Origin of the sequence: Photobacterium sp. WH24, from assembly GCF_019204055.1 — a bacterium.
Taxonomy (GTDB): domain Bacteria; phylum Pseudomonadota; class Gammaproteobacteria; order Enterobacterales; family Vibrionaceae; genus Photobacterium; species Photobacterium arenosum.
On sequence record NZ_JAGSOZ010000002.1, the window covers coordinates 1 to 230,686 of the forward strand.

The 230,686-nt window shown below is 51.8% G+C and carries 192 protein-coding genes, 3 tRNA genes and 1 other annotated feature (1 of these 196 cut by a window edge); of the genes, 68 read left to right on the plus strand and 127 right to left on the minus strand.

The annotated features are described in order from the left end of the window. Positions 1-49: 49 nt before the first annotated feature. The 6 genes from prfC to KCG43_RS03370 all read right to left on the minus strand — a co-directional run bounded on the left by prfC (position 50) and on the right by KCG43_RS03370 (position 6,449). The gene (prfC, locus tag KCG43_RS03345; protein WP_218383330.1) at positions 50-1,630 is read right to left on the minus strand and encodes a peptide chain release factor 3; all 1,581 of its coding nucleotides are present in this window, start codon (positions 1,628-1,630) and stop codon (positions 50-52) included. A gap of 349 nt (positions 1,631-1,979) precedes the next feature. Next, positions 1,980-2,687, minus strand: coding sequence for a hypothetical protein (locus tag KCG43_RS03350; RefSeq protein WP_218383333.1), 708 nt, complete (start codon positions 2,685-2,687; stop codon positions 1,980-1,982). A gap of 9 nt (positions 2,688-2,696) precedes the next feature. Further along, positions 2,697-3,701, minus strand: a complete 1,005-nt coding sequence (locus KCG43_RS03355) for a 5'/3'-nucleotidase SurE (protein ID WP_255557847.1) — start codon at positions 3,699-3,701, stop codon at positions 2,697-2,699. 146 nt (positions 3,702-3,847) lie between these two features. After that, complete coding sequence (locus KCG43_RS03360; protein WP_218383335.1) at positions 3,848-4,999, minus strand: hypothetical protein; 1,152 nt, start codon at positions 4,997-4,999, stop codon at positions 3,848-3,850. Between the two features lie 23 nt (positions 5,000-5,022). Further along, the gene (locus KCG43_RS03365) at positions 5,023-5,901 is read right to left on the minus strand and encodes a hypothetical protein (RefSeq protein WP_218383337.1); all 879 of its coding nucleotides are present in this window, start codon (positions 5,899-5,901) and stop codon (positions 5,023-5,025) included. A gap of 68 nt (positions 5,902-5,969) precedes the next feature. Beyond that, entirely contained in the window at positions 5,970-6,449 is a 480-nt protein-coding gene (locus KCG43_RS03370; protein ID WP_218383339.1) for an SCP2 sterol-binding domain-containing protein, read from the minus strand. Positions 6,450-6,657: 208 nt separating this feature from the next. Here KCG43_RS03370 and KCG43_RS03375 point away from each other — a divergent pair, with 208 nt between their 5' ends. After that, positions 6,658-7,665 carry a peptidase U32 family protein gene (locus KCG43_RS03375; RefSeq protein WP_218383342.1) on the plus strand — a complete coding sequence of 336 codons (1,008 nt, stop codon included), beginning with the start codon at positions 6,658-6,660 and terminating at the stop codon, positions 7,663-7,665. A 12-nt stretch (positions 7,666-7,677) separates the two neighbouring features. Further along, the gene (locus tag KCG43_RS03380; RefSeq protein ID WP_218383345.1) at positions 7,678-8,559 is read left to right on the plus strand and encodes a U32 family peptidase; all 882 of its coding nucleotides are present in this window, start codon (positions 7,678-7,680) and stop codon (positions 8,557-8,559) included. Between the two features lie 51 nt (positions 8,560-8,610). On the opposite strand, the gene KCG43_RS03385 is transcribed toward KCG43_RS03380, so the two are convergent. The 11 genes from KCG43_RS03385 to metE all read right to left on the minus strand — a co-directional run bounded on the left by KCG43_RS03385 (position 8,611) and on the right by metE (position 21,884). Beyond that, positions 8,611-9,168 carry an isochorismatase family protein gene (locus tag KCG43_RS03385; protein WP_218383347.1) on the minus strand — a complete coding sequence of 186 codons (558 nt, stop codon included), beginning with the start codon at positions 9,166-9,168 and terminating at the stop codon, positions 8,611-8,613. A gap of 117 nt (positions 9,169-9,285) precedes the next feature. Continuing rightward, positions 9,286-10,833, minus strand: coding sequence for an MFS transporter (locus tag KCG43_RS03390; protein ID WP_192015606.1), 1,548 nt, complete (start codon positions 10,831-10,833; stop codon positions 9,286-9,288). After that, positions 10,817-11,671: a prephenate dehydrogenase dimerization domain-containing protein gene (locus KCG43_RS03395; protein ID WP_218383348.1), complete on the minus strand. Its 855-nt coding sequence runs from the start codon at positions 11,669-11,671 to the stop codon at positions 10,817-10,819. The genes KCG43_RS03390 and KCG43_RS03395 overlap by 17 nt, the downstream gene beginning before the upstream one ends. Positions 11,672-11,715: 44 nt before the next feature. Further along, positions 11,716-13,761, minus strand: coding sequence for an aminodeoxychorismate synthase component I (gene pabB, locus KCG43_RS03400; protein WP_218383351.1), 2,046 nt, complete (start codon positions 13,759-13,761; stop codon positions 11,716-11,718). A 3-nt stretch (positions 13,762-13,764) separates the two neighbouring features. Then, a complete protein-coding gene (locus KCG43_RS03405) occupies positions 13,765-14,097 on the minus strand; it encodes a chorismate mutase (protein ID WP_192015603.1) in 333 nt (110 codons plus the stop codon). Positions 14,098-14,211: 114 nt separating this feature from the next. Then, positions 14,212-15,456 carry an aminotransferase class I/II-fold pyridoxal phosphate-dependent enzyme gene (locus KCG43_RS03410; protein ID WP_192015602.1) on the minus strand — a complete coding sequence of 415 codons (1,245 nt, stop codon included), beginning with the start codon at positions 15,454-15,456 and terminating at the stop codon, positions 14,212-14,214. Next, positions 15,453-16,301: a HemK/PrmC family methyltransferase gene (locus tag KCG43_RS03415; protein WP_192015601.1), complete on the minus strand. Its 849-nt coding sequence runs from the start codon at positions 16,299-16,301 to the stop codon at positions 15,453-15,455. The genes KCG43_RS03410 and KCG43_RS03415 overlap by 4 nt, the downstream gene beginning before the upstream one ends. Then, positions 16,298-17,731 (minus strand): FAD-binding oxidoreductase, encoded by a 1,434-nt coding sequence (locus KCG43_RS03420; RefSeq protein WP_218383352.1) that lies wholly within the window; start codon positions 17,729-17,731, stop codon positions 16,298-16,300. The genes KCG43_RS03415 and KCG43_RS03420 overlap by 4 nt, the downstream gene beginning before the upstream one ends. A gap of 84 nt (positions 17,732-17,815) precedes the next feature. Beyond that, positions 17,816-18,445, minus strand: a complete 630-nt coding sequence (locus KCG43_RS03425; protein ID WP_192015600.1) for an acyl-homoserine-lactone synthase — start codon at positions 18,443-18,445, stop codon at positions 17,816-17,818. A gap of 99 nt (positions 18,446-18,544) precedes the next feature. Continuing rightward, entirely contained in the window at positions 18,545-19,270 is a 726-nt protein-coding gene (locus tag KCG43_RS03430; RefSeq protein WP_218383353.1) for an autoinducer binding domain-containing protein, read from the minus strand. Between the two features lie 340 nt (positions 19,271-19,610). Continuing rightward, positions 19,611-21,884 carry a 5-methyltetrahydropteroyltriglutamate--homocysteine S-methyltransferase gene (gene metE / locus KCG43_RS03435; RefSeq protein ID WP_218383354.1) on the minus strand — a complete coding sequence of 758 codons (2,274 nt, stop codon included), beginning with the start codon at positions 21,882-21,884 and terminating at the stop codon, positions 19,611-19,613. A gap of 108 nt (positions 21,885-21,992) precedes the next feature. Here metE and KCG43_RS03440 point away from each other — a divergent pair, with 108 nt between their 5' ends. Next, on the plus strand, positions 21,993-22,901 hold the full coding sequence (locus tag KCG43_RS03440; RefSeq protein WP_218383355.1) for a LysR family transcriptional regulator: 909 nt from the start codon (positions 21,993-21,995) through the stop codon (positions 22,899-22,901). A gap of 2 nt (positions 22,902-22,903) precedes the next feature. On the opposite strand, the gene rimI is transcribed toward KCG43_RS03440, so the two are convergent. The 3 genes from rimI to KCG43_RS03455 are packed head-to-tail and all read right to left on the minus strand — an operon-like array spanning position 22,904 to position 24,290. Beyond that, complete coding sequence (gene rimI, locus KCG43_RS03445) at positions 22,904-23,341, minus strand: ribosomal protein S18-alanine N-acetyltransferase (protein ID WP_255557849.1); 438 nt, start codon at positions 23,339-23,341, stop codon at positions 22,904-22,906. A 10-nt stretch (positions 23,342-23,351) separates the two neighbouring features. After that, positions 23,352-23,753 (minus strand): DNA polymerase III subunit psi, encoded by a 402-nt coding sequence (locus tag KCG43_RS03450; RefSeq protein WP_218383357.1) that lies wholly within the window; start codon positions 23,751-23,753, stop codon positions 23,352-23,354. A 27-nt stretch (positions 23,754-23,780) separates the two neighbouring features. Further along, on the minus strand, positions 23,781-24,290 hold the full coding sequence (locus KCG43_RS03455; RefSeq protein ID WP_218383359.1) for a GNAT family N-acetyltransferase: 510 nt from the start codon (positions 24,288-24,290) through the stop codon (positions 23,781-23,783). A gap of 554 nt (positions 24,291-24,844) precedes the next feature. Between KCG43_RS03455 and KCG43_RS03460 the strand changes: the two genes are divergently transcribed. Then, positions 24,845-26,884, plus strand: coding sequence for a bifunctional diguanylate cyclase/phosphodiesterase (locus tag KCG43_RS03460; protein ID WP_192015679.1), 2,040 nt, complete (start codon positions 24,845-24,847; stop codon positions 26,882-26,884). A gap of 16 nt (positions 26,885-26,900) precedes the next feature. On the opposite strand, the gene KCG43_RS03465 is transcribed toward KCG43_RS03460, so the two are convergent. Together KCG43_RS03465 and KCG43_RS03470 are read right to left on the minus strand one after the other, a co-directional pair. Continuing rightward, complete coding sequence (locus tag KCG43_RS03465; protein WP_218383362.1) at positions 26,901-27,848, minus strand: LysR family transcriptional regulator; 948 nt, start codon at positions 27,846-27,848, stop codon at positions 26,901-26,903. Between the two features lie 158 nt (positions 27,849-28,006). Then, complete coding sequence (locus KCG43_RS03470; RefSeq protein ID WP_192015593.1) at positions 28,007-29,575, minus strand: acyl CoA:acetate/3-ketoacid CoA transferase; 1,569 nt, start codon at positions 29,573-29,575, stop codon at positions 28,007-28,009. 317 nt (positions 29,576-29,892) lie between these two features. On the opposite strand from KCG43_RS03470, the gene KCG43_RS03475 reads away from it, so the two are divergent. After that, positions 29,893-31,248, plus strand: a complete 1,356-nt coding sequence (locus tag KCG43_RS03475) for a GntP family permease (RefSeq protein WP_192015592.1) — start codon at positions 29,893-29,895, stop codon at positions 31,246-31,248. A 74-nt stretch (positions 31,249-31,322) separates the two neighbouring features. Here KCG43_RS03475 and KCG43_RS03480 read toward each other — a convergent pair whose 3' ends face one another. From KCG43_RS03480 to rlmE, 16 genes are all read right to left on the minus strand, one after another. Further along, positions 31,323-31,685 carry a hypothetical protein gene (locus KCG43_RS03480; RefSeq protein ID WP_192015591.1) on the minus strand — a complete coding sequence of 121 codons (363 nt, stop codon included), beginning with the start codon at positions 31,683-31,685 and terminating at the stop codon, positions 31,323-31,325. Between the two features lie 82 nt (positions 31,686-31,767). Further along, positions 31,768-32,676, minus strand: a complete 909-nt coding sequence (gene nlpI, locus KCG43_RS03485) for a lipoprotein NlpI (protein WP_225445137.1) — start codon at positions 32,674-32,676, stop codon at positions 31,768-31,770. A 154-nt stretch (positions 32,677-32,830) separates the two neighbouring features. Then, positions 32,831-34,942 carry a polyribonucleotide nucleotidyltransferase gene (gene pnp, locus KCG43_RS03490; RefSeq protein WP_192015589.1) on the minus strand — a complete coding sequence of 704 codons (2,112 nt, stop codon included), beginning with the start codon at positions 34,940-34,942 and terminating at the stop codon, positions 32,831-32,833. A gap of 294 nt (positions 34,943-35,236) precedes the next feature. Next, positions 35,237-35,506, minus strand: a complete 270-nt coding sequence (gene rpsO / locus KCG43_RS03495; protein ID WP_027253065.1) for a 30S ribosomal protein S15 — start codon at positions 35,504-35,506, stop codon at positions 35,237-35,239. A 137-nt stretch (positions 35,507-35,643) separates the two neighbouring features. Further along, a complete protein-coding gene (truB, locus tag KCG43_RS03500; RefSeq protein WP_218383364.1) occupies positions 35,644-36,603 on the minus strand; it encodes a tRNA pseudouridine(55) synthase TruB in 960 nt (319 codons plus the stop codon). Beyond that, positions 36,603-37,004 carry a 30S ribosome-binding factor RbfA gene (rbfA, locus tag KCG43_RS03505; RefSeq protein WP_218383366.1) on the minus strand — a complete coding sequence of 134 codons (402 nt, stop codon included), beginning with the start codon at positions 37,002-37,004 and terminating at the stop codon, positions 36,603-36,605. Before rbfA ends, truB begins: the two co-directional genes overlap by 1 nt. Before the next feature lie 91 nt (positions 37,005-37,095). Next, positions 37,096-39,813, minus strand: a complete 2,718-nt coding sequence (gene infB, locus KCG43_RS03510) for a translation initiation factor IF-2 (RefSeq protein WP_192015586.1) — start codon at positions 39,811-39,813, stop codon at positions 37,096-37,098. A 23-nt stretch (positions 39,814-39,836) separates the two neighbouring features. Next, positions 39,837-41,324, minus strand: a complete 1,488-nt coding sequence (gene nusA / locus KCG43_RS03515; RefSeq protein WP_192015585.1) for a transcription termination factor NusA — start codon at positions 41,322-41,324, stop codon at positions 39,837-39,839. 22 nt (positions 41,325-41,346) lie between these two features. Beyond that, a complete protein-coding gene (gene rimP, locus KCG43_RS03520; protein ID WP_192015584.1) occupies positions 41,347-41,802 on the minus strand; it encodes a ribosome maturation factor RimP in 456 nt (151 codons plus the stop codon). A 262-nt stretch (positions 41,803-42,064) separates the two neighbouring features. Continuing rightward, positions 42,065-42,141 (minus strand) — tRNA-Met (locus tag KCG43_RS03525). Positions 42,142-42,201: 60 nt separating this feature from the next. Beyond that, positions 42,202-42,286, minus strand: a tRNA-Leu gene (locus KCG43_RS03530). Between the two features lie 11 nt (positions 42,287-42,297). Then, on the minus strand, positions 42,298-42,633 hold the full coding sequence (gene secG, locus KCG43_RS03535) for a preprotein translocase subunit SecG (protein ID WP_192015583.1): 336 nt from the start codon (positions 42,631-42,633) through the stop codon (positions 42,298-42,300). Between the two features lie 223 nt (positions 42,634-42,856). Continuing rightward, on the minus strand, positions 42,857-44,194 hold the full coding sequence (gene glmM / locus KCG43_RS03540; RefSeq protein WP_192015582.1) for a phosphoglucosamine mutase: 1,338 nt from the start codon (positions 44,192-44,194) through the stop codon (positions 42,857-42,859). Further along, positions 44,187-45,047 (minus strand): dihydropteroate synthase, encoded by an 861-nt coding sequence (folP, locus tag KCG43_RS03545; protein ID WP_218383369.1) that lies wholly within the window; start codon positions 45,045-45,047, stop codon positions 44,187-44,189. The genes glmM and folP overlap by 8 nt, the downstream gene beginning before the upstream one ends. Positions 45,048-45,186: 139 nt before the next feature. Next, positions 45,187-47,145, minus strand: coding sequence for an ATP-dependent zinc metalloprotease FtsH (gene ftsH, locus KCG43_RS03550; RefSeq protein WP_192015580.1), 1,959 nt, complete (start codon positions 47,143-47,145; stop codon positions 45,187-45,189). Positions 47,146-47,195: 50 nt separating this feature from the next. After that, on the minus strand, positions 47,196-47,825 hold the full coding sequence (rlmE, locus tag KCG43_RS03555; RefSeq protein WP_027253075.1) for a 23S rRNA (uridine(2552)-2'-O)-methyltransferase RlmE: 630 nt from the start codon (positions 47,823-47,825) through the stop codon (positions 47,196-47,198). Between the two features lie 179 nt (positions 47,826-48,004). Between rlmE and yhbY the strand changes: the two genes are divergently transcribed. After that, on the plus strand, positions 48,005-48,301 hold the full coding sequence (gene yhbY / locus KCG43_RS03560; RefSeq protein ID WP_218383379.1) for a ribosome assembly RNA-binding protein YhbY: 297 nt from the start codon (positions 48,005-48,007) through the stop codon (positions 48,299-48,301). A gap of 85 nt (positions 48,302-48,386) precedes the next feature. Here the strand turns inward: yhbY and greA are convergent, their stop codons facing one another. Further along, entirely contained in the window at positions 48,387-48,860 is a 474-nt protein-coding gene (greA, locus tag KCG43_RS03565; protein WP_192015579.1) for a transcription elongation factor GreA, read from the minus strand. A 388-nt stretch (positions 48,861-49,248) separates the two neighbouring features. Here greA and dacB point away from each other — a divergent pair, with 388 nt between their 5' ends. After that, positions 49,249-50,661: a serine-type D-Ala-D-Ala carboxypeptidase gene (gene dacB, locus KCG43_RS03570; RefSeq protein ID WP_192015578.1), complete on the plus strand. Its 1,413-nt coding sequence runs from the start codon at positions 49,249-49,251 to the stop codon at positions 50,659-50,661. A gap of 98 nt (positions 50,662-50,759) precedes the next feature. Here dacB and carB read toward each other — a convergent pair whose 3' ends face one another. From carB to murJ, 9 genes are all read right to left on the minus strand, one after another. Beyond that, complete coding sequence (gene carB / locus KCG43_RS03575) at positions 50,760-53,990, minus strand: carbamoyl-phosphate synthase large subunit (RefSeq protein WP_192015577.1); 3,231 nt, start codon at positions 53,988-53,990, stop codon at positions 50,760-50,762. Between the two features lie 16 nt (positions 53,991-54,006). After that, on the minus strand, positions 54,007-55,146 hold the full coding sequence (gene carA, locus KCG43_RS03580) for a glutamine-hydrolyzing carbamoyl-phosphate synthase small subunit (protein ID WP_218383381.1): 1,140 nt from the start codon (positions 55,144-55,146) through the stop codon (positions 54,007-54,009). Between the two features lie 530 nt (positions 55,147-55,676). Continuing rightward, a complete protein-coding gene (gene dapB / locus KCG43_RS03585; RefSeq protein ID WP_218383383.1) occupies positions 55,677-56,486 on the minus strand; it encodes a 4-hydroxy-tetrahydrodipicolinate reductase in 810 nt (269 codons plus the stop codon). Between the two features lie 181 nt (positions 56,487-56,667). Next, positions 56,668-57,618: a 4-hydroxy-3-methylbut-2-enyl diphosphate reductase gene (gene ispH / locus KCG43_RS03590; RefSeq protein WP_192015575.1), complete on the minus strand. Its 951-nt coding sequence runs from the start codon at positions 57,616-57,618 to the stop codon at positions 56,668-56,670. 66 nt (positions 57,619-57,684) lie between these two features. Next, positions 57,685-58,119, minus strand: coding sequence for an FKBP-type peptidyl-prolyl cis-trans isomerase (gene fkpB / locus KCG43_RS03595; protein ID WP_192015574.1), 435 nt, complete (start codon positions 58,117-58,119; stop codon positions 57,685-57,687). Between the two features lie 136 nt (positions 58,120-58,255). Continuing rightward, positions 58,256-58,771: a signal peptidase II gene (gene lspA, locus KCG43_RS03600; RefSeq protein ID WP_218383385.1), complete on the minus strand. Its 516-nt coding sequence runs from the start codon at positions 58,769-58,771 to the stop codon at positions 58,256-58,258. Next, positions 58,771-61,602 carry an isoleucine--tRNA ligase gene (gene ileS, locus KCG43_RS03605; RefSeq protein WP_192015572.1) on the minus strand — a complete coding sequence of 944 codons (2,832 nt, stop codon included), beginning with the start codon at positions 61,600-61,602 and terminating at the stop codon, positions 58,771-58,773. The genes lspA and ileS overlap by 1 nt, the downstream gene beginning before the upstream one ends. Next, entirely contained in the window at positions 61,599-62,573 is a 975-nt protein-coding gene (ribF, locus tag KCG43_RS03610; RefSeq protein WP_192015571.1) for a bifunctional riboflavin kinase/FAD synthetase, read from the minus strand. The genes ileS and ribF overlap by 4 nt, the downstream gene beginning before the upstream one ends. Positions 62,574-62,706: 133 nt before the next feature. Next, on the minus strand, positions 62,707-64,266 hold the full coding sequence (gene murJ, locus KCG43_RS03615; protein WP_218383387.1) for a murein biosynthesis integral membrane protein MurJ: 1,560 nt from the start codon (positions 64,264-64,266) through the stop codon (positions 62,707-62,709). A gap of 209 nt (positions 64,267-64,475) precedes the next feature. On the opposite strand from murJ, the gene rpsT reads away from it, so the two are divergent. Continuing rightward, a complete protein-coding gene (rpsT, locus tag KCG43_RS03620) occupies positions 64,476-64,736 on the plus strand; it encodes a 30S ribosomal protein S20 (protein WP_027253088.1) in 261 nt (86 codons plus the stop codon). A 102-nt stretch (positions 64,737-64,838) separates the two neighbouring features. On the opposite strand, the gene KCG43_RS03625 is transcribed toward rpsT, so the two are convergent. The 4 genes from KCG43_RS03625 to nhaA all read right to left on the minus strand — a co-directional run bounded on the left by KCG43_RS03625 (position 64,839) and on the right by nhaA (position 67,656). Next, on the minus strand, positions 64,839-65,129 hold the full coding sequence (locus KCG43_RS03625) for a helix-turn-helix transcriptional regulator (RefSeq protein ID WP_192015569.1): 291 nt from the start codon (positions 65,127-65,129) through the stop codon (positions 64,839-64,841). 59 nt (positions 65,130-65,188) lie between these two features. Then, positions 65,189-66,076 (minus strand): transcriptional activator NhaR, encoded by an 888-nt coding sequence (gene nhaR, locus KCG43_RS03630; protein ID WP_192015568.1) that lies wholly within the window; start codon positions 66,074-66,076, stop codon positions 65,189-65,191. Between the two features lie 111 nt (positions 66,077-66,187). Beyond that, entirely contained in the window at positions 66,188-66,454 is a 267-nt protein-coding gene (locus KCG43_RS03635; protein ID WP_218383389.1) for a hypothetical protein, read from the minus strand. Positions 66,455-66,474: 20 nt separating this feature from the next. Next, positions 66,475-67,656, minus strand: a complete 1,182-nt coding sequence (gene nhaA, locus KCG43_RS03640; protein ID WP_192015566.1) for a Na+/H+ antiporter NhaA — start codon at positions 67,654-67,656, stop codon at positions 66,475-66,477. Between the two features lie 496 nt (positions 67,657-68,152). On the opposite strand from nhaA, the gene KCG43_RS03645 reads away from it, so the two are divergent. Continuing rightward, complete coding sequence (locus KCG43_RS03645; RefSeq protein WP_192015565.1) at positions 68,153-69,295, plus strand: Na/Pi symporter; 1,143 nt, start codon at positions 68,153-68,155, stop codon at positions 69,293-69,295. 184 nt (positions 69,296-69,479) lie between these two features. On the opposite strand, the gene KCG43_RS03650 is transcribed toward KCG43_RS03645, so the two are convergent. The 5 genes from KCG43_RS03650 to rppH form a co-directional block, all read right to left on the minus strand. Beyond that, positions 69,480-70,331, minus strand: coding sequence for a thymidylate synthase (locus KCG43_RS03650; RefSeq protein ID WP_192015564.1), 852 nt, complete (start codon positions 70,329-70,331; stop codon positions 69,480-69,482). Between the two features lie 92 nt (positions 70,332-70,423). Then, the gene (gene lgt / locus KCG43_RS03655) at positions 70,424-71,230 is read right to left on the minus strand and encodes a prolipoprotein diacylglyceryl transferase (protein ID WP_192015563.1); all 807 of its coding nucleotides are present in this window, start codon (positions 71,228-71,230) and stop codon (positions 70,424-70,426) included. 96 nt (positions 71,231-71,326) lie between these two features. Next, on the minus strand, positions 71,327-72,115 hold the full coding sequence (locus KCG43_RS03660; protein WP_370630663.1) for a sulfite exporter TauE/SafE family protein: 789 nt from the start codon (positions 72,113-72,115) through the stop codon (positions 71,327-71,329). Between the two features lie 8 nt (positions 72,116-72,123). Continuing rightward, positions 72,124-74,379, minus strand: coding sequence for a phosphoenolpyruvate--protein phosphotransferase (gene ptsP / locus KCG43_RS03665; protein WP_192015561.1), 2,256 nt, complete (start codon positions 74,377-74,379; stop codon positions 72,124-72,126). A gap of 19 nt (positions 74,380-74,398) precedes the next feature. Further along, positions 74,399-74,920, minus strand: coding sequence for an RNA pyrophosphohydrolase (gene rppH / locus KCG43_RS03670; RefSeq protein ID WP_192015560.1), 522 nt, complete (start codon positions 74,918-74,920; stop codon positions 74,399-74,401). Positions 74,921-75,554: 634 nt separating this feature from the next. Here rppH and mutH point away from each other — a divergent pair. Further along, positions 75,555-76,235: a DNA mismatch repair endonuclease MutH gene (mutH, locus tag KCG43_RS03675; RefSeq protein ID WP_218383391.1), complete on the plus strand. Its 681-nt coding sequence runs from the start codon at positions 75,555-75,557 to the stop codon at positions 76,233-76,235. A gap of 12 nt (positions 76,236-76,247) precedes the next feature. Here mutH and KCG43_RS03680 read toward each other — a convergent pair whose 3' ends face one another. Further along, entirely contained in the window at positions 76,248-76,550 is a 303-nt protein-coding gene (locus KCG43_RS03680) for a DUF6482 family protein (protein WP_192015558.1), read from the minus strand. Between the two features lie 164 nt (positions 76,551-76,714). Here KCG43_RS03680 and KCG43_RS03685 point away from each other — a divergent pair, with 164 nt between their 5' ends. Next, a complete protein-coding gene (locus KCG43_RS03685; RefSeq protein WP_192015557.1) occupies positions 76,715-77,749 on the plus strand; it encodes an NADP(H)-dependent aldo-keto reductase in 1,035 nt (344 codons plus the stop codon). A gap of 89 nt (positions 77,750-77,838) precedes the next feature. On the opposite strand, the gene KCG43_RS03690 is transcribed toward KCG43_RS03685, so the two are convergent. Both KCG43_RS03690 and KCG43_RS03695 read right to left on the minus strand, forming a co-directional pair. Then, positions 77,839-78,084, minus strand: a complete 246-nt coding sequence (locus tag KCG43_RS03690) for a hypothetical protein (RefSeq protein ID WP_192015556.1) — start codon at positions 78,082-78,084, stop codon at positions 77,839-77,841. Between the two features lie 434 nt (positions 78,085-78,518). Beyond that, on the minus strand, positions 78,519-79,400 hold the full coding sequence (locus KCG43_RS03695; RefSeq protein ID WP_218383393.1) for a LysR family transcriptional regulator: 882 nt from the start codon (positions 79,398-79,400) through the stop codon (positions 78,519-78,521). Between the two features lie 107 nt (positions 79,401-79,507). Between KCG43_RS03695 and KCG43_RS03700 the strand changes: the two genes are divergently transcribed. After that, complete coding sequence (locus tag KCG43_RS03700) at positions 79,508-79,933, plus strand: PACE efflux transporter (RefSeq protein ID WP_192015554.1); 426 nt, start codon at positions 79,508-79,510, stop codon at positions 79,931-79,933. A 5-nt stretch (positions 79,934-79,938) separates the two neighbouring features. Here the strand turns inward: KCG43_RS03700 and KCG43_RS03705 are convergent, their stop codons facing one another. The 7 genes from KCG43_RS03705 to xerD all read right to left on the minus strand — a co-directional run bounded on the left by KCG43_RS03705 (position 79,939) and on the right by xerD (position 88,590). Then, a complete protein-coding gene (locus KCG43_RS03705) occupies positions 79,939-81,267 on the minus strand; it encodes a sigma-54-dependent transcriptional regulator (RefSeq protein WP_370630664.1) in 1,329 nt (442 codons plus the stop codon). Positions 81,268-81,462: 195 nt separating this feature from the next. Then, a complete protein-coding gene (locus KCG43_RS03710; protein ID WP_218383397.1) occupies positions 81,463-81,870 on the minus strand; it encodes a hypothetical protein in 408 nt (135 codons plus the stop codon). Positions 81,871-82,085: 215 nt separating this feature from the next. Next, positions 82,086-83,588, minus strand: coding sequence for a lysine--tRNA ligase (lysS, locus tag KCG43_RS03715; protein WP_218383399.1), 1,503 nt, complete (start codon positions 83,586-83,588; stop codon positions 82,086-82,088). Positions 83,589-83,619: 31 nt separating this feature from the next. After that, positions 83,620-84,718 (minus strand): peptide chain release factor 2 gene (gene prfB / locus KCG43_RS03720; protein ID WP_192015550.1). Its coding sequence is split into 2 segments (ribosomal slippage): positions 83,620-84,642 and positions 84,644-84,718, totalling 1,098 coding nucleotides; the frame shifts between segments, so codons are not numbered across the junction. Positions 84,719-84,893: 175 nt separating this feature from the next. Further along, positions 84,894-86,621 (minus strand): single-stranded-DNA-specific exonuclease RecJ, encoded by a 1,728-nt coding sequence (gene recJ / locus KCG43_RS03725; RefSeq protein WP_218383401.1) that lies wholly within the window; start codon positions 86,619-86,621, stop codon positions 84,894-84,896. A 191-nt stretch (positions 86,622-86,812) separates the two neighbouring features. Next, the gene (gene dsbC, locus KCG43_RS03730; RefSeq protein ID WP_192015548.1) at positions 86,813-87,535 is read right to left on the minus strand and encodes a bifunctional protein-disulfide isomerase/oxidoreductase DsbC; all 723 of its coding nucleotides are present in this window, start codon (positions 87,533-87,535) and stop codon (positions 86,813-86,815) included. Positions 87,536-87,735: 200 nt separating this feature from the next. After that, positions 87,736-88,590: a site-specific tyrosine recombinase XerD gene (gene xerD / locus KCG43_RS03735; protein WP_370630665.1), complete on the minus strand. Its 855-nt coding sequence runs from the start codon at positions 88,588-88,590 to the stop codon at positions 87,736-87,738. Between the two features lie 210 nt (positions 88,591-88,800). On the opposite strand from xerD, the gene fldB reads away from it, so the two are divergent. Then, positions 88,801-89,319, plus strand: coding sequence for a flavodoxin FldB (fldB, locus tag KCG43_RS03740; protein WP_192015546.1), 519 nt, complete (start codon positions 88,801-88,803; stop codon positions 89,317-89,319). 228 nt (positions 89,320-89,547) lie between these two features. Here the strand turns inward: fldB and brnQ are convergent, their stop codons facing one another. Beyond that, positions 89,548-90,858 carry a branched-chain amino acid transport system II carrier protein gene (gene brnQ, locus KCG43_RS03745; RefSeq protein WP_192015545.1) on the minus strand — a complete coding sequence of 437 codons (1,311 nt, stop codon included), beginning with the start codon at positions 90,856-90,858 and terminating at the stop codon, positions 89,548-89,550. Between the two features lie 365 nt (positions 90,859-91,223). Here brnQ and KCG43_RS03750 point away from each other — a divergent pair, with 365 nt between their 5' ends. Together KCG43_RS03750 and srmB are read left to right on the plus strand one after the other, a co-directional pair. Beyond that, the gene (locus tag KCG43_RS03750) at positions 91,224-91,967 is read left to right on the plus strand and encodes a tRNA1(Val) (adenine(37)-N6)-methyltransferase (RefSeq protein WP_218383403.1); all 744 of its coding nucleotides are present in this window, start codon (positions 91,224-91,226) and stop codon (positions 91,965-91,967) included. Between the two features lie 161 nt (positions 91,968-92,128). Next, complete coding sequence (gene srmB / locus KCG43_RS03755; RefSeq protein ID WP_218383404.1) at positions 92,129-93,397, plus strand: ATP-dependent RNA helicase SrmB; 1,269 nt, start codon at positions 92,129-92,131, stop codon at positions 93,395-93,397. 86 nt (positions 93,398-93,483) lie between these two features. On the opposite strand, the gene yaaA is transcribed toward srmB, so the two are convergent. Both yaaA and KCG43_RS03765 read right to left on the minus strand, forming a co-directional pair. Further along, positions 93,484-94,257, minus strand: a complete 774-nt coding sequence (gene yaaA / locus KCG43_RS03760) for a peroxide stress protein YaaA (RefSeq protein WP_218383405.1) — start codon at positions 94,255-94,257, stop codon at positions 93,484-93,486. Positions 94,258-94,361: 104 nt separating this feature from the next. Beyond that, positions 94,362-95,792, minus strand: coding sequence for a sodium:alanine symporter family protein (locus tag KCG43_RS03765; RefSeq protein ID WP_218383407.1), 1,431 nt, complete (start codon positions 95,790-95,792; stop codon positions 94,362-94,364). 425 nt (positions 95,793-96,217) lie between these two features. On the opposite strand from KCG43_RS03765, the gene KCG43_RS03770 reads away from it, so the two are divergent. Next, complete coding sequence (locus tag KCG43_RS03770) at positions 96,218-96,397, plus strand: DUF3545 family protein (protein ID WP_192015540.1); 180 nt, start codon at positions 96,218-96,220, stop codon at positions 96,395-96,397. Between the two features lie 95 nt (positions 96,398-96,492). Here the strand turns inward: KCG43_RS03770 and KCG43_RS03775 are convergent, their stop codons facing one another. From KCG43_RS03775 to KCG43_RS21370, 3 genes are all read right to left on the minus strand, one after another. Next, positions 96,493-97,032: a hemerythrin domain-containing protein gene (locus KCG43_RS03775; RefSeq protein ID WP_218383409.1), complete on the minus strand. Its 540-nt coding sequence runs from the start codon at positions 97,030-97,032 to the stop codon at positions 96,493-96,495. An 80-nt stretch (positions 97,033-97,112) separates the two neighbouring features. Then, complete coding sequence (ung, locus tag KCG43_RS03780) at positions 97,113-97,814, minus strand: uracil-DNA glycosylase (protein ID WP_192015538.1); 702 nt, start codon at positions 97,812-97,814, stop codon at positions 97,113-97,115. Positions 97,815-97,890: 76 nt separating this feature from the next. Continuing rightward, a complete protein-coding gene (locus KCG43_RS21370) occupies positions 97,891-98,022 on the minus strand; it encodes a hypothetical protein (RefSeq protein ID WP_255557852.1) in 132 nt (43 codons plus the stop codon). Between the two features lie 326 nt (positions 98,023-98,348). Here KCG43_RS21370 and grcA point away from each other — a divergent pair, with 326 nt between their 5' ends. Next, positions 98,349-98,726: an autonomous glycyl radical cofactor GrcA gene (gene grcA / locus KCG43_RS03785; protein ID WP_192015537.1), complete on the plus strand. Its 378-nt coding sequence runs from the start codon at positions 98,349-98,351 to the stop codon at positions 98,724-98,726. Positions 98,727-98,795: 69 nt separating this feature from the next. Here the strand turns inward: grcA and KCG43_RS03790 are convergent, their stop codons facing one another. The 5 genes from KCG43_RS03790 to thrA all read right to left on the minus strand — a co-directional run bounded on the left by KCG43_RS03790 (position 98,796) and on the right by thrA (position 104,368). After that, a complete protein-coding gene (locus KCG43_RS03790) occupies positions 98,796-99,137 on the minus strand; it encodes a zinc ribbon domain-containing protein YjdM (protein ID WP_027253127.1) in 342 nt (113 codons plus the stop codon). A gap of 209 nt (positions 99,138-99,346) precedes the next feature. Beyond that, positions 99,347-99,535, minus strand: a complete 189-nt coding sequence (locus KCG43_RS03795) for a CopG family transcriptional regulator (RefSeq protein WP_027253128.1) — start codon at positions 99,533-99,535, stop codon at positions 99,347-99,349. 125 nt (positions 99,536-99,660) lie between these two features. Continuing rightward, positions 99,661-100,947: a threonine synthase gene (gene thrC / locus KCG43_RS03800; RefSeq protein ID WP_218383411.1), complete on the minus strand. Its 1,287-nt coding sequence runs from the start codon at positions 100,945-100,947 to the stop codon at positions 99,661-99,663. Positions 100,948-100,949: 2 nt separating this feature from the next. Beyond that, positions 100,950-101,906 (minus strand): homoserine kinase, encoded by a 957-nt coding sequence (gene thrB / locus KCG43_RS03805; RefSeq protein WP_192015534.1) that lies wholly within the window; start codon positions 101,904-101,906, stop codon positions 100,950-100,952. Between the two features lie 2 nt (positions 101,907-101,908). Further along, on the minus strand, positions 101,909-104,368 hold the full coding sequence (gene thrA / locus KCG43_RS03810; protein WP_218383413.1) for a bifunctional aspartate kinase/homoserine dehydrogenase I: 2,460 nt from the start codon (positions 104,366-104,368) through the stop codon (positions 101,909-101,911). A 103-nt stretch (positions 104,369-104,471) separates the two neighbouring features. Beyond that, positions 104,472-104,587 (minus strand) — a sequence feature (Thr leader region). A 405-nt stretch (positions 104,588-104,992) separates the two neighbouring features. On the opposite strand from thrA, the gene aceK reads away from it, so the two are divergent. Then, entirely contained in the window at positions 104,993-106,723 is a 1,731-nt protein-coding gene (gene aceK / locus KCG43_RS03815; protein WP_218383415.1) for a bifunctional isocitrate dehydrogenase kinase/phosphatase, read from the plus strand. Positions 106,724-106,850: 127 nt separating this feature from the next. After that, a complete protein-coding gene (locus tag KCG43_RS03820; protein ID WP_218383417.1) occupies positions 106,851-107,297 on the plus strand; it encodes a hypothetical protein in 447 nt (148 codons plus the stop codon). 25 nt (positions 107,298-107,322) lie between these two features. Here the strand turns inward: KCG43_RS03820 and KCG43_RS03825 are convergent, their stop codons facing one another. Both KCG43_RS03825 and KCG43_RS03830 read right to left on the minus strand, forming a co-directional pair. Next, positions 107,323-107,814 carry a putative 4-hydroxy-4-methyl-2-oxoglutarate aldolase gene (locus tag KCG43_RS03825; RefSeq protein ID WP_192015530.1) on the minus strand — a complete coding sequence of 164 codons (492 nt, stop codon included), beginning with the start codon at positions 107,812-107,814 and terminating at the stop codon, positions 107,323-107,325. 11 nt (positions 107,815-107,825) lie between these two features. Then, complete coding sequence (locus KCG43_RS03830; protein ID WP_218383419.1) at positions 107,826-108,302, minus strand: DUF3293 domain-containing protein; 477 nt, start codon at positions 108,300-108,302, stop codon at positions 107,826-107,828. Positions 108,303-108,722: 420 nt separating this feature from the next. Here KCG43_RS03830 and arcA point away from each other — a divergent pair, with 420 nt between their 5' ends. Then, complete coding sequence (arcA, locus tag KCG43_RS03835; RefSeq protein WP_192015528.1) at positions 108,723-109,442, plus strand: two-component system response regulator ArcA; 720 nt, start codon at positions 108,723-108,725, stop codon at positions 109,440-109,442. A 78-nt stretch (positions 109,443-109,520) separates the two neighbouring features. On the opposite strand, the gene arcB is transcribed toward arcA, so the two are convergent. Further along, entirely contained in the window at positions 109,521-111,878 is a 2,358-nt protein-coding gene (gene arcB, locus KCG43_RS03840; protein ID WP_218383421.1) for an aerobic respiration two-component sensor histidine kinase ArcB, read from the minus strand. Between the two features lie 40 nt (positions 111,879-111,918). Further along, positions 111,919-113,727, minus strand: coding sequence for a diguanylate cyclase domain-containing protein (locus tag KCG43_RS03845; protein ID WP_218383424.1), 1,809 nt, complete (start codon positions 113,725-113,727; stop codon positions 111,919-111,921). A 683-nt stretch (positions 113,728-114,410) separates the two neighbouring features. Here KCG43_RS03845 and gltB (KCG43_RS03850) point away from each other — a divergent pair. The 8 genes from gltB (KCG43_RS03850) to KCG43_RS03885 all read left to right on the plus strand — a co-directional run bounded on the left by gltB (KCG43_RS03850) (position 114,411) and on the right by KCG43_RS03885 (position 130,211). Further along, entirely contained in the window at positions 114,411-118,964 is a 4,554-nt protein-coding gene (gene gltB, locus KCG43_RS03850) for a glutamate synthase large subunit (protein WP_218383427.1), read from the plus strand. Beyond that, positions 118,957-120,429, plus strand: coding sequence for a glutamate synthase subunit beta (locus tag KCG43_RS03855; RefSeq protein WP_218383428.1), 1,473 nt, complete (start codon positions 118,957-118,959; stop codon positions 120,427-120,429). The genes gltB (KCG43_RS03850) and KCG43_RS03855 overlap by 8 nt, the downstream gene beginning before the upstream one ends. Before the next feature lie 383 nt (positions 120,430-120,812). Then, positions 120,813-125,276, plus strand: a complete 4,464-nt coding sequence (gltB, locus tag KCG43_RS03860) for a glutamate synthase large subunit (protein ID WP_218383430.1) — start codon at positions 120,813-120,815, stop codon at positions 125,274-125,276. Positions 125,277-125,289: 13 nt separating this feature from the next. Next, complete coding sequence (locus KCG43_RS03865) at positions 125,290-126,699, plus strand: FAD-dependent oxidoreductase (protein WP_192015522.1); 1,410 nt, start codon at positions 125,290-125,292, stop codon at positions 126,697-126,699. Positions 126,700-126,909: 210 nt separating this feature from the next. Beyond that, positions 126,910-127,611, plus strand: coding sequence for a 5'-methylthioadenosine/S-adenosylhomocysteine nucleosidase (gene mtnN / locus KCG43_RS03870; protein ID WP_192015521.1), 702 nt, complete (start codon positions 126,910-126,912; stop codon positions 127,609-127,611). Continuing rightward, positions 127,611-128,567, plus strand: a complete 957-nt coding sequence (locus KCG43_RS03875; protein ID WP_218383432.1) for a cobalamin biosynthesis family protein — start codon at positions 127,611-127,613, stop codon at positions 128,565-128,567. Before mtnN ends, KCG43_RS03875 begins: the two co-directional genes overlap by 1 nt. Beyond that, positions 128,564-129,457, plus strand: coding sequence for a vitamin B12 ABC transporter substrate-binding protein BtuF (btuF, locus tag KCG43_RS03880; RefSeq protein ID WP_237793801.1), 894 nt, complete (start codon positions 128,564-128,566; stop codon positions 129,455-129,457). Before KCG43_RS03875 ends, btuF begins: the two co-directional genes overlap by 4 nt. Before the next feature lie 136 nt (positions 129,458-129,593). Further along, positions 129,594-130,211 carry a TRIC cation channel family protein gene (locus KCG43_RS03885; protein ID WP_027253144.1) on the plus strand — a complete coding sequence of 206 codons (618 nt, stop codon included), beginning with the start codon at positions 129,594-129,596 and terminating at the stop codon, positions 130,209-130,211. Positions 130,212-130,213: 2 nt separating this feature from the next. Here KCG43_RS03885 and KCG43_RS03890 read toward each other — a convergent pair whose 3' ends face one another. After that, entirely contained in the window at positions 130,214-130,810 is a 597-nt protein-coding gene (locus tag KCG43_RS03890; protein ID WP_218383436.1) for a DedA family protein, read from the minus strand. Between the two features lie 162 nt (positions 130,811-130,972). Between KCG43_RS03890 and KCG43_RS03895 the strand changes: the two genes are divergently transcribed. The 3 genes from KCG43_RS03895 to KCG43_RS03905 all read left to right on the plus strand — a co-directional run bounded on the left by KCG43_RS03895 (position 130,973) and on the right by KCG43_RS03905 (position 133,008). Continuing rightward, positions 130,973-131,332 carry a VOC family protein gene (locus KCG43_RS03895; protein WP_218383437.1) on the plus strand — a complete coding sequence of 120 codons (360 nt, stop codon included), beginning with the start codon at positions 130,973-130,975 and terminating at the stop codon, positions 131,330-131,332. An 81-nt stretch (positions 131,333-131,413) separates the two neighbouring features. After that, on the plus strand, positions 131,414-132,403 hold the full coding sequence (locus tag KCG43_RS03900) for a questin oxidase family protein (RefSeq protein ID WP_192015516.1): 990 nt from the start codon (positions 131,414-131,416) through the stop codon (positions 132,401-132,403). Positions 132,404-132,414: 11 nt separating this feature from the next. Next, positions 132,415-133,008, plus strand: a complete 594-nt coding sequence (locus tag KCG43_RS03905) for a flavodoxin family protein (protein ID WP_218383438.1) — start codon at positions 132,415-132,417, stop codon at positions 133,006-133,008. Between the two features lie 53 nt (positions 133,009-133,061). Here KCG43_RS03905 and tyrS read toward each other — a convergent pair whose 3' ends face one another. Then, a complete protein-coding gene (tyrS, locus tag KCG43_RS03910; protein WP_218383440.1) occupies positions 133,062-134,249 on the minus strand; it encodes a tyrosine--tRNA ligase in 1,188 nt (395 codons plus the stop codon). A 138-nt stretch (positions 134,250-134,387) separates the two neighbouring features. Between tyrS and KCG43_RS03915 the strand changes: the two genes are divergently transcribed. Further along, entirely contained in the window at positions 134,388-135,716 is a 1,329-nt protein-coding gene (locus KCG43_RS03915; protein WP_218383441.1) for a peptidoglycan DD-metalloendopeptidase family protein, read from the plus strand. A 78-nt stretch (positions 135,717-135,794) separates the two neighbouring features. On the opposite strand, the gene erpA is transcribed toward KCG43_RS03915, so the two are convergent. Continuing rightward, the gene (gene erpA, locus KCG43_RS03920) at positions 135,795-136,136 is read right to left on the minus strand and encodes an iron-sulfur cluster insertion protein ErpA (RefSeq protein ID WP_027253150.1); all 342 of its coding nucleotides are present in this window, start codon (positions 136,134-136,136) and stop codon (positions 135,795-135,797) included. Between the two features lie 195 nt (positions 136,137-136,331). Between erpA and hemL the strand changes: the two genes are divergently transcribed. The 12 genes from hemL (at position 136,332) to KCG43_RS03980 (ending at position 155,151) form a co-directional block, all read left to right on the plus strand. Beyond that, entirely contained in the window at positions 136,332-137,627 is a 1,296-nt protein-coding gene (gene hemL, locus KCG43_RS03925; protein ID WP_218383442.1) for a glutamate-1-semialdehyde 2,1-aminomutase, read from the plus strand. A gap of 236 nt (positions 137,628-137,863) precedes the next feature. After that, positions 137,864-138,946: an AI-2E family transporter gene (locus KCG43_RS03930; protein WP_218383444.1), complete on the plus strand. Its 1,083-nt coding sequence runs from the start codon at positions 137,864-137,866 to the stop codon at positions 138,944-138,946. A gap of 95 nt (positions 138,947-139,041) precedes the next feature. Next, positions 139,042-140,082: a 16S rRNA (guanine(1207)-N(2))-methyltransferase RsmC gene (gene rsmC, locus KCG43_RS03935; protein WP_218383446.1), complete on the plus strand. Its 1,041-nt coding sequence runs from the start codon at positions 139,042-139,044 to the stop codon at positions 140,080-140,082. Positions 140,083-140,367: 285 nt separating this feature from the next. After that, positions 140,368-143,805: a response regulator gene (locus KCG43_RS03940; RefSeq protein ID WP_218383600.1), complete on the plus strand. Its 3,438-nt coding sequence runs from the start codon at positions 140,368-140,370 to the stop codon at positions 143,803-143,805. Between the two features lie 904 nt (positions 143,806-144,709). Then, positions 144,710-146,383 carry an ABC transporter substrate-binding protein gene (locus KCG43_RS03945; protein ID WP_218383447.1) on the plus strand — a complete coding sequence of 558 codons (1,674 nt, stop codon included), beginning with the start codon at positions 144,710-144,712 and terminating at the stop codon, positions 146,381-146,383. A 140-nt stretch (positions 146,384-146,523) separates the two neighbouring features. Further along, the gene (locus tag KCG43_RS03950) at positions 146,524-147,513 is read left to right on the plus strand and encodes an ABC transporter permease (RefSeq protein WP_192015508.1); all 990 of its coding nucleotides are present in this window, start codon (positions 146,524-146,526) and stop codon (positions 147,511-147,513) included. A gap of 2 nt (positions 147,514-147,515) precedes the next feature. Then, positions 147,516-148,544 carry an ABC transporter permease gene (locus tag KCG43_RS03955; RefSeq protein ID WP_161443389.1) on the plus strand — a complete coding sequence of 343 codons (1,029 nt, stop codon included), beginning with the start codon at positions 147,516-147,518 and terminating at the stop codon, positions 148,542-148,544. Beyond that, the gene (locus KCG43_RS03960; RefSeq protein WP_192015506.1) at positions 148,544-149,512 is read left to right on the plus strand and encodes an ABC transporter ATP-binding protein; all 969 of its coding nucleotides are present in this window, start codon (positions 148,544-148,546) and stop codon (positions 149,510-149,512) included. The genes KCG43_RS03955 and KCG43_RS03960 overlap by 1 nt, the downstream gene beginning before the upstream one ends. A gap of 20 nt (positions 149,513-149,532) precedes the next feature. Then, entirely contained in the window at positions 149,533-150,528 is a 996-nt protein-coding gene (locus tag KCG43_RS03965; RefSeq protein ID WP_192015505.1) for an ABC transporter ATP-binding protein, read from the plus strand. Positions 150,529-150,602: 74 nt separating this feature from the next. Then, entirely contained in the window at positions 150,603-152,342 is a 1,740-nt protein-coding gene (locus tag KCG43_RS03970) for a glycoside hydrolase family 9 protein (protein WP_218383448.1), read from the plus strand. Further along, positions 152,335-153,222, plus strand: a complete 888-nt coding sequence (locus KCG43_RS03975; RefSeq protein WP_218383450.1) for a BadF/BadG/BcrA/BcrD ATPase family protein — start codon at positions 152,335-152,337, stop codon at positions 153,220-153,222. The genes KCG43_RS03970 and KCG43_RS03975 overlap by 8 nt, the downstream gene beginning before the upstream one ends. A 9-nt stretch (positions 153,223-153,231) precedes the next feature. After that, a complete protein-coding gene (locus tag KCG43_RS03980; RefSeq protein WP_218383452.1) occupies positions 153,232-155,151 on the plus strand; it encodes a beta-N-acetylhexosaminidase in 1,920 nt (639 codons plus the stop codon). A 190-nt stretch (positions 155,152-155,341) separates the two neighbouring features. Here the strand turns inward: KCG43_RS03980 and gntR are convergent, their stop codons facing one another. From gntR to KCG43_RS04010, 6 genes are all read right to left on the minus strand, one after another. Next, positions 155,342-156,343 carry a gluconate operon transcriptional repressor GntR gene (gene gntR / locus KCG43_RS03985; protein WP_218383454.1) on the minus strand — a complete coding sequence of 334 codons (1,002 nt, stop codon included), beginning with the start codon at positions 156,341-156,343 and terminating at the stop codon, positions 155,342-155,344. A gap of 109 nt (positions 156,344-156,452) precedes the next feature. Continuing rightward, positions 156,453-157,940, minus strand: a complete 1,488-nt coding sequence (gene gndA / locus KCG43_RS03990; protein ID WP_218383456.1) for an NADP-dependent phosphogluconate dehydrogenase — start codon at positions 157,938-157,940, stop codon at positions 156,453-156,455. A gap of 48 nt (positions 157,941-157,988) precedes the next feature. Continuing rightward, on the minus strand, positions 157,989-158,483 hold the full coding sequence (locus KCG43_RS03995) for a gluconokinase (protein ID WP_027253165.1): 495 nt from the start codon (positions 158,481-158,483) through the stop codon (positions 157,989-157,991). A 60-nt stretch (positions 158,484-158,543) separates the two neighbouring features. Continuing rightward, entirely contained in the window at positions 158,544-159,866 is a 1,323-nt protein-coding gene (locus tag KCG43_RS04000) for a TRAP transporter large permease subunit (RefSeq protein ID WP_192015499.1), read from the minus strand. Then, complete coding sequence (locus tag KCG43_RS04005) at positions 159,859-160,410, minus strand: TRAP transporter small permease subunit (protein WP_192015498.1); 552 nt, start codon at positions 160,408-160,410, stop codon at positions 159,859-159,861. Before KCG43_RS04005 ends, KCG43_RS04000 begins: the two co-directional genes overlap by 8 nt. A gap of 97 nt (positions 160,411-160,507) precedes the next feature. Next, positions 160,508-161,524 carry a TRAP transporter substrate-binding protein gene (locus tag KCG43_RS04010; protein ID WP_192015497.1) on the minus strand — a complete coding sequence of 339 codons (1,017 nt, stop codon included), beginning with the start codon at positions 161,522-161,524 and terminating at the stop codon, positions 160,508-160,510. A gap of 321 nt (positions 161,525-161,845) precedes the next feature. On the opposite strand from KCG43_RS04010, the gene KCG43_RS04015 reads away from it, so the two are divergent. Next, positions 161,846-162,757: a D-alanine--D-alanine ligase gene (locus tag KCG43_RS04015; protein WP_218383458.1), complete on the plus strand. Its 912-nt coding sequence runs from the start codon at positions 161,846-161,848 to the stop codon at positions 162,755-162,757. 43 nt (positions 162,758-162,800) lie between these two features. Here KCG43_RS04015 and KCG43_RS04020 read toward each other — a convergent pair whose 3' ends face one another. Further along, the gene (locus KCG43_RS04020) at positions 162,801-162,980 is read right to left on the minus strand and encodes a hypothetical protein (protein ID WP_192015495.1); all 180 of its coding nucleotides are present in this window, start codon (positions 162,978-162,980) and stop codon (positions 162,801-162,803) included. Between the two features lie 292 nt (positions 162,981-163,272). Here KCG43_RS04020 and KCG43_RS04025 point away from each other — a divergent pair, with 292 nt between their 5' ends. Beyond that, positions 163,273-165,489 carry a methyl-accepting chemotaxis protein gene (locus tag KCG43_RS04025; RefSeq protein WP_218383460.1) on the plus strand — a complete coding sequence of 739 codons (2,217 nt, stop codon included), beginning with the start codon at positions 163,273-163,275 and terminating at the stop codon, positions 165,487-165,489. A 72-nt stretch (positions 165,490-165,561) separates the two neighbouring features. Here KCG43_RS04025 and KCG43_RS04030 read toward each other — a convergent pair whose 3' ends face one another. From KCG43_RS04030 to KCG43_RS04070, 9 genes are all read right to left on the minus strand, one after another. Beyond that, positions 165,562-166,503 (minus strand): c-type cytochrome, encoded by a 942-nt coding sequence (locus KCG43_RS04030; protein ID WP_218383461.1) that lies wholly within the window; start codon positions 166,501-166,503, stop codon positions 165,562-165,564. After that, positions 166,500-167,168 (minus strand): cytochrome c, encoded by a 669-nt coding sequence (locus KCG43_RS04035; protein ID WP_218383462.1) that lies wholly within the window; start codon positions 167,166-167,168, stop codon positions 166,500-166,502. The genes KCG43_RS04030 and KCG43_RS04035 overlap by 4 nt, the downstream gene beginning before the upstream one ends. Before the next feature lie 238 nt (positions 167,169-167,406). Then, on the minus strand, positions 167,407-167,814 hold the full coding sequence (locus KCG43_RS04040; protein ID WP_218383602.1) for a GFA family protein: 408 nt from the start codon (positions 167,812-167,814) through the stop codon (positions 167,407-167,409). A 27-nt stretch (positions 167,815-167,841) separates the two neighbouring features. Next, a complete protein-coding gene (locus tag KCG43_RS04045) occupies positions 167,842-168,381 on the minus strand; it encodes a GNAT family N-acetyltransferase (protein ID WP_218383604.1) in 540 nt (179 codons plus the stop codon). Between the two features lie 321 nt (positions 168,382-168,702). Further along, positions 168,703-169,578: a mechanosensitive ion channel family protein gene (locus tag KCG43_RS04050; RefSeq protein ID WP_218383465.1), complete on the minus strand. Its 876-nt coding sequence runs from the start codon at positions 169,576-169,578 to the stop codon at positions 168,703-168,705. Positions 169,579-169,847: 269 nt separating this feature from the next. Next, positions 169,848-171,440: a bifunctional aspartate transaminase/aspartate 4-decarboxylase gene (locus KCG43_RS04055; protein ID WP_218383467.1), complete on the minus strand. Its 1,593-nt coding sequence runs from the start codon at positions 171,438-171,440 to the stop codon at positions 169,848-169,850. 57 nt (positions 171,441-171,497) lie between these two features. Beyond that, the gene (gene aspT, locus KCG43_RS04060) at positions 171,498-173,207 is read right to left on the minus strand and encodes an aspartate-alanine antiporter (RefSeq protein WP_218383469.1); all 1,710 of its coding nucleotides are present in this window, start codon (positions 173,205-173,207) and stop codon (positions 171,498-171,500) included. A gap of 345 nt (positions 173,208-173,552) precedes the next feature. Next, on the minus strand, positions 173,553-173,852 hold the full coding sequence (locus KCG43_RS21490) for an EAL domain-containing protein (protein ID WP_192015675.1): 300 nt from the start codon (positions 173,850-173,852) through the stop codon (positions 173,553-173,555). Positions 173,853-174,013: 161 nt separating this feature from the next. After that, entirely contained in the window at positions 174,014-175,102 is a 1,089-nt protein-coding gene (locus KCG43_RS04070; RefSeq protein ID WP_218383470.1) for an MBL fold metallo-hydrolase, read from the minus strand. Between the two features lie 124 nt (positions 175,103-175,226). Between KCG43_RS04070 and KCG43_RS04075 the strand changes: the two genes are divergently transcribed. After that, on the plus strand, positions 175,227-175,826 hold the full coding sequence (locus KCG43_RS04075) for a TetR/AcrR family transcriptional regulator (protein WP_218383471.1): 600 nt from the start codon (positions 175,227-175,229) through the stop codon (positions 175,824-175,826). A 154-nt stretch (positions 175,827-175,980) separates the two neighbouring features. On the opposite strand, the gene KCG43_RS04080 is transcribed toward KCG43_RS04075, so the two are convergent. After that, positions 175,981-176,067, minus strand: a tRNA-Leu gene (locus KCG43_RS04080). Between the two features lie 254 nt (positions 176,068-176,321). On the opposite strand from KCG43_RS04080, the gene KCG43_RS04085 reads away from it, so the two are divergent. Continuing rightward, positions 176,322-176,816, plus strand: a complete 495-nt coding sequence (locus tag KCG43_RS04085; protein ID WP_225445135.1) for an RDD family protein — start codon at positions 176,322-176,324, stop codon at positions 176,814-176,816. Between the two features lie 76 nt (positions 176,817-176,892). Here the strand turns inward: KCG43_RS04085 and lptG are convergent, their stop codons facing one another. Then, positions 176,893-177,963: an LPS export ABC transporter permease LptG gene (gene lptG, locus KCG43_RS04090; protein ID WP_192015485.1), complete on the minus strand. Its 1,071-nt coding sequence runs from the start codon at positions 177,961-177,963 to the stop codon at positions 176,893-176,895. Further along, positions 177,963-179,063, minus strand: coding sequence for an LPS export ABC transporter permease LptF (lptF, locus tag KCG43_RS04095; protein WP_218383472.1), 1,101 nt, complete (start codon positions 179,061-179,063; stop codon positions 177,963-177,965). Before lptF ends, lptG begins: the two co-directional genes overlap by 1 nt. A gap of 193 nt (positions 179,064-179,256) precedes the next feature. Here lptF and pepA point away from each other — a divergent pair, with 193 nt between their 5' ends. The 3 genes from pepA to KCG43_RS04110 are packed head-to-tail and all read left to right on the plus strand — an operon-like array spanning position 179,257 to position 184,143. Next, positions 179,257-180,765: a leucyl aminopeptidase gene (gene pepA / locus KCG43_RS04100; protein ID WP_192015483.1), complete on the plus strand. Its 1,509-nt coding sequence runs from the start codon at positions 179,257-179,259 to the stop codon at positions 180,763-180,765. A gap of 49 nt (positions 180,766-180,814) precedes the next feature. Further along, entirely contained in the window at positions 180,815-181,255 is a 441-nt protein-coding gene (locus KCG43_RS04105) for a DNA polymerase III subunit chi (protein WP_192015482.1), read from the plus strand. 26 nt (positions 181,256-181,281) lie between these two features. Beyond that, a complete protein-coding gene (locus tag KCG43_RS04110; protein WP_218383474.1) occupies positions 181,282-184,143 on the plus strand; it encodes a valine--tRNA ligase in 2,862 nt (953 codons plus the stop codon). 96 nt (positions 184,144-184,239) lie between these two features. Here KCG43_RS04110 and KCG43_RS04115 read toward each other — a convergent pair whose 3' ends face one another. The 3 genes from KCG43_RS04115 to KCG43_RS04125 all read right to left on the minus strand — a co-directional run bounded on the left by KCG43_RS04115 (position 184,240) and on the right by KCG43_RS04125 (position 189,806). Further along, positions 184,240-187,308: a hypothetical protein gene (locus tag KCG43_RS04115; RefSeq protein ID WP_218383475.1), complete on the minus strand. Its 3,069-nt coding sequence runs from the start codon at positions 187,306-187,308 to the stop codon at positions 184,240-184,242. Positions 187,309-187,656: 348 nt separating this feature from the next. Then, on the minus strand, positions 187,657-188,658 hold the full coding sequence (locus KCG43_RS04120; RefSeq protein ID WP_218383476.1) for a M48 family metallopeptidase: 1,002 nt from the start codon (positions 188,656-188,658) through the stop codon (positions 187,657-187,659). Beyond that, positions 188,655-189,806: a YjgN family protein gene (locus KCG43_RS04125; protein ID WP_218383478.1), complete on the minus strand. Its 1,152-nt coding sequence runs from the start codon at positions 189,804-189,806 to the stop codon at positions 188,655-188,657. The genes KCG43_RS04120 and KCG43_RS04125 overlap by 4 nt, the downstream gene beginning before the upstream one ends. 280 nt (positions 189,807-190,086) lie before the next feature. Here KCG43_RS04125 and KCG43_RS04130 point away from each other — a divergent pair, with 280 nt between their 5' ends. Together KCG43_RS04130 and KCG43_RS04135 are read left to right on the plus strand one after the other, a co-directional pair. Further along, the gene (locus tag KCG43_RS04130) at positions 190,087-190,500 is read left to right on the plus strand and encodes a DUF2061 domain-containing protein (protein WP_218383481.1); all 414 of its coding nucleotides are present in this window, start codon (positions 190,087-190,089) and stop codon (positions 190,498-190,500) included. An 84-nt stretch (positions 190,501-190,584) separates the two neighbouring features. After that, positions 190,585-191,490: a bifunctional helix-turn-helix transcriptional regulator/GNAT family N-acetyltransferase gene (locus tag KCG43_RS04135; protein WP_218383484.1), complete on the plus strand. Its 906-nt coding sequence runs from the start codon at positions 190,585-190,587 to the stop codon at positions 191,488-191,490. Between the two features lie 134 nt (positions 191,491-191,624). Here the strand turns inward: KCG43_RS04135 and KCG43_RS04140 are convergent, their stop codons facing one another. Together KCG43_RS04140 and prs are read right to left on the minus strand one after the other, a co-directional pair. Next, entirely contained in the window at positions 191,625-193,220 is a 1,596-nt protein-coding gene (locus tag KCG43_RS04140; RefSeq protein ID WP_218383487.1) for a nicotinate phosphoribosyltransferase, read from the minus strand. 10 nt (positions 193,221-193,230) lie between these two features. Continuing rightward, the gene (gene prs, locus KCG43_RS04145) at positions 193,231-194,085 is read right to left on the minus strand and encodes a ribose-phosphate diphosphokinase (protein WP_218383494.1); all 855 of its coding nucleotides are present in this window, start codon (positions 194,083-194,085) and stop codon (positions 193,231-193,233) included. 167 nt (positions 194,086-194,252) lie between these two features. On the opposite strand from prs, the gene KCG43_RS04150 reads away from it, so the two are divergent. Next, positions 194,253-194,960, plus strand: a complete 708-nt coding sequence (locus tag KCG43_RS04150) for an NUDIX domain-containing protein (protein WP_255557854.1) — start codon at positions 194,253-194,255, stop codon at positions 194,958-194,960. Positions 194,961-195,114: 154 nt separating this feature from the next. On the opposite strand, the gene rraB is transcribed toward KCG43_RS04150, so the two are convergent. Beyond that, positions 195,115-195,504, minus strand: a complete 390-nt coding sequence (rraB, locus tag KCG43_RS04155) for a ribonuclease E inhibitor RraB (RefSeq protein WP_218383500.1) — start codon at positions 195,502-195,504, stop codon at positions 195,115-195,117. A 303-nt stretch (positions 195,505-195,807) separates the two neighbouring features. On the opposite strand from rraB, the gene argF reads away from it, so the two are divergent. The 5 genes from argF to KCG43_RS04180 all read left to right on the plus strand — a co-directional run bounded on the left by argF (position 195,808) and on the right by KCG43_RS04180 (position 200,238). Beyond that, positions 195,808-196,812 carry an ornithine carbamoyltransferase gene (gene argF, locus KCG43_RS04160; protein WP_192015476.1) on the plus strand — a complete coding sequence of 335 codons (1,005 nt, stop codon included), beginning with the start codon at positions 195,808-195,810 and terminating at the stop codon, positions 196,810-196,812. 289 nt (positions 196,813-197,101) lie between these two features. Next, positions 197,102-198,031: an aspartate carbamoyltransferase gene (gene pyrB / locus KCG43_RS04165; protein WP_027251907.1), complete on the plus strand. Its 930-nt coding sequence runs from the start codon at positions 197,102-197,104 to the stop codon at positions 198,029-198,031. Positions 198,032-198,046: 15 nt separating this feature from the next. Continuing rightward, positions 198,047-198,511 carry an aspartate carbamoyltransferase regulatory subunit gene (gene pyrI, locus KCG43_RS04170; protein ID WP_192015475.1) on the plus strand — a complete coding sequence of 155 codons (465 nt, stop codon included), beginning with the start codon at positions 198,047-198,049 and terminating at the stop codon, positions 198,509-198,511. Between the two features lie 274 nt (positions 198,512-198,785). Continuing rightward, positions 198,786-199,769: a serine protease gene (locus KCG43_RS04175; protein WP_218383502.1), complete on the plus strand. Its 984-nt coding sequence runs from the start codon at positions 198,786-198,788 to the stop codon at positions 199,767-199,769. Positions 199,770-199,848: 79 nt separating this feature from the next. Then, a complete protein-coding gene (locus KCG43_RS04180) occupies positions 199,849-200,238 on the plus strand; it encodes a Rid family detoxifying hydrolase (protein WP_192015473.1) in 390 nt (129 codons plus the stop codon). Between the two features lie 55 nt (positions 200,239-200,293). Here KCG43_RS04180 and idi read toward each other — a convergent pair whose 3' ends face one another. The 8 genes from idi to nudF all read right to left on the minus strand — a co-directional run bounded on the left by idi (position 200,294) and on the right by nudF (position 208,669). Continuing rightward, positions 200,294-200,827: an isopentenyl-diphosphate Delta-isomerase gene (idi, locus tag KCG43_RS04185; protein WP_218383504.1), complete on the minus strand. Its 534-nt coding sequence runs from the start codon at positions 200,825-200,827 to the stop codon at positions 200,294-200,296. Positions 200,828-200,925: 98 nt separating this feature from the next. After that, complete coding sequence (locus KCG43_RS04190; protein WP_192015471.1) at positions 200,926-201,651, minus strand: 1-acylglycerol-3-phosphate O-acyltransferase; 726 nt, start codon at positions 201,649-201,651, stop codon at positions 200,926-200,928. A gap of 171 nt (positions 201,652-201,822) precedes the next feature. Next, positions 201,823-204,087 carry a DNA topoisomerase IV subunit A gene (parC, locus tag KCG43_RS04195; protein WP_218383507.1) on the minus strand — a complete coding sequence of 755 codons (2,265 nt, stop codon included), beginning with the start codon at positions 204,085-204,087 and terminating at the stop codon, positions 201,823-201,825. A gap of 71 nt (positions 204,088-204,158) precedes the next feature. Next, positions 204,159-206,048 carry a DNA topoisomerase IV subunit B gene (gene parE / locus KCG43_RS04200; protein ID WP_192015469.1) on the minus strand — a complete coding sequence of 630 codons (1,890 nt, stop codon included), beginning with the start codon at positions 206,046-206,048 and terminating at the stop codon, positions 204,159-204,161. Between the two features lie 120 nt (positions 206,049-206,168). Next, positions 206,169-206,747, minus strand: coding sequence for an esterase YqiA (gene yqiA, locus KCG43_RS04205; RefSeq protein WP_192015468.1), 579 nt, complete (start codon positions 206,745-206,747; stop codon positions 206,169-206,171). Continuing rightward, on the minus strand, positions 206,747-207,571 hold the full coding sequence (cpdA, locus tag KCG43_RS04210; RefSeq protein ID WP_218383509.1) for a 3',5'-cyclic-AMP phosphodiesterase: 825 nt from the start codon (positions 207,569-207,571) through the stop codon (positions 206,747-206,749). The genes yqiA and cpdA overlap by 1 nt, the downstream gene beginning before the upstream one ends. A gap of 28 nt (positions 207,572-207,599) precedes the next feature. Beyond that, positions 207,600-208,028 carry a DUF1249 family protein gene (locus tag KCG43_RS04215; RefSeq protein WP_192015466.1) on the minus strand — a complete coding sequence of 143 codons (429 nt, stop codon included), beginning with the start codon at positions 208,026-208,028 and terminating at the stop codon, positions 207,600-207,602. Then, a complete protein-coding gene (gene nudF / locus KCG43_RS04220; protein ID WP_255557855.1) occupies positions 208,025-208,669 on the minus strand; it encodes an ADP-ribose diphosphatase in 645 nt (214 codons plus the stop codon). Before nudF ends, KCG43_RS04215 begins: the two co-directional genes overlap by 4 nt. A gap of 419 nt (positions 208,670-209,088) precedes the next feature. On the opposite strand from nudF, the gene tolC reads away from it, so the two are divergent. Next, positions 209,089-210,381 carry an outer membrane channel protein TolC gene (gene tolC / locus KCG43_RS04225; protein ID WP_192015464.1) on the plus strand — a complete coding sequence of 431 codons (1,293 nt, stop codon included), beginning with the start codon at positions 209,089-209,091 and terminating at the stop codon, positions 210,379-210,381. 200 nt (positions 210,382-210,581) lie between these two features. On the opposite strand, the gene hldE is transcribed toward tolC, so the two are convergent. From hldE to KCG43_RS04240, 3 genes are all read right to left on the minus strand, one after another. Beyond that, positions 210,582-212,012, minus strand: coding sequence for a bifunctional D-glycero-beta-D-manno-heptose-7-phosphate kinase/D-glycero-beta-D-manno-heptose 1-phosphate adenylyltransferase HldE (gene hldE, locus KCG43_RS04230; protein ID WP_192015463.1), 1,431 nt, complete (start codon positions 212,010-212,012; stop codon positions 210,582-210,584). Positions 212,013-212,097: 85 nt separating this feature from the next. Next, positions 212,098-214,968 (minus strand): bifunctional [glutamate--ammonia ligase]-adenylyl-L-tyrosine phosphorylase/[glutamate--ammonia-ligase] adenylyltransferase, encoded by a 2,871-nt coding sequence (gene glnE, locus KCG43_RS04235; protein WP_218383512.1) that lies wholly within the window; start codon positions 214,966-214,968, stop codon positions 212,098-212,100. Positions 214,969-215,139: 171 nt separating this feature from the next. Beyond that, positions 215,140-216,738 (minus strand): methyl-accepting chemotaxis protein, encoded by a 1,599-nt coding sequence (locus KCG43_RS04240; RefSeq protein WP_218383513.1) that lies wholly within the window; start codon positions 216,736-216,738, stop codon positions 215,140-215,142. A 238-nt stretch (positions 216,739-216,976) separates the two neighbouring features. On the opposite strand from KCG43_RS04240, the gene KCG43_RS04245 reads away from it, so the two are divergent. After that, positions 216,977-217,765, plus strand: a complete 789-nt coding sequence (locus KCG43_RS04245) for a potassium channel family protein (protein WP_192015673.1) — start codon at positions 216,977-216,979, stop codon at positions 217,763-217,765. Positions 217,766-217,859: 94 nt separating this feature from the next. On the opposite strand, the gene KCG43_RS04250 is transcribed toward KCG43_RS04245, so the two are convergent. Continuing rightward, positions 217,860-219,377, minus strand: a complete 1,518-nt coding sequence (locus tag KCG43_RS04250; RefSeq protein ID WP_218383514.1) for an inorganic triphosphatase — start codon at positions 219,375-219,377, stop codon at positions 217,860-217,862. A gap of 451 nt (positions 219,378-219,828) precedes the next feature. On the opposite strand from KCG43_RS04250, the gene KCG43_RS04255 reads away from it, so the two are divergent. From KCG43_RS04255 to KCG43_RS04265, 3 genes are all read left to right on the plus strand, one after another. Next, the gene (locus KCG43_RS04255; RefSeq protein ID WP_192015459.1) at positions 219,829-220,509 is read left to right on the plus strand and encodes a TIGR00153 family protein; all 681 of its coding nucleotides are present in this window, start codon (positions 219,829-219,831) and stop codon (positions 220,507-220,509) included. Positions 220,510-220,539: 30 nt separating this feature from the next. Beyond that, positions 220,540-221,808 carry an inorganic phosphate transporter gene (locus tag KCG43_RS04260; protein ID WP_192015458.1) on the plus strand — a complete coding sequence of 423 codons (1,269 nt, stop codon included), beginning with the start codon at positions 220,540-220,542 and terminating at the stop codon, positions 221,806-221,808. A gap of 192 nt (positions 221,809-222,000) precedes the next feature. Then, entirely contained in the window at positions 222,001-222,576 is a 576-nt protein-coding gene (locus KCG43_RS04265) for a TIGR04211 family SH3 domain-containing protein (protein ID WP_237028859.1), read from the plus strand. Between the two features lie 105 nt (positions 222,577-222,681). Here the strand turns inward: KCG43_RS04265 and KCG43_RS04270 are convergent, their stop codons facing one another. Then, complete coding sequence (locus KCG43_RS04270) at positions 222,682-224,970, minus strand: AAA family ATPase (protein ID WP_218383515.1); 2,289 nt, start codon at positions 224,968-224,970, stop codon at positions 222,682-222,684. A 103-nt stretch (positions 224,971-225,073) separates the two neighbouring features. Between KCG43_RS04270 and KCG43_RS04275 the strand changes: the two genes are divergently transcribed. Then, positions 225,074-226,294, plus strand: coding sequence for a multifunctional CCA addition/repair protein (locus KCG43_RS04275; RefSeq protein WP_192015455.1), 1,221 nt, complete (start codon positions 225,074-225,076; stop codon positions 226,292-226,294). A 126-nt stretch (positions 226,295-226,420) separates the two neighbouring features. On the opposite strand, the gene KCG43_RS04280 is transcribed toward KCG43_RS04275, so the two are convergent. The 3 genes from KCG43_RS04280 to folB form a co-directional block, all read right to left on the minus strand. Further along, positions 226,421-227,227, minus strand: coding sequence for an undecaprenyl-diphosphate phosphatase (locus KCG43_RS04280; protein ID WP_192015454.1), 807 nt, complete (start codon positions 227,225-227,227; stop codon positions 226,421-226,423). A gap of 92 nt (positions 227,228-227,319) precedes the next feature. Then, on the minus strand, positions 227,320-227,811 hold the full coding sequence (folK, locus tag KCG43_RS04285; RefSeq protein ID WP_192015453.1) for a 2-amino-4-hydroxy-6-hydroxymethyldihydropteridine diphosphokinase: 492 nt from the start codon (positions 227,809-227,811) through the stop codon (positions 227,320-227,322). After that, complete coding sequence (gene folB / locus KCG43_RS04290; protein ID WP_046222375.1) at positions 227,804-228,160, minus strand: dihydroneopterin aldolase; 357 nt, start codon at positions 228,158-228,160, stop codon at positions 227,804-227,806. Before folB ends, folK begins: the two co-directional genes overlap by 8 nt. Before the next feature lie 294 nt (positions 228,161-228,454). Between folB and plsY the strand changes: the two genes are divergently transcribed. Continuing rightward, complete coding sequence (plsY, locus tag KCG43_RS04295; RefSeq protein WP_192015452.1) at positions 228,455-229,063, plus strand: glycerol-3-phosphate 1-O-acyltransferase PlsY; 609 nt, start codon at positions 228,455-228,457, stop codon at positions 229,061-229,063. A gap of 58 nt (positions 229,064-229,121) precedes the next feature. Here the strand turns inward: plsY and tsaD are convergent, their stop codons facing one another. Further along, on the minus strand, positions 229,122-230,138 hold the full coding sequence (tsaD, locus tag KCG43_RS04300; protein ID WP_192015451.1) for a tRNA (adenosine(37)-N6)-threonylcarbamoyltransferase complex transferase subunit TsaD: 1,017 nt from the start codon (positions 230,136-230,138) through the stop codon (positions 229,122-229,124). A 215-nt stretch (positions 230,139-230,353) separates the two neighbouring features. On the opposite strand from tsaD, the gene rpsU reads away from it, so the two are divergent. Together rpsU and KCG43_RS04310 are read left to right on the plus strand one after the other, a co-directional pair. Then, a complete protein-coding gene (gene rpsU / locus KCG43_RS04305) occupies positions 230,354-230,569 on the plus strand; it encodes a 30S ribosomal protein S21 (protein ID WP_002537656.1) in 216 nt (71 codons plus the stop codon). 24 nt (positions 230,570-230,593) lie between these two features. Next, a protein-coding gene (locus KCG43_RS04310; RefSeq protein WP_027251933.1) for a GatB/YqeY domain-containing protein crosses the window boundary here: on the plus strand, positions 230,594-230,686 show its beginning. Its footprint extends 351 nt past the window's final position; the window shows 93 of its 444 coding nt (coding positions 1-93); its start codon is at positions 230,594-230,596; the stop codon falls past the right edge of the window.

Genomic DNA, 230,686 nt, shown 5'->3' on the forward strand with positions numbered 1-230,686 from the left:
CTGAAATCAGAGGCTTTTTCTTTCGTAGCCTTAAGTCAACAGACAGGCATTAATGCTCGCGGGTGGCGCGGAAGTCCACCTCTGGGAAACGCTCTTTCGCCAGATTGAGGTTCACCATAGTCGGTGCGATGTAAGTGAGGTTATCACCACCATCCAGCGCCAGGTTCACTTCATTCTTGCGGCGAAATTCCTCGAATTTCTTGCCGTCAGCACACTCGACCCAGCGTGCCGTTGCCACGTTAACGCTCTCGTAAATAGCTTCGACGTTGTATTCCGCTTTCAGACGGGCCACTACTACGTCAAACTGCAGCACACCGACTGCGCCGACGATCAAATCATTGTTGAGCAGCGGACGGAACACCTGCACCGCCCCCTCTTCCGACAGCTGCACCAGGCCTTTCAGCAATTGTTTCTGCTTCAGCGGATCGCGCAGGCGGATACGGCGGAACAGCTCGGGAGCAAAGTTCGGGATACCGGCAAATTTCAGGCTTTCACCTTGGGTAAAGGTATCGCCGATCTGAATCGTCCCGTGGTTATGCAGACCAATGATGTCACCGGCATAGGCGGTTTCAGCACGGGAGCGGTCACCGGCCATGAAAGTCACAGCATCCGAAATGCTGATGTTCTTGCCGATACGGACATGGTTCATTTTCATGCCCTGGGTATAAGTGCCCGAGACAATGCGCATAAAGGCAATACGGTCGCGGTGTTTCGGGTCCATATTGGCCTGAATCTTGAACACGAAGCCGGAGAACTTCTCTTCCGTGGCTTCAACATCGCGCTCATTCGCCTGACGCGGCAGCGGCGCAGGTGCCCACTCAGTCAGGCCGTCAAGCATATGGTCAACACCAAAGTTACCCAGTGCCGTACCGAAGAATACCGGCGTCAGTTCCCCTTTCAGGAACAGTTCACGATCAAATTCGTGCGATGCACCCAGCACCAGTTCCAACTCTTCACGCAACTGACCGGCCAGATCCTCGCCAACAGCCGTATCCAGTTCAGGGTTGTCCAAACCTTTCACAATCCGGACTTCCTGAATAGTGTGACCCTGACCGGTGGCGTACAGAATGGTTTCGTCACGGTGAATGTGATAGACGCCTTTGAACTCTTTACCACAGCCAATCGGCCAGCTGACCGGCGCACAGGCAATGTTCAGCTCACTTTCCACTTCATCCAGCAATTCCATCGGATCGCGGATGTCACGGTCAAGTTTGTTCATAAAGGTCACGATAGGCGTGTCACGCAGACGGGTGACTTCCATCAGCTTACGGGTCCGATCCTCGACACCTTTCGCGGCATCTATCACCATCAGACAAGAGTCCACAGCGGTCAGTGTGCGGTAGGTATCTTCCGAGAAATCTTCGTGCCCCGGGGTATCGAGCAGGTTGACCAGACACTCGTTGTACGGAAACTGCATCACAGAGGTAGTGACCGAGATACCACGCTCTTTTTCCATTTCCATCCAGTCCGACTTAGCGTGCTGGTTAGAGCCGCGGCCTTTGACCGTACCGGCACGCTGCAAGGCGTTTCCGAACAGCAGGACTTTTTCAGTAATGGTGGTTTTACCCGCATCCGGGTGAGAAATGATGGCAAACGTGCGGCGTTTACCCACTTCAGTTAAAAAAGACATATTCAGTGAAGATCCAGTTATCGAATTAAGTCAGCCCAGGCGAGGTAGGTTAAAACGCAGCGCCCGGTATGTCAGTTGAGTCTTGCCCGGAACAAGCCGGGTGATGGCTGATTAACCTGTGGTTACATCCTGGCCTCTGTTTGCTCTTCTGTGCCGTAACAGGCAGTAGGGAATGACTTGGGTATATGATGGCGGAATTATACGCAAAGTCTGCGCAAAGAAACAGTCACTCGCCACTCAAGCTGCTTCCGATGCGCGAACCAGGCAGAATAACTGAACGAAAATCGGCGACAAGACGGGCAAAACCCTCCTGCCGCCGCGAGTTCGACACTAACTGAACCGTCTGTTTCTAACCGGCAATCTTTACCCATACCTGGGGAAAGCCCGGGTGTTCGGTCTGCAGATTAATGCTGTACAGCACATCGTTATCGACCACAGTGTCAGCATAAGCCCGGGACAGCGGTAACTGACAGCCGTTGTTGCCTGCCACTGTCATCACCCGGACAGTTTCCAGCGAAGCCGATGCCGAAAAGCGCGCACCAGACTCACAGTGCAGACCGGCAATACTGGCATTGCCCTGTTCATCCAAACTCAGTGTGTAAAGCTGTCCGTCCCAGACCGCCTGGTACTGGCCTGCCACAAAGCCAGCGTGTTGAGCAGACGACGAATCGGCGGCCAGGCGAGTTGTGCCTTCAGGGGTGTCACACACGAAGACATTTTGTTGTGCCTGACACTGATACTGTAATTCGGCAAAATAATAGCCAGTTTGCCCCTGCTCACCCGTTGGTTTTTCCGCCAGAAATGAGCTTTGGTGCTCCCTGTCATCCCACAAGGTCAGTAACGGCAGCCGACCGCTTTCAGCGATGAGCTGCACCTCAACCAGATTGCCGGCGGTATCTTGAGCCACAGCGCGATACACCCCGCTCAGCGCAGCCTGGCCGGTATCTGTAGCGCCACTCTCTTTACCACTGTCTGCGCTGCTGTCCTTGTCTGAGCGATTACACCCCGCCAGAAAAAGCCCCAGCATCAGGCACAGAAGACGTGAATAGTTTCTCATAGCAGCCTCCTAGTTCAGACCCAGCAAACGCTGCTCAGTCAGTGACACCTTGGCTCGCGCCGCCTGGACATTACCGTCTATGGTACTGATTGTGATATAGCCCGCCTTCACCGCATTGCCTTCCGAGTTGGCGTTGGTATCTCCGGCATCCCCCATGCTGAACGACAGCCCTTGCTTACCCTGCATCGCCGTCTGCGCGGTGGCCTTGGCAGTGGCCTGATCCATGCCGCCCGCCATCAGTTTTTGCACCATATAGCCAATCAGCACCGCATCGCCTGACAGATCGTCGCTGAACTTGAACTCAATACCGCCGCCGTTCCAGCCAACATCGGTAAACTTATAGCCCAGATTATTGGCCATCTCTTCCGGGGTATTGATATTCAGGCCGGTGTAAGCCGGTAACAAGGGTGAACCGGATGGGCGGCTGCTGGCCAGCTTAGCCACCACCTCGACCACGGTATGCGCCACCCGCTCAGACTGATCGGCATCGTGTGCGGTATTTTCATTGGCACTGACCGCTATCGCCGGGATCCCGCGGCTCAGTGCAATCATGGTTGCCCCCAGAGTGCCTGAGTTGTTATTCATGAAGCCCAGGTTGTTCCCCTCGTTGGGGCCGGAGATCACCAGATCTGGTGCCTGACCCCAGAGACGCTGCGCGGCCACATCGATACCGTACAAAACCGCCATAACAGGCGTGCCTTCGGCGTAATCAGCAAACGCCACGCTGGTGTCTGTGTCACCGACGCAGAATTCCTGCTGTGCCGCTTTTGTTTCATCCACACTGACAGGTTTCAGGAAGGTCATCGCACCACCTTTACCGCTTTGTCCGGTACAGGGGGCAGACATGATCACACTATGCCCGGCGTCAATCAGGGCCGATTTCATGATCTGAATATTTTGCGTATCCCAGCTGTCGTCGTTGGTCAGCACAATATTCAGGGCCATCACTGGCGCACTGATCACAGTGGCAGATAGCAGGCTGGCGGTCAGCATTTTTTCCATGGTGCGTTTCATCGTTATTCCTATTGTAAGTTCAACACATTCTCCCTGTCCCGGGAGGCTGCGCTTACTGTTGCGAAATAAGATGACGGCTCTGTGACATCGGCGGCGATGGCAGAATTAGAGATATCTTTAAAATTTTAGCCAGCATTTTCAATGCTTTATACATCCTGCTTTGACAGACTGATTTTTTCTGGCGATATCTTCAAACGGTATTCGGTCTGGGGATTGTCGCCCGGTTTCCGGCTTTCAAAGAGACAATCCTCCGCGACTTCCTCACCTGTGACAGCTGACAGTGCTTCCTTGATTTTGCTGCGGTTCTGATCGAGGGATTTGGCTTTCAGTCCGGCCTGTTCCAGCTCGCGAATAGCCCGTCCATGGCCGCCATAGTGATACATCAGCTCAAGCAGAGACTGCGCCAGCACCGGGTCCGGTTTATTGGAAGGCGGATTTCTGACCCATCCGCCGTCTGTCTCATCGCGCCGTTTGCCGGCATACCATAATAAGTACAACGCCGGGGTGACGGACAAGGCCAAGGGTATGCCAGCCAGTGTCACCTGAACTTTGCCGCCGGTCAGATCAAAGTGCAGCTCTGGGGGCTGGCTGGCACGCGCCAGCAAAGACACCACACATTGCTGCGGCGAACTGAATGTTGCCCGGTTTGTGCTGATAAGCGCCCGCAAAATCACCGGATTGACCTGGCGGTTGGGATAAGCCTGCCGGAAATGGAGCACGCCCGCTTTGACTGCCGAGCGTTTCAGCAAGCCGTCCTGCTGGCCTGCGGCCGCACTTGGCTGTAAGAAAAGCGCCATCAGCACTCTGTCTTCTGCTTTAAGCGGCTGGCCGATGAGGTGCCAGCCTGCCACAGTGAGCAATGCCAGCCCCAGACTGAGGCTCAGCCAGGGCAGCCAACTTATCCGGCAATCAATGTCCAGCCAGGTTTGCTGCGCCCCCTGCGCAGCGATCAGCCAGGTCATGGTCCAGGGTAACCAGCGGCTGTTTTCTGCCGATATCTGCTCCCCCTGAGCTCCAAACTGGTAAATATGGCTGTGACATTGCTGGATCTGAGACGACAGCCTGTTGCCCGATACGGCATCCAGCTCACCTTCCAGCCGCCGGATCAGAATAACTTCCAGTGCTTCAGGTAACTGGTAATCCGCACTGTCCTGCCAGGCCTCAGCCATCACAGGCTGCACTCTGTCAGAGATGATCTGCAGATATTCCTGATAGCGGCCGAATGAAGATACCAGCGCAATGGCCAGGGCGTAGAACACCACCAGCCACATCAGAGGCAAACAGTGAATTCGTTTCATGGGTAATAACCTGAGTAGCAGCTTTATCGCAAAGACGACAACCCGTCTTTAATGGCGATTATGGATTGAGGTGAAGATACGCGAGAGCTGGCATACCAGGCACCGGAGTATACCTGGCTGGCGATCATGACTTTGGACAGCACTGCAGAAGATTGCGACAGCGTGCTGAAACTCGTGTCCGCAACGACATCAACCTGACCGGCCAGCAATGCCTCAGCCAAGGCTTGCCGCGACGGGTAAAAAGCAATGTGCACCGAATCCGCCGCCAGTTGCAGGCTGTTCAGCTGATTCATGGGTAGCTGATAACCGGAAAGACTGAACGGATCATCCAGCAGCCCCAGAGTCAGCTGGGTAAAATCGTCTTTAGTGCCCCGAAAATCTGCCGATCTGGCGTACCAGTAAACATCATAGCTGGGTAAGATCAGCACTGGCTGATAGTAATCCAGATAGCTCGGACTCATGCCGTTCAGCACATAATCCCGCCCCCACATGACATCGTAAAACTGACTGTAAATCTGCGCCGGAACGAACTCGCTGCGCGATTGCCAGAACACGCTGACACCAGCATACGCGCTCTGAATGGCAGGTTGCGAACACAGTTTTTTCAGTATCGGCAGTGCCAGCTGGTGTACCGGAGTAAAGACCCGCAGCGGTTCGGTTGCGCTCGTCCGCCCCTGGGCTGCGCCAATATCACGACAAGACACCTGATTGTATGCTGACATCGTCGCGACCGGCGACACCGGACTGAGACTCCAGACCAACAGCAATAGCACAGCCAGCACCACGGCTGACTGCGCCCCGAAATACAATAATTTTCCCCGCCATTGCTGCTCAATGAACGAGTGAAGCTTTACCACCCATTGAGCCGTGAATAGCCGGGTTTGACGCTTTACTGCATCCATGCCTGTTCATACCCGCATCCCTTTGCTGCAAGCAGCATAAACAGCCACTGTGATATTTGTATGACAGCCTATTCAGTGCCGTACAATGTGGCTGCTTTGGTCAGCAGCCAGTGTAACGACTTAGGCAAGCGCTCCGGTTCAAGGCTGTCCAGCAGATTCTTTACCGCCAGACCGAGCTCAGTATCTCCCGCCATCATTAACCGGCGCTGGAAGAAAAGCGTATCAGGATCCACCTTACGGGCGGCTATACGTATCAAATCCTGGCTGCTGGCTTTCATCAGCGCATTTGGTGCCGGAACAGAGGGTAACACCACCAGCCTTCCGGAATTCAGTGTGAGGGTGAACGACCAATCCAGATCTTCTATCGTGATCGTCACCGTCTGATCGGCCAGAAAATCCAGTTCACCGTCGGATAGCACCTCTTTGAACACCACAGCCAGCGCCTGTTCTATCAGTCTCTTATGGACAAAAAACGGTGTCAGCCTGCAATGGTATTTCAACAACTGCGGTGCCAGTTCAGGTAAGCCCGGCAAAGTCTGCAAATACACTGTGAATCCCTCTTCCAACATTGTGATGGCATCAGCTTACGGGAAATCAAGACGGCACTTACTGCGATACATCAATAACCCGGACAAGCGCAGTTCACCCCAAAGGGGTATAGCGGTTAAAAACGAGAAAAAACCTGCGTGATATCAAGATCGTCTCCCGCCAGCTTTTTATGATGTCCCCTTCTTTCGACACTCAAGGAGCCCAGGTATGGAGCTGCTCTGTCCGGCCGGCAATTTACCCGCACTCAAGACCGCCATCGATAATGGCGCCGATGCGGTCTACATCGGCTTCAAAGATGACACCAATGCCCGCCATTTTACCGGCCTGAACTTTGACGGCCGACGACTCGAACAAGCCGCAGACTATGTCCGCCAGCACAACCGGAAACTGCATGTTGCCCTCAACACCTTTGCCCATCCCGACGGTTTCAGCCGCTGGCAGCAGGCTGTCGATAAAGCCGCCGCACTGGGCGTCGATGCCCTGATTGTGGCTGATATCGCGGTCCTGGACTATGCCGCCCGCCGCTATCCTGAGCTGGAACTGCACCTGTCGGTTCAGGCCTCGGCTACCAACACAGAAGCCATTGCGTTTTACCGTACTCACTTCAACGTAAAGCGGGTCGTACTGCCTCGCGTGCTGTCTATCCACCAGGTAAAACAGCTTGCCCGCCATAGCGAGGTCGAGCTTGAAGTCTTTGCATTTGGCAGTTTGTGTATCATGGCTGAAGGCCGGTGTTATTTATCCTCTTATCTGACCGGTGAGTCGCCAAACACAGCCGGAGCCTGCTCTCCGGCTAAATTTGTCCGCTGGCAGGAAACCGGGGACGGACTGGAATCACGTCTGAACGGTATTTTGATTGACCGTTACCGTCAGGATGAGAAAACCGGCTATCCCACCTTATGCAAAGGGCGATTTGATACGCAAGTAAACGGACTGAACCAGAGAGGACATGTTCTGGAGGCGCCGACCAGCCTCAATACCCTCAGTCTGCTTCCTGAGCTGTTCAGGACAGGGGTTGCCTCGGTCAAAATTGAAGGCAGACAACGCAGCCAGGCTTATGTCGAGCAAGTGACCCGAACCTGGCGGCAGGCGATCGACAGTTACCAGGCCAATCCCGATGCCTATCAGGTTCAGCAGCAATGGGACAACACGCTCAGTCGTCTGTCGGAAGGGGCACAAACCACACTGGGCGCTTACCAGCGACAATGGCAATAACAGGAGAGAAACATGAAATATTCATTGGGGCCGCTGCTCTACTTCTGGCCTAAAACGGATGTCGACTCTTTCTATCACGCCGCCCGGCGCAGTGACGCCGATATTGTGTATCTGGGCGAAACCGTTTGTGCGAAGCGGCGGCTGATGAAGCCCGCCGACTGGCTAGTATTGGCCCGGGAACTGGCAGCCGCAGGCAAAGAGGTGGTACTTTCCACACAAGCTTTGCTGGAAGCGCCCAGTGAGATCAATGTCATGAAAAAGTACATTGATAACGGCGAATTCAGTATAGAAGCGAATGATGTCTCTGCCATCCATCTCGCCCATCAGCAAAACGTCCCCTTTGTGGTTGGCCCGGCAGTCAATTGTTATAACGCGCAGACCTTACAGCTTTTTGTCAGACAAGGCATGACACGCTGGTGCATGCCTGTAGAGCTGTCACGGGACTGGCTGAATAACATTCTGCACGACTGTGCTGCAATGGGCATTCGTCACCGGTTTGAAACGGAAGTGTTCAGTTATGGCTATCTGCCGCTGGCCTATTCCGCCCGTTGCTTTACGGCCAGAGCGGAAGGCAAAGCCAAAGACGACTGTCAGACCTGCTGCATTCATTACCCGCAAGGCCTGGCCGCAAACAGTCAGGAAGGCCAGCGACTGTTCACCCTGAATGGTATTCAGACGCAATCCGGCTACTGTTATAACCTGATCAAGGATCTCGCAAGCATGGACGGACTGGTGGATGTGGTACGCATCAGCCCGATGGCAGAGGATATTCTGGCCACGCTCAGTGCATTCAAACAGGCCGAATTAACAGGAACCACCTGCCCGGTGACGGATCACATCCACTGTAACGGTTACTGGCACCGCCTTGCAGGACTGGACATCCAACCCAGCTAGAGTAGTTAATAACTTAGGACTGTCTGGCCTGTGCCCTACGGCCTTGATGCGCTAGCGTGTGTCCAGCAGGGCCAGCAGTTCCTCGCAGGTTCCTGTCTCGCCCAGACGGGGGAAAATGCGTTCCAGCGAATTATGGTGGGCATACACATTCACATCTGTCATGGCATCGGTACATAAGGAGACATTCAGCCCGAGTTCATACGCCTGACGGGCGGTTGATTCCACACCGATACTGGTTGCGATACCGACCACCACAACCTGGGTTACGGACAAGGCGCTGAGTGTTTCTTCCAGGCCAGTATGGCTGAACGCGCCCCAGCATCGCTTAGTGATACAGATATCATTCGCCAGCGGCGTCATTGCCGGTACCAGTTCCGCCCAGTCGCTGGCAGGTGTGCCTCCGGCACGGGGCTGCTCTGTACGTCCGGGGGCACTGCCAGCCACATTCACCAGTACAACCGGTAACTGATGGCAGCGAAACGCCTCTGCCAGCCGGGCGGCATGTTTCACGACGACTCCTGCATCATGCGCCAGGGGAAGCCCCACGATGCCTTTTTGCAGATCAATCACAATCAATGCAGTGCGACTATCCAACTGTGTAAGCGGCATATCACCACTCCTTAAAATTTTACTTACCGATACACTATAGTGTCGAAAACGTCAGCGATGCTGAATAAGTCATTCAAAACAAAAAACGGCCCTTTAAAAAGGGCCGCGTTTCTGCTCTCAGTCTTGCATTTCAGTCGCCAAATCGGCACTCTCCGAGCTCGGTAGCTTCAGGTATTTAAGTACAACCAACACCACAGCCAGCACAGTCACCGCAACGCCCAGGCTGACCAGCTGTACACTTTGCGTAAAAGCAATCGACGCAGACTCGAGCAGAGAATCTGCCCACTCACTGTTCAAAGTCTGGCTCACTGCGTATGCCCCGGGTAAGGTTTCTTTTGCCTGCATAGCCACAGACACATCAATACCTGCAGGTGCCACAAAATTCGCACGATATAACCAGGCTACCGCGCCACCAATAAGGGTAGTACCTAACACCACACCGGCTTCATAAGCTGTTTCACTTACGGAAGAGGCACTGCCGGCACTGTCTGGCGGAACCGAAGACAGAACCAGGTCATTGGTCACAGTCGTAATAGCTGCCACCCCAATATTCAATAATGCAAACGCGACTGCAATTGTCAGCATCGAAATATCAAACAGAGCGAAAACCATAAACGCTACGCCGGCTAATACCAGACAAAACGCAATCACCCGGTTGGGTGCGATACGCTGTACAACCGGGACAACAGCCATCCCAGCGACAATCGCTAACACCTGCCCCGGTACTAGATTCAGGCTGGCCACTAACGGGGAGCTGCCTAGTACAATTTGCATCAGCTGTGTTGCAAGGTAGATAAATCCGATAAGCAGTCCCAGGCTGACCAGATTCACCGCAATTGACACTGAAAATGCCGGGATGGTGAACAACTTGAGATCCAGCAAGGGATCTTTTAATGCCAATTGCCGGCGTACAAACAGCACACCAAACACCAGACCGCAGATAAAGGTCGAGATAGCCAATGCATCTATGCCTTCCGTCGCACCATGTTTCAGCGCAAACATCAGGCTCACCATAGCCACCAGACTTAAAGTAATGCTCCAGTAGTCAATGCTGAATGCAGGTTGCTTCTCCGATTCAGGAAGACAGAAAGGTGCAAAAAGTATGACTGGTGCTAAAAATGGCAATGCGACTAAGAATACAGATTGCCAATCGTAATACTGCAGTAACACACCGCCCACCAAAGGACCCAGCGCCGAGCCAATTGTCAGGCACGTTGCCCAAACGGCCACAGCTATGCGTCTTTCTTCTCTGTCTTCAAACGCCGAACGAATCAAAGCCAAGGTGGCAGGTAAAATCATCGCCCCGAAGAAACCCAGCACCGCTCGACCAGCAATCAGATGCCAGGCCTGCTGAGAAAACACGACAACCAGAGATACAGCGGCAAAACCGCTACAGCCGATAAACAGCATTTTCCTGTGGCCGAGTCGATCACCGGCTCCCCCCATAGTGACCAGCAGTCCGGCCAGGACAATGGAATAAGCATCAATAATCCACAATTGCTGAGCCGCGGAAGGGCTCAGTGCAGACGCGATACGCGGTAATGAAAAGTTCAGAATGGTGTTATCGATAGTCACCAAAAGTACTGGCAGCATAATGACAAACAGTGCCAGTGCTTTTGAGCGATCTTTCAAAATAGCAACCAGTGGATTAGCGGCTGAGCTCATCTTGTCCTCCCGTGTTAAGAGTCATTAATGTCTGAAAAATACACTCTGCCTCTTTCTCAGATTGAGGCAGTATTTCCTTTAAATGTTGTTTGGAATCATCCAACTGAGAGACAAAGGCCGAAAAATCATTGCTTTCTACCTGCGTATTTAATATTGAGAGTGAAGCCATCAGCTTGTCGCGCTGCTTACTGGCAGCTTGGTTATAGGCTTGGATATCCCAGTAGGTTTCAGGCTCATTGGCGAGGATCCTGGCCGCCAAGCTTAATAATGTTTTCATGGGAGGCGGAGCGATTTGGTAGATAACCTTGATATCACAGCCTTCGTCAACTAAGGCTGTCAGGAAGGACAGAATTGCAGCATGCGGCAACGCCTGACAAAGCGCCATGTTGTTATCATGATCGCTTGGATTCATCTGCGAGACATCCATTCCCTGTCTGGCGAACAGTGCCGACATCATGGCTCCCGCTTGGCTCTGAACCTGTTCGCAAACGATGACCGGACGTCCGTGACAAGCCAGTTTGGGTGAAAACATGGGATTCACCCCGACAACACTGACGGACGGCAGGCAATCTGCCGCGATCTGATGGAATGGCACCTGTACCGAGCAGGTATTAACGACGACATCCACAGACGTCAATAACGGTGCGTAAACCGCCAAAGACGCTGCTGCTACCGATTCAGGCAGAGCAAAAACCACACCAGAAGCCGCTTTTATCTTTTCTGTCAGTACGGGATCAAGATGCCGTACATCGCAGATAACATAATCCACCTTGTATGCGGGCGCAACTTGATCAGCCACAGTAACCGAATAGCCTTCAGACTCAAGAAGTGTTGCCATGAATTGTCCAACGACACCCGCACCACCGAATATTACATATTGGCTCAATGTTTTGTCTCCGTGCTTGCTGTTAAGGAATAAAACGGCACACTGGCTTTCACTAAGGTTTCTTCCATCTCTTCAACGGGAGAAGAAGCAGAAACGATTGCCCCGCCAATGCCAAATTCTGCCATCCCCTCTTTCACCACTGCGGTTCGAATAACAATGCTTAAATTCGTGCATCCATTCATCCCAACCCAACCCAGGCTTCCGGCGTAGATTCCCCGGGCGGAAGATTCCAGACCATCGATAATATCCATAGTGCGCCGCTTGGGTGCTCCGGTCATTGATCCGCCCGGAAAACACGCTTTAATTGCATTAAACGTTCCGATATTGGGTTTGAGCTGCCCTTCAATCGTTGATACCAGTTGGTGGACCGAACTGTAGGTTTCAATATCAAAAGCTTTGGGTACATGTACCGTCCCGGGGGTACAGATACTATTCAGATCATGCCTGACCAAATCAATGATCATCAGATTCTCTGCCCGATCCTTTTCAGAGCAAGCCAGCTCGTGCTTCAAGACCTCATCCTGTGCCTCCGTCTTTCCTCTGGGGCGGGTGCCCTTAATTGGCTTGGATGTCACTGTACGATTCGAATCAATTTGCAAAAATGTTTCAGGTGAAGCGCTTAAGATCGCAAAATCGGGCGTTTTCATATAAGCCCCATAAGGTACGGGGCTTGCCGAACGCATCTTCATATAGGCGGAAAGCTCGTCTTCGCTAAATGGCAGACGCGCCCGGTTTGTCAGGCATATTTCATAAGATTCGCCGTCCCGGATTTCTTTCAGACAACGATGAATTTTATCGATATACACTTCCGCACTGTCTTCCAGCTCCAGCGACTGCTCAGGCACTGGTCCAGGCTGAAACGATAACGCACCTTGCTGAGGGCTCTGTTGTGCGGCTTCCAGAGAAAACGTCATCGGCTCCCCCCATAGATGACAGAGGTAAGCAGTTTGCTCTTGATGATCAAAAATCAGTAAATTCTGAGGTAAAAAAAACAGCGCATCGGGTGTGGAAGAACGGTGGTTATTGTTACTGCCCATCAGGGCTTTCAGTTCATAGCCCAAATAACCAACCAGCCCGCAACCATAGGGCATCAGTGCCTCAGTTTCTGAATCTGGTTTCAGAAAGGCTACAATGCGATCCATCAGCTCAAAATAATCCCCCTGGATATCACTGTCCCCGCAGGGGCCACTCAGATGTAATGTGCGTGTACCGACCTCATAGCGAAACACAATGGCTTCATCGGGCTGTCCACTGCCCATTAACGAATACCTGGCAGACCGCGCATCAGCCATTTCACTATCGAGCCAAAATGCAGATGTTTTGCCCGAAAAGTAACGCGAAAAAATGTCAGAGACACTCATCGTCATTTTCAGGGGCTCATAGTTCACTCCCAATGAAAATGTACCCGCCGCTTCTTTGATAACACGATGTATTTCATTGTCGGCATCAGAATCGCAACCAGCCGGTTCACCGCGATTAATCATGTTAATGAAATTACCAATCAGAGTGTGTCCATACTCTGATTCAATCGACTCCGGATGGAACTGGACTCCCCATATCGGTTTTTCGCGATGCGCAATGCCCATGATTAACCCGTCTGCTGTGCGGGCCGTAACGTCAAGGCAATCGGGAACCTCCGTACATATCAGGGAGTGATAGCGGACCACATTAAACGACTGGGGGATGCCAGAAAACAAGCCTTCGCCATTATGAATAATCTGGCTTTTATAGCCATGAACCGGTGATGGCGCATGGGAGACATGGCCGCCAAATCTGGTATTTATCCCTTGATGTCCCAGGCAAATACCCAAAATTGGAATGCTGCATTTATCAATGACTTCACCGCATACGCCAAAATCTTCGTCACAGGCAGGGTGCCCCGGGCCAGGTGAAAGAATAACACCCGAAAAAAAATCAATATTCAATGAAGCGTATGATGCAGAGTTCGGTACTACCGTCGGCATGATCCCTGTCAGTTCGAAAACATACTGAGAAATATTATTCGTAAAGGAATCGTAATTATCAATGATCAGAATATTCATGGTTCACTTCTCTTTGACTTCTGACAAGGCTTTTATTATGACAAGTTCCTCTTCACAAGTTTCATGGATAATACGTTCAAAAATATCCTCAATGTAAGACGGATTTAACTGATAGTTCGCTGAGAGCGATTTCATTTTATTCAACGTGAATTCGACTCTGCCTTTTTGCATCATTGGAATGTTTTCTCGGGCTTTAACGTTCGCAATTGTCCGACAAATCTCCATACGGTTTGCCAGTAACGCAATGATCTGTTCGTTAATTACATCCAGCTTATCTCTGTAAGGTTTTAATTCACGAACCACAACGTCATCATTCATCTGATTATTAACAACCATGCCATTACCTTCGACTTAAACTTCAAATAAAGAACGCATAACAACCAACGTACACCAACATTAAAAAGACGTTTGATTCCAGGTTGGTTGTTACTTCCAGGATTTATTATCAAATCACCCGATAAGGGCATTTAACTTATTGGCCAGATAATCAATTTGCTCGTGGCTATGATTGGCTGAAATGGCAAAACGTAACATCGCTTTATTGGTTTCTACGATAGGATAAAAAACAGGAAACATAATTAACCCGGATTCCCGTAAAGCTGTCGCGGCCGTTAAACCTTGCTGTTCACTAGCAAAGTAAGCGCCTCTGATTGGTGCTCTCTGTCCGGAGTTCATCATTACGCTTTCAACTTTCTCATCGAATCTGTTGATGTTTTGCCATAATGCAGCTTGTAATTCATCTATTTCAGAAGAAAGATGGATCTTTGCGGCAGCAACATTCGCCGCCTGAAGCGGGACGGGTACGGTATGGCCAAATACAAGCGGGTTCGCTAATGCCTTAAGCTGTTCATTATTATAATCTTTGCGCAGAACAATGAAACCGCCGGCACCACCAAAAGCCTTACTTAATGACCCGGCTATTAATGTATTATCAGGTAAGCGGTGTTCAAGATTCTCATACGCGTAGCCTGCACCGTATTTTCCTGAAATAGAAATACCGTGTGCATCATCAACATATAAATATCCTTCGTATTGATTGAGCAATTCAGATAGCGCTCTGACAGGAAGTAATCCTGACATCGAACCGACACCATCAATCAACAATATAGGTGTTACTCGCTCAAGCTGACATTGCTTTAATGTTGTCGTTAACGATTCCGTATCATTCGTATCAACACGTACGACCTGCCCAAACTGACCAAGTAATCCACGCAACACCTGCATTGAAGCATGAGCCGTTTTATCAACCAGCCAGCGAACCGCTGATTTAGTCGGGTAAAGGTGCATATTGCCACTACCCAATAAAGGTAAAACACCTAAATGCGCATTACTGGTCGAAGTAAACACAGTGACTGAGTTACCCTGATACATCTCCTGCAACAGGTTTTCCAGTTGTGGCAAGTACACAGGACTCATCGCACTCCGGCTTGCCGATAAATGTATACCAACATGATGAAGTGCCTGATATGCCGCCTCTATTAATAATGGATGGGACTCCAAACCTAAGTAAGAGCAAGAAATGAATTCTGTGTATAACTTTCCATCATCCAAAATAACTTGCTTACCACAACGTTCCGTCACAATAAAAGAGGTTAATCCCTCTCCGGAGGCCTGTTCGAAAGCATCCGTTGTACGGGTACTACGGATGGACATCCAATTGCTGTCATGCAATTGTTCTTTATTAACACTCGTCATTTTTTTGTACCTACTGTCATCACTGCTGGCCCAGTCTGATCAGAAAAAAGGGGATCGGTATGAGTGAGCACAGACTCAAACTGATATCGGGAGAATAGGTCTTGCACCATAGGTATTTGTGACTCCCCGTGTTCGACAATCACAGTACCGCCAGGCTTCAGTACAATCTCTGCAAGACGCAATGAGGCGTCGATAATCTCGCTGCCATCTTGGCCTGAGTAAATGGCATTTTCCGGGTGATATTTTCCCCACTCAGGCAATAAGCTCTCTGATTCAGGGACATAAGGAGGATTCGATATCACAACATCCACACTTTGACTCTTATCCAGAAAAAATGTGAGGTCGGTAATGTCTTTTTTCAGTGCAACGACGCTGCCTTCATCCGCGAGACGATGAATATTACGGCACAGATACTGATACGCAGTTTCATCATTTTCCAAACAATAAACCGTTGCATTCCGGTATTGCCGCCATGCTGATATACCGATAGCCCCCGTTCCCGAGCACAAATCGTAAATAACCGCCTCGGACTCAGCGTGGAGCTGTGTTTTTAGCCATTCAAGCAGCATTGCGCTTTGCTGACGCGGTACAAATACCCCGGTTCCAACAACAAATCGGCAATCAATAAAGTCACTGTACCCAAGGATATGACCTAACGGGATACGATGTGCTCTTTCCTTCAGATCGGAGCGAAAGCAAGCAACATCAGATTCAGACAATACCTCATCAGACGATATATATTTCTTTGCTATCGCTTGAAAATCCCCATAAGGATCCCAGACGCCCGATGCAATCAGACTCTGGAGTTCATGCTGAAATGTCTGCTCAATTTGCGCTTGTTTCATGACCAAGCCTCATAATATTCCGCCAGACGGTCATACATCGACCGATAAAGATATGAGAAAGCGACCAGCTCTGGTGGCGGTGTATAGCTTGGGTGAAGGCTCTCAATGAGATCGGCATAATAGCCCGTCATGCCTTTGTCGAGTAACGGTAGCCAGTAGGGTTTGATATCCCAGCGGAATTCGTAACCGGTAGCAAACATTTGTTTTACCGTTTCTTTCACGGTTTCTTCACGAGATAAACCTGGTAATGGCTTCCGAATAGGCGAGAAGACATCCAGGTTTATTTCTGGCCGGTGACCCTGAATTTTATCGGCCATATAAGCAGCCAATAATGGTGACTGGTGCAATCCGTCACGGTAGGTTCCTGTCGCTAACCACAATCCTTTGAAATGACATTGTCCAATTAACGGATAACCGTCAGCAGGAATAGGCCGATTACCAACTTGAATGGCTTCCACTTCTGCGTCATTCAAATCAAGATGTAATTGGTCTAATGCGCAGTCCAGCAGAAACTGAACATCAGATATCAATGCGTTTTTCCTTGGTGACTCAGCCAAAATATTTGTCGCGCCTATATAAAGCAGATCTTTCTCTCTGGGTACACAATGTAAACCACAGGCAAAGGCTCTGTTTGGCGTTCTGATTACACTGTCAGGTACTTGATGCCCAGGCTTTAACCTCGCCAGAATAGAAACACCGTACCCTGCAAACATAGGAGGGATGCGTTTTTTAACTTCTGGATAAGCATCAAGCAAATCTAACGAATGCACACCGGCTGCAATCACAACATTGTCTGCCGATATTAAAGTGCCATCCGTTAATTTAACGCCAGTCGCCACATCAGCTTCTGTTAATATTTCGGCTGCATTTTCATTGATAATTTCTCCGCCTTTTCCCAGAAAAGCGGCATCCAGCTTTTCCAGCAGAAGATGTGAATTCACCGCATTTTCTGCTGGAATATATAAAGCTTGCATCGGGCGAACTAAATCATTGGCTTTAATCCAGGGAACGTTAGAGGCCGAGACTGTCTCATAAGGTTCGTTGTAACGCTGCAGTGTTGCCTCAATAGTTTCATAATTTACTGTATCAACCTCAGCCATACCCGCCGAGTTTAAAATAACATGAGTGCCTTTCGCTGTTAGGAGATCATCATGCATTCCAGATGCTTCTGATAACCTTTCAGACCAGTTTTCCCATCCACTTTTTGCCTTGATATCCATATCAACTTTCAGTCGGCCATACTCACTGCTGACTAACCCACTCGTGATTTCACCAAAACAACCGTTCATGGCACCCGCAGCCATAGATGCTGCATTTTCACGTTTTGTTTCACCTACCCTGACAACTTTTAAGCCGCGAGAAGCTAACTCAAATGCGATGGATCCACCAATAGCACCAGCGCCAACAACAATGGCATCATAATTCATCATTTATTTCCTTATTACTGTAAATTCCATTCAATAGAACGAATGTGATTATTCTGCTGAACATTATATTCAGGCAGTTGCTAACAATTAAGAAAGGAGAAGCGCTTCTGATTCAGGTAGCGAACGATAGAACAATAAACTTCCCTCAGTTTCAATAACATTTAAAAGTTTATTATCATCAAACTGTTCGACAGGAAAAGATAAGGCGATAAGTTTGTCTCTCCCTTTTTTAGTCACTTTACCCATTCGATTAAGCGTGACTCCTCTTCTCAAAAAATAGCGCTCTATCGCGACTGTCGTCACCGCGACCAATTGCTTAACACCATGCATTCCTGCGAGTTGCAACGAGAATTTTAAAATATCAAAAGGGAGAGATTCCAATTCATGTCCATATGCCGCAAAGCGTGATATTTCCCAAGTCGCTATATCTCTTGGTAGCTCACTGTCACATAAATAAGGAAATACATCTGAGAGTAAGTAAGGAGAGTAGGAGGGAATCAGCCTGGCACACCCTACAATTTTATCATTTTCATTATAGGCAATGACATACAGTGCAGACTCCGTGTCAAACTCATCGTTTTCAATCCCCTCTTCTAAAGAGGTAATATTAAGATCCCACTTGAGTTGCTTAATAAAAACATCATGGCGAAAACGCCCCAGATCATCTAATTCATTTTTATCGAAATTCAAAAATTGCGTGCATACCAACCGATACATGCTTTGACTGTCCCTATCAAAATCCACTTCTTTAGGCTATTCCCCATACTATAAAGCCCCAAATCATCTAGCAACTACCAAAAAATGGTAATAATCAGGTTAAATAATTCCTAACGCTGCTGAGTAAGCTGCAGCCAATGTACGATTGGTCGAGCCAAATTTTTTCTGGATATTTTTAATATGATAATTGACTGTGTTTTCTGAAATACCCAAAATATCAGAGATCGCATTTGAGCATTTACCATCAGCGATCCAGCGTAAAATTTCTTCTTCACGGTTGTTTAGATTAATTTCATTTTGACATAACAAGTCAGACTTTTCTTTGACACTGTTCTCTTCGATCAACTCAATCAGACAACGCATTTTTAGCTTTAACATCAGTTTATCATCACTGTTGATAAGCACATTACTTCGCGAAACCCCCAGCATACACAGCGAGTGATCCATGCTACGCAATGTTAATGTTGCACCAATATTTATCCCCCACTCTCTGGCTTCTTTGAAGATAAAATGTGTCTTTATATTGTGGTCATCCTGCCAGATGACAAACTGCCGATCACTGGCTCTGCTTGCAATCGAAGGATCTTGCTGACAATAGTGTTTGTCTTGATATCGCTTCAACCACGCCTCTGGGTATGTTCCATATACACATACTTTCGAGCGTGAGAAAGGCACAGCCTGTTTTTTACCGTATGCAAAGTTATCAAAGCCGAGTTTATTGACTTCCAGTGAAACACTATTAATAACATCATTGTTAGTAGTGCAAGATGAAAATGCAGCGTTTACAGACAACCACCAATTGATGAATCCTGTGTTTTTATCCATTTTCCTCTCCAAACAAGTCATATAAAGCACCAACTTCTACAACAGAGGAATACGTTTATCAAATAGATATTGTTTTAATATGTTTCACTTTGTTTCTAATTCAAGCCGATTGATTAATTCAACCTGACTCTCAATTTAATAAAATTACTCCTGTATCTTGATATTTTCATTTCCACACCTGAAACACCGCTCACTATTTACCATTAACTCAGTAATACATTTTTAAAAAATATTCATCATCGCAATACCCTCATCACCGGCCTTGGGGGTGATAATTAACGACAAAAAAGCAGCATTGCCATAACAATGCTGCTTTTACGCCGATATGTATTTCTGAAGCTTAATTAGCCCGCAAAGTTTTCGCAGCTGCCACCATGTTTTGCAGTGCAGGCACCACTTCTGCCCACTGACGGGTTTTCAGACCACAGTCCGGGTTCACCCACAAGCGCTCGGCCGGGATACGTTTTGCTGCTTGCTGCATCAGTTTCACCATCTGCGCTTCTGTCGGAATATTGGGCGAGTGGATATCATAGACACCCGGGCCAATTTCATTCGGATACTTGAAGTTATCAAAGGCGTCCAACAGTTCCATGTCGGAACGGGAAGTCTCTATGGTGATCACATCGGCATCCATCTCGGCTATTGACGCAATAATGTCATTAAACTCGGAATAACACATGTGGGTATGGATCTGGGTTTCATCGGCCACCCCGTTCGCCGTGATACGGAACGACTCCACAGCCCAGTTCAGGTAGTCCTGCCACTCAGAGCGGCGCAATGGCAAGCCTTCACGCAGAGCGGCTTCATCAATCTGAATCACTTTTACCCCGGCTTTTTCCAGATCCAGCACTTCGGCGCGAATGGCCAGTGCCAGCTGGTAGCAAGAGACGGAGCGAGGCTGATCGTCGCGGACAAAAGACCAGTTCAATATGGTTACAGGACCGGTCAGCATACCTTTCATGGGTTTTGCGGTCAGTGATTGGGCGTACTGGGTCCAGGCTACCGTCATGGCAGCCGGTCGGCTGATATCACCGAACAGGATCGGCGGCTTGACACAACGCGAACCGTAAGACTGTACCCAGCCAAACTGGCTGAAGGCATAGCCGTCCAGCTGTTCGCCGAAATATTCCACCATGTCGTTACGTTCCGCTTCACCGTGAACCAGCACATCCAGATCCAGCGCTTCCTGCTCACGCACCGCGCGGGCAATCTCTTGCTTCATCTGGCTGACATAGGTTGCCTGATCCAGCTCACCTTTCTTGAATTTCAGCCGGGTCTGACGGATGTCAGCGGTCTGAGGAAACGACCCGATAGTGGTGGTCGGAAACGCCGGCAGATTCAGGTGCGCCGTTTGTTTAGCGATACGATCGGCATACGGATTCTGACGCTGGCCCAGCTGCGGGTTAATCGCCGCAACGGCGGCCTGCACGTCAGGGTTATTCACCCGGCGGGACTGACGACGGCTGTCGATGGCGGCCTGATTGGCGGCCAGTTCAGCGAAGACCGCATCGCGACCTTGGTTCAGGGCGCGGGCCAACACAGCCAGCTCGTCGAGTTTTTGCAGCGCAAAGGCCAGCCATGACTGAATTTCATCATCGAGTTTCTGCTCGCTGTTCAGATCAACCGGTACGTGCAACAGTGAACAGGAGGGCGCCACCCACAGGCGTTCGCCGACATCGCGGGCAATAGGCTCCAACCAGTTCAGCACGGCATTAAGATCAGTCTTCCAGATATTACGGCCATTGATGACCCCCAGAGACAGCACTTTGTCAGCCGGCAGGGCGGCGAGGACTGCGTCCACTTCATTGCGGCCACGCACCGCATCAAAATGTAAGCCCTGAACCTGCAGATTGACCGCCAGCGACAAGTTCTCTTTCAGCTCGCCAAAGTAAGTGGCCAGCAAGAGTTTCACCTGGCCTTTGTTTAACGTCTGGTAGGCTTTGCTCAGCGCCTGCTGCCATTCTGCAGACAGTTCAGTAACCAGGATCGGCTCATCGATTTGCACCCATTCGACCCCGTTGTCGGCCAGCAGCGCCAGCAGCTGCCCGTACACAGGCAGCAGTTGATCAAGCAGATCCAGTTTATTGGAGTTGTCCTTTTCCTTTCCGAGCCACAGATAGGTCACAGGGCCGATCAGCACAGGTTTCGCGGCGACGCCCTGCGCTTTGGCTTCCGTCAGTTGTGCCAGCAGGCGCTCTGGGTTGAGCTCAAAACGGGTATCGGCGGTAAATTCAGGCACGATATAGTGGTAGTTAGTATCAAACCATTTGGTCATCTCACCGGCATGCACACAGTGACAACCACTGTCGTTGGCTGAACGGCCACGTGCTACACGAAAATAGTTGTCCAGCTCGTCACCGGCCAGACCTTCAACACGGGCCGGGATATTGCCGAGTGTGAAGCTGGTATCCAGTACCTGATCATAAAAAGAGAAGTCGCCAACCGGGGTCAGATCGAGACCCGACTGCTGCTGCCAGTGTTTTTGGCGCAAGCCGGCGGCCAGTTCTGTCAGCTCGCTTTGGCTGCTTTCGCCTTTCCAGTACTTTTCCAGTGCGAATTTCAGTTCACGGTTAGCACCGATGCGCGGGAAACCTAAGTTATGAATTTTAGCCATCTATACGTCCTCCTAAGTTATTGAAGGCATCTTATGGCTATATTGTGATGAATAAAAATGGCATTATTTCATCAATCAATGAATTCTAATCATAAGTTAAGGATCACTATGATAGAAAGGAGCCATCTGGCGATATTGCGCGAGGTACACAGGCTCGGCTCGCTGACGGCCGCCGCAGAGGCATTGTATTTAAGCCAGTCGGCGCTGAGCCACAGCATGAAAAAACTGGAGCAGCAAATAGGGACGCCAGTCTGGAGCAAATCAGGCCGCAGCCTGCACTTTACCCAGGCGGGGTTTTATCTGTTACGGCTGGCGGAGCGGGTGTTACCGCAATTTGAACATGCGGAAGTGCAGATGCAGCAGTTCGCTTCCGGCCAGCGGGGCACACTGCGGATTGGTATGGAGTGCCACCCCTGCTATCAGTGGCTGCTCAAAGTGGTCCATCCCTACCTGCAAGGCTGGCCGGATGTCGATGTGGACGTGAAACAGAAGTTCCAGTTCGGCGGTTTAGGCGCGCTGTTCGGGTATGAAATCGATGTCCTGGTCACGCCCGATCCGCTACTCCGGCCCGGTATCCGCTACATTCCCGTGTTTGATTATGAGCAGGTGCTGGTGGTCAGCGCGCAAAGCCCGCTGGCTAACGAGGAATACATAGCGCCGGACATGCTGCTGGATCAAACCCTGATCACCTACCCGGTAGAGCAAAGCAGGCTGGATGTGTATAGCCAGTTTCTGACACCCGCTAAATGCAGCCCCCGTAAACATAAGCTGATTGAAACGACTGACATTATGCTGCAGATGGTAGCGGCCGGACGCGGTGTCGCGGCACTCCCTAAATGGCTGGCCAAAGAATATGAAGAGAAAATGCCGATCGTTGCTGTGCGGCTGGGCGAAAGTGGCATTCACAAGCACATTCACCTGGGGGTCAGGGAAACGGATTTGGATATTGATTATCTGAGTGCTTTTATTAGCCTGGCAGACTCCCTGTCTGAGTATAAGGAGCCGTCCGCTCTGTAACGTCAGATCTTCGCTTTCATGATCAGCGCGTCTTCGCGGCCGTTAGCACTGACACTGATGTCGGCCCGGTAATAGTCTTGCCGGCGACTGACCAGCTCAAAACCATTGGCCAGGTATAACTGACTGGCCCTGGTATTGCCGGCCCGCACTTCGAGCCAGATGTCCTGCCCGCCTTCCGCTTGGGCGGCAGCCACAAACGCCGCCAGCAACTGACAGCCCAGCCCTTGCCCCTGCCACTCAGGATCAACAGCAATATTAAACAGGCTCACTTCACCGGCCACAGACTGGCCAAAACAGTAGCCCGCGACCTTGCCGTCAACCCGCATCACCAGATTCAGGGCGATACGGGATGGCGTTTCTCTGATCTGGCTTTCTGTCCAGGGAAACGGGTGTGAACGTTGCTCAATAGCCCACACGTCATCAAGGTGCGCAGCTGTCATAGGCAGGAATTCAATCATTGAAGGCACAGATCTGCTGCCACAATGCTTTCTTGCTGGCAGGGTTATCATGCATCTGACACAGTGACGCTGAGTGCAGAATCTGGCAATCGGACGGCTCAACGCCCTGGCAACCGGCAAACCAGCACCAGGTCAGATGATGCTCACCCAGCTCAGACAAAGCATGTGGGGGCAGAGTTAATGCCTGCTCCGGGGTCAGCTTCATGCTGCGCAGAATATTGCCGAACAACCAGGCATCGTGTTCATCCAACTCATCTGCGGTCACAAACAGCAATTGACAGGTTTCGGGTAAATCAATCACAGACTGAACCCAGTCAGGAAAACACTCAGGTTTTCTGATTTGCCAGTTCGTCAGTCCCATTTCCTGCAATAATTGCATGTTTCTTTGTTGCATGATGTATTTACCGCTTTTGATGTTCTGTTAGGCCGGGAGCGAGGAAAATGGAGCGCTGTATTCAACCAGGCCACGATGACCGCTCAGGGTGGATGGCAGCAGTTCCTGAACCATGAAAGCCTCTTCCGGCACAGGCCAGGTGCAGCGCAAGCCATGCTCCGCCGCCGTCACATAACCGGCTTTACGGTAATAGCTGTGATCCCCCAGCACCACCACCACTGGGTAACCCAGCTCTGCCAGTATTTCTGCACTTTCACGCATCAGTGTCTGGCCGATCCCCTGCCCGCGGTATTCGGCTTTCACCACCAAAGGTGCCAGCCCTTGCCACCCTAAATCCTGTCCGCTGACAGTGACCGGACTGAAAAAGATATGACCAACCACTTCACCATCATCATTGCATGCCACCAGCGATAACGTCATATGACCATTTTCACGCAGGGTCATGACCAAATCTGCTTCCGCTTCAGTATCAAATGTGTGTCGCAGCAAGGCATCAATAGTCAGAATGTCCGCCGGCACTTCAGTTCGAATCAGCATAGTTATCCTCGAAGAAACAGTCGTCAGACCGTCATTGGATGTGGCGGGTATCCGCCACATTTAGCCGGCCCTATTTTGCGGCCAGGCTAGTGTGATCACAACCTCTTTCTCGCCAGACACAGCACAGAGGCTGAAAAAGGATATCAGCACAGATTCATAGTAATGATAGCTTCCCTGCTGACACTACAACCGTCCGCCTGGAATCAGGTCAGTCAATATTTTGCTGATTCGTATTTGTGTCGCAGAGATGCAGATGAATAATCAATGTCATGCCTTTCCAACGGGACTTTTCTTCTTCTCGTCAATAAAATGCAAAGATTATTCGCTGAGGTAATCTGCTTTTAAAACATTATTTTAGATGCATACGTCTCGTTTTCGCCGGCCAGTTTTTTGTAACCAGTGTCAATAAATCCATTTTTTTACATTTCAAATCAAAATTTTCTCATGAAAATAGGAATTTTTGACAATCAGACATTTTCTAACGTTATATTACGGGTACGACTTACCCAGAAAGGGACATCCGAGCGATGTCAGCAGTAACAGACAATTTCGCCATGCCGACTGAATTCATCAACAATTGGTTTTTTCAACTGACAGGCAATAGCCCATTCCTGTTCGCCATTCTGGACAAGCAACACCACTATGTCGCGGTCAATCAACACTACTGTCAGCTCAGCGGCCTCAGCCGGGAAGAACTGGTGGGGCACCGTGATAGCGAAATCCTCGGCGAGACCTTTTACCACACCCTGCAGCCATATTACGAACGCGCCCTGAACGGCGAATACGTGGAAGGGGATGTGATTCTTGATGAACACAGGCATCATACCTGCCTGCATTTCAGTGTGTCACCACTGCGCGATGATAGCGGCGAAATTACCGGCCTGGCTCTGCATGCGATTGATACCTCTGAACGCTTACACCTTGCCAATGCCGTGGCTGAACATGAAGACCACTTTAACCAGCTCAGCCAGCTCATGTCTGATGGCTGCCTGCTGATCGAAAGAAATCAAGTGTTGTCCGCTAACCCAATGGCCGCTCAGTTACTGGGGTTTGCTTCGCCGGATGACATGACAGGGGAAGATTTAGGGCAGCTATTAATAGACAGCAGAAACAACCGCCCTTTTGGTGAGCAACTGGCCGAACTCAGCAACGGCAAAGCCTACCATTGCCTGACCAGTCAACGGTGTCAGGTTGAAAATGTACTGACGCTGACCCTGAAAGACACCCTGGTCGTTGGCTCACCCGCCAGTCTGGTTGTCCTGAGACAGCCACAGACACAACAAGTCCAACCCGAACAGGTGGAACAGCTGATTCATACCGACCCGCTGACAGGTTTGTATAACCGCCACGGATTCAGCCGTCGTCTGGAACAGATGATCAACCGGCAGACCCCGTTAGTCATGCTGTATCTGGACATAGATAATTTCAAAAACATCAACGATTCGCTGGGGCACCACATTGGCGATCGGGTGCTGCAGGAAATCTCCCAGCGCCTGCGTCAGTTGTTGCCGGAGAACGCTGTGATAGGCCATCTGGGTGGCGATGAATTCGGCATTCTGCTGCCCGGTCCCATCCATGCGGAAATTGGCGAACAGGTCTCGAAAAAGATTATTGCCCTGGTCAATCAACCCTTCGACCTGATGCACTTCAGCAAGCATCTGGCCTGTTCGATCGGGATGGTGAACTACCCGGGCAACGGCAGTGATGCACGTTTACTGCTGCAGCATGCCGATACCGCTATGTATGAAGCCAAGAATCGCGGGCGTAACCGTCTGGTCACCTTTGACGAGACCATGAACAAAGAAGCAAGAATGCGGTTGTGGCTGGAAATTGAACTGCAGAAAGCCCTACAGAATAAAGGGCTGGAAGTCTGGTATCAGCCCAAAGTCAGTGCGAGGGATTTCTCCATTCACGGTGCCGAAGCTCTGGTGCGCTGGAAACACCCTATTGAAGGTTACATCAGCCCGGCCCAGTTTATTCCGGTTGCTGAACGCTCAGGCCTGATCGAACAGCTCGGCCAGGTTGTGATGAAAGAAGTCTTCACCACAGTTAAATACTGGAAAAGACAGGGGATCCTTCAGGGCCGGGTGGCTATCAACCTGTCACCCCAGCAATTTGGTAATCCCAACCTGATTCAGTATGTCTCAGACTTGCAGCGAGCCACAGGTGTCAACCCGGATGATATCACTTTTGAACTGACTGAAAGTGCCATGCTGGGAGAAAACGAACACACCATACAAATGTTGAACGCCATCAAAAAACTCGGGTTTGCCCTATCGATTGATGATTTTGGGACCGGCTACTCCTCTTTGTCTTATCTGGCCCGATTCCCGCTGGACGAGCTCAAAATCGACCGGGCATTTATCAAAGATCTGGAGACTGTGCCTAAGCAACTGACCCTGATCGAAAACATCATCAATCTGGGTAAGTCGCTGAATATGAGTGTCGTCGCTGAAGGCGTAGAAACGCGCCAGCAGGCCGCCCTGCTATCCAATCTCAATTGTGATTACATCCAGGGCTTTCACTTTTTCCGCCCGCTGCCGAAAAATGATCTGGAAACCATACTGATGAAAAACTTCCGCGGCAGATTTTAAGCCTGCTGCACAGCCATCATACTTGCTGTGCCACAATCTCTTCTGTCCTGCGCAGCAGGTAATCCTTGAACGCCTGACAGCGAGCAGGCATTGGATGCCTGGGGCGAAAGTACAGATTGATGTCAAACTGGCTGGCAACATAATCAGTCAGTAGCACAGTTAATGCGCCTGAGGCCAGAGCGTCCTTAATCACAGAATGCGGCAAGTAGGCAACACCGGCTCCTCTGATTGCCATATCGCGCAGTATCTCACTGTTATCACATTCCAGCGCATCGCTGATAGCCACAGCGCGGTTAATACAATTTAAACGGAAATACCAGCGATTGCCTCCAACCAGTGAACTGGCATACAGGCAGCGGTGATCTCTTAAATCTTCCGGTTCCATTGGTTTACCGCACCGTGCCAGATAGCCTGGCGACGCGCAGGCGTATAGCGGTTCACTGAGCAACAACCGGCGGATCAGCAAAGAATCTTTCTCTTCGGTTTCCCGGTTAGTCGCTTTGGCCCGGATAATAAAATCCACATGTAACGGATCTGTCTCCCCTGCTTCAATAAACAAACGAAAGTTCACCTGGGGATGCATTTCCATGTATTCCGCAATGATTTCACGCAGATAATAACTGGCGTACAGCGGTGTCGATGAGATACTGATAATTCCCCGCTGTTCATCTGCCATACTGCCCACTTCAGCGCAGATGGTATCAATTTCCGGCAACAGGGAAGAAAAACGACGGTACAGCATCTCTCCGGCATCCGTCGGTACAAGTTGGCGGGTACTGCGCTTGATCAACTCGACGGCCATCAGCCCTTCCAGCTCCTTTACCCACCGGCTGGCCGCCGCCGCGGAAATACCCCACACTTCCGCAGCCTCGCGAAACGAGCCATGCTGAATAACGGAACAGAAAAACACGATTTTATCTAATTGTTGCTGGCGAGGATTAATCCCGACCAGTGACTGGGTCATAGCACATTCCTTATGGTTTGAACTCCCACCCGACCCCGCTTTTCAGGCAAGGACCGGGGTTAATGAGCCTCAATAATGCCTGCGCAATCCTGGCTGAACTAACACCGGCACCTCGTCTTACAGCTCGCTTCACAGTCTTATGACCCACATCCCGCTATTTAAACGGTTTTCTGCCCGAACTGAGGAGAAAATATCTCTGCTGACATCAAGCTCAGACCGGGATCAATCACCGGAGTGAATGACATATGTGCCAGAATATCACGCTCAAGATCCACGCCTGGCGCAATTTCTTCCAGCACCAGACCTTGCGGTTCAAGCCGGAACACGGCACGTTCAGTAATATAGCGCACCGGTTGCCTGGTCTGGATGGCCCGTGAAGCGGAAAACGTAATCTGTTCAGCTGTCTCAACAAACTTACTCTGACGCCCTTCCTTCAGAATATGCAGCTCGCCGTTCCTGACGGCGATCTCCAACCCAGCGGCTGTAAAAGTGCCACAGAAAAACAGAGACTTAGCATGCTGACTGATGTTGATAAAACCACCACAGCCCGGCAATTTATCGCCAAAACGGGACACATTGATATCGCCGCGGGCAGAGCACTGTGCCAGGCCGAGAAAGGCCTGATCGATCCCGCCGCCATCATAAAAATCGAACATCTGATCCTGAGTAATGATGGCCTGCGGGTGCCTGCTGGCACCAAAATCCAGCCCGCTGGCCGGCAGACCGCCGATAGCGCCGGGCTCGACGGTGAGAGTCATGGTATCCAGGATACCCAGCTTACCGGCAACAATTGCAATGTACTCAGGCACGCCAATCCCCAGATTCAGTACAGCGCCGGGCGTCAGCTCCTGCACGGCGCGGCGGGCAATAAGGGTTTTGGCATCCAGTTGTTCCGGCAGACTATCCCGGTGCTCTACCTGATGTTCGCCTGAACCTGCCCGTCCGACAAAATCGGGATTGAAACGGGTGGCAAAGGTCTGCATGTGCTCCGCTTCATCATTGCAAAGCACAATAGCGTCGACAAAAATGCCCGGAATTTTGATGCTATGAGGATCGAGTGTACCGGCCGGCACCAGCCGTTTGACCTGCACGACCACTTTGCCGCCCTGATTACGGGCTGCCTGCGCTGCGGCCAGATTTTCCACCACCAGACACTCATCTTCCATCGTGATATTGCCGTTGTCATCTGCCGTTGTGCCGCGCAAAATCGCCATATCCACCGGCAGACGCTGGTAGAACAGGTATTCTTCACCATTGATCTCCAGCACAGACACCAGATCGTCGCGGGTTATCGTATTAATCTTGCCGCCTTCAAGCCGGGGATCGACAAAGGTTCCCAGCCCGGTTGTTGTCACCGTCCCGGGCTTACCTGCTGCCGTATCGCGCAAGAGGTGTGAAATCACCCCCTGTGGCAGGTTGTACGCCTCAATCTCATTGCTCAGGGCCAGCTTTTGCAGGTCGGGCACCAGACCCCAGTGGCCGCCAATCACCCGCTTAACCATGCCCGGCCTGGCCAGATGATTCGCCGCCCGTCCTTGTCCGTCTCCCTGACCGGCTGCAAAGATCAATGTCAGATCACGGGGTGAGGTTTCGCTGTCGTAGCGTTCACCCAAGGCCCTGATGATCGACTCTGGTACCACGGAACCGATAAATCCCCCCAGCATGACAGACTGTCCGTCGGTGATCCATGCCGCGGCTTCTTCAGCCGTAAGTTGGGTAACTGCCATGCGCAACTTCCTTTTACCGTGCAATTGCCTGAAGTGTATGAATCCCATCCCCTTGCTTTAATAGCTACAGATGAAATTGTGTTTTTCGAAACTGGCCACAACCAGCCACAAACACGTGATAACATATTGAAATAAATAAAAAATATCATTATCAATTAAAGCAGGGGCTGCGATTTACACCTGGTATAGCATGATGCGGCTCGCACTTTACCGCTGAATATAAAAATTGGACCGACCAGTGATGTTTTCAATCACGACTGGGAGGTCTAGGATGTTAACGACCTGTTATAACTATAACCATGAAACGGAGAGAGAATATGGATGTTGCCGTGATACTGCTCACGCTTGTGGGTTTGATGTACTTTGCCTACCGAGGCGTGTCAGTTCTGATCCTCGCCCCCATTTTAGCCATGGCCGCTGCACTGCTTACCAGCGATTTCCCTTTTTTGTATGCACTGTCTAATGTCTTCATGCCTGCCGCAGCCAATTACATCAAACTGTACTTCCCCATCTTCATCGCCGGGGCAATCTTTGGCAAGTTGATGGGCGCATCGGGTGCCGCCCGTGCTTTATCACGTTTTATCATTCAGCATCTGGGCACCAAACACGCGATATTGTCTGTCGTGCTGGCTACCGCTTTGCTGACGTACGGCGGCGTGTCACTCTTTGTGGTGGTCTTTGCCATGTATCCGATTGGTGCAGCCACTTTCCGCGCGGCCGGCATTCCTAAGCGCCTGCTGCCTGCGGCGATCACTCTGGGTGCTTTCACCTTTACCATGACGGCGTTGCCGGGCACGCCGCAGTACCTGAACACCATGCCAACCATACCGTTCGGCACCACTATTTACGCGGCACCGGCCTTGGGCTTGCTGGCCGGTACTATGATGCTGGTGCTGGGAGTATTGTGGATCAAATACCGCGCCCAGAAGGCCATTGCGGCTGGTGAAAATTACGGTGACCATGATGAAAGTGATAAAGATCTGGATGACAGCACAGCAACACCGAGCGTGTTGATGGCACTGGTTCCGATTCTGATGGTGTTCGTCATCAACTTTGTACTGACCAATATTTACTTCAAATCACCCGCTGTGATTGCCGAATATGAAACCCTGGACACACGGATCAACGGTACCTGGCCTGTGATCATCGCGCTGGCTATCGCCATTATCTTCATGCTGGTGAGCTATCGCCGCTACCTGTTTGATACCAACAAGCACGTCTTCGACGGTTCGGTGGGCTCTCTGCTACCCATTTTCAACACAGCTTCTGAGGTAGGCTATGGTGCAGTGATTACTGCCCTGTCGGCCTTTGTGATTATCAAAGCCGGTATTGCCGCCATTGATATTCCGGATCTGTTCAAAGTGGCGCTCACCTCGACCAGTCTTGCCGGTATTATTGGTTCGTCGTCAGGCGGCACAGGTATGGTGCTGGCTCTGCTGGGTAATGATTTCCTGAGTACCGGAATAAACCCTGAAGTGCTGCATCGCGTGATCTTGCTGGCTGCAGGCGGGCTGGATACACTGCCGCACTGTGGTGCTGTGATTACTTTGCTGGCGGTTTGTCGCCTGACTCACAGACAGAGCTATGGTGATATTGCCGTGGTAACTATGGCGATTCCGCTGATGGCGGCCTTTACTGTCATAGTGGTACACCTCAGTACCGGCCTGGTCTGACAGCCCCAGATCAACAACGCCCCGAATAATACGGGGCGTTGTTATTAGCCGGTTTTCTTAATTATTTTATACTGTTATTCGCTGCGGCAAGGCTGAATATAGATGGCATCTGACGGAAAACGGCCATCCTGGCTGGGATGCTGACGGTGTAATCGACACAAATCCTGAAAAATGCTGATCGCTGTAACTGTAAATGCTTCAGCCTGCCAGCTATCATCCTGCTTAATCTCAATCATCACTTTGTCACCCTGGCTGACATGCTCAGGTAAGCGAATGTCGTAGGTATAGCTGAATGCCAGCAACCAGTAATTGTCGACAGTCACCAGACGGCCTTCGCCCGGCGTGGATACCGAGTAGACATAGTCGAGCTGCTGTGCTTTGGCTACGCTGACTGCCACCATTGCCATTAACGTGAAAGCGATATAACGCCTGAACATAACCGCCACCTGCAAAGCACTCTTTCTAACACTATAGTGATTGCAGCTGGCCAGTATTTTCTTAACTCAGCGACTGGGCGGCTTAAAGTTCATCGCCTACGCCGCCGATGGTATCCTCTTCGCCCTGCAAACTCGCCAGTAAACGATTGAGTTCCAGAGTCGCAAACCTGTGCTCAACAAACTCGTAGACATTGCCAGCTAAAGCCAGTTTGTACAGCTGAACAGCTTCCGCATACTGGTTGTTATGCTGATAACGCTTGGCCATGTAGAAGTAGCTCTCGGTTAAACGCTCCGCCATCTGTTCATTGGTTTCACTGTTTGTCACTATGCCATCGAGAAGCTGTTGTTCCGATTCGCCGCCAAGCAGCATACCGGCAATGTTCCAGCCCCAGTCTTCGCGTTCTGCCCGGTCAAACCGGTTCTGCAGACTCTGTTTGGCTTTGTCCGGCTCTGATTCCAGCTCAACCATATACAGCCAGATAGCACGGTAAGGATCATTGGGATCCTGCTGATAATGCGCCAGTAAATCCTGTTTGGCTAAGTCAAAACGACCGCCATAATACAGCGCGATACCGCGGTTTCGCTGTGCAAACGGATGGCTGACATCCAGTTCCAGTGCAGAATCAAATGCCTCGTAGGCCGCGTCAAAATGCGCACTCTGAGTAAAATACACCCCAAGAATATTAAAAATATCAGGCTGTGCAGGATACAGAGACAGCGACTGGTTAAAGTCCAGCCGGGCCAGATCACGCAGGCCAATGCCATCATGAAGCAGCCCGCGCTCATAGTAGATCTGCGAACGGGTTTCATCGTTAAGATCACTGCGTCCCAACAGCTGATCAATACGCGCCAACTGGATTTGTTGCTGTATGGTTGGCTGCAGCGGGACCGCAATCAACGGCTGCTCCCAGCTGGAATAGGTACTCGTAGAACACCCAGCCAACATAACGGCCATCGCAATGGCTACGTACTTACACCTCTTTGCAAACAATGCCATTCTCCCCTGCCCGTGCGAACCCGTTGCCGCCCATCAACACTTGATGAGCCAAAGGTAGCGATTCGGTTTTGATAGTTCATTGGTATAAAAAAGGGGCTGTCACAGCCCCACTTTTATTACTTAATGAAGACAGGCTTATCCAGATGGATTAAGCATCTTCACCAGCGGCTGGTGCCTGCTCAGGCTGTGCTTCCTTCATGCTCAGACGGATGCGGCCCTGACGGTCGATTTCCAGCACTTTGACCTGTACTTCCTGACCCATTTGCAGGTAATCAGAAACCTTCTCAACACGCTCCTGAGCGATTTGAGAAATGTGTACCAGGCCTTCTTTTGTACCGATAACAGAAACAAAAGCACCAAAATCAACAATTCGCACTACTTTACCAGTATAGATGCGGCCAACTTCAACGTCTGCGGTGATTTCTTCGATACGGCGAATCGCTTCTTTCGCAGCAGTCCCTTCGGTTGCTGCAATTTTCACTGTGCCGTCGTCTTCGATTTCAATCGTTGTACCGGTTTCTTCAGTCAGTTGACGAATTACCGCACCACCTTTACCGATCACATCTTTGATCTTCTCTGGGTTGATCTTCATCGTGTGGATACGAGGAGCAAACTGAGAAATGTCATCGCGAGCAGTGCTGATAGCCTGATCCATCACACCCAGGATGTGAATACGGGCGCCTTTAGCCTGATTCAGAGCAATCTGCATGATCTCTTTAGTAATACCTTCGATCTTGATATCCATCTGCAGTGCAGTAATACCGTCGTTAGTACCGGCCACTTTAAAGTCCATGTCTCCCAGGTGATCTTCATCGCCCAGAATATCAGACAGAACCACGAAATCGTCGCCTTCTTTCACCAGACCCATAGCGATACCCGCTACAGAAGCTTTGATTGGCACACCGGCATCCATCAGAGCCAGAGAGGTACCACATACAGACGCCATAGAAGACGAACCGTTTGATTCAGTGATCTCAGATACCACACGTACAGTGTACGGGAACTCGTCAACCGATGGCATTACTGCCTTGATACCACGCTTAGCCAGTTTACCGTGGCCGATTTCACGACGCTTAGGCGAACCCACAAAGCCAGTTTCACCTACACAGTATGGAGGGAAGTTGTAGTGCAGCAGGAAGTGTTCTTTACGCTCACCGGTCAGCTCGTCCAGGATCTGCGCGTCACGCTGCGTACCCAGAGTGGCAGAAACCAACGCCTGCGTTTCACCACGGGTAAACAGTGATGAACCGTGAGTACGTGGCAGTACACCAGTACGAACGTCCAGAGCACGAACCATGTCTTTTTCACGGCCATCAATACGCGGGTTACCGGCAATGATGCGGCTGCGAACCACGTTCTTCTCCAGAGAGCCCAGCATATCGCGGACTTCGCGCTCATCCAGTGCTGCATCTTCTGCCAGCAGTTCAGCTACCACGTCAGCTTTGATGGTGCCCACTTTCTCGTAACGCGCCATCTTTTCAGTGATTTGGTAAGCTTCTGTCAGACGACCTTCTGCTTTTTCAGCCACGCGTGCTTTCAGCTCGGTGTTAACAGCCGGAGCCACCCAATCCCACGCCGGGGTTGCCACTTCTGCAGCGAATTCTTTGATGGCGTTGATCACAGTTTGTTGCTGGTCATGACCAAAAACAACCGCTTGCAGCATTTGCTCTTCAGTCAGGCGGTCTGCTTCTGATTCAACCATCAGAACTGCGTTATCTGTACCGGCAACAACCAGATCCAAACGGCTCTCAGCCAGTTCTTTGTTACTTGGGTTCAGCACAAGCTGGTCATTGATGTAACCCACACGGGCTGCACCGATTGGACCGTTGAAAGGAATACCTGAGATAGCCAGAGCGGCAGAGGTACCAATCATGGTCACGATATCTGGGTTAACGTCCGGGTTAACAGAAACCACAGTCGCAATCACCTGTACTTCGTTTTTGAACGCATCAGGGAACAACGGACGGATTGGACGGTCAACCAGACGGGCTGTCAGGGTTTCATTTTCAGAAGGACGGCCTTCACGTTTGAAGAAACCACCCGGGATTTTACCGGCAGCGTAAGTACGCTCCTGGTAGTTAACAGTCAGAGGGAAAAAGTCCTGGCCTTCTACCGCTTCTTTTTTGCCCACAACAGAAACGAAGACGGAAGTGTCATCCATGCTAGCCATTACAGCGGCAGTAGCCTGACGCGCCATCACACCGGTTTCCAGTGTTACGGTATGGTTGCCGTACTGGAAGGTTTTAACGATAGGATTCACGTGAATTTCCTTAAAATATTGATCTGCTTTTCTATTTGCGTCTGTAAGTATATCCGACACAGCAAAAAGCGTCATGTGAAGTGGGGTACTTTAAGCACATTTCACGCATCGCGACTAATGGCAAAAGCCGATTTGGGCAGCCTCTGTCAATAGCCGCGACCTCTAGGTCGACGAAAACGACTCGTGAACGCTATTCAGTACCGTTTTAAAACAACTTTCCAGTCAGAGATTGGCATCTCCGACCGACAGATGCAAAAAAGAAAGGAGCCAATCGGCTCCTTTCTTCCAGCAATCTTAGCGACGCAGACCCAGACGCTCGATCAGAGACTGGTAACGACCCAGATCTTTGCCTTTCAGGTAGTCCAGCAGCTTACGACGACGAGAAACCATGCGCAGCAGACCACGACGGCTGTGGTGATCGCCTTTGTGCTCTGCAAAGTGACCTTGCAGGTGGTTGATCTGTGCAGTCAGCAGTGCAACCTGAACTTCAGGTGAACCCGTGTCGTTTGCGCCTTGCGCGTATTCAGCAACGATAGTTGCTTTAGTTTCTGCATTCAGAGACATAACTCATTCCTAATACAAAATAGTAAAATTTGTGCCAGCCAATCTCTGATTCAGCCGGCACCCGAGCCGCGAATTATACGCACCTGTCCGGAAGGCCGCAAGCGGAATATGATTCACCAGACAGGCCGCTGAGCGGCTTATTTTTCTTCGTCAGCCTTGTCACGATTGGCCAGCACACGCTTAGGCGCCACCATGTTTTCGGCATTGATTTCACCCACACCGATGAAATCACGTTGCTCACCAGCCGTCAGCCGAACCAATGTGCCTGCATCAGGAACACGACCGGCCTGAACTGGCTGGCCATGGAGTACATAACTGGCGACACCCGGCAGTAAGTTCACTTCCGGTAAATCCTGTACTGCCGAGTCTGTTGGCAACAGCAGCGGATCCAGCAGCTCTTTCGGCTGAATATCCTGCTCTCTGGCCTGCTCCAGCAGCGCTTCGAGCTGCTCTAGCGTAACCATTTTGTCCAACGGGTACTTAGAGACACCGATACGGCGCAGATAAGTGACATGTGATCCGCAGCCCAGCATCTCGCCCAGATCATCAACGATAGTGCGGATATAAGTGCCTTTCGAGCAATGGACTTCCATCTCAACTTCGTTGTCGCTAAACCGCAGCAGTGAGATTTCATACACTGTGATATCTCGGGCTTCACGGGGTACTTCTTTGCCTTCACGGGCATATTCGTACAACGGGCGTCCCTGATATTTCAGCGCCGAAAACATAGACGGTATTTGCTTGGTTGTCCCACGGAACTTGGCAATACAACGTTCCAGCAGACCACGGTCTACCTTCACTTCGCGCGTTTCGACCACTTCGCCATCCGAATCCGAGGTATTGGTACGCTCGCCCAGCTTGGCGATGACCCGATAACGCTTATCTGAATCCAGCAGGAACTGGGAAAACTTGGTGGCTTCCCCCAGGCAGATTGGCAACATACCCGTCGCAAGCGGATCCAAAGCGCCGGTATGGCCTGCTTTTTCCGCAAAAAAGATACGTTTTACTTTTTGCAGGGCATCATTTGATGTGATGCCGCCCGGCTTATCCAGCAGCAGAACACCGTCTACCGGACGCCCTTTACGACGACGCGCCATCAGCTATCCTCACCTTCATCCTTAGGTTCGTCAACGCGGCGTGCTTCGTCATCACGAACAACCTTGCTTACCAGGTTGGAGATGCGCATGCCTTCGGTCAGTGACTGGTCGAAAATAAAGTTCAACTCAGGTGTCACTCGCAGACGGATTTGCCTACCCAGCAGTGAACGAATGTAAGGTGCCATTTCGCGCAACGCTTCCAGGCTGTCTTCCGGTGTTTGTTCACCGATAGTCAGGAAGGTGACATAAACTTTGGCGTATCCCATATCACGGGAGACTTCCACACTGGAAATTGTCGCCATGCCAATGCGGGGATCTTTAATTTCGCGTTGCAGAATCACTGCCAGCTCTTTTTGCAGCTGCTGAGCAACACGTTGTGTACGGCTGAATTCTTTAGCCATTTGATTCTCTCTCTAAAAGTCGGCCGCCTACCTCGACACAAAGGGGAGCCGAAGCTCCCCAGTGTTTATTCCAGGTCAGCGAGCAACCTGATTAATCCAGCGTACGCTGAATTTCAACGATTTCGAAAACTTCAATCTGGTCACCAACGCGAACATCATTGTAGTTCTTCACGCCGATACCACACTCGTAACCGTTCTTCACTTCTTGTACGTCATCTTTAAAGCGACGCAGTGATTCCAGCTCACCTTCGTAAATAACAATGTTATCACGCAGTACACGAATTGGGTTGTTGCGCTTGATGGTACCTTCGGTAACCATACAACCTGCAATTGCGCCCAGTTTCGGTGACTTGAACACATCACGCACTTCAGCCAGACCGATGATTTCCTGCTTGAACTCAGGGGACAGCATGCCGCCCATCGCTGCTTTCACTTCATCAATCAGCTGATAGATGATGGAATAGTAGCGCAGATCCAGGTTCTCAGCTTCGATAGTCTTACGGGCTGACGCATCAGCACGAACGTTGAAGCCAAGCAGAATAGCGTTAGACGCTGCAGCCAGTACGGCGTCAGTTTCAGTGATACCACCTACGCCAGAACCGACGATGTTCACTTTCACTTCTTCAGTTGACAGCTTGCGCAGTGAATCGGCAATTGCTTCCACAGAGCCCTGTACGTCAGCTTTCAGCACAACATTCAGTTCAGCCACTTCACCTGCAGTCATGTTAGAGAACATATTCTCCAACTTGGCTTTCTGCTGGCGAGCCAGTTTCACATCGCGGAACTTACCTTGACGGTAAAGTGCAACTTCACGCGCTTTACGTTCATCACGTACAACTGTCGCTTCGTCACCAGAAGACGGTACACCTGACAGACCCAGAATCTCAACCGGGATAGATGGACCAGCTTCTTCAATTTCACGGCCCAGTTCATCACGCATAGCACGCACGCGACCATATTCCAGGCCACACAGTACGATATCACCTTTGCGTAGCGTACCTTCCTGAACCAGCACAGTCGCAACCGGACCACGGCCTTTATCCAGGCGGGATTCAACCACGACACCTTTCGCCATGCCTTCAGAAACGGCTTTCAGCTCCAGAACTTCAGCTTGCAGCAGAATCGCTTCCAGCAGACCATCGATGTTCGTACCCTGCTTCGCAGAGATGTGAACAAACATGTTCTCGCCGCCCCACTCTTCCGGCATAACATTGTACTGTGCCAGCTCGTTCTTCACATTGTCTGGGTTAGCATCTTCTTTATCGATCTTGTTCACAGCAACAATCAAAGGAACGCCTGCCGCTTTGGCATGCTGAATCGCTTCTATTGTCTGTGGCATAACGCCATCGTCTGCGGCAACAACCAGGATAACGATATCCGTTGCCTGAGCACCACGGGCACGCATAGCGGTAAACGCGGCGTGTCCAGGGGTATCCAGGAAGGTGATCATACCGTTGTCAGTTTCAACGTGGTATGCACCAATGTGCTGCGTAATACCACCGGCTTCGCCTGCAGCAACGTGCGCTTTACGGATGTAATCCAGAGTAGATGTTTTACCGTGGTCAACGTGACCCATGATAGTAACAACAGGAGCACGAGGAACAACTGCCAGGTTTTCGTCGCGATCAGACAGTACGGCTTCTTCGAGCTCGTTCTCTTTACGCAGGATAACCTTGTGGCCCATTTCTTCAGCAACCAGCTGTGCGGTTTCCTGATCGATAACCTGGTTGATGGTGGCCATAGCGCCAAGCTTCATCATCACTTTGATGACTTCAGCCGCTTTCACCGCCATCTTGTTGGCCAGTTCAGCAACCACTATGGTTTCACCGATCACAACATCCGCTTTAGCAACGGTGGCTGTTTTGTCGAAACCATGACGCATTGATGTAGGCTTGCTCATTTGCTGTTTGCCACGACCACGCTGGTTACGGCCGCCACGCTGAGGCATCGCACGCTCACGCGGCTCATCACCCTTAGGACCGCTGGCAGCTTTTTTCTTCTTAGCACGGCGGCGAGATTCTTCCTCGCGGCGGTCTTGTTCATCTTCCGCCGCACGGGCATAGGTGGAGGTAGTCGTGTGGTAGTCTGATTGTTCCATAGCACCTGTTTCCTGGTCCTTTTTCGACCAGTTCTTTTCATTGATTTCTGCCATTTTGCGTGCCTCTTCTAGCTGACGCTGACTGTCTTCCTCGGCTTTACGCTTGGCTTCCTCTTCCCGGCGGCGTTGCAGTTCTTCAGCTTCTTTTTTAGCCTGTTGCTCAGCAGCGCGTTTCGCTTTCTCTTCTGCCTGACGTGGATTGGTATCCACGGCATCACGATTAGCTTGCTTCTCCGACTGCTGGGCTTTCTCTTCTGCTAAGCGTTTTGCTTCCGCTTCACGCTGAGCTTTTTCTTCAGCTTCACGTTTAGCACGCTCTTCAGCTTCGCGCTTCGCTGCTTCTTCTGCAGCACGCTTAGCGTCCTCTTCAGCCTTGCGCGCGTCTTCCGCACGCTGCTCTTCTTCAAGGGCTGAACGCTTGACATAGGTGCGCTTTTTACGCACCTCTACTTGAATGTTTTTACTCTTTCCGCCTGTACCCGATACACTCAGCGTGCTACGGGTTTTGCGTTGCAGAGTCAGGCGGGTCGGTGCCTCGTCAGTGTTACCACCGTGTTCTTTCTTCAGGTGGCTCAACAGAGACTCTTTTTCCTGTTGGTTGACACTGTCTTCAGCTTTTTTGCTGATACCAGCATCGGCAAACTGTTGAAGCAAACGATCAATCGGGGTACCGATTTCTTCGGCAAGTGCCTTAATTGAAACCTCTGACATGCTGCTCCTCCCTTGCTAATTAATTATGCTTCGTCGCTGAACCAGCAGATATTACGGGCAGCCATGATCAATTCACCCGCGCTGGTTTCATTCAGGCCTTCGATGTCCAGTAGGTCATCAGTACCTTGGTCAGCCAGATCTTCCAGCGTACAGATACCTTTAGCGGCCAGTTTGAACGCCAGGTCGCGTTCCATACCATCCAGGCTCAGCAGGTCTTCGGCAGGCTCAACCCCATCCAAAGACTCTTCCTGCGCAAGGGCAATAGTGGTCAGTGCTTCTTTCGCACGGTTACGCAATTCGTTAACCGTATCTTCGTCCAGGCCGTCAATTGACATTAATTCCTGAACAGGTACATAGGCTACTTCTTCCAGGCTGGTAAAGCCTTCTTCAACCAGAACGATCGAGAATTCTTCATCGATTTCCAGGTATTTAACAAACAGATCAATCGACGCCTGCGCTTCGGCCTGGTGCTTTTTCTGCAGATCTTCCACAGTCATCACATTCAGCTCCCAGCCTGTCAGGACAGATGCCAGTCGAACGTTTTGACCGCTACGGCCGATGGCCTGCGCCAGATTGTCTTTCTCAACCGCGATATCCATGGTGTGGTTGTCTTCATCAACGATGATAGAGCTCACCTCAGCCGGTGCCATAGCATTGATAACGTACTGAGCGGCGTTTTCGTCCCACAGTACGATATCGATACGTTCACCACCCAGCTCACCGGATACCGCCTGAACACGCGCACCACGCATACCAACACAAGCACCGACAGGATCGATACGTTTGTCATTGGTTTTCACTGCAATCTTGGCACGAGAGCCAGGATCACGGGCAGCGCCCATCAGTTCGATCATCTCTTCACCGATTTCCGGTACTTCGATGCGGAACAATTCAGACAGCATTTCAGGCTTAGAACGAGTCATGAACAACTGGAAACCACGCGCTTCCGGGCGCACAGCATACAGCAGACCACGTACGCGGTCACCTGGACGGAAGTTTTCACGTGGCAACTGGTCTTCACGCAGAATCACAGCTTCAGCGTTGTTACCCAGATCAACAATAATGGCATCGCGGTTGACTTTCTTCACCACGCCGGTGATCAGCTCACCTTCATTATCGATAAACTGTTCAACGATCTGCGCACGCTCAGCTTCACGTACTTTCTGTACGATAACCTGTTTTGCCGTTTGTGTAGTGATGCGGTCAAAGGTTACAGAATCAATCTGCTCTTCAACATAATCACCCAGCTCTACAGTTTCATCGTCATACTGCGCGGCTTCCAGAGTCATTTCCAGAGTTGGCGCCGTTACTTCATCCACGGCTTTCCAGCGACGGTAAGTATCGAAGTCGCCCGTTTTACGATCAATCGCAACACGCACGTCAATTTCAGCTTCGTACTTTTTCTTTGTTGCTGTTGCCAGTGCGATCTCCAATGCTTCGAAGATACGCTCACGCGGAACAGCTTTCTCGTTGGATACCGCTTCAACGACAGCCAAGATTTCTTTGTTCATTTCTAATGCCCCAATTTAGCGGTTAGAATTTTGGAACCAGGTTGGCTTTGGCAATATTGCTAAGCGCAAAGGTTTCTTCATCGCCTTTCACGTTCAACGTGACTAGCTCACCGTCAACGGCAACAATGTCACCTTTCCACTTACGGCGATTGTTCATCGCCATTTTCAGGACCAGGCTGACCTCGTGGCCAATAAACTGCTCATAATGTGCCGCTCTGAACAGCGGACGTTCCAGACCCGGGGAAGAAACCTCCAGGTTATAAGCAACAGTAATAGGATCTTCAACATCCATCACTGCACTGATCTGACGGCTCACGTCGGCACAATCATCGACTGTGATACCGTTTTCGTGGTCAATGAACACACGCAACGTGGAATGTTCACCCGCACGAATAAACTCCAGACCCACCAGTTCATAGCCCAAGGCAGTAACTGGCGCGTCCAGTAGTTCAGTTAGTTGCATCTCTAAAGCGGTCAAGACAACCCCCTGGAAACAAAAAAAGGGCATTAAAGCCCAGTAGATACCTGAATGGTCATGTTTCAGATAATAAAAAACCCCGAATTACGGGGTTTATTATCTCTGGACCCTGATAGCTAAAACCTCTTAAGGTTATAGCAGAAAAACGAAATCGATTCTGTTCCGGGAATCGTCGTCTTTCAAAACTCGGTTATGGCGCCGGTTTAATCTGGGCGGCAATCCATCGATGGCCTGAGAAAATAACTCAAACCTTCGTCCAAGTTGGTTGCGGGGGCCGGATTTGAACCGACGACCTTCGGGTTATGAGCCCGACGAGCTACCAAGCTGCTCCACCCCGCGTCCGTAATTCTGAGAGCGATTATATCTCTCAGTGGTTACTCTTTCAAGTAACGGAAACAATGGTGCCGAGAAGGGGACTTGAACCCCTACACCTTACGGCACTAGCACCTCATGCTAGCGTGTCTACCAATTTCACCATCTCGGCAAATCTGTTAATTACTGAGGAATATCGCTATTTACAGGCGCTTGCTCAGTTGTATCAACAGCTTGTTCTTGTTGTGCTGGGGCACTTAAGTTTTCCCAGCCACTTGTTGCATCCGCTTGTTTTGCGCTTAAATTGCCCAGAACCAAGCTGATCACAAAAAATACAGTTGCAAAAATTGCAGTCATTCGGGTCAAAAAATTACCAGAGCCGCTGGCACCGAACAAAGTTCCTGATGCACCAGCCCCGAATGAGGCTCCCATATCTGCGCCTTTACCCTGTTGAACCAGAACCAGGCCAATTACACCAAGCGCAGCCAACAGATAAATCACAAGTAGAATTTCGTACATGGGTTCCACCTATGTTCCATAGTGTTGTGCCGGCTTTGCAACAGCAGTGCCAGCGCACCCCTTTGTCAGGAGCGAGGGAATACTAGCGAATGCCGACAGGAGTGACAAGCGATTTTTCTCAGAATGTAGTGATTGATGAATCGCTTGTGTAATAAATAAACAGTTTTCAGATAAGGATTCCGGTTAAAGACTGACAAACCGGAATCCCTTTCAAGGCAAGCTGTTAACAGCACTCTTTCACAGCAGCAGCAATCGACAAGGCCGAATCACTCACCAGAGTACCGTCTTCACCTTCAACCATGACACGAATGAGCGGCTCAGTACCAGATTTACGCAATAATACGCGACCACGCTCACCGAGTTTCGCTTCTGCGGCTGCTTTTGCGCTCAGTACCGCCTCAGATTCCAATGGGTTGGAATCGCCAGCGAAACGGACATTTTCCAGCACTTGCGGGAACATTGTCAGCCCTTCACACAAGGTTTTGAGTGACAATTTACTGCTGACAATTGAGGCCATCACCTGCAGGCCAGCCACTATGCCGTCACCTGTCGTCACTTTGTCCAGCACTATGACATGGCCAGAGTTTTCCGCGCCAATGGTCCACTGGTTTTTAACCAGCTCTTCCATCACATAGCGATCGCCGACCTGAGCGCGAACAAACGGGATACCCAGATTTTTCAGCGCCAGCTCCATCCCCAGGTTTGTCATTAATGTACCTACGACGCCCCCTTTCAGCTCGCCACGACGCAATGCATCACGGGCAATGATATACGCAATCTGGTCACCGTCGACCTTGTTACCGTCTTCATCGACCATGATCACCCGGTCACCATCACCGTCCAGTGCAATACCGAAATCCGCTTTTTCCTGCAGGACTTTAGCCTGCAAGGCGCGCACATCCGTAGCCCCGACCTCGGCGTTGATATTAATACCATTTGGCTCGCAGCCCAGTGTGATCACTTCCGCACCCAGCTCGCGAAAGACGTTCGGCGCAATGTGATAAGTGGCACCGTGAGCGCAGTCGACAACAACCTTATAGCCTTCCAGGCTCAAATGGGATGGAAACGTTCCCTTGCAAAATTCGATGTAACGGCCGGCCGCATCGTTAATCCGATAGGCTTTGCCGAGGCTGGCAGATTCGACACAGACCAGTTCTTTATCCATTTCAGCTTCGATGGCCGCTTCTACAGCGTCAGGCAGTTTGGTCCCTTCAGATGAGAAGAACTTGATACCGTTGTCATAATACGGGTTATGAGAGGCCGAAATCACAATGCCAGCTTCAGCACGAAATGTCCGCGTCAGATAGGCCACGGCAGGTGTCGGCATTGGCCCGGTAAATGCGGCCTGCAAACCAGCGGCGGCCAAACCGGCTTCCAGTGCAGATTCCAGCATATAACCGGAAATACGTGTGTCTTTTCCAATAATGACTTTTTTAGTGCCCTGCTGTGACAACACGCGGCCCGCCGCCCAGCCCAGTTTCAATACAAACTCAGGGGTGATGGGTGACTGGCCAACACGGCCACGGACACCATCGGTGCCGAAATATTTACGTTCAGCCATTAATATTCGCTCCTAGCGCTTTATTTTCCTGTTCAAGCGTCATACGGCAGACAGCCAGTACATCCTGTGTTTCACGGGTATCATGGACACGGATAATCTGGGCGCCTTTCATCGCTGCAATGGCAGCGCAGGCCAGGCTCCCTGCCAGTGCTTCCGCAGGTGTTTTATTCAGTAATTTACAAATCATGGATTTTCTGGACATTCCTACCAGCAGCGGTAAGCCAAACTGATGGAACTGCTCCAAATGTGCCAGCAACTGATAATTGTGTTCCAGGGTTTTACCAAAACCGTACCCAGGATCCAGCAACAGTTGATCACGACGAATACCGGCTTTTTCACAGGCTTGAATGCGCTCCGAAAGAAACGTATTCACATCTGACAGCAGGTCATCATAATGCGGCTGATGTTGCATTGTACGCGGTTGGCCCTGCATATGCATTAAACAAATAGGAACACCGGCAGCCGCAGCGGCTTCCATTGCACCCGGCTCAAGCAGTGCGCGAATATCATTAATTAAATCGGCCCCGGCATTGACGGTTTCAGTCATTACTTGCGCTTTACTGGTATCCACTGAGATCCAGCAATCAAATCGCTGGGCAATTGCTTCCACAATAGGCACAACACGGTCGAGCTCTTCCGCGACTAACACATCGGCCGCACCGGGTCGGGTCGATTCACCGCCAATATCAATGATACTGGTTCCGACGGCCAGCATGTCTTCAACATGTCTTAAGGCGTCGTCCAACTGATTGAATTTACCGCCATCAGAAAATGAATCCGGGGTGAAATTGAGGATTCCCATGGCATGAGGATAAGAAAGGTCTAATATTTTTTCTTTGCTTTTCAGTAACAAGGCCCATTACTCCTGACTGGGGGAGCGCTCATACTATACCGAGGCTCGCTTGTTTCTTTACAACTGAACTGAGAATATCTGACACAGCAGAAACAAAAAACCCCGAGTCACCCCGGGGTTTTATATTCACCGCCAGGCATCAGGCCTGCGGTTTATCATTTTCTTCGCTGTGGTGTGGCTGAACCTGCTCAGGCTTCTCAGCCGGCTTGTCGCTTGCCGCATCATTGGCTTTGTCTTGTGACTCAGGAGCTTCCGCTTTCAGGGTGTCATCTTTGTCACCCCAGCCTTTTGGTGCGCGAATTTCAGATTTACGCTCCATCAGGTCGTCAAGCTGACCCGCATCTATGGTCTCATACTTCATCAATGCATCTTTCATTGAGTGAAGAATATCCATATTACCCGCCAGGATTTCACGCGCTCGCTCATAGTTACGGTCGATAATGGCACGAACTTCAGTATCAATAGTACGCGCAGTATCATCAGACATGTGTTTTGTCTTAGTCACTGAACGACCCAGGAATACTTCACCCTCATCTTCCGCGTACAGCAGAGGACCCAATTTATCCGAGAAGCCCCACTGAGTAACCATTTTACGAGCAATATCAGTCGCACGCTCAATGTCGTTTGATGCACCGGTAGAGACTTTTTCTACCCCGTAGATCAGCTCTTCTGCCAGTCGGCCACCGTACAGGCTGGAAATCATCGACTCCAGATACTCTTTGGAGTGGCTGACGCGATCCTGCTCCGGCAGGTACATGGTCACACCCAGTGCCCGACCCCGAGGGATAATGGACACTTTATAAACCGGGTCATGATCCGGTACCAGTCGGCCAATAATGGCATGGCCCGCTTCGTGATAAGCAGTCGATTCTTTCTGCTCTTCAGACATCACCATAGATTTACGCTCAGCGCCCATCATGATCTTGTCTTTCGCCAGTTCGAATTCCACCATAGACACAGTACGCTTGTTGCCACGGGCAGCAAACAGCGCCGCTTCATTCACCAGGTTGGCCAGATCAGCACCAGAGAAACCTGGCGTACCACGGGCAATCAGTGATGGTTCAACATCCCCATCCAGCGGTACCTTGCGCATGTGCACTTTCAGGATTTGTTCACGGCCACGCACATCGGGCAGACCGACAACGACCTGACGGTCGAAACGACCAGGACGCAACAGGGCCGGGTCCAGAACATCTGGTCGGTTGGTAGCTGCAATCACGATAATACCTTCGTGACCTTCGAAACCATCCATTTCCACCAGCATCTGGTTAAGTGTCTGCTCACGTTCATCGTGACCACCACCAACGCCCGCACCACGCTGTCGACCTACTGCATCAATTTCATCGATGAAAATAATACAAGGTGCCGCTTTCTTAGCCTGTTCAAACATGTCACGGACACGGGATGCACCCACACCGACAAACATTTCGACGAAGTCAGAACCAGAGATAGTAAAGAAAGGGACTTTCGCTTCACCGGCGATGGCTTTGGCCAGTAAGGTTTTACCCGTACCAGGAGGACCTACCATCAGCACACCGGTTGGAATTTTACCACCCAGTTTCTGGAAGCGGCTAGGATCACGCAGGTAATCCACCAGCTCTTTCACGTCTTCTTTGGCTTCATCGCAGCCGGCAACGTCGTTGAACGTTGTTTTAATCTGGTCTTCACTCATCATGCGTGCTTTAGATTTGCCGAACGACATGGCACCTTTGCCACCTCCGCCCTGCATCTGGCGCATAAAGAAAATCCAGACCCCGATCAGTAACAGCATCGGGAACCAGGATATGAAGATAGAAGCCAGTAAGCTCGGCTCTTCCGGTGGTGTCCCAACCACTTTTACGTTGGCATTAATCAGATCGTCCAGCAATTTCTGATCATTCAGGACAGGCAAGTAAGTCACATAACGGGTGTTATCACGCTTAAATACCGTAATTTCACGATCACTGAACCGTACTTCCCTAATCTGATCCTGACCGATTTCCCGGACAAAAGTCGTATAGTCGACTTGACGGCCAGCACTATCTCCCGGACCGAAGCTCTGAAAAACAGACATCAGCACCACGGCGATGACTAACCACAAAATCAAGTTTTTTGCCATGTCACTCAAGGTGTTAACCTCGCGATAACTTTAAAGATGAATGTAGGGTACTACAGTTTATAACCTGTAGCCACAATATAGACTTCACGGGAGCGATCCCTGGATGAGTCTGGTTTACGGATTTTAACTGCCTTGAACATGCTGCGCACCTCAGCCAGATACTGATCGAAGCCTTCGCCCTGGAAAACTTTTACCGCAAAACTTCCATTGGGCGCAAGCACCTGCCTGCACATATCTAATGCTAGTTCAACAAGATACATTGCTCTAGGCTGATCTGACGCCAGATTGCCGCTCATGTTCGGCGCCATGTCAGACAAAACAACATCAACCATATCAGGCTGAATTCGCTCAAGTAATGCATCCAGCACAGCTTCTTCACGGAAGTCGCCCTGTAAAAAGCTCACACCAGGCAGGGAATCCATTGGCAGAATATCACAGGCAATCACTTGCCCTGAATCGCCAACAACACTGGCCGCATACTGAGACCAGCCCCCGGGTGCAGCACCCAGATCGACAACTGTCATCCCTGGTTTTAACAACTTATCTTTGCTCTGGATTTCCTCCAGTTTGAAAATGGCTCGGGAACGGTAACCCTTTTTCTGGGCTTCCATGACATACTTATCATCAAAATGTTCCTTCAGCCAGCGTCCAGAACTGGCAGAATGTTTCTTTTTACTCATGCATTACCCAATGCGAATCAACCCAACAGCCGATGGTTCCCGTTCTGGTTCAGCAGTACTACTTTTACTGTGGCCCAGAGTTGGCAGGAACACCAGCGTAACGAAACAACGTTAGTCATATTGACTAGATGGCGTTAGAATACCCTGTTTTCAACCCTTGTTATAGATATTGAGTCACCATGAATCTAAGCACCAAACAGAAGCAATACCTGAAAGGCCTTGCTCACAGCCTCAAGCCTGTAGTCCTGATGGGCGCCAACGGCCTGACTGAAGCCGTGCTGTCTGAAATCGAACTGTCCCTGAACCACCATGAACTGATCAAGGTGAAGGTTGCCGCTGAAGAGCGCGAAACCAAGCTGTTGATTGTTGATGCCATCGTTCGTGAAACTCAGGCTGAAAAGGTACAGGTTATCGGTAATATCCTGGTGCTGTACCGTCAGTCGGAAGACAGGAAAATCGAACTTCCCCGCAAATAAAAAAGGCCGCCAACGCGGCCTTTTTTACTTTTCAAGGCCCGGTTGCTGTTACATTTATTAACAATAAAGCACCAGGCCCTGACCATTAAACGTACTCGACCTTTTCGATCTCAAACTCTTTTCGGCCGCCAGGCGTGGCAATACTGACTTCATCACCTTCCTGTTTACCAATCAAACCACGGGCAATTGGCGAATTAACCGAAATCAGACCTTTCTTAATATCAGCTTCATCATCCCCTACGATGCAGTAAGTCACTTCACCGTCAGTATTCACATCCAGCAAAGTCACTGTGGAGCCAAAAATCACTTTTCCGTGATTCGTCATCTTAGTGACATCAATAACCTGAGCAACAGACAACTTATACTCAATATCGCGAATCTGTGCTTCACAGATCCCCTGCTCCTCTCGGGCCGCGTGATACTCCGCATTCTCTTTCAGGTCACCCAGCTCACGAGCTTCAGCAATGGCCTCTGTAATCTGTGGACGACGTTTCATCAAGGCGTCCAGCTCTTGACGCAGCTGCTGTTCGCCGCGGACTGTCATTGGGATCTTTTCCATAAAGTAATCTACCTCGAAACGCCAGAAAAGCAGGATTGCTTTTCGGACAAAAAAAAAGCCAGCCCAGCACAAGTCTGGGCTAACGCATGAATAGAAGAAACGGCTTTTCTGCCTAACAAGATACCTAATACACGACCTCGGATGCAACCTCTGTCTACAGCTTGCGGTTTAGTCGCTGTCTATCCATCATATTACGTTGCTTGCAGCCCTGCACAATTTCGCAGTGCGGCCGCCAGAAGCTGCTTTTGCCTGAGCTCCCTGCTGCACAAGCACGATGGTATTCGGAATAGGAAAATATATCTTACAGGATATTAACGAACTTTCATTGCCACTCTGCTCTCTTACCCCCTATGATTGCCAGTTAGGTTTACAACGGCTCTTCACCATTATGAAAAAGAAAGTTGGCTTATTTCTCGCTGCACTCGTGTTATCCCATTCGGTATTTGCCGAATTTTCTCCTGATGTGGCGATGACATCACTCCCCTCAGGGCATGATCTGGCTCTCATTATTACTGACCCGGCAACGGGCAACGCCATTTTCAGCCAGCGTGCTGAACAATTGCAGGCTCCCGCCAGCACTCAGAAACTGCTGACGGCCTTAGCTGCCAGACTGTACCTGGATCAAAACTTTCGTTTTACTACTCGGCTAGAGCAGAACAAAGAGCACTATATTATCCGCTTCAGTGGCGATCCAACGCTATCGCGTGGAGATCTTGCTGCTATGCTGCACGCTTTGAAGCAAAAAGGTGTACATCGCATCAAAGGGAATATCTACCTCAACGGCAGCCAGTTTACCGGCTACGAACAAGCATCCGGCTGGCCCTGGGATAGCCTTGGCGTCTGTTACAGTGCCCCGGCCAGCAGTATCACTCTGGAACACAACTGTGTTCAGGCGGCCTTATACAGTGACCGGCCACTAGGCCAGCCGACCCGGCTTCATATCCCTGCCCATCAGCCAGTCAGTGCCACCAGCTTTGCCAAAGTCGTCAGCAAAGCGCAGCAAAAATCCACCTTCTGTTCTTTGGAGCTGCAAACCCAGCCTGGCAACCATTACCAGCTCAACGGCTGCCTGCCGCAGCGGGACAAGCCCTTGCCGCTGAATTTTGCGGTCGTGGATACCGAGGCCTATGTCCGCGATGTGCTATTGCAAGAGCTCGACAGAAGAGGCATAGCTTTTGATGGCGAAATCCTGCGCGATGATACTCAAACAGGCCAGCAGATCACCAGTCACAGCTCTGCACCCTTACCGGCATTGCTGAAAATTATGCTGGAAGATTCTGACAACCTGATTGCCGATAACCTTGCCAAAACCCTGGGGCAGCGCTTCTATGATCAACCGGGCAGTTTTCACAATGGCACTGAAGCAATCAAGCAGATCATAGCTGAGCATACCGGCATCGATCTGAGCCGGGCGGTGCTGGCCGACGGTTCTGGCTTATCCCGGGACAACCGCATCATGGCCAGTGATATGATGAAAGTAATGACTTACATCTACCAGCATAATGACAGCCTGAACTTGCTTGCTGATTTGCCCGTTTCTGGCGAATCGGGCACCCTGCGTTACCGCCAGAGTATCCGGCATGAGCCGCTGAAAAGTCGACTGGCCGCTAAATCGGGTTCTCTCTACGGCACTTTCAATTTAGCCGGCGTGATGACAGCCAAATCCGGCAAACCTTTATTATTTGTTCAGTTTGTCACTAACTATCTGCCACCAGAAAAAACAGAAGATGCCCCAGCTGTCATGCCGGAAATTTTCAGATTCGAACGTCAGTTATATACAGATCTGTATGAATCGTTTTAACCAGATACAAGCTTGAGCCGCGAGCTGCCATTCTGAATGGCACAAAAAAGCCCGTCGTTTCACAACGACGGGCTTCTTATTACTTTGTCAGGGCGCTGTTAAGCCTTGTTCAGTCTTGCGTGAAGCTCTTGCACTGAGGTCACCTTATTACGGTCATCCGCAGTCAGTGCCATACAAGTGGCAAACGCAGCATTCAGGGTAGTGGTGTAATTCACCTTCTCCAGCAAGGCACCGCGGCGCAACACTTTAGAATCTTCAATCGCCTGACGGCCTTCTGCGGTGTTGATGATATAGCTGTACTCGTTGTTCTTGATACGGTCAAGAATATGAGGACGGCCTTCATGCACCTTGTTCACCAGGCGTGGATTAATCCCCGCTTCGCCCAGAATCACCGCAGTACCGTGGGTCGCATCCAGCTCGTAACCCAGCTTCACCAGCTTAGCAGCCAGGTCGACCACACGGCGTTTGTCATTATTACGGACAGACAGCAGTGCGCGGCCGGCATTTTCACGGCTGTGCTCTTTGCCACAGCCCAGTTCAGCCTTGGCGAAAGCTTCTGCGAACGTATCACCCACACCCATCACTTCGCCGGTCGAGCGCATTTCCGGACCAAGCAGCGGGTCGACACCCGGGAACTTGTTGAAAGGCAGCACCACTTCCTTCACTGAGTAGTAAGGAGGAATGATTTCCTTAGTGAAACCTTGTTGTTCCAGTGTCTGACCGGCCATCACACGCGCGGCAATTTTCGCCAGTGGTGCACCCGTTGCTTTGGAGACAAAAGGTACAGTCCGTGCGGCACGAGGGTTAACTTCAATCAGGTACACTTCGTTGTCTTTAACTGCAAACTGGGTATTCATCAGGCCGCGAACACCCAACTCAAAGGCCAGCTTCTCAACCTGACGACGCATTTCATCCTGAATTTCCTGGCTCAGGGTATATGCAGGCAGCGAGCAGGCTGAATCACCTGAGTGAACACCCGCTTGCTCGATATGCTCCATGATACCGCCGATCACCACACGCTCGCCGTCACAGATGGCATCCACATCCACTTCCGTGGCATCATCCAGGAAGCGATCCAGCAGCACAGGCGATTCGTTCGAGACGCTGACCGCTTCGTTGAAATAACGGCGCAAGTCATTTTCGTCGTACACGATTTCCATCGCACGACCGCCCAGTACATACGAAGGACGCACCACCAACGGGAAACCGATATCTTTCGATTTCTCAATAGCCTGTTCCATCGCTGTTACTGTCGCATTTTCCGGCTGCTTCAGGCCCAGGCGCTCAACAGCGGCCTGGAAACGTTCACGGTCTTCGGCGCGGTCAATCGCATCAGGGCTGGTACCAATAATTGGCACACCTGCCGCTTCCAGTGCACGCGCCAGTTTGAGTGGCGTTTGGCCACCGTACTGAACGATGACACCTTTAGGCTTCTCAACACGCACGATAGCCAGTACATCTTCCAGCGTAACCGGCTCAAAATACAGACGATCCGAGGTGTCGTAATCAGTGGAAACTGTCTCAGGGTTACAGTTCACCATGATGGTTTCGTAACCGTCTTCGCGCAGGGCCAGCGATGCGTGTACGCAGCAGTAATCGAATTCGATACCCTGCCCGATACGGTTTGGACCACCACCCAGCACCATAATCTTGTCACGATCAGTCGGGTTGGCTTCACACTCTTCGTCATAAGACGAGTACATGTAAGCTGTGTCTGAAGAGAACTCAGCCGCACAGGTATCCACACGCTTATAAACAGGGTGAATATCGTGACGGTCACGTTCTTTGCGAATTTCCAGCTCAGCCACACCCAGCAGTTTAGCCAGTCGGGCATCCGAGAAGCCTTTGCGCTTCAGTTTACGCAGGAAATCGCCGGTCAGACCCGCAAAACCATCTTCTTTGACCTTGGCTTCCATTTGGACGATCTCTTCGATCTGTACCAGGAACCAGCGGTCGACATTGGTCAGATTAAAGACGCCATCCACAGACAGCCCGGCACGGAAGGCATCAGCGATATACCAGATACGCTCAGCACCGGCTTCTTTCAGCTCGTGGCGAATTTTAGTCAGCGCTTCAGGATCGTCCAGATCCACCATTTCATCAAAGCCGTTGGCACCCACTTCCAGGCCACGCAGTGCTTTTTGCAGTGATTCCTGCTGGTTACGGCCGATGGCCATCACTTCACCAACAGATTTCATCTGAGTCGTCAGACGATCGTTGGCACCTGCGAACTTTTCAAAGTTGAAGCGTGGGATCTTAGTAACAACGTAGTCTATGGTTGGTTCGAACGAGGCCGGTGTTGCGCCACCCGTGATGTCGTTCATCAGCTCATCCAGCGTGAAACCTATCGCCAGCTTGGCGGCCACTTTGGCAATCGGGAAGCCGGTCGCTTTCGAAGCCAGGGCTGACGAGCGGGAAACACGCGGGTTCATCTCAATGATAACCATACGGCCATCTTTCGGATTAATACCGAACTGGACGTTTGAGCCACCGGTTTCCACGCCGATTTCGCGCAGTACCGCCAGCGACGCATTACGCATCAGCTGGTATTCTTTGTCCGTCAGCGTCTGGGCAGGCGCAACTGTGATGGAGTCACCGGTGTGAATACCCATTGGATCGAAGTTTTCAATGGCGCAGACGATGATGCAGTTGTCGTTCTTATCACGAACCACTTCCATCTCGTACTCTTTCCAGCCAATCAGGGACTCGTCAATCAGCAGTTCATTGGTCGGTGATAAATCCAGACCACGGCGACAAATTTCTTCAAATTCTTCTTTGTTATAGGCGATACCACCGCCTGTACCACCCATGGTGAAAGACGGACGGATGATACAGGGGAAGCCGACCATATCGAGGACTTTGTAGGCTTCTTCCATGGTTTTCGCGGTATCGGCGCGCGGACACTCCAGACCAATCGACTTCATGGCTTTATCAAAGCGTGAACGGTCTTCGGCTTTGTCGATCGCATCAGCCGTTGCACCAATCATTTCTACGCCGAATTCGGCCAGTACGCCGTGACGCTCCAGATCCAGCGCACAGTTCAGTGCAGTCTGGCCGCCCATAGTCGGCAGGACCGCATCTGGACGCTCTTTTTCAATGATCTTGCGTACAACTTCCCAGTGGATAGGCTCAATATATGTCGCATCCGCCATTTCCGGATCGGTCATGATAGTGGCCGGGTTCGAGTTCACCAGGATAACGCGGTAACCTTCCTCACGCAGCGCTTTACACGCTTGAGCACCTGAATAGTCGAACTCACACGCCTGGCCAATCACGATAGGACCGGCACCCAGAATCAGAACACTTTGTATGTCAGTACGTTTTGGCATCGTTTACTACTCCGGCTTAGGCGCTGTGCTGTTTAATCAGGTCGATAAAGTGGTCAAAAAGTGGTGCCGCATCGTGCGGACCCGGGCTGGCTTCAGGGTGACCCTGGAAGCTGAAAGCCGGTTTGTCGGTACGGTGGATGCCCTGCAGGGAGCCATCGAACAGCGACTTGTGGGTGGCACGCAGGTTATCTGGCAGTGTGTCTTCATCAGCCGCAAAACCGTGGTTCTGGCTGGTGATCATCACAACATTACGGTCCAGATCTTTGACCGGGTGGTTGGCACCATGGTGACCAAATTTCATTTTCACCGTCTTGGCACCGCTTGCCAGCGCCAGGATCTGGTGCCCCAGGCAGATGCCAAACACAGGCAGGCCTTTGTCCAGAAATGTTTTCGTCGCTTCAATCGCGTAAGTGCAAGGCTCCGGGTCGCCCGGGCCATTCGACAGGAAAACACCATCCGGATTCATCGCCAGCACTTCTTCTGCTGAGGTTTCTGCCGGAACGACCGTCAGGCGGCAACCACGGTCAACCAGCATGCGCAGGATATTACGCTTGGCACCGAAGTCATAAGCCACTACGTGGTAAGGTAACTCACCGGCCTCTTTAGCTTCCGGCAGCCCGCCTTCCAGCGTCCAGGAACCCTGTGCCCAGCTGTAGCTTTCTTTAGTCGACACGACCTTCGCCAGATCCATCCCTTTCAGGCCAGGAAAAGCTTTGGCTTTTTCCAGAGCCAGCGCCGCATCGAGATTGTCGCCCGCCATGATGCAACCATTCTGCGCACCTTTCTCACGCAGCAGACGGGTCAGTTTACGGGTGTCGATGTCAGCGATACCAACAATATTTTGAGATTTCAGATAATCAGACAGTGTCTGCTGGGAGCGGAAGTTTGAAGCAATAAGAGGGAGGTCGCGAATTACCAGGCCTTGCGCGTGGATTGCAGTAGATTCTTCGTCTTCGGAATTGGTTCCGGTATTGCCAATGTGGGGATAAGTAAGAGTGACAATCTGTTGAGAGTAAGAGGGGTCAGTGAGAATTTCCTGGTACCCCGTCATCGAGGTATTGAAAACAACTTCACCAACGGCCGAACCATCTGCACCGATGGGTACGCCGTGGAACACAGTCCCGTCTTCAAGGACTAACAGCGCCGATTTGTTCAAGACAACCTCCAATCTTCATAAAAACGCAAATAAAACAGATAAAATTGCATTTACCCATTCCATAGAAAGTCAAAACCCCAGTCAAGCCGAATTTTGACAAATTGCGCGCATTCTAGTGATCCATGCCCAAACTGTCAACAACAGAGGGAAATTAAATTTTAAATATCGACCACTCCGACCGCTTAAGCCACCAAACCAGAGAAAGCATATCTTTTCCTGCCTTTTTCCATCGGCCTTCCGGGCTGCATGTTCAGGCAACCGTTTGCCAAGCCAGCCAAACACTCACTATAAATTATCAAACGGATAAACCATAAAAATCAGGCAAGATAACACCTACTTTTACCACACAGGAAGGGTCAAGGCGCAACAAGCACACAAAAAAGCAAGCAAACCCTTGGATTTACAGTGAAGAGCACAACAAGAATGCTTTCTCGCTCAGTTTGATGATTTATGCAAAATGAAGGAGACTAAAAACAGAGAACTGAGCAGAACACTGCAGCCGGAACCGGCTGCAGTGTGACAGAAGTGAGTTACAGATCGTTCAGGCCAAGCACATCCTGCATGGTATAAAAACCCGCCGGTTGCTTATCCAGCCAAGCCGCCGCGCGGACTGCACCGTTGGCAAATGTCATGCGGTCTGTCGCTTTGTGAGTGATTTCGACCCGCTCGCCAATATCAGCAAACATAGCCGTGTGCTCGCCGATAATGTCGCCGGCGCGAATCGTCGCGAAGCCGATCTCATCACGGCTGCGCTCACCGGTAATCCCTTCACGGGCATAGACAGCAACATCGCTCAGTTTTTTCCCCATTGCGCCGGCAATCGCCTCGCCCATGCCCAGCGCCGTGCCGGAAGGCGCGTCGACTTTGTGTCTGTGGTGGGCTTCTATGATTTCGATATCACAGTAATCCCCCATGATCTTGGCCGCTTTCTCCAGTAGCTTGAACGTCAGGTTGACGCCGACACTGTAGTTGGGGGCCATCACAACGGCTATCTGGCTGGCGGCTGCATCGATCCGGGCTTTTTCTTCTTCACTAAAACCGGTTGTCCCAATGACAATTTTCTTATTATGGCGCTGGCACAGCGCCAGATTCGCCAGTGTTGCAACTGGCGCAGTGAAATCAATCAGCACATCAAAATCATTGATCGCTTTTTCAATATCATCGACCACAGCCACTTCCAGCTTGCCAATACCCGCCAGCTCACCGGCATCAACGCCGATCAAGCTGCTCTGAGGACGCTCAGTCGCCGCACCCACCTGTGCCTGCCCAGACTGTGCTGTCGCTTTCAGTAACTGGCGTCCCATTCGCCCTGCCGCACCGGCAATCGCGATTCTGACCATAGCTGTTTCTCCTTAAAACATTCAGCAGATGAAGGTCTGTTTATCTTTCAGGGCCAGGTTTACCGGCCAACACCACGCCAAGACCATGAAAGATAAACAGCCCATTAATCTAGCCTGTATAACGGTGAAAAAAAACCCCGGTTATAACCGGGGTTCCATAAATAATCCTGCGACGGGCTGCTCAGCCTACATTTTTGACCTGCAATTCGCGCGGCACTTCAAAAAACATATTTTCTTCGCGGCCGCTCAGCTCTTCCACTTCGCCACCGGCCAGAGCCTGAATTCGCGCGATAATCTGGTTGACCAGCGCTTCCGGCGCAGAGGCGCCCGCAGTCACGCCCACACTCGTTTTGCCGGTCAGCCAGTTGGCATCAACATCTTCGGCACAGTCCGTCAGGTAGCTTGGGGTACCCAGCTTTTCTGCTAATTCACGCAGGCGATTGGAGTTTGAGGAGTTCTTTGACCCCACCACTATCATCACATCGACGCTGGCGGCCATTTCACGCACGGCATCCTGGCGATTCTGGGTTGCATAACAGATGTCATCTTTGCGCGGTCCCTGAATCTCCGGAAAGACCTGTCGCAAGCGATCAATGACCTCTGCGGTTTCGTCCACCGACAAAGTCGTCTGACTAACATAATGCAGGTTACCCGGATCTCTCACCACAGTTTTCAGCTTGTCAACATCGACCGGGGTTTCAACCAGGTACATACCGCCCGTATCGCTGGCGTACTGGCCCATAGTCCCTTCGACTTCAGGGTGACCGGCGTGGCCGATCAACACCACTTCCATATCGCGGCGACTGGCGCGGGCCACTTCCATATGGACTTTGGTGACCAGAGGGCATGTCGCATCAAACACGGTTAACTTACGTGCTTTAGCTTCATTACGAACGGCCTGAGACACTCCGTGAGCAGAAAAAATAACAATATTATCATCCGGCACTTCGCTCAGCTCTTCGACAAAGACGGCCCCACGCTGTTTCAGTCCTTCAACCACAAACCGGTTGTGAACCACCTCATGGCGCACGTAAATAGGCGGCTGATACAGCTCCAGCGCACGCTCAACGATACTGATTGCCCGATCAACACCGGCACAGAAACCACGAGGGTTAGCAAGTACGATTTTCATATCTGAGGACTCTTTACCTTCATCCTTCCACTCTTGATCTCAAGATGACCAGGAGCGGATATGGGTTTACCCTTCGATGCCGACCACTTCAACATCAAAGGTCACCCGCTGGCCGGCCAGCGGGTGATTGAAATCAACAGTGACAGAATCACCGACCACAGCGGTAATCACACCAGGGATATCCTGCCCGTCCGGGCCGCTGAATGCAATGATAGCGCCGACTTCTGCCGGAGCGTCAGAGCCAAAGCGGGTTAAATCAACATGATGGATATTGTCAGGGTTCGGCATACCGAATGCATCTTCCGGCTCAAGCACAAACTGGTTTTTCTCGCCCTGCGCCAGGCCAAGCAGGCAACGTTCAAAGTTGTCAGTCAGGCTGCCATCGCCCATACGAAACTTAGCCGGTTTCCCCATAGACTGAGTAGACTCAGCGACAGAGCCGTCTTCCAGCTTGATGGAAAAGTGCATTAAAACTTCACTGTTGTGCGTGATGACCGACATACATACATCCTGATTACGAATTACTGAGTGATACGGCAGGCCTTAATTATCATGCTTACCGGATAAATCCATCGCTTTTTACAATAAAGCGCCGCCCATCGCAACGAGCAGCGCCTGGTTCGTGAGCCTGAACGCCTTACTGGCTTGCTTTGGTCTTGGTCTTTCCGGCCAGAAACCCTTCCAGAATGATAAGACCCGCGCCAACGCAGATTGCCGAGTCGGCAATATTAAACGCCGGCCAGTGGTGCTGCCCGATATAGAAATCGAGAAAATCCACCACAAAGCCATGGTACAGACGATCAAACAGGTTACCGAGTGCGCCACCTATGATTAGCGCATAGGCAGAGTTGACCATAGTATGGCTGGCTGGAGTGCGGCGCATCCAGACCATGAGTAACGCAGTCACCCCTAAGGCAATGGCGGTAAACAACCAGCGCTGCCAGCCGCTGGCATCACTGAGAAAACTGAAAGCCGCGCCGTAGTTATGCACATACAGCAGATTAAAGAAGGGCAAGACTTCAATGCGGTTAGGCCAGCCGTAACCCATGCTGTCCATCACCAGCAGCTTAGTACCGATATCGATGGCAAAGACCAGAACCGCCAGCCACAGCCAGCGGATTCCGGATTGCTTCAAAGCAGGTAAATTACTCATCAGGCAAACTTGCGCTCTTCACCCTGACCATCAATGTTGGTCACACAGCGGCCACAAATTTCTTCATGCCCGGCAATGGTGCCGACATCGGCCACATGGTGCCAGCAGCGATCACACTTAGCCGCGTCCGATGCTGTCACCAGCACCGACAGGCCAGCCACGTCAGTCGGTTTCGCCTCTGCCGGCTTGCTGTCAGTCAACGCCACCTGGGCTTTAGAAGTCAGTAGTACAAAGCGCAGCTCATTTTCCAGACTGTTCAGCTTGTCCGCCAGCTCAGGTTCGGCAAACAGCGTCACCTCTGCCTGCAGCGCACCGCCAAGGCGTTTTTCGTTACGCGCTTCTTCCAGCAGTTTGTTCACAGCGCCGCGAACCGCCTGGATCTCAGTCCAGAATTCGTTGCTGAAAGCATCATTTTCAGACAGCTCAAACAGGCCTTCAAACCACTCGCCGGTGAAGACAAAGGTGTCACGCTCGCCCGGCATCTCATTCCAGATTTCATCGGCGGTGAAAGACATGATTGGCGCCATCCAGCGAACCAGAGCTTCGACAATATAATACAAAGCGGTCTGGCAGCTGCGCTGAGCATGACCACCACGTTTGGCGGTGTACTGGCGATCTTTGATCACATCGAGATAGAAAGAGCCCATTTCGATCGAACAAAAGTGCATCAGGCGTTGGGTCACTGTGTGCAGATTGTATTCATCGTAAGCTTGGATGATTTCATCCTGTGCCGCTTTCGCTTGCGCGACTGCCCAGCGATCCAACGCAACCATCTCTTCCGCTGGCACGCAGTCGGTGGCCGGGTTGAAGCCACTCAGGTTGGCCAGCAGGAAACGCGCTGTGTTACGGATACGACGGTAAGCATCGGCACTGCGCTTGAGGATTTCATCTGACACCGCCACTTCGCCGGTGTAGTCAGTCGATGCGACCCACAGACGCAGGATATCAGCGCCCAGCTTATTGGTAACATCTTTTGGCGCAACCACGTTACCGATAGATTTCGACATCTTACGACCCTGACCATCAACCACGAAACCGTGGGTCAGAACCTGACGATAAGGGGCCTTGTTTTTCATCGCCACCGATGAAATCAGCGAAGACTGGAACCAGCCACGATGCTGATCAGAACCTTCCAGGTAAAGATCGGCCGAACTGCCATTGAATTCTTCACGATTATCAACCACGGCATAGTGGGTGGCACCGGAGTCGAACCAGACATCCAGGGTGTCCAGCACTTTTTCGTATTGCTCAGCATCGACTTCACCCATGATCTCGGCAGGGTTGAGATCCCACCACGCCTGGATGCCTTTTTCTTCCACCAGCTGGGCCACTTTTTCAATCAGCGCCAGACTGTCCGGATGCAGTTCCTGCGTTTCTTTATGGACGAAAAGTGCAATTGGTACGCCCCAGGTACGCTGACGCGAGATACACCACTCAGGGCGACCTTCAACCATGCTCTCGATACGGCTCTGGCCCCACTCAGGCATCCACTGAACGCCTTTGATTTCTTCCAGTGCTTTTGCACGCAGACCGTTCTGATCCATGGAAATAAACCACTGCGGGGTGGCACGGAAGATGATTGGGGTCTTGTGACGCCAGCAATGCGGATAGCTGTGCTCATAAGAGTGATGATGCAGCAAGGCACCGTGTTCTTTCAGCGTCTCGACAACTGCGTCGTTGGCTTTGAAGACGTGCTGACCGGCAAACAGTTCGGTATCCGGCAGGTATACGCCGTTACTGCCGACCGGGTTTGCCACTTCCAGGCCGTACTTCTGACCGACAACAAAGTCTTCCTGGCCGTGGCCAGGGGCTGTGTGCACGCAGCCCGTACCGGATTCGGTGGTCACGTGATCACCCAGAATCACAGGCACATCAAAGCTGTAGAACGGGTGGTTAAAGCGCAGCAGATCCAGCTCTATGCCCTTACAGAAGCCCAGATTGTGGAAATGTTCGATACCGGCACGATCCATCACATCTTTTGCCAGTTCAGCGGCCACAATCAGACGTTGAGGCTGCTCGCCTTCCACCTGGATCAGGACATATTCCAGATCGTCACGGACGGCTACCGCACGGTTGGCCGGCAATGTCCAAGGCGTAGTGGTCCAGATCACAATGGACACATCACCCTGCCCCTGGTGATCACTGGCCAGATTAAACTTGCTTAACACCTCAGCTTCATCAACGGCTTTGAATTTCACGTCAATAGACGGCGAGACCTTGTTTTTGTATTCCACTTCGGCTTCAGCCAGCGCTGAACCACAGTCGGTACACCAGTGAACAGGTTTGAAACCTTTCAGCAGGTGGCCGTTATCTGCAATTTTGCCCAAGGCACGAATGATGTTGGCTTCGGTAGCGAAGTCCATAGTGCGGTAAGGCTTGTCCCACTCACCCAGTACCCCGAGGCGAACAAAACTTTCTTTCTGGCCTTCAACCTGACCGGCTGCATACGCACGGCATTTTTCGCGGAACTCGGCGGCAGAGACTTTATGGCCGGGTTTACCGACTTTTTTCTCTACCATTAACTCGATCGGCAAACCGTGGCAATCCCAGCCTGGCACGTAAGGCGCGTCAAAGCCGGACATCGACTTTGACTTGATAATAATGTCTTTGAGAATCTTGTTCAGTGCGTGACCAATATGAATATCACCATTGGCATATGGAGGGCCGTCATGCAGTACGAAAGATTTTTTACCTTTCTTGGCTTTACGGATTTCACCGTAGAGATCCTCGTCATACCAACGCTTAAGCATTGCAGGCTCGCGTTGCGCCAGGTTGCCTCGCATCGGAAACCCTGTTTCAGGCAGGTTCAGGGTATCTTTATAGTCGCTCATTGATTCTCAATTCCGTTACTTGGGCGAAGTTGGACATGTTGACGATGCTCAGACAGCCACACCCGCGCAGTCTGGGCATCACGCTCGATTTGCGCTTTCAGCGCATCAAAGGAGGCGAATTTAATTTCATCTCGTAGTTTGTGGTGTAGCACCACTTCAATCTGACAACCATAAATATCAGACTGATAATCAAATAAATGGACTTCCAGTTGCTGACGCTCGCCGTTCACTGTCGGCCGGCGGCCGATATTCGCCACCCCGGGCAATGGCTGTTGCGCCACCCCCAGCACTTCAACGGCATACACACCGGAAACCGGTGAAACCCGGCGCTTCAGCGGCACATTGGCCGTGGGGAAGCCTATGGTCCGGCCCAGCTTCTGGCCATGTGACACCCGGCCGGTAATACTGTATGGGCGGCCCAGCATGGCCTCCGCTGAGGCCAGATCATCACTGGCCAGTGCTTCGCGGATTGCCGTACTGCTCACTCGCTGAGTATCCACACAGTAACTCTGGGTACTGACAACCTCAAAGCCGAATTCACGTCCGGCAGCTTCCAGCATGGTAAAATCGCCGCTGCGGCCTTTACCGAAGCGAAAGTCGTCACCAACAACCAGAAACTTAACACCCAATTGTTCCACCAACAAGCGACGGACGAAATCTTCCGGCGCCATATCGGCAAAGCGGGCGTTGAAATTGACACACAACAAGCGAGCTATGCCTGCATGACTGAGCTGCTGATACTTGTCGCGAAAGCGAGTCAGCCTTGCCGGCGCCTTGTCTTTGGCAAAGAGCTCCATAGGCTGAGGCTCGAAACTCATCACAGTCGAAGGAACCCCTAATCGTCGGGCTTGCTCCAGTACCTGACGCAGCACGGCCAGATGGCCCTGATGGACCCCGTCAAAGTTGCCAATTGTCAGAACACAGCCGTGGTGACCGGGCCGGATATTATGAATTCCTCGGATCAATTCCATCTGCAGCTAATCATTACCAAAGTCAAAAACTGACGGATTATATACCAGAGCGCAACAGGGTTAAAACCATGCGCGCCGTAAGATGTACTTTTTTGCCGCAATTCCGTGCCAGCCATGATCCGTATCGCGCACCTTAGCTTTCGCTACGCAGGTGGTGCAAACGGACGCCTGTCACTGTCAGTGATAACAGGTAAGTCACGGCACCAATCCCTATCAGGCCAGTCAGCCAGTACACACGCTGAACCAGACCCAATGACAGCCAGTGCGCCATATCTGGCGACAACCATAACAGCACGCCCACCATAGCCACACCGGCAATAACCAGACGGACCACAAATCCAAACGTAGTACGTGAAATACGGTACACCCCGGCGCGGTGCAGGCCGCGGTACAAAAGTGCGGCGTTGACCAGTCCTGATAAGGCTGTTGCCAGCGCCAGACCAACATAACCTAGGAAATAGGCAAAAATAGCATTGAATACCATGTTGGTGACCATAGCAATAACACCATAGCGCACCGGGGTACGGGTGTCTTGTCTTGCATAGTAACCAGGCGCTAGCACCTTGATTAGCATAAAGTTCAGCAAGCCAGATGCATAAGCCAGCAGCGACATGCCCGCCTGCTCGACATCATTGGGGGTAAATTCCCCCCGCATGAAAAGCACCATCAGCATAGGCTTAGCCAGCACCATTAGCCCCAGCATAGCAGGCAAACCGAGCAGAAGTACCATTCTGACCCCCCAGTCCATTGTGTGGGCAAAATGCTCCCGGTTCTGATCCACATGCTTGCGCGACAAGGCCGGCAGGATCACGGTCGCAATGGCAATCCCAAACAGACCCAAAGGAAATTCAAGCAGCCGGTCTGAGTAATACAGCCAACTGATAGAGCCCGTCATCAGAAAGCTGGCGATGAAGGTATCAAACAACAGGTTAATCTGGCTCACTGACACACCGAACAAGGCCGGGATCATCAGAGTGCGGATTTTCACCACGCCGGGATCGCGCCATCCCCAGCGTGGACGTACCAGCACCCCTTCCCGGTAAAGAAAGGGTAACTGAAACAGAAACTGTACTAAACCGCCCAGAAAAACGCCCAGAGCCAGGCCGATTTCAGGCTGTTCCAGATTCGGTGATACCCACCAGGCACACAAAATGATGGAGATATTGAGAAATACCGGGGTAAACGAAGAAACGGCAAATTTCCCCAAGGTATTGAGGACGGCCCCCGACAAAGCGACCAGAGTGATAAACCACAGGTAAGGAAAAGTGATTTTCAGCAACAAGCTTGCCAGCTCAAACTTCGGCGCTGCCGGCCCGTCATTGAGCCAGTCAATAAACCAACCTGCTCCAAACAGGGCTGTAATCACCCCGGAACCCAATACGCCCAAAAGGGTGACCAAGGTAACTATGCCCCCCAGCGTACCGGACACCCGGGCGATAAGCTCACGGGTCTTATCTTTATCACCCGCCGCATGAGCTTCGGTCAGCACGGGAACGAAAGCCTGAGAGAAAGCCCCTTCCGCAAACAGGCGGCGAAGAAAGTTTGGGATCTTATTGGCGAAGAAAAAAACATCGGCAGCCGCACCGGCTCCCATCAGGTTTGCTACCACTACATCTCGCACTAAACCCATGACGCGAGATACTAAAGTCATACTGCTGACAATCAGCCCGGAGCGCAAAAGACGCTTACTCACAAAAAAACCTCATAAAAGATGGCCCAGAAAGGTGACTTGCAGAGCCAAATGCTGGTAGAATCTGCCGCCATATTAACCGTGTTAATGCACAAGTGCCAATTTCAATGGCGCGGCTGTTATTTGCACAAATCATTTGACATTGTTCGGTTTTAGAGGCATATTCCTCGGCCTTAAATTGTCACCATACCAAGAATTTGGGAGTTACACCCTTGGCAAATATCAAATCTGCTAAGAAACGTGCAATCACTTCTGAAAAACGTCGTCAGCACAACGCTAGCCGTCGTTCTATGATGCGCACTTTCTTCAAAAAAGTTGTTGCTGCTATTGAAGCAGGCGATAAAGAAGCCGCCGTTAAGGCCTTCGCTGACATGCAACCTGTTATGGACCGTATGGCTACTAAAGGCCTGGTTCACAAAAACAAGGCTGCTCGTCATAAAGCGCGCCTGTCTGCAAAAATCAACGCTCTGTAATTTCAGTGCATTGATGCTACAGCAATAAAAAAACCGGCTATGGCCGGTTTTTTTATATCCGCTATTTACTTTAACGTCTCGTACCAGGCTGGTAATAAGTGCCTAGCAGTACATTTGCTGCAACAGCTGAATCATCGACTTCACTTCCTGGCTTCTCAGCCTGTAGAACACAGTCTGCGACTCTTTACGTGTCGCCACCAGGCCATCGCGCCTTAGCCAGGCAAGGTGCTGTGACAAGGCCGACTGGCTTAATTCCAGACGGTCACTCATCGTTCCAACCGACAACTCTCCTTCCAGCAAGTAGCATAAAATCAGCAGCCGCCGCTCATTAGCCATAGCCTTAAGCAAAGACACTGCCTGAGGAGCACTGTGATGTAACTTTATGGTTTCCATCTTTCCACCGCTTGAACTTCAGTGATTTATCTATTGACTTCTATCACTGAAAAAGGCGGTCATTTGAACAATTTTCTGAAGTCGGCTTCGCAAATTTTCTTCACCGCAGGGTGCATGATCATACGTTCTGCAAAAATAACGTAATATTCCTCCCGAATCGCTCTTACTCGCTTCACTTCGCGTACGGTATGCGACTGTTCGATCTCTTCGGCATAAATCGAAGGTGCCACAAACATAGATTTTCGAAACGCGCCGAACGCTTTCATTAACGCCGCATCATCAAACTCACCCAATATGTTGGGCGTGATCCCCTGCTGATCAAACCAATGATGCAGTTTACGTCCCATAGCCGTACGGCGTCCCGGTACCAGCAGCTTGTACTCTTCAAGGCAGGCAGGAAAACTGAGTGACTTATCTGCATCCGAACAGAAAAAGCTCATCCCTGACTCGCCCAGTTTTTTACTGAACAACCCAGGGCTCTGTGTGGAGTCCACCGGGCAATCAGACAAAATCATATCCAGCTTATGCTGAGACAATTGCTCCAGCAGCATTTCATGCGTCGACTCGTAGCAGCGCAAATGTATGCGCTCATCTTCCGGGATACCCGCCATCAAAATCTTACTGACCAGGCGTTTTGACAGCGCATCCGCGACCCCGACTTCCAGCAACTGATTCTCGCGCTGGGTATAATTCACGATATCCAGTAATTCATAACTGAGATCAAACATTTTGTCGGCGTACTTAAAGACCAGCTGTCCCAGCTCTGTGGGCTCAATGTTGCGGCCAACCCTTTTTGTCAGCTTTCCGTTCAGCCTTTCCTCAAGCGCTCTTATCTGGCCCGTCACTGTCTGCGGAGCAAGAAATAATGCATCGGCCGCTTTGGTCACTGACCCTTGCTTGCAGACCATCCAGAAATAATACAGGTGATTGTAATTCAGGTGCGACACTGTCGTAGGCCTCGATACTCAACAAATAAAAAACCCCAGGCCTTGTCAGCCTGGGGTTATCCTATGTGTTTTTTATCCGAAAAGACACTGAGTCTTGGGACGGGAAAAAGATTATTGCGCCTGTATATCTGTCACTGTTTCCGCTGACACCAAATGGCGGGAACGCTCACCCGCACGTTGCTCCAGCGCCCGGGCCAGAAAACCGGTAGGCGTATCGTCCTGCCGTTCCTGGTTCAGATTCACCCCCTGCGCAAAGCCGGTAAGATAGGCTTTGCACAGCTCATTATCAAGCTGCTGCTGGCAGTGACTGTAGTCAGCCGCCGCCGCTGAGGCACCGGCCGAACTCAGGCCCAATACCAGTACAATTAATGCTTTCATAAACACCTCCCTGTCCCGGATCACGATGATGTCTGACTGTCCTTAACGGCCTTGGCGGCCGGAAGCGAACGGTGCAGCAGTATATAGCCGACAACAGCTGCGGTGGTCGAACCGATCAGAATACCCAGCTTGGAATAAGTAATCAGCTCGAGATCAGCACCGCTGAATGCCAGCATCGAAATAAATATCGACATAGTAAAACCGATACCGCACAGCACTGACACCGCAAATATCTGACTAAAGCCTGTACCTTCAGGTAAACGCGCTATCCCCATTCTCACTGCCAGATAGCTCGCGATAAAAATACCCAGCGGCTTACCAACAAACAGGCCCAGCGCAATCCCCAGTGGCAGCATCGCGGTCAGACCTTCTGCCGATACGCCTGCCAGCGAAATTCCTGCATTCGCAAAGGCGAACAGCGGCAATATCAGATACGCGACATACGGATGTAATCCATGCTCCAGTGTCTTGAGCGGCGAGATTTCTTTGCCCTGCTTATTCTGCCCCTGAAGTGGGATAGCAAAGCCCAGCACGACACCCGCCAGCGTGGCATGCACGCCCGACTGCAGTACGCTGAACCAGAGCACCAGCCCGACCAGAATATACCAGACCAGGTTAGTAACATTACGGGCATGCATAATAAAGAGCACGGCGGTAGCTGCAAATGCCACAGCCAGCGCAATGGCAGACAAATCACTGCTGTAGAACAAGGCGATGATAACAATGACACCCAGGTCATCAATAATTGCTAATGCCAGCAAAAAGACTTTCAGGCTAACCGGTACCCGATTACCCAAGAGGGCCATAATACCCAACGCAAATGCGATATCTGTCGCAGCTGGGATTGCCCAGCCACCAATCGCCACAGGATCGGCATAGTTAAAAAGCACATACACTAAAGCCGGTGCGACCATGCCACCCAATGCGGCGATGGCCGGAAAAATCGCTTTCTCTTTAGTATTCAGTGCACCTTCGATCAGTTCACGCTTCACTTCCAGGCCAATCACCAGGAAGAAAATCGCCATCAAACCATCGTTAATCCAATGCTCAACCGACAGGCCTGCAATATAAGTATGTAATGCGCCCTCATACACTGACTGCAAAGGCGAGTTGGCAATAATCATGGCCAGAGCCGCCGCAACAATCAGCAAGATGCCGCCGGCAGACTCTAATTTAAAGAATTTCAGAATTACATCGGTCATTGACCGCAGCTCCTTACTACTCACTGTAAAATCACACTTTTTATTGATGTGCGGTTGAAACAGTGTAGACGCCTACTGACATCTCTGTGAAATCGTTTGTTTAGAGTCAACAGCTCGGGAAAACCGAGCCATTGACAGTAATACACCGTAATACCCGCAGTATTTAACTATCATCCCAGGTCAGTGACAGCACACTTTCCAGAGTAAGCTGCCACCACTATGACACTGAAAACCCACCCGGCAAATTTTTTATCTGTTTTTTTTCGACATCCTTCTCTTCAATACTAATAAACGTTTTATCAAAAAAATCACAGCCTTAAGCCCATAGATTAAAAGATAGATCCTGATCCCATTCTTTGCTCCTGACCACAAAATCCTCTGGTATGACAGAAAGGCTTCGCTGTGTCATATTTCTGAAATATTCGTTCTCTACTATCGCGGCAACATTCAAAAAACTGACACCAAAATGACATCACAATGTCACGGAGAACAGAATATGACTACCCAAGCCACCACAGCTGAGCCAATACAAAGCTCCATGCGATGGGTTCGTTGGGCAAACCTGGTTTTCATGCTTTATCTGCTGCTGGTCGCGGTCTCCCTGGTGAGCGGCGGCTTTAAGTGGTCGGTAGGAGAGCAGGCCAAAACCCTGTTTGAATTTGCCTCACACCCTGTTGCAGGCCTGATGATCGGTCTGGTAGCCACTTCTCTCATCCAATCTTCCAGTACAGTTACCTCTATCATAGTGGGTCTTGTTGCTGGTGGTCTGCCCGTTGAAACCGCGATTCCTATGGTGATGGGTGCCAATATTGGTACGACTATGACCAATACACTGGTCAGTCTGGGCCATGCCCGCTGTAAAGATGAATTCCGCCGCGCATTTTCTGCTGCTACGGTACATGATTTCTTCAATCTGCTGGCCGTCCTGATCTTCCTGCCACTGGAAATGATGTTTGGCCTGCTGCAAAAAATTTCGGCCTGGCTGGTTTCACCCCTGATGTCGACCGGTGACATGAGTATGAAGGGACTGGACTTCATTAAGCCCCTGACAAAACCGGCAGTGAACGCCGTAAAAGCGCCACTGGAATCATTGGGCACCATGGGCGGTGTCATTATGATTGCGCTTGGTATCGCGCTCATCTTCCTGGCAATTACTGTCATGGGTAAACTGATGCGCAGCCTGATGGTTGGCCGTGCCCGTGACATCCTGAAAAGTGCGATTGGCCGTGGCCCGGTACACGGTATCGTGTCAGGTTCCATTGTAACCATACTCGTGCAGTCGTCCTCTACAACGACCAGTTTGATGGTGCCTCTGGTCGGTACCGGAGTGCTGAAAGTACGCGATGTGTATCCATTTACGCTGGGAGCCAACATAGGCACCTGTATTACCGCACTGCTGGCTGCAACAGCCATTTCTGGCGACCATGCCGTGTTTGCCCTGCAAATTGCGCTGGTGCACCTGTGCTTTAATGTGCTGGCAACCCTGCTGATCTTTGGCTTGCCGTTCCTGCGTGAACTGCCGCTGAAGGGGGCTATCTACCTGGGCGAGCTGGCAGTGAAAAGCAAATCAACCGTGGCGGCCTATCTGGGACTGGTCTTTATCATTATCCCTGGCAGCATTCTGGCCTTAACTGCATAAGTAGCCTTGTGAATACTAAAAAATCCCTGCTCGCTGCGAGCAGGGATTTTTTTCATCTGATGATAACCACCTATCCTATCGCACCAACAACAAGAGTGAATACTCAGGCTGGCCGTTAGCAGCTTTAACGCCCTTTCAGGCATAAAAAAGCCCCACATTCGTGAGGCTCTGGTTTTATCTTTTATCAGACTGAAAACGGATACTGTATCGGCTCATGGTGCTGATAATCTTCTACTTTAAAATCATCCATAGTGACCCAGGTTTCCAGATCTTCCAGTGATTTAATCTCTGGGTTAATCACCAACCGGGGCGATGGATACGGATCTCGCTTAAGCTGAACATCTCGCATCAACGCCAATTGATCTTCATAGATATGCGCATTGACAATCTTGTGGTAGGCCTTGCCGGCTTTATGGCCTGTGATTTGCGCCATCAGAGCCAGCAGGGTATACACCTGAATCTGATTAAAATTGAGCCCGAGCGGCACATCACAAGAACGCTGGTAGCTGGTCAGATACAGGCTGTCACCCAACAGCGAAAATGTATGAGTGTGCATACACGGACGCAGGCAGCCCATTTCAAATTCACCCGGGTTATAAAACGTCAGTATCTCACCGCGATCATCGAGGCCACGGCTCAAATCATCAACAATTTTCCGCAGTTGATCCAGGGTGCTGCCATCGGGCTTGCGCCAGCTTCTGCCCTGCACACCGTACACACGGCCCATGTCGTCGGTACCTTTGCGGTGTGGATTACTCAGCCATGCCTGATTGTTATTCGCGTTGGCATTCCAAGTGTTACAACCGATCGCACGAAACTGTGCGGCACTGTCATAGCCTCGCAGATAGCCGAGCAGTTCTGCAATCGCCGCTTTCCAGTAACTTTTACGCGTGGTGATCAGCGGAAACTGATTGTTGGCAACATCATAAGTCAGATCAGCGTTAATCAACGTCAGGCAACGCTTGCCTGTACGTTCATTGGCAACCCACTCACCTTCACTGATAATCCGCTGGCATAAATCTAAATACTGTTTCATGTCTCTGTTAACCCAAAATAGCGGGAGAAAATCTGTCTGCAAGCATACCATAATCACAAATCAGGCAGCCAACGGGCTGCCTGATACGACTGTTAAGCAGTACGGTGATTACCGGCCCGCTTATAGGCCCATACCATCAGCAGTGCACCGCCTATCACCATAGGCAGAGACAGAATCTGCCCCATACTGATCCAGCCGGCAAACAGGCCAAGCTGAGCATCGGGTTCACGGCAGTATTCAACCAGGAATCTGAACGAGCCGTAACCCAGCAGGAATAGCCCGGATACGGCACCCGCCGGACGCGGTTTACGGATAAAGACATTCAGGATGATCAGCAATACCAGGCCTTCCAGGAAAAACTCATATAACTGAGAAGGATGGCGAGGCAGCGGTCCGCCTGTCGGGAAAACCATGCCCCAAGGCGCATCTGTTACCCGGCCCCAGAGCTCACCATTGATGAAGTTTCCGAGCCTGCCAGCGCCCAGGCCAAACGGTACTAACGGCGCCACAAAATCTGCCACGTCGAAGAAACGCCGGCTATTGCGGTGGGCATACCAGACCATAGCGGTCATGACGCCTAACAAACCACCATGGAACGACATGCCTCCGGTCCAGACTTTAAATAAGTAAAGCGGATCGGCCAGGAACACTTCGAAGTTATAAAACAGGACATAGCCCACACGGCCGCCGATCACGACACCCAGGAAACCAACAAACAGCAGGTCGCTGACTTGATCTCGTGTCCAGCCACTGCCTGGCTTATCTGCACGACGGTTTGCCAGCCAGAGCGCGAATACAAAACCCAGCAGGTACATCAATCCGTACCAGCGGATCGCCAGCGGGCCGATTTGAAACAGGATTGGGTCAAAGTTTGGAAATGTCAGATAACCTTGGCTCATTCAACATACTCGTGGTTAATCAATAAAGAAGTTCACGGCGGTACAGCATGTACCCACAATGAAAAGTCTCATGCCAGTCCCCGTGACTGACCCGAGTTAAAACAACATTTTACCACCCACAAATAACAAAAAGATGGCAAAGATTTTTTTTAGTGTCGGAGTCGGTAAGTGACTGACCATACGCGCGCCATATCGAGTAGTCAGGACAGAGGTGCAAGCCACACCGATCAGCGCCGGCAGATACACATAGCCCAGACTGTATGGCGGCAAACTGTCATCACCGCTGCCCGCCACAATAAATCCGGCCATGCCCGCTATAGCAATAATGGACCCGCAAAAAGCAGCTGTCCCGATAGAACGGCGCATTTCTACGCCATACCAGCTCAGATAAGGTACGATCAGCGAACCACCACCTATCCCCGCTAAACTGGCCACCAGACCAATCACACTGCCACTGCCAGCGATTGCAACCCGACCCGGAATAGGATGACGCCCTGTGACTTTCAAGGAGAGCAGCATTTGCAGCGCCAGTAAAAGCACAATACCAGCAAATATCCGGGGCAGCCAATCCGCAGGCACCCACTCGGCCACAGCACTCCCGGCAATGCCCCCCAGCACCATACCCGGAGCGAGCAACCTGACCAAAGAGACATCCACATTCCCCAGCCGCAAATGGCTGCGCGCCGAAGAGCCGGACGTCAGCACAATACAGGCCAGCGAGGTTGCCAAAGCAATATGCATTACTAATCCAGGTTCAATACCAGTTTGGGGTAGCATCCAGACTAAAGCGGGGACAATTAATAATCCCCCGCCAATACCCAGCAAACCTGCCAGCAGACCGACCACAGCCCCCAGCCCCAGACACATCAGGAGCAGCCATAACATATCCGGCATCACTTACCTGCCCGGATGAAGCCACCCATACCACGTTGTTCGACAAACTCTGTTGCCATTTGCCTGACATCATGGCCGAAAGTCGCCTGTAACGCCTTATCAGAAAGTTGCTTCATATCAGCCAAAGTTGCATGCCGAAGGACATATTTAATTTTGGCAACGTTGCGGGTATTCATACTTAAAGAGCGGTATCCCATGCCAACCAAGAGTATTGCGCCGAGTGGATCACCGGCCAGTTCGCCACACACGCTCACCGGTATTGATAACGCATGGCTGGAATCCTGAATATGTTTCAGTGCCTGAATAACTGCCGGATGGAAAGTATCATAGACACTGGCAACACGGGAATTGTTCCTGTCGACAGCCAATAAATATTGCGTTAAGTCGTTGCTGCCTACCGAAATAAAGTCGACCCGCCCTTTCAGAGCCGGCAATTGGTACAAAATCGAAGGGACTTCGATCATGATGCCCAATCTTGGCCGCTTAAGCACTTGCCCTTTGCTGGCAGCATATAAAGCCACTTCATTGAAAGCACGATCAATCAATGCCTTTGATTCATCCAGTTCAGGAATGCCTGAAATCATGGGCAAGAGGATGTCCATGTTATCAAGGCCAATACTGGCCTTGAGCATAGCCCTGACCTGAATGAGGAAAATTTCAGGATGATCCAGAGTAAAACGAATACCACGCCAGCCAAGAAAAGGGTTATCTTCTTCAATAGTGAGGTACGGCAAAGGTTTATCGCCGCCTATGTCTAAGGTGCGCATTACCACAGATTTACCCGGGTAAGAGGCCAGTATTGAGCGGTACTGAGCAGCCTGTTCTTCTTCCGACGGAAAACTGCGCTGCAGCAGAAATGGCACTTCAGTCCGGTACAGACCGACACCATCGACCCCTTTATTGACTGCAATATTGGTGTCAGCACTTAATCCGGCATTCAGATGCAGATAGATCCTTTCTTGATCTTTCGTTTCCGTCGCTTTATCCAGATCTTGTTCTACCAGAGCCGTCAGCTCATTTTCTTCTTTCAGTAACCGCTTGTATTCGGCCAGAATCTGCCGGTTGGGTTCAATGAGCAGATCGCCGCGATAACCGTCGACCACCACCAGGGCGTTGTGGACTTTCTCCGGTACAAAATCGACCCCCATGATGGCAGGAATGCCCAGTGCCCGGGAAAGGATCGCCGCGTGGGAGTTGGCGGCACCTTCCTGAGCCACCACAGCGGCCAGTTTATCGCGCGGAATACTGGCCAGCATAGCGGCTGTCAGCTCTCGGGTCAGCAATACGATCGGGGCATCCCACTGGTGCTCGACACCCTCTTCGTTATGGAGGAAAAACAGCAGGCGCTGGCCAAGTTCGCGAATATCGTGCGCCCGTTCACGCAGATAATCATCCTTCATATTGGCAAAGCGGACAGAGTAGGCCTCCACTGTCTGCCTGACGGCCCATTCGGCCTGATCGCCGCCCGCCACTTTGGAAAACAGATCCTTACGCAGCATGGGATCATTGAGCAAGTGGCTGAAAAGATCAAAAATCGCCAGGGTGTCTTTGTGCAGCTCGCTGTCAAAGCGTTTTCGCAACCGGCGAAATTCATTACTCGCCATCTCAATGGCAATGCTCAGGCGTTCCTGTTCAAACTCTCTGTCCAGACAGGAGGCCGGTGACACAGCTTCCAACCGAGGCTGGTTGTCATCCCACCAGGCTTTGGCGATGGCAACCCCGGTCGATGCGGCCGAACCGGTTAAATGCAGTCCGTCACGCTGGCCTGGCCACATACCCTGCGCTTTGGCATGCGCCAGAATTACCGCCAGCTGTGCGGCCAGTGTCACCATGAACGACTCTTCACTTTCAGTGAATTCACGCATATCGCGTTGCTGGATAACCAATACACCGAGGACTTTACGCTGATGGATAATGGGTGTGCCGAAAAAGGAGCGGAAGGTTTCTTCGTTGGTCCCTGGGATATGTTTGAAGTTAGGGTGCTGGCGCGCATCGGCCACATTGACAGGCTCAGCCTGACGGCCAACCAGACCGACCAGGCCTTCATCAAACCCAAGCCCGACCTGATAAGAAGGCTTGGTCAGCCCCTGGGTAGCCATGAGCATATATTGCTTGCGGTGTTCGTGAACAATGTAGACTGAGCAGCACTCAGTCTTCATTGCCTGGCAAATACTGACGACCAGCAGATCCAGCGCCTCGAGTAATGTCGGAGCACTGGCCACTTTCTCTACAATTTCTCTTAGCTGGGTCAGCATAAGCGTTACTTTCCCTAGGTTAACTCCGCTTGTGTTTACGTTTTAACTTGCGTTCCTTGCGCTCCTTGAAAGGCATCGCCATCGCCGCGAACTCTTTCAGCGCCCGGCGATAAACGTCCCGTTTAAAGGACACAACCTGACGAACCGGATACCAGTAGCTGACCCAACGCCAGCCATCGAACTCCGGTGTACTGCCACGCTGCATGTTCACCTTAGACTCATCGCATTCCAGACTCAGCAAAAACCACTTTTGCTTTTGTCCGATACAAACTGGTTTGGAATCCCACCTTACCAGACGTTTAGGCAACTTGTATCGCAGCCAATGGCGGCTGGATGCCAGAATCCTGACGTCTTTTTTGGTCAGACCCACTTCCTCATACAGTTCACGGTACATGGCCTGTTCCGGGGTTTCCCCTTCATCAATACCGCCTTGTGGAAACTGCCAAGAGTGTTGTCCATATCGTCGAGCCCAAAATACCTGGCCATGGCTGTTACAGATAACTATCCCCACATTAGGGCGATATCCATCGCCATCAATCACTGGACGACCTCAAGTAAAAATATCAATTAACAGTGATTTTTTCACAGAATTAGCCTCAGGGTAAACATTCATTGTCATCAATCACTGTTTTTTCCTACCTAGCACTCACTTTATGGATAACTTAAGAGGAATTCAGAGGTTATAAACAAAGAAATGAGACCTCTCCCACATTTATTCACGCTTTCTGTGGATAGTTGTGTGTAGAAGCTCTCCTATTGTCCATTTAATCAACAATAAATCAGGATCCAAACAACTGCGTCACTAGTGCACAAAAAACAACAAATAACTAAAAATCAATCCCTTACATAGATATTGAATTTAAAATACAGCTACAGATTAAATGACTTTCCAGAGGATCATTGCCACTGGTCAAAGATCAACCACCCTCGGCTTTATCCACACCCTCTGATGATTAATGGTCAAATAATCATCGCAAAGGCGTTTAAATACTGCACAAAACCCTGTGAATACGTCCAGCTCACACAGTAGACACATTGTTCAAAAAAGTACCTGTGGATATCTTAATCCCAGGATCCTACGCAAACAGTCTGATCAAGCCGACAGTCATTCAGCAGCACAAAGCATCAAATGTGTTAAAATGCATAGCCACGTTTTTGAAAAGTTACTCATCCTAATGACGATCTCCAGACAACCCGCTCCTAACTCAGAATCAGAACTCCTCAGCCGGGCACAGGCGCTGGCCGGCTTTACTCTGGGTGAGCTGGCTGAGCTGGCAGGACAAATCGCCCCACCGGATCTGCGCCGGGATAAAGGCTGGGTGGGCCAGTTGCTGGAATGGCATCTGGGGGCAACGGCAGGCAGCCAGCCCGTCCCTGATTTCGCCAATTTGGGCATTGAACTCAAAACTATTCCCATCAGCCATCTGGGCAAACCACTGGAAACCACCTTTGTCTGCGTTGCCCCTCTGATTGGCTTGCAGGGCGTGAACTGGGAAAACAGCCATATCCGGCACAAACTCGCCCGGGTCCTGTGGATCCCCGTAGAAGGTGAGCGTGAAATCCCGCTGACTGAACGCCATGTCGGCTCTCCTCTGTTGTGGAGTCCATCTGCCGACGAAGAAGCCAGATTACGCCAGGACTGGGAAGAGCTGATGGAACTGATCGTACTGGGAAAAGTGGAGCAGATTACAGCCCGCCATGGTGAAGTCCTGCAGCTGAGACCCAAAGCCGCCAACAGCAGAGTACAGACCGATGCTTACGGCGCAGACGGCCACCCGATCAAAACCTTGCCCCGGGGTTTTTACCTCAAAACCCAGTTTACCGCCGAACTGCTCAAACGCCACTTTATGCTCTGATAACAGAGCGGGCTATACATTGATCGTCATGTCATCCTGGCAACACTCAGGTTTACCATCCAGTGAGAATTCATCATGAGGATCAATCGTCCTTAATGTGATCGACTTGATCCCAAGTGGCCGCAGAAAATCCCTCACCTGCTCCATAGTCTGAAAATGCAGCATGTTGTCATCGTCATCCTTTAATGGCTCAAGATGATGTTTATATTCAACTTCCATAAGATAATCAGCCCGACCCGCATAACTGGTCAGTACGCACTTAGGGACCTCTTCTCCGGGTGACTTTACCCAGTGCCTGAATTGGGACAGTTTCATGATCACTCCTTTTCAAGGGAACTGTTTTAACTATGTGCGAACATTCGCGTATCAGCAAGGTTTGACTGTGCAGCCTATGAGATAACTGCTTCATTTTACTGCGGCTTCTCAGTAACCCTTTCCTAGGTTATAGTCAGGGAGAATTTGCGGTCCAAGGAGGGCAAATGAAATACCATAAGATCCCCCATTCAAACCTTGAAGTCAGCCAGATTGGCCTGGGCACCATGACTTTTGGTGAGCAAAATACTGAAGCCGAGGCACACAGCCAACTTGATTTTGCTCTGGAGCGCGGTATCAACCTGATTGATACCGCTGAAATGTATCCGGTACCGCCGAAAGCTGACACTCAGGGGCTGACCGAAGCCTATATCGGCAGCTGGCTGAAGAAATCAGGTAAACGCGACCAAGTGATTCTGGCGACCAAAGTCGCCGGCCCCCGTAATGTCCCCCACATCCGCGACAATATGGCACTCGACTGGCGAAATATTCACGAAGCCGTTGAAAACAGCCTGGAAAGATTGCAAACAGACTATATCGATCTGTATCAGTTGCACTGGCCCCAGCGAGAAACCAATTGCTTTGGCAAGCTCAATTACCCTTATCCCGACGCCAATACCGGTGTCACGCTGACAGACTCACTTGAGGCACTGGCTGAACTGGTGCGGGCAGGCAAAATTCGCTACATCGGCTTATCTAACGAAACCCCATGGGGTGTGATGTCTTTCCTGCGCCTGGCTGAGAAGCATGACCTGCCACGGGTGGTGACTATTCAGAACCCCTATAACCTGCTCAACCGCAGCTTTGAAGTAGGTCTGGCTGAAATCAGCCATTATGAAGGGGTAAAATTACTGGCTTATTCTCCGATGGCCTTCGGCACCCTAAGCGGTAAGTACCTCAATGGCAAAAAACCCGACGGTGCCCGCTGTTCGCTGTTTGACCGCTTTGTCCGTTATTTCACGCCGCAAGGTGTGGCTGCCACGGAAGCCTATGTCAAAGTGGCAAGAAAACACGGTCTGGATCCGGCGCAAATGGCCCTGGCCTTTGTTAACCAGCAGCCGTTTAATGCCTCAACCCTGATTGGTGCAACCAGCCTGTCTCAGCTTGAGGCCAACATCGACAGCCTGTCGGTGGAACTCAGTGCAGACGTCCTGGCAGACTTAGAACAAGTTGGCATCACCTATTCGAATCCTTGCCCTTAACCCTATTTTTCCAAACTGAAAAAAAGCCCCCATCTAAATGGGGGCTATCAGTGTTCTTCAGACCTTACTCCGCAGAGTAAGGCCAGAGATTACGTCAGACTTCGCCACCTCAACGCTCGCCTCAGATGACGTGTTTTACGGCTGACTCGCAGACTGACCAGGGCTGAATCCACACGCAGGTCTTTGTCGATGCCCATATCTTTGAGAATATGTGGCGATAAATGCGGCAGATGAACCTGCATACGTCGGTGCTCGCGACGCCATGCTTCTTCTTCACGGTGTAAATCAAGACGGATAAGTAAAACAGCAAAACGTAAATAGACTGATTGGCGCATAAGTGTGCTCTCCAGGTTGATAAAATGGAGGGACGCAAATACGACCGTTTTCAGGCTGACAACATACTAGCCGCGACAGACGTATCCGCGGCCCATTTACAGAGTGTATTACTGTAAAAAGTAACTAAGATCGATGATCTCAGTGCTGATGGGAAGTGTGATCCTTAACACCAGCAGGACGCAGACATTTAGTATTGAATGTGCTCATTGTGTGTTCCTCCTGGTTATAAGATAGAATGATGTGATATGGGTGTTATTTTTGCCTGATAGTACATCAAAAACAAGAAGTTATTTTGGATTACAGGATAAAAAGGGAAATACTCCACCGAATGCACAAGACTGCAGGCCAAGCCAGATAGATTTCTTTGTTTAGCTTAAAATGTCAGCGCATTCCTCTTTTTCAGTGCAGATACCATTCAGCCGTCCAGTTTCTGTCAGGACAATTTCATGGTTTTCATCATAGTCAGCAGCGCTTTGCCCGCCGGACCCAAAGCATGCCGGCTGCTCCATGCCAGATCTATCGGTTGCTTCCATGCCTGTGCCTCAAAGGCAGGTTCCAGTCTGACGACCTGCCCGGCCAGCACTCTGTCTCTGACCATGTCAGCGGGTAATACTGTCCAGCCGATCCCTCGCTGAACCAGTTCCAGCGCAGACAGAATGTGCTCGGTTCGCCAGATAGCATCAGAAACCCGCCATTCTTCGCTGTCCTGACCATAGCGGCCTGTCAGTAATATTTGCCGGTATTGTCTGAGATCCGGCCAATCCACCTGTTGCAGTGCCGCCAGTGGATGATTACTGGCCGCCACACACCAGACATCAATCTGTCCCAGGCCATGGACAGCGATATCAGAATGCAGGAAAGACAACTGCACCATAAGCGCCAGCTGTGCCCGGCCTTCATTGAGCAGTTTCACCACATCGCCCATGCCTACAGTCAGAATTTCTACCTCCACGAACGGAAAGCTGGATTCAAACTGCTGCAACGTGTCTGCCAGTGCCGGGATCATCGCCATTGATTCCACCACCAGGGTTAACTTGGGCTCCACCCCCTGCTGAAAACTGTCGGCAGCCACTTGCAGCTCCCCGCACTGTGCCAGCACCCGCCTGGCTTTAACCAGTAAGGCGTCACCATTAGGTGTCAGCACCGGCCATTTACCGCTGCGATCAAACAGTATCAGGTTGAAATCCGTCTCCAGATTAGCGATAGCTGTGCTGATAACCGACTGCGCTTTACCCAGCTTGCGGGCCGCGGCCGAAAACGACCCCGTTTCCGCCGCGGTGACAAATGCCCTGAGCTGTTCAAGAGAGAAGTCCAATTTAAAACCCTTAACCTATCTGTTATTACGATAGTAACTAACTTTTATCTATCTGTATTTAACTTAGTATATCCCCCGGTTACGTTTTTCACTAAGAGGTTAAGAGTATGCGTACGCATTGGGACAGAATTCGTCATGCCGTCGGTTTTGAACTGATTGCGCTGGTGCTCATCACCCTGGTGCTGAGTCAGGGATTTGGGTTCGACATGGCCAAAATTGGTCTGTTGGGCATTGTGTTCTCAGTGATTGCCACCGTCTGGAACTATGTCTATAACCTGTGGTTTGATAAAGCCATGCTGAAGTATGCTGGCCATGTGCACAAAAGCACCAAACACCGCATGGTACATGCGCTGGGCTTTGAGCTCTGTCTGTTGTGGCTGACGCTGCCTATCATGGCCTGGTGGCTGGAGATCGGTTTATGGCAGGCGCTGGTGATGGATATTGGCCTGGTGATCTTCTATCTGATTTACGCATATGTTTATAACCTGACCTACGACAAAGTGTTTCCACTGCCTGAAACACAAACGGCCTGACGTGGTTAAGAGTTCTGGCTCAGATCCCGCGGTGGCGGGATCAAGTCATGTTTGTTAAGCAGCCGGTACATAGTGGCGCGGGATACGCCAAGCTCACGGGCCGCCGCTGAAATTTGTCCCCGGTTATTCTCCAGTACACTTAACAAGGCGCTGCGCTCTGATTCTTCCCGGATTTTTTTCAAACTCTGTTTATCATCGGCCTGCCTTGGCAGCTCAAGATGATCGGCCTCAATATTCTTCTGCTCTGTCAGCAGCACTGCCCGTTTTATTCGCCCGATCAGCTCCTGTACATTGCCAGGCCAGTTATAGGTGACTATGGCCTGTCTGGCATTGTCAGAAAATGCTTTCACTCCGCAGTTATACTGGCGGGCATACTTGAGTAGCAATGCATCGGCCAGCATCAGTAAATCGTCTCCGCGCTCACGCAGAGGCGGTACCGTCAGGCTAAGCACATTCAGCCGATAGAAAAGCGCTTTGCACAGCCGCCCTTCGCTGACTAAAGTATCAAGCGGATAATGTGTCGCAGCGATCAGCCTGGGCTCAGCACTGACCTCAGAGCCGTTTTCCTTGGTAAAGCGCCCGTCCTGCAGCCACTGAACCAGCTCTTGCTGGCGATCCTGAGGTAATGAGGTGACTTCATTGAGAAACAGCACACCGTCTCTGGCCGCCTCAAAACAGCACTCAGACTCAGTTCCCTTCACCGCCCAGCTCTGGCCGATACTTGAGCAATTTACGGTAACAAAACGCCCTTTGGCGCGGGTTGAAGCCTGAAAAATGGCCTCTGCAACCATTTCCTTGCCTGTACCTATCTCCCCCTGAATCAATACCGGCATGTCCGCCGCCGCCAGACGTTTCACGTGCTGCAGCAGCTTTTTCATGACAGGTGTATTGCCCTGGAGTCCCTGCTGGCCGAAGTGACCGAGCTTTGGCCAGACTTTGCGTTCCAGTGTCAGCATACCGCGCTGGTGGCCTAAAGTTTTCAGCAACTGGGATTCAGGAATCGGCGAGGTAAAATAATCGATACAAAAACTGACGATAAACTGGCAGACAGATTCGATGCTGAGCTGCTCGTCTCTGACCAGGGCCAGCCATCGTACCTGCTTGTGCCGGTTGACCAGACTGGCAATCGCCTGCAGACTGAAATCATCATGGCTCAGATCAACCACCCCCAGGCAAGGGCCGGTTTCAAGTAATAAGGTTTCTGCTGCCCGCAGATCGTGACAGTGATGACAAATCCATCCGGCCTGCTTCAACGCATTCAGCCAGGGGATAGTGTGTCCCCCGAGCAACACCAGTTCACCGTGCCAGATATCCTTGCGCGCATCCATTCCCATTCATTCACCCATTTCAGCGATAGCAGCACCATTCGGAGCCAGACTGCTACAGTGGTTCTGATCATAAAAATGCAAAACAGTATTCAACAAGTATAAGAGACAGGATCGCCAGATAACAAAAATATCACCTGTAATAACTAAAACAGGTGATATTTCCAGAAGGGCTTCAAGAGGATAAGGTTTAAAAAATGGAGATTAGGATTTTTTTGCTATACAGGCTTCGTTCGTCACGGGTTCACTGACAAAGCCGCCAGCACCTGTGTACCAAAAGCGTACCCCCAGCCCCATGGCAATGGCATCACCAAAATTATCACAGGCAACATCAACCAGAGCGGGCTTCACTTTTGACGCATCCAGCTGCCAGTTCCACCGTGTGCTGCGTAACTGGCGAATAATAGTTAACAGTGAACGCTCACTGTCAAAGTGGTACTGACGCACTTCGCCCCGATCTCCCTCTGGAGGTAAATCATTAAACTTAGTGAATTCTTGTTTCCACTCTTCAGGTAGCGAACCGACAAACTCTGTCGGCGGTTGAGTCAGTGCCATTGCTGCACAACCGGTAAGCACCATGGCGCCAAAAGCAGGAATGATCGTTTTTTTCATTTATCAGCCTAACGTTGTTCACATCACCACAAAGCCTGAATTATGACACTTTACTCATAAAATCATCTATACCGGATAACAAAAAATGTTAAACATCGCTGAAATACGTTTTACCTTTCAGCCAGCTGCGCGACTTCGCGCTCCTGTGTCGCTTTGAAGGCATAAAAAAGCCACTTCTGCAGAAGTGGCTTAAAGGGATGCATTGTCTCAACACATCAGTTCTGCGGACGCATTGCCGGGAACAGGATCACGTCACGAATGGTATGGCTGTTGGTAAACAGCATCACCAGGCGGTCGATACCAATCCCCTGACCCGCCGTTGGTGGCAGACCATGTTCCAGCGCTGTAATGTAATCAGCGTCGTAGAACATAGCTTCATCATCACCGGCATCTTTGGCATCAACCTGGGCTTTGAAGCGCTGGTCCTGATCTTCTGCATCGTTCAGCTCCGAGAAGCCGTTGGCCACTTCACGGCCACCAATGAAGAACTCAAAACGGTCGGTAATGAACGGATTGTCATCATTACGGCGCGCCAGCGGTGAAATATCAGCAGGATATTCGGTGATGAATGTTGGCTGCAGCAGTTTAGGCTCGGCCGTTTCACCAAAGATTTCTTCCAGCAACTGACCGCAGGTCCAGAAAGGTTCAACCTGAATGTGCAGCGATTTCGCGATACCCACCATCAGATCACGATCCTGCACCTGCTCATAGGTCAGGGTCTGAATGGTGTCATGGTTCGGGTTATATTGCTTGATGGCGTCCAGCATGCTCAGACGCGGATACGGACCTTTAAATTCAATCACTTCATCGCCATATGGCAGACCGGTAGCACCGCACAGGTCCTGCGCAATAGAGCTCAGCATGTCTTCGGTCAGATCCATCAGATCACGATAATCCGCATACGCCATATAGAATTCCATCATAGTGAATTCTGGGTTATGGCGCGGCGACAAACCTTCGTTACGGAAGTTACGGTTGATTTCGAATACACGCTCAAAACCACCGACCACCAGACGCTTGAGGTACAGCTCAGGGGCAACACGCAGGTACATATCAATGTCGAGCGCGTTGTGGTGCGTGATAAACGGACGCGCAGTCGCGCCGCCAGGAATCACGTGCATCATAGGCGTTTCCACTTCCATGAACCCTTTAGTGGTCATGAACTGGCGAATCGCATTGACCACTTTGGAACGCATCAGCATAGTGTTGCGTGAATCTTCGTTAACGATCAGATCCACATAACGCTGGCGGTAACGCTGCTCCTGGTCAGTCAGACCATGGAATTTTTCAGGCAACGGACGCAGCGCTTTAGTCAGCAGCTGGTACTCGTCAAAGTTGACGTACAGATCACCCTTGCCGGACTTGTGCAAAGCCCCTTTCACACCGATGATGTCGCCAATATCCAGACCTGAATATTTTTCTTTCAGCTCTTTCTGTACGTCTTTGGACGCATAAGCCTGAATACGGCCGGAGACATCCTGGATCGCCAGGAATGGGCCACGCTTGGCCATAATACGACCGGCAATCGCAACAATGTTGTTGGCTTCTTCCAGCTCTTCTTTGGTTTTATCACCAAAAGCGGCCTGCAGATCAGCAGCCAGGCTATCGCGGCGGAAATCATTCGGGTGGCCGTTTGCTTTGCAATCCTGACGAATGTGTTCCAGTTTCGCGCGGCGCTCTGCAATCAGTTTGTTTTCGTCTTGTACTTGTTCAGTCATGGTTAACCTTAACAACAGTTCGGGGCCGGCATTAAAGACCGGACTTCAGACTAGCTTCAATGAAGCGGTCCAGGTCTCCGTCCAGCACCGCCTGGGTATTGCGGTTCTCGACACCGGTACGCAGATCTTTGATTCGGGAATCATCCAGCACATAAGAGCGGATCTGACTGCCCCAGCCAATATCAGACTTCGCATCTTCATTCGCCTGTTTTTCGGCGTTCTGCTTATGCATTTCCAGTTCAAACAACTTAGCTTTCAGCTGTTTCATCGCCTGATCTTTGTTCTTATGCTGAGATCGGTCATTCTGACACTGCACAACAGTGTTGGTAGGTACGTGGGTAATACGTACCGCAGATTCCGTGGTGTTTACGTGCTGACCGCCCGCGCCTGAGGCACGGTAAACATCAATCCGCAAATCAGACGGATTAATATCGATAGCAATATTGTCATCCACTTCCGGATACACAAAAGCCGATGCAAAAGACGTATGACGACGGCCGCCTGAGTCGAACGGCGACTTACGCACCAGACGGTGAACGCCGGTTTCAGTGCGCAGCCAGCCATAAGCGTACTCACCGCTGATTTTCACCGTGGCGGATTTCAGTCCGGCCACATCGCCTTCAGAGACTTCAATCACTTCTGTTTTGAAGCCCTTGGCTTCAGCCCAGCGCAGGTACATACGCAGCATCATAGATGTCCAGTCCTGGGCTTCTGTGCCACCAGAACCGGCCTGCAGATCGACATAGCAATCTGCGCTATCGTGATCACCGGCAAACATACGACGGAATTCAAGCTGTTCCAGCTTGTTAACCAGCTCGTCCAGTTCAGGACCAATCTCGTCAAAGGTTTCCTGATCGCTTTCTTCGATCGCCAGCTCAAGCAGACCTTCGACGTCTTCGACGCCCTGATCCAGCTGGTCGATGGTTTCCACCACAGCTTCCAGCGCTGCGCGCTCTTTTCCTAATGCCTGAGCACGCTCTGGCTCATTCCAGACATCAGGTTGCTCTAATTCTGCATTGACTTCTTCAAGACGCTCTTTTTTAGCATCGTAGTCAAAGGTACCCCCTAAGGATGTCGGTCCGTGCAGACACATCCTCAAGACGGTTTTTAATAGGATTAACTTCGAACATTGCCACTCTTCTTAGCCTTTTCGCCGAAACGGACATAACCGGAGGATTCTAGCGAATTGCGGCAGGAATAAACAGAGGATCACAAAACTTATCCAAAATATCACTCGCAATATTGACAGCATGGATTTTCGGACAAAAGAAAAACGGTGAAGCGACAGCTTCACCGATAGACAGATTATACCGCCTCGAGGTACTCAACCATCAGCTGAACGCTACGATTACCCCGAAACTCATTAATATCCAGACGATACACCAGGTTGACCTGTTGAACCGAAGCATCCGGCCAGCGCCGGACATCAATATTAAATGCAATGGCGTCTATCATGCTGCCACCAGCGACAGGTTCCAGCATCATTTTCAAGTGCTTGCTGCCGACCAGACGCTGCTGCAGCAAGCGGAAACGGCCATCAAAGCTCGGTTCCGGGAACTGCTGCCCCCAGGGACCGGCACCGCGTATCAGCTCGGCCGTGTCCATCGTCATCTCCTGCGCCGCCAGCTCACCGTCAGTCAGTAAGATGCCGCGCAGGGCAGACTCATCCAGCTCATCCCGGACAACCTGATCGAAGGCTTTGCTGAATGCTTCAAACTTATCAGCGGCGAGCGTCAATCCCGCAGCCATGGCGTGACCGCCAAATTTGAGGATCATCCCCGGGTTGCGGGTATCGATCAGATCCAGCACATCACGCATATGCAGGCCGGGTATCGACCGGCAGGACCCTTTAATTTCGCCCTCGCCCGCCGCCGCAAAGGCAATCACAGGGCGGTGGTACAACTCTTTGATCCGCGATGCCAGAATGCCGATAACTCCCTGGTGCCAGTCCGCCTGATACAGCGCCAGTCCGTAGGGCATGTCTTTTTGGCTGAATTTCAAACGCTCGCAAATCGCCAGCGCCTCTTCTTTCATGCCCTGTTCAATTTCTTTTCGTGTCTGATTAAGGCCGTCCAGCTCGACCGCCATTCGCCGCGCCGACTGAATGTCTTCGCACAACAGCAGTTCAACGCCAAAAGACATGTCATCCAGACGACCCGCCGCATTAATGCGCGGGCCCAGCGCGAAACCCAGATCGCTGGCCACCAGCCGGGACGGATCGCGATTCGCCACTTCGATCAGCGCCTGAATCCCCGGCCGGCATTGCCCGGCGCGAATGCGCTGCAGGCCCTGATGCACCAGAATCCGGTTATTGCCATCCAGTGCGACCACATCGGCCACTGTGCCCAGGGCCACCAAATCTAATAACCCGGCTAAATTGGGTTCAGGGATCCCCTGCTCGATAAACCAGTTCTGCTGACGCAGAGCCGCCCGCAGTGCCAGCATCAGATAGAAAGCCACCCCTACCCCGCACAGCGCCTTGGACGGAAAGTCACAGCTGTGCAGATTCGGATTGACGATAGCATCTGCGGCTGGCAGGACGTCACCCGGTAAGTGGTGATCTGTCACCAGCACCCGGATACCTTTTTCTTTCGCCACCGCCACTCCAGCCACCGACGAGACGCCGTTATCCACCGTCATGATGATTTCCGCACCACGAGCTGCGGCCTGCTCGGCCACTTCCGGGCTCAGGCCATAGCCATCATCAAAACGGTTCGGCACCAGATAATCGACATTGCGGCAACCTAACTGGCGCAGCGCCAGAACAGAAAGCGCTGAGCTGGTGGCACCATCGGCATCGAAATCGCCCACCACAATTATGCGCTTGTGTTCATGCAATGCATCAATCAGCAGAGTAACGGCTGCATCAATACCATTAAGTTGGTCATAACTGTGCAGCCCCTTAGCGCCGCGCTCCAGATCTGTGTCAGAGCGCAACCCCCGGCTGGCATAAATACGCTTCAGCAGAGGGTGGATCTCAGAGGAAAAACCCGAGGTATCCGCTTCAGGGCGACGCTTGATTTCGATTTTCATTAGACTACTTAATGGCGATTGGCAGATGGGAAAAATGAGCAGGTGTTATACCAAAAAACCGCAGCGGCGGGTACCCGAACAGGCCAATCCAGCATCGGGCTCACAAGACTGACCGATCAGAAAATCCCCCCGAATGCGAATAACGCAACAGCCCGCAAGGACTGCGGGCTGTTGATCAGCAGAGGCAATAATTAACTGCGGCTGTTGAGAAATTGCAGCAGTCGGCTAGCCGGTTGATAGCCAGGCAGCATAGTCCCGTCTTCCAGCACCAGCGCAGGCGTACCTGTCACGCCCATTGCCACACCCAGCTGGTAATGCTTCATCACCAGCGAGTCATTATGCGGACTTTGCTCAATATTCAGTTTGCCTTTCTTGGCGTCATCCATGGCCTGCGCCCGGTTTTTCGATGCCCAGATAGCACTCATCTCACCGAAATTCTGCGAACGCTCACCACCGCGCGGGAAAGCCAGATAACGGATAGTGATACCTGCGTCGTTGTAGGCCTGCATTTCACTGTGCAGTTTACGGCAATAACCACAGCTGGTATCGGTAAAGACAGTCACCACGTATTTTTCATCTTTGGCCGGATAGACGATCATTTCGCTTTCCATGCCTTTGAGTTTGTCTTTGTTGATTGAGGCCATTTTCTGTTCAGTCAGATTGACAGGTTCGCCGTCCACAGACTGATACAGGTGCCCTGCAACAAAATACTGACCGTCATCAGACATATAAATAATACCGCGTTCGGTCACCACCTCGTTCATTCCCTTAAGCGGTGATGGCGTCACTGACGCTGCAGTCAGGCCCAGTGGATTCAACGTAGCTTCAATGGCACGGACATCAGGTTCTGCACTGGCAGAAAAAGCCGTGAACGCAGCCAGTGCAACAAGCAGGGGACGGCGGGAAAATGACATGAAAACATCCTTAACAAATCGTTGGCAATTCAGGGATAGTCCCTGTGAATACTATACAGACCCTTTGAGTATGGTCATACTTTCAAAGTTCAATCTCAAAAGGCAAGTGATTTCATAATCCGGTGACTCTGCAGGGTTATGATTGGGATCTCTGCCCCAGTAAGCACTGGCCGGAGTGTAACAAAAGGTCACTGCTGGTTTCAGGCTCGCGGATGGTGTTCCTGATGCAGCTGCTTCAGACGCTCGGTTGCCACATGAGTATAGATCTGTGTGGTAGATAAATCACTGTGACCTAACAGCATTTGCACGACTCTGAGGTCCGCGCCGTAATTGAGCAAATGGGTGGCAAACGCATGACGCATGACGTGCGGCGACAAGGTATCGGCATCAATCCCGGCCAACACCGCATAATGTTTAATACGGTGCCAGAAGGTCTGACGCGTCATCTGGCGGGCACGCTTGCTGGGAAACAGAACATCTGAACTGACTTCCCCCAACAGGTACGGTCGTCCCTGAGCCAGAAAAGTTTCAATCCATTCCATGGCTTCTTCGCCCATTGGCACCAGTCGCTCTTTATCCCCTTTACCTGTGACCCTGACCACGCCCTGGCGCAGACTGACGTTATCCATCCGCAGACTGACCAGCTCAGTGACCCGCAGGCCCGTTGCATACAGCAGCTCCAGCATGGCTTTATCGCGCAGCTCGAGCGGATCATTGACATCAGGCGCGCCCAGCAGGGCACTGACCTGATCTTCGCTAATGTCCTTCGGCAGCCGCTGCGGCAATCTGGGACTGTGCAAAATGGCACTGGGATCGTCTTCCCTGAGCTTTTCACGGTGAAAGTACTGAAACAGCCGCCGCAGCGCCGATGTCATTCTGGCCCGGGAACTCTGCTTGAAGTCTTGCTCAAACAGCCATTGCTGGTAATCCTGCAGATCGCCGGAGTGCAGTGACAACAGCGACTGCCGCCGTGAATCCAGCCATTGCTGCAGTTTCATTAAATCATTACGGTACGAAGACAGGGTGTTGGCCGACAGCCCACGCTCCATCCACATCGCATCTAAAAAGCGCTCGATCAGGGCAATATCGTTATTGGTTTCCACGTCGCGCCACTCCCAAAACATCTGGATATAAACACAGTATATTGCAGCATAGTACTGAATTTCTCCTGTAATGTAACTAGGTGCGCTCGCTTGAGGGATGCACCCAGGCGCCTGACAGGGTAAAATCAGCGCAAATTAGTTGCCACCCCAGGAAATATCAGTATGAAAATCGGCCTGTTTTACGGATCGACCACCTGCTATACCGAAATGGCCGCGGAGAAAATCCGCGATTGCATCGGCGGCGAGCTGGTTGAGCTGCACAACATCAAAGAAGCGGCACTCAGCGAGATGAACCAGTATGATCTGCTGATCCTGGGCATCTCAACCTGGGACTTTGGTGAACTGCAGGAAGACTGGGAAGCGGTCTGGAATCAACTGGATGGCCTGACGCTGACCGGAAAAACCGTCGCCCTGTTCGGTTTGGGCGATCAGGAAGGCTACACAGAATGGTACCTGGACGCCATGGGCATGCTGCACGATCAGTTGCTGCCGACCGGTGCCCAGTTCGTTGGCTACTGGCCAAATCAAGGCTACAACTTTGAAGCCTCAAAAGCTCTGACCGAAGACAAAAGCTTGTTTGTCGGGCTGGCACTGGATGAAGACAGCCAGTACGAACTCAGTGATGAGCGCATCCAGCAATGGTGCGAGCAGGTACTGACCGAGTACGGCGATTCACTCTAGTCCGACGTTTAACGCCCGTAGAGAGACGGGCGGGTACTGACCAAACAGCCCCTGAATCATCCCATGCTTGTTGGCCTGGCAAAAAAGCCAGGCTGTAACGGGAGAGCTGCTCAGTATATTGCCTGACCCTCAGCATTAGGTAGATGTTTGTCGCTGTCCATCTCGGCCGTAAAAAAACGCCCCGGTAAAAACCGGGGCGTTTCGGTCAGACAAATTGTTATTTGCTGTTTAAACCGTTTGCGCTTTTGGCTCACGGATGTCTGCCCGGATGAAACGGGTCACAGCCAGTGCCAGCAAGGTAGGTGTTGTCCAGGCCATACCGTAATCAAACATTGGCAGGAAACTCAGAAACGACATATCCAGACCGATCACTTTGGCCGCATCAATCAGACTGAAGACCAGAGAAACCAACAGCACCACACGGTATGCCAGACGCGGATTTGGCAGCCAGCGGCGAACAAAGGTCAGGATAACCAGCGCCACCGCCACAGGGTACAGGGCAAACAGCACAGGCACCGACAGGCTGATCAACTGATTCAGGCCAACATTGGCCACCACACCGCAAATCACTGCCAGGATCACAGCCCATGTCTCATAGGACAATCGGGTCAGCGAACTGAAATAGTCAGAACAGGCACTGATCAGGCCAATCGCCGTGGTCAGACAGGCCAGCATCACAATTGCCGACAGAATGTACTGACCGACAGGACCAAACAACGCCAGCACATAGCCTGCCAGAATGGCACCACCATTGGCTGCACCTTCGGCAACCGCCGCACTGGTAGCGCCCAGATAAAACAGCGAGATATACACAAACGCCAGGCCTGCTGCGGCAATCACACCTGCCATCATCAGATATTTGCAGGTGGCTTTATCATCTTTGATGCCTTTGTTGCGGATCACATCAACAATCAGCATGCCGAACATCAGCGCCGCAAAGGTATCCATGGTGTTGTAACCTTCCAGGAATCCTTTGGTGAACGCCATGTTCACATAATCACCCTGTGCAGCCTGAATCTCGCTTTGCGGGTTGAGGAATACCGCCACAGCCAGAATAGCCAGTACAGCAAAGAGCGCCGGGGTGAGCAGCTTACCGATAGAATCGATCAGCCTGCCGCGTGACCATGCAAAGAACAGCGCCAGTCCAAAAAAGACAACAGAAAAAATGGTCAGACTGGTTTGTCCCCCATCAGCCATAAAAGGTTTGACTGCCATTTCGTAGGCCACAAGACCGGTACGAGGCGCAGCAAAAGCAGGGCCGATGATGATAAAGATAAGAACGGCCATCAGCGTTGCCAGCTGAGGCGGAAGATCACGGGTCAGCCCCTTCCAACCGCCGCCGGCAACAGCCACAGCTATGATGCCGATCAGCGGCAAGCCAACTGCCGTCGATAAGAAACCAAACATCGCTGGCAGCAGGTTATCACCTGCACTTAAACCGGCCTGTGGCGGGAAAATAATATTTCCGGCCCCCAGGAAGAACGCAAAGGTCATGAAACCTATCGCAAAAATATCTGAAACCTTGAGTGTGTTATTCAAACTGCACCTTCCCACTCGTCTATTGTTATGTTGTGTTAGCATTAATGGCTCATTACTGAGATATATCACTACATTCAGCAAAAGAGGCAGCATAATGAAGCAAAAGAATGCCAGTGACAACCTCGCAGCCAAAAACACCACTTTCTTCGGATGTATAGCCAAAAAACCAAAATAAAGAACCAATAAAAAGCAATAAATTAGAACTAAGAACCAAAATAAATATTGCTCACAAAACATCCAACACAGAATATAAAACCACCAGATCACCAAACTTTACAGTGTTTGACCGCAACTCAACCATTGACAGGAATAACCGCTATAATGGCGGACTGATTTTACTCGCCGCCTTTTCGGACATTCATTAGATGAATAAAGGTTTTACGTTTAAACAATTTCACGTTGACGATCACGGATGCGGCATGCCTGTCAGCACAGATGGTGTGTTGTTAGGAGCATGGGCCTGGGTGTCAAGCTGTCGTGACAGTCAGACTCAGGTCAATCGCCAGACGATACTCGACATTGGTTGCGGAAGCGGTTTGCTGTCCTTAATGGCAGCGCAGCGTACGCAATCCGGCACCGCCGATATTCTGGCGCTGGATATTGACCCGGCAGCCGTGACAGCGGCCGGCAAAAATTTCTCGGCCTCGCCCTGGTCCGTGCGGCTTCAGGCCGAGCGTCAGGATATCCGTGAATGGGTCCGCTCTCAGCCCAAAGGCCGCTTTCAGGCCATATTATGCAATCCGCCCTACTTCAATCACGGTGAACAGGCAAACTGCCAGCGCCGGGCGACCGCCCGACACACAGACACCCTCTCCCACAGCGAGCTGCTCAGCTGCCTGCAATACCTGCTGGCACCGGCAGGACAGGCCAGCCTGATTCTGCCGGTCTACGAAGGTGAAGCACTGCTGACGATGCTGGCTGACTATGGCTTGCACTGTCGCCGGCTGTGCCGGGTGAAAAGCACCGCCGCCAAACCGGTTCATCGCCTGCTGATTGCGCTTTCCCCTCAGGACGGTGACTGTGACGAAACACAGCTGACGATCAATCAGCAAGGCCACTATTCGGCCGGGTTTACGGCCCTGACCCGTGACTTTTATCTCAAGCTCTGATCCTGTCAGCGAGCGGCAGGGATAATCCAAGTTTTTGTGCTTTAATCGGTGATACTTGCATCAAATCACACTATAATGCCGCCCCTTAACTGAATCACAGCAGCAAACTGCCCATCGACATGCGACCCATACGGGCAGCCCGCTACTTAGGAGTAAGACTGGTGAGAGATTTTTCCGAATTAGAGTTAGATGGCGCTCTGCTACAAGCGATTGAAGATATGGGATATTCCCGTCCAACCGTTGTGCAGTCTCAGGCTATCCCTCATGCCCTGGATGGCCGTGACGTACTGGCATCCGCACCAACGGGTACCGGAAAAACTGCCGCATTTGTATTGCCTATGATTCAGCACCTGCTTGATTTTCCGCGCCGTAAACCCGGCCCGGCCCGCGTGCTGATTCTGACACCAACCCGTGAACTGGCCATTCAGGTCGCCGATCAGGCCAAAGCCCTGGCGGCCCATACTGACCTGAAAATCTTCACCATCACAGGCGGTATCTCTTACGACGAGCACGCTGAGTATCTGGGCAAAACTCAGGACATTGTGGTTGCCACACCGGGCCGTCTGATGGAATACATCGAAGGCGAGAAATTCGATTGCCGTGCCATCGAGTGCCTGATCCTGGACGAAGCTGACCGCATGCTCGACATGGGTTTTGGAGCCGTTGTGAAACGCCTGCATGAAGAATGTCGCTGGCGCCGTCAGAGCTTGTTGTTCTCCGCCACCCTGGAAGGCAAAGGGGTACGAGAGTTCTCCCAGACGATCTTAAGTGAGCCCGTCGAAGTGAACGCTGAGCCACCGCGTCGCGAACGCAAGAAGATCCATCAGGTATACCACCGCTGTGACGACATGGCGCACAAAATGGCGTTGCTGGAAAATATCCTCAGCGATCAGGCCGAGCGCAGTATTATTTTTGTCAAAACCCGCGAGCGACTGGCCGAGCTGCGCGATCAGCTGGCGTCACTGAAAATCGCTTGCGTCTGGATTCAGGGAGAAATGGCACAAGCCACCCGTAACAATGCCATTCGTCGTTTCCGTGAAGGTGAAACCAACATACTGATCGCCACCGATGTCGCAGCACGGGGTATTGACCTGCCAGACGTCAGCCATGTCATCAACTTTGACATGCCGCGTACGTCCGATGTGTATTTGCACCGTATCGGCCGTACTGCCCGTGCCGGTAAAAAAGGCACAGCCATCTCGCTGGTGGAAGCGCATGATCAAGGCATGATAGAGCGTGTCAGCCGTTATATGAAAGAAGAAATACCGGAGCGCTTTATTGAAGGCCTGCGCCCTAAACACAAAAAGCCGGCAACCGTGAAGAAGAAGAAAGTCAAAGACGGTAAGAAGAAAGACACGAAAAAGAAAGACACGAAAAAGAAAGACGCCAAGAAGAAAAAATCCGTCAACAAAAAGGCGGCGGCCAAATAATCTTTGCCGTAGCTGCAGACTAAAACAGAAAAGGGCCGGATACAGTATCCGGCCCTTTTTTCAGCCAACGGTTTAACGCTGAAGCTTTATTGCTCTTCGCGTTTAAATACCAGTTCAGCGGCCGTCGATTCTTCCGGTACGAAGTAATAGCCAGCCACGTCAAATTGTTTCAGCTGTTCCACTGAAGTCAGGCGGTTATCAATGATATAACGTGCCATCATGCCACGGGCTTTCTTGGCGTAGAAACTGATCACCTTGTACTGACCATTTTTGCCGTCTTTAAACAACGGGGTAATCACTTTACCTTTGAGAGACTTCGGCTTAACGGCTTTAAAATATTCATTGGAGGCCAGGTTAATCAGGATGTCATCGCCCTGCCCGGCAAGCGCGTCATTCAGTTTGTCCGTAATAATACTGCCCCAGAACTGATACAGGTTAGTGCCGCGGCCGTTGGCCAGCTTAGTGCCCATTTCAAGACGGTAAGGCTGCATCAGATCCAGCGGCCGTAACAAACCGTACAAACCGGACAGCATGCGCAGGTGCTGTTGGGCAAAGGTGAAGTCATCCTCGCTCAGGCTATCGGCTTCCAGGCCGGTATACACATCACCTTTGAAGGCCAGAATCGCCTGACGCGCGTTTTCAAGCGTAAAATCCGGGTGCCAGTCGGCAAAACGGGCCGCATTGAGTCCGGCGATTTTATCGCTCACCTTCATCAGGCTCGCAATGTCCATAGGCGTCAGCTGACGGCAAACCTCAATCAGCTCCATCGAGTGATCGGTCAGCTCAGGCAAAGTATAAGTCTTTGTTGCCAGAGGAGATTCATAATCCAGGGTTTTAGCAGGGGAAACCACTATCAGCATGTTTTGATGTCCTGTAAGCGTGTCTGTCGGCAAGATTACCATTTCGGCATCAAAAAACCACGCACAACGCGCGTGGTTGTCGCTTTCTTTGCCATAGGGACAGCCTATCGAACTGAACGGCTGGTCCAGATATCTTCATCCAGCTGAGCATGCAATTCCGGGTATTGGGCGCTGTCAAACGTTGGCACCTTACCCTGAGCCAATTGCGCGTTATAGTCTTTCGCCAGTTTCACCACTGTGCCCGACAACAGCAAAATAGCGATCAGGTTGATAATGGCCATCATTCCCATAGACACATCCGCCATCGCCCATACCGTCGGTAATTCGGCCAGCGCCCCGAACATCACCATGCCCAATACCACAGCGCGAAAAATCAGCAGTCCGGCTTTGTGGTTATGCTCAAGAAAAATCAGGTTGGTTTCGGCATAAGAGTAATTGGCTACCAGCGAGGTAAAGGCAAACAGGAAGATAGCGATAGCAATGAAGATCCCTCCCCAGTCCCCCACCTGAGAAGCCAGCGCCCGCTGCGTCAGCTCTATACCTGTGACTTCGCCATGAGGTACATACTCACCAGACATCAGAATAATCGCCACAGTGGCCGAACAGATAACGATAGTATCGGTAAAGACCCCCAGCATCTGCACATAGCCTTGCGACGCCGGATGTGGCGGGTACGGCGTGGCCGAGGCGGCCGCATTCGGCGCCGAACCCATGCCCGCTTCATTGGAAAACAGCCCGCGCTTCAGGCCATTAATCATGCCCTGAGCTATGGTATAACCCAGAGCGCCGGAGGCCGCTTCTTCCAGACCAAAGGCACTGCGGAAAATCAAGGCGATCACCGAAGGAACCTGTTCGATATTCATTGCCACGACCACCAGTGCCAGCAACAGATAACAAATCGCCATCACTGGTACCAGAATTTCAGCAGTGCGGGCAATGGTTCGCATGCCACCGAATATGATAAAACCGGTCAGCGCCACCAGCACCATGCCGACCACCACAGGTTGCCAGCCAAAGGCCACATTCATGGCTTTGGCAATGGAGTTAGCCTGAACCGCGTTGAATACCAGACCGAAGGCAATGATCAGAAAGATAGAGAACACCACCCCCATCCAGCGCATTCCCAGCCCTTTTTCCATGTAGTACGCCGGACCGCCCCGGTAATTGCCGTCATCATCCCGGGTCTTGTACAACTGGGCCAGCGCACTTTCCGCGAATGCTGTCGCCATCCCTAACATGGCAATCAGCCACATCCAGAAAATCGCGCCCGGCCCACCCAAGGTAAGTGCCACGGCGACCCCGGCCATGTTGCCGGTTCCGACCCGGGCAGCCAGACTGGTGCATAATGCCTGAAAAGAAGAGATACCGGCAGCATCCGACTTACGGCTGTTTTTCATCACTTTAAACATATGGACAAAATGCCGGAACTGAATAAACCCCAGCAAGTAGGTAAAATAGATCCCTACCCCGACCAGCAGGTAAATCAATACAGATCCCCACAGCAGATCATTGAGGAAATTTATCTGACTTGTCACACCAACCCCTTAGCTTGCTCAAAGGTATTTTTGCCCGGCACGCCTTTGCTATGCCACTTCATTCAACTGTAATTCATCTGTCAGCCCAAGCTGAGATAAAGCCAGAAAAACATTTGCATTGCAGATACTGACCTGTTGGCTGATCTCAGCCCGTTTTGGTTCCCGGCTGCCGAAAACCTGAGCGATGATGCGGAGTTAGTCGCAAAAAATCAATCCACACTGAACAGAATTGAGCACTGCATTACTTTCTAACCAACTGGACAAACCATTGGGTTCAATGATTCAGTTTGAACTAATTTCACAAATAAATAACAAATGCGAAATACTTCAATTTTATTCTACACCGTATTGTGATATTTAACTGATGATCGAGGGGCAAGATGCCCCCGCTCTGAGCAATACTCAGAATGGTAGAGAGGTGCAATATGGATGGCTTTGGATTCGACAACATGCTTGAAAGCGATTTTCCTCGTCGCAATGCACGCAGTAAACCTGTTAAGCGTAAGTGGCGGGAAATTGAAGCACTCAAAGATAAGCAAAAACTGAAAAAGGAACTTCAGGACATTGATATCTTACATGAGTTTACCGATGAGGTAGATTTGTAATCTGGGTTTTGCACTACCATTACTAGGTTAAGGCTAGTATCAAACGACCAACACCGGCTCTGCAGCCGGTGCTGTTTTTTGTGGCCCGGCAGATGTTAATGATCGGGCTCAAGCCGGGTTGCCAACTCCCGGTACTGAGCTGAAACCTCTTTACCGAACAGAGGATCACACAGGCAATCCTGGTATTCTTCTTCAACGGCTGCCCAGTCCTGGTCGGTAAAATGCTGGCGGATCACAGGGAACACCTTCTTCTCTTCGGTGTCCAGGTGCTGGTGCTGGCGCTCTACAAAGGCATTCAATTTTCCCGCAAAAACATCCAGCGGAATCACGGCATCCATCAGAATCATGTCGACGGTTTCGGCAAACTCTGCGGTCAGTCTAGCCAGCTCTATATGTTCCGCCTCCAGATCCAAAATGTCCTGCTCCTCACCATAGTGTCTGAGGTAGTAATGGTATATGACATCTTCTTTTGGGTGATGACAGTGCTCGGCCTGGTTCTGCAGATAGGTCACTATGTCGCGAATGAGCTGATAATTCACTTCGTGACCCGCTTGGATCCCTTTTAATTTTGTACCTAACAGTTTAAGCAACCGGTTGATATAACCATGTTCGGTGTGAATACTGTCCAATAGCATTTCGACCTCCCGGACATTAACATCCCAGCTATAAGTGTAAACCGGGATAGCGAATTCTGTTTGATCCAGGTTAAGTTGCCTTACATTTGTTCAGGAAGTTGCCAGTTAATCTCACTTTTACGGCTTTGTCGCAACCACTTGTTTGCCTGAGAGAAATGGCGACAGCCAAAAAAGCCCCGATAAGCAGACAAGGGTGACGGATGTGCCGCTTCCAGCACCCAGTGTCTGTCCCTGTCGATATGTTTTCCTTTCTTGTGGGCATGCGCTCCCCACAACAGAAACACCAGACCATCTCTGTGCTGATTCAGACTGGTAATAACCCTGTCGGTAAACATTTCCCAGCCATATTTACTGTGCGAATGCGCTTTGCCTTGCTCAACCGTCAGCACAGTATTGAGCAGAAGTACGCCCTGCTCTGCCCAGGGCTGTAAGCAGCCATGGCTGGGAATGCTGAATCCGTCGATATCAGTGGCCAGCTCTTTATACATATTGGCCAGAGACGGGGGGACTTTAACTCCGGGTTGCACCGAGAAACTGAGCCCGTGTGCCTGTTCAGGGCCGTGATAAGGATCCTGGCCCAGGATCACTACCTTGACCTGATCAAAGGGAGTGGTATCAAAAGCGCGAAATACATCGGCCTCAGCCGGATAGATCACTCTGCCAGCCTGCCTTTCTGCGGCAACTTGTGCCTCAGCCTGCTGAAAGTAAGCTTGCTGCCTTTCCTGTTCCAGCAACTGTTTCCAGTCGAAAAGCGATGAAGATGGGGAATCTGAAACAGACATGTCGGCTCCTGCGGGGAAAATGAAGGTAAGCCGACATTCTGCCTGTCTGATCACGGCATCGCAATGACAACAGGTATCATTTGGGCCGGGACACAGGGCCAACAGGTGTACGCCAGTGACCGCGTCCCTGAATAGGACGATTGGCCTGAGGAAGGCGTGAGCCGCTTACTGAGTTCATTCCGGGGGCTGGCATTGCGCTCGCTTTCATAGGGTGTTTCCTCATAATTGAAGGTTCAGTCTATTCAATGAAAGATCAATGCCAACTTTGTCAGTTTGTTCACTAGAGTTTTCTTACAGTGATTTAGCGGCATCTGTAGACCTCAGGCGACCAAAGCAGCAATCTGCTTTATCGCCAATGCGCCAGTTGAGCGCATTTGTGCGCATAATTTGTGCAGCGTCACGCAATAGGCAGTAAGAGTGCTTAGTTGATACAGATCAAGGGACCGGGGGCCCAACGCGGTAGGATGCCGTTATCCCTGACCACTTTGTCAGGCACACTATTTTGCTGTTTCAGATGACAACCAAGGAGCTGCCATGATCACCGGCATTCAAATTACCCAAGCGGCTAATCCTCAACTGCTCAATTCCATCTGGCTGCTGGATGCAGCCAGTGGCACAGCCCGCTGCCTGTGTACCATTGACGACTTTGCGCAAGATCAGGACATCGCCCTGTCTGAACTGGGTCAGATTGAGTACCGCGAACTGCCTGTTGAACAGGCTCCGCGTATTGAAGGCGGGCAGCACCTCAACGTGAATGTGCTCAGGCGTGAAACCCTGGAAGACGCCGTGGCGCACCCGGAAAAATATCCACAGCTGACCATTCGGGTGTCTGGTTACGCGGTACGTTTCAACTCGCTGACGCCAGAGCAGCAGCGTGATGTCATCGCCCGAACGTTTACCAGCACTTTATAAAAGCTTGCCGTACAAAAACGCCGCAACCTATTGGTCTGCGGCGTTTTTACCGTCTGATTTTTACTGAAATCAGGCTTTTTTCACAAATTCAGATTTCAGCATCATAGCCCCGATACCATCAATCTTACAGTCGATGTTATGGTCGCCATCCACCAGGCGGTTGATTTTCACTTTAGTCCCCACTTTGGCGACAGACGACGAACCTTTTACCTTGAGATCTTTTATCAGGGTAACAAAATCGCCTTCCTGCAACACAGTGCCGTTCGCGTCTTTCACAATCAGTGCATCCACATCTTCTGTCACTTCACCCGGAATCCATTCATGACCACACTCAGGGCAGATCAACAGGTTGCTGTCTTCATAGACATAAGATGAATTGCATTCAGGGCAAGGAGGTAAGGTATCGCTCATACGCTGCTATCTCTCATTTAAAAAGTCATCACTTAAAGATATTCGCCCGCCACTGACTTGCCAGTGCCGGACGAGATGTCTGACATTATAATGTAATTATCATTAAATTATCACCTCGCCGGTTCTGTCATCACAAACCCCTGCCATGAAGGAGATAACGTCAATTTAAACAACGCTTTATAGAGATCCAGCATGGCTGTCTGAAGCGATTACTTCACCTGAGGGTTCTTCGTTGCGTCATCATCCAGATAACTGATGTCGTGCTTTTCCAGGTATTCACGGATTAACTGGCGGACCACCTGGGACGGTGTCAGATCCTGGGAAGCGCACAGCTTTTCAAAGGCCTGCTTTTTGCGGGGATCCATCAATACGGTAAAACGGGCAGTCTTGCTTTCCACACTCAGCTACTCTCGGTCGGACATGATAATCAAATTATAATCTTAACCTGATGATGAAGAAACGATACAAACAAAAAGAGCCACCATAATGGTGGCTCAATCAGAGTATGACCCGCAGAGAGGTATCAGTCCTGAACGGCTTGCAGCACAGCTTTTAACTGAGCAAAATCATTGTCACGCTCAACCGACAGCAACTCCATTGCGCCATGTTTGGCAAGCGGCGCAGGTAAATCTATCTCTTTTTGCAGGATATCTTCCACCACTTCCTTGAACTTGGCTGGGTGCGCGGTACACAGGAACAGACCTGTCTCGCCGGCTTGCAGCTGCTCATTGAGTATGCGATAGGCAATGGCGCCATGTGGCTCACACAGATAACCGTCGGCATCCATCTGACGCAGTGTCTCTGCGGTCTGCTCGTCGCTTACCGCGCCGTAGCCCAGCTCGTTCAGGCCCCAGCCTTGTTGCTGGCACAGCTCTTCAATACGCGGCCAGTTGTTTGGCTGGCTGACATCCATGGCATTGGAAATGGTCGGTACCGTCGCTTTAGGATCCCACTTGCCGTCCTGCAGATAGCGGGGCACGGTATCGTTCACATTGGTGGCGGCGATAAAACGTTTCACTGGCAAACCCAGCGCTTTGGCCAGCAGGCCGGCGGTCAGGTTACCGAAGTTGCCGCTAGGAACCGACACCACCAGATTGCCGCGAGCAGCTTTCGGCAGTTGCGCCACCGCTTCGAAGTAGTAACAGATCTGCGCCATCAGGCGACTGATATTGATAGAGTTGGCTGAGTTCAGGCCCACTTCCTGACGCAGTTCAGCATCATCAAAAGCTTGCTTGACCAGCGACTGACAATCATCAAAGGTGCCATTCACTGCCACAGTGTGGATATTGCCGCCCAGCGTACAGAACAGCTTTTCCTGCAGCGGGCTGATTTTGCCCTTCGGATACAGGATCACCACCTTGATGTTGTCCATACCGTAGAAAGCATGGGCCACAGCCGCACCGGTATCGCCTGAGGTCGCGGTAAGAATAGTGATATTGCCATTGGCGTCAGACACTGCCGCCAGCGATTGCGCCATGAAGCGGCCACCAAAATCTTTGAATGCCAGCGTCGGGCCGTGGAACAACTCCAGCGCATAGACTGCGTCTTTCACTTGTGCGACCGGAGCCGGGAACTGGAAAGCGTTACTGACCATTTGCCGGACGGTTTCCGCGCCCAGTTCATCACCGATAAAAGCAGACAGAATACGGCTGCTGCGAGTAACGAAATCCTGCTCCAGCAACGCATCGATGTCGCCTAAATCCGGCAGTTGAGCAGGAAAAAACAGGCCCTGATTACGGCCCAGCCCCTGGCGGACTGCCTGGGCAAAAGACACTTCTTCCTGATGATCTTTCAAGTTATACAGCTTCATGATTAATACTCACTTCCTATTTCTGTTGAACCCTGGCTGTCGAGACGACAGACATGGACGAATCCTTCATCATTCTGGACATAATGCTGCTGCAACCAGCGGGCAATGCGCTCTGCGACCTCCAGATCATCACAGATGCTGAACATGGTCGGGCCTGAACCTGAAATACCACTGGCTAACGCGCCCGCTTCCAAGGCGTACTGACGCGCTTCCTTAAAGCCCGGCAGCAAGCCTTCTCGGTAGGGTTCGGCCACCACGTCTTTGATCATTTTGGCGGCCAGTTGCGGCTGCTGGCTGTGGCAGGCATGAATAAAACCTCCCAGATAACGGCCATGGGCAATGATATCCTGTCGACGGTACTGAGCCGGTAAAATAGCCCGGGCTTCAGCAGTCGATACCTTGATGCCAGGATACGCCATCACCCAGTACCAGTTATCGAAACTCGGGACCGACTGGCTGATGATCCCCAGCTCCTCGACCATGAATTGCAACCCGCCAAGATAGCAGGGTGCCACGTTGTCGTAATGCACACCGCCTGAAATCTGACCTTCCATTTCCCCCATCAGCGCCAGCAGTTCTGTCTCTGTCAGCGGGTTTTCATGAAAGCGGTTCAGCGCATCCAGGGCAGCCACAATTGAGCAGGCACTGGAACCCAGACCGGAACCAATTGGCATATTCTTCGCCAGTGTCATCGACACAGGTTTCAGGCTGACGCTTTTCTTATCCAGCTCACGGGCAAACACCTGCCAGCAGTGATAAACGATGTTCTCTTGCGGCTCAGCCGGCAACTTAGCGACAAAATCACCTTCACATCGCAGCGAAAAGGGCTCTGTGCCGGCGGCCACTGTCACTTTATCCCCCAGCAGGGTGCCATCAACGGGCGACACTGCCGCCCCGAGAACATCAAAACCGACACTGACATTACCAATAGATGCCGGTGCGTAAACAGTCACACTCATTGTTAAACTCCCAGTTTCCAGCCGACGGTACGCATCAGATCAGCGAAGACCCCTGCCGCTGTGACCTCGGTACCGGCACCGTATCCGCGCAGGACCAGAGGAATGGGTTGATAGTAACGGCTGTAGAAAGCCAGGGCATTCTCGCCGTCCTTGATTTTAAACATAGGATCATCCTGATCAACGGCCGCCACTTTCACTTTGCATTTACCGTTGTCAATTTCACCTATGTAGCGCAGTACTTTGCCTTCTGCGGCCGCTTTGGCTGACCATTCACTGAAGTAAGCATCGGCCTGTGGCAGACGCTGCATGAAGGCCTCAACATCGCCACTTTGATCAAAGCCCGGCGGCAAGGCCGGCTCGACCACCACATCGCTCAGCTCAAGGGCATAACCAGCCTCACGGGCCAGAATCAAGAGTTTGCGCGCCACATCCATGCCGGACAGATCATCACGGGGATCCGGCTCAGTGAAACCGTTATTACGGGCCACAGTCGTTGCTTCACTCAGGCTCATGCCTTCGTCCAGCTTACCGAAGATGAAAGACAGCGAACCTGACAAAATACCGGCGAAACGCTCCAGCTCATCACCGGCAGCCATCAGGTTCTGCAGGTTTTCAATCACTGGCAGACCGGCACCGACAGTGGTGTCATACATGAAACGGCGGCAGGTTACGCGCGCGGCCTGACGCAACTGGTGATAATAAGCCATACTGGCCGTATTGGCTTTCTTGTTGGGCGTGATAACGTGGAAACCAGCGGCCAGGAAATCCACATACTGCTCGGCAATGGCTTCGTCTGAGGTACAATCGATAATCACAGGGTTGATGATGTGATTACGCTGCACCAGCTGAATCAGGCTAGCCAGATTGAACCCTCCGCTTGCCTGGCCGATCGCATCGCGCCAGTTTTCCAGCGGCAGGCCATTATTGTCCAATAACATGCCTTTGCTGTTCGACAAGCCACAGACACGAATGACAATGCCGTTTTCAGCCAGCTTCTCTTGCTGGCGCTGGATCTGATCCACCAGCTCGCCACCAACACCACCGACACCAACCACAAACACATCCAGGAAGTGTTTACTGTTGAACAGGTTCTCATGACAGGCTTTCACCGCTTCCGAGACTTTGTTGGCCGGAATCACAGCGGAAATAGCCCTTTCAGAAGAGCCCTGCGCAATCGCGATAATATTGACATTCACTTCGGCCAGCGAGGTAAAAAAGCGCGACGCCACACCACGGGAAGTACGCATACCGTCCCCGACCAGGGTCACGATCGCTGAATCGTCAATAAACTCTACCGGCTCTAACAGACCTTCTTTCAGCTCCAGCTCAAAATTATTACGCAGCGCCTGCTCAGCCACGAGTTGATCATCACTTTCGATACAAAAACTGATGCTGTATTCAGACGAGGACTGAGTGATCAGAACAATTGATACCCCTGCTGCTGACATTGCCCCGAATACGCGGGCTGCCATGCCGACCATGCCTTTCATACCAGGGCCGGACACATTTACCATGGTCAGGTTTTTGAGCGTGGTAATGCCTTTGATCGCCAGCTTGTCTTCACCCGTATCCTGACCGATCAGTGTACCGGCACCTTGCGGGTTAAAACTGTTTTTGATCAGGCAGGGAATGTGGAATTGCGCGATGGGTGCAATGGTTTTGGGATGCAGTACCGAAGCACCGAAGTAAGAGAGTTCCATTGCTTCCTGGTAACTGAGCGATTTCAGCAAACGGGCATCAGGCACCAGACGCGGATCGCAGTTATAGACACCATCGACATCTGTCCAGATTTCACAGCACTCAGCACGCAGACAGGCTGCCAGCACAGCCGCTGAATAATCCGAACCGTTACGGCCTAAAATAACCAGCTCACCTTTCTCATTACCGGCTGTAAAACCCGGCATGATATGGATGTGCCCTTCAGCCAGCGGATGACGGCGGAAGTTGTCAGTTGAGATTTCAATGTCGACATGCCCTTCCAGGTAATCGCCATGCGCCACTAAAGAAGCAACCGGATCAATCAGATCCGCTTTATGCCCTTTGGCTTCCAGCACCGCTTTCATGACTACGATAGAAATACGTTCACCTTTACTGATGACACGGGCGTAAACATTGTCCGGGCACTGTCCCAGCAACTTCATCCCGTGGACCAGTTGCTTCAGTTGCCCCAGCGAGCTGGCGAGTTTGGCATCCACGGCTGAACGCTCAAACGCAGGTAAAAGCTGCTCAATACCATCAAACAGGCTGTTAAAGGTGTTTTCCAGATCGGTGAGCTGCAGCTCGGCATCGCCCGTCGCGACTGTGGTATCTATGACTGACACCAGTTTGTTGGTCACTTTGCCCGGTGCTGACAGCACCACTGAGACTTCACCCTGGTGGGCATTACTGGCGATGATATCCGCCGCCCTGAGAAACCGGTCGGCATCCGATAAAGATGAACCGCCAAACTTAAGCACTCGCATTCCCTACTCCACTTCCGTTAATTTTGACTTGTCGGCAATTGCTTCCTGGCTGTTATTGTATGTGGCCAGTGAATATTGCCATTGAATCTGAAAAAATCATGGTGAAAAAAAAGCCCGCACTGTGAGGTGCGGGCTTTTTTTTGAAATCTTGCGCGTATCAGCCCGCCCCAACACTGTTTGTGCCGGTAATAATAATGGTGGTGGTGCCGATAAGGTTAAGTGCCATGTTTTTATATTATTGCTAATGTTGTGTGCGTGTTGTTTACGTTTACCTGATCCCCAGGTATGAGTCAACACTGACTAGTGATTTATTTCTTACTTTCCCAGAATACAGTTTTTGTCTCTGCCAATTCATTATTCCCGCCAAGAATAGATTAGTCGCATAAAATTAGAGGAAATCGCATTTCTGCAATTGCAGTTAACTCATTGACATAGCATAGTAACTCGTAAGGATTATTTGCCTTCTCAAGCAAGACCTGAAGCAATTAACCCGTTAAAGCCCAACAATGTTCTGGTTCAAGATAGTCAACGCACCCTCAGAACCAGAGAGATCACTCACAGGCCATGCAGGAAGACAGCCTGGAGGATGACAATGATTACAATAATATTTCGGAGGGATCCGGCATGACAGCAGCGATGGAACAGCTTGTTGCACATACCATACTCCAAGGCTTTGATGCCATGTACGGCCGGTTTCTGGATGTCACCGCCGGTGCGCAGGACAGATTTGAAAATCAGGACTGGATGTCAGTCCATCAGGCCCTGAAACAGAGGATCAGCTTTTACGACCATCATGTGGAACTGGTCAGCCGCCAGATCCAGATTATGCTCGGCAGGCAATACGCTAACCGCGAGTTTCTGACCGCCGTCAAATCCTCCTATGAAGATCTGCTGCTGGATTACCCTCGCTATGACATTGCCGAAAGCTTCTTTAATTCCGTCTATTGCCGAATTTTCGAGCATCGCGATATCAACCGCGACAAACTGTTTGTGCACAGCTCGCAGACCGGGCGCATCGCGCCTTATCCAACCGCTTTAACCCGTTTGTACCAGTCTGAGAACGGGTCGCACTATCTGTTTGAACGCATGATGGATGAAACCCCTTTCACACTGAACTGGGAAGACAAAAACCGGGATATTGCCCTGATAGTGACCAGGCTCAACAATGAGTTTGGCAGTGCAGCGATGCAAAAAGCGCGACTTGAGCTGATCAAAGAACCGTTTTACCGTAATAAAGCCGCTTACCTGATTGGCCGGCTGTTGCTGGAAAACAATACCCAGATCCCCCTGGTGTTACCTGTGCTGACCACAGAAAATCGCCAGCTGTATGTGGATGCCTGTCTGTGCCATGTTGATGATGTCAGTATCGTTTTTGGCTTCGCGCGTTCTTATTTCATGGTGTACGCTCCGGCACCTGCTGCACTGGTCCGTTTCCTCAGCGAGCTGTTACCAAACAAAACCCATGCCGAACTTTACACCGCCATAGGTTGCCAGAAGCACGGTAAAACAGAGCTGTACCGGGAATTTCTCCATCACCTTGAACACTCTGACGACAAGTTCGATCTGGCGCCGGGTATCAAGGGCATGGTCATGAGTGTCTTTACCCTTCCTTCCTACGGGTTCGTCTTCAAAGTGATCAAAGACAAATTTGCCCCTCAGAAAGAAATGAACCGAGCCACAGTCAAAGAGAAATATCAGCTGGTTAAAGAGCATGACAGGGTCGGCCGGATGGCAGATACCCAGGAATACCGCAACTTCAGTTTTGACCGCTGCCGATTCAGTCCTGAGTTACTGGAAGAATTACAGCGTGAAGCACCGTCGAGCCTTATCGTGACTGACAAGGAAATCATGATAAAGCACCTCTATATCGAGCGCAGGATGATCCCTTTCAACCTGTATATTGAACAAGCCAATGATGACGATCTGCGCCACGCCGTGGATGAATACGGCAAAGCCATCAAACAACTGGCGGCCGCCAACATCTTCCCGGGTGACATGCTGTTCAAAAACTTCGGTGTGACACGCCATAAACGCGTGGTCTTCTATGACTATGATGAAATCAGCTACATGACCGAAATTAACTTCCGCCGTATTCCGCCGCCCCGGTTCCCGGAAGATGAACTGTCAGCTGAACCCTGGTACAGCGTGGGCACCAATGATGTTTTCCCGGAAGAATTTCGTACTTTCCTGCTGATCAACCCCAAAGTGCGAAAACTGTTCGATGAACTGCACAGCGATTTGTTTGACCCCGGCTACTGGCAGCACTTACAGTCAAACATTGAGCAAGGGCGGTTTGAAGATGTTTTTCCGTATAAAGAAAAACACCGGCTGATAAGAGCACAAAAACACTCGTAATTTGATCTTTGCCGCAATCTGAGATGTAAATCAATGATGTGCGACGAAACACGCACTTTGTGAAATATTTCTGGCCTAGGATTAATTGGTATACAAAAGGAAACTGCACTCACAGGGATGGCTGAGGATGAAACACTGCTGCTTATTGCTCTTATTCTGTCTGGCCTGGCCAGCGCTGGCCACGGAGCCGGCAACTGAGCCTGTTTCAGCAATGGCAGGATGGTTTCTTAATTCTCAGTCACGCAGCGCTGAACAATTTGACCTCTGGCAGATAGACAGCGGTTATGCCTATGCCCTGACTCAGTCCACCCAGGTGTATGTCAGTACCCGCCTTAAAAGCGGCAACCAGCAACAAGCGGCAACACGTGGCTTATTATCGGGCGTAAAGTACAACTTCAGCCCCAAAATCAGCCTGCGCAGTGCGGTAACGTCTGAGCGGGTGGAAGAAAACACCCGTCTTGGTGTCGAGCTCAGCAGTCAATACGAGCTGAATGAGAAGGTAAACCTGCATGCCACCATGGATTATGAAGCGTTAGAGCAGGTGTATCAGCTCGGTATTGGCTTTCGATTTTAAGCCCCCCCACCAACAGAGCACAGGCTCAAAGCACGGACAAATCCAGCGGCTCTTTACTCAACAAGATACCATTGGGATCCGCGTACAGAATATCCCCGGGGTAAACCAGCGTATGTGCGACGGTCAGGGTGACATTCCTGTCTCCGGTCTGGCGTTTCTCAGTTTTAAACGGACATACCGCAATGGCTTTGACCCCCAGCGCCATCTCGCTCAGCGCGACGACATCACGCACTGCGCCGTTAATCACTATGCCTTCCCATTGATTCTTGATCGCCAGCAGAGCCAACTGATCACCCAACAAGGCTTTGTTTAACGATCCATGACCATCGATCACCAGCACCTTGCCGGTGCCGTCTTCGTTGAGAATATCCCTCACCAGACTGTTATCTTCAAAGCAGCGCAGTGTCACCACTTCGCCATAAAACACAGGCTTCCCACCAAAATCGCGATGTGCCAGCGGCAACCAACGTACTTCATCCTCGTAGTGGTCACACAAATCCGGCAATAGATCTTTCATCGTAGAACTCCTTACTCTAATCCTTGAATATGAAGATAAGCGGGCCATTTCCCGAGCTCGGTCTGAGAAAAACCCTGATGCTTAAGCATAACGGGCACCAGAAACAGCTGCTGCTGTGATACCCAGTAAATTGCATTTTGCTGCCACTTCGCCGCCAGCTCACAAGCCTGACTCAACCCGGTACACACTGCCAGACTCGGCTCATGCCAGCGCCCGTCCGGCGCACTGCAATCAAGCCTCAGGTAAGCATATCCCAAAGCGGACAATTCAGCTTCCAGACGCTGCTGCCGCTGACGATTTTCCTTACAACTGAGTACGATACTTTCAGGGTTAAAAGCGGTTAAAATAGCGAAGCTCGAGTAGTCAGGTATCTCAGACGCACGAAAAATGATCTGCTGATAGCTTAGCCATATTGCCTGCCGGGCATGCCATTCCGCATGCCTGTCCTGCAACGGATCATCATCAGAGTGGCGGCAATCTTCCGACATGTGTCTGATCTCCCTGCCTGGTCAGCCAATACGACTGTTATCTTTAACAGCCTTATTTCATTGATGAAACAACAAATTGTTTGAGCTATAACAATAAGATAGTGTTTCCGATACGCTAGTATCGCACGGTAAAATCGAAAAAACTGAGCGCAATACAATAAAATCATATTGTTAGTACGCTGTTAAATGCATACAATCGTCTGTATCCAAGGGAAATTGTAGCCAGTCCCGCAAGTTCGGGTTTTTCAGCAAGTTGTCCGTTGGGCCGCTGAAAAATGAGGATGGCGTACCAGCAGGTAGTTGAAAAGACGGGTGCAAACTGCAACTGTTCTGTTACTTTGCCTGTAAGCGAATTATTTTTATAGAATTGAAATATTCTCTGTTAGACCAGATTCCGTTTTGAGTAATTAGGTACTGCCAATGCAAACCCCTCACATTCTAATTGTAGAAGACGAGCACGTAACCCGTAACACCCTGAAAAGCATCTTTGAAGCAGAAGGGTATACGGTTTTAGAAGCCAGCGACGGTGCAGAAATGCACAAGATGCTGTCTGAACATCATGTTCACCTTGTGATCATGGATATCAATCTGCCAGGTAAAAATGGCCTGCTGCTGGCCCGTGAATTGCGTGAGCAAGGCGATATGGCGTTGATGTTCCTGACCGGACGTGACAACGAAGTGGATAAGATCCTTGGCCTGGAAATTGGTGCGGATGATTACATCACTAAACCTTTCAATCCAAGAGAGCTGACCATTCGTGCCCGTAACCTGTTAACTCGCGCAATGAGCCAGGGGCTGGCCTCAGAAGATCGCCGCCTGGTTGAGCGCTATGAGTTTAATGGCTGGTCTCTGGAACTGAACAGCCGTTCTCTGATGAGCCCGAGCGGTGATCAGTTCAAGCTGCCACGCTCTGAATTCCGTGCCCTGCTGCATTTTTGCGAAAATCCAGGCAAAATCCAGACCCGTGCAGAGCTGCTGAAAAAGATGACCGGCCGTGATCTGAAGCCGCATGACCGCACAGTTGACGTCACTATCCGCCGTATTCGTAAGCATTTTGAATCAGTGTCCGACACCCCGGAAATTATCGCCACTATCCATGGTGAAGGGTATCGTTTCTGCGGTGATATCGAAGAAAACTAAGACCAGACACTAACTTGTCCGCCATACAAAAAAGCGTCGCTATTGCGACGCTTTTTTAATGGTTTGCTATCCGCCTGTTCAGCTCTCTTTATTGGCTAACCAGGTTTTCAGCACCTTCAAATCGGCCTGATAACTCGTTTTAATTTCATCAACCCAGTCTTCGATGTTTTCCCACCAGGCCGGCAATTCAGGCGACTGTGCTTTCTGGGCCACCTGCTGAATACGCTTCAGGCCAATAGAACCCGCGGCTCCCTTGATCTTGTGCGCTTCAAACTTAATGCCGTCCTTGTCTTTCGCCGTCATATTCGAATCAAGAATCGCCAGATATTCAGGCATCATTTTTTCGAACATATCCAGTGAATCATACACAGGCTGAGCACCGACAATATCCACATAGGAGTCCAGCATCTCCAAATCCAACAGTTTGCTCAGCGTATCCTCGCTCAGACTGTTCTCGTCAGCTATCACAGGCTCCTGGCCCTCCGTCTGGCTGGCACCCTGCTGTATCAAAGTCTGAATCACAGTGTTAATCGCCTTAACGCTGAGCGGCTTACTGATGGCATCATCCATGCCCTGATCCAGATATTCGTGTTTGTCTTTAATGACATTGGCCGTCAGCGCCACCAGTGGCGGCAACTGGCGATAGCGCGCACGCAGGACTTTGGCGATTTCAAAACCTGTCATATCCGGTAATTGAATATCCAGCAGCACCAAATCGTACTGAGCCGGTGTAAACACCTCCAGTGCCTCATCCCCTCGCATCGCCACAGTGACCTGATGCCCCAGGCCCTCCAGCAATGCCTTGGCAACTGTGATATTCAGCTCTATGTCTTCCACCATGAAAATGCGCAGTGAATGCTGTGCCAATTCGGGCAGCTCTTCATCCTCGACAATCTGCTCAAGCACAGGGACACAGATAGTGACAGTGAACGTACTGCCTTCCCCGACTTCGGAGCTGACTTCAATATCCCCGCCCATCATGTTCACCAGCTGGCGCGATACCGCCAGGCCAATACCGGTGCCGACGGCATGCAGATTATCCTGACCCTGTTTCACCTGATAGTACATAGCGAAGACTTTATCCAGCTCAGACTCAGGAATGCCGATCCCGCTGTCTTCGATCTCAAAAATGATTTCCGCCTGCTGATTGTCCAGCAGTTCGCTGCTCACAGACAGAATAACCCCGCCTTCCTTGGTGAACTTGGTCGCGTTGCTGATCAGATTCCACAGCACCTGACGCAGCCGCGTGCCGTCGACCTGAATATAGGGTGGTAAATCAGTCAGTTGTTCCAGATCGAATCGCAGACCCTTCTGCTCGGCCATCAGGCCGGAAATATTGCCCATCTCTTCGATAAAAGCATCGAAGTCCAGCGGTGTTGGCAACAACTCCAGACGACGGCGATCCGACTTATCCATGTCGATAATGTCATTGAAGATATTGCCCAGGGTAATGGCGCTGACATAGATAGTACGCATGTAGCCGCGCTGCTGCTCATTGAGCGGGCCTTCCAGCAGCATTCGGCTCAGTCCCACGATCCCGTTCAGCGGTGTCCGTAATTCATGGCTGATGGTCGAGATAAAGGCGGTTTTATCACGGCTGGCTTTCTCCTGGGCTTCCTGATATTGCTTGCGCTCGGTAATGTCGCGGCCAAATCCCATCAGGCCAAGCCGGCGGCCATCACGGCTGTAAAAAGGCACTTTACGCAATTCAAATATAGCTTTGCGACCGTCAGGGTATTCCAGCCACTGTTCGTAGGTCAGCGAGATATTTTGCGTGAAAACCTGCTGATCAGTTTCCACTATTTTGACCGCCACCTCTTCACTGTACACATCCCAGGGAGTCAGTCCGACCAGCTCCTGTTCCGTTCTGCCGGTCAATTCGGCCATCGCCCGGTTACAGCCAGAAAATTCATTCTTTTCGTTACGGTAATAAATGAGATCCGGCGACGCATCAAGAAAGGACTTCAGCAAGGCACTTTGCTCTGCCAGTTCGAGCTGGGCGCTCTCACGCTGTGCCACCTCATTCTCCAAGTCCTGCATCGCAATCCGGCGCTCTTCTTCAGCCTTAACCCGCACTTCGATCTGCTGATTCAGCTCAGTAATGTTATCTTTCAGCTGCTTGTTCAGGGTCAGATCCCGTGAGCGCATTTCTTCCAGTTTGGTCACCAGCTTGGACAACCGCTGGCGGGAATCTTCAAGCTGATCCACCACCACAGACAGAAAATAAACCGCCCAGGGGGTGATCAACAAACCAAAAAAAACAGAGCGGACAATATCTATGTCCAATACTTCACCCTGCAGTGCCAGTGTGACCCCCACCTGTACCACCACAGCCAATGCCACCAGTGCTAACGCCAACAGCAGGCTGAAGCGCACTATGCCAAGCTTCACCAACAGGTCGACATAGAACTGTGCCAACATTTTTATTTGTTTCATTGTGATTCCTGCTACAACAAAATGCTGCCCTCAGGCAGCATTAAAACTCATCTGATTCGGCCATCAGGCGGGTAGTATTCCGCCCGTCTGCTTTTGCTTTGTAAAGCGCTTTGTCTGCCATTGCAATCAACTCGCCATAATCCTGATTTGGCATAGGTGTCATGGTGGCCACACCTAAGCTGACAGTCAGCATGTCACTGATGCCTGAAAAGCCATGAGGGATGGCTTTCTCAGCCAGTTTATTATGGATTTTACCTGCCACTGTTTGCCCACCCGCCAAAGGCGTATTCGGCAGCAGAAAGGCAAACTCCTCGCCGCCATAACGGGCGACTTCATCCGTTTCCCGGCGGATCACGCTATCGAACACCTGGGCCACTTCCTGCAATGCGTGATCGCCTTGCTGGTGACCGTAATTATCGTTGTAAGCTTTAAAACTGTCGATATCACAAAGAATTAATGTCAGAGGCTGTTGCTCGCGCATATGGCTGTGCCAGAGCTTGCGCAGTTGTTCATCGAAGCTGCGGCGATTGGCCACTTTTGTCAGGCTGTCGACAAAACTGAGCTCCTGCAATTCCATGATGGCGTCGGCCAGCTGCTGCTCAGCCTGCTTACGCTCTGTCACGTCCCTGGCTATCAGCAACACGCCGGCTGAGCCGTCGGTCGGATCGCGATACGGGGATTTCACAATTTCATACCAGACCGGCTCACCGGTTTCGAGAATGACATAGGCATCCGTCTTCACGGTCAGGCCGTCTCTCAGCACTTTAATGTCAGTCTGATAGAACTCCTGCAGCATCTCAGGATCAATCACATTGCGGGCTGTCTTACCGATCAACTCTTTGGCACTGAACCCCAGCACTTTGGCAAAAGGTTCATTACAGCCAACATAGACGCCGTGCTCATTATACAAACCGATAGGATCCTGACTGGCATTGAGGATGGAGTTGAGCAGGGTGTTACGCTGAGCCAGGATCTGCTCCGTGACTTCCCGCTTCTCTATTTCCTGCTTGAGGCTTTCTTGCATCTCGTGCCAGTCGGTCACGTCATGGCTGATACTCAGCGTGCCAATGATCAGACCGTCTTCGTCTGTCATCACGGTTTTATTGGTTTCCAGCAACCGGCTGGCACCATCGGGTGCCGTGGTCCAGGTATGAATCACAGGCGTTTCGCCGATGCCGGTCGGATCGCCCTGTATCAGTCCCTCTTCCCGACGGCCGCGCCAGAAACGATCGAAGGCGGTATTGGTGCCTATGATATTACCGGCCTTATCCTGAAAATATACCAACTCTGACAGTGAGTTCAGGACGCGCTGGAAAACTCGCTGTTCTATCTGGACGTAAGGGTTAGCCTGACTGGTTGGCGCGACAAAAAACAGCAACCAGGCTGATTGCCAGCGATAGCTGAGCAACTGGCCGGAAATCAGCACCCTGATGGTCGAATTGCCGAGTTGCAGTGTTTCTTCTACGTTTTCGAACCCGGTACCTGGCTGTAAGGGGCGCAGCACATCCGCCATCATCCGCGCGCCAATACCTTCCGGATAGTAAAAGCGGCTCTCCACTTTACTGACCCCCAAGAGCTCTCGGCAGCTGGCATTGGCATAAAACAGCTCACCATCTTTACTGCGGACAATGGCCGCTGCAATGGGAAGCCGGGAAATAGTGGCATGGAGACGCCGAAAGGCCAGACTGCCCAAATGATGCACTATCCAGGCCGCCAGTGAAGTCAAAACAGCCACCAACAGAAATGTCATACCAATGACTGACATATTCAGCCCTTCTTCAGCTTCCCCCCATACCGGTAAAGCGGTACAGGCAACGATAGCAAACGCCATCATGTTCACTTTCTGCATGCTGTTTCTTCTCCCCGCAGTCTTCCCTGGCGGTTCCGTGTAGGCCATCTTGGCTCTGCAATACTCAACCGCCAATTTAACACAGTTGCAAGAAGCTGCTGCATGTCGCGGATTTTTAATATGCCAAAAAGTGATGTTTGACACTCCTGAGCGTCAAGGATTCGACACTAATTACATTCATCAGGACAGAGTAATCTGCTAGTCCGTAATCTAAATCACACCCCATCATGCCAAAAACACAATCTGAAATAAAATAACCACAAATACAACTGAAACTTTCCCATCAAAAAATCTCCTCCCTTTACACCAATGAGTAACAATTCATCAACATAGGGGTATCATGAATTTTTAGTCATAATTTTAACTAGAACGGCCAGGGTTTTAGCTCGCACTACAACTAAAGTCGGATTTAGTGATAGTAATTCAGCCAACAGATCTGTAATATATTTTCATTGTGTGCATTATATAACCAGATTGCCATCCGTCAGGATGGCTTTCATGTCTTTAGCGTGCTGGCTTAGCCCGTACGTCTGAGACTGGCTGCCTCCCTTCAGATAAGGCAGCCCTCCTGCGGCCAGTAACGGGCAAGATGCCCGCCTGACCAAGACATGCAGGTATATATAAAAATAAATAGGGAACCGCAGACGGAGGAACCGTCTGCTCTACACTGGAAGGATGTAGTTATGACAGATCAAGTGTTGAATGGTCAGGGGCTTTATGTCCCTGAAATGGAGCATGATGCCTGCGGTATCGGCTTTGTTGCCCATCTCAAGAACCGTAAATCCCACCAGGTTATCACTCAGGCACTGGACATGCTGGCTCGTATGGAGCACAGGGGCGGCCAGGGTTGCGACCCCTGCAGTGGTGACGGTGCCGGTATTCTGCTGCAAAAACCCCATGAATTTCTATTGCAGGAATGTCAGAAAATTGGCCTGACACTGCCTGCCTTTGAGCAGTATGGCGTCGGTGTCATCCTGTTTCCGAAAGACGAAGACAAACGTGAACAGTGCCGCGACATTCTGGCCCGCAACGCCCAGCGACTGGGCCTGAGCGTACTTGGCTACCGAGTGCTGCCTACAGATAACAGCATGATTGGTGCCGATCCCCTCAGCACTGAGCCGCAATTTGAACACGCTTTTGTCACCGGCGGCAGCGATATGCCGCAGGAAGAACTGGAGCGTAAGCTGTATGTCCTGCGTAACTACACGGTTCGAGTCTGTCTGGAAAGCGTGACCAATATTGGTGACGATTTCTACATTAACGCCTTCTCCAGCAAAACATTGGTATACAAAGGCCAGCTCACGACAGAGCAGGTGCCGCAGTATTTTCTCGATCTGCAAAACCCGGCCATGGTCAGTGCTCTGGCGCTGGTCCACTCGCGTTTTTCCACCAACACCTTCCCGAGATGGCGTCTGGCGCAGCCTTTCCGTTACATCGCCCATAACGGTGAAATCAACACAGTGCGCGGCAACCTGAACTGGATGAAAGCCCGCGAGGCTCTGTTGCAGTCTGATCTGTTCAGCGAAGAAGAGCTGAACATGCTGCTGCCTATCTGCCAGGAAGGAGCGTCGGACTCGGCCAACTTTGATATGGCCCTGGAATTGCTGGTGCTGTCTGGCCGTAGCCTGCCCCATGCACTGATGATGCTGATCCCGGAAGCCTGGCAGGAAAATCCGGCCATGGATCCCAAACGCCGTGCGTTTTACCAGTATCACGCCAACCTGATGGAGCCCTGGGATGGCCCGGCATCTGTCTGCTTCACTGACGGCGTACAAGTGGGTGCCACCCTGGACCGTAATGGTCTGCGTCCGTCTCGCTATACAGTAACCAAAGATGATTTCCTGGTTATGGCCTCCGAATCCGGCGTGGTGGATATCGCCCCTGAAAATGTCCATTTCCGTGGCCGTTTACAGCCCGGCCGTATCTTTGTTGCGGATCTGGAGCAAGGCCGCATCGTCTCCGATGATGAAGTCAAAGACAGCATTGCCTCAGCCAAACCTTATGAAGACTGGGTGAAAAACAACCTGCTTCATCTCAGCGATCTGCCTGACGCCGATTACAGCCATAGCCAGCCTGAAGCCGAGAAGCTACTGCATCAACAGCAGGCTTTTGGCATCAGCAATGAAGAAGTCAATGAGATCATCCTGCCAATGGCCGGCGACGGCAAAGAGCCTCTGGGCTCGATGGGGGCGGACTGGCCGCTGGCGATTCTGTCACACCAGTCGCAGCATCTGTCTCATTACTTCAAGCAGCTGTTTGCTCAGGTGACCAACCCACCGATCGACCCGATCCGTGAACGTATGGTAATGTCACTCAACACCTATCTGGGTGAAGATCAGAACCTGTTGAGTGAAGGTCCGTCGCACTGCCAGAAACTGGAGCTCAACTCACCGGTACTGAGCGATGCCGAGCTGGAAAAGCTGCGCGCCATCGACAAGCCCCACCTGCAGGCCAAAACCCTGGATATCGTGTTTAAGGCCAGTGATGAAGCGGGCAAGCTGGAACAAGCACTGAACCATCTGTGCCAGCACGCCGAAGATGCGGTCAATGACAGCTACTCCATCCTGATCCTCAGTGACCGTGCAGTGAACTCACAGCATGCCCATATTCCGGCCATGCTGGCTGTCGGTGCGGTACACCATCATTTGATCCGCAAAGGGCTGCGTGCCAAGTGCGATCTGGTAGTTGAAACGGCCGACGCCCGCGAAACACACCATTTCGCCACCCTGATCGGCTACGGTGCCAATGCGGTCAACCCGTACATAGTGACAGAAACCATAGTTTCGCTGCAGCAACGTAACAAGCTGGCTAAAGACACCAGTGTCGATAAATACTTCAACAATTTCCGCAAAGCCGTTAACGGCGGCCTGTTGAAGATTTTCTCCAAAATGGGGATCTCGACCCTGCAGTCCTACCACGGTGCCCAAATTTTTGAAGCACTGGGGATCAGCAAAGCCGTGGTCGACAAATATTTCACCGGTACCGTCTCGCGTATTCAGGGGCTGACCCTGGACGACATTGCCAAAGAAGTGCTGATCCGCCACCGCCTCGGTTACCCGCTGCGTGATATCCCATTGCAAATGCTGGATGTCGGTGGTGTTTATCAGTGGAAACAGCGTGGTGAAAAGCACCTGTTTAACCCGACCACAATTTCTCTGCTGCAGCAATCCACCCGCGGCAAAGACTACAGTCAGTTCAAGCAATACTGCCACGCTGTAGACAGTCAGGGCGACCATGCCGCCACTCTGCGCAGTCAGCTCCAGTTTGCTGTTGATACCAGCCGCAGCATCCCGCTGGATGAAGTAGAACCGGCCGAAAATATCCTCAAGCGCTTTGCCACAGGTGCAATGAGCTTCGGTTCTATCTCGCATGAAGCACACTCCACACTGGCTGTCGCCATGAACCGTATCGGCGCCAAGTCGAACTCAGGCGAAGGCGGTGAAGACCCGGCCCGTTTCGAGAAAAAAGAAAACGGCGACTGGGAACGCTCTGCCATCAAGCAGGTCGCGTCTGGCCGCTTCGGGGTGACATCGTATTACCTGACCAATGCCGATGAGCTGCAAATTAAAATGGCACAGGGTGCCAAGCCAGGTGAAGGGGGTCAGTTGCCGGGTGACAAAGTGGACGACTGGATCGGTGCGACTCGTCACTCCACCCCAGGTGTCGGCCTGATTTCGCCGCCGCCACACCACGATATTTACTCTATTGAGGATCTGGCGCAGCTGATTTATGACCTGAAAAACGCCAACCGCAAGAGCCGTGTCAACGTCAAACTGGTTTCTGAAGCCGGTGTCGGCACCATAGCTTCAGGTGTCGCCAAAGCCAAAGCCGACGTGGTACTGATCGCCGGTTTCGACGGCGGTACAGGCGCCTCTCCGATTTCCTCGATTCGCCATACAGGCCTGCCGTGGGAGCTGGGTCTGGCAGAAACACACCAGACACTGCTGAAAAACGGCCTGCGTAACCGTATCGTGGTGCAAAGTGACGGTCAGATGAAAACCCCGCGTGATCTGGCTGTCGCCACCCTGCTGGGTGCCGAAGAATGGGGTGTTGCCACCGCCGCTCTGGTGGTGGAAGGCTGTATCATGATGCGTAAGTGTCATAAAAACACCTGTCCTGTGGGCATCGCAACACAAAACAAGACCCTGCGTGAACGTTTCGACGGCCGCGTCGAAGATGTTGTCACCTTCTTCCAGTACATGGCTGAAGGCTTGCGTGAAATCATGGCTGAGCTGGGTTTCCGTACCATAGATGAGATGGTCGGCCAGTCACAGCGCCTGAAAATCCGCGACAATATTGGCCACTGGAAATACAAAAATCTGGATCTCAGCCCTGTGCTGCACATTGAACCGGCCCGTGAGGCCGACGGTGTATACAACCAGTGCAGCCAGAACCACCATCTGGATGCCGTGCTTGACCGCCAGCTGATTGCTGCGGCTCAGCCTGCGCTGGAGCGCGGTGAAGCAGTCAATGCTGAGTTCCCGATCACCAACATAGATCGCAGCGTCGGCACTATGCTGTCGAACGAGATCTCCAAAGTCTACCAAGACCAGGGCCTGCCGCAACCTATGCAGGTTAAATTCAAAGGTTCAGCCGGCCAGAGTCTGGGGGCTTTCCTGGCGAAAGGCGTGCGCTTTGACGTTGAAGGTGATGCCAACGACTATTGGGGCAAAGGCCTGTCGGGCGGTCAGCTGGTGCTCTACCCAGATGCCAAGTCTGATCTGATTGCCGAAGACAATATCATAGTCGGCAACGTGTGCTTCTACGGCGCCACATCGGGCGAGTCTTTCATCCGAGGTAAAGCCGGTGAGCGTTTCTGTGTCCGTAACTCAGGTGCCCGTGTGGTAGTTGAAGGTGTGGGTGACCACGGCTGCGAATACATGACAGGCGGCGTAGCGATTATTCTCGGTCAGACCGGTCGTAACTTCGCAGCAGGTATGAGCGGCGGTGTCGCCTATGTCTGGGATCAGTTCAGCGACTTTGCAAGCAAACTCAACCCTGAACTGGTCGACCTGGATCCACTGGACAGCGAAGACATTGCTCTGCTGAAAGACATGGTGAGCCGTCACCAGCAACTGACCGGCAGTTCGGTGGCTGAAACCTTCCTCAGCAATCTGGAGGAAAACCTCAAGCACATCGTCAAAGTGATGCCACGCGACTACAAAGCCGTGCTGCAAAAACGTAAAGCAGCGGCAGAAGCACAGAACAAGGAAGCACTGGAGGTGAGCCATGGGTAAGGCAACCGGATTTCTCGAGCACGGCCGTGAACTGCCGTCAAAAATTGCCCCTGAAGTGCGTATTCAGGACAACAAAGAATTCGTTCTGAATGACGAGTTCGGCAGCAAAATTGGCACACAGGCCTCACGTTGCATGGATTGCGGCGTGCCTTTCTGTCACAACGGCTGCCCAATCGGCAACATCATTCCTGAGTTTAACGATGCGGTGTACCGGGACAGCTGGGAAGAAGCCTGGCATATCCTGAGCTCAACCAATAATTTCCCGGAATTCACAGGGCGTGTATGCCCTGCTCCGTGTGAGAGCTCATGCGTACTGGGGATCAACCAAGATCCCATCACCATCTGCAACATAGAGAAGACAATCGTTGAAACCGCATACCGTGAAGGCTACGCAAAGCCAAAAACCCCGCGCAGCCGCACAGGCAAAAGCGTGGCGATTATCGGCTCCGGCCCGTCAGGCCTGGCAGCCGCGGAGCAGCTTAACAGCGCCGGCCACACAGTCACAGTGTACGAACGCGATGAGAAAATAGGCGGCCTGTTGCGCTTTGGTATTCCTGATTTCAAACTCAGCATGAGCGTGATTGACCGTAAACTCGATATGATGGCACAGGCTGGTATCAAGTTTGTGGTCAATGCTCACATAGGTGTGGATATTGATGCGCGTGAACTGCGTAAACAGCACGATGTAGTACTGCTGACCGGCGGTTCCACTGTGCCTCGTAACCTGCCGATCCCGGGCCGTGAACTGCAAGGCGTCCATTTTGCCATGGAGTTCCTGGGTCAGAACAACCGCCGCGCCAATGGCATGGATCTGAAAACAGCAGAGATTCATGCTGCCGGCAAGCACGTGGTGGTGATTGGCGGCGGTGATACTGGCTCTGACTGTGTCGGTACTTCTAACCGCCACGGTGCAGCCAGCATCACTCAGGTCGAAATCATGCCGATGCCGCCAGAAAAGCGCCCGGTGAACCAACCTTGGCCTGCGTATCCGATGATCATGCGCACCTCCACCTCTCATGAAGAAGGCTGTGAGCGCCACTGGAATATCCTGACCAAAGAATTCATCGGCAATGAAGACGGTCAGGTCACAGCACTGCGCATTGCGGACATCAGCTGGAACGAAGCCAAACCCGGTGAACGCCCAGGCTTTGAAGAAGTACCGGGATCCGAGCGAATCATTCCGTGTGATCTGGCCTTTTTAGCCATGGGTTTCCTGCATCCGGAACCTCAGGGTGTGCTGGCCCAGCTTAATATTGGACTCGATGATCGCGGCAATGTCGCAACCCAGGGATTTGCAACAAACCAGCCAGGCGTGTTTGCTGCGGGTGATATGCGAACCGGGCAGTCACTTGTCGTACGATGCATCAATGAAGGCCGTGAATGTGCCCGCGAAATTGACGCTTACCTGATGGGTGATTCTAAGTTAGAAGCGAAAGACCATTCACTTATGCTATCAGAATCCTGATCAATCTGGATTTTATACTAAAATTTAAAGCCAGCTCCCAGGAGCTGGCTTTTTTATTTAAAACTAATCAGTGTTTTATCCTTTTTAACACTGACTTTGCCTGCAAATGAAAATCAGTTCGTTTTACCGCAAAAAAGTCTCATTTCTGACACCTTCAATTGTAAACAAAATATTTCAAAAAAATAATAAATCACTATAAATCATACAGATAAATAGTTGACTTTGAATAATCCAGAATTTATGACCAGAATTAAAGAAAATTTGACCTTTTTGTAATTTGCCGTTAGTTTGAAAGTCCGCTGGACGCGAGAGTGACAATCAGGGAGATTGTCATAATTATGCAGTAACCCTGCTCAATGGAGCAGGCGCAAGGGAGAGTTGCAATGACACTGTATGACCCAAAGCTGGAAAAAGATAACTGTGGTTTCGGTCTGATCGCCCATACAGAAGGCGAAGCCAGCCACAAGTTGGTCCGTACCGCAATATCGGCCTTGGATCGTATGACACACCGAGGCGGCATCGCTGCTGATGGCAAGACCGGTGATGGCTGCGGCCTGTTAATGAAAAAGCCGGACAGCTTTTATCAGCTGGTTGCTAAAGAGCTTGGCTGGGCACTGGCCCGTGAGTACGCCGTTGGTATGCTGTTTCTTAGTCAGGATCCTGTCCTGGCTGAAAAAGCCCGCACGATCATCCAGGAAGAATTGAGCAAAGAAACCCTGTCTATTGCCGGCTGGCGCGATGTACCGATCAACCCGCAAGTGCTGGGGCCTATCGCAAAAGCCTCCCTGCCAGCTATCGCTCAGGTATTTATCAATGCGCCTGCTGGCTGGAAGCCAAGGGATGTGGATCGCCGCCTTTATATTGCCCGTCGCCGTATTGAGCAACGCATTCAGGACGATCCTGATTTCTATATCTGTAGCCTGTCGACTCAGGTCACTGTCTACAAAGGCCTGTGTATGCCCGCCGATCTGCCTAAGTTTTATAAAGACTTAGGTGACTTACGTCTGGAATCCTCTATCTGTTTGTTCCACCAGCGTTTCTCGACAAATACACAACCCCGCTGGCCACTGGCTCAGCCGTTCCGTTACCTGGCCCATAATGGTGAAATCAACACCATAGCCGGTAACCGTCAGTGGGCCCGGGCACGGGCGTATAAGTTCGCCTCCCCGCTGCTGCCTGATCTGGCAACAGCCGCGCCCTTTGTTAACGAAACCGGTTCCGACTCCTCCAGCCTTGATAATATGCTGGAGCTGTTCCTGGCCGGTGGCATGGACTTGTTCCGTGCCATGCGCATGCTGGTGCCGCCGGCATGGCAAAACCACCCGGATATGGATCCGAAACTGCGCGCCTTCTACGACTTTAACTCCATGCACATGGAGCCGTGGGACGGCCCGGCCGGTATCGTTATGTCTGACGGTCGCTATGCCGCCTGTAACCTCGACCGTAACGGCCTGCGCCCTGCGCGTTTTGTCATCACCAAAGACAAACTGATCACCCTGGCTTCAGAAGTAGGTATCTGGGATTACGCGCCGGACGAAGTGGCACAAAAAGGCCGGGTCGGCCCTGGCGAACTGCTGGTCATTGATACCAAACTTGGCAAAATCTGGCATTCCGCCGACATTGATAACGATCTGATGGAACGCCACCCTTATAAAGAGTGGCTTGATACCCATGTTCGCCGCCTGGTACCGTTTGAAGAGATGGGTGATGATCAGGTCGGCAGCCGGGAAATGTCGCCGGAAGAGCTGAACACTTACCAGAAACTCTTTGCGGTGAACCGTGAAGAGCTTGATCAGGTCATGCGGGTGATCGGTGAAAACGGTCAGGAAGCCACCGGCTCTATGGGTGATGATGCCCCTATGGCCGTGCTGTCTTCCAAAGAACGTCTGGTGACTGACTATTTCCGTCAGATGTTCGCACAGGTCACGAACCCGCCGATCGATCCGTTACGTGAAAAACACGTGATGTCGCTGGCCACCTGTATCGGCCGTGAAATGAACGTGTTTAACGAAACCGACGGCCATGCCCACCGTGTGGCGTTCAAGTCACCTATCCTGCTGTACTCTGACATGGTGCAGCTGTTGGGTCTGGATAACCAGCATTACCGTAACAGCATTATCGACATTAACTTCGATCCGAACGAGAAAGATCTGAAGCAGGCCCTGGTCGATCTTTGTGATCAGGTAGAACGCCTGGTCCGTGGCGGGACTGTGCTTGTCGTGCTGTCTGACCGTGGTATCAGTGCCGACAAGCTGCCGATCCCGGCTGCGATGGCCGTGGGTGCAGTGCAGGCACGTCTGGTGACCGCCAACCTGCGTTGTGATGCCAACATCATAGTGGAAACCGCCACTGCCCGTGACCCGCACCAGTTCGCTGTATTGCTGGGTTTTGGCGCTACGGCTGTTTATCCGTATCTGGCTTACGAGTCGCTGGCACAGCAGATTGACAGCGGTGCTATCAATAAGCCCTACCGCGACGTGATGCTGAACTTCCGTAATGGTATCGACAAAGGTTTGTATAAGATCATGTCGAAGATGGGGATTTCCACAGTCGCCTCTTATCGTTGCTCGCAGCTATTTGAAGCAGTCGGTCTGCATTCGGATGTGGTGGCATTGTGCTTCAAGGGTGTATCAAGCCGTATTGAAGGCGCTAACTTTGATGATTTCCAGCAAGACTTGTTCAACCTGTCGCGTAAAGCGTTTGTCAAGCGCAAGCAAATCGATCACGGTGGCTTGCTGAAATTTGTCCATGGTGGCGAATTCCACGCTTACAACCCGGATGTTGTCACTACGCTGCAAAAAGCCGTTAAATCCGGTGAATACCAGGATTATCTCGCCTTTGCCAAAGTGGTGAACGAACGTCCGGCAGCAACGCTGCGTGACTTGCTGAAACTGAAAGAATCGGCCAACCCGATTGACGTCGCCAACGTAGAAGCTGCTACCGAGCTGTACAAACGCTTCGACTCAGCCGCCATGTCTATCGGTGCTCTGAGCCCGGAAGCCCATGAAGCCCTGGCAATTGCCATGAACCGTCTCGGTGGTTTCTCCAACTCAGGTGAAGGGGGCGAGGATCCTCGTCGCTTCGGCACCGAGCGCAATTCCCGAATCAAACAGGTCGCATCCGGCCGCTTCGGCGTTACTCCTCACTATCTGGTCAATGCTGATGTGCTGCAAATAAAAGTGGCGCAAGGAGCAAAACCCGGTGAAGGCGGCCAGTTGCCCGGCCATAAAGTCACCACTGAAATCGCCAAACTGCGTTATGCGGTACCGGGTGTAACCCTGATTTCACCACCACCGCACCATGATATTTATTCGATTGAGGATCTGGCGCAGCTGATTTTCGATCTCAAACAAGTCAATCCGAAAGCTCTGGTCTCGGTCAAGCTGGTATCAGAACCCGGCGTCGGCACTATCGCTACCGGTGTGGCTAAGGCCTATGCCGATCTGATCACCGTCTCAGGCTATGACGGCGGTACAGGTGCCAGCCCGCTGACCTCGGTGAAATACGCTGGCAGCCCGTGGGAGCTGGGCCTGGCGGAAACGCAGCAGGCACTGGTGGCCAATGGCCTGCGTCATAAGATCCGCCTGCAGGTGGATGGTGGTCTGAAAACCGGACTGGACGTGGTGAAAGCCGCTATTCTGGGTGCAGAAAGCTTTGGCTTCGGGACCGCGCCTATGGTGGCTCTGGGTTGTAAATACCTGCGTATCTGTCACCTCAACAACTGTGCAACCGGTGTAGCGACTCAGGATGACACCCTGCGCCGCGATTTCTTCAAGGGCTTGCCTGAGCAGGTCATGAACTACTTTGTCGGCCTGGGTGAAGAAGTACGAACCCTGCTGGCAAAACTGGGCGTTGAAAAACTGACCGACCTGATCGGACGCACCGATCTGCTGGAAATGGTCAACGGCTTTACCGCCAAGCAAAGCAAGCTGGATCTCAACGGCCTGCTGCATGCGCCTACGCCAGCTGAGGGCAAAACCCTGTACTGCAGTGAGCCGAACACACCGTTTGATACCGGTGTACTGAACCAGAAACTGGTCGACGAAGCACTGCCCGCCGTGGAAGCACAGAGTGGCGCCGATATCTATCTGGATATCCGCAACACAGACCGCTCCTTCGGTGCCCGCCTGTCGGGTGAAATTGCGCTGCGCTACGGCAATCAGGGCATGGCGGCAAACCCCATCAATGTGCATCTGTCGGGTACGGCAGGACAGTCATTCGGCGTATGGAATGCCGGTGGCCTGAACCTGTATCTGACCGGTGATGCCAACGACTATGTCGGCAAAGGCATGACAGGTGGTGTGATTACGATCCGGCCACCTGTCGGGTCAGCATTCAAGTCCCATGAATCCACCATCATAGGTAACACCTGCCTGTACGGCGCTACCGGCGGTAAGCTGTTTGCAGCCGGTTGTGCCGGTGAGCGCTTTGCGGTTCGTAACTCTGGCACTATTGCCGTCGTCGAAGGCGCCGGTGACAATGCCTGCGAATATATGACAGGCGGCATCGTGGCGATTCTTGGCCACACAGGCGTCAACTTTGGCGCAGGTATGACAGGCGGCTTTGCCTACATTCTGGATGAAGTCGGCGATTTCGCCGGCCGGGTGAACCCTGAATTGATCGAAGCTCTGCCACTGCAGGAGTTAACGATTCATCAGGAACACCTGCGCGGTCTGATCGACCGCCACCTGGAAGAAACCGGCTCAAGCCGTGCACAGGAAATTCTGGCCAACTTTGATCAGTGGATCCCGAAATTCTTCCTGGCTAAACCGAAGTCGGCAGACGTGAACACTCTGCTGGGTCACCAAAGCCGTTCAGCTGCTGAACTCCGCGTTCAGGCACAATAAGGGAGGGAATCCAATGAGCCAGAACATTTACCAATTTATCGATGTTGAACGTGTCGATCCGCCGAAGAAGCCGATTGAAATCCGTAAAATTGAGTTCGTCGAAATCTACGAACCTTTTACTCAGCAGCAGGCCAGCGCTCAGGCTGACCGCTGTCTGGACTGTGGCAACCCCTATTGTGAGTGGAAGTGTCCGGTACACAACTACATCCCGCAATGGCTGAGCCTGGCCAATGAAGGCCGGATTCTCGAAGCGGCTGATCTCGCTCACCAGACCAACACCCTGCCGGAAGTCTGTGGCCGGGTGTGCCCTCAGGACCGTCTGTGTGAAGGCTCCTGTACGCTCAATGATGATTTCGGGGCGGTAACTATCGGTAATGTTGAGAAATACATTACCGACAAAGCCTTTGAAATGGGCTGGAAACCGGACATGTCCGGCGTTGAATGGACAGACAAGAAAGTCGCCATTATCGGTGCCGGCCCTGCTGGTCTGTCCTGCGCCGACATTCTGGTCCGTAACGGCGTTAAACCTGTGGTATTTGACCGTTATCCGGAAATTGGCGGCCTGCTGACCTTCGGTATCCCGTCGTTCAAACTGGAAAAAGAGGTGATGATCAACCGCCGCCGGATCTTTACCGAGATGGGGGTTGAGTTCCGCCTCAATACAGAAGTTGGCACTGATGTGCAGCTTCAGGATCTGATCGATGAGTATGACGCGGTTTTCCTCGGTGTCGGTACCTATAAAAACATGCGTGCCGGGCTGGAAAATGAAGACGCCGCCGGTGTCTACGATGCACTGCCTTTTCTGATTTCCAACACTTACAAGGTGATGAATCTGGAAGACAATGCCCCTGAATATATCGACATGGCGGGTAAACGCGTAGTGGTGCTGGGCGGTGGTGACACCGCGATGGACTGCGTCCGTACCTCCATCCGTCAGAGAGCCAGCGATGTAGTCTGCGCCTACCGCCGTGATGAAGCCAACATGCCGGGTTCACGCCGTGAGGTGAAAAATGCCCGTGAGGAAGGGGTGAACTTCATGTTCAACCTTCAGCCTTTGGGTGTGGTCGTTAACGGCAACGGCCAGGTCACTGGGGTAAAAGTGGTGCAAACCGCGCTGGGCGAACCCGATGAAGCGGGTCGCCGCCGTCCTGAACCTGTCGCGGGCAGCGAGCATGTGCTGGAAGCCGATGCCGTGATCATGGCCTTTGGTTTCCAGCCGCATGCCATGCCCTGGCTGGACACCTTTGATGTGGCACTGGATCAGTGGGGCCGCATTCAAACCAGCGGCGAGCACGCCTTCCAGACTACCAACAGCAAAATCTTTGCCGGTGGTGACGCGGTGCGCGGCTCGGATCTGGTGGTCACCGCCATCGATGAAGGCCGTCGCGCCGCCGATGGTATTCTGGGCTTCCTCGGTTTGTGATCCCAGCCAGTCAGGTCTGTTATGCCAAACGGTCTGTTGGTGAATAAAACCAGCAGGCCTGGCCAAGCGAGCGGCTCTCCCCCGCTCGCTTTTTTCTTTCAGTTCCCCTTTGATTCTGTCGCCTTTTGTTTAGGCTTTCCCACGCTGTCTGGCATTGTTACAATCGCATCCAATCACCGTAAGGTTCACTTTAAGAAAGAGATAACGTAAATGAAAATCGGCATTATTGGGGCAATGGAACAGGAAGTCGTGATCCTGAAAAACCAACTCGACAACTGCACCACCCTGCAAAAAGGGGGCTGCACCTTTTATACCGGCACCCTCAATGGTGCAGAAGTAGTCTTACTTCAGTCCGGTATCGGTAAAGTCGCGGCCGCCGTAGGAACTGCCATTCTGCTGGAAATTTTCGAACCAGACCTGGTCGTCAATACAGGTTCAGCCGGCGGATTTGATAGCAGCCTGAGTGTCGGTGATGTGGTTATCTCTACCGAAGTGCGTTATCACGATGCCGATGTCACTGCGTTTGGTTACCAGATGGGCCAGATGGCGCAGCAACCTGCCGCTTTCCAGTCTGACGAAAAACTGATGCAGATCGCCGAGCAGGCGCTGGCTCAGCTGGATGACACCCCCCATGCGGTACGTGGTTTGATCTGCACCGGTGATGCCTTCGTATGCAGCGCTGAACAACAGCAACGTATCCGCACGTTTTTCCCTCAGGTGGTTGCGGTTGAAATGGAAGCCGCGGCAATTGCCCAGGCCTGCCATCAGTTCAAGGTACCTTTTGTGGTAGTACGTGCTATCTCAGATGTGGCCGATAAAGAATCACCGATGAGCTTCGAAGAATTCCTGCCGCTGGCGGCGAAAAGTTCTTCCGCCATGGTGGTTAAAATGGCGGAGCTGCTTAACCGCTAATGAACGATTTGCTTGTGCTCCTCAGTCAACATCCAACCCTGCTGGCGATGTGGGGAGCGCTGGCATTACACTGGCTGCTGCCCATACCAGCCAGTATCCATCCTTTGCTTATCTGGCAACAGATCGCCATTCAGCTGGCGGCCCGGGTGAACAAAGCCACAGATACACCGCGCCAGCGGATATTATCCGGCGCGCTGGCCTGGTCAATGATGTGGATGACCATTCTGATCCTACTGATTGCCTTTTATCAGCTGGTGTGGATAGACAGCCTGTTTCATCTGGTGCTGCTGTGGATAGCGCTCGGCTGGCGTGACAGCCGCCGTTTCAGCCACAACTTCATTCAAGCCTACAGCCGGGAAGATAAGGCCAGCTGTAAAGCACAGCTCTCTGTCGCCCTTAACCGAAACACTGACACTCTGTCACTGCTTGGCCTGGGTAAAGCCTGTGCCGAAACCCAGCTGCTGAGCTATGGCCGCCAGGTTGCAGCGGTGCTGTTCTGGTACGCGGTGGCAGGCGGTTTTGGTGCTATTCTTTACCGCCTGGCCGTCAGCCTGGCCCGTTGCTGGTCTCCCAGCCGCAAGCAATATCAGTATTTTGGTCTACCTGCGGTACGTATTCTGGCTACGCTGGATATTGTCCCCCTGCGTCTGCTCGCCGTGGCTATCAGTGTCGGCAAGAACAGCCGTGATGCTTTTCGTGGTTTGCGTGAACAAGGTGAAAACTGGCAATTGCCCGGACCGGGCTGGCTGCTCACCGCCACCGGCCATAAGCTGCAGCTAGCCTTAGGTGGTCCGGCTATCTACGATACCAGCAAGCTCGAACGTCCGCGGCTCGGTGGCCGTATCGCCCCTGCCGCCCTGCATTTATCGCAAATAGATCGTCTGATGCAACAGCGGTTATGGGCCTGGGTGGCGCTGCAAAGTATGTGCATGTTTTTGATGGGAAGTCTGTTGTGAATCTGTTTAGACCCTTGGTTATTACCCTGCTGATACCTTTGACATTGGTCGTCACGACAGTAGATGGCAAAGAAGCACAGACCAAAGAAGCGCAGGCCAGTGGCAGCAAGCCTCAGCGTATTATCAGCCTAGCCCCGCACACCACTGAGCTGGCCTATGCCGCCGGACTGGGCAACAAACTTATCGCCGCCAGTGATTACAGTGATTACCCGCCACAAGCTCTGGCACTGGAACGGGTCGCGAATTACCGGGGCATCAAGCTGGAACGTATCCTGGCCTTGAAGCCTGATCTGGTGCTGGCCTGGCAAGGCGGTAACCCGCCCAGAGAAATGGCAAAACTGGAACAGTTAGGCATCCGGATCTTTTACTCCCATCCCACGACGCTCGATGCGATTGCCGACAGCCTGGAAACACTCGGCACTTTTGCCGATGATCCGACCACAGCCAATCAGGCCGCCTCGGATTTCCGTCAGACCATGGCGCAGCTGAATCAGCAATACGGGCATCAAAAACCGGTACGCTATTTTTACCAGCTGGGCATATCGCCGCTCATGAGCATGTCCGGCGATAGCTGGCCCAGCCAGGTGTTCGCGCTCTGCGGCGGCGAAAATATTTTTGCCGACAGTCCAGTGGCGTACCCGCAGGTATCGAAAGAGCAAGTAATCGTCCGCCGCCCTGAAGCGATTTTCACCACCCACGGCAGTGCAGGCCCCGATGCCAACGCCTTCACCCTCTGGTTACCCTGGCGCGAGCAATTGTCTGCGGTCCGGGATCAGCATCTGTATCAGACCCAGGCAGACTGGCTGAACCGGCCTACTCCCAGAGCATTGCTGGCCGCTCAGGAAATTTGTAAGCAACTGGATGAAGTGCGCAAACATCACCCACAATAGGATGTGAATAAGCTCACAAAGACAAAGTTATCGGTTGTGCGCGTTACATTTCACCGTACAATCTCAGCCGCTTTTTACCGCGACATCGTCATCAGGGTGGCGCGGTTTTTAATCACTGGTTGTGTGCAGGAATCCTATGCTGATTTACTCTCTTGATATGTTTGGCACCGCTGTTTTTGCCATCTCAGGTATTTTGCTTGCCGGACGGTTAAGGATGGACCCCTTTGGTGTTGTCGTGCTGGCCTGTGTCACTGCCATTGGCGGCGGGACTATCCGCGATATGGCACTGGGCGCGACACCTGTATTCTGGATCACAGACACCAATTACTTGTGGGTGATTTTTGCAACCTGTCTGCTGGCGATGCTGGCGATCCAGAACCCGCGTAAAATGCCCTGGTATTTCCTGCCGGTGGCCGATGCCATAGGCCTGGCGGTCTTCGTCGCCATTGGTGTGGAAAAAGCGCTGCGTTTTGGCGCTTCCCCTATGGTGGCCGTGATCATGGGCGTGATAACAGGTTGCGGCGGCGGGGTGATCCGTGACGTACTGGCCCGTGAAGTCCCCATGGTATTAAGAACCGAAGTGTATGCCACAGCCTGTATTCTGGGCGGTATTGTCCACACAGTAGGACTGCACTTTGGGCTGGAAACAGCGGCCGCCAGCCTGTGCGGTATTGCCACGACCCTGTCTATCCGGCTGGCGGCCATTCGCTGGCACCTGTCGCTGCCAACCTTCTCACTGCGAAGCAGTCAGTAAAATTAACTTGTCGGGCGGCGCTTGCGAATGAATTTCAGCAGCAACGCCAGCCCTGCAATTACCGCCAGTACCCATAAAGCATACTGATGACGCTGGAGGAACAAACCCGCCTGTCCGATCTCGTCATAAAAATAGGCCGGCCCATAGCCGAACACCAGCAGCCAGATCCCCACCGCCAGAGTGTTGCCTGTCAGAAAAAGGGGCCAAGGCATCTGAGCGAGGCCGCACCCGAGACAGATCAATTGTTTCATCCCTTCCAGAAAGCGGCTCAGGATCAAGCCAATCACGCCATATTTATCAATAAAAGCATGTACTTTGACTAAAGATGCCGGCTTTGCCCATCCTCGTCGCTCGACGAGCCGGGCCAGCATCGCACCCAGCACATAGCCTGCCGTGTTCCCAAGCCAGCTGGCCGCCCCCGCCACCAGCAATACAGACGGCAAAGAAAGCGCACCGCTCGCGGCAAGATAACTGGCCACTATCAGCAGAGACTGGCCGGGAGCCGGCACCCCCAGCCCTTCAATAGCAATCGCCAGTGCCAGCACTAAGTAACCGTATTGCTCGATCAGTGGCGACAATTCCTGCACCAGCTCCTGCATGAACTTCTCCTGAGTGTGCTTACTTTAATGCTATACCCGATTGCCGTCGTAAGAAAGATCTCACACTTATAAGTAAACAAAAAACTTTACTTAACCAAAATCCACACTAATATGTAAACAAAATACCTTACTAAAAAAACACAACATCCGACAGGAGGTCATATGGTGCCCTACGTTGAACACGCCAATGTCACAGTCCGTGATCTGGACAACACGATTCGCTTTCTGCAAACCGCGATCCCGGAATTTGCAGTTCGTCACCAGGGGCAACAACCCACACATCGCTGGTGTCATATCGGCACAGAAAACACGTATCTGGCGTTGCAGGAAGTGGTGGCTCGCGATCAGATCGATCGCACGCCTTATCAGGATCTGGGGATCAACCATATCGGTCTGGTGGTTGATGATGTTGTACAGGTACGTGAGCGCCTGCTCAGCGCGGGGTATCGGGAAAATGACATGGAAACCCGTCACCCATGGCGCCAGCGGATCTACTTTTATGACAGGGACGGTATTGAATGAGAATTCACCCAGTATCTGAGTGACGATCCATTGCTGCGCAATGATTATTCCCTCTAACCCCTCAGGACAGGAGATCTTAAAATGTATGCGCCCATTCACGCCGAATGTCTGGCTTTGATTGACAATGGATTGCAATTTGACCCCATCTACGGGCCTGAGTTGTCGAATCATTTACCCATGGCATTGGTCGCTCTGGCACGTTGCGGTGCCAGCCCATTACAGCTACAGCATTTTTATCAGAAATACACGCCGCAATTGCAGCCAATCCGGCAGGGGAACCCGACACAGGAAACAGCACCAGAGCTGGGTATTCGCGACAGTTTCGCAGCTTTTTACCGGCAATTTCGCCAGCACATCGCGGCACAGGGTGTCGTTTCCGTCCTGCACGAATGGCTCCCCGTCCTGCTGCCCGGCCTTGCCACCAGCGCGTTTCACGGTTTGATACGCCTCAGTTATGCGGTAGAAACGGGCGAATCCGATGAAATTGCCGTTTCGCTTGCCTACTGGGCCAGTGAGTATCAGGCTTTAGGTGAACTACATTTCACCGAGCAGTATCAGGCAGAGACTCAACTCGAGCAGGCGTGCGAGGCTTTCAGGCACTATGCGTTTCAACCCGGCATCATTGTTGATCGCGTTAATGAAGTGGTTCATCACGCAGCCTATCAGTCCATCGCCGCCGTTCCTGATGATCTCACAGAATCGGATATTGCCCGCCTCACTATTCGCGCATATCTGGCGAGCAACGACTTTACCCTGCTGCACGGGGTCACCGGGTTTGATGCCTTGCTGCAACTCATGCCTTTCCTGCCGGATCGCCGGCTGGCACTGGCCTACTACTGGCAGGGGTATGTCGCGGCTTTCTGCTCCACGCAGGATCGTCCGTTCCCGAATCAGCCGCAGCCAAGCAGCATTGAGCCGGACTGGGTTGCCTGGTTCAGCACAGTCGCCACCCTGTCGGACGACCACAGTATCAAACTGACCTACAGCTGCAGCCGCCTGTATCAGACTTTTCAGTTCAACGAATATCTGTCGGCCATTCAAATGCGCTTAGCCGCCCACGAAGAACTATGAAGGAACACCGCATGAAAACAATTGCACTGGTTTACTATTCCGGCTCTGGCGCAACCCATCAAATGGCCGAGGCGATTGCGCAGGGTGCCAAAACCCAGCCCGGCACTCAGGTGATGCGCTACCGCATTGTCGGTGAAGATATTCAGAACGGCCGCTTCAGCGACCCGGATCTGTTTGCCAGCCTGCAGCAGGCCGATGCCATTCTCTTTGGCAGTCCGACCTATATGGGCGGCCCCGCCGCTCAGTTCAAAGCGTTTGCCGATGCCAGCAGCGACAGCTGGAGCGGGCAAGGCTGGCGTAACAAGCTGGCTGCCGGGTTTACCGTCGGCGGCAGTCTGGGCGGCGAGCAGGACAGTACCCTGAATTACCTCTTCGTACTGGCAATGCAGCATGGCATGTTGTGGGTCGGTATGGATATGCCCTATGGCTATGACGACAAACGGATCAATCCTATGGGCCGCCAGCTGGGTGCCAGTGGTCACACCCCAACCGGACAGCTCAGTGACGCCGACGTGAAAACCGCGGCCCATCTGGGCCAGCGGGTGGCGGCACTCCTGCAAACCCAGCCGGTAGTGACCGGTGCGCCTGTGCCGTCTCTGGCCTGACAGAGACAAAAAAGGCGCCGTAATGGCGCCTTCTCTCATGCTATGACAAGCTGTTATTTCAGGGTAATACGGGCAAACTTACGCTTACCGACCTGATACACAGCCGTACCGGCACTTAGCTCAAGCTTGGTATCATCCACTTTTTCGCCGTCGATTTTCACCGCGCCCTGGCGGATCATCCGCAGTGCGTCAGAGGTTGAATTGACCAGATCGGCATCTTTCAGCAGGTTGGCGATTGCCACGCCGGCAGAAAATTCGAACTCAGGCATTTCATCCGGCATCGCCCCTTTCTGGAAACGGTTGATGAAATCCTGCTCTGCCGCATCGGCATCCGCTTCAGAGTGGAAGCGGGCAATGATTTCCTTCGCCAGCAGAATTTTCACATCGCGCGGGTTACGGCCGTTCGCCATTTCCTGCTTGAGCTGCTCAATCTCTTCCAGCGGACGGAAGGACAGCAGTTCATAGTAGTTCCACATCAGCTCATCAGAAATCGACATGATTTTGCCGAACATCTCAGTCGGGGCATCGGCCACACCAATGTAGTTATGGGCCGATTTGGACATTTTCTTCACGCCATCCAGGCCCACCAGCAGTGGCATAGTCAGCACCACCTGAGGCTTTTGACCTTCCGCTTTCTGCAGCTCACGGCCCATCAGCAGGTTGAACTTCTGATCCGTACCGCCCAGCTCCACATCTGTGTTCATTGCCACCGAGTCATAGCCCTGCAGCAACGGGTACATGAATTCGTGAATGGCAATCGGACGGCCTTCGTTATAGCGCTTTTTGAAGTCATCACGTTCCAGCATGCGAGCAACCGTCTGACTGGCCGCCAGTCGGATCATGCCTTCAGCGCCCAGCTCCGACAGCCAGGTGGAATTGAATTCAATTTTGGTTTTGGCCGGGTCGAGAATCTTGAAAACCTGCTCTTTATAGGTTTCGGCATTGCGCAGTACATCTTCACGGGTCAGGGGAGGACGTGTGGTGTTTTTACCGGTAGGATCACCCACCATGCCGGTGAAGTCGCCAATCAGGAAAGTGACCTCATGGCCCAGCTCCTGGAAGGTACGCAGTTTATTGAGGATGACAGTGTGGCCCAGATGAATGTCCGGCGCTGTCGGATCCGCCCCCAGTTTAATTCGCAGAGGACGATTTTCCTTCAGTTTGGCAATCAACTCTTCTTCCGGGATCAGTTCGTCGACCCCGCGCTTAATTTCCGCTAACGCATGCTCAATGCTGGCCATTCCTGTTCACTCCCACAAAATTGGCATAAATATGATAAAGGGCAATATTACTTGAATAGCGATGTTTTTTGAAACCAGTTAGACTTAGCCTTGTCTTATTTTTCTCTTATGCGCAAAAAACATCAAAATAATTATCAAATGCTAATATCAAAATTTTCCCGTTTGCCAAGGATACATCAGATTCTCATCACCATTATCAGTGCGGTGACTGTACTGCTGATCCTGCTGCCGGGCGCAGAGGAGATGGAGAAGCCTGAACAAAAGTTTGAAATCGGCAAACTCTATCCGCTCGACATCAATGTCGACGGGCCTCAGCTGCAGGCAACCGGCGTCACACCGCCCTTATTACCGCCCCCGCTGAGCTGGACAGAGCATGTGATCAAGCCGGGTGAAAGCCTGGCGCTGGTGTTTGATAAAGTCGGCCTCAGCCCAGCCACACTCTATCGCCTGATCAATGCCGATGAGGGCACCAAATCCCTGATCACATTACGCCCCGGCGACAAGCTACGGTTCGGGCTCGATGACAAAAAAGATCTGATTCAGTTAATTCAGCCGATAAATGCCACAGAAACCCTCTATATCACACGCAAGGGCGACACTTTCCATTCCAGAACAGAAGTGAAGAAGGTCGATACTCAGCTCAATTTTGCCCAGGCGGTGATCACTTCCAGCTTCTGGAATGCCGCGGCGGATGCCGGTCTGACACCGAACCAGATCATGGAAATTGCCGGTATTTTTGGCTGGGATATCGACTTTGCTCTGGATATCCGCGAAGGCGATACCTTTTCAGTCTTGTTTGAAGAACGCTATGTCGAAGGCGAGCCCATAGGCCGTGGCAATATTCTTGCCGCCACCTTCTCCAACCTGGGTCAGACCTTCACTGCGGTCAGAAACAGCAGCGACGGCAAATATTACGATCCGGATGGCCGGGCGATGCAAAAAGCCTTCCTGCGCTCCCCGGTGAACTTCCGCTACGTCAGTTCAAACTTTAACCCGCGCCGTCTGCACCCGGTAACCGGCCAGGTGAAAGCGCACCGCGGCACCGATTACGTGGCCCCGGTGGGGACACCTATCTGGTCGGCCGGTGACGGTGTGGTGATGAAATCGGCCTACAATCAGTTCAACGGTAATTACGTCTTTATCCGCCACAGTTCCACCTATGTCACCAAATACCTGCACCTGAGCAAACGCCTGGTGAAAACCGGCCAGCGGGTTAAACAGGGACAAACAATAGGTAAACTGGGCAGCAGTGGCCGGGTAACCGGGGCTCACCTGCACTATGAGTTTCTGGTCAACGGCGTACACAAGAACCCCAGAACTGTCTCTCTGCCTCAGTCAGACTCGCTGCAAGGTAAAGACAAAGCCGCCTTCAAGCAGCAAGCCAATGAACGTTTGGCGCAGCTCACTCAGCTGCGACAATTACTGGCCACCAATAGCAATGCCAGTTTAATACCGTCCAGAAGCTGAGATTTGAGATAAAAATGGCAAACAAAAAAGCCGTCACCCAAGGTGACGGCTTTTTTGGGCGTCGCATGTAACGGCTCTTTACACGCTAAAGGATGCACCGCAGCCACAAGTGGTGGTGGCATTCGGGTTGCTCACAAAGAAACGGGAGCCTTCCAGTCCTTCGGTATAATCAACCGTACCGCCAATGAGATACTGCAGACTCATAGGGTCAACCACCAGGGTGACACCGCTGTTCTCTATGGTGGTATCGCCGTCATTCACTTTTTCGTCAAAGGTGAAACCATACTGGAAGCCACTGCAGCCACCGCCTGTGATATACACACGCAGTTTCAGCTCAGGGTTTTCCTCTTCCGCTATCAGCGCTTTCACCTTATTCGCTGCAACATCCGAAAAGTTCAGCGGGAAACTGGCATCGCTCATTAGCAACCTCTCAATTCATCTTCATGTTGGTCAACTGACCTTTGAGACGATTATCTAATACCTGACTGCTGCGTTCAAGTATTGACCACAAACGCGTCGTATAAGTGGGCGGATCAACAAAAATGCCCTCTCGCCATTGAATTCGCATTTACGTACAATAGCGCCCTTATCACCAAAGGATTACAGGAAATAACCATGAGCAAATCGGCTGAATTATTTGCCAAAGCACAACATACCATTCCTGGCGGGGTCAACTCTCCGGTCCGCGCATTTGCTGGCGTGGGCGGCGATCCGCTGTTTATTGAGCGTGCCGACGGTGCCTATATTTTTGATGCCGATGGCAGAGCTTACATCGACTATGTCGGCTCCTGGGGACCTATGATCCTTGGCCACAACCATGTTGCCATCCGTGATGCAGTGATCGATGCTGCCCGTCAGGGTCTGAGCTTCGGTGCGCCGACCGAGATGGAAATCACCATGGCAGAGCTGGTATCTCAGCTGGTGCCATCCATGGAAATGGTGCGCATGGTCAGCTCTGGCACCGAAGCCACCATGAGTGCCATTCGCCTGGCCCGTGGTTTCACCGGCCGTGACAAAATTATAAAATTTGAAGGCTGCTACCACGGTCATGCTGACTGCCTGCTGGTAAAAGCCGGTTCCGGCGCCCTGACCTTAGGCCAGCCAAGCTCGCCGGGTGTACCGGCAGATTTCGCCAAACACACACTGACTTGCACCTTCAACAGCCTGGAATCGGTGCGTGAAGCCTTTGCTGAACACCCGGAGCAAATTGCCTGTATCATAGTGGAACCTGTGGCTGGCAACATGAACTGCATTCCACCTGTACCGGGCTTCCTGCAAGGGCTGCGCGAGATCTGTGACGAGTTCGGTGCCCTGCTGATCCTGGACGAAGTAATGACAGGTTTCCGCGTCGCTCACGGCGGCGCTCAGGCTTACTACGACGTTAAACCGGATCTGACGACTTTAGGTAAAATCATTGGCGGCGGTATGCCTGTCGGCGCGTTCGGCGGCCGACGCGAGGTCATGCAGTATATTGCACCGACCGGCCCTGTCTATCAGGCCGGTACGCTGTCGGGTAACCCGGTGGCCATGGCTGCCGGCTTTGCTTGCCTGACGATCCTGACCCAGGAAGGCAATGAAAGACGCCTGGCGCAAACCACCCAGCGTCTGGCCGAAGGTTTTCAGGCGCTGGCCGACAAATATGGCATCCCGCTGGTCACTAATCAGGTCGGTGCTATGTTTGGTTTCTTCTTTACCGATCAGCAAAATGTGCACAGCTACCAGGACGTTGCCCGCTGTGATGTAGAGAGATTCAAGCGTTTCTTCAACCTGATGCTGCAAAAAGGTGTGTATCTGGCGCCTTCAGCATTCGAAGCCTGCTTTACCTCGCTGGCACACGGCGAGAAAGAGATCGACGCCACCCTGGAAGCGGCAGAATACGCGTTTGCGACACTGGCACAAGAAGCCCGGTAAAACACGCGTCCTATTTCTGATTGCGCAAGGGCAGGAGAAATCCTGCCCTTTTCTTTGCACTACCCTTTACACATTCCTTGGCTCTTTCTGCAGCTTACCTTTTGTTACAGAATGAACATCTTTTTGTTCCGGACAGATGTCACTGAAATATCACAGAAATACTCACTGACGCCATTGCCAGCATCTCAACCGGATGCAATGATAAACAGATTGCAAATCTGCTGAAGGACAACCCCGTGCCAAAACCTTTTCAAGCCCAGTCGAGACACTGGATGCTCATGGCTGCGCTGGCAGTGGCCACCTATGCCAGTTACCGGTTGATTGAGCCATATCTCGGCCCAATCGTCATGGCCTTTATCATTTCCCTGCTTTTCTATCCGTTGCACGCCAGAATTGAAAAGCGCTTTGGCCGGCCAAATCGCTCTGCCATTTTATCCTGCACCATACTGACCTTTATCATAGTGATCCCTGTGCTGGTCGTCTTCGCCTCCATTGTTCAGCAAGGCTCCGCTTTTTCCAAAGACAGCTACGTCTGGCTGACCGAAGGCGGTCCCAAGGAAGTCCTGTCGCATCCTTACGCGCAAACTGTGCTGCATACCATCAATAAATGGTCTCCTTTTGAAAGCCTGGACGTGCACTCCATTGTTCATAAGCTAGCGTCAGCGGCCTCTAAGCTGGGTACGCAACTGCTGAATATCAGTGCCAAATTGCTGGGTGATGCCACTAACTTTGTGCTCAGCTTTCTGCTGATGCTGTTTGTGCTCTTTTTTCTGTTACGTGATCACGACAAAATTGTGTCCACCCTGCGCCATGTATTGCCTTTATCGCGCAGCCAGGAAGATGCCTTACTGACTGAAGTCGAGCAAGTGGCAAAGTCTGCCGTCATGGGATCCTTCCTGACGGCGCTGGCACAAGGTGTCGCCGGCGGCTTTGCCATGTGGTTAGCCGGTTTCCCCGGACTATTCTGGGGATCTATGATGGCGTTTGCTTCCTTCATTCCAGTGTTCGGTACGGCACTGATCTGGTTACCGGCGTCCTTATATCTCCTGCTGATTGATCAATGGCAATGGGCGGTGTTTTTGATCGCCTGGGGCATTATAGTGGTTGGCTCTATCGACAATTTCGTTCGGCCGCTGCTGATGCAGGGCAATTCAGGCATGAACACCTTGCTGATCTTCTTCTCTATTCTGGGCGGCTTACATCTGTTCGGCCTGATTGGGCTGATATACGGGCCGATCATTTTCGCAGTCACCCTAGTCTTGTTTAAACTGTATGAAACTGAGTTTAAAGACTTTCTCGACCAGCAGGATCATAGCTAGTCAACCGTCGGCAGCCGAATCAACGGCTGCCTTTCCATACGGCCGGAATTGTGGAACAATTCGCGCCCGGAATCAGAATCACCACAGAGGCTCTCATGTCTTCCAATGCGTCGACCTATAGTGCTGCCAGCCAGGTAGTTGCCCGTCAAATCGACTTTTTTACCGATCGCCATGTGCTGGTAGCCGGAGAACTGGACGATCTCTATCCGATAGAGCTGGCAGCAGTCGCCAGTAGTGTCCGGGTTTTCACCACCCACTATGGCCAGCATCTCAGCCTGAGCCGTTCGAGTAAGATCAGCAGCCATTTCGGCGCAGAGCTGTCAGCCGATGATGCACTAGGGGTCGACATGATCCTGCTCTACTGGCCGAAAGCCAAAGCCGAAGCCGACTATCTGCTGGCGATGCTGCTGGCGCATTGCGGACCGGAAACCGAGATCTGCATTGTGGGTGAAAACCGCAGTGGCGTGCGCAGTGCCGAAAAAATGTTTGCCCCGTACGGCCCGCTCAACAAATACGACACCGCACGCCGGTGCAGTTTTTACTGGGGACGCTGTCAGGATCAGGCACCAGAATTCAAGCTTGATGACTGGTTCCGCAATTACACCCTGACTATCGGTGAGCAAACGCTGACTATCCGTTCACTGCCGGGCGTATTCAGCCTGGGCGAATTTGATCAGGGATCCCGCCTTCTGGTTGACAATCTGCCGGATCTGTCCGGACGCGTGCTGGATTTTGGCTGCGGCGCCGGCGTCATAGGTGCGGTGATGAAAACCCGTTTTCCGGACATCACACTGGATCTGGCGGATATCAGCGCCCTGGCCATTGCCTCTGCCAGAGAGACTTTCCGCGTCAACCACCTGGAAGGGGGTTTTATTGCCACCGATGTTTATCATTCACTGCCGGAACAATACGACTTTCTCATCAGCAACCCGCCCTTCCATGCCGGTTTGAAAACCTTCTATGCTGCCACTGAGCAGTTTATCGAACAGTCTCCGGCTCACCTGAGTGCTGGCGGGGAGCTGTTGATAGTGGCCAACAATTTTCTGCAATATCCGCCTTTGCTGGAACGTTGCCTGGGGGGCTATGATATTCGCGCAAAAAACAATAAGTTCTCCATTTATCACGCAAAAAAATAAGTCTGTTTGCCTGCCGTCTTTTGTGATGGCAGGCAATGAAATCCCTGCTTTTCGCGACAAAGTCCGTCAAATCCGTCAAAATTGTGTCATAGCACACGCTTCATCCATGACTTCCTTGATTGTAAAAAAAAACTCAGTATAAACGGTAACTCAGCTGCAAAAGCCCCCGCGTAAACTGCCCGTTCGCCGTCAAAACGGCTGGCTGCGTTTTGGCAAAAATGCCAGTGAGCGCTTTTGATAGCATCACAGACAGATTTGTATCAGCAGATCAAAGGTCAGCCGGACATGCAAAATACTACCCGTTTTAAACGTCTCCAGCATACTCTGATGCTGGCTTTCCTTTTGCTGAGCCTGATCCCGCTCACTCTGTCTTCCTTGTTTTTCCTGCATTCACACACCCGGGATCTGGCTGAACAGAGTACCAATCACCTGGCTTCATTGCGCGATAACAAACGCCAGCAGCTCAGTGCCTTTTTTACCGCGAAAGAATCTGAAATACAGAGCTTTGTTCGCTCCGAACTGGCCAACGCCAGTGGCGGGCGTTTTTATGGCATAGTCGGCGCATTCCGCCAGTTAGGGGACATCAACCGCCTCAGCAAAGGCTCCACTAACGGCGAATATTTCAGTCGTACCCTGATCTCCCGGCCACCGTCCAGCGAAGTGGATAACACCTCCCCTGATTATATCGTTCAGGAAAGGTACCGCCTGATCTACAAACGCTATCACTGGGCCTATGAGGAATATCTGAAACGCTCTGATTTCAGTGACCTTCTGCTGGTGGATCTTGATGGTAATGTGGTGTACACCTCTCGCAGCCCGGATTTGTTTGCAGCCCGTTTAGGGGCCGGCAGCGCGCAATACCCGGCACTCAGCCAGACTTACAGCACCATCAAAAACCTGACCGCTCAGTTCAGAGAGCGGCAATCTCGTAACAGCCAAAAAAACTTGGGTGATCGCGAGCCGGAGCAGATGCCTATCGCCTTTACCGATTTCGCCGCCGATGGCGAAAACAGAGAAGCGACCGCCTGGTTCGCCGCTCCTATCATTCAGCATGGCTACCTGCACAGTTACGCTTTCTTTAAACTGAGCAACCGCACCATTGCCGACGTCATGTCCAGCAGCAGTGAGGCTAATCAGTACGTCCAGACGCTGCTCATCGGGCAGGACCACAACCTGCGCTTGCCCAACGACGGTGACTTACCGGCAGAGCTGGCCAGTGCCGGTATTGATCATGCACTGGCAGGCCAGGCAGGCGTCGGCAGCTTACTGAATTTCAACAAGATTCCTGTGCTGAGTGCGTATGCCCCCATTGACGTGCTCGGCAACAAATGGGCCCTGGTAGTTGAACTGCCGGAGCAGGAAGCTTTCTCCCGCATCCACCAGTTAGAGGAATTTTTCCTTCTGGCCATTTTGGCTGCCGTCATACTGGTGACCATCACGGCGCACTGGCTGTCCAATTACATTACCGCCCCGCTGCTGCGTTTAACCTGGGCCGCCGAGCAAGTCTCAGCCGGCGATCTGGATCAAAAGATCACCTCGACCGATCGCCGTGATGAAATTGGCCGTCTGGCGATCAGCTTTGCCAGAATGCAACGCTCCATTCGCGAAAAAATCACCCTGATCCGCGAGCAAAATACCGAGCTGGAACACAATCTGGCCGTTATCCAGCAACAGAACGAAGAATTGCAGACCGCCGACAAGCTCAAAGACGAATTTCTTGCCACCACCTCCCATGAGCTGCGTACCCCGCTGCACGGTATGGTCGGCATCGCCGAAGCCATGCTGGCCGGGGCCAACGGACCGATCCAGCCGGATCAGCAACGCCAGCTGGACATGATCATCAGCAGTGGTCAGCGCCTGACCAAACTGGTCGACGATTTGCTCGACTACCACAAAATGCGCTATGGCGATCTCGATATCCAGCCCCACGCGGTCGATCTTGCGGCGGCCAACCGCTTAGTGCTTGAACTGTCGGCACATCTGCTGGATGGCAAACCGGTGCGTATCATCAATCAGATCCCTGCGGATTTACCTCTGGTGATCGCTGACGAACAACGCCTGGAACAGATATTGTACAACCTGGTGGGCAACGCCATTAAGTACACCTCAGAGGGCAAAATTATTCTTTCCGCCACTGTGCTGGAAAGTCAGGTCCGCATTCAGGTAGTTGATACCGGTCAGGGCATACCTGCTGAGCAACTGGAACACATTTTTGAACCCCTGGTGCAGGCCAACACAGGCTCGGCGAACTACCACCAGGGGGCCGGGCTGGGACTGTCCATCAGCCGTCAGCTGATTGAGCTGATGGGCGGCAGCCTGTATGTCAGCAGCCAGCCAATGATAGGGACGACCTTCAGCTTCATCCTGCCACTGGCCACCAAAGAAGACATTGCCCGCAGCCAGCTCAGCACGCCGCAGCATGACCATTTTCAGGCTCCTCGCCAGGATGCCAACACGGTCAATATTGATGACTTGCCTGATAATCCTGATGGCGATCTCCTGCTGGTCGTCGACGATGAACCGGTGAACTTACAGGTCGTCACCAGCTTTTTACGCATTGCCGGCTATCGGGTGATCACAGCTGAAAACGGTCAGCAAGCCCTCAGTCTGATGGAAGCGCATCAACCGTCACTGGTCCTGCTTGATGTCATGATGCCGGGCATGAGCGGCTATGAAGTGTGTCAGCAATTACGTACCCGCTATAGTTTGACAGAACTGCCGATCATCATGCTGTCTGCATTAGGGCAAGTGCGGGACAGGGTAAAAGGCTTTGAATTCGGTGCCAACGACTACCTGACCAAACCCTTTAATAAAGACGAGCTGACCGCCCGGATCCGGGCCCACCTGCAAGCCGCCCAGACAGAAAGGCAGCGCACTGAAAATCAATGGCTGCAGCAGGAAATCCGCCACCGCGAACAGGTGCAGCTGGCCCTGCTTGATACCCAGACACGCCTGCTGGGTCTGCTGGAATCCACCAGCGAGGCCATCCTGTGCACCCGCGAAGATGGCCGCATCCGCTATGCTAACAATGCGGCCGGTCAGCTCTTTCAGCGCGCACCGGAGCAGCTGGAACGCTTGTCGATTCAGGATCTGCTGCTGACCCAGTTGCCTGAAGATATTGAACAGAACCGCCATTACAGCGGTGAACTGAGCTATCGGATTCAGGATGGCAAGCAGACTCTGGCGACCGATCTTATCCAGTTGCCCGCCGAGTCCGGGCTCAGCCAGATGTTTATCTTTGACAGTCAGGGTCCCAGCTCAGTACAACGCATTGCGTTACTGGAAAATGCCGTCGATGTGCTCTCCGGTTTCGCGACAGATGGCGACAAGCACAGCCTGCAGCGTTTACGCGACATGGGCGGCGAGTTCAGCCAGTTGGCAGACCGGCTGGATCACTCTCAGCCGGATAAAGCCGATCAGCTGAGACAAATGCTGGTAGATGTAATGAAAGACTGTCTGCAGTTCTGGGAAGCCTCTACCGGAAAAACCAAGTTTGATCTGGCAGAAGAAAGTGGCTTGTGGCGCGTGTACCTCGACAGGAGCACACTGCAAACACGTACCCTGGACAAATATTTACAGCTGGAAACACTGCCGAAAACACCGCGCTGGCGCACCGTTCTCAACACACTGGATTTTGTGCTGGAACGCTGTGCCAAAGAGAGCCGGGACAGGGAAGCAATCCTTGAGATGCGCAATCGTCTTCAGCGTATGATCAGCCAATAAATTCAGCCGTTTCATCCCGGACAATGGGGCAGCTCCCCCGTGTAAGATCGCCGCTGCTGGATGAATGACAGCCATCTATGGCCTTAAATAACCCTATTTGATTAGAGACTGGTTTGTGTCACTCTGCGGCCCGGACAGCAATTCCGTCGCCCTCCGTACGCCACGTCATCAGTCTCTCATCCGCCATCAGTTCCCCGCGTGCCATCAGCCTCCCGTGCGCTATCAGTTCGCCATACCATCAGCCTCCCATCCGCCATCAGCCGTTCAGCCACGCGCCGCATCCTGTGCGTTTTTCAGGTCGCGGCTCATGCCACAGTCCTCGCCTCTAAATCGCCCGTCAGTGAATTCACGTGACGAAAAATAAGCTTAGTTTTCACTCAACATAAAGTACAAACTGCCACCAGGTAGTGATGAAAAAATCGCCTCACCCACAGCAAACCAGGGGCAGCTAATGATAAATTTCATGATATGAGACGCCAATCACAACAAAATCTTTACAAAAATTTTCCGTTTGAAAATAAGCGCTTTTACGTTCAAAGCCTGTAATCCTCATTGTTAAAATAAAAACTAAATCATTAATAATAATGAAATATTTAGATAGTAAGCACCAACATGCGGATAGTTATCAATTCGTTATAAGGCTAGAATGGCTGGCATTTTCCCGTAGAATAGCGGGCGATTTTTACGTTTTTGACAGCAAGCTTAATGTTTTTGACGTTTTTAACGTGCAATGCAATTGACGATTCCCGCCCGAAGTCGTTTCCTTAGGGCACTGAGTGTCCACAGGCCATCTGAACCAGGTCGCTTTACTCAACCGGTCCAGAGTGGATTACCAGCCCCACCATAGATGGAGGGGAACCTAAGTGAAATGTAAACCCTACAAAGCAAAGAGTAAGGAACAGCTATGCTTGCCAACATAAAGAAAACAAAGGTAACACTTGCCATCCTGGCCGCGGCTGCCGCTGCCATGACTTCTCCTGCGATGAGTGCTGAACGCAGTGAGCTGACCATAGTGCCCGATTTTTATCCGACTCTGGTACGTAACTTCAACCCATATTTGCAAACCAACCTGCGTACCACCACAGACTTCGTTTATGAGCAACTGGTCATTTTCAACCAGATGCACGGTAACGAGCCTGTCATGCGTCTGGCGAAAGATTTCTATATGTCTGACGACCTGCTGCAAGTCACTTTTGTGATTCGTGACGGCGTTCAGTGGTCAGACGGTAAACCCTTCACAGCCAAAGACGTGGCCTTCACCTATGAGCTGCTGAAAAATCATCCTGCACTTGACCAGCGCGGTATCATCAAGTGGGTGAAAGATGTCAAAGTTGACGGCAATAAGATCACTTTCGGTCTGACTGAAGCCAACTCCAACGTACCTTATGAAATGTCTTTCGTTTCTATCGTACCTGAGCACATCTGGAGCAAAGTGAAAGAGCCTGAAACCTTTGCCAACGAAAATCCGGTTGGTACAGGTCCGTTTACTGAAATCGACACTTTCACACCTCAATTGTACATTCAGTGCCGTAACCCGCACTACTGGGATAATGATAATCTGGATGTTGACTGTCTTCGTATGCCTCAGATTGCCAACAATGATCAGTTGCTGAGCAAAGTTATTGCTTCTGAGCTGGACTGGACATCGTCGTTCATCCCGGACATCGACAGCACGTACGCGGCCTCTAACCCGAACCACAAATACTGGTATCCGGCGTCTGGCACCCAAGCCTTCATGCTGAACTTCAAGTCGCCAAAAGAAGGTAACAACGAAGCTATCAACAATGTAGACTTCCGTCGTGCTTTCTCTATGGCGATTGACCGTCAGACTATTATCGACATTGCCTTCTATGGCAGCGGTACACCAAACCACTATGCGTCTGGTCTGGGTGAGGGTTTCAAAGCCTGGTCTGACAATGCGGTTTACAACAAGTACAAAGATTTCAACACCTACAACCTTGAGAACTCAAAAGCCCTGCTGAAAAAAGCCGGCTTTAAAGACATCGACGGTGACGGTTTCGTTGAAACGCCAAGCGGTAAAAAGATTGAGCTGGACGTTCAGTCTCCGAACGGTTGGACCGACTTCAACAACACAGTACAGCTGGCAGTTGAGCAACTGCAGGAAGCCGGTATCAAGGCCAACGCACGCACCCCTGACTTCGCTGTGTATAACGAAGGCATGATCAAAGGAACGTATGACGTGGCGTACACCAACTACTTCCACGGTGCGGATCCGCATCTGTACTGGAACAGTGGTTACAACTCCCGCCTGCAGGGCGAAGGAAACCCACGTTTTGCCATGCACTTCTTCAAGAATGCCGAGCTAGACAAGTTGCTGGATGGTTTCTACAAAACAGCAAGCAAAGACGAGCAGAAGAAAATGGCCTATCAGATTCAGACAATCATTGCTGAAAATCAGATCACCATTCCTGTGATGTCCAGTGCTGATATGTTCCAGTACAACACAAGCCGCTTCACGGGCTGGTGGAATGAGAAACACCCGAACGGTCGTCCAATGGTTTGGGCTGGCGTTCCAGAGCGCTTACTTCAAGTCATTGACCTGAAACCAAAATCATAATTATTGTTTAATTTGCGGTGCGTGTTCTGCGCACCGCCTCTTCCCCCACACTGTGTAAAGTATGGCGCCTGGCGTCAGGGGGTTTTTCGTCCAGAGTTCAGCCCAGAGTCGTAAGTCACTGGTTGGGAAAGGTGTGAGTTATGGGATTTTTTCTACGTCGTTTATCGTTCTACCTGGTTGCCTTGCTGTTTGCAGCCACGTTGAACTTCGCAATTCCCCGGGCGATGCCCGGCGATCCGGTGACAATGATGTTTGCCAATGCTTCCGTTCAGGTGACAGCCGAGCGTATCGAAGCGATGAAAAAACTGCTTGGCTTTGATGAAGCCCAGGTCTGGTACCAACAATATTTCACCTATATCAAAAGTATCCTCAACTGGGATCTGGGTATTTCAATCAAATTTTATCCGCAAACCGTGACCGAAATATTGGGCGGGGCGGTCGGCTGGTCAATGTTCCTGGCCGGTTCTGCTGTCATCATGGCCTTCTGCATCGGCTCTGTACTGGGGATTTTCGCCGCCTGGAAACGCGGCAGTAAATATGACGCCTTTGTGTCTCCCGGTATGCTGGTGATCCAGGCCGTACCGCCTGTGGTTATCGCCATGCTGGTGCTCTTTACTTTCGGCATGGGCCTGAAATGGTTCCCGACCAGCTATGCCTATACACCGGGCACTTTGCCAGACTGGACCAGCCTGGCTTTCTATAAAGACGTCCTGTACCACGCGGTACTGCCGCTGCTGTGTGCCACAGCTATTCAAATCGGCGGCTTTTTGATCAGCATGCGTAATAACATGATCAACCTGCTCAACGAAGACTATATCACCATGGCCAAAGGCAAAGGGCTGAATGAAAACCGCGTGGTTTTCAACTATGCCGCCCGTAATGCCATGCTGCCGAGCGTAACGGCACTGTCTATGGCGCTGGGGATGGCGATTGGCGGACAGCTGATTGTCGAAATCATCTTTAACTATCCGGGCCTGGGCACAGTGATGCTCAATGCCATTCACGCCCGTGACTATCAGGTTCTGCAAGGCCAGCTGCTGATCATGACGCTGTTTATGCTGTTCTTTAACTTCCTGGCCGATCTGCTGATTGTGGCACTGGATCCTCGCCTGCGTAAGGGAGGCAAATAATCATGAAAGCTTTAATCAAACTATTGTCCAACAACAATAAAGCACTGGCTGGCTTAATCATTATCAGCTTATTTATTCTGGCCGCTGTGTTCGCACCTTTGATCACCAAGCATGAACCTGACCGCCGCACCGGCAATCCGCACGAGTATCCGGCCTTTATCGTCAAGGCGGCACAGAGCAACCCGGACAGCTGGGTGGCACAGAATCTGGCTGATAACAACCGGACCCTGCGGTTATCAAAAAAAGCAGACCATGTACTGGGCACCTCTCGTATGGGCCGTGATATCTGGTCACAGCTGGTTTACGGCGCCCGTACGTCTCTGGCGGTCGGTTTCGGTGCCGGTCTGATGGTCTGTTTCCTGGCAACGGTGATCGGTGTGTCTGCCGGTTACTTTGGCGGACGGATCGACGACACCCTGACTGCTGCGATGAATATCATGCTGGTGATGCCTCAGCTCCCCATTCTGTTCGTCATCGCTGCCTTTATCGGCCAGGCCGGACCGCTGACGATTGCCGTGGTTATCGCCCTGACCTCCTGGGCATGGGGCGCACGTGTGGTCCGGGCGCAAACCCTGTCGCTGCGCGAAAAAGAGTTCGTCAAAGCGGCTGAAGTCCTGGGCGAATCTTCCTGGCGCATCATCTTTGTCGAAATTCTGCCTAACCTGATTTCGATTATCGGTGCCAGCTTCATCGGCTCAGTAATGCTCGCCATCATGACAGAAGCCACCCTGTCATTCCTCGGCCTGGGCGATCCGAACTCTATCAGCTGGGGCGTAATGCTGTACAACGTACAGACCTCTTCTTCCATGCTGGTTGGCGCCTGGTGGGAGCTGCTGGCACCCTGCGTGGCCCTGACACTGATTGCGATCGGACTGGCGATGCTGAACTTCGCCGTGGATGAGATTGCCAACCCGCAGTTGCGTTCGCACAAAGGCTTGCGCCGCTGGCAGAACATGGCAAAGAAAAACCAACAGGCACAGCGTGCCACCGCGACGACCGTTAAGCCTGCACTGCAAGGAGGAGAGAAGTAATGACGACTCCACAAATTTCCATTCGCAACCTGTGCGTCGACTATATTACCGACGCCGGTGATGTCCGCGCCGTCAACGATGTCAGCTTTGACATTGGTAAAGGTGAAGTCTTCGGGCTGGCTGGTGAGTCTGGCTGTGGTAAATCCACCGTTGCCTTTTCCCTGATGCGTCTGCACAAGCCGCCTGCGTTTATTACTGCCGGTGAAGTGCTGTTCGACGGTCACGGCGACATACTGACTTTCAGCGACCAGAAACTGAACAGCTTTCGCTGGAGTGAGATTTCCATGGTCTTCCAGAGTGCGATGAACGCCCTCAACCCGGTACTGACCATGGAAGAGCAGTTCTGTGATGTGATCATGCGTCACACCAACATGACCCGAGAGCAGGCCGTGCACCGCGCTCAGGGATTGCTGGAGATCGTTGATATTCACCCGAACCGACTGAGCGATTACCCGCACCAGTTTTCCGGCGGTATGCGCCAGCGCCTGGTGATCGCCATTGCCCTGGCTCTGAACCCCAAACTGATCATCATGGACGAACCGACAACAGCGTTGGATGTGGTGGTACAGCGCGAGATCCTGCAAAAGATCTATGCCCTGAAAGAAGAATTCGGTTTCGCGATTTTGTTCATCACCCATGATCTGTCTCTGATGGTCGAGTTCTCCGATCGTATCGGCATCATGTATTCCGGTGAGCTGGTCGAAGTCGCGCCGTCAAAGCAGATTCTGGAATCCCCGTTCCACCCTTACACCCAGGGTTTGGGCAGCTCGTTTCCGCCACTGACCGGGCCAAAAACCCGTCTGACCGGCATTCCGGGCAATCCGCTCAACCTGCTGGAAGTGCCTCAGGGCTGCCGTTTCCAGGCGCGCTGTAGCCAAGCGCACGACGCCTGCTTCTCGCAAAGCACACAGCTTCGCCAACTGGAACCCGGCCGTTTTAGCAACTGCCACCTGTACAACAAGTTATAACAAGAAGGATCGGAGGCAAAATGAGCAATCCAGTCGGAACACCCATTATCGAAGGGAAGAACCTGGTCAAAGACTTTTCGGTCAACAGTAACTCGCTGAAAAAATCCAAGATGCGGGCACTGAATCAGGTGTCGTTTAAAATGTACAAAAGTCGTGGCCTGGCGGTGGTGGGAGAATCCGGTTCCGGTAAATCCACCACAGCGAAAATGATCGCCAAAATGTACGAGCCCACTTCAGGGGCTATCGAATATTTCGGTCGTGATATTCAGGACATCACCAAAAAAAGCGAGCTGATGCAGTACCGTCAGGGGGTACAGATGGTCTGGCAGGATCCGTTCGGATCGCTCAACCCGACCCATACTATTTTTCACCACCTGGCCCGTCCCCTGCTGATCCACAACAAAGTCAGCCGGGGCAATAAAAAAGAGCTGGAAGAGAGAGTCTATGAGCTGCTGGAGCAAGTCGGTCTGATCCCGCCCAAAGCCACAGCAGAAAAGTACCCGCACCAGTTATCCGGCGGGCAGCGTCAGCGCGTCAACCTGGCCCGCAATATCGCGGTTGGTGCCGAAGTGGTCCTGGCCGATGAACCGACCTCCATGCTGGATGTCTCTATTCGTGCCGGTGTCCTTAACCTGATGGAAGAAATGAAGTTTGAGCGCGAGATGGCGCTGCTTTATATCACTCACGATATCGCCACTGCGCGTTATATCGCCGAAGATCTGGCCGTAATGTACGTCGGTCACATGGTGGAATGGGGTGATACCGAAGAGATTATCCATCATCCGCAGCACCCTTATACCCAGTTACTGGTCTCTGCCGTGCCGGATCCGAGCAAGTCGATCCATGAGCCGTTAGCCGGTAACAAAGGGGATATTCCGCTGTGGACACCAGACAGTGTCGGCTGTCCGTTTGCAGGGCGTTGTGTCCACGCGACCGAGCAGTGCCGTCAACGCCTGCCGGAAGTCACGCAGCTGGCGGAAAACCATTTTGTCCGCTGCTATCTGTTCAATAGCTGATGGCAGCTCAGGTAACTAATCGCAGCGAACATCGCTGAAAAATCGACAATAACTCACAACAACAAAGGAAAGCTATGCAGTTGTTAATCAACCATCTCGGTTATGAACGCACAGGTAATAAGGTTGCCATAGTTCAGCATCAGGCCCCTTTATCCCTGACGCAGGCGACCCTGATCCGCAGTGACGACCGACAAGCTGTGATGCAACTGCCGCTCTCTCAAAGCCAGCGCACAGATCAATGGCACACAGGCACGGCAACACCCATTGATTTCAGTGCCTGGCAGGAAGCAGGACGCTACCGGATCCGCTTTGGTGATCTTGAGTCTTCAGACTTTGAGATCGCAGACGGCTTGCTGATGCAGCGCACTTTCAGTGATGTACTGCACTATTTCAAATCCCAGCGCTGCGGCGGCAAATTCGATCAGCATGATCATGCCGTCCCGCTGTTTGGCCATCAGGACACAGTCGTCGACGCCCATGGCGGCTGGTACGACGCCTCGGGCGATGTCAGTAAATACCTGAGTCACCTGTCCTATGCCAATTACCTCAATCCGCAGCAGACGCCTATGGTGGTGTGGAATATGCTCACCGCCTTTGAGTCGCTGCAGGGTGATCCCGCTTTTGCGGATTTTTCCCGCGTCCGCCTGATTGAAGAGGCACTTTTTGGCGCGGATTTTTTACTGCGGATGCATGCACCGCAGGGTTATTTTTATATGACAGTGTTCGATAAGTGGAGTAAGTCCACCGGGCAACGGGAGATTTGTAGCTATTCAACTCAGGAGGGAATAAAAGCTGACAGCTATCAGGCCGCTTTTCGTCAGGGCGGCGGCATGGCGATTGCCGCCCTGGCCGCAGCGGCCAGGCTGGTACGCAGTGCTGCGGTGAGCAAACTGGATCTGGGCAAGGTGAAACATACCGACGCCTATCTGGAATCGGCCCAGACGGCATACTGGCACCTTAAAACCCACAACAGCCAATATCTGGATAATGGTGAAGAAAACATCATTGATGAATATTGCGCGCTGCTGGCGGCGGTCGAGCTGAGTAAAGCGACGGATCAAACCCGCTATCTCAGCGAAGCCCGTTACTGGGCCGATCGACTGGCTGCACGTCAGCAGTCCGATAACCAGCAGCAACATTACTGGAGCGCGAACGCTGATGGCAGCCGGCCGTATTTTCATGCCGCCGAAGCGGGTCTGCCGGTCATCAGTTTGCTGCAGTATTTACAAATTGAATCGGATCAGCACCGCCTGAACGCGATGGAAGAGGTACTGGACAATGCACTGCAATTTGAATTGAACATCACGCAATCGGCCAGTAATCCCTTTGGCTATCCGCGCCAGTATGTCAAAGCAGTGGATGGCGACAAGCACAGCGCTTTCTTTATTCCGCACAATAATGAAAGCGGATATTGGTGGCAGGGAGAAAATGCCAGACTTGGCTCTCTCGCCGCTATGGCCTTCATGGCCGCCCCGGTTGTGCACAGCAGTGAACTGAGCCGCAGGCTGAAAGATTACGGCACTCAGCTCCTGAACTGGATGCTGGGCCTCAACCCCTTTGATATGAGTATGCTGGACGGACACGGCCGTAATAATCCGCTTTATCTGCCTGAGTTAGGTTTTTTCAATGCCAAAGGCGGTATCTGCAATGGCATTACCTCAGGTTTTGACAATGAAGCGGATATTGCCTTTGCGCCACCGGCCCAGGCGAATGACATGCTGCAGAACTGGCGCTGGGGGGAGCAATGGATCCCGCATGCCGCCTGGTATCTGTTAGCTATCGTGATGCAATGTAAGGAGCGCCATCATGGCTGATGATTTGCGTTTTCTGGTCGGTATTGACGGCGGCGGCACCTCTTGCCGGGCACGGCTTTGCGATCATAACGGCCAGCTACTGGCTGAAGCTAAAACCGGCAGCGCCAATATTCTGCTCGGCGCGGAAGTTGCCATGGCATCGATACAGGATGCGATTGCAACCGCCGCGGCACAAGCCGGCCTGACCGATGCCGACTTTTCTCACATGGCTGTCGGTCTGGCACTGGCAGGCGCTGAACATCGCAAAGCCTGGTACGACTTCATGGCCCAGCCGCATCCCTATGGCCGGATGGCGCTCAACACAGACGGCTATGGCGCCTGTCTGGGTGCCTGGAACGGGCAGGACGGCGCGATTTTCATCGCCGGTACCGGCTCTGTCGGTATTCTTCGCCGCGGCAAGGAGATCACAGTGCTGGGCGGGCGGGAATTTCCGATTTCCGATCAGGGCAGCGGCGCCATTATGGGCCTGCGCCTCATTCAGCAAGTGTTACTGAGCGTTGACGGTATCGTGCCTCAAACCGAACTGGTCCGCCATGTACTGGCTCACTTCGGACAGGATGTCGATGCCATTGTCGAATGGTCAAAAACCGCCCGTCCTTGCGATTATGGCCAGTTTTCCCCGCAGATTTTCCGACTGTCAGAGCAAAACGACAGCCTGGCGGTGGCATTGCTTCAGCAGACCGCCACAGATATTGAGATGTGGCTGAACGCTCTGCTGACGCGCGGTGCAGACCAAGTGTGTCTGATGGGCGGCATTGGCGAACGCATCGCCCCCTGGCTGACACCCGCTATTCAACGCCGACTGGCTGCTCCGCAGGGAGATGCCATGGATGGCGCAATACTGATCGCTCAGGGCGATCATAACCTGTATCCATTATAAGGGGCTATCATGAGCTATCGCCTTGATTTAACTGTTATCAATCAAACCGATACGGAATCCCGCTTCGCGCTGACCTTACACAACCTGGGTGAACAGACGCTGGAAGCCTGGTCCCTGGCTTTTATTCTCAGTCGCTGGATTGAACCGGCTTCGGTCTCTCGCGGCGTGTTGCAGCAGATTGGCAGCTACTGCACCCTGTCAGCCTCAGACGATACCGCTCTGGCACCCAACAGCCATTTCTATACCGAATTTTCCATTAAGACCCCGCCACTCACCCTGCATGGTGACGGCGTGATCGAAGCCTGCCTGTATGCCAGTCAGCAAGGCGAAGCACTGCCGGTGACTGTGACCCCGGTGAACCTGAAACACCCGGTGCAGGACAGACAGACGGTCGCCTTGCCTGCGCCCAAACCGATTAACCTGATCCCGGCTCCCGCCAGTCTGAAAACCTTACCGGGCGAGTTCCGTTTTACCCGCGATACCGCACTGGCAGCGTTTCCTGACGCCGCACAGGGCTGTGTGAACTGGCTGCAGCAGGAGTTGGCCCATTGGCTCGACACGCCCCTGCAGGTCGGCCCCGGCGGCAATATTCACTATCAGGCGCGCGCCGATCTGGCTGAAGGCGCTTACCATATGCTGGTCGAACCCGATCACATCTGGCTCGAAGCCAGCTCCTCGGCCGGGTTCAGCCATGCGACAGCCAGCCTGCTGCAGTTACTGCCTGCTCAGCCGACTCATCAGATTGAGCACTCGCTCAGCGTGCCTATGGTGGAAATTAACGATCAGCCGCAATACGGCCACCGCGGCATGATGCTGGATTGCGCGCGCCATTTTCATTCCGTTGCCCGGATAAAAAAACTGCTCGATCAGCTTGCCCGTTATAAGTTCAATACATTCCACTGGCACCTGACCGACGATGAAGGCTGGCGCATCGAGATAGAAGCCTACCCTGCCCTGACTGACATAGGGGCTTGGCGCGGGCCGCAAGAGCAGCTGGTCCCGCAGTTTTCGACTGTTGATCGCCGGTACGGCGGCTTTTACACCAAACAGCAGATCCGGGATATCGTCGCCTATGCGGCAGATCGCGGTATTCAGGTGATCCCGGAAATCGATATTCCCGGCCATTGCCGGGCAGCCATAAAATCGCTGCCGGAGCTGCTGGTTGATGAAGCTGATCGCTCGCAGTACCGCAGCATCCAGAATTACTCAGACAACATTTTGTCACCGGCGCTGGCAGGCACTTACACCTTCCTGACCACAGTGCTGGATGAAGTCTGCGAGTTGTTCCCGGCGCCTTTCCTGCATGTGGGGGCAGACGAAGTGCCAAACGGTGTCTGGACTGACAGCCCCGCGTGTCGCGAGCTGATGGCCGCAGAGGGCTATGAAGACCCGTTTGAACTGCAAGGCCATATTTTACGCTTTGTCGAAAATTACCTGGCTCAGAAAGGCAAGCGCATGCTCGGCTGGCAGGAAGTGGTCAAAGGCGACAAAGTCAGTAAAAACACCATAGTGATGCCATGGATAAATGAACAGGCAGGACTGGACTGTGCAGGCAAAGGCTATCAGGTCATCATGCAGCCCGCGCAGTACACCTATCTGGATCTGGCGCAGGGACATTCCGCCGAGGAAGCCGGTGCAAACTGGGCCGGGATCTTACCGCTGGAAACTGTGTACAGCTATCGCCCGCTGGCCGAGCTGGAGCCAAACGATCCCAAACTGAATCAAATCATGGGTATTCAGTGCGCGTTATGGTGTGAGCATGTCTACAGCCAGGCAAGGTTTGAATACCTGCTTTATCCCCGCCTGCTGGCGGTCAGTGAAGTCTGCTGGTGTCCGCCGGATCAGCGTGACTGGGATGATTTCAAAGCCCGCCTCCATGGCCAGCTGAACTATTTAGACCGGGTGGGACTGAACTACCGCCAGGGTTAACAGAACATGTCCAGAGCCCGGTCACAGTGGTGAGCTGCGGGTGGGTTCTGTCGTGTGTCGTGAAGTGTCTTTTACATCCTATATGGTTGTGTTGGCAATAAGTTCGGGGACCTCTGGTCCCCTTTTTTTACCTCTGCCACTGGCCGGATGACTTGCTCAGTGTTGCGTGAACAAGCCAAACTCAGGGCCGCTAAATACTCTCGCCCAGCTCAATTTTTACATCCAGGGTAATCACCTTCTCTGTCGCCGGCTCGCCGCGCAGCCGCTGCAGAATCTGCTCGGCAGCGACATAGCCGATCCGCTCACGCGGTGTAACCACAGTGGCCAGTCGCGGCACCATCACCTGACTGATGTCATGGCCGTGAAAACCGGCCACCGCCATTTGCGCCGGCACCTGAATACCTAACCGCTGGCATTCATAAATCGCCCCGATGGCCAGGTCATCATTGGTACAGAAAATACCGTCGGCATCCGGATATTTTGCCAGTGACTGCCGCAGTAAACCGGCGCCTAAGCTGAACGAGGAGGCTTCCTCGGTCTGAATGCTGCGCGGCACCAGCCCGTGTTTCTTCATCACCTGCTGATAACCGGTAAAGCGCAAGTGGGTCCGGGCATCCATCCGGGCGGCAAAATACACGATATGGCGGCAACCGCGGGCGATCATCTGCTCTGTCATCGCCTCAGCGGCGGCCTGATTATCAAACCCCACCGCCTGAGCGATGGCCGGGGAAACCGAATCCATGATTTCCACCACAGGCACCCCGGCGGTATCGAGCATTTTTCGCGCCCGCTCGGTATGCACGCTTTCCGACAGAATAATGGCATCCACATTGTAGGACAGCAGGGAGGCGATGTTTTTTTCTTCTATTTCAGCGCTATAGCCATAGTGTGCCAGCATGGTCTGATAACCGGCAGGACCGGTGACCTTTTCAATGCCCCGGATCACTTCCGCAAAGACCTGGTTGGTGAGTGAGGGTACCAGCACGCCAATGGCATAACTTTTGGCATTGGACAAAATATCGGGGGCGCGATTGGGAATGTATCCCAGCTCCTCGACAGCGGCGGCAATTTTGCTCTGCAAGGCCGCTGAAACCTGACTGGGATCGCGCAGGTAACGACTGACCGTCATCTTAGTCACTCCGACCAGGTTCGCAACATCCTGCAAAGTCGGGCGTTTATTTTTGGTTGTCATGGTATTTTTCATGTGTCGGATTGGGCTAAACAAGCCCAAGATTACCACAAGCGCCTGTTGTGATTTGTAACCTGGCGCAAAAAGAAACAGGCCCTCCGGCCTGTTTGCATTACACTTTGCGTTGCACGCGCGGGGACTGACCCCAGCTGAGATGGAAGGCGTCAGCCTCTGGCTGATCAATGCGGGAATAGCTATGGGCACCAAAGTAATCGCGCTGGGCCTGTAACAGGTTGGCCGGCAGCACTTCACTGCGCAGGGTGTCAAAGTATTGCAGCGCTGAGCTGATCCCCGGCATGGCAACACCGGCCAGGCTGGCAGACGCAACGGCCTTACGCCAGTTTAACTGACGCTCGGTAAGCTGAGTGCGGAAGTGATCGGCTAACAGCAGGTTTTCCAGCGCTGGCTGCTGCTCAAAGGCACGACTGATATCCTGCAGGAAAATAGCGCGAATAATACAGCCGGCACGCCAGATCCTGGCGATAACGGCGTAATCAAGCGGCCATCCCTGCCCGGCAGCTGTGGTTTTCATCAGCGCAAATCCCTGTGCGTAGGTACACAGCTTGGCGCAGTAGAGTGCATCGTGCAGCTGGGCGATCAGCTCGGCTTTATTCAGGGTCTGAGCGTCATCCGCGACCAGAGGCAGTGAGCTGGCCGCCTGCACACGCAGAGATTTCATCCCGCTCATCGCGCGGGCAAACACCGCCTGGGCAATAGTCGGGGCCGGACTGGCGACTTCCAGGCTGTTGACGGCCGTCCACAAACCTGTGCCTTTCTGCCCGGCTTTATCCAGGATCATTTCCACCAGCGGCCGGTCGGAGTCAGGATCCTGCTGCTGCAAAATATCGGCACTGATTTCCATCAGATAGCTGTTCAGTACCCCTTGGTTCCAGTTGGCAAAGATCTCACCTATCTCGGCAGCAGACATTGTAAGGTGCTGGCTGAGAAAGTGATAAACCTCGCAGATCAACTGCATGTCGGCATATTCAATGCCGTTATGCACCATTTTCACGTAATGGCCGGCACCGTCCGGTCCCAGGTAAGCCGCGCAGGCCTCGCCCTGCTTCAACGGCGGCAGCGGCTGACCCGCACTGTCGACCTGTGCGGCGATGGCTGTCCACATCGGGCCGACCTGATGCCAGGCCGCGGCACTGCCGCTGGCCATCAAAGCCGGGCCATGGCGGGCACCTTCTTCACCGCCCGACACAGCTGTGCTGAAAAACTGGAACTGTCCCTTAAACTGCTTATCACGGGCCAGGGTATCCGTCCACAGGCTGTTGCCGGTATCAATCACGATATCTTGTGGTTCCAGTCCGGCTTCCAGTAACGTAGAGATCACGGCATCAACCGGTTTTCCTGCCGGGACAGACAAGGCAATCACCCGCGGCGACTGTAGCGCCGCCAATACCTGATGCAGAGAATCACAGCCAGTAAATGGCGCTTTCGCCAGCTTTTCAGCCTGCTGCCCGGCTTGCTGCACCAGGGAGGCCTGCAGATCAAAGCCAGCCACCGCAAAGCCGTGTTCCAGCAGGTTCAGCGCCAGGTTCCGCCCCATCACGCCTAAACCAATCATGGCTATATTGCACTGGGTTGATGTCATTCCTTTTTCCTTTACTGCAATGAGTGACTCAAAATCGCTTTGCCTTATTCAGGCCGGCGACAGTCGCGTGAGAATATCCTGCAATACCTCATGCTGAGACTGGCGGATATCGATAAACAGTGCTTCATCCTGCTCTGGCTCAACCAGAGTCGCAAACTGGCTTTCCAGCATGGCGCGACCGTTAAAATAATGATCCGCACGCTGCTGGTGGCGGTTCCAGATAGTGTCAAAATCCCCCTGAAGGTAGACAATTTCCAGCCCGTCGATCCCAGCGCGCAATTGGCGGCGGTATTCAGGTTTCAGCGCAGAGCAAGCCAGCACCGCATTGGGGGCATCCCGCAACAATTGGTTGAGCCGTGCCAGCCACTCAGCCCTGTCTTCATCATTGAGGGGCACGCCTTCACTCATCTTGCGAACATTGTCCGGCGAGTGAAAATCATCGCCATCAAAAAAGCGCAGCCCCAGTGCCGTCGCCAGCGTGCTGCCTATCAGGCTTTTGCCGCACCCTGATACGCCCATTACAATTATCTTTTTTGGTTTCATCGCCATTATCCCAGCCCTGCTCACAGCGCAGGGCAGTTCCTTATAGTTATTGTTATTTTCTTAACGCCACCACAGCGCAAGCTGCGGGAAAACAATCACCAGAGTCAGTGCAATCAGCTGAAGGCCGATAAAAGGCAGCAGAGAGCTGAAGATCTCACCTAGACTGATATCTTTGGGTGCCACCGATTTAAGATAGAAAGCCGCCGGGCCAAAAGGCGGAGACAGGAAAGAGACCTGCATGTTGAGGCAGAACACCACGCCGAACCAGATCGGGTCCATGCCCAGACCGGTAATAATGGGCACAAAGATAGGCATAGTCAGCAGCGCGACTCCCACCCAGTCCAGGAACATACCCAGTACCAGCAGGATCACCATCATAATCAGCAAGGTCATGGTCGGACTGCCGCCACTGAAGGCCAGAATGGTTTCTTCAACGAAATCAATGCCGCCCATCAGGTTGTACACACCAACCAGCGCACTGGCGCCGATGCCAATCCACATGATCATGCCGCAGGTACGCATGGTCGCAATGGCACTGTCTTTGAGCATGCTCCAGCTCATTTCGCGCCGGATCACAGTGCTGATCATGATGCCGACCACACCCAGCGCAGAGGCTTCCGTAACTGACGCCACACCAGTGTAAATACTGCCGAGCACAACCCCGACCGACAGTAATGGGAAAAATAAAGCTTTGAAATAGCTGATATCCCTGGCGGCGTCTTCCGCCAGCTCTTGTTCGGTTGGCAAAGGGGCCAGCGCAGGGTTGAGTTTGCAGCGGATCAGGACATAGCCGATGTACATCAGTGCCAGCAACAAGGCAGGCAGGAAAGCCGCCTTGAACAGATCGCCAATCGACACGCTGGCCGTCAGACCATAGATGATCAGCACGATACTCGGCGGTAGCATAGTGCCCAGCGCGCCGCCGGCACAGGTGGTGCCGATTGCCAGCTTGCGGTCATACCCCAGGCGCAGCATTTGCGGCAACGCCAGAATACCCAGCAGCACGGTTTCACCACCGATCACGCCCGACATGGACGCCAGCACCACGGCCACCAGCAAGGTCTGCACCGCGACGCCGCCGCGAAGACGACGGCCGACGGATTTCATGGCGTCGAAAAGATCACGGGCGATGCCGGAGCGATCAAGCAGCGCTGCCATCAGCACGAACATAGGTACAGCGAGGAAAATATAGCCGTCGACAAACGAATACATCCGGCTGGTGACCAGCGGCAAGGCATCCGGACCAAACCAGCCCAGGGTAAAGATCAGTGCCACCAGGCCGGTGACAAACGCCAGTTGCATCCCGGTCAGCAACAAGGCAATCATCAGCCCCAGCATCAGCAGGCTGCCGAAGCCGATCCCCATTGACGATAACTCAAACATCTTTTTTCCTCAGTCCACGGATTTCAGCGATCAGGTGCAACAGAAACTGCACAGACAATACACACAGGCAGATAAAAATGATCCCTTTGAGCAAAGCGGGAAAAGGAGGGTTCCAGGCAGAACCTGAGGTTTCCAGACGCATTTCGCCCCAAGGGGTGATCCAGGCTTCACGGGCCATGGTGTACGAGGCCCATGACATCAGCACAGAAAACAGCAGCCCCATCACATGATGGAATACATTCAGGTACTGACGCGTGCGCGGTGACACCATGTCGTACAGCAGGACCACACGCACGTGCTTGTTGGTCGCCATGGCATACAGGCCGCCGACAATAAAGAGAGAACCACCAAGAAACGACGCGGTTTCATGCACCCAGATAGTCGGTGAATCAAACACATAGCGCATCAGCACTTCATAAAATGAAATGATCACCGTAAAAATAAACAACAGACTCAGCGCATTGCCTATGTGGACGATGGCCGCATCCAAGCCATTCTTCGGCTTGTCCTCATCATGCTCTGCGGGGGTTGGATTGGTATTCATGACAGTTCACAACTCTTACTACATCGGATACAGAGGGCTGATTACAGCCCTCTCACAGGGGGATTAGTGGTGCGTGTCAGACAAGCAGTTCGGAGGATTACAACAGTGCGTTATCTTCCAGGAACTTAGTTACAGATTGGTAGACTTTCTCTGCATTTGGCGACTTTTGAGCAAACACTTTCCATTGTTCGCGGGCGATTTCCCGGAATTTCTTACGCTCTTCGTCCGACCAGTTGTGAATGGTAATGTTAGGGTTCGCCTGGGCTTCTTTCACCGCCTGCTGATCGGCGATCTTAAGCTGAGTGGTCATGTCATAGGCAAAATCGCGTACAGAGGTCGTCAGGATCTCCTGCAGATCCGCAGGCAGTTTGTCCCACTTTTTCTGGCTCATCGAAATGTCGATCAGCGGCAGTGAGTGGAAGCCCGGCTGAACCGGGTGTGTGGCCACATCGTTCATACCGGCTTTCTGGTTAGTGGAAAAGACAGTGTAATCCGCGGCGTCAATCACACCTTTGCTCAGGCCGGTGAACACTTCTGAACCCGGCAGGTTAACCGGTGAGGCACCCGCCGCCGCAAACACCTGCTGAACCAGACCTTCCGGGGCACGCAGTTTCAGGCCTTTCAGATCGTCCACACCATTGACCGGTACTTTAGACACAAAAGACTCCACACCTGTGGTCGAGCCGCCGACAAATTTCACCCCGTAAGGTGCATACAGCTCGGTCATCAGCTGATAGCCGCCACCGTAATTCACATACTGCAACAGCTGAGTGGTATCAGACCAGGCACCGACCGTGTTACCAATCAAGCCGAACGCAGGATCTTTGCCGGAAAAGTAGCTGGTCGCTGTGATGTGACCATCCAGGATCCCCAGTTTAATCGCGTTCAGGGTTTCGGTGTGTTTAACCACACTGCCCACAGGCAGTAAGTCAATGTCGATACGGCCGGCAGACATGGTTTCAACACGCTCCGCCCAGGCTTGCTGAACCTGAAAGTTTTTATCTCCAGCCGGGTCAGACGACTGGAATTTAAAGGTGTAGTCAGCCGCCAGCGCGGAAGCAGTAAAAGTGCCGGCCAGTGAGGCAGCGAGCAGAGTGCAGGTGAGCTTTTTCATCAGGTACAGTCCTATTGTTATTAGTCACGTCGTTGTCGTTAAAGGCCGGCTGTTAGTTGTTATGTTACCGGTAACTTTGATAACAAATGCTAGCAGAGAAAAAGAAGGGCTGTCTTTGAAGATCATCACAACAATGCCACCTCATGCGATCTGATTTCGTTTATCCGCTGACACGTTTTTTTTCTAAAGGTAAGTAAATGATTGAGCTGTCATTTACCGAACCAAGGTCATGTTTCATTATTGTTTTGTAAATCAATAGTTTTGTATCACAGGGCTAATTCGTTACTATATGAGCTTACGGACTTATGGAAGGGATTGATTATGCGTGTAGGTGTGTTAATGGGCGGGGAATCGAGCGAGCGGAGTGTATCACTGCGTTCTGGTCAGGCCGTCTGCGAAGCCATTGATGAATTAGGGCATGAGGTGGTGGCGATTGATCCCTCCAGCCTGTACGGCACCCTGGAGGCATTGCAGTCGGTCGATAAGGTCTTTATTGCCCTGCATGGCAGCCTGGGTGAAAGCGGTCATATTCAGGGGTTGCTGGACTGGCTGACAATCCCTTATACCGGCAGCGGCCTGGCCACATCGGCACTGTGTCTCAATAAACTGCGCACACGCCAGATATTGGCTCAACACGGTTATCACTATGCCAATTGGGTCGCCGTTCATCGTCAGCAGTCGCTGCAAGAGATTCAGTCGGCAGCCGACGATCTGGGCTACCCTTTGGTCGTCAAACCCAGCTCTCAGGGTTGCAGCATAGGGGTGTCGAAAGTAGAGTCCTCAGCTCAGCTGGAGGCCGCAGTGATGCAGGCCTTTGAATATGACCACGATATCCTGCTTGAGGCTTTCATCACTGGCCGGGAATACACCTGTGGTATTCTGGGTGACACCGCACTGCCCGTAGTACAAATTCGCTCTGACACTTTCTTTGACTGGACAGCCAAATTCGGTGCCCAGACTGCGAGTTACCATTGCCCCAGCGACCTTAACACCGAGACAGAGCGGGCTATTCAGCAACTTTCACTGTCGGCTTTTCAGGCGCTAGGATGCCGCGGCTGGGGCCGGCTGGATGTGATTCTCGGCGACGACGGTAAGATCTACCCTATTGAAATGAATACGTCACCGGGTATGACCCAGCGCAGTGTCTTTCCGATGGCCAGCCGCGAAATCGGTCTCGACTTTACCCGGACTATCGAGCAGATACTGGCGCTGGCCACTTTTGATCCTGTGTAATCTGTCAGCGGCCCGTCGCTACCTCAGCACGGGCAACTGGCGGCTAAAAGGCCACTTCCATACAGCGTTGTCCTTCGACAGCAAAGGCTACGACTAAGCCCTGTTCATCATTGAACTGATGCGTCACACTGACCGATTTTCCCATGCGCAGGGCAATGAGCTGTTTCAGTTCATTCACCAGATTTTGCTTCTCTTCTGCACTCAGCGTTGTCACTTTTGCCATCAAAACAGTCTCCTGACTAAGTTCATTACTGCTAGTTAGGGCGACGGAATCTTATCGATCAGAAAAAGAATCGCCTGCTCAGCACCGAGACTGACTGCAAATTCATTTATTTTTGGGACAATTGTCCTGATTCTTCATCCGTGCCCCTGCCCTGAATGCGCTTATTCAACACTCACATTATTACACTTGATTCACATCACAAAACGCACTCTTGATCGCGTTTAACTGACGTCGTCGCACAAAACGTGAACTAATTTCGAATTACAGCAGCGTCGCTTCTACGAGGCAAACCATGAAACTGCAGCAAAAAATACTCACCGCTTTGCTCCTGTCAGGACTGGTTCCGGCACTGGCTATGATGATCATTGCCACTTATCAGGCCGGAGACTCGCTAAAACTGCAAGCCTATAACCAGCTGGAATCATTACGCGAAGTAAAACTGGATGCGGTAGAGCGTTACTTTTCCGCACTCAATCAGCAAATTACACTGGAAGCCAACAACCCGTTCACGGCGCAGGCACTAAAGGCTTTGCGTCGGGGAATCGCTGAACTGCCGCCGGTCGATGAGACTGCACGTCACCAGGTCAAACAGTTTTACACCGAGCAGTTCATCCCCAAGCTGAAGGCTAACGCGCCGGATCTTCAGATATCCGCAGACTCGCTATTTAGCCAGCTTTCTCCTGCAGCTATTTCACTGCAAGCCAGCTACCTGGCGAACAGTCCTTATCCTTTGGGTGAGAAGCAACGGCTCGATGAAAGCGGTGATTCAGTCTACGATCAGGCCCATGCTGCCTATCACCCATTTTTTCGGGAGCTGATTGAAACCTCAGGCTATTACGATCTCTTTCTGATCGATGCGCAAACGTCACAGGTAGTGTACAGCGTCTACAAGGAAGTGGATTTTGCGACCTCTCTGAATAACGGCCCTTTCAGTGCCAGCTTGCTCAGTCACGCTTACCAGGCTGGAATGGCGCTGGCGAAAGGCCAGACTGCGTTGATAGATTTCAGCCTCTATCTGCCCTCTTACCACTCTCCGGCCGGTTTCATAGCGGCCCCGGTTTATCAGGGGGCAAGTCTGGCTGGTGTATTAGTTATTCAGTTTCCGATCGATCGCCTGACGGCCATTATGGGCGTCCGGGCCGGACTGGGTGACAGCGGGGAAACCTACCTTGTCGGGCCGGATAAGCTGATGCGTTCCAACTCGTATATCGACCCTGTTAACCACTCAGTACATGCTTCTTTCCTGTATCCTGACAAAGGCAGTATTGATACCGAAGCCGTGCGCCGCGCCCTGGCGGGTGAAACCAATATTGATGCCATCAGTGACTACAAAGGAAACGCCGTGCTATCGGCGTTTGCACCGGTTCAATTCGGGGCCATACGCTGGGTTATCGTTGCAGAGATCGACCAGGCTGAAGCGCTGGCAGCCATCAGCCAGCTCAATATCAGCGGTTTTTTTGTCATTCTGGCTATGCTGGTACTGATCATTCCTGCCGCCCTCCTGATCAGCCGCAGCATTACCAGACCGATAGGCGGAGAGCCTGAGCACATGGAACACATTGCCAGCGCCATTGCCGACGGCAATCTGCGTCTAGACATGGCTGACGACAAACCGGCGACCGGGGTGTATGCCTCGATGAAAACCATGTCCGGTAAACTGAGTGAGATCATCCATCAACTGAAAATCGCGGCCGGTCAGCAGCGCAGTGAAGCGGAGGCATTAGCTGCCAGTGCGGTGCAGACGGCAGAGACTGTATCGCGGCAGGAGCAGGAAACCACACAGCTGACAGTGGCGATCGATCAGATGAGTGCCACAGCCAAAGATATCTCAGGCAATATAGCGACAGTCGCCACTGTCAGTAACGATGCCAACACCCAAGTAACAGATTGCGCTGGCCTACTTATGCAAAGTACTGAAAGGCTAAATGAAATGTCCAGTGACATGCGTGAAGCCAACGATAAACTGGGCCTGCTTCGTCAAAGCTCAGATGAGATCACCAAGGTACTGGACACCATACGCAACATTGCTGAACAGACTAACCTGCTTGCCCTCAATGCCGCGATTGAAGCTGCACGGGCAGGCGAACACGGGCGTGGCTTTGCCGTTGTTGCAGAAGAAGTGCGTCATCTGGCTCAACACACTCAGGATGCCACCAGCGACACCGCCACCATGCTGGAAACCCTGCTCAACCACGGCCGTGACGTCAGCGATGTAATGACCAGAAGCATTGAGCACACTTACGGCGTCTCTGAACAGGCCACCAATGCCACTCAGCGCCTTCAGCAAGTGGTGCAATCGGTGGAACATATCGCAGACATGACATCTCAGATCGCGGCAGCCTCTGAGCAGCAATCTGCAGTGTCAGAAGAAATCAGCAATAATATCAACAATATTTATATTATGTCGCGCGACACCAGCAGCGCGGTCGAACAGATATCAGCCAGCAGCGAAGAGCTGTCCACCCTCTCTGCCCAACTGGAAAAAATGGCAGGTCACTTCAAGGTGTAATGATTTAATCGGCCGTAATAAGCGAGACAGCGAGCCGTCACTCGCTATCTCGCTTAATTTCATCTCACCGGGTCATTTGGGTTGTTGAGCCGGATCACCAAGAATGTGCTTATCAGTCGGCGAAGGCTTACCATACATGCCCTGATGGGCATGATATTTTTCAGCGGTTTCTTTTACATTGCCGGTAAAGCGCGGATCCTGGGGCCGGTTCTGGCTGTTGATGTACAGGGCGACGTCCCAGGCTTGCTGATCGGTCAGCGTATTGCCCATCCCCAGCGGCATGTTGGTTTTAATAAAAGCAGCCGCAGTATTGATCTGGTGCATACCAGCGCCCCAGTTATAACTGTCTTCTCCCCAAAGCGGCGGGAAAACATAACGTCCTTCAGCTTTGCGTCCCTCACCGTTCTGCGCATGGCAAAATGCGCATTGTTCCTGATAAACCGCTTTACCACGTGCAAAATCAGGAGCCTGTGCAGGTTTGTCTGCACTGAAATACCCGCGGCCGGGTAACTGGCTGTTAACCGGCGCATTGGTTGCCAGCCAATAGGAATACGCCGTCAAGGCTCGGATTTCATCACTGTCCAGCGCCGGTACTTTATCGCCACCGTTCATCGAATAGCGAAAGCATCCCTGCAGCCTGTCTTCAAAAGTGTTCACTCTGTCATTTTTGGAACGGTAGGCCGGATACGCCACATAAGCGGCCCAAAGCGGAGCGCCACCGGCCAGACGACCAGCGTTCAGATGGCAGTTAACACAGTTCAGCCCCCCTTTGATCACTCCCTGCTCTTTAAGCGATTGGGTATCTGTAAAAAGGGTATAGCCCTTCTTTACCGCTTCGCCAAAATGCGCTTCAGGCAGGTTATTCCAGTCTGGCAGGGCGTGGTAGTTTTCTCCCTCTGGCAATCGCTTGCCCGGCTCCACTTCGCCTAAATGCACATACTCTTGTTCATACTCGGTGGCGGCCGAGACCGCAGAGCTCATCAGACACACAGTGAACAACATTAGCGTTTTCATTGTTCGCCCCCCAGTTGCGCAAAGTAGTGAGAAACGGCGACAATTTCATCATCCGTCATTGACTTGGCAATAGCACTCATCACACCAAGGGGGCCTGGCGGACGTTTACCGGCCTGCCATGCTTTAAGCTGGTTGATCATGTATTGAGGTTTCTGCCCCTCCAACCGTGGAAAACCCGGTTCCACCCCAATACCACTTGGGCCGTGGCAGGCCACACAGGCGGGAACATTGGCCGACGCATTACCCACATACGCAAGCTGTTCGCCGGCGGCCATGTCACCGGGCCATTTCTCACCGCGCCAGGCTGGTTTGCCTTTCAGTGCCGAAGGCTGGGCAGAGAAATGGGCCACAGCCTGCTCAATCTGTGCATCATTAATCTGATAGATAAATGCATCCATGAATGAGCTGCTTCTTTGCTGACTGCGAAAAGCCAGCAACTGCGCTTTCAGATACTCAGGAGGCTGGGCACGCAGGTTAGGCACATTCTTAAGCTCAGACACCCCGTTTCTGCCATGACAATCTGAACAAAAGCCTATCAGATCCTGCTTGATCTGCGCTTTTGCCTCTTCTTCTGTTTTTGCCTGTATGCCGCCAGATAACAGCAGCAAACCTAAGCCTAACCACCCACAGGCCTTTCCTGGCCCAATATTGAATACATTGCTCATCGCGATACCCTGTTATTCTTATTTATGTCATGCTTTACACCCGGCCCTTTTACAGCGTGCATGCTGAGGTTGCCGGACATTGCCTTTCTGAGTGTAGAACAAAAAAACACCGTGATTAGTAATCTCTTGTCTGCACAAACCTTTCATACCATTGGAGTTATATCCCATAGCTAAGGGGTAGACGATCAAGCGAGGTTAGGCAGTAGGCACTGATTAAGCAGGGAAGAGTGGGCTGGATTTACGGCTGCCTGGCAAATTGCTTCACGCCAGCCGGAATGGAAACCCAGTCCTGTTTTTCACTGACCCAGACATGAGCAGTCGGCTGAATCACGCGGGTGTCACTCAGGTTACTGGGTTTCAGTTTAATGGCATCAGGCTGCTTGGGATTAAAATGATAAATACGGTTGCCGCAGGTCGGGCAAAATTTCGCGGCGCTGGTATTACCGCTGTCCGCAGGACGAGACCAGTCAGCCATCACGCCTTCAAAAACCACGTCTTTGGCGTCCACCATAGCGGTAATGCTGAACGCACTGGTCGAGAGCTTCTGGCACTCTTTGCAGTGGCAAGCCACAACCATTGCCGGCGGTGCGAGCAATGTATACGTCACGCCGCCACACTGGCAGGCCCCGTGAATAGGGTAAGTCACTTCACTCATTATCTCTCCTTACAATCTTTAATGTTCTGAATCACGATGGAGGGCATAAATAGCATGATCAAGGATGCGGCCGTTGAGGTTCTCACTGCGGGTGATCACTCCTTCCAGCTTCATGCCCAGACGTTCCGCTACCGCTCTGCTCGCCGTATTTTCAACCGCGGCTGAAATCACCACTTTCTCCATAGCAAAGTGGTCAAACGCCAGGCAGCAAAGATGGCGGCATACCCGGGTAATAATGCCCTGCCCCTGAAAATCGGCCGCCAGCCAGTAACCGATATCCACCGTTTTCAGGCTGTAATCTATGGTATTAAAGCTGCAGTTGCCGACCAGTTGTCCCCGGTAAAAAATGCCGCACACCAGGGATTTCCCCTCTGCGTAATCATGCAGGGAGCGACGGATAAAATCGGTAAAATCCGCCTCGGTATTACAGTGTGGCGGCCAGGCCAGCCACTGGGCCAGATAATCAAAATGCGCATTCACCAGCTCGACATAACGGGCAGCGAAAGAGGGCTGCACCAGAACCAGTTCGATATCCTGATCAACGGCCTGACTGAACATACGTGTCATCCTTAAATACTTATACATCCGGTAGCACAATGCCTTGTGCCTTTTCAAATTGCAAATTCTGAGTGGGGTTGCAAGAAGCAACTGCAAAATGCAATTGCCAGACCGAAAACCCAAGTAGAGCCATTTTAGTGCTCTAACTTTCAAAGACTTGAAACTGAACGCATGCTGGCCTGCAACTTGCTTCAATCACAGTGGTGATCATTCACCACCCGAACTGTGTTGTGTTCAATGAAAATCAGTTTGTGCAAAAGCCAAGCAACGCCTCAGGGCGCTGCTTTTTTGCGATTGATTTTGTAATTCATGCAGCGCGGGTCAGGCCGACTGGTATTCCAGCTCGACAGCCTTGGCGGCAACAGGCAGGTATTGTTCACAGTACAGGGTCATAAAGTCTTCCCGGATTCTCGCCTCCAGTTCGGCTGCCTGCACTGTCGGACAAAACAGCTTAAAGTGCACCTGCTGCTCACCCGTGGCGGTCGTGGTGATATAAATATGCGGATCTGAACCCGGTAAATCGACCCCGGCATGGCGCTCAATCATATGGTTATAGCGTCTGGCTATATCGATAAAGTCGGCGATATGTTCGTCAATTTTATCCAACAGAACAGGAACCATAGGATAGAGGTTCACCGTTTCTTTCACTGTGACAGTAAACACATGATAAACATAGCGTTTCATGAAATTCAGGTTTTTTACCGCCACGGTAAAAAACATACTGTTCGGCAAAGTAATGGTTTTGCCCGTGTAATGGTACTGGCCTTGCTGCAGGGCAATTTCCTGAATCACAGTAGCCATCAGATTATGCTCGATAACCTCGCCGTAAACTGGTCCCACTTCAATCCAGTCACCAATTCGGAACGAACGGGAACTGGCACGCTGCAGGGAGCCGGTAATACAGAGAATGATTTCTTTCGATGCCACCACCAGGGCCACTGCAATGGCGGTCAGCGACAGGGCAAACTTGCTGATTTCCGATTCCCATAATAGAAAAAGGGTCAGCAGCAATAAGGTAAAAGCACCATTTTTGGTGCGCGAGATCCATTTTCGCTGATCTTCACTGAGAAAATTAACCTCGCCACGGATCCGCGTGATGGTGACACGACGGATCACGATCACCAGCAGTATGACACACAGACTGAGCAAGAGTTTGTGGGTCAAAAAGTACATGATGACCAGCTCAATTTTTTCCAATAAAGGATCCCACATAGTTAGCATTCAACCTGTTAGCAGATTATCGCGCCCTGCACAGCAGCAAACAGCACAAAACATTGACCATAAAACTTACAGGGAGAAGTCTCGCCCATAGTCAGTGAGGTTGTAAAGCAGATTATTGAGTCTATAGTGATGTGATCAGACAAAAGCAGCGAAAGATATGATATCTTTCGCTGCTTTTTTATCGCTAACAAGATTGATGAAATCGCTATCCTGTCCAGAAGATTGTTTATACAGATCGTATAAATCTACTTTTTGCTTTCTAAATAATCTGTGTAATATTCATCAAGAACTTTCCGGGTTTCACGACCAATCAACTCATACTCATAATGAGTCAAGTTAGCCAATGAAACACGAGCAGAACCATGAATAACATCAAAACCTTTTCCGGGTAGCAGAATCACGCCAGTTTGCTCTGCCAGTCGGAAGAGAAATCCCTTACCTTTATTGTTAGTTTTAAACCAGTCGACAAACTCCTGGCCATACATTTTGACACCTAAAATATCCAAATCCAGTAAGGTATAGTAGTCGACACTTTCATCTGAATGTTCAGGTATCACACCAATATTTTTATAAAGCGTATTATAGCGTTCACGAATAATTCGCTTACAAGCTGATTTGTAAACCTCTGCAGAATCCATCAGGCATGATAGGGAAAACAATGCCATTTGAACTTGTTGAGGCAATGAAAGCCCAGCCGTATGGTTAAGAGCTACATTTCGGCTATCGGCAACCATACGATCAATAAAACGAAGCTCTCTTGGATTAGGAAGGAGTGTTTGATAACGTTGATCCAAAGACTTTAGCTTACTCTCAGGTAAAGATTGAATCGCATCATCAAATACATTTTTATGATGAATCGCAGTGGTACCCAGTCGCCATCCAGTCGCGCCAAAATATTTTGAAAACGAATAAACGCACATAGTGTTATATGAGCATTTAGCAAACAATGAGATAAAGTCATCGGAAAAAGTGCCATACACATCGTCTGTAATAATAAACAGATCCTGTCTTTGGTTTTCAACTAAACGTGCAATTTTGTCCAGAGACTCATTTGATAGTCGGACTGAAGCAGGGTTAGCCGGATTCACGACGCACAGAAGTTTAATAGCAGGATCTGCCAGTTTTTCAACTTCGCTGTCATCTAATTGCCAGGTTTCTTCATTTAGGCGAACTTCAACAACGTCAAGTTCATATTCTTCTAGTTCAGGAATTTCTAGATAAGGGGTGAATATTGGCGTCATCAGTGCGATTTTATCGCCTTTTGCCAATAAGCCATTCGTAAATAATGTATGGAAGGAGTATGTCATAGATGCCGTCCCCCCTTCCGTGGCAAACAGGTCAAAATCCTGAGACAGCGGCATTGAGCCATACATTTCGCGACAGATATATTCTTTCACTATTGTTTCGGCATGCGTCAGCATCCGAGGAGGTACAGGATAATTACACCCCAGAAAAGCTAATACGAATTCATGTAAAAAGTCTTGTTTATTAATACCCAATCGATCTTGTGCATAGCTCATGGCCCGTTGCAGGAAACTGATACCTACCGTGTTACTGTTATCACGCGCAAATGTATCAAAGCGTTCCACCATTCCTTGCCCATTAGGGATACCACCAAAGCCCGCATCAAGATACGAATAAGCTCGCTCAGCCTCTTCTATGGCAAAATCTCCTAATCGCAGAAAAGCCCTACGGGGAAGTGTCGCTAGAAAATTGGGATTACCACGCCCTGCATCAAGAAGCAGGCGATCAGGAACAGACTTTGCCGCATCAATAAGCTTGTCTTTTAACTCAAATGGACTTAAGTTTTCGAACTGTGAAATGTTGTTATCAGTCATGATACTTTTCCTTTTTCAATGCATTGATCAGGTGTATTAATCACTATCAAATAAACATCACATACCTGCATTTACGGATATAACACCGACAATAATCGGCCCCCAAAGTGTTAAAAGCACATTGGCGACAGCATAGGTAACAGTGAAGGTAAAAACAGGAGTCGCATTTTCTGTTTTTTCAAGCAATGCAGCAAAACCTGGATTTGCACTTCGTCCACCCGTTAGACAACCCAACACTTCAACCGGATTTTTAATTCTCAAAATATAGTAAGAAATCAAAAATCCGATAATCTGCGGAATAATGGTAACCCCGACCCCCATGAACAGCAGTGCCATACCATGTTCCTTGATGGTTTCTACTGCCTGAGGACCAGCCTCCAAACCGACAATTCCAACAAATATAGCAAGGCCAATATCACGAACAAAATTTGACGCTCCTAGCGGGAAAGAGGCATTACTGGGGCGACGACTGTGAAGCCACCCAACAATAAGCCCAGAGACAAGACAACCGGCACCCGATCCAATAGTGACGGGAATACCTGCAATTTTAAAATGGATCATTCCGATAAGAAATCCAAGCACCATACCGGAACCAAATAGTACAAAATCAGTGACAAATGCAGACCCCAAACGGCGACCGATACGACTTTCAATACGGTTAATATCTTTGGGTGCCCCAGTAAGCTGGATCACATCATTTTTTCTCACTATCAAGTCAGGTGTAATTTCAACAGCTTCTCCACCCCGTTTATAATGAGTAATGTAGACACCACGATATTCATCACGATTGATATTTTGTTTAATTTCCTGCAGCGTTTTTCCGATTAAGCTTGGGTCTTGAATAATAAGTTCTCTGTCTTCCTCGACCAAAACCTGATCGGCAGGTAGGCTGATTTCTTGACCAAATGTAAGCTGCTCTGAGCTAATAGCATCACGTCGTCCAGTCACAGTGACGATATCGCCTTCATTAAGCGTTTTCAGTTGATCCAGATTGATTGTTTCCCCATCGCGTTCAACCAACTCTATCGCTGTATCTAGCAAATCGTTATTAATATCAGAGATCGTCCTACCGTAAACGGACGACTCAGGCGTCACTTTATAGGCCCTCGACACCAAAAACGTTAATGCATTGAACTGACCAGGTTCTAACTCAGGTTTTCCTGAGCTTTGTTTTTCAGCTAACTTCAGTGCCTCCTGACGAATATTCCATCCCATAATGGCCGGAATAATAGAAACCATCAAAATAGGTCCAAGAGAGCCAAAAATATATGTGACTGCATACCCAACAGCAACATTGGTTTGCATTGTATGAACAACATCTGAAGAAATACCAGGAAGCTTAGCTATTGCATCACCGGCAGTACCAATAATGGCTGATTGTGTGAGTCCGCCAGCAGCCAGGCCAGCCGCTGTTCCACGATCTAAATCAAATAGCCACGCGGTACAGAGCACAACGAGCAATCCGCTTAAAGTCATGACTACTGCAGAAAGCAATATATTGATCGTACGAAAGTTGATTGCTTTGAAAAATTGTGGTCCCCCCTGAAATCCCACGGCATAAATGAATAAAGCAAAGAAAACACTTTTCACATCGCCATCGATTTCGACACCAAACTGACCAACCAGAACCCCCATAAGAAGCGTGCCAGCAACGCCGCCTAATACAAACTTTCCTATTGATATTTTCCCGACAAGATAACCAAGAGCAAGTGTAACAAATAAAGCAATAAGAGGTGTTGAGGTGAAGAGATTGTGAATTAAGTCCATCTTTTACTCCAATTAAACATCCTTTCGTATTTCGCTCCCAAGCTAAATACAAAACCATCGCTCAATCAGGGAACTCATTGAGTGTATACCCGAGTACATATTCGTCAAGAAAACCTGATAATGAAACCGCTTCACCCGCGCAGAAAAAACACACATATCGCATTGTTTTTTAAGGAAATAAATACACAAATAAAATAACACTCACACTAAAGAAAAGGATTGAGTTAAAGTGTGAAACATGTCGAAATAAATATTTGATATTTATAAAACATGCTCTATGTGAAGTTTTTCCCCTGGTTAATTTACCTGTACAAAATGAGTGAATATAAATATTAAATTTGTCATTTAAATGAGACCTGCAGAGTGTTCGTCATCATAATCAGTCAAGGAATATAGATGTTCAGCCTGTAACTGACGTCTGGAAATATTGATAGGCACTGCCAGCTGTGTGCCCAGCTCGCCATTTAATCTATGAATATCTGACACTGCCTGCCTCAGCACCCAGTTGCCAATATCGAGGTTAAACCCCTTCTCCTCTGCGACAGGAATAAACCAGCAAGGTAGTATCGGGCCTTTTTCATAGATTTTAAGCGTGTGCTTTCTTCTGCCCGGCTCTGATATCTGTATAAATATGCCTTCTGAGATTCAGATTTTGCGCACTGTAGCGCTCTAATCAATTCATTTATCAGCAAGATGCAGTATTTATTTCTTCCCCAACGCTACAGGTCAATGGCCTGCAATGAAGTAAAAAGCCCCGGCTCTTACAAGCAGGGGCTTCATTATATCCGGGGCTCAATTCTGACGGCTCAGATCTCACGCCACCAGGCTGTGGTGACAGGAAGCTGTGTCAGCGCCATTGGCTGGCCAAATACAGGGGTTGTGAGAGTAATACCGCGCTCTTTGGAGACCGAGCGGATACGTTCCAACGGTTCGTACCAGGCATGAAACGCCAGATCAAAAGTTCCGTTGTGGATGGGCATCATGATGTTGCCCTGTAAGTCCAGATGGGCCTGTGCCGATTCTTCCGGCGTCATATGCACGCTGGCCCAGTCTTTATCATAAGCGCCGGTTTCGATCATAGTCAGATCAAAAGGGCCGTATTTGTGCCCGATGGCCTTAAAACCGTCGAAATAACCGGAATCGCCACTGAAATACAAACTGGTGTCCTCCTTTTTGATCACCCATGATCCCCATAAGGTCTGATTCGCGTCCGTCAGTCCGCGTCCTGAAAAATGTTGGGTCGGCGTAAACGCTATCATGGCATCCCTGCTCTGGTGTTCCTGCCACCAGCCAAATGTCAGGATTTTCGCTTCATCAACGCCCCAGTCTTTCAAATCACCTTCTACCCCCAGAGGCACCAGAAACTGCGAGGTTTTCGCGGCCAGTTGTTTTATCGCCGCTTTATCTAAATGGTCATAATGATTATGGGAAATCAGCACTTTATCTATAGGCGGCAATGCATCTATGCTGATAGGCGCAGGATGAAAGCGCTTAGGCCCTAAAAATGAAAAAGGCGAGGCGCGCTCAGAAAACACAGGATCAAGCAGCCAGTACTCACTATTCACTTTGAGTAAGATGGAAGAGTGGCCTAATTTAACGACATGAATGGCATCTGTGCTCAGCGCATCCAACTGCCCTCTGCTCAACGCCTGGACAGGTACTGCACTGCTGGGCGATACATCCACCCGCTTCTCTGTGATATAGCGAGTCAGGATACCCAGTGTCTTCATCAAGCCCGGCTGCTCGCGGTGTTTGGCATTATGAAAGGTCCCTTCATAAAAGCGCTCAGACTGAGCGGCGGTTTCCGTCATCTCGGCAGATAAGTTGTTATTCACGATCATCACTCCGACTGCTATACCCACGGCACAGGTTAATGCCCATCGACAGATACGCATGTTTCCCCACCCAATAAAGTAAACTATACGGTGTAGTTTTACACTCAAACAAAGAAAAGTAAACTCTGTAGTGCAAGTTTTTTTGCGTTTGGCTACAATGCCGGGGTGAATAGTGAGGACTGGCATGACGTTATCAGAGAAAAAGAGGCTGGCGATTCTGGACGCCGCTGAAACCCTGTTTCATCAGCAGGGAGTCGAACAGACAAGTATGGATCAGGTCTCCAGTGAGGCCGGCGTCTCAAAGCGCACCGTGTATAACCACTTCGCCACCAAGCAGGTACTGTTTGAAGCTATCCTGGCACGCATGTTTGAGCAGTTGAGCAAGGGAGTGGACAAACCCTTTAATGCTAGTCGGGACATTGCAGAGCAGCTGACAGAAATTGCCGGGCAGGAGGTCGCCCTACTGACCTCACCGCAGCTGTTACGCATCGCCAAAATTGCCTTTATGCAAATGTTGCAGCAACCCGAACTGATGCAGTCGCTTGATAATACAGACATCGGCTGTATGACTGCGCTGGTGCAATTTTTACAGGAAGCCAATTCAGCCGGTGTGCTGATGGTGGAAGATTGCGACTTCGCAGCGCGGCAGTTTGTCTACCAGCTGAAAGCCTTTACGTTTTACCCGAAACTCTATGGGTTCAGCGCACTAGAGAATGCCGATGAGCAAAGCGTGATCGAAGAAACAGTGAAGATGTTTGTGGCAAGGTATGGCTCTGTACACTAAATCCCGCCACTGACATTTTCATGCACAATTGAATGAGGATAAAAAGGCTTAAGCTCGCCTCTCGCAGGTTGATGACAAGAAAAAAGCGAGCGTAAGTTTTTGAGCGGCAGAAACGACAAAGCCCCGACTTTCGTCGAGGCTTTGTCGTTGAAGTTGGTGCCCGGGGCCGGACTTGAACCGGCACAGTGTTACCACCGGCGGATTTTGAATCCGCTGCGTCTACCAATTTCGCCACCCGGGCAATGGCGGTCATTATACGTATACGGTGTTGATGTGCAAGCAACTTTATGAAGAGTGACACACCGTTTGCTGCATTTTTCATCACTGCGGCTTTTTCCCATGCATAATGTTGCCAATCCAGTCGACACTATGAGGTGCAATGGCACGGTAACTCGCGACTTGAGTACCCTGAGCCTGGAACTATTGCTACACTGTGCCGCAGTTTTTTTAGGGCAGGTAGGTTTGCCTGCCCTCTTTACTCTTTCTGGTGGAACCATGACAACAACAGTGAAAAAGGACATGACGCAAACCAAACAATATCCGGGGCTATTTCGCCGGATCGGGGCCTGGATTTATGACGCTCTGGTCGTCGCAGCGGTACTGATGCTGGCAGGCGGCCTTGCCATGGCCATTATTGCTCTGCTGCTCAGCAGCGGCGCACTGAGCCTGGGCAACTATGCTGATGCCAGTGAATATCTCACCCGGCATCCGGTTGCTGCACCGATATACTCTGTGTATCTGGGTGCCACCATAGTCGCCTTCTTTGGCTATTTCTGGTGCAAGGCTGGCCAGACTCTGGGAATGCGCGCCTGGAAGCTGCGCATTCAAAATGCCGATGGTTCAAATATTCGTTTTACCCAAGCCCTTATCCGCATGGCGACATCGGCCTTTGGCCTGGGCAATTTGCTGGTGCCTTTCAGCCACACCAAACAATCACTGCAGGATTTGATGGCAGAATGTGAAATGGTGCTGCTGCCAAAACCCAACTGATCGGCAGATCGAACGTGCAAAAAAGGCGCCTGAACGGCGCCTTTTGTCTATCTGTCATCGGAGCCTGTCATCAGACTCAGAGTTTGCGTCGGAGCAGATAGAGGGTAATAAAGAGGAAAACCAGACTTGGCCCCAACGCACCTATAACAGGGTGCAAACGGTACACCATACTCAGCGGGCCGAACACTTCATTAGAAATGTAGAAAGCAAACCCGAAGATCACCCCGGACAGTACCCGTGCACCCATAGTTACGGAACGTAACGGCCCGAAAACGAAAGACAGAGCCAGCAGCATCATGACGGCTATTGAGAACGGCTGCAGGGCTTTACGCCAGAATGCCAGCTCATAGCGGGAGGCATCCTGCTTGGTGTCTTTTAAATACTGCACATAATCGTATACACCTGAAAGTGCCAGTTCTTCCGGCTTGACTGTGACCACGGCCAGCTTATCCGGGGTCAGACTGGTCTGCCAGATTTTGGTGTCGAAATGGGTATTTTCCTGCTTTTCTTCGCCAATGTGGGTCACAGTGACATCTTTCAGCTCCCAGCCTTTTCCGTCGAGAAAAGTCGCAGAGCGGGCAAACAAACTGTCTTTCAGCGCGTCTTTTTCATCAAATTCCCAGATGTTTATCGCGTTAAGATTGGTTTGTTCATGAATTCGGCCAATGTAAATAAAGTCGTTATCATCTTTGGCCCAGACCCCGCGCTGTACCGAAAACACATTACCGCCAGAAGTCCAGATCGCACGTAATTCCCGCGCTGCTTTCTGCGCTTCCGGGGCTCCCCACTGCCCCAGCACCATCACCAGCAACATCAGTGGCACAGCGGTTTTCAGCACCGACAGGCCGATATCCAGCTTAGAGAAGCCTGCCGCCTGCATAACCACCAGCTCTGAACTGGACGCCAGTGTGCCCAGACCTATCAGCGCTCCCAGCAATACTGCCATCGGGAAGAACATTTCGATATCACGTGGTGCGCTGAGCAGCACAAAGAGTAATGCTTTCCATAAATCGTACGTCCCGTCGCCCACTTTACGCAGCTGTTCCACGTATTTGATGATGGCTGACAGACCCACCAGGGTCGACAGCGTCAGAGCAGAAGTGGCAATAATGGTACGGCCAATGTACCAGTCGAGAATTTTAAACATCAGCCGCGTCTCCGGAATTTGTCTCTGAATTGTCGCATTGGCAGCGAGTCCCAACTGTTGAGCCCAATCGCCACTAACAGCATGACAATATTAATACTCCACAATCCGACACCGACCGGCAGCCCACCATCTTCCACCGCCGATTTCGCCGCGCTGATCGCCAGGAAATAACAAAGATAGATCAGCACCGCAGGCACCAGTTTGGCAAAGCGCCCCTGCCGCGGATTCACTGCCGATAAAGGCACCACCACCATGGTCAGCAGCGGGATACAGATCACCAGGGACATCCGCCACTGGAATTCGGCCTGGGCCGCCAGTTCTGGCCGCTGCATCAGGGCCAGAGTTGGCAATGCATCCCAGTCACGATCTTTTTCTTTGACTGCACGCTGGCCAATCACCGCCTGATAATTATCAAAAGCCGTGATGGAATAGTCCAAACGGGTCGGCAGTCCCTCATAGCGGACGCCATCCTGAAGATCGAGAACCTGGCGGCCATCTTTGAGTACATCCACAGTACCGCTGTTGGCAAACATCACACTGGGACGCAATGTGTTACTGGCAGTCGGCTGTGCGACGAATACCCGGTGCAGCTTGCTGCCCTTGTCAGAAATATCATCGACGAACACCACGCCACGGCCATCCGGCGCGCCCTGAAACTGGCCTTTCACCAACAGATCCAGACCTGAGTCTGCTTCCACTTTCTCCATGACCTGAGTTTCTTTTTCGGCACTCCAGGGAGCCAGCCACAGCGCATTGAACGCCGCAATTGCCCCTGTGATAATCGCCAGCCACAATGCCGCCCGGATCAGGAAGGTGTTCCCGATACCGGTTGCATTCATTACCGTGATTTCACTTTCGGCATATAATCGTCCGAAAGTGAGCAGGATCCCAATATATAAACTCAACGGCAGCATCAGCATCGCCATTGAGGGCATATAAAGCCCCATCAGAGTCAGCACCAGATCACCAGGAATGGATCCGTCTGTCGCATCAGCCAGAATGCGGATAAACTTCTGACTGATAAAGATAAGAAACAATACAAAAAGGACCGCTACCTGGCTCTTGATTGTCTCACGTGTCAAATAACGAACAATAATCACGCGTTATATACCCATAGAAAACTTGTTTTTTTGCTGGAATCACTATAATTTTCCGGTAAATCAGTTATTTTTTTATCTTTCGGCTAACTGTCAGCCTGCACTTTGATCTTAACCTGAATTCAAGAACCAACAAGTAAGTGCGGTATTATCTAACATTTAGCCCTAATTGTCTTTATAGGATGTAGGAGTACGCATGGAGTTCAGTGTAAAAAGTGGTAGCCCCGAGAAACAGCGCAGTGCCTGTATCGTCGTTGGCGTCTTTGAACCACGCCGCCTCTCTCCAATTGCTGAACAACTGGATAAGATCAGCGAGGGTTACATCAGTTCCCTGCTGCGTCGTGGTGATCTGGAAGGAAAGCCTGGCCAGATGCTGTTGCTTCACCATGTCCCGAACGTTCTTTCCGAGCGCGTTTTACTCGTTGGCTGTGGTAAAGAGCGTGAGCTGGATGAACGCCAGTACAAACAAATTATTAAGCAAACTATTAGCACGCTGAATGAAACCGGGTCAATGGAAGCCGTCTGCTTCCTGACTGAACTGCACGTTAAAGGCCGTGATACTTACTGGAAAGTCCGTCAGGCGGTTGAGACCACCAAAGACAGCCTCTACACCTTTAACCAGTTCAAGAGCACCAAGCCGGAAACCCGCCGCCCGCTGCGCAAGCTGGTTTTCAATGTCCCGACACGCCGCGAGCTGTCACTGGGTGAACGTGCTATCAGCCATGGTCTGGCGATCGCTTCAGGTGTCCGCGCAGCGAAAGATCTGGGCAATATGCCGCCTAACGTGGCGAATCCGGCCTACCTGGCCTCTCAGGCCCGCCGGCTGGCAGACGACTTCGACACCGTCAGCACCAAAATCATTGGCGAGCAGGAAATGAAAGAGCTGGGCATGACCTCGTATCTGGCCGTGGGCCAGGGCTCGAAAAATGAAGCCATGATGTCGATCATTGAGTACAAAGGTCACCCTGATCCTAATGCCAAGCCGCTGGTGCTGGTCGGTAAAGGTCTGACGTTTGACTCAGGCGGTATTTCCATCAAGCCGTCAGCCAACATGGACGAGATGAAATACGACATGTGTGGCGCGGCTACCGTATTCGGTGCCATGCGTTCACTGGCGAAACTGAATCTGCCCATCAATGTGATAGGCGTGCTGGCAGGCTGTGAAAACATGCCGGGCGGCAATGCCTACCGTCCGGGTGACATCCTGACCACTATGTCAGGGCAAACCGTGGAAGTGCTCAATACCGATGCCGAAGGCCGCCTGGTATTGTGTGACGCACTGACTTACGTTGAGCGCTTTGAGCCTGAGTGCGTGATTGACGTCGCCACTCTGACCGGCGCCTGCGTAGTGGCCCTGGGCAATCACATCAGCGGTCTGATGGCTAACCATAACCCGCTGGCGCATGAGCTGGTCAACGCCTCTGAGCAGGCCGGCGACCGCGCATGGCGCCTGCCAATGAACGATGAATACCATGAACAGCTGGCCAGCCCGTTTGCGGATCTGGCCAACATAGGTACACCGGGCGCTGGCACAATTACCGCAGGGTGCTTCCTGTCGCGCTTCACCAAGAAATATAACTGGGCGCACCTCGACATCGCAGGGACCGCCTGGACAGGCGGTAAAAACAAAGGCGCAACCGGACGTCCGGTACCTTTGCTGGTCCAGTTCCTGCTCAACCGGGCCGGGCTGGAAAACCTCGATTAACCATCATCGACAGAGGGGCCAGCCGGCCCCTTTTTTCGGATAAGACATTATGAGCCATGCTACCTTTTATATCATTGACGACGCCGAACCTGAGGCGAGGCTGAAACTGGCCGGTCAGCAAGCAGCATGGTGGTATCAGCAAGGCCAGTCTGTGTTCCTGCTGGCGGAAACCCGTGAGCAGGCCGAATGGCTGGACGAATACCTCTGGCAGCAAGATCCGGACAACTTCGTGCCCCACAACCTGATTGGAGAAGGCCCCAGACAGGGTTCTCCGGTTGAAATCGGCTGGCCCGGCCTGCGACACAGCGGTCGCCGGGCAATACTGATCAATCTCAGTCAGGATGCACCAAATTTTGCCGTGACCTTTGCACAAGTGGTAGACTTCGTGCCTTGCGATGAAAAACTCAAGCAGCAGGCCCGCGAACGCTATAAAGCGTACCGGTTGGCAGGCATTCAATTGCAGACCACACCTGCGCCTGAATCGCCCTAATTCCACCTAGATCCATCAAGAGCGCTATGGAAAAGACATACAACCCACAATCGATTGAACAAGCGCTGTATAAGCGCTGGGAAGAGGCAGGTTACTTCAAGCCTCACGGTGACACGACGAAAGATGCCTACAGCATCATGATCCCACCGCCAAACGTCACGGGCAGCCTGCACATGGGCCACGCGTTCCAGGATTCCATCATGGATACCCTGATCCGCTGTGAGCGCATGAAAGGCAAAAACACCCTGTGGCAGGTCGGTACTGACCACGCTGGTATCGCGACTCAAATGGTTGTGGAGCGTAAGATCGCAGCAGAAGAAGGCAAAACCAAGCACGATTACGGTCGTGATGCCTTCATCGACAAGATCTGGGAATGGAAAGGCGAATCCGGCGGCACCATCACCAAACAGCTGCGCCGCCTGGGTGCTTCTGTTGACTGGGATCGCGAACGCTTCACTATGGACGAAGGGCTGTCTAACGCCGTGCGTGAAGTCTTCGTGCGTCTGTATGAAGACGATCTGATTTACCGTGGCAAGCGCCTGGTAAACTGGGATCCTAAGCTGCACACCGCCATTTCGGATCTGGAAGTCGAGAACAAAGACAAGAAAGGCCACATGTGGCACTTCCGCTACCCGCTGGCCGACGGTGTCAAAACCGCAGACGGTAAAGACTACATTGTGGTTGCTACCACCCGTCCTGAAACCATGCTGGGTGATACAGGCGTTGCGGTTAACCCTGAAGATCCACGTTACAAAGATCTGATCGGCCAGCACATTCTGCTGCCAATCATCAATCGTCGCATCCCTATTGTCGGTGACGAACACGCCGACATGGAAAAAGGCACGGGTTGTGTAAAAATCACCCCGGCGCACGATTTCAACGACTACGAAGTCGGTAAACGCCACAGCCTGCCGATGATCAACATCCTGACCTTCGATGCCAACATCCGCAACGAAGCTGAAGTCTTTAACAGCAATGGCGAACCCACAGATGCTTACAGCACCGACCTTCCGGCTGCCTACCAGGGCATGGAACGATTCGAAGCGCGTAAAGCCATCGTGGCCGAGTTCGATCAGCTGGGTCTGCTGGATGAAGTCAAAGATCACGACCTGACTGTCCCTTACGGCGACCGTGGTGGCGTAGTGATCGAACCCATGCTGACCGACCAGTGGTACGTGCGCACTGCCCCGCTGGCTGCACCGGCGGTGAAAGCGGTTGAAGACGGCGATATCAAATTCGTACCTAAGCAGTACGAGAACATGTACTTCTCCTGGATGCGCGACGTACAGGACTGGTGTATTTCCCGTCAGCTGTGGTGGGGTCACCGCATCCCGGCCTGGTACGACAACGACGGTAAGGTCTATGTGGGCCGCACCGAAGAAGAAGTACGTGAGAAGTACAGCCTGGCCCCTGTCGTGGTGCTGAAACAAGACAATGACGTGCTGGACACCTGGTTCTCCTCTGCCCTGTGGACCTTCGGCACCCAGGGCTGGCCGGAGCAGACGGACGATCTGAAAGTCTTCCACCCGTCAGATGTGCTGGTGACAGGTTTCGACATCATCTTCTTCTGGGTTGCCCGCATGATCATGATGACCATGCACTTCTGTAAAGACGAAGACGGCAAAGCCCAGGTACCGTTCAAAACCGTTTATGTCACCGGTCTGATCCGTGATGAGAACGGCGACAAAATGTCGAAATCGAAAGGTAACGTGCTGGACCCGATCGACATGATCGACGGTATTGATCTGGAGTCTCTGGTACAGAAACGTACCGGCAACATGATGCAGCCAAAGCTGGCGGCGAAGATCGAGAAGAATACCCGCAAGACGTTCGAAAACGGCATTGAACCTTACGGCACCGATGCCCTGCGTTTCACCCTGGCCGCCATGGCGTCCACCGGTCGTGACATCAACTGGGACATGAAACGCCTGGAAGGTTACCGTAACTTCTGTAACAAGCTGTGGAACGCCAGCCGCTACGTGCTGATGAACACCGAAGATCAGGATTGCGGTTTTGCCGACGGTGCCGAGCTGGAATACTCACTGGCTGACAAGTGGATCGAGTCGCAGTTCGAGCTGGCCGCGAAAGAGTTCAATGCCCACATTGAAAACTTCCGTCTGGACATGGCTGCCAACACGATCTACGAGTTCATCTGGAACCAGTTCTGTGACTGGTATCTGGAGCTGACCAAGCCAGTGCTGTGGAAAGGCAGCGAAGCCCAGCAACGTGCGACCCGCCGTACTCTGATCACTGTGCTGGAGAAGACTCTGCGTCTGGCCCATCCGGTGATCCCGTACATCACGGAAACCATCTGGCAGAGCGTGAAACCACTGGTGAAAGGCGTAGAAGGCGACACCATCATGACTCAGGCACTGCCTCAGTATGATGACGCAAACTTCAATGCGGACGCACTGGCTGACATCGAGTGGGTGAAGCAATTCATCACCAGCATCCGTAACCTGCGCGCCGAGTACGACATCGCACCAAGTAAAGGTTTGAATGTGATGCTCAAAGCCGCTGATGACAAAGACGCGGCCCGCCTGCAGCAAAATCAGGCCGTTCTGGTGGCGCTGGCGAAGCTGGACAGCCTGCAGGTGCTGGCAGACGGCGAAGCAACCCCAGCCTGTGCCACGGCACTGGTCGGCAAGTCTACCCTGATGATCCCGATGGCTGGCCTGATCGACAAAGACGCCGAGCTGGCGCGTCTGGACAAAGAAATGGCCAAGACACAGGGCGAGATCAAACGCATCGCGGGCAAACTGGGTAACGAAGGTTTCGTGGCGAAAGCCCCGGAAGCCGTGGTGGCCAAAGAGCGCGAGAAGCTGGAAGGTTACAAAGAAACCCTGATTAAACTGGAAGAGCAGAAAGCGACCATCGCAGCGCTGTAAGCGATGTCCGTCGACATCAAAAAACAAAAAAGAGGCCGGATGGCCTCTTTTTTTATCCTGTTTTTCGGCATGCTGACGACACTTTAAACCCGCAGACTAGTCTGCCGTGCACGTCACCCCTGGCTGGACTTCAACAGCGATATAGACGCCTAACCCCCTCAGTTCGGTCATTTGTGAACAAGGCACATGAACTGCTCCAGTAAGATCCACCTTTTTCAAATACCTGGCTGGTTGGCTTCTCTTCATTTCAATCACCGGACTGATATCGGTGCCCTTGAATGCTTGTAAAGAAATCTCGCTGACTGATTTAAACCTTCTGAAAACCGACAGATCTGTCACCTCGGTGTGAGACACATCAATTGTGCTTAACCTGGTTAAGGATGCCAGAGGTGACAAATCGGCCACTTTCGTATGTGACACATCAAGGGTAACCATTCCTTTTAAGGTGCCCAGAGAAGATAGATCTGAGACTTTGGTGCCTGACAAATTCAACCTATCCAATTGAGTTAACGCTGCCAATTGAGAGATATCGATCAGCGGATTGCCCGACAGATCCAGCCGATACAAATTGGATTGATGTTCCAACCCAAGCAAGGTGATATCCGTCAGTCCCAAGTCAGAGATCCCTAATGAACGAATTCGCTCATTTTCCTGTAAGAAACTGAAGTTCTCTATCTGCGTTTTCCCTATATTGATATTACTCAAGCCCGGTAGCTGCTGGAAGATATGACCATCAGTCAGTCCTGTGCCATAAAAATTCCCGGTATACAGCTCAGCCAATTGAGGCAGAGCACTAAAGTCGGTCAACAACGGACTGTTCTTGAGGCTTAACTGCCCCAGTTTCAGTACCGTGAATGCCGTTAGATCCGTCATCACTGTCTGCTCAATGGCGAGACTACGCAGATTTGGCAGGCTCGCTAAGGGGGTGACATCCGTGATCTGGTTTTGCGCTTTCACGATAAAGTTAATTAGATAGGCAAATTGCTCCATGCCATCCAACTGGCTGATCCCCGCATACTCAGGACCACATTGAAGACTTCTTAAGTCCCCGATATCACGGACTTTCGGAGAGTGTGACTCAATACATTGGCGCAGTTGCGGATCGATAATTTTATCCAGTACAGCATTGGGATAAGGCTGTACCTCAATCGAAAATATCTCTGAAGCGGTCAGTTCATCCGAATCGCTGACCGTGACTTCGAAGGTCAGGGTTTCAGCTAGATCTCCATTGAGTTCAGGCAAGCCAATTCTGAAAGAGTTTCTGGATTGCTTCACTGTGAATTTCGCTGCCGGCCCACTGAGCTGCTGTAAAGAATAAAAACGAATACCACCAATCCCTGTGTCTTGAGCCTGCACCAGCACATTGATTTGCGCCCTTTCATAACCATCACTGGAAGAAATTGACAGTATTTCAGGTGGCGTACTTCGATAGAAACTCCTTCCTACGATGCTGTCATACTCTGTAATTTTGGCTTTATTCTGAGGTGATTTAATAAAGCTGTAGACCCCTCGATACAAAGCATTCAGTGTCTCAATATCATCAATTTTTCCGTTATCGGATAAGTCTTCAGACACCCGATCCAGCCAGTCGGTTAAACTCTGTGAATGTGTGTGCATGGCAACCATAGCCGCTGCCAGAGCGAGTGCATAATCAGACTCAGAACTGTAGCGTTCAAACTTGCTCGACGGATCCATGAGATTCAGGGGTTCATTGTTAACAAGACCATATACACCAAATGCCCTGGACACATCAAGTGCAGCTTGTTCAACCTTGCTAACGTCCAGGGTTTCCCCTAAATGTTTTGCCCGGCGGAAAGCAAGCTCAGTAAAAGGGGTGATATTCAACGACGTAATTGTGGCTTTCATGTTTTTGACGGCACGCAGGGTCTGTTCTAACGATACAGTCTGTCCCGTCGCTTCGCTGACATACGTGCCACCCGTCACCTCAGCGATGACCAAACCCTGATAAGCATTGCTATTCCTGACCTGATACCGGCCATCCGAAGCTGTAGTGGTTTCCCCGATGAGGGTACCGTCAACCTGAGTGATTTTGACCCTTGCCCCCTGAATCGGTCCTTTGAACACCACTCCTGAAATCACGGGAATCGGCAACACCCTGACATAGTAAGTTTGACTGACACTTAAGCCACCTGAGTCAGTCACGGTTAACTCGAATGCCAGGGTCTGTTTTTTTACCGTCTCGGCTGCCTTGACAGTCATTGCCTCGGTGTCAGCACCGTCCATTAGCGCTGCTGGCCCCATCACCTGACGCCAGTGATAAAACAATTGCCCTTTATCATCGGTGATGTCAGGTGCTATGCGCAGTTGATGGTTTGCATAGACAGACAGCATGTCTAACGGGGCCACAACAGGATAAGTATTGCGGTAATGTTGCGCCTTGTTCACCGCCACTTTGTTCTGCGCTGAATCGAGAAAAGCATTGATCCCTTTATTTAACCGGGTGAGTTGCAGCTCATCATCAAGCTTGCTGTTGTCCGCAATATCCTGATTCAGTTCGAACATCAAGTGACTGAGCTTGATATCCTCCGCTTCGGCGGCCTTCGTCATACCGGCAATGACCAGCGCATAGTCGACTCTTCCGCCCGTTTCGCCCACGTTCGCTTCATCCAGCAGATCGACTGGCGCTTCGCTGACAATGTCCAAATCCAACTGCATGGCTTCCGCCACCTTGCGGTTTGCAGCAACGACAAGCTCAGGCACTAAAAAAGGCAGCTCGCGCACGGCCATTTCCGTCAGTAACGTCACATTCATGACAGAGTCTTTTTCTGTCAGTACTTTCACGGAACGGAGCGTTTCAGTAAGAGGCGTTCGCATGCCCGTTGCTTCGTTAATGTAGTCCCCGCCGGTCGCATCAATCTGCACAACCCCACGATAAGACGCATCCAGCGACAGGGTGTAAAAACCTTGATCATCGGTCACCGTACTTGCCAACGCGTTGCCATCGGCATCAAACGCGGTGACGGTCGCGTACGCAACCGGCCCTTTAAATACCTGGCCGCTGACCCTGGTTGATATATCTTCAACCGGCGGTTTATCTGATTTTTTATCACCACTGGCGCTGTCACTGCCTCCGCCGTTACAGGCAGTCAGAAAAATCACACTTGCAAGTAACACTATTTGTTTGATGTTTGAATATGTCAGCATCGCCATTTCCGTTTTATAACGCAATCCGATAAGAAAGCACAGTGATAAACCCTTGTTCAGCAACAGGATAGTCAGCACGTCCCCTGCGTTATCAGGAGAAAGGCTTGGTATTTAAATATGCTACTGATTTATTAATATTCCGGAGGCGAAAGATACCTTGCATATACAATGCATTGCAATATTTGATTTATGCACCTGATTGAGTTTTGCGTTCTTATCTGGACACAAAGCGACCATCGCAGCGCTGTAAGCGATGTCCATTGCTTCAGACAAAAAAAAGCGACCGATATCGGTCGCTTTTTTATGCCACAATTTTAAACCGAATCTCCGGCCTGAATCGGATGGATACTATTTCAAGGCCTGAACCCGTTGCTCCAGCTCAGGGTGACTTTGTAGCCACTCAGGTAAATCGCTGTCGCCATAGTGTTCCATAAAACGGTTGAACATGGCGGCCATCGGTTCTGTGGTGCCATAGTTTTTCCGCATCTGCTCGGCCGCAAACTGATCCGCTTCGCGCTCGGCATCCCGCGAGTATCCGCTGGAAGCAACAAATACGCCTGTGCTGGTCAGCATATCCGCCATCCCAGAGCTGTCACCGACAATCAGTGCGGTGGCCACAGAAATCAGCGCCGATTGCACCACAGACTCCATCACATGCTGATGATACACATGCCCGACTTCATGCAACAAAATACTGTCCAGCTCGGCGGGTGTGGTGGCCATTTCCACCAGTGAGTCCAGCACGATCACTGTGCCATCGCTCAGGGCAAAGGCATTCGGGCCATGCGGCCAGGATCGAAACACTATCTTCAGCTCAAAAGGTAACGGCGGCAGGTTATCCTGTAATAAGGCAAACCTGTCCTGTATTTGCCACTGTTCCTGGGCATCAAGCTGAGAAGGTGCCAGCATATGATCGTCCAGCGTCTCCAGGACATGCTCGCCCAGATACACAGGCACGGCTTGCGGCAGCAGACGCGTGAGCATATGACTGGCCGCCGGAATACCGTAACGATAAGCGCCCAGACACAATACGGCCACCAGCGCCGCACTGGCCACTATCGCCAGCCAGTTTCGCTCCAGCCTGTGTACCCAGCGCTGAGGCTGAATTGTGTTGTGGCGAACCCACTCGGCCAGTTCATAATCCAGACCCGCTTTGAACTGCCAGCCATCAGCAAAACCAATGCTGGCGGGCAAGGCGCCCAATGGCGGCGATATCTTCAGCTCGGCCACGGCAGCCATGACAATATGCTCGCCGCAGCGCAATGTCACCTGACCCGTCTGACCGCAGTCCAGCTCAGCTTCCCGCCGCTCAGAACTGAGCGGCGGGTGGCAGAAGCCTTTGATGATCATCCAATTCCTACTCCGACATCAAAGGCCTGAGCCACTTCGTCGGCAATGGCCGCACCGCCCTCGAAGGCTTCGCCCGTCACGTTAAGCAGAGACAAATCACCGATGACAGCCGTGTTATCGGCCAGGTAACGCTGAGTACGCACCATGGCCCAGGGACGGGCCAGTCCCAGTGTCAGCAGTTGCATCAGGATATTCGACACAATCAGCCAGACAAAAGCTGGCGTTCTCAGTGAAGAGGAAAAGCCATACTCTGGCTCACCGGCCGCTTTCAGCTGAGCAAAGGTGTAATTGCGGGTGCGGGCTTTCACAAATGCCGATACGGCAACCATCACCAGCAACATACCTATATAAACGATAAATATTGCCAGGAAAGGCCAGAGCGAACCGCCTTGCAGGTTATCCAATTGCCCGCTGGCAATGGATGACACCGCCCCCACGCCAGCCACCAGCACAAACACGCCGATCAGCGCCACAAACAGCCCTAATCCGAGCAAAGACGCCAGCGCTGTGGTTTTCACGAAAAAACCTGTCCCTATCTCAGCGCTAAACTGACGGTCACCATACTGGTAACCATTGGCAAAATAGCGGGTGATGGTGGCCGTGATATTAGCAAATACATAGATATAAGCGGCAACAGCCAGTAACGCAAACAGCGCGCCGACTAACAGCGATTTATCAAATACCATGGCAGTGATCACAAACAGGATCACCAGCGGAATCATGGAAACCAAACCACATCCCAACATGGCCCAATACGCCCCTTTCACCGAGCCGTTAAAGTTAAAACGCACATTGCGGTAGCTGCTCATGCGAGCATCAAAACGGGCATTATTGCGGGCCAGCAATGGATAAATGCCAAAAAAGGCCAGCATCAGAACAAGGGCGAAAAGCGGCATGAAATGGCTGGCGGTAAACCACACCAGCACACAGACAGAGGCAATAACACGGCCAATCAGGATCTGTTTCGGTGTGGCATGATAATCAAACCTATCTCCCGCCAGCTCAGTGTTACCGTAAAAATATTTCTTGGTGCGGACTTTCGCCCAGGCAGAATAAATCCCAAGAGTGACGACAGAGAGCAGAATATTCACGATCCAGATACCGAAAAATTCGCCCCCCTGGCCGTGAAACCTAACCTTGTTTTCCATTGTTTTTATCCTAAGTCTTCGCAAAAAATGTGAACAATCCAGCCTCATTGCTGGAAAAGTATATCTTCAATATAAACCAACCAAATGCAACCAACAGCATAAAGTTTTTGCGCACTGTTTGGTTCTGAAACAGCGCTCCCAATCATAAAGCGACGATAAGTCATTATTCATGTTTATTAATATCAAATCATAGAATTTAACTATTGATTGGATAGAATCAAACGCTTTTACTGATTACCTGGTCACGCCCATACTGAGAACATCTACAGAGGGTTTTACCATGAAAAAGACACTCAGCTTTGCTGCTATCCACTTTACCGTTGCCTTCAGCATCGCCTATTTGCTGACGGGTGATGTGATCCTCGGCAGCCTGATCGCCATGATTGAGCCTATGGTCAACACTGTGGCTTTTTATTTTCACGAGAAAGCCTGGCAATGGCCTGTGCTGAAACAGTCCCGCTTTGGCAAACCCGCCAATAAAACCCTGAGTTTTGCGGTGATCCATTTCAGTGTGGCCTTCAGCGTGGCGTATTTACTGAGCGGCAGCTGGATGATTGGCAGTGTGATGGCACTGATCGAACCATCGATCAATACGCTGGCTTATCTGGTACATGAAACCTTCTGGCAGCGCAAAGAGCAGCGCCGGCACCAAGCCGCTTTCTCATCCTGCCAGCATCACTCGTTCATCCATTAACTTGCATTAACTTGTACTCTGTTGACATAGTTGTGGCTCGCAATTATATTTAGTTGCAAATCACAACAATATGGATAAAGCATCATGGATGCCCAGACACTCCGCCAGTTATCCCGTCAGCTTGTGCGTCAACTCGGCATGCTCGACAGCCAGTGTGGCAACATGGATCTCACCCCGGTTCAGGCCCATGCCCTGATTGAACTGGAGGCGAATCCCTGCACGGTCAACGACATGGCCGCCCTGCTCAATGTGGATAAATCCAACGCCAGCCGCACGCTGGCGGTGCTGAGCAACAGCGGGCTGATCGTCAGCCATCCGCACCCTGATGACAAACGCAGCCAGATTGCCAGCCTTACCTCGGCAGGCCAGTCCAGGCTGGCTGAACTGCACCAGAGACTGAATCAGCAGGTCGACGGCTTTCTGGCGCAAATGGACGCAGATGAAATCGAACAATTAGGCAAAAGTCTGGAGCGGTACCGCAAAGCCATGATGATGGCGGGCAGACAGCACAGCTACGAGATTCGTCCGCTGACGCCATTGGACAATGCGTCGATTGCGGCCGTGATCCGAAAAGTCTCTGCGGAATACGGACTGACAGCAGACAAGGGATATGGCGTAGCCGATCCCACCTTAGACAGCATGAGTGAGGTTTACCAGCCCGAAGGGCACGCTTACTGGGTTATTGAGCACCGCCACCGGGTGCTCGGAGGCGGCGGTATCGCCAGGCTGGCAGGCGAAGAAAATATCTGCGAGCTGCAGAAGATGTACTTCCTGCCTGAGCTGCGCGGTTTGGGTCTGGCGCGCAAGCTCGCGGTAAAGGCCCTGAAATTTGCCCGTGAGCAGGGCTACCGGGCCTGCTATCTGGAAACCACAGCCAATCTGACAGAAGCCATTGCGCTGTATGCATCGTTAGGTTTTGAACACACCAAAGAACCTATGGGCAACACAGGCCATGACGCCTGTGAGATCCGGATGGTGAAGTGGTTCTGAGCATCCGTGGTTTAGCAACTGACAGATAAGAAAAAAGCTGGCAAGCCAGCTTTTTTCTTATCTGTCAGTCCTAATTAAGGTGACACTTTTACCATTGCAACTTTAATCAGGTTGGTTTAAGTATTTGATGTGCGTTATATCTGCGTGCTAATTCGTGTTCTGATGTCGCTGAGCGTCGTCTCTTTGATCAGTTTTCCGTCTTCAAAGACCACCTGCAATAATCCCTCCTGCTCCTCTGCTTCCGAGACGTTGTCAAAGCACACCAGTTCACCATCGACACAATCCACTTTAAGTAAGCCTTTTGCCGAACGCTTTTTGCTGTCGGTTTTGGGCTCTTTGAAGATTGCAACCCGTTGATTGCCTTTAACCACGCTAGTGGCTTTCACTGCCGAACCATGGGTATCTCGAGTGACATATTGATAGCTGAACGAGCCAATCCCCAGCACCACCTTAGAGGCGAACCCTTTATCCATCAGTCGCTGCAGAATTTGACGCTGCCGGGTCAGCGTAATCGCATCTCCATAAATGGCACCGATATGATCATCCAGCAATTTGTAGCCTTTGTCGGTGAGTGTGCCACCAAAAGTATCCCACAGGCACTCAATTAATCCCTTAATTTCACACAGTTCAAGCCGTTGTGTTTCGCCCTCGACAACCCCGTAGTACTCCCCCTGCCAGCTATAGGCTTCGAACCCTTCGCCCACTGCAGCTTGCTCGGCTTCATGTTGTGAGTTGACCAGTTCACTGTATTCAGACACAGGTGACAAACGATATCCGGTCAGAATTTTCACCGGATCGCCAGAGTCCGGACGGATAACTACCGTACCATTGCGAGCCATGATCTCTTCTTTGAGTAGTGGCAGATATTCCGTGACCAGCTTCCAGAAGTCCCAGGTATCTGAAACCACGCTGAGAATACCTGTGGGTGACTGTTCACGCATCAGGTAACGGAAAAACTCAATTTCCCCTTCAAGAATCCAAGAACAAGTGACCGAATGCTCCGTAGCATCAACCGAACAACCCACCAATTCCTCATCAACATTCGCACTATAGTATTTTTCTGCAAAGAGCACCGCAGGAATGGTATCCGTTCCCACCAGTCCCGATGCCAAATGGCCAAAACCGCTCATCGCCGCCGCGTGTTTACCAAACATACCGCGAAAACTAAAATCATGTCCCTGAAATGGTACGATTTCCTTTGGCAGCCCAGTTTTTCCCGCAAACTCGCGGAAGACTTTCAAGTATGCAACTGAAGTTGTTGCACTGGTTTGGATCGGCCAATTTTCACAACTGAGTACGGTCTCAATCATGTTAGTGAGCCACTCGAAGCCAGGCTTCGTGTTCACGATGGTGATCGGTGGAACTTGATAAGGTACTAGGGTACCTTCAGGTAAGGCCTTAATCTTTAAAGGCAGATAGCCAAGGTCGTGCAACGCTTCCAGATAGCTGATATCAACGGGATAGCCCAGCATGGCACTCATGATTCGTCTGTGATTTGCCACAGCACTCTCTTTGTCTGCATCAAAAAAGACCTGCCACTCTTCCTGCAAATAACTTTTGATAAAATATTGCAGACCGACAAAGGCAACTTTGTTGTTATTTTCCACATTACTTAACTTACCGCTTCGGGACGTATAGTTCGCATAAACTTCTGTGACATCAGGGTGATAAGCACGACTGTGAAACTCTTTATAAACATCTTTCTGCATGCTGGCTGCGGTAATTGTCATGAGGTACTCCTTACAGTTCAATCATTTCCAGTTGCACATCGCTGTGCTGGATAAAGTCCGCTTTGTCACGGCAAGAATTTGTTGTGTAAATGGTATCGATAAGACCAGAGAAAACTGCTAACCCCTGAGAGAAGATCCCATGGGTAACGTAGAGGGATATTGACCGGACACCTTGCGCTTTCAGTACTTTCGCCAGTTCAACAAAGGTTCTGCCACCATCACAGATGTCATCAGCGATGAGTACGTCTTTTCCACTTACATCGCCCAACACTTGGGTTTGGATGATTTCACCTGTTTTTAGGTTACGTACTTTTTGCGCTTGAACCACCTCAGGCTCACCACCAAAGTGCTCAGCTATTTTGACTGTCTTTTTACTTGCGCCCGCATCAGGCGAGACCAAAGTGATTACACCGTTGCTCAGTTGTTGCTGCAGTTGTGGAAACTGCTCAATCAGATGAACCTGGTCAATATTTTCGGCCCTGTTCAATAACGCTGGCACCACCTCGCTATGCGCATCCCACACGGTGACTTTATCCAGATTGAGCTGGTTGATCAGTGACGCCATGACTTTCGCGCCGAGTGCTTCACCGGCCACGCATACCCTGTCCTGACGAGCATACGGAAAATACGGAATAAGCAATTCAATTGATGTCCGTTCCATACACAGTCTTTTTAATGCATCAACGGCCATCAACAGACGCATTACCTGTGAGGAATCCGTGATTCTGGCAATCACCTGTATTTTTTCACTTCGAGCAAAATCCGATGGATTGAAGCGGATGTGCTCTTCACCCCCAGAAAAAGTAAAAGCTTCATATGCCACATCTTTTGTGTTTCCAGAGTATTCATAACTGATGATTTTCATAATCCCTCACATATAATGTCTCTAAGACACAATTAAGGTAGCAAACAAGATTAACCCAATCAACAACTTTATGTCCTTTAGACACAATTATTAGGTTTAACATAGGAGGTATCCTTTCATTTGCCTGATAATCAAGAATTCGTTATTGTGTCGAAAAGACACAAAATATGATTGTCATGACGCTTGATTACGATTTAACCCAATACAAAAACCCACTGTTCACTGTGGACAGTGTGTTGTTTACAATTTTGCAAGGCAGCCTGAAAGTTCTTTTAGTGAAACGAGCGAACGCCCCGTTTCAAGGCAGGTGGGGGTTGCCTGGAGGATTTGTGGATGTCGAAACAGACGACAATACAGATATGAGCGCGCTCAGGAAGATCAAAGAAAAAACCAGCGTTGCGCCGCAATATTTAGAGCAGTTACAAGCATTCTCCGGGATCAACCGTGATCCGAGAGGATTTAGCGTAACGCTGGTGTATTACGCCTTAATTTCCCCGCAACAAGTCGCGACACAAATCGATTCAGTTGAAGATGTGAAGTGGGTGGATTTAGGTGAGCTTTCCGATCTCGCCGTCGCATTTGATCACAAGCAAATTATCAAAAAAGCCAAAGAGCGATTGCAGCAAAAGGCTCTGTATTCGATGATCCCGGTCTACTGCCTGCCCGAGCAGTTCACGATCGGGCAACTCAAATCCGCAATTGAAGCGATCATTAGCAAGCCGATCCAACGTAAAAGTTTGGTAAGAAGAATTGAGGCTTGCGGGATGTTTGAAGCCCTGGATGAAAAAGTGAAATCCGGCGGCCGATTAGCACAGCTCTACAAGTTAAAACCGGATGTCGATATCGTACATTTTGAGCGCAACCTCAGCCTGTAACCTGATATGATATCAGTTTGCCCAAGCTCATCCAGAAAGGGCTTTCACCACCAACTCACCAGCATGCTTAGCACAATAATAAATCCCCCGACAAGTCGAGGGATTTATGTCAATGAAGCCAAGGCGGTACCAATGTTCCCATCACCGATGGAGATTAGGCATCTTCGCCTTCGTCGTCTTCACCAGACTCAAAGTAAGTTCCCCAGCCGTCGTAATCGATATTATACTTCTGAGCCAGCTCTACCAGCTTGAGCACCTGCTCATCGATCAGCTCAGCGTCCAGGGCTGACTCCATGACCGCATCGAAGCAAACGACTGTACCGCCACCGTCTTCTTCATCCAGCTCCAGCTCTTCGGCATCCATCACTTCAAAGCCCATCTTGAAGGCTTCAGCAGCGGCACCTTCCAGCTGAGCAAATGTATCAGCAGAAAAATGGTGTTCAATCGAATACAGCGCATCCGGATCACTGCCATCTTCCAGCAGGGACTCAATGATTTCGCGAGTCTCTTCCTTCTGCTCTTCAATCAATTCTGCGTAAGACATAAGGTCTCTCCAAATAGGGGCACCAGCCACACTAGTATGTATAAAATTGGCCGCCAATATGGCACGGATCCCCGCGAATTTCCATCCTCTGTCGTGATTTCCCGCCCCATTCTCTGTTCAGCGAAAGTCGCACAATCGCCTTTCTGATGCAGCAGACGATTTTTCCCGCCTTTCTCTCGGATTTTGCGATTGACACAGATATATATAATTTCATATTTTATGGGTAATTATTCATAAAACATCAATTTTCACACATAACGCAGCGATCAGTGTTCGCTGAAGTCATGAACACGAGGACGAGATATGGCATTTAATCTGCGCAACCGGAATTTTCTCAAGCTGCTGGATTTCACCCCACGCGAAATCGGGCACCTGTTGTCGCTTTCCGCAGAACTGAAAAAAGCCAAATACGGTGGTTATGAACAGCCGCGCCTGAGCGGTAAGAACATTGCCCTGATTTTTGAAAAGTCCTCAACCCGTACCCGCTGCGCTTTTGAAGTCGCCGCCTTTGATCAAGGTGCCCGTGTATCTTATTTAGGCCCGTCCGGCAGCCAGATCGGCCACAAAGAATCAATGAAAGACACGGCGCGTGTGCTGGGCCGTATGTACGACGGTATCCAGTACCGGGGTTTCGGTCAGTCTGTGGTTGAAGAGCTGGGACAATATGCCGGTGTGCCGGTCTGGAACGGTCTGACCGATGAATTCCATCCCACTCAGATTCTGGCCGATTTTCTGACCATGCAGGAACACAGCCCGGGCAAGCAGTTACAGGACATAAAATTTGCCTATCTGGGTGATGCCCGTAACAACATGGGCAATTCCCTGATGGTCGGTGCGGCCAAGATGGGAATGGACATCCGGCTGGTTGCCCCCAAAGACTACTGGCCGGAAGAGGATCTGGTCACCCAGTGTCTGGAGATTGCCAGTGAGACTGGAGCCCGCATTACCCTGACCGAGTCGGTACAGGAAGGCGTGCAAGGCTGTGATTATCTGTATACCGACGTCTGGGTTTCAATGGGTGAAGCACAGTCGGCCTGGGACGAGCGGGTTAAAACCATGCTGCCATACCAGGTTAACGCGTCGACACTCAAGGCAACCGGCAATCCCAATGTGAAATTTATGCACTGCCTGCCAGCGTTTCACAACGATGAAACCACAGTAGGTAAAGAGGTGGCTGAAAAGTATGGTCTGTCTGGCCTGGAAGTGACCGAAGAGGTCTTCGAGTCGGCCCACTCTATCGTCTTCGATCAGGCAGAAAACCGAATGCACACCATTAAAGCAGTGATGGTAGCGACTTTAGGTCAATAGCACTGGCATGTGCGCAACCGTCAGGGTCAGGTTCGGTGCAGGCAAACGCTTGCGCCATAGAGAAATGGCGGTATAATCCTCCGCAATTTGTCTAGCGAGTACCAAAAATGGCCCAATCCGCGATCACAGTTGTGCAGCGACGCCGCCGGTTAACGGTGTGCCATGCCGTTTTTGTTACTCCGGATCGTCATCCGAAAGCCTCCTGATCTCAGGGGGCTTTTTTTTGCCTGTACGATAGCCAAGACAGACCCAAAGCCACCCGTTCCAGACTAAAAGAGGGAAAAGCGCCATGGCGAATTCGCTATATCATAAGCACATTATTTCCATCCCCGAGCTTAGCCGCAGCGAACTCGAGCTGATCGTTGACACCGCGGCCCAGCTGAAGAAACAGCCGAATCCTGAACTGCTCAAGCACAAAGTGATTGCCAGTTGTTTCTTTGAGCCATCTACCCGCACCCGCCTTTCTTTTGAAACGGCGATTCAGCGTTTAGGCGGCAGCGTGATTGGCTTCGATAATGGTGGCAATACCTCACTGGCGAAAAAAGGCGAGACGCTGATCGACTCGGTTCAGGTCATTACGTCTTACGTGGATGCGTTCGTGATGCGCCATCCGCAAGAAGGGGCCGCCCGTCTGGCATCAGAATTCTCAGGCAAAGTGCCGGTGATCAATGCCGGTGACGGTGCCAACCAGCACCCGACCCAAACCCTGCTGGATTTATTCAGTATTGCCGAAACGCAAGGCCGCCTGGACAACCTCAATGTTGCCTTTGTCGGCGATCTGAAATACGGCCGCACGGTGCACTCGCTGACTCAGGCGCTGTCGAAGTTCAATAACATCCGCTTTTACTTCATCGCCCCTGAAGCGCTGGCGATGCCGGATTACATCTGCGAAGAGCTGGATGAGGCCGGTATTGCGTACAGCCTGCACACCCAGATGGAAGAAGTGATCCCTGAGCTGGATGTCCTGTATATGACCCGGGTACAAAAAGAGCGCTTTGATGAATCCGAGTATGCGCACATGAAAGCCGCCTATATCCTGAGTGCTGACATGCTGACCGATGCCCGTGACAACCTCAAAGTACTGCACCCGCTGCCACGTGTTGATGAAATCACGACAGATGTAGACAAAACCCCGCACGCTTATTATTTCCAGCAGGCGGAAAATGGCGTCTATGCCCGCCAGGCGCTGCTGGCACTGGTGCTCAATCAAGACATTTAAGCAGGAGAATATCGCATGACAAAAGAGTCCCAACTTCAGGTCGAAGCCATTAAGAACGGTACTGTCATTGACCACATCCCTGCCAATGTCGGTATCAAAGTGCTGCGCTTGTTCCAACTGCATCAGGCTGAAGAAAAAGTCACGATTGGTCTCAATCTGCCTTCCTCAGCACAGGGAACCAAAGATTTGATCAAAATCGAAAATGTGTTCCTCAATGAGGAGCTGGCTAACCAGCTGGCGCTCTACGCCCCCAAGGCGACAGTGAACCAGATTGAAGACTACAAAGTGGTCAAGAAGCTGACCCTGTCGCTGCCTTCACAGATCAACGCTGTCTTTAAGTGCCCGAATTCAAACTGCATTACCCACAACGAGCCGGTCGACAGCAGCTTTAAAGTGGTGACCAAGCATGACGAAGTCCGCCTGAAGTGCAAATACTGTGAAAAAGTGTTCGCTCGCGACATAGTGACAGATTACCACTGACATTCCGGCACTCATGCCTGAAAAACCGCCTGTGACAAAAATAAGAAAGCCGACTCAGCCCTGAGCCGGCTTTTCAGTTTCCCGCCCCTTTTCTGCCTCAGTTCAGCCATTCTCAGTTCAACAACATTGTTTCGCTAATTCCGTTTCTAGACTCAGGGAAAGTGCCACTTTTGGCTCCTTTCACAGTCAAAGTGCCGCGCTGAGCCGAAATCAGCACAGAACGGTTATCAACCCGTTCTGTAAGAGCAAGTGTGACCAACAACGAGTACATAGCATGAATATCTGTGCGCGGTTTTGTCATCGTTATCTCTGGCCTCAGTTAACCGTACGGCCTGCCATTCTGGCCGGTCTGATCCTGTCTGGTTGTGTCATGACCAACGGTGACGTCTTTGATGCGCCAAAAAATATGGCCAACCAGCAAGTGATTATCGGGGTGCCCATTTTGCTGGGCGGATTTGGTTCAGCCGTTCCTGTCACACCGAATTTGCAGGTCACGGCCAAACATGTTGCGCGCTATTCCTGGAACCGTGACGTTATCTATCACCCGCTGTGTGATCTGGCATTGATCCGCACGGACTCTGCCCAGGTGCCCACCTGGGGATTAATTTTTCCTGATCAGCCTGTGGTCCATCAGGGCCACTCTCTGCTCGGAAACAGCATTGAAGGTAAAGGCAAGTACCTGCAGGATGTGATAGATACCAACAATAATTGCCTGTATTCCCTGAGCGATGCGCCTGTGATGTCTGGCATGAGCGGTGGCCCTGTGTTCAATGAGGCCGGAGAAATCGTCGGCATCACGGTTGCCATTGTCGATAACCCGGAAGATCTCGCCAACCTGCGCCCGGCCGCACGATACAGCCAGTTTGTCCCTGCCACACTGATTTTTGACTGGCTGCAGGAACTGGGCATACGCCCTGTATCAGCCAGCCCGGCACTGGCCAGCGCTCAGGTCTCGCCTTATGTCAATCGCCTCAACCGCAGCACAGACGTGCCCGATTCTCTGGGTCTGCCCGATAACCAGAATCACAGCAGCAACGGCCTGACACCGCTTGTCGCCCCTCACAATGCGGCAGCGGCCTCCCCGCTCACCAGCTATGCAACGCCAGTGTCCGGCTCCTTCCCGCCGCCGGATGAAAACAGTAATGATGTTGCCCTGCAGCACAGTGCAGCGACTATCTATCAGGAAGAGAAACCCGATACCAGCCGTTCGCCGGCCGAGGTCATCCAGAACCTGAGCAATGATCCCACGTTCCGCTAGCAAACCTTTTGACCTGTTCGTCAAGGCATTGCACACTAGAGGCCGTAAGCATTTCTGTTGAAGCCAAAAAGGATCAAACATGACTCAAGTACTGCACACAGACAAAGCACCTGCCGCTATCGGCCCATACGTTCAGGGTGTTGATCTCGGTAACATGGTTCTGACCTCGGGCCAGATCCCGGTTAACCCGGTAACGGGAGAAGTACCGGAAGATATCGCCGCTCAGGCTCGCCAGTCGCTGGAGAACGTCAAAGCGGTCGTCGAATCTTCAGGGCTGAAAGTGGCGGATATCGTGAAAATGACGGTATTTGTGAAGGATCTGAACGATTTTGGCACAGTCAATGAAGTGTACGGCAGTTTCTTTGATGAAAACCACGCTTCCTACCCGGCGCGCTCTTGTGTGGAAGTCGCTCGTCTGCCAAAAGATGTCAAAATCGAAATTGAAGCCATTGCGGTACGCAAAGCCTGAGGCTTCCCTGCATAGTGCACAGTACCAATAAAGACGGGTTAAGCCCGTCTTTTTGTTATTTAAGTGCTGCCAGCACCTTGTGATACACCTGACTGAACCAGGCCGTAAACTGTTCAGGCTGGCTGTCCAGACAAGCGGTTAACTCCGATTGCGGCCACCAGCGACAGGCCATGACCTCCTCCGGGTTCGGTACTATGTGCAGATCTGAAGTTTCCGCCACCAGAACATAATCCAGTTCGTGTTCTGTCAGGTCGTTATCCAGTTCAGCCCGGTAAATAAAACGGGCGACCTGTTCAAACTGCGCCACCTCGCGTATCCCCATTTCCTCTCCCAGCCGGCGTATTGCCGCCTGCTGCAGACTCTCACCGTCGCGGGGATGCGAGCAGCAGGTATTGGTCCATAAACCACCGCTGTGATACTTAGTTAATGCTCGCTGTTGCAGCAGATATTCTTTACCTGACGCCGTCTGGCGGTACAGCAGAACGGAAAACGCCAGATGCAGCCTGCCGTCACGGTGAGCCTGCATTTTTTCCGCCAGGCCCAGGTGCTCACCAGCCTGATTCACCAATATCACATATTCCCGGCTCATCTCTCACCCCTCTGACGGCTAAAAGGTTATACTGCCCTGAAAACAAAGACAGGCCCTAACGGCCTGCCTTCCTGATAATTCGACGCGATCCGAGACGGTTATTTCGCTGAACGGGCCTGCGCTTCGGCGTTCAGATCATCCAGCTTAGCCGCCATCAGATTGCGACAGTGCTCTGACAGCTCGCGGACATCTTCTTTGGTCATGCCTTCCGTTGAGACAGGCGGCATCACTTCCACAATTACCACGCCGTTATTCCAACGGTTAAACTTCACCTTGTCGGTGGAGCTGCACACAATAGGCACCACAGGCACACCAGCCCCGATGGCAGCATGAAAAGCACCGGTTTTAAAAGGCAACAGACCCCGGCCACGAGAGCGGGTACCTTCCGGGAACATCCATACCGAGACCTTACGCTCTTTAATTTTAGCCACCACCTGACCGATAGTCCCCATTGCTTTACTGCGGTTGGCGCGATCAATCAGAATGTTGCCTGTCAGCCAATATAACTGACCAAATAACGGCATCCACAGCAGGCTTTTCTTGCCGACAGTCACTGTACGCGGCAGCACAGCACCTGAAATCGTAAACAGATCATAGTTATTCTGATGATTGCCAACATGCACGCTCGGACCCACTTCCCGCGCGGCGTCCGCAACCCGTAATTCCAGTTTAATGCCCAGAAAGCGGGCCATTTTCGCGAAATACAGCGCAATAGTGTGGACGTGTTTCGGGTTACGCGGGCTTAACAGGCAGTAACCACAGCCAAACACAAACATGACGATGGCAAACAGCGTAAGTGCCAACAGTCGTAATACAGCAATCATCAGATTCTCCTCAGCGTACAAGCGTGCGCTAGTATACTCAGTCAAAGGGAAATTACACCCTTATCACGGCTTTTTTGTTTGATCCTGACGCCATTTCCGTTCGGTAAAGCGCAAATAAAATAAGCCTCTGAACGAGGCTTATTTTGTCTAACACGCTGCGGTGAATGGCAATCAGCTGTCTTGATTATGATCAGGATAAGCAATTTCATAACTGGTGACCCGCTGCAGACCGCGAGGCAGCATAGCGCCTCTTCTGCCGCGCTCACCATAGAAATTCTCCAGATCCGAGACTTTCAGGCCCAGCTTACGTTTCCCTGCGTACAGGGTCAGTTCACTGCCTGCCGGTAAGACCAGCAAGTGAGACAGAAACTCTTCCCTGGCTTTGGCTCTGGCCGAAGGAATGTTGATAATCTTGTTGCCCTTGCCTTTACCCAGTTGCGGCAGATCCTGAATCGGGAAGATCAGCATGCGGCCTTCATTAGTAATCGCCAGCACCTGATCTTTGCTCAGATCTGAGATCGGCTGGGGCGGCATCACCTCACATTCCGCCGGAACGGACAACAAGGCCTTACCATTGCGGTTCTTGGAGATCATATCGCTGGCCTTGCAGACAAAGCCATAACCGGCATCAGAGGCCATCAGCCAGTATTGCTCTTCTTCAGACATCAGCACCTGACGCACGCTGCTGCCGGCCGTAATATTGAGACGGCCGGTCACAGGTTCACCCTGACTCCGCGCCGAGGGCAGTGTATGGGACTCCAGCGCATAGCTGCGGCCATCGCTGCCAATAAAGATCGCTGGCTGGTTACTCTTACCGCGGGCATGGCTCAGGTAACTGTCGCCAGACTTAAAGTTCAGGCTGCTCGGATCCACCTCATGCCCTTTGGCGTGGCGGATCCAGCCTTTGTCGGACAGCACCACAGTGATAGCTTCACTGGGCAGCAAGTCACGTTCAGTCATCGCCTTGGCTTCAGCACGCTCAACCAGCGGCGAACGGCGATCATCACCGTATGTCTCGGCATCGGCCAGAATTTCTTTCTTCAGCAAAGTGTTCATGCGTCGTTCAGAGCCCAGCAGCTGTTCCAGCTTCTCACGCTCTTTGCTCAGCTCATCCTGCTCGCCGCGGATCTTGATCTCTTCCAGCTTGGCTAACTGGCGTAATTTGATCTCAAGAATGGCTTCGGCCTGCGTCGCACTCAGCCCGAAGCGGCTGATCAGCTCAGCTTTCGGATCGTCTTCCGTGCGGATAATCTCAATCACTTCGTCGATATTGAGATAAGCCGCCAGTAAACCTTCGAGAATGTGCAGGCGCGCCAGCACTTTATCCAGACGGTGCTGCAAACGGCGGCGCACGGTTTCGCGGCGATACACCAGCCATTCTGACAAGATAGTTACCAGACCTTTCACCTGAGGACGGCCATCCAGCCCCAGCATGTTGAGGTTAACCCGGAAACTCTTTTCTAAATCTGTCGACGCAAAGAGGTGCTCCATCAGCTGCTCGGCGTCGATCCGGTTTGAACGCGGTACGATCACAATGCGGGTCGGGTTCTCGTGATCCGATTCATCACGCAAGTCTTCCACCAGCGGCAGCTTCTTCGCGCGCATCATGCCGGCAATCTGCTCCAGCAACTTAGAACCGGACACCTGATGCGGCAGAGCGGTGATAATGATTTCGCCGTTGTCCTTCGACCACACAGCACGCATCTTCACGCTGCCTTTACCGGTACGGTAAATTCTTTTCAGATCCTCGCTGGAAGAGGTGATTTCCGCTTCCGTCGGGTAATCCGGGCCTTTGACGAATTCCATCAAGGCATCCAGATCCGCCTGCGGATGCTCAATCAGATGCACCACGGCATTGGCCACTTCACGGGCGTTATGCGGCGGAATATCCGTCGCCATACCCACGGCAATGCCTGTCACCCCATTGAGTAAAATATGCGGCAGCCGGGCTGGCAGCATAGTCGGCTCTTTCATGGTGCCGTCAAAGTTCAGCCCCCATTCCACCGTGCCCTGGCCCAGCTCGCTCAGCAGGATTTCAGAAAAACGGGACAGACGCGATTCGGTGTAACGCATCGCAGCGAACGATTTCGGATCATCCGGGGCACCCCAGTTCCCCTGACCGTCTACCAGCGGGTAGCGGTATGAGAAGGGCTGCGCCATCAGTACCATGGCTTCGTAGCAGGCCGAGTCGCCGTGCGGGTGGTATTTACCCAGAACGTCACCGACAGTACGAGCCGATTTCTTATATTTGGCTGTGGCGCTCAGGCCCAGCTCTGACATAGCGTAAATAATCCGGCGTTGTACCGGTTTCAGGCCATCGCCGATAAACGGTAGGGCCCGGTCCATGATTACGTACATGGAGTAATTCAGATAGGCATCTTCAGTAAACTTGCGCAGCGGCAGCTGCTCGATACCTTCCATTGAGACATCAGTCATGGTGGCTAAATCCGTGTTGTCCTGATACCTGCCGGTCTGACCGGCAGGCGGAAATCATCAATTGGCGAGGCTCAGACTTCCACGTCGGCCAGATCACCCTTACTCTGCAGCCAGCTACGGCGGTCTTCAGCGCGCTTTTTACCCAGCAGCATATCCATCATCAGGATAGTCTGCTCGTCATCATCCACGGTCAGTTGCACCAAACGGCGCGTATTGGGATCCATAGTGGTTTCACGCAGCTGTAAGGGGTTCATCTCACCCAGACCTTTAAAGCGCTGCACATTCACTTTGCCGCGTTTGCCGCTGAGGCGATCGAGAATGCCTTCTTTCTCCGCCTCGTCCAGGGCGTAATACACTTCTTTCCCCAGATCGATACGGTACAAAGGCGGCATGGCGATATACACATGACCAGCTCGCACCAAGGCTTCAAAATGCTTCATGAACAGCGCACATAACAAGGTGGCGATATGCAGACCATCTGAGTCGGCGTCAGCCAGCACACAAATCTTACCGTAGCGCAGGCCGCTCAGATCATCACTGTCCGGGTCAATCCCCAGCGCCACTGAAATATCATGGACTTCCTGTGAGGCCAGTACCTGATCCGCCGACACTTCCCAGGTGTTCAAAATCTTACCGCGCAACGGCATGATCGCCTGAAACACACGATCACGAGCCTGTTTGGCGGAACCGCCTGCTGAGTCACCTTCCACCAGGAAAAGCTCGGTTCTATTGAGATCCTGCATCGAACAGTCGGCCAGTTTGCCCGGTAATGCCGGCCCGCTGGTGATTTTCTTACGCACCACTTTCTTGCTGGCACGCATCCGGCGATGGGCATTGGCAATACATAATTCCGCCAGCTGTTCGGCTATTTGCGGACGCTCATTGAGCCACAGGCTGAATGCATCTTTGACCACGCCCGAGACAAAGGCCGCACACTGGCGGGATGACAGGCGTTCTTTGGTCTGACCGGCAAACTGCGGATCCTGCATTTTCACCGACAGCACATAGGCACAGCGCTCCCAGATATCCTCAGCCGTCAGTTTCACACCGCGCGGCAGCAGATTACGAAATTCACAAAATTCCCGCATCGCATCCAGCAAGCCCTGACGCAGGCCGTTAACATGCGTACCGCCCTGCGCTGTTGGAATCAGGTTCACATAGCTTTCAGTGATTAATTCACCGCCTTCCGGCAACCAGACCACGGCCCAGTCTGCCGCTTCGGTCTGTCCGGTAAAGACACCCGTAAAGGGGGATTCAGGGAGCAGGGTATAGCCCTTGACACCTTCAAACAGGTAATCTTTCAGGCCATCTTCGTAGCACCAGCGTAGGGTTTCGTTGGCTAGTTTGTCAGTGAATACAATTTCCAGGCCAGGGCACAATACCGCCTTGGCTTTCAGCACGCTTTTCAGGCGGCTGACTGAAAACTTCGGGCTGTCGAAATACTTACCATCCGGCCAGAAATGAACACGCGTCCCCTTGGCGCGGCGGCCACAGGTATCAATGACTTCGAGTTCACTGACTTTATCGCCGTTTTCAAAAGCAATCTGATACACCTGTCCGTCACGCTTGACCGTGACTTCGACGCGCTTAGAGAGTGCATTCACTACGGAGATACCGACCCCGTGTAAACCGCCTGAGAATTGATAGTTTTTATTGGAGAATTTGCCGCCTGCGTGGAGTTTACACAGGATCAGCTCGACCCCGGATACCCCTTCTTCCGGGTGAATATCCACGGGCATACCCCGGCCGTCATCAATCACCTCAAGCGATTGATCATCGTGCAGGATCACTTCGACTTTCCTGGCATGGCCAGCCAGGGCTTCATCGACACTGTTGTCGATGACTTCCTGACCCAGGTGGTTTGGCCGCGCCGTGTCGGTATACATGCCAGGGCGACGTCGAACCGGCTCTAGGCCGTTCAGAACCTCAATGGCTCCAGCGTTATAGCTTTGGTCTGTCATAGATTCGGAAAGTTACGAGAAAATGTTGCCACAATAGTCAGTAACCTCAGCCTTGATGTCAAGCTGAGGCTAATACGAGTCAATAAACAATGCCATGCCCGAAAGCACGCTGCGAAACAGTTATAAACCTAAAAAGCGGACAATATCGGCGGGATAACGATTAAATCCAATGAAACTGTGATCGCCGTTCGGTTCTACCGTCTGACGACAGGCTGCATACTTTTCCACCGCCTGACGGTAGTCCAGCACTTCATCACCTTCCTGCTGCAACAACCACAGTAAATCCGGCTGATTCAGCTCTGGAATCTCCAGCACCTTCAGCTCATCCATATGAGGCGGCGACAAAGCGTACTTCTCTTGCGTATACGGGTTTACCTGCTCTCCCAGATAATCTGTCAGCAGCTCAAAAGGCTTCACGGCCGGATTGACCAGCACAGCAGGCAAATGATGCCGCTGGCTCAGCCAGGTGGCCAGATAGCCGCCCAGCGAGCTGCCGACCAGGCCAATGCGATACGCCGACTTTAAGTCAGTCACTAATGTATCAATAGCGTGCGCCGCCTGGCTCGGGTAAGACGGTAATTGTGGGATCTCGAGCCGGATATCAGGCCGGTTCGCCTGGCAGTATTGTGCCATCAGCCGGGCTTTCATCGATTGCGGCGAGCTATTAAAACCGTGCAGATAAAGCAGTAAAGATTCCATCAGTAACCTGCGGCGTCAAACTGCGGCGAGAAGGTGCGCTGGCGCACCCGTTCGACTTTGGTATCAATGTCACCGTTCGCTTGCAGACTCAGCCAACGCCATCCGGGGTTGGACTGATCCAGAGCAAAATCATTGGAGTCAGGTTTAAACTGAATACAGGTCGACGGCGTGGCCAGCACCCGAACTCCCTGATGCAGTACATCCAGTTCCTGATGGATATGTCCGCATAATACGGCTTTCACCTGAGGATACTCAGAGACCACTTGCCAAAAGGCCTGATGATTTTTCAGCTGATGCTGATCCAGCCAGCGGCTGCCGGCAGCCAGTGGATGATGGTGCAGCAGCACCAGTGCATGGCGGTCCGGGTGGGCAGCCAGAGCCTGATCAAGCATCTGAAGCTGCACCTGGCTTAATTCACCGTGTGGTACGCCCACCACCTGACTGTCGAGCAGAATCACCTGCCAGCGCTCACCGGCCAGTACCTGATCACAGGCCTTGATCTGCGGTGAGGGCAGCACGCTTTTCATGCTGGGTTGATAGTCGTGGTTACCGGGCAGCCAGAAACAGGGTTGCACCCAGCGTCCGATCCCATCGGCAAAGCGCTGATAAGAGGCTGGTGTGTGATCCTGCGAGATATCACCCGTTGCAATAATGGCATGAAACGGGCGTAGCTGAGCCGCCACTTCGTCGAGTACGGCATGAAAGCTGTCTTTTGTTGCCACGCCCAGCAGGCTGCCCTTGGCATCCGCAAACAAATGGGTGTCGGTCAGTTGCAGCAAAAGTACACTATCTGAATTATCCTGCGGCAGAGAATAGGTCTGCAAAACGTCAAAACCTTGTTGAATGAAATCGTTAATAAACCGATTGCTTACTGAGACCGTTCTTCAGGCAGTAAGCCAGCCAATCTCCCAAAAAGCGATTAACCTGATGTTTTTCATCTTTTTGGTGCATCCGCATATTGGGGTAATCATACCTTGGCTTCAAACGTGAAATCTGCTGAATAGAACACACTTCTGCCACCCTGGCGTCATGATAAAGCCGCACTTTAAAGGTGGGTACCAGGTATTCAGGCAAGCCTGTATCGGTTTCCATTTGCAGCTGAATCAGCGTGGTGTAACGGGTTGATTCCAATATCCTGAGCTTATAATCATGGCCGCCGACCTGATAGGCACACTCCTCCCCTACCGCTTCACTTTTTGGCAGTAATGGAAGCAACTTCGCATAGTTGGTTTCATATAAACGCATGATACCCGCGAGATCGACCGTGTACCTTCTGTTCACAACTTGTCCTTAACCCAATCGGCCTGCAGTTGGTGATAGTGTAATTGCAACCATTGTAGCGCAATGATGCTGGCCGCATTTTCTATTTTACCAGACACCACCCAATCATACGCTTCTTCACGGCTGACCACATGCACCTTGATATCCTCACCTTCATCTTCAAGCCCGTGAATACCGGATGCCAGGCGGCTATCGACACAACCGGCATAGACACTCAGGGTTTCCGAGCACCCGCCTGAGCTGGACAGATAGCGGGTAATATGGGCAAGTTGATCTACCTGGATGCCCGCTTCTTCCACCGCTTCCCGGCTGACCACCTCTTCCGCGTTTTCGCCAGGCTCAATGATTCCAGCCACAATTTCCAGCTGCCAGGGCTGGCAATCGCCAGCCAGGGCGCCAATTCGGAACTGCTCCACCAGTACCACCTGATCACGCACAGGATCGTACGGCAGCAAGGCCGCCGCATGGCCACGCTCCAGCAGTTCACGGGTCAGAGTCTGGCTCCAGCCGCCGGCAAACAAGCGATGGCGAAAACGGAATGCTTTCAGGCTGAAGAAACCCTGATAAAGCGTTTCTTCATGCTCCACTTCGACATCCATCGCGCCGAACGCTCCCGGGTTATTTCTGGACGAGTCAGACATCGGTAATCTCCATGTCATGGGCCTTTCACAATTATCGCTCAGGCTCACTTGGGGCCACAGTAAACCAAAACGGCATTTTTTCATTCATCGCTATTATGACGCAATGGCTGAGCTCAACTTTTTTAATAAATGTTGCAGTTATATTTAACTCAACTCAAAAATGAACACCCGTGATCTGGCGACTAATGTTAAACTGGTACAATATTACTTTCTTACAAGTAAATTTTTGCTGGTCAATGATGGGAATCAACCACTACCGTTGCGACACCTGTACAAAAAGATTGCAATTTCCTTCAATAAACAGCATGTTCTTTTGTTAAATTTGCACAAAAAAATCACAATTGATCAGTTTCAAGCAAGCTATCATCAGGTAAACTGAACATTGCACATTATTTTGTCAGGACCAGGAAAAAGCATTCATGAAAAAATTGCTTCCGCTTTATCTAGGCTTAGCACTGGGTAGCCTCAGCCCATTTGCCATGGCTGACGATCTTGCCGATATCTATGAACAAGCCAAACAGAACGACCCTCAGCTGCTACGGGCCGCGGCTGATAAAGATACCGCTTTCGAAGCGATTAATTCATCCCGCAGTACGCTATTGCCTCAAATCAATCTGACTGCCGGATTGCAGGCCTCCCGCCTGGACATCGATGATGAAGGATTTAACGGCGGTCTGAGTCTGAGTCAGTCGCTGTATAATCGCGCCAGCTGGGTCAACCTTGATATCAGCGAAAAACAAGCCCGTCAAAGCGATGCCAGCTATGCCGTGGCTCAGCAAAACCTGATTTTGCGTGTATCCACCGCCTACTTCTCAGTATTGCGTGCAATGGACGATTTAGAGTTCGTACGTGCCGAAAAAGCGGCCGTTGGCCGTCAGCTGGAGCAGACCAAACAGCGCTTTGAAGTCGGCTTGTCTGCCATCACTGACGTACACGATGCACAGGCTCAGTATGACAGCGTTCTGGCTGATGAAATCCTGAAAGAAAACGCCCTGACCAACAGCTATGAAGAACTGCGTGAAATCACGGGTCAGGCGCATAAAGATCTTTCTGTTCTGGATACCCAGCGCTTCTCCGCCAGCAGCCCGAACAATACTGTTCGCACCCTGCTTGAAAACGCAGAAAGCGAAAACCTGACACTGCTAAGTGCCCGTATTGCTCAGGACGTCTCGCGCGACCGTATTGCACTGGCTGAGTCAGGGCATTTGCCAACACTGAGCTTTGATGCCGGCTACAGCTACAACGACATGCAGCAAGGCCTGAGCAGCGATGAAGGAACCATTTCTGCAGGCATTAACCTGAATCTGCCGGTTTACACGGGTGGTCGGGTAACCTCTGAAGTGAAACAAGCCCAATACGCTTACGTCTCCTCCAGTGAGACTCTGGAAGAAACCTACCGCGGCGTAGTCAAGAATGTGCGGGCTTTCTATAACAACATCAACGCATCTATCGGCGCTCTGAAGGCTTACCAGCAGTCGGTGATCTCGGCCCGTTCAGCACTGGAAGCCACCGAAGCCGGTTTTGATGTCGGTACCCGTACTATTGTTGACGTTCTGGACGCAACCCGCCGTTTGTATGATGCCAACCGTCAGCTGGCTACTGCCCGCTACGATTACATTATCAGCCAGTTGCAGCTCAAGCAGGCTGTCGGTTCGCTCAATGAGCAGGACATTCTGGATGTCAACACAGGTCTTATCCCGGTCAAAAAATAAGATCGCAAAAAAAGACGCAATTATGCCCTGAAACAAAAAAAGCGCCTGCAATGGCGCTTTTTTTATAGGTTCGGCTCAAGTTTCAGTGCCATCGCCTCGGTAGCTGTGGCCTTGGTAACTGTGGTCTTGGTAACAATAGCCTCAGTCACAGTGGCCGCAGACACTCAATCGCTGTGCTGCGGCCTGCACCGAACAGCCTGTCAGCCTTTACCGCCGCGAATCGCTTCGATAATTTCTGTGGTTGAACAGCCGTCTTCAAAGTTCAGTACACGTACTGCACCGCCGTTGGCAATCACTTCCTGGCCACCGGCAATTTGCTCAGGTTTATAATCACCGCCTTTCACCAGCAGATCCGGCAGGATCTCGCTGATCAGGCGCTGAGGCGTATCTTCTTTGAACGGCACGACCCAGTCTACCGCAGCCAGACCGGCCAGTACGGCCATACGGCGATCTTCAGGGTTCACCGGACGTCCCGCCCCTTTCAGAGCCCGCACTGAACTGTCGGCATTCACCGCCACAATCAGGCGATCACCCAGCTTGGCGGCTTCATTCAGATAAGCCACGTGCCCGGCATGCAGGATGTCAAAGCAACCATTGGTCATCACCACTTTTTCGCCACGGGCCTTGGCCGCCAGTACCGCTTGTTTAAGCTGGCTTTCGGCCATCACCCCAAAACCACTGTCCTGACTGCCATGCACCGCATTGGTCAGCTCAATGGTCGACAGGGTTGAAGTACCCAGTTTACCAACCACTACGCCAGCGGCGGCATTGGCCAGCTTGCAGGCATCAGACAGGGATTTACCGGCCGACAGCGAAGCTGCCAGTACCGAAATCACTGTATCGCCGGCACCGGTGACATCGTACACCTCTTTGGCCTGTGTAGGCATGTGCAGCGGCTCCTGGCCTTTCTGCAGCAAGGTCATACCATGCTCGCTACGCGTGATCAGCAAGGCCTCCAGATCAAATTTCTCGATCAACGCCAGCCCTTTTTCCACCAGCTCTTCATCGGTTTTCGCTTTACCGGCAACCGCTTCGAATTCAGTCAGGTTGGGCGTTAGCATAGTCGCGCCGCGATAACGCTCGAAATCTGTCCCTTTCGGGTCGATCAGCACTGCCACACCGAAGCGGCGTCCCAGTTCGATCATTGCGCGGACATGTTCCAGCGCCCCTTTGGCATAATCGGACAGTATCATTGCTTTCACGTTCGGCAACGCCTGTTCAAGCCGTGGCAGAATCAGGTCGACATCCACATCGTGGAAACCTTCTTCAAAATCCAGGCGGATCAGTTGCTGCCCGCGGCTCATCACGCGCAGCTTAGTGATGGTGGGATAATCCGGCAGGGAGACAAAATCACAACGCACTTTGAGCGATGCCAACTTTTCATTGAGCGCCCGCGCAGCATCATCAATGCCTGTCAGGCCAACCAGGCGAGCGTGCCCGCCCAGGGCGGCAATGTTCATGGCTACGTTGGCAGCACCGCCGGGACGCTCTTCAATCTGGTCCACTTTCACAACGGGTACCGGCGCTTCCGGGGAAATCCGTCCAGTCGGGCCAGTCCAGTAGCGGTCCAGCATTACATCACCCACAACCAGCACACTGGCTTGGTCATAATCAGGCAGTGTCAGTTTCATTCTTCTCTCCGGAACGGTAAAAACAGCGGAATATTATCATAAAAGCCTGTACTGCATACAGGCAGGGCATGTCACTGGCATCGGGTTAACACTCAGGGGCTGCGTTGGGTTCTGGCCGAAAAATGGTTTGCCACAGTTGTGTCACCAGGTATCGCTCTGCCGTAAACTGGCTGTCATCGACATAGGCATCGTGACCGAGCAAATTCAGGCGGTGAATTTCATCACGCAGCGTGCAATATGCCTGAATCAGCGCCATCACCTGCTCCTCTTCCAGTACCCCTTTGGCTGCCATGGTTTCAAACAAGCGAATATTATCGGACCAGCGGGTTAATGCCGGCTGACCGGCGCAATGGCGTAACACCAGATACTGAGTGATAAATTCAATGTCCGTAATGCCGCCGGGATCCTGTTTCAGGCCAAACTGCCCCGGTTTTTTCGTGCCGAGGTGCTGGCGCATTTTCTCGCGCATCTCCATCACCTCCTTACGCAGCGCACCGGCGTCACGCGGGCGTGACAATATGTCGGCTCTGACCTGATCAAAACCGGCCCTGAGTACCGGATCGCCATACACTATACGCGCACGCACCAGCGCCTGATGCTCCCAGGTCCAGGCTTCCTGTGCCTGATAGGCCGCAAAGGCGTCCAGCGGGCTGACCAGCAACCCGGATGCGCCAGACGGACGCAAACGGACATCAACCTCATACAAGACGCCGGATGAGGTACGGGTAGAGAACAAGTGGACGATTCTCTGCGTCAGCCGCAGGTAGAACTGACGACCGTCAATGGCTTTATCGCCATTGGTGTACACCTCTGTCGGGCAGTCATGCAGGAAGACCAGATCCAGATCGGAACCGTAGCCCAGCTCCAGCCCCCCCAGCTTGCCGTAGCCGATCACACCAAAACCGGTACTGTTACGCTCAGCCAGATGTGACGGCTCACCATACTTAGCCACCATCTGTAACCAGGCCTGCTTGACTACAGCAGCGATAATCGCTTCCGCCAGATAGGTCAGGTGATCACTGACTTTCATCAGAGGCAGCACATCAGCAATGTCCGCCGCCGCAATACGCAGTAACTGCGCCTGCTTAAACTGGCGGATGGCTTCCATCTGCTGCTCCATGTCTTCTTCCGGGATTCGTGCCAGGTACTCTTGCAACTCAGACTGGTACTGATCCAGAGGCACAGGATTGTACAAGTGCTGAGGATCGAGTAATTCATCGAGCAGAATGGGATACTGAGCCAGCTGCTCTGCCACCATAGAGCTGGCCGCACAGAGCCTAACCAGGTGATCCAGCGCGCCGGGATGTTCGCTCAGCAATTCCAGATAGGTGGTCCGGGTGGCAATGCGGACAATCAGGCGGGAGACACGATCCAGCACCACAGGTGCATCTGCACGGGTGACAATACGCACCAGCACTTCGGGCATCAGACGGGCCAGTACTTCACGGCCTCTCGGCCCTATAGTGCGCTTGGCCAGCTCCGCTTTCATATGGCTCAGCACTTCAGCCTGACGGGCGGCATCCGGGGCGGCCACATCATTCAGAATCGCTGTTACCAGCTCTTCATCCTCAATCATGGTCCACATTTCATGATAAGGCTGCGCCGCAGCGTCATGACTGTCTTCCTCATCGGCCCCGATAATCTCGTCGAACACTTGATGGATCTCAGCCATGTGCTGCTGAATCTGCTGTTGCAGTCCGTGCCAGTCGGTGCATCCCATCGCGGTGGCGAGCCGTATTCTGTCCAGCTCGGTATCCGGCAGAGTCTGCGTCTGTTTGTCATTGATGGCCTGTAACAGGTTTTCCAGACGGCGCAAAAAAGCATACCCCTGCTCCAGATGCTGTACCTGCTCTGCCGGCAATAACCCCAGAGCATTGACGGCATCCAGCGTTTCCCGCAGGCCACGGTGCCGCAGGCTGGGCTCTCGCCCGCCACGGATTAACTGGAAAGATTGTGCGATAAATTCGACTTCGCGGATCCCGCCCGCGCCGAGTTTGATGTTATTGCTCAGACCGCGACGGCGAACCTCTGAGCTGATCATGGATTTCATCCGGCGCAGTGACTGTATCGCACTGAAATCAATATAGCGGCGAAAGACAAAAGGACGCAGCATCTGCCGCAGAGCCTGATAATGGCCAGCGCTTTCGTTGCCCATGACTTTGGCTTTAATCATGGCGTATCGTTCCCACTCCCTGCCCTGTTCCTGATAGTAATCTTCCAGTGCGGCGTAGCTCATGACCAGAGGGCCACTGTCGCCAAACGGACGCAGACGCATGTCAACCCGATAGCAAAAGCCGTCAACTGTCTGTTGATCCAGCGCCTTGATCAGTCTTTGTCCCAGACGGGTAAAAAACTGGGCGTTGGCAATGCTGCGCCGTCCGCCCTGAGTTTCGCCGTTTTCCGGATAAGTAAAAATCAAATCGATATCTGAAGAGAAATTCAGCTCACCGCCACCCAGTTTACCCATGCCCAGGATCAGCATAGGCTGGGGCTCACCGTCAGCATTGACTGGGGTGCCATATTCTTGGCAACACTGCGCGTAAAGCCAGTTATAAGCTTCCATGATCAGCGCTTCGGCAAGGCAGGACAGGTGCGACAAGCTTTGGCTCAGGGTGGCGCGGCCGGTAAAATCGCGCCAGGCAATCCACACCATTTCACGGCGACGAAAGGCGCGCAGCTCCCTTAACAACACGGTTTCGTCAACCACTGCTGACAGGGCTTCCCTGAGCTCAGAACGGTATTGCTCGGCGCGCTCCCCGACAGTCAGGGCTTGGGACAGCCAGGACAGTAAATCACCATCCTGCACCAGAGAGGTCTGTATGAAATCACTGAGACCGAGCACGGCACTCAGTTCGTCGTTCAAATCCGATGGCCACTGGGCCAATGCATTCGGGTGAGCCTGCTGCAACTTTTCCAGAGCCTGTTCAGCAGCGTGTTGCAAGAGTGCGTGTGTCATATCAATTCCTTGGCAATCAGTCGGGGCTGTCCGCCCAGCATCGCAGTCAACCACCCGAGCCTGGTCAGGTTTCTCAGGTATAAGCAATAAGATAACGGATTACGACAACAACGCCCACCTGTCGGTGGGCGTGTGAGTCTAAAAATGGCGCGAAGAACAGTCTGGGATCTGTCAGATGCGGAAGGCCTGAATTTTCTGTTCCAAATCGGCTGACTGGCCTTTCATCGTATCCGCCGTTTCTGTCAGTTCAGTGACTACCACCACAGAAGCTTCCACTAATTCCCTTACATTATTCAGATTTTGGTTCATCTCTTCCGCCACCGCGCTTTGCTGTTCAGAGGCAGTCGCAATCTGGAAGTTCATGTCATTGATGCGCTGAACCTGCTGGACAATCTTATCCAGCTCCCCGCCTGCGCTGGTCACCAGATCCACCCCTTCAGCGGCCTCAACCACACTTTGCTCCATCAGACCAACAGCCTGCTTGGCACTGTCTTGCAGCTGACCAATCATGTCCTGAATTTCGACAGTGGCCACCTGGGTACGTTGCGCCAGGTTACGCACTTCATCGGCCACCACGGCAAATCCTCGCCCGGCATCACCGGCCCGTGCGGCTTCAATGGCGGCATTGAGTGCCAGCAGGTTAGTTTGCTCGGAAATACCCTGAATGGTGACAATCACGCTGCCAATTTTTTCAACCCGGCTTTCAACCTGAGTCACAGCCTCAGCAGAGGCACGGATATCGGTGGACAGCTGATCTATGGTGGCGATCGTTTTCACCACAAATTCCTGCCCCTGATGGGCCTGTTTCGCCGTCCCCTCGGTGGCACCGGAGGCTTCACGTGCATGCTCGGCCACGGTTTGCACCGTAGAGGTCATTTCGCTCATGGCAGAAGCCAGCTGGTCAATCTCATGAAACTCTTCCTGCGCCGACTCTTTGGTTTCCTGCATGCTCATTGACATCACATCCGCCAGCTCATGCAGTTCACCCGAAACACTGCGTTGATTCTGAATCACCTCTTTGAGCTGAATGCGGGTACGTTCCAGCTCGCGCGCCAAATCCCCGTATTCATCCTGACAATTCATCACTATTGGCTGAGAAAGATCACGGTTGGCCAGACGCTTAATGGCATCGGCCAGATAGCCGGTCTGACGCAGCATCAGGCTGGCAGCCCCTAACAGCAACACCATAAAAGCCAGGATCATCAAGGCCGTCTGCCAGGCTATCTGCACCATATAGGCACTGTAGTAACTGTCCGCATAATCGGCAGACTGTGAAGCGATCACTAACCAGTGAGCGCTGCCGACCAGAGGCACGGCAAATTCAAATCGCTTGCCGCCATCCAGGGTAAGTGCGCGCTCACTGCTTAACTGAGACAGCACAGCACCGAGCGGCTGGCCATCTTCGGCAGAGCGGCTCAGCGCCTTGATCTGCTCAGCATCCGGATGACCCAGCACCCGGCCGTTTTCTGTGTTAACCAGATAGTAATACGCACCGTCCACACTTTTTTGCGCCTGTACCGCAGCCAGAGCCATCGCCTGTCCCTGCTCCCCCTGAGACAAGAGGCTGCTAAACATAGCCGCTTGTTTTTGTGCCTGCTCTCTGACTTGCTCTTTCTGAATATCAATGACTGACTGATAGAAAATACTGGCGTCCCACAATTGTTTCCCTACCAGTAATAAGGTACTGAATACCATCAGTACGATGAGTTTGGGCACTAACCTGATATTACTCAGCCCTTTTTCCCAGGGTTTGAAAGCCATGTCAGCCATAATTATTATCTCTCCTTTGTCCTAGGATCTGTTGATCCTAAAGCGGTTCAGTCCTCGAACGCTTCGAATCATCGGCCTGGCTGCAAGGAGCCAGTATTGAATAAGTTATCTGCAAACTGACAAAAACGCCGTCTGCGCTCAGAACAGGCTTGCAATTGACTCAACAACACCAGTAAATTCAACTTGCCAGCGGTACCGAGTATCATATATGTCTGTATTAAATATCTGAAATTGAATGATGAAAAAGATCGATGGTGTCAAACATGAACTGAATCCCATGAGTCTGGTGGCACTCGTATTGTCATTCGTGTCACTGGCTCTGGTCACCAGCCTGTTCTTTATTCCGCGTGAAGACAGGGTCTATTCACTGTTTATCACCATAGATACGCTAATCTGTCTGGTTTTCTGGCTCCAGCTCACCGGTGATCTGCTGCGAAGCCAGAACAAAAAAGCCTTCCTGAAAACACACTGGCCCGATTACCTTGCCAGCATACCTATCATCGAGCCGTTACGCTTTATGCGCCTGGTGCAGATCTTCCGGGTGTTACGTCTGATTCGCTCCGGCCAGCAGCTTTTGCAGCATATTCTGGATTACCGGCGCGAAGCCACCATAGCCACTATTGTTTTGCTTCTCACTGTACTGGTTACCGTCGGCTCCTCCTTGATCCTTATCATTGAAAGCCACGATCCCAATGCCAATATTCACTCGGCCGATGATGCTATCTGGTGGGTCTTTGTCACTATCTCCACTGTGGGCTACGGGGATCACTATCCGGTGACGACACTGGGTAAAATACTGGCAACCGTGATTATTACCTGCGGTGTTGGCCTGTTCGGTATGGTGGCAGGTTTGATCAGCTCGTTTGTGTCAGACCCCGACAGACACAAGCCCGCCATCCACCACCATGATCAAAAGCACTGGGACAAAATTCTTGATAACCAGAATCTGTTGCTCAAGCGTATTGATGATCTTGAGCAGCGACTGACTGAATCGACTCAGCACAGCGGAAAAGAAAACGAAAAATAACACAGCCACCAAAGGCAGTGGTTGAGGGGAAACAACAAAAAACGCCTTCTGAGTCAGAAGGCGTTAACGGCGGCAATGGCGTATGGGATAAAGATTATGGCCAGTAAGCCGGCTGTGCCAGACCTATCTGGCGGCTTTGATCCATCGCATGCAGCAGGGAGTCTTCCTTGCGGTGCAGCCATTTATCGATCTGCTTGCGATCTTCTTCATCTTCGTAGTCAGGCTGAAGGGAGCGAATCGGCTCAAGCTGACGCAAGTCTTCCATGCCCTGCAGAATATCCAGCCACGGGCTGCGGAACACTTCGCGGCGCTCATCTTCATATAAAGAAGCAAAACACAGGCCGCCCACCAGGTTACGCAGCAGTCTTGCCTGCTGGTCGAGATAATCTGCCCGGCTGAGCGCACGCTTCTCACTGAAGGCCTCTGCCAGCTCTTCCCAGGCTTTCGACAAGGCCGAATCGGCAAATGACTTCGCCGATGCCGCCAGCCGCTCTCTGGCTTTTTCGTCCAGGAAAGGTTGCCATCCGCGGCTCAGCAGCCAGCTGCTCAGGTTAAGCAGCAAATTACAGTAACGCGCCGATTTGAACAGACGCAGAATATCATCCGGCTCCGGCAGTTCTTCCTGACGTTCTTTGAGCTGTTTGACCAGAGATTTTCTGGCATTGAGCTTTTTCAGCGCATGGCCTTTTTCGGCCAGCCAGCGTTGTATCGCGTCCGCTTCTTGCAGCCAGATCAGCTCACCTTCAAGCCAGGTCAGTTCCTGACGAAGCTGCGCGCTGGCCCGGCGAGGTATCATGCTGCCATACACAACCAGGGTCTGGCGGATCAGGGAAATCGAATGGCTGATCTCAGTCAGTGCCGGCAATGCCTGACGCTCAACATAGATCTGCTCGTGATAATGCCAGTGCGCCAGCGCATGCTCCATGGCAATCACTAACGCATTTTCTGATGAGACATCCGCAGCAAGAGGCACATAAGATAGAGGCAACACGTCATCCCCCTGATGCCCGGCAGCAAGACGATAGCCTCTTGCCGCTTTACTCAGGTTCCCCAGACGCATACCACCTTCTTCACACAGTTCGCGAGCCAGAGTGAACAAGGCATCGGTCTGGCCGGATTTCAGCTCCAGTTCCACTTCGCATATCGGCTCACTGCTGTCATTGGCACGCACTTCACCCTGATCGAATGCTAGTTCGATCTGGCTGCCATCCGGCATAGCAATCAACCACTGCTGGCGTTCAAAGTCGGTAGAGAATAAAGGCGAGATTTGGCTGGAAATAGCCGCAATATCAAAGTGCTCAGGCCAGGCATCGCTCGGATGTAAGGCTAAATCCGGTTGCGGGCCGTTGAGTTCAGCATTGTATTCGGGGCGCTGATGCAGTCCTGCAACAACACGTCCGGCTGTCTTAAGGGTCTGAATATAAACATCATCAATGCGGCGAACCCGCAAGCCGATGTCGTGCTGACGAAGAATTTGCTCAGGGGTATCAAAGTAAATGTTACCCAGTCGTTTACTGCTTTGCTGCAAGATTTTGGCTTGAGCAATCTTCCGCAATAACTGACCCGAAAAATCCGCTGAGACGAAAAACTTCAGTTCTATCTCGGTTTCCATAATTGTCCCTATAAACGGTAGCCAGCCAAGGATATTGGCTAATCCGGCCTGTAGCAAGCAAGAAATCTCCAGAAATAGGCGTACAAAATGTGTTTCCCTGTACTAAGTTATACGTTAACATGCGCGCCATAGGGCCTGTTGACCTTTGGACTATTTGCTCTAACCAGTGCTGAAAAAGCGCTAATCAAGGCACGAATCATGGAGTTTAGTGCGCTAAATAAATGATGAGTAACGCAGAGAAGCGCTTGTTCTCCTCAACCTGATGGGGCGGTGGGGACAATTCTGGCTTGTGACGTTACCCTCTTTCTCTAGCTCTCTTTCCGCCATACCATTCCTGCCTTTTTAAAGCATAGAACTCGCCTCTTTTCGGGTCGATACTCCAAAGGCAACAGGCTCTGATCCATCGCTCAAGATTTCGCCTTTATTACAGGTATCTTTAGGTTGATCGGCTATGCCAGTGAATACAATTATGGGGCTCTTTGCTAAATCCCCAATCAAACCATTGCAACGCCATGTCACTCGTGTGAATGAATGTTGTGAACTGCTTGTTCCGTTTTTCGAGGCGTGTCACGCCAAAGATTGGGAAAAAGCCGGACAGTATCGTGAACAGATTTCGCAGCTTGAAAAAGATGCGGATGTGCTCAAACGTGAAATCCGTCTCAAGCTTCCTCGTGGTCTTTTCATGCCAGTCGACCGGACTGACATGCTGGATCTCCTCACTCAGCAGGACAAACTCGCAAATCTGGCCAAAGATATTGCAGGTCGTGTCTACGGACGTCAGTTAGACATCCCTGAGCACTTTTATCCAGACTTTCTTGCCTACGTTCAACGCTGCCTTGATGCTGCCAATCAGGCCAGCCGTGTCATCCATGAACTGGATGAACTGCTGGAAACCGGCTTTAAGGGCCGTGAAGTTACCCTGGTAGCAGAAATGATCAATCAGCTTGACGTTATCGAAGATGATACCGACAGCATGCAGGTTATCCTGCGCCAGCAACTACGTAAGGTCGAAGACCAGTACAATCCAGTCGATGTGATGTTTATGTATAAGATCTTCGAATGGATTGGCGGTATCGCCGACCAGGCTCAGCGTGTCGGTTCACGACTCGAAATCATGCTATCCCGCTCATAACGAGCAAGGTAAATACAACAAGGTTTTACAATGGAAATCCTGGCTAATTATGGCACCATGATCATCATGGTGGCGGCCCTCTTTGGCTTTCTAATGGCTATTGGTATTGGTGCCAATGATGTGGCTAACGCAATGGGTACCTCTGTAGGTTCCAAGGCGCTGACAGTCAAACAGGCTATTATCATCGCCATGATCTTTGAATTTGCCGGCGCCTATCTGGCCGGTGGCGAAGTCACAGACACCATACGTAAAGGGGTAATTGACACCTCTTACTACGTAAATCAGCCTGAAGTACTGGTTTACGGCATGATGGCATCGTTGCTGGCGGCAGGTTCATGGCTATTGCTGGCGTCCTACATGGGATGGCCTGTCTCCACTACGCACTCCATCATAGGTGCCATCATAGGTTTTGCCTGCGTATCTGTCGGTACGGAAGCCGTTGATTGGGGCTCAGTGCAGGGCATAGTGGGCAGCTGGATTATTACGCCACTGATCTCTGGTATCTTTGCCTATGTCATCTTTATCAGTGCACAAAGGCTGATATTTGATACCGATACCCCGCTCATCAACGCCAAGCGCTTTGTCCCTGTCTATATGTTCCTTACCACTATGGTCATCGCACTGGTGACTATCAAGAAAGGTCTGAAACATGTTGGCCTGCACTTGTCGACAGGTGAAGCCTGGCTGGCTTCGATCGCGGTTTCACTGATCGTGATGGGATTTGGCTATCTCTATATCCGTCGCAACTATGCCGATGCCGAACAGACTGTTGGCCATAACGGCTATGCGGGCGTTGAGCGCGTATTCAGCCTGCTGATGGTGGTCACCGCTTGTGCGATGGCATTTGCACACGGCTCCAACGATGTGGCTAACGCCATTGGCCCATTGTCTGCTGTGGTATCGACGGTTGAACACATGGGTGAGCTGTCCGAGAAAACCGCCATTGCCTGGTGGATTCTGCCGCTGGGTGGTTTGGGTATAGTCGTGGGTCTGGCGACCATGGGTCACAAAGTCATGGCGACTGTGGGTACAGGTATTACCGAGCTGACACCGAGTCGCGGCTTTGCAGCACAGCTGGCTACCGCGTCGACCGTCGTACTGGCGTCGGGCACAGGTTTGCCTATCTCTACCACGCAAACACTGGTAGGTGCGGTACTGGGTGTAGGCTTTGCCCGCGGTATTGCCGCCCTGAACATGGGTGTTGTTCGTAACATCGTGGCGTCTTGGATCGTTACCCTGCCAGCAGGTGCCCTGTTAGCAGTCATTTTCTTCTATGTAATGCAAGCGGCTTTTGGCTGATTTTTGTCAGTCTTCCGTAAACTTTACAAAAAAGTAGCACAAGGTCAAAAGAGGGAGGCTATGCCTCCCTCTCCTCTTGCGCCATCGCCGCAAAATTCTTAGTATCTGTGCTCCATCGATTAATCAAGCTCCTTCAAGGATCCCAGAGTGAAGCAACTTATCCGCTTAGTTTTTGCCGCTATCACCGTTCTGATGACAGCTCAGGTACACGCTCAGCAGGTGCGTTACATCTCCGATGACCTGTTTACTTACATGCATCGCGGGCCAAGTACGCAATTCAAAATTATGGGCAGCGTAGACGCTGGCACAAAAGTAACCCTGTTGGAAGTCAACAAAGAATCGGGTTTCGCTAAGGTGGTTGACGACCGTGGCCGCACAGGCTGGGTCAAGAGTGATTTCATTTCTAACCAGGTTGGCCTGAAAGAACGCCTGCCAAAATTAGAAAAAGAACTGACTGAAGTGAAAAAAGCACTGGCCAACGCCAAGCAGTCCAGCGATGAGCGCAATGCGACTCTTCAGTCATCACTGGAGAACCGCACTGAGCAGATCACCGACCTGGAAGAGCGAAACATCAAGCTGAATGATCAGCTGTCGACTTCCCAGTCTGAAATCCGCGAACTGCGCGCTAAACTGGATACCCAGGCAGACGATCTGCTGATGAGATGGTTTACCTACGGCGGCATGGTCGCAGGCGGAGGACTGCTGTTTGGTCTGGTACTGCCGCACCTGATCCCACGCCGCAAGAAGCGTAATAATGGCTGGGCCTGATGGCCAGGCCATGCGCCAATAGCCGTTCCAAAGACAAAAAAGGCAGCTGAGCTGCCTTTTTTGTTTCCGTCTGCCACACTTTCCGGCTGAAGCCGATAGTGAGCCTTACCCTGACGGCCACTGCGACAATGCTGCCATTTCAAACCGGATATGCTCAAAATCCAGAATCACCTTACGCGGCTCAATCTTCTCCAGCGTCACGCCAGGAGCAACCTCATCCCCTTCGTAAGCATCACGGTTGTTCACCTTAACCCAGCGACTGTCCGCACTGGATGAGTAGATATGAGTCTGCAGGTTGATGGCCGGTAAACGCGCCTGAACGCCCTGAGGCAAGTCTGCCAGCGTCATGACATTTTCTGCTACGTAGGGTTTTTGTTTCACAACCGCTGCGGTGACCGTTCTGGGATCCACCAAGGCCGGTGTATCGGCCTGATCGGTGGCAGCAATTGCCTGATGCAGCCGATTGGCCAGCTCAGGCGACAAGCCCGACAAATCCAGTTTATCCAAATCCAGAAAGTTCATCTGGCTGTCACTGGCTGCGGTGTCCATTGCTGCTGTGTCCATGGCAGCAGTATTACCGGCAGCTGTGCCAAAGGGCTGTTCACCAGAAGAGGAGTTTAACGGCCGCCAGACCTCAGAAGCACTGCGTTCTGCATTACTGTATAAGGGCAAACCCGGTGCCGGCAAGGCCTCGGTAGTTATCCTGGGTAACGGCAAAAACGACATAGGGTGTCCGCCAATAACAGTATCACCATCGGTGCGGTACTCTTGATGCAATGTCGGCCCGGGCAGCGACAATGCAGTGTCCAGTACCATCAGCGTCATCGGCCCGGCAATGCCGTCGGCATACAAGCCCTGAGCCTGTTGAAAACGACGTAACTTATCCAGCACACTTTGATCAAAGTCTCTGCTGGCCACGCCCGGCTCACCCAGTAAACGGTTAAGCTGCTGATCCAGCCAGGCCACCCGGCTACCTTGCTGACCATAACGGATGCTGGTGCTCTCCCCCATCGGCGGACGCCACATCAGGGTATAATCTTGCTGCCAGTGCGCCTGCAGCCACTCCCGGCTCACTCTGAGCCGCTCTCCGCCCAGCATCAGCTCGGCTTCGCCCGGCCAGAGCGCGTACAGTACCGCATAAAAGCTGTCGCCATCGTCATTGGTCAGAGGCAGGATGGCTGGACGATTGATCAGGCTGAGCTGTGCAAGATCGCCTTTGCTTTGCTGACAGGTCAGACCGATACGCGTACTGCTGAGACAGTTTGCCTGACTGGGCGAGACTTCATAGCCCCACAGCTGGTACAGGGTCTGCATGGCTTGTCTTTCCGTCGGCTGCAGAGCCAGCACAGCTTGCCAGCGTTTTTCCAGTGCCGTCAGCGACTGGGCTTGGTCCGTTTCAGGAGAATGACCCGAAGCAGCAGGCGCTGACACCACAGCCGTTTCCTGCACGACTGCACCCAGCTTATTTTCTGCTACCCAGCCACCGCCCCAGTAGCCCGCCGCAATTAATGCCGGAGCCAGCACAACGGCAATCGCCCAGCCCAACCGTTTACGCGTCTGGCCCGCGGCCGGTACAGGTTGTGCGACCGCCCATCCCAGCGCCAGTTCACTGGCCTGCCTGATGTGCTCAGGGTTGATCTGATATCGGCTGTCCCGGCAGGCAAGCTGCAAGGCTTTATCACACACCAGGTTGATCTGGCGCGGAATGCCGCCGCATACCCGGGCCAGCGTCTTCAGTGCCTGAGGAGAGAAAATCTGGTGAGCGCAACCAACCTGATCAAGACGAAAACGGACGTAAGCTGCCACTTCTACTTCGGTTAAGGGTAACAAGTGATAGCGTGAGGTAATGCGCTGAGCCAGCTGACGCAATCCCGGCTGCTGCAGTAACTGCTGCAGTTCAGGCTGGCCAGCCAGTACCACTTTCAGCAGTTTACGCTGATCATTTTCCAGGTTGGTCAGCAAACGCAGCTGCTCCAGTACATCCGGCAGCAGATGCTGCGCTTCATCGACCAGTAAAAGGGTATGGCGGCCAGCCTGATCATTGGCTTTAAGGTGGCCGTACAGTCTGTCGGTCAAAATCTTATAGCTGTCTTGCGGTGACGCCTGCAGCCCTAGCTCATCGCAAATGCTTTCCAGCAACTCATGGGCCGATAACGCCGGGTTCAGTACCACAGCAACTTGGGTTTCCTCGCCCAGCTTGGATAACAAGGCGCGCAGCACTGTGGTTTTGCCGGTACCGACTTCGCCGGTGAGCAGCCCAAACCCCCCGCCATCAGTCAGTCCGGCAAGCATGTGATTAAGCGCTTCACGGTGGCGATCGCTGAGATAAAGAAATCGTGCGCTGGGCACAATCGAAAACGGGGCTTCGGTCAGGCCAAAAAATGCCTTGTACATGTCTTCGTCCGGGATGAAGTAAAATAACTGAGATACATTAGCGTTCGTGACACCGATTGTATACCCTTCGGGGGCAAGACTGACAAAAGACGAGGAGAGAAAAGTGGATATTTATCTGGTTGGCGGCGCGGTACGGGATCGGCTGCTGGGATTACCCGTCAAAGACAAAGACTGGGTGGTCGTCGGCACCACGCCTCAGCACATGCTGGATCAAGGGTTCAGCCAGGTAGGTAGCGATTTTCCTGTCTTTCTGCACCCCAAAACCAAAGAAGAATATGCCCTGGCCCGTACCGAACGAAAATCGGGCAAAGGCTATACCGGCTTTGAATGCTACGCCGCGCCGGATGTGACACTGGAGCAGGATCTGATGCGGCGGGATCTGACCATCAACGCCATTGCCGAGTCGCAGGATGGCACCTTGTTCGACCCTTATCAGGGCCAGCAGGATATAGAAAAGCGTCAGTTGCGCCATGTATCGCAGGCTTTTGTTGAAGATCCGCTGCGTGTCTTGCGGGTCGCCCGCTTCGCTGCCCGTTTTGCCCCGCAGGGCTTCACCGTTGCACCGGAAACGCTGGCTCTGATGCAGGAGATGGTAGCTGACGGTGAGCTGGAAGCCCTGACGCCCGAGCGTGTGTGGCAGGAATGGGAGCGTGCCCTGCATACCGAGCGCCCGGATATCTTCCTGACCGTGCTGCGCCAGTGCGGCGCACTGGGCATCGTAATGCCAGAGATCGACGCGCTGTTTGGTGTTCCGCAGCCCGAGAAGTGGCACCCGGAAATCGATACCGGTATCCATACCCTGATGGTGTCCTATCAGGCGGCACTGCTGAGTGACGATCCTGTGATCCGCTTTAGTGCCCAGGTGCATGATCTGGGTAAAGCCTTGTCGCCCAAAGCTGAACTGCCCAGCCATAAACTGCACTGCCAGCTGGGGATGGATGTGATCCGCCAGCTGTGCCAGCGCCTGAGAGTGCCGAACCATTATCGCGATACCGCGCTCATGGTCTGCGCTCAGCACACCAAAGTACACCGCGCGCAAGAGATGCGCCCCGCCACTTTTATCAGACTCTTTGATCAGATAGACGCCTGGCGAAAGCCGGAGCGTGTTGAACAGCTAGCCATTTGCTGCCGGGCGGATATTCGCGGCCGGACCGGGTTTGAAGACGACCCCTACCCGCAGGCCGATATTCTGCAGGATGTCTTCGCGGCCGTACAGACCGTCGAAGTAAAACCCATCATTGAGGCGGGCTACCAGGGCGCAGCCATCAAGGAACAACTGGCTATCCGCCGCGCCGAGGCAGCGGCGCAGGTGCTGGGGCGTTAAAAAATAGCTTATCACCTCAGCACACAGCCTCTGTGCATAATCTCAACACACAAGCTCAGGGCACAATCTCAGCGCATAAGAAAGCCGGAGCAAAGTCCGGCTTCCTTTCATTTCGCTCTGGCTGAATTACTGCTGGCTCAGCAGTAACGCGATCAGGCCAAAGCCCAGCAGCAGCCGGTAAATCACAAATGGCAGCATACCAACGCGCGTTACCAGCTTCAGGAACACATGAATACAGGCATAAGCACTGATGAAAGACACCGCCAGACCTATCCCTAAGCCGCCAAAATCAATCGGGGCATTGCTCTCAACCAGCTTGGTCCCCAGATACGTGCCGGCCAGCAGAATAATAGGGATCGACATCAGAAACGAAAAACGGGCAGCGGCTTCGCGGGTAAAACCCAGATAGAGTGCTGCTGTCATGGTCGCGCCTGAACGTGAGGTACCGGGAATCATGGCCGCCGCCTGCGCCAGGCCAATAAACAGTGAGCGCTTGGCGTTGGCATCATACTCATCGCGGGTTTGATTCGCACGGCGATCTACCCACCACAACAGCAGACCAAACACTATGGTGGTGACCGCAATTACCCAGGCAGAGCGCAGATACACTTCAATGATATCGGCCATAAAGAAACCGAACACACAGGCCGGAATGGTCGCCAGCACTATCATCCAGGCCAGACTGGCTTCACGGCAGCGGTGGCCTTTGAAGATAGATGCCAACCAGGCCGCCAGCAAAGACACCACTTCTTTGCGAAAATACATCACAACCGCCGCCAGCGTACCCACATGCACAGCAACATCAAAAGCCAGACCCTGATCTGCCCAGCCAAATACCTGCGATGGCAGGATCAGATGCGCCGAACTGGAAATCGGCAAAAATTCAGTCAGCCCCTGGATCAATGCCAACATGAACGCTTCAAAATGACTCATTGTTTACCTTTAACTCTTCGAAAACATAATACGAGAAAGTGTATCGCCAATGGATTGACCTCTGGTTTCCCTGACAGTTCAGTGCATTGCTGTCAAACTGTGTCAAAATGCAGCGCGACCGGCCTTAATACCTGCTGCTTGTCGAATGCCTGCCAGATTTGCGCCACAGTGCGTCCATCTCCCGGTATCACCAGCAGCGGGCTCAGCTCATACAGCGGCAGTAAAACGAAAGCAAACTTGTAGATATCCGCTCGCGGCAGCGCAGGCGCTTCAGGGCTGATCCGATCGCCGAACAGCAACAGATCCAAATCCAGCGTTCTGTTCTGATTCTTCACCGCATCCGGCTGACGGCCATACTGCACTTCCAGATCTTTCAGCCTGTGTTGCAGGGCATTCAGCGACAAATCTGTCTCCAGAGCCACCACACCATTGAAAAAAACGGGACCGTCAAAACCGACAGGTTCCGCTTCAAAAATACGGGAAACGCGACACTGGGATCCTAACTGCTTCAGCTCAGCCACCGCCGCACGCACATAGTGCTCACGATCGATATTACTGCCGATGCTGATGTAAACCTTAGTCACGGCGTCCCCGCTGAATCACCACACCAACACCGCGCGCATTCGGCACTGCGCCCGGCTTGGTCACTGTCACTTTGATCCAGGGTACGTTGAAACGTGTCATGATCAGGCTGGCAACTTCCTCTGCCACCCGCTCGACCAGCAGAAAGCGGCCCTGCTCCACAAATTCGGTGACTGTCTGGCTGACGGCGGCATAATCGAGCGCCAGCGACACATCATCGGCCAGAGCGGCCGGCTGGTTGTCATGGGCCATTTCCAGGTCCAGCACCAGTTTCTGCTTAATTTCCTGCTCCCAGTCATACACCCCGATAGAGGCGATAACGTCAAGATGTTCGATAAATACTGAATCCATGTTCCATCGCTAATTTTGTGTAGAGGTCGGATACCCAATGTGAGCAAAAGTGCGTATTATCGGGACGAGTTCATCATATTGATGACAGAAAACAGGCTCCCAGCGTTTCAAACACGCCAGCCTCCTGAAAGTGGATGAACTATACCACAGCTGTTATGCATAATGTCATCAGACGTGGGCGCTGAGTAATCACATTTTTACCACTTTCATGACGACCAAAAAGGCCGTGGCGTACAGGCTCATAAACACCCGCTCCCCGGATGACAACAACGTCAGGGGCTTACTGGAGATGCTATGACACCATTGGTGCTGCTGATCATTATCGCTGCTTACCTGCTGGGCTCTGTGTCCAGTGCGGTGCTGATTTGCCGTCTGTTCCGCCTGCCAGATCCAAGAGACAGCGGTTCGGGTAATCCGGGGGCAACCAATGTCCTGCGTATCGGCGGCCGGGGTGCCGCGGCACTGGTGCTGATATGCGATATCCTCAAAGGCATGCTGCCGGTCTGGATCAGCTATTTTCTGGGGATTAACCCCTTTCTGCTGGGGATCATAGGGATTGCCGCCTGTCTGGGGCATATTTACCCGCTGTTTTTCCACTTCCGTGGCGGTAAAGGCGTAGCGACGGCACTTGGCGCGCTGGCCCCGATTGGCTGGGATTTAAGCGGGATGCTGATTGCAAGCTGGTTAGTGGTGGCCGTGTTGTGTGGCTATTCTTCGCTGGCATCCATGATCACCGCGCTAATAGCACCCATGTTTACCTGGTGGGTCAAACCTCAGTACACCATGCCGGTGGCTATGCTGTCGTGCCTGATCATTCTGCGCCATCACGAGAATGTCCGCCGTTTGCTGGACGGCAAAGAATATAAGATATGGCATAAATTTAACCGCCAGTCGAAACCCTGATTCGTCCTGGCGGTTAAGTGTTATCCGCTGCTCGCTTGCCTGACCGGCTTGAGCCGCCTCAGCGCAATGGCTTGAGTGTATCGATCGGCCAGCGCGGATGGGCTTTGACACTCAAATCCATGATTTCCTGATTTTTCAGGCGCTGCATCCCGGCATAGGCAATCATGGCACCGTTATCGGTACAGAACTCAGTACGCGGATAAAAGACTTCGCCGCCCAGTTTTTCCATCAGGGTCGCCAGCTCGGCACGCAAGTGTTTGTTGGCGCTCACGCCGCCGGCAATCACCAGACGCTTAAAGCCGGTTTCTTTCAGGGCGCGCTTACATTTGATTGCCAGGGTGTCCACCACGGCTTCCTGAAACGCATAAGCAATGTCTGCCCGGGTCTGCTCATCATCATCGTTGCCACGAATGGTGTTGGCCGCAAAGGTTTTCAGGCCGGAAAAACTGAAATCCATGCCCGGACGGTCCGTCATCGGACGCGGGAAAGTAAAGCGGCCAGCCGTGCCTTTATCGGCCAGTTTTGACAGCAGCGGTCCGCCGGGATAATCCAGCCCCATCAGTTTGGCCGTTTTATCAAAGGCTTCACCGGCGGCATCATCAACCGACTCACCCAAAATGCGGTATTCGCCGATCCCTTTGACTTCCACCATCATGGTATGACCGCCAGAAACCAGCAGCGCCACAAACGGAAACTCAGGGGGATTGTCTTCCAGCATGGGCGCCAGCAAATGGCCTTCCATATGGTGTACTGCCACCGCAGGCAGATTCCAGGCATACGCCAGGCTGCGGCCTATGGTCGCGCCCACTAACAGAGCACCGACCAGGCCGGGGCCGGCGGTATAAGCAACGCCATCCAGATCCGCCGGGGTTAAACCGGCATCGGCCAGCGCCTGCTTGATCAGCGGGATGGTTTTTTTGACATGGTCCCGTGAGGCCAGTTCAGGTACGACGCCACCATAATCGGCGTGCAGCTTCACTTGGCTGTACAACTCATGAGCCAGCAGGCCTTTCTCATCATCGTAAATCGCCACGCCTGTTTCATCACAGGACGTTTCGATGCCCAGGATACGCATATCAACCTCTATACTTATATACTTACAAACCGAAAGCCGAAGCCGGTGCGGAACATCGGAGGGGCATGTTACCGCTGTTGACAGAATTTCACCAGTTCTGACTTGCAGAATGCTTTACAAATGACCCCGGATCAGATTAGAATTTCGCACCATTTTTAATCAGCTGATAATTTTGATCATCAGCGTTAATCGAATCACTCTGAGGTGAGTATTACATGCCAGTAGTCAAAGTACGTGAAAACGAACCGTTCGACGTAGCTCTACGTCGTTTTAAGCGCTCTTGCGAAAAAGCAGGTATCCTTTCTGAAGTTCGCCGTCGTGAGCACTTCGAAAAGCCAACAACTGTACGTAAGCGCGCTAAAGCAGCGGCTGTTAAGCGTCACCTGAAAAAATTGGCTCGCGAAAACGCACGTCGCGTTCGTCTGTACTAATTTACAGATAACAAGGACAGCGTAATGGCCCTAATCGAAAGTATAAAGAACGAACAAAAAGCAGCCATGAAGGCGAAGGACAAAGCTCGCCTGGGTGCTATCCGTCTTGTTCTTGCT

Bases quoted from the DNA above. Each gene is read 5' to 3' on its own strand.
- fldB (WP_192015546.1), top strand. From the start codon at position 88,801: ATGAAAATCGGCCTGTTTTACGGATCGACCACCTGCTATACCGAAATG.
- KCG43_RS03950 (WP_192015508.1), top strand. From the start codon at position 146,524: ATGGGATTTTTTCTACGTCGTTTATCGTTCTACCTGGTTGCCTTGCTG.
- rbfA (WP_218383366.1), bottom strand. From the start codon at position 37,004: ATGGCTAAAGAATTCAGCCGTACACAACGTGTTGCTCAGCAGCTGCAA.
- KCG43_RS04140 (WP_218383487.1), bottom strand. From the start codon at position 193,220: ATGACAATTACCGCAGCCAGCATGCAGAAAGATGTTTATAAAGAGTTT.
- KCG43_RS04035 (WP_218383462.1), bottom strand. From the start codon at position 167,168: ATGAGCAATGTATTCAATATTGGGCCAGGAAAGGCCTGTGGGTGGTTA.
- carB (WP_192015577.1), bottom strand. From the start codon at position 53,990: ATGCCAAAACGTACTGACATACAAAGTGTTCTGATTCTGGGTGCCGGT.
- KCG43_RS03940 (WP_218383600.1), top strand. From the start codon at position 140,368: ATGCAAAATACTACCCGTTTTAAACGTCTCCAGCATACTCTGATGCTG.
- tsaD (WP_192015451.1), bottom strand. From the start codon at position 230,138: ATGCGTATCCTGGGCATCGAAACGTCCTGTGATGAAACAGGCGTGGCG.
- rsmC (WP_218383446.1), top strand. From the start codon at position 139,042: ATGTCTTCCAATGCGTCGACCTATAGTGCTGCCAGCCAGGTAGTTGCC.
- KCG43_RS04150 (WP_255557854.1), top strand. From the start codon at position 194,253: ATGATTGTCATGACGCTTGATTACGATTTAACCCAATACAAAAACCCA.
- pepA (WP_192015483.1), top strand. From the start codon at position 179,257: ATGGAGTTCAGTGTAAAAAGTGGTAGCCCCGAGAAACAGCGCAGTGCC.
- KCG43_RS04260 (WP_192015458.1), top strand. From the start codon at position 220,540: ATGGAAATCCTGGCTAATTATGGCACCATGATCATCATGGTGGCGGCC.
- KCG43_RS04180 (WP_192015473.1), top strand. From the start codon at position 199,849: ATGACTCAAGTACTGCACACAGACAAAGCACCTGCCGCTATCGGCCCA.
- gntR (WP_218383454.1), bottom strand. From the start codon at position 156,343: ATGACAACCAAAAATAAACGCCCGACTTTGCAGGATGTTGCGAACCTG.
- arcB (WP_218383421.1), bottom strand. From the start codon at position 111,878: ATGAAACAAATAAAAATGTTGGCACAGTTCTATGTCGACCTGTTGGTG.
- metE (WP_218383354.1), bottom strand. From the start codon at position 21,884: ATGGCTAAAATTCATAACTTAGGTTTCCCGCGCATCGGTGCTAACCGT.
- rimI (WP_255557849.1), bottom strand. From the start codon at position 23,341: ATGACAGCTGCGCACCTTGATGACGTGTGGGCTATTGAGCAACGTTCA.
- KCG43_RS03965 (WP_192015505.1), top strand. From the start codon at position 149,533: ATGAGCAATCCAGTCGGAACACCCATTATCGAAGGGAAGAACCTGGTC.
- KCG43_RS04075 (WP_218383471.1), top strand. From the start codon at position 175,227: ATGACGTTATCAGAGAAAAAGAGGCTGGCGATTCTGGACGCCGCTGAA.
- KCG43_RS03865 (WP_192015522.1), top strand. From the start codon at position 125,290: ATGAGCCAGAACATTTACCAATTTATCGATGTTGAACGTGTCGATCCG.
- lgt (WP_192015563.1), bottom strand. From the start codon at position 71,230: ATGAGCCAAGGTTATCTGACATTTCCAAACTTTGACCCAATCCTGTTT.
- KCG43_RS03900 (WP_192015516.1), top strand. From the start codon at position 131,414: ATGTATGCGCCCATTCACGCCGAATGTCTGGCTTTGATTGACAATGGA.
- KCG43_RS03385 (WP_218383347.1), bottom strand. From the start codon at position 9,168: ATGCCGCTTACACAGTTGGATAGTCGCACTGCATTGATTGTGATTGAT.
- KCG43_RS04130 (WP_218383481.1), top strand. From the start codon at position 190,087: ATGAAAAAGACACTCAGCTTTGCTGCTATCCACTTTACCGTTGCCTTC.
- grcA (WP_192015537.1), top strand. From the start codon at position 98,349: ATGATCACCGGCATTCAAATTACCCAAGCGGCTAATCCTCAACTGCTC.
- aceK (WP_218383415.1), top strand. From the start codon at position 104,993: ATGACAGCAGCGATGGAACAGCTTGTTGCACATACCATACTCCAAGGC.
- yqiA (WP_192015468.1), bottom strand. From the start codon at position 206,747: ATGGAATCTTTACTGCTTTATCTGCACGGTTTTAATAGCTCGCCGCAA.
- KCG43_RS03895 (WP_218383437.1), top strand. From the start codon at position 130,973: ATGGTGCCCTACGTTGAACACGCCAATGTCACAGTCCGTGATCTGGAC.
- KCG43_RS04070 (WP_218383470.1), bottom strand. From the start codon at position 175,102: ATGCGTATCTGTCGATGGGCATTAACCTGTGCCGTGGGTATAGCAGTC.
- KCG43_RS03845 (WP_218383424.1), bottom strand. From the start codon at position 113,727: ATGCAGAAAGTGAACATGATGGCGTTTGCTATCGTTGCCTGTACCGCT.
- secG (WP_192015583.1), bottom strand. From the start codon at position 42,633: ATGTACGAAATTCTACTTGTGATTTATCTGTTGGCTGCGCTTGGTGTA.
- arcA (WP_192015528.1), top strand. From the start codon at position 108,723: ATGCAAACCCCTCACATTCTAATTGTAGAAGACGAGCACGTAACCCGT.
- KCG43_RS03975 (WP_218383450.1), top strand. From the start codon at position 152,335: ATGGCTGATGATTTGCGTTTTCTGGTCGGTATTGACGGCGGCGGCACC.
- lysS (WP_218383399.1), bottom strand. From the start codon at position 83,588: ATGACTGAACAAGTACAAGACGAAAACAAACTGATTGCAGAGCGCCGC.
- KCG43_RS03885 (WP_027253144.1), top strand. From the start codon at position 129,594: ATGCTGATTTACTCTCTTGATATGTTTGGCACCGCTGTTTTTGCCATC.
- KCG43_RS03770 (WP_192015540.1), top strand. From the start codon at position 96,218: ATGGATGGCTTTGGATTCGACAACATGCTTGAAAGCGATTTTCCTCGT.
- parE (WP_192015469.1), bottom strand. From the start codon at position 206,048: ATGACAGACCAAAGCTATAACGCTGGAGCCATTGAGGTTCTGAACGGC.
- plsY (WP_192015452.1), top strand. From the start codon at position 228,455: ATGACACCATTGGTGCTGCTGATCATTATCGCTGCTTACCTGCTGGGC.
- KCG43_RS03360 (WP_218383335.1), bottom strand. From the start codon at position 4,999: ATGAAACGAATTCACTGTTTGCCTCTGATGTGGCTGGTGGTGTTCTAC.
- KCG43_RS04110 (WP_218383474.1), top strand. From the start codon at position 181,282: ATGGAAAAGACATACAACCCACAATCGATTGAACAAGCGCTGTATAAG.
- rraB (WP_218383500.1), bottom strand. From the start codon at position 195,504: ATGTCTTACGCAGAATTGATTGAAGAGCAGAAGGAAGAGACTCGCGAA.
- KCG43_RS04055 (WP_218383467.1), bottom strand. From the start codon at position 171,440: ATGACTGATAACAACATTTCACAGTTCGAAAACTTAAGTCCATTTGAG.
- KCG43_RS03375 (WP_218383342.1), top strand. From the start codon at position 6,658: ATGGAGCTGCTCTGTCCGGCCGGCAATTTACCCGCACTCAAGACCGCC.
- KCG43_RS21370 (WP_255557852.1), bottom strand. From the start codon at position 98,022: ATGAAAGCGAGCGCAATGCCAGCCCCCGGAATGAACTCAGTAAGCGGC.
- KCG43_RS04045 (WP_218383604.1), bottom strand. From the start codon at position 168,381: ATGTTCAGTCAGGCCGTTGATCAGGATATCGAACTGGTTCTGGTGCAG.
- tolC (WP_192015464.1), top strand. From the start codon at position 209,089: ATGAAAAAATTGCTTCCGCTTTATCTAGGCTTAGCACTGGGTAGCCTC.
- rpsU (WP_002537656.1), top strand. From the start codon at position 230,354: ATGCCAGTAGTCAAAGTACGTGAAAACGAACCGTTCGACGTAGCTCTA.
- KCG43_RS03995 (WP_027253165.1), bottom strand. From the start codon at position 158,483: ATGAAACCAAAAAAGATAATTGTAATGGGCGTATCAGGGTGCGGCAAA.
- KCG43_RS04175 (WP_218383502.1), top strand. From the start codon at position 198,786: ATGAATATCTGTGCGCGGTTTTGTCATCGTTATCTCTGGCCTCAGTTA.
- KCG43_RS03430 (WP_218383353.1), bottom strand. From the start codon at position 19,270: ATGGATAAAAACACAGGATTCATCAATTGGTGGTTGTCTGTAAACGCT.
- parC (WP_218383507.1), bottom strand. From the start codon at position 204,087: ATGACTGATGTCTCAATGGAAGGTATCGAGCAGCTGCCGCTGCGCAAG.
- nhaA (WP_192015566.1), bottom strand. From the start codon at position 67,656: ATGACCGATGTAATTCTGAAATTCTTTAAATTAGAGTCTGCCGGCGGC.
- KCG43_RS03480 (WP_192015591.1), bottom strand. From the start codon at position 31,685: ATGTTCAGGCGTTATATCGCTTTCACGTTAATGGCAATGGTGGCAGTC.
- KCG43_RS03680 (WP_192015558.1), bottom strand. From the start codon at position 76,550: ATGAAACTGTCCCAATTCAGGCACTGGGTAAAGTCACCCGGAGAAGAG.
- erpA (WP_027253150.1), bottom strand. From the start codon at position 136,136: ATGAGCGATGCCAGTTTCCCGCTGAACTTTTCGGATGTTGCAGCGAAT.
- lptG (WP_192015485.1), bottom strand. From the start codon at position 177,963: ATGTTTAAAATTCTCGACTGGTACATTGGCCGTACCATTATTGCCACT.
- nudF (WP_255557855.1), bottom strand. From the start codon at position 208,669: ATGTCTGACTCGTCCAGAAATAACCCGGGAGCGTTCGGCGCGATGGAT.
- KCG43_RS04030 (WP_218383461.1), bottom strand. From the start codon at position 166,503: ATGAAAACGCTAATGTTGTTCACTGTGTGTCTGATGAGCTCTGCGGTC.
- KCG43_RS03660 (WP_370630663.1), bottom strand. From the start codon at position 72,115: ATGTTATGGCTGCTCCTGATGTGTCTGGGGCTGGGGGCTGTGGTCGGT.
- KCG43_RS03455 (WP_218383359.1), bottom strand. From the start codon at position 24,290: ATGCTGATTCGAACTGAAGTGCCGGCGGACATTCTGACTATTGATGCC.
- fkpB (WP_192015574.1), bottom strand. From the start codon at position 58,119: ATGTCGGTCATCACGCACAACAGTGAAGTTTTAATGCACTTTTCCATC.
- KCG43_RS03645 (WP_192015565.1), top strand. From the start codon at position 68,153: ATGACTACCCAAGCCACCACAGCTGAGCCAATACAAAGCTCCATGCGA.
- gltB (WP_218383427.1), top strand. From the start codon at position 114,411: ATGACAGATCAAGTGTTGAATGGTCAGGGGCTTTATGTCCCTGAAATG.
- dacB (WP_192015578.1), top strand. From the start codon at position 49,249: ATGAAAAAGAAAGTTGGCTTATTTCTCGCTGCACTCGTGTTATCCCAT.
- pyrB (WP_027251907.1), top strand. From the start codon at position 197,102: ATGGCGAATTCGCTATATCATAAGCACATTATTTCCATCCCCGAGCTT.
- KCG43_RS03465 (WP_218383362.1), bottom strand. From the start codon at position 27,848: ATGACCCAGTCACTGGTCGGGATTAATCCTCGCCAGCAACAATTAGAT.
- KCG43_RS03790 (WP_027253127.1), bottom strand. From the start codon at position 99,137: ATGAGCGATACCTTACCTCCTTGCCCTGAATGCAATTCATCTTATGTC.
- infB (WP_192015586.1), bottom strand. From the start codon at position 39,813: ATGTCAGAGGTTTCAATTAAGGCACTTGCCGAAGAAATCGGTACCCCG.
- rlmE (WP_027253075.1), bottom strand. From the start codon at position 47,825: ATGAGTAAAAAGAAACATTCTGCCAGTTCTGGACGCTGGCTGAAGGAA.
- KCG43_RS04085 (WP_225445135.1), top strand. From the start codon at position 176,322: ATGACAACAACAGTGAAAAAGGACATGACGCAAACCAAACAATATCCG.
- KCG43_RS03635 (WP_218383389.1), bottom strand. From the start codon at position 66,454: ATGAAAGCATTAATTGTACTGGTATTGGGCCTGAGTTCGGCCGGTGCC.
- thrB (WP_192015534.1), bottom strand. From the start codon at position 101,906: ATGAGTGTGACTGTTTACGCACCGGCATCTATTGGTAATGTCAGTGTC.
- KCG43_RS03425 (WP_192015600.1), bottom strand. From the start codon at position 18,445: ATGTATCGGTTGGTATGCACGCAATTTTTGAATTTCGATAAAAATGAA.
- KCG43_RS03750 (WP_218383403.1), top strand. From the start codon at position 91,224: ATGAATAAAGGTTTTACGTTTAAACAATTTCACGTTGACGATCACGGA.
- KCG43_RS03705 (WP_370630664.1), bottom strand. From the start codon at position 81,267: ATGGGAATGGATGCGCGCAAGGATATCTGGCACGGTGAACTGGTGTTG.
- KCG43_RS04135 (WP_218383484.1), top strand. From the start codon at position 190,585: ATGGATGCCCAGACACTCCGCCAGTTATCCCGTCAGCTTGTGCGTCAA.
- KCG43_RS03825 (WP_192015530.1), bottom strand. From the start codon at position 107,814: ATGAAAGATCTATTGCCGGATTTGTGTGACCACTACGAGGATGAAGTA.
- KCG43_RS03685 (WP_192015557.1), top strand. From the start codon at position 76,715: ATGAAATACCATAAGATCCCCCATTCAAACCTTGAAGTCAGCCAGATT.
- KCG43_RS04125 (WP_218383478.1), bottom strand. From the start codon at position 189,806: ATGGAAAACAAGGTTAGGTTTCACGGCCAGGGGGGCGAATTTTTCGGT.
- KCG43_RS03855 (WP_218383428.1), top strand. From the start codon at position 118,957: ATGGGTAAGGCAACCGGATTTCTCGAGCACGGCCGTGAACTGCCGTCA.
- ispH (WP_192015575.1), bottom strand. From the start codon at position 57,618: ATGAAAATCGTACTTGCTAACCCTCGTGGTTTCTGTGCCGGTGTTGAT.
- greA (WP_192015579.1), bottom strand. From the start codon at position 48,860: ATGGAAAAGATCCCAATGACAGTCCGCGGCGAACAGCAGCTGCGTCAA.
- thrA (WP_218383413.1), bottom strand. From the start codon at position 104,368: ATGCGAGTGCTTAAGTTTGGCGGTTCATCTTTATCGGATGCCGACCGG.
- nusA (WP_192015585.1), bottom strand. From the start codon at position 41,324: ATGAACAAAGAAATCTTGGCTGTCGTTGAAGCGGTATCCAACGAGAAA.
- KCG43_RS03460 (WP_192015679.1), top strand. From the start codon at position 24,845: ATGCCGACTGAATTCATCAACAATTGGTTTTTTCAACTGACAGGCAAT.
- KCG43_RS04105 (WP_192015482.1), top strand. From the start codon at position 180,815: ATGAGCCATGCTACCTTTTATATCATTGACGACGCCGAACCTGAGGCG.
- KCG43_RS03700 (WP_192015554.1), top strand. From the start codon at position 79,508: ATGCGTACGCATTGGGACAGAATTCGTCATGCCGTCGGTTTTGAACTG.
- KCG43_RS03650 (WP_192015564.1), bottom strand. From the start codon at position 70,331: ATGAAACAGTATTTAGATTTATGCCAGCGGATTATCAGTGAAGGTGAG.
- KCG43_RS03830 (WP_218383419.1), bottom strand. From the start codon at position 108,302: ATGTCGGAAGATTGCCGCCACTCTGATGATGATCCGTTGCAGGACAGG.
- prs (WP_218383494.1), bottom strand. From the start codon at position 194,085: ATGAAAATCATCAGTTATGAATACTCTGGAAACACAAAAGATGTGGCA.
- KCG43_RS03775 (WP_218383409.1), bottom strand. From the start codon at position 97,032: ATGCTATTGGACAGTATTCACACCGAACATGGTTATATCAACCGGTTG.
- folB (WP_046222375.1), bottom strand. From the start codon at position 228,160: ATGGATTCAGTATTTATCGAACATCTTGACGTTATCGCCTCTATCGGG.
- KCG43_RS04255 (WP_192015459.1), top strand. From the start codon at position 219,829: ATGCCAGTGAATACAATTATGGGGCTCTTTGCTAAATCCCCAATCAAA.
- KCG43_RS03955 (WP_161443389.1), top strand. From the start codon at position 147,516: ATGAAAGCTTTAATCAAACTATTGTCCAACAACAATAAAGCACTGGCT.
- KCG43_RS03350 (WP_218383333.1), bottom strand. From the start codon at position 2,687: ATGAGAAACTATTCACGTCTTCTGTGCCTGATGCTGGGGCTTTTTCTG.
- idi (WP_218383504.1), bottom strand. From the start codon at position 200,827: ATGAGCCGGGAATATGTGATATTGGTGAATCAGGCTGGTGAGCACCTG.
- KCG43_RS04015 (WP_218383458.1), top strand. From the start codon at position 161,846: ATGCGTGTAGGTGTGTTAATGGGCGGGGAATCGAGCGAGCGGAGTGTA.
- KCG43_RS03470 (WP_192015593.1), bottom strand. From the start codon at position 29,575: ATGGCAGTTACCCAACTTACGGCTGAAGAAGCCGCGGCATGGATCACC.
- KCG43_RS03410 (WP_192015602.1), bottom strand. From the start codon at position 15,456: ATGACGAGTGTTAATAAAGAACAATTGCATGACAGCAATTGGATGTCC.
- argF (WP_192015476.1), top strand. From the start codon at position 195,808: ATGGCATTTAATCTGCGCAACCGGAATTTTCTCAAGCTGCTGGATTTC.
- KCG43_RS03475 (WP_192015592.1), top strand. From the start codon at position 29,893: ATGGATGTTGCCGTGATACTGCTCACGCTTGTGGGTTTGATGTACTTT.
- glmM (WP_192015582.1), bottom strand. From the start codon at position 44,194: ATGGCTGAACGTAAATATTTCGGCACCGATGGTGTCCGTGGCCGTGTT.
- KCG43_RS04120 (WP_218383476.1), bottom strand. From the start codon at position 188,658: ATGATCATCAAAGGCTTCTGCCACCCGCCGCTCAGTTCTGAGCGGCGG.
- KCG43_RS03405 (WP_192015603.1), bottom strand. From the start codon at position 14,097: ATGGTTGTTAATAATCAGATGAATGATGACGTTGTGGTTCGTGAATTA.
- xerD (WP_370630665.1), bottom strand. From the start codon at position 88,590: ATGTGGATGGAGCGTGGGCTGTCGGCCAACACCCTGTCTTCGTACCGT.
- recJ (WP_218383401.1), bottom strand. From the start codon at position 86,621: ATGAAAATCGAAATCAAGCGTCGCCCTGAAGCGGATACCTCGGGTTTT.
- aspT (WP_218383469.1), bottom strand. From the start codon at position 173,207: ATGGACTTAATTCACAATCTCTTCACCTCAACACCTCTTATTGCTTTA.
- KCG43_RS03380 (WP_218383345.1), top strand. From the start codon at position 7,678: ATGAAATATTCATTGGGGCCGCTGCTCTACTTCTGGCCTAAAACGGAT.
- tyrS (WP_218383440.1), bottom strand. From the start codon at position 134,249: ATGGCCAGCATTGAGCATGCGTTAGCGGAAATTAAGCGCGGGGTCGAC.
- KCG43_RS04005 (WP_192015498.1), bottom strand. From the start codon at position 160,410: ATGAATACCAATCCAACCCCCGCAGAGCATGATGAGGACAAGCCGAAG.
- KCG43_RS04010 (WP_192015497.1), bottom strand. From the start codon at position 161,524: ATGAAAAAGCTCACCTGCACTCTGCTCGCTGCCTCACTGGCCGGCACT.
- KCG43_RS04190 (WP_192015471.1), bottom strand. From the start codon at position 201,651: ATGATTGCTGTATTACGACTGTTGGCACTTACGCTGTTTGCCATCGTC.
- thrC (WP_218383411.1), bottom strand. From the start codon at position 100,947: ATGAAGCTGTATAACTTGAAAGATCATCAGGAAGAAGTGTCTTTTGCC.
- KCG43_RS03905 (WP_218383438.1), top strand. From the start codon at position 132,415: ATGAAAACAATTGCACTGGTTTACTATTCCGGCTCTGGCGCAACCCAT.
- prfC (WP_218383330.1), bottom strand. From the start codon at position 1,630: ATGTCTTTTTTAACTGAAGTGGGTAAACGCCGCACGTTTGCCATCATT.
- KCG43_RS03690 (WP_192015556.1), bottom strand. From the start codon at position 78,084: ATGCGCCAATCAGTCTATTTACGTTTTGCTGTTTTACTTATCCGTCTT.
- KCG43_RS03355 (WP_255557847.1), bottom strand. From the start codon at position 3,701: ATGAAACGCACCATGGAAAAAATGCTGACCGCCAGCCTGCTATCTGCC.
- pyrI (WP_192015475.1), top strand. From the start codon at position 198,047: ATGACAAAAGAGTCCCAACTTCAGGTCGAAGCCATTAAGAACGGTACT.
- KCG43_RS03945 (WP_218383447.1), top strand. From the start codon at position 144,710: ATGCTTGCCAACATAAAGAAAACAAAGGTAACACTTGCCATCCTGGCC.
- KCG43_RS03365 (WP_218383337.1), bottom strand. From the start codon at position 5,901: ATGGATGCAGTAAAGCGTCAAACCCGGCTATTCACGGCTCAATGGGTG.
- ftsH (WP_192015580.1), bottom strand. From the start codon at position 47,145: ATGGCAAAAAACTTGATTTTGTGGTTAGTCATCGCCGTGGTGCTGATG.
- ung (WP_192015538.1), bottom strand. From the start codon at position 97,814: ATGTCTGTTTCAGATTCCCCATCTTCATCGCTTTTCGACTGGAAACAG.
- truB (WP_218383364.1), bottom strand. From the start codon at position 36,603: ATGGCGCGTCGTCGTAAAGGGCGTCCGGTAGACGGTGTTCTGCTGCTG.
- KCG43_RS03450 (WP_218383357.1), bottom strand. From the start codon at position 23,753: ATGCAACAAAGAAACATGCAATTATTGCAGGAAATGGGACTGACGAAC.
- KCG43_RS04280 (WP_192015454.1), bottom strand. From the start codon at position 227,227: ATGAGTCATTTTGAAGCGTTCATGTTGGCATTGATCCAGGGGCTGACT.
- KCG43_RS03890 (WP_218383436.1), bottom strand. From the start codon at position 130,810: ATGCAGGAGCTGGTGCAGGAATTGTCGCCACTGATCGAGCAATACGGT.
- KCG43_RS04025 (WP_218383460.1), top strand. From the start codon at position 163,273: ATGAAACTGCAGCAAAAAATACTCACCGCTTTGCTCCTGTCAGGACTG.
- ptsP (WP_192015561.1), bottom strand. From the start codon at position 74,379: ATGCTGACCCAGCTAAGAGAAATTGTAGAGAAAGTGGCCAGTGCTCCG.
- rpsO (WP_027253065.1), bottom strand. From the start codon at position 35,506: ATGTCTCTGAATGCAGAAACTAAAGCAACTATCGTTGCTGAATACGCG.
- KCG43_RS04250 (WP_218383514.1), bottom strand. From the start codon at position 219,377: ATGGAAACCGAGATAGAACTGAAGTTTTTCGTCTCAGCGGATTTTTCG.
- yaaA (WP_218383405.1), bottom strand. From the start codon at position 94,257: ATGCTGATAGTGGTTTCCCCTGCTAAAACCCTGGATTATGAATCTCCT.
- KCG43_RS03875 (WP_218383432.1), top strand. From the start codon at position 127,611: ATGAACGATTTGCTTGTGCTCCTCAGTCAACATCCAACCCTGCTGGCG.
- mtnN (WP_192015521.1), top strand. From the start codon at position 126,910: ATGAAAATCGGCATTATTGGGGCAATGGAACAGGAAGTCGTGATCCTG.
- KCG43_RS04270 (WP_218383515.1), bottom strand. From the start codon at position 224,970: ATGTACAAGGCATTTTTTGGCCTGACCGAAGCCCCGTTTTCGATTGTG.
- KCG43_RS03625 (WP_192015569.1), bottom strand. From the start codon at position 65,129: ATGGAAACCATAAAGTTACATCACAGTGCTCCTCAGGCAGTGTCTTTG.
- lspA (WP_218383385.1), bottom strand. From the start codon at position 58,771: ATGAGTAATTTACCTGCTTTGAAGCAATCCGGAATCCGCTGGCTGTGG.
- KCG43_RS03440 (WP_218383355.1), top strand. From the start codon at position 21,993: ATGATAGAAAGGAGCCATCTGGCGATATTGCGCGAGGTACACAGGCTC.
- KCG43_RS03420 (WP_218383352.1), bottom strand. From the start codon at position 17,731: ATGATGAATTATGATGCCATTGTTGTTGGCGCTGGTGCTATTGGTGGA.
- KCG43_RS04115 (WP_218383475.1), bottom strand. From the start codon at position 187,308: ATGCTGACATATTCAAACATCAAACAAATAGTGTTACTTGCAAGTGTG.
- KCG43_RS03820 (WP_218383417.1), top strand. From the start codon at position 106,851: ATGAAACACTGCTGCTTATTGCTCTTATTCTGTCTGGCCTGGCCAGCG.
- KCG43_RS04020 (WP_192015495.1), bottom strand. From the start codon at position 162,980: ATGGCAAAAGTGACAACGCTGAGTGCAGAAGAGAAGCAAAATCTGGTG.
- KCG43_RS04240 (WP_218383513.1), bottom strand. From the start codon at position 216,738: ATGGCTGACATGGCTTTCAAACCCTGGGAAAAAGGGCTGAGTAATATC.
- KCG43_RS03710 (WP_218383397.1), bottom strand. From the start codon at position 81,870: ATGAAAAAAACGATCATTCCTGCTTTTGGCGCCATGGTGCTTACCGGT.
- hldE (WP_192015463.1), bottom strand. From the start codon at position 212,012: ATGAAACTGACACTGCCTGATTATGACCAAGCCAGTGTGCTGGTTGTG.
- pabB (WP_218383351.1), bottom strand. From the start codon at position 13,761: ATGAATATTCTGATCATTGATAATTACGATTCCTTTACGAATAATATT.
- yhbY (WP_218383379.1), top strand. From the start codon at position 48,005: ATGAATCTAAGCACCAAACAGAAGCAATACCTGAAAGGCCTTGCTCAC.
- KCG43_RS03980 (WP_218383452.1), top strand. From the start codon at position 153,232: ATGAGCTATCGCCTTGATTTAACTGTTATCAATCAAACCGATACGGAA.
- hemL (WP_218383442.1), top strand. From the start codon at position 136,332: ATGAGCAAATCGGCTGAATTATTTGCCAAAGCACAACATACCATTCCT.
- dapB (WP_218383383.1), bottom strand. From the start codon at position 56,486: ATGGTCAGAATCGCGATTGCCGGTGCGGCAGGGCGAATGGGACGCCAG.
- KCG43_RS03960 (WP_192015506.1), top strand. From the start codon at position 148,544: ATGACGACTCCACAAATTTCCATTCGCAACCTGTGCGTCGACTATATT.
- mutH (WP_218383391.1), top strand. From the start codon at position 75,555: ATGACGATCTCCAGACAACCCGCTCCTAACTCAGAATCAGAACTCCTC.
- gltB (WP_218383430.1), top strand. From the start codon at position 120,813: ATGACACTGTATGACCCAAAGCTGGAAAAAGATAACTGTGGTTTCGGT.
- KCG43_RS03415 (WP_192015601.1), bottom strand. From the start codon at position 16,301: ATGAAACAAGCGCAAATTGAGCAGACATTTCAGCATGAACTCCAGAGT.
- KCG43_RS04265 (WP_237028859.1), top strand. From the start codon at position 222,001: ATGACAGCTCAGGTACACGCTCAGCAGGTGCGTTACATCTCCGATGAC.
- KCG43_RS03390 (WP_192015606.1), bottom strand. From the start codon at position 10,833: ATGAGCTCAGCCGCTAATCCACTGGTTGCTATTTTGAAAGATCGCTCA.
- gndA (WP_218383456.1), bottom strand. From the start codon at position 157,940: ATGACATCAACCCAGTGCAATATAGCCATGATTGGTTTAGGCGTGATG.
- KCG43_RS03915 (WP_218383441.1), top strand. From the start codon at position 134,388: ATGCTAATATCAAAATTTTCCCGTTTGCCAAGGATACATCAGATTCTC.
- KCG43_RS04245 (WP_192015673.1), top strand. From the start codon at position 216,977: ATGAAAAAGATCGATGGTGTCAAACATGAACTGAATCCCATGAGTCTG.
- glnE (WP_218383512.1), bottom strand. From the start codon at position 214,968: ATGACACACGCACTCTTGCAACACGCTGCTGAACAGGCTCTGGAAAAG.
- KCG43_RS03395 (WP_218383348.1), bottom strand. From the start codon at position 11,671: ATGGCAACACTTCTTGAGTCTGAAGGCTATTCGGTTACTGTGGCTGAT.
- KCG43_RS04000 (WP_192015499.1), bottom strand. From the start codon at position 159,866: ATGTTTGAGTTATCGTCAATGGGGATCGGCTTCGGCAGCCTGCTGATG.
- ribF (WP_192015571.1), bottom strand. From the start codon at position 62,573: ATGGAATTGATCCGAGGAATTCATAATATCCGGCCCGGTCACCACGGC.
- dsbC (WP_192015548.1), bottom strand. From the start codon at position 87,535: ATGTCATTTTCCCGCCGTCCCCTGCTTGTTGCACTGGCTGCGTTCACG.
- ileS (WP_192015572.1), bottom strand. From the start codon at position 61,602: ATGAGCGACTATAAAGATACCCTGAACCTGCCTGAAACAGGGTTTCCG.
- KCG43_RS03970 (WP_218383448.1), top strand. From the start codon at position 150,603: ATGCAGTTGTTAATCAACCATCTCGGTTATGAACGCACAGGTAATAAG.